General features: G+C 51.2%; 180 protein-coding genes, 8 tRNA genes, 1 other RNA gene, 42 pseudogenes and 1 other annotated feature (2 of these 232 only partly in view). Of the genes and pseudogenes, 111 read left to right on the top strand and 120 right to left on the bottom strand.

Annotation, left to right across the window (positions count from 1 at the left end; translation table 11 throughout):
• The 4 genes from O3W44_RS08675 to ppnP form a co-directional block, all read left to right on the top strand.
• Positions 1–921, top strand: partial view of an OPT/YSL family transporter gene (locus O3W44_RS08675; protein WP_269292751.1) — the 3' portion only. It extends 639 nt beyond the left edge of the window; the window shows 921 of its 1,560 coding nt (coding positions 640–1,560); its start codon lies beyond the left edge, outside the window; the stop codon is at positions 919–921.
• Positions 922–934: 13 nt separating this feature from the next.
• Positions 935–1,867 carry a DUF1177 domain-containing protein gene (locus O3W44_RS08670; protein WP_269292750.1) on the top strand — a complete coding sequence of 311 codons (933 nt, stop codon included), beginning with the start codon at positions 935–937 and terminating at the stop codon, positions 1,865–1,867.
• Position 1,868: 1 nt separating this feature from the next.
• Positions 1,869–2,546 (top strand): AroM family protein, encoded by a 678-nt coding sequence (locus O3W44_RS08665; RefSeq protein ID WP_269292749.1) that lies wholly within the window; start codon positions 1,869–1,871, stop codon positions 2,544–2,546.
• Positions 2,547–2,652: 106 nt separating this feature from the next.
• Complete coding sequence (ppnP, locus tag O3W44_RS08660; protein WP_269292748.1) at positions 2,653–2,943, top strand: pyrimidine/purine nucleoside phosphorylase; 291 nt, start codon at positions 2,653–2,655, stop codon at positions 2,941–2,943.
• Between the two features lie 32 nt (positions 2,944–2,975).
• Here the strand turns inward: ppnP and rdgC are convergent, their stop codons facing one another.
• The gene (rdgC, locus tag O3W44_RS08655) at positions 2,976–3,887 is read right to left on the bottom strand and encodes a recombination-associated protein RdgC (RefSeq protein WP_269292747.1); all 912 of its coding nucleotides are present in this window, start codon (positions 3,885–3,887) and stop codon (positions 2,976–2,978) included.
• Between the two features lie 146 nt (positions 3,888–4,033).
• Here rdgC and mak point away from each other — a divergent pair, with 146 nt between their 5' ends.
• Entirely contained in the window at positions 4,034–4,945 is a 912-nt protein-coding gene (mak, locus tag O3W44_RS08650; protein WP_269292746.1) for a fructokinase, read from the top strand.
• Positions 4,946–4,964: 19 nt separating this feature from the next.
• A complete protein-coding gene (locus O3W44_RS08645; protein ID WP_269292745.1) occupies positions 4,965–5,225 on the top strand; it encodes a hypothetical protein in 261 nt (86 codons plus the stop codon).
• A gap of 1 nt (position 5,226) precedes the next feature.
• Here the strand turns inward: O3W44_RS08645 and eat are convergent, their stop codons facing one another.
• Entirely contained in the window at positions 5,227–6,591 is a 1,365-nt protein-coding gene (eat, locus tag O3W44_RS08640) for an ethanolamine permease (RefSeq protein ID WP_269292744.1), read from the bottom strand.
• Positions 6,592–6,846: 255 nt separating this feature from the next.
• On the opposite strand from eat, the pseudogene O3W44_RS08635 reads away from it, so the two are divergent.
• Positions 6,847–7,850, top strand: a pseudogene (locus O3W44_RS08635) (phosphotransferase enzyme family protein).
• 144 nt (positions 7,851–7,994) lie between these two features.
• Complete coding sequence (gene qhpR / locus O3W44_RS08630) at positions 7,995–9,056, top strand: AraC-like transcriptional regulator QhpR (RefSeq protein WP_269292743.1); 1,062 nt, start codon at positions 7,995–7,997, stop codon at positions 9,054–9,056.
• Here qhpR and O3W44_RS08625 read toward each other — a convergent pair.
• From O3W44_RS08625 to sbcD, 3 genes and pseudogenes are all read right to left on the bottom strand, one after another.
• The gene (locus O3W44_RS08625) at positions 9,049–9,381 is read right to left on the bottom strand and encodes a cell envelope integrity TolA C-terminal domain-containing protein (RefSeq protein WP_269292741.1); all 333 of its coding nucleotides are present in this window, start codon (positions 9,379–9,381) and stop codon (positions 9,049–9,051) included. The genes qhpR and O3W44_RS08625 overlap by 8 nt on opposite strands.
• Positions 9,382–9,391: 10 nt before the next feature.
• A pseudogene (locus O3W44_RS08620) lies at positions 9,392–13,065 on the bottom strand (SbcC/MukB-like Walker B domain-containing protein).
• Positions 13,062–14,261 carry an exonuclease subunit SbcD gene (gene sbcD / locus O3W44_RS08615; RefSeq protein WP_269292740.1) on the bottom strand — a complete coding sequence of 400 codons (1,200 nt, stop codon included), beginning with the start codon at positions 14,259–14,261 and terminating at the stop codon, positions 13,062–13,064. Before sbcD ends, O3W44_RS08620 begins: the two are co-directional and overlap by 4 nt.
• Positions 14,262–14,516: 255 nt before the next feature.
• Between sbcD and phoB the strand changes: the two genes are divergently transcribed.
• From phoB to proY, 6 genes and pseudogenes are all read left to right on the top strand, one after another.
• Entirely contained in the window at positions 14,517–15,206 is a 690-nt protein-coding gene (phoB, locus tag O3W44_RS08610) for a phosphate response regulator transcription factor PhoB (protein ID WP_269292739.1), read from the top strand.
• A gap of 14 nt (positions 15,207–15,220) precedes the next feature.
• Positions 15,221–16,534: a phosphate regulon sensor histidine kinase PhoR gene (gene phoR / locus O3W44_RS08605; protein ID WP_269292738.1), complete on the top strand. Its 1,314-nt coding sequence runs from the start codon at positions 15,221–15,223 to the stop codon at positions 16,532–16,534.
• A gap of 18 nt (positions 16,535–16,552) precedes the next feature.
• Entirely contained in the window at positions 16,553–17,473 is a 921-nt protein-coding gene (locus O3W44_RS08600) for a PstS family phosphate ABC transporter substrate-binding protein (protein WP_269292737.1), read from the top strand.
• A gap of 179 nt (positions 17,474–17,652) precedes the next feature.
• Positions 17,653–18,756, top strand: a complete 1,104-nt coding sequence (locus tag O3W44_RS08595; RefSeq protein ID WP_269292736.1) for a cobalamin-independent methionine synthase II family protein — start codon at positions 17,653–17,655, stop codon at positions 18,754–18,756.
• A gap of 390 nt (positions 18,757–19,146) precedes the next feature.
• Positions 19,147–20,465: pseudogene (gene brnQ / locus O3W44_RS08590) on the top strand (branched-chain amino acid transporter carrier protein BrnQ).
• A gap of 67 nt (positions 20,466–20,532) precedes the next feature.
• Entirely contained in the window at positions 20,533–21,885 is a 1,353-nt protein-coding gene (gene proY, locus O3W44_RS08585; protein WP_269292735.1) for a proline-specific permease ProY, read from the top strand.
• A 407-nt stretch (positions 21,886–22,292) separates the two neighbouring features.
• Here the strand turns inward: proY and O3W44_RS08580 are convergent.
• The 4 genes and pseudogenes from O3W44_RS08580 to O3W44_RS08565 all read right to left on the bottom strand — a co-directional run bounded on the left by O3W44_RS08580 (position 22,293) and on the right by O3W44_RS08565 (position 26,440).
• Positions 22,293–23,557 (bottom strand): annotated as a pseudogene (locus O3W44_RS08580) (histidine-type phosphatase).
• Between the two features lie 12 nt (positions 23,558–23,569).
• Positions 23,570–24,382: an inositol monophosphatase family protein gene (locus O3W44_RS08575; protein WP_269292734.1), complete on the bottom strand. Its 813-nt coding sequence runs from the start codon at positions 24,380–24,382 to the stop codon at positions 23,570–23,572.
• A gap of 184 nt (positions 24,383–24,566) precedes the next feature.
• A complete protein-coding gene (locus tag O3W44_RS08570) occupies positions 24,567–25,817 on the bottom strand; it encodes a mechanosensitive ion channel family protein (protein ID WP_269292733.1) in 1,251 nt (416 codons plus the stop codon).
• 41 nt (positions 25,818–25,858) lie between these two features.
• Positions 25,859–26,440, bottom strand: coding sequence for an ACP phosphodiesterase (locus tag O3W44_RS08565; protein WP_269292732.1), 582 nt, complete (start codon positions 26,438–26,440; stop codon positions 25,859–25,861).
• 105 nt (positions 26,441–26,545) lie between these two features.
• Between O3W44_RS08565 and queA the strand changes: the two genes are divergently transcribed.
• The 5 genes from queA to secF are packed head-to-tail and all read left to right on the top strand — an operon-like array spanning position 26,546 to position 31,991.
• Positions 26,546–27,616 (top strand): tRNA preQ1(34) S-adenosylmethionine ribosyltransferase-isomerase QueA, encoded by a 1,071-nt coding sequence (queA, locus tag O3W44_RS08560; protein ID WP_269292731.1) that lies wholly within the window; start codon positions 26,546–26,548, stop codon positions 27,614–27,616.
• Positions 27,617–27,658: 42 nt separating this feature from the next.
• Entirely contained in the window at positions 27,659–28,807 is a 1,149-nt protein-coding gene (gene tgt / locus O3W44_RS08555) for a tRNA guanosine(34) transglycosylase Tgt (RefSeq protein WP_269292729.1), read from the top strand.
• Entirely contained in the window at positions 28,807–29,139 is a 333-nt protein-coding gene (gene yajC, locus O3W44_RS08550; RefSeq protein WP_269292728.1) for a preprotein translocase subunit YajC, read from the top strand. The genes tgt and yajC overlap by 1 nt, the downstream gene beginning before the upstream one ends.
• Before the next feature lie 25 nt (positions 29,140–29,164).
• The gene (gene secD / locus O3W44_RS08545; protein WP_269292727.1) at positions 29,165–31,012 is read left to right on the top strand and encodes a protein translocase subunit SecD; all 1,848 of its coding nucleotides are present in this window, start codon (positions 29,165–29,167) and stop codon (positions 31,010–31,012) included.
• A gap of 10 nt (positions 31,013–31,022) precedes the next feature.
• Positions 31,023–31,991: a protein translocase subunit SecF gene (gene secF, locus O3W44_RS08540; RefSeq protein ID WP_269292725.1), complete on the top strand. Its 969-nt coding sequence runs from the start codon at positions 31,023–31,025 to the stop codon at positions 31,989–31,991.
• Between the two features lie 52 nt (positions 31,992–32,043).
• On the opposite strand, the pseudogene O3W44_RS08535 reads toward secF, so the two are convergent.
• Together O3W44_RS08535 and lysM are read right to left on the bottom strand one after the other, a co-directional pair.
• Positions 32,044–32,612: pseudogene (locus tag O3W44_RS08535) on the bottom strand (DUF3251 domain-containing protein).
• Positions 32,613–32,628: 16 nt separating this feature from the next.
• Positions 32,629–33,069, bottom strand: coding sequence for a peptidoglycan-binding protein LysM (gene lysM / locus O3W44_RS08530; protein WP_269292724.1), 441 nt, complete (start codon positions 33,067–33,069; stop codon positions 32,629–32,631).
• Between the two features lie 187 nt (positions 33,070–33,256).
• Between lysM and nrdR the strand changes: the two genes are divergently transcribed.
• The 6 genes from nrdR (at position 33,257) to pgpA (ending at position 37,325) form a co-directional block, all read left to right on the top strand.
• A complete protein-coding gene (gene nrdR / locus O3W44_RS08525; RefSeq protein WP_021185864.1) occupies positions 33,257–33,706 on the top strand; it encodes a transcriptional regulator NrdR in 450 nt (149 codons plus the stop codon).
• Between the two features lie 3 nt (positions 33,707–33,709).
• Positions 33,710–34,810 carry a bifunctional diaminohydroxyphosphoribosylaminopyrimidine deaminase/5-amino-6-(5-phosphoribosylamino)uracil reductase RibD gene (gene ribD / locus O3W44_RS08520; protein ID WP_269292723.1) on the top strand — a complete coding sequence of 367 codons (1,101 nt, stop codon included), beginning with the start codon at positions 33,710–33,712 and terminating at the stop codon, positions 34,808–34,810.
• A gap of 90 nt (positions 34,811–34,900) precedes the next feature.
• Entirely contained in the window at positions 34,901–35,371 is a 471-nt protein-coding gene (gene ribH / locus O3W44_RS08515; RefSeq protein ID WP_269292722.1) for a 6,7-dimethyl-8-ribityllumazine synthase, read from the top strand.
• Positions 35,372–35,390: 19 nt separating this feature from the next.
• On the top strand, positions 35,391–35,810 hold the full coding sequence (gene nusB / locus O3W44_RS08510) for a transcription antitermination factor NusB (protein ID WP_269292721.1): 420 nt from the start codon (positions 35,391–35,393) through the stop codon (positions 35,808–35,810).
• Between the two features lie 56 nt (positions 35,811–35,866).
• Positions 35,867–36,844 carry a thiamine-phosphate kinase gene (gene thiL, locus O3W44_RS08505; protein ID WP_269292720.1) on the top strand — a complete coding sequence of 326 codons (978 nt, stop codon included), beginning with the start codon at positions 35,867–35,869 and terminating at the stop codon, positions 36,842–36,844.
• A complete protein-coding gene (gene pgpA, locus O3W44_RS08500) occupies positions 36,789–37,325 on the top strand; it encodes a phosphatidylglycerophosphatase A (protein ID WP_442954621.1) in 537 nt (178 codons plus the stop codon). Before thiL ends, pgpA begins: the two co-directional genes overlap by 56 nt.
• A 54-nt stretch (positions 37,326–37,379) precedes the next feature.
• On the opposite strand, the pseudogene O3W44_RS08495 reads toward pgpA, so the two are convergent.
• The 4 genes and pseudogenes from O3W44_RS08495 to xseB all read right to left on the bottom strand — a co-directional run bounded on the left by O3W44_RS08495 (position 37,380) and on the right by xseB (position 41,468).
• A pseudogene (locus tag O3W44_RS08495) lies at positions 37,380–38,293 on the bottom strand (aldo/keto reductase).
• A 152-nt stretch (positions 38,294–38,445) separates the two neighbouring features.
• A pseudogene (gene dxs / locus O3W44_RS08490) lies at positions 38,446–40,308 on the bottom strand (1-deoxy-D-xylulose-5-phosphate synthase).
• A 19-nt stretch (positions 40,309–40,327) separates the two neighbouring features.
• Positions 40,328–41,226: pseudogene (gene ispA, locus O3W44_RS08485) on the bottom strand ((2E,6E)-farnesyl diphosphate synthase).
• Positions 41,226–41,468 (bottom strand): exodeoxyribonuclease VII small subunit, encoded by a 243-nt coding sequence (gene xseB / locus O3W44_RS08480; RefSeq protein ID WP_269292718.1) that lies wholly within the window; start codon positions 41,466–41,468, stop codon positions 41,226–41,228. The pseudogene ispA and the gene xseB overlap by 1 nt, the downstream one beginning before the upstream one ends.
• A gap of 232 nt (positions 41,469–41,700) precedes the next feature.
• Between xseB and thiI the strand changes: the two genes are divergently transcribed.
• On the top strand, positions 41,701–43,149 hold the full coding sequence (gene thiI, locus O3W44_RS08475) for a tRNA uracil 4-sulfurtransferase ThiI (protein WP_269292717.1): 1,449 nt from the start codon (positions 41,701–41,703) through the stop codon (positions 43,147–43,149).
• Positions 43,150–43,181: 32 nt separating this feature from the next.
• On the opposite strand, the gene yajL is transcribed toward thiI, so the two are convergent.
• Positions 43,182–43,784 (bottom strand): protein deglycase YajL, encoded by a 603-nt coding sequence (gene yajL, locus O3W44_RS08470; protein ID WP_269292716.1) that lies wholly within the window; start codon positions 43,782–43,784, stop codon positions 43,182–43,184.
• Positions 43,738–44,658, bottom strand: coding sequence for a 2-dehydropantoate 2-reductase (panE, locus tag O3W44_RS08465; protein WP_269292715.1), 921 nt, complete (start codon positions 44,656–44,658; stop codon positions 43,738–43,740). Before panE ends, yajL begins: the two co-directional genes overlap by 47 nt.
• A gap of 137 nt (positions 44,659–44,795) precedes the next feature.
• Here panE and O3W44_RS08460 point away from each other — a divergent pair, with 137 nt between their 5' ends.
• Positions 44,796–45,287, top strand: a complete 492-nt coding sequence (locus O3W44_RS08460; protein ID WP_269292714.1) for a YajQ family cyclic di-GMP-binding protein — start codon at positions 44,796–44,798, stop codon at positions 45,285–45,287.
• Between the two features lie 63 nt (positions 45,288–45,350).
• On the opposite strand, the pseudogene O3W44_RS08455 reads toward O3W44_RS08460, so the two are convergent.
• The 8 genes and pseudogenes from O3W44_RS08455 to O3W44_RS08420 all read right to left on the bottom strand — a co-directional run bounded on the left by O3W44_RS08455 (position 45,351) and on the right by O3W44_RS08420 (position 54,201).
• Positions 45,351–46,746, bottom strand: a pseudogene (locus tag O3W44_RS08455) (MFS transporter).
• Positions 46,747–46,876: 130 nt separating this feature from the next.
• On the bottom strand, positions 46,877–47,764 hold the full coding sequence (gene cyoE, locus O3W44_RS08450) for a heme o synthase (protein ID WP_269292713.1): 888 nt from the start codon (positions 47,762–47,764) through the stop codon (positions 46,877–46,879).
• A 13-nt stretch (positions 47,765–47,777) separates the two neighbouring features.
• The gene (locus O3W44_RS08445) at positions 47,778–48,110 is read right to left on the bottom strand and encodes a cytochrome o ubiquinol oxidase subunit IV (protein ID WP_269292712.1); all 333 of its coding nucleotides are present in this window, start codon (positions 48,108–48,110) and stop codon (positions 47,778–47,780) included.
• The gene (locus O3W44_RS08440) at positions 48,110–48,727 is read right to left on the bottom strand and encodes a cytochrome o ubiquinol oxidase subunit III (RefSeq protein ID WP_269292711.1); all 618 of its coding nucleotides are present in this window, start codon (positions 48,725–48,727) and stop codon (positions 48,110–48,112) included. The genes O3W44_RS08445 and O3W44_RS08440 overlap by 1 nt, the downstream gene beginning before the upstream one ends.
• Positions 48,727–50,709, bottom strand: coding sequence for a cytochrome o ubiquinol oxidase subunit I (cyoB, locus tag O3W44_RS08435; RefSeq protein ID WP_269292710.1), 1,983 nt, complete (start codon positions 50,707–50,709; stop codon positions 48,727–48,729). Before cyoB ends, O3W44_RS08440 begins: the two co-directional genes overlap by 1 nt.
• 4 nt (positions 50,710–50,713) lie before the next feature.
• Positions 50,714–51,640: a cytochrome o ubiquinol oxidase subunit II gene (gene cyoA / locus O3W44_RS08430; protein WP_269292709.1), complete on the bottom strand. Its 927-nt coding sequence runs from the start codon at positions 51,638–51,640 to the stop codon at positions 50,714–50,716.
• Positions 51,641–52,081: 441 nt separating this feature from the next.
• Positions 52,082–53,572, bottom strand: coding sequence for a muropeptide MFS transporter AmpG (gene ampG / locus O3W44_RS08425; protein WP_269292708.1), 1,491 nt, complete (start codon positions 53,570–53,572; stop codon positions 52,082–52,084).
• A 50-nt stretch (positions 53,573–53,622) separates the two neighbouring features.
• Positions 53,623–54,201 carry a lipoprotein gene (locus O3W44_RS08420; protein WP_269292707.1) on the bottom strand — a complete coding sequence of 193 codons (579 nt, stop codon included), beginning with the start codon at positions 54,199–54,201 and terminating at the stop codon, positions 53,623–53,625.
• Between the two features lie 281 nt (positions 54,202–54,482).
• Between O3W44_RS08420 and bolA the strand changes: the two genes are divergently transcribed.
• The 9 genes and pseudogenes from bolA to O3W44_RS08375 all read left to right on the top strand — a co-directional run bounded on the left by bolA (position 54,483) and on the right by O3W44_RS08375 (position 64,864).
• Positions 54,483–54,797, top strand: coding sequence for a transcriptional regulator BolA (bolA, locus tag O3W44_RS08415; protein WP_269292706.1), 315 nt, complete (start codon positions 54,483–54,485; stop codon positions 54,795–54,797).
• Positions 54,798–55,091: 294 nt separating this feature from the next.
• Positions 55,092–56,396, top strand: coding sequence for a trigger factor (gene tig, locus O3W44_RS08410; protein ID WP_269292705.1), 1,305 nt, complete (start codon positions 55,092–55,094; stop codon positions 56,394–56,396).
• Between the two features lie 334 nt (positions 56,397–56,730).
• On the top strand, positions 56,731–57,354 hold the full coding sequence (clpP, locus tag O3W44_RS08405) for an ATP-dependent Clp endopeptidase proteolytic subunit ClpP (protein ID WP_269292704.1): 624 nt from the start codon (positions 56,731–56,733) through the stop codon (positions 57,352–57,354).
• 135 nt (positions 57,355–57,489) lie between these two features.
• A complete protein-coding gene (clpX, locus tag O3W44_RS08400) occupies positions 57,490–58,761 on the top strand; it encodes an ATP-dependent protease ATP-binding subunit ClpX (RefSeq protein ID WP_269292703.1) in 1,272 nt (423 codons plus the stop codon).
• Positions 58,762–58,948: 187 nt separating this feature from the next.
• Positions 58,949–61,302: pseudogene (gene lon / locus O3W44_RS08395) on the top strand (endopeptidase La).
• Positions 61,303–61,515: 213 nt separating this feature from the next.
• A complete protein-coding gene (hupB, locus tag O3W44_RS08390; RefSeq protein ID WP_014606441.1) occupies positions 61,516–61,788 on the top strand; it encodes a nucleoid-associated protein HU-beta in 273 nt (90 codons plus the stop codon).
• Positions 61,789–62,036: 248 nt separating this feature from the next.
• Positions 62,037–63,905: a peptidylprolyl isomerase gene (gene ppiD / locus O3W44_RS08385; protein WP_269292701.1), complete on the top strand. Its 1,869-nt coding sequence runs from the start codon at positions 62,037–62,039 to the stop codon at positions 63,903–63,905.
• A gap of 139 nt (positions 63,906–64,044) precedes the next feature.
• Positions 64,045–64,368: a helix-hairpin-helix domain-containing protein gene (locus O3W44_RS08380; protein ID WP_269292700.1), complete on the top strand. Its 324-nt coding sequence runs from the start codon at positions 64,045–64,047 to the stop codon at positions 64,366–64,368.
• A gap of 97 nt (positions 64,369–64,465) precedes the next feature.
• On the top strand, positions 64,466–64,864 hold the full coding sequence (locus O3W44_RS08375) for an acyl-CoA thioesterase (RefSeq protein WP_269292699.1): 399 nt from the start codon (positions 64,466–64,468) through the stop codon (positions 64,862–64,864).
• Between the two features lie 40 nt (positions 64,865–64,904).
• Here O3W44_RS08375 and queC read toward each other — a convergent pair whose 3' ends face one another.
• Together queC and O3W44_RS08365 are read right to left on the bottom strand one after the other, a co-directional pair.
• The gene (queC, locus tag O3W44_RS08370; RefSeq protein WP_269292698.1) at positions 64,905–65,600 is read right to left on the bottom strand and encodes a 7-cyano-7-deazaguanine synthase QueC; all 696 of its coding nucleotides are present in this window, start codon (positions 65,598–65,600) and stop codon (positions 64,905–64,907) included.
• A gap of 40 nt (positions 65,601–65,640) precedes the next feature.
• Positions 65,641–67,357: pseudogene (locus tag O3W44_RS08365) on the bottom strand (SgrR family transcriptional regulator).
• A 92-nt stretch (positions 67,358–67,449) separates the two neighbouring features.
• Here O3W44_RS08365 and cof point away from each other — a divergent pair.
• Entirely contained in the window at positions 67,450–68,271 is an 822-nt protein-coding gene (cof, locus tag O3W44_RS08360; protein ID WP_269292697.1) for an HMP-PP phosphatase, read from the top strand.
• Between the two features lie 34 nt (positions 68,272–68,305).
• Here cof and O3W44_RS08355 read toward each other — a convergent pair whose 3' ends face one another.
• Positions 68,306–69,340, bottom strand: coding sequence for a PLP-dependent cysteine synthase family protein (locus O3W44_RS08355; protein ID WP_269292696.1), 1,035 nt, complete (start codon positions 69,338–69,340; stop codon positions 68,306–68,308).
• 116 nt (positions 69,341–69,456) lie between these two features.
• Between O3W44_RS08355 and O3W44_RS08350 the strand changes: the two genes are divergently transcribed.
• The 5 genes and pseudogenes from O3W44_RS08350 (at position 69,457) to amtB (ending at position 75,394) form a co-directional block, all read left to right on the top strand.
• Positions 69,457–69,918, top strand: a complete 462-nt coding sequence (locus O3W44_RS08350; RefSeq protein ID WP_269292695.1) for an Lrp/AsnC family transcriptional regulator — start codon at positions 69,457–69,459, stop codon at positions 69,916–69,918.
• Between the two features lie 24 nt (positions 69,919–69,942).
• Complete coding sequence (locus tag O3W44_RS08345; protein WP_269292694.1) at positions 69,943–71,712, top strand: SmdA family multidrug ABC transporter permease/ATP-binding protein; 1,770 nt, start codon at positions 69,943–69,945, stop codon at positions 71,710–71,712.
• Entirely contained in the window at positions 71,705–73,480 is a 1,776-nt protein-coding gene (locus O3W44_RS08340) for a SmdB family multidrug efflux ABC transporter permease/ATP-binding protein (protein ID WP_269292693.1), read from the top strand. Before O3W44_RS08345 ends, O3W44_RS08340 begins: the two co-directional genes overlap by 8 nt.
• 257 nt (positions 73,481–73,737) lie before the next feature.
• Positions 73,738–74,075, top strand: a pseudogene (gene glnK / locus O3W44_RS08335) (P-II family nitrogen regulator).
• A gap of 32 nt (positions 74,076–74,107) precedes the next feature.
• On the top strand, positions 74,108–75,394 hold the full coding sequence (gene amtB / locus O3W44_RS08330) for an ammonium transporter AmtB (protein ID WP_269292692.1): 1,287 nt from the start codon (positions 74,108–74,110) through the stop codon (positions 75,392–75,394).
• Positions 75,395–75,459: 65 nt separating this feature from the next.
• Here amtB and tesB read toward each other — a convergent pair whose 3' ends face one another.
• Positions 75,460–76,323: an acyl-CoA thioesterase II gene (gene tesB / locus O3W44_RS08325; protein ID WP_269292690.1), complete on the bottom strand. Its 864-nt coding sequence runs from the start codon at positions 76,321–76,323 to the stop codon at positions 75,460–75,462.
• Between the two features lie 191 nt (positions 76,324–76,514).
• Here tesB and O3W44_RS08320 point away from each other — a divergent pair, with 191 nt between their 5' ends.
• Positions 76,515–77,072 (top strand): YbaY family lipoprotein, encoded by a 558-nt coding sequence (locus O3W44_RS08320; protein ID WP_269292689.1) that lies wholly within the window; start codon positions 76,515–76,517, stop codon positions 77,070–77,072.
• Between the two features lie 36 nt (positions 77,073–77,108).
• Here the strand turns inward: O3W44_RS08320 and O3W44_RS08315 are convergent, their stop codons facing one another.
• Positions 77,109–77,420, bottom strand: coding sequence for an MGMT family protein (locus O3W44_RS08315; protein WP_269292688.1), 312 nt, complete (start codon positions 77,418–77,420; stop codon positions 77,109–77,111).
• Positions 77,421–77,596: 176 nt separating this feature from the next.
• Here O3W44_RS08315 and ffs point away from each other — a divergent pair.
• Positions 77,597–77,693: signal recognition particle sRNA small type (gene ffs, locus O3W44_RS08310), an RNA gene on the top strand.
• 139 nt (positions 77,694–77,832) lie between these two features.
• On the opposite strand, the gene O3W44_RS08305 is transcribed toward ffs, so the two are convergent.
• The 3 genes from O3W44_RS08305 to O3W44_RS08295 form a co-directional block, all read right to left on the bottom strand.
• Positions 77,833–78,048: an HHA domain-containing protein gene (locus O3W44_RS08305; RefSeq protein ID WP_269292687.1), complete on the bottom strand. Its 216-nt coding sequence runs from the start codon at positions 78,046–78,048 to the stop codon at positions 77,833–77,835.
• A gap of 24 nt (positions 78,049–78,072) precedes the next feature.
• Positions 78,073–78,450, bottom strand: a complete 378-nt coding sequence (tomB, locus tag O3W44_RS08300; protein ID WP_269292686.1) for an Hha toxicity modulator TomB — start codon at positions 78,448–78,450, stop codon at positions 78,073–78,075.
• A 147-nt stretch (positions 78,451–78,597) separates the two neighbouring features.
• A complete protein-coding gene (locus O3W44_RS08295; protein WP_269294400.1) occupies positions 78,598–78,951 on the bottom strand; it encodes a hypothetical protein in 354 nt (117 codons plus the stop codon).
• Between the two features lie 350 nt (positions 78,952–79,301).
• Here O3W44_RS08295 and O3W44_RS08290 point away from each other — a divergent pair.
• The 3 genes and pseudogenes from O3W44_RS08290 to O3W44_RS08280 all read left to right on the top strand — a co-directional run bounded on the left by O3W44_RS08290 (position 79,302) and on the right by O3W44_RS08280 (position 81,696).
• Positions 79,302–79,969, top strand: a pseudogene (locus O3W44_RS08290) (metal ABC transporter ATP-binding protein).
• Positions 79,966–80,805, top strand: a complete 840-nt coding sequence (locus tag O3W44_RS08285; RefSeq protein WP_269292684.1) for a metal ABC transporter permease — start codon at positions 79,966–79,968, stop codon at positions 80,803–80,805. Before O3W44_RS08290 ends, O3W44_RS08285 begins: the two are co-directional and overlap by 4 nt.
• Positions 80,806–80,817: 12 nt before the next feature.
• Positions 80,818–81,696 (top strand): metal ABC transporter substrate-binding protein, encoded by an 879-nt coding sequence (locus O3W44_RS08280; RefSeq protein ID WP_269292683.1) that lies wholly within the window; start codon positions 80,818–80,820, stop codon positions 81,694–81,696.
• A 47-nt stretch (positions 81,697–81,743) separates the two neighbouring features.
• Here O3W44_RS08280 and ykgO read toward each other — a convergent pair whose 3' ends face one another.
• From ykgO to O3W44_RS08260, 4 genes and pseudogenes are all read right to left on the bottom strand, one after another.
• Positions 81,744–81,881 (bottom strand): type B 50S ribosomal protein L36, encoded by a 138-nt coding sequence (ykgO, locus tag O3W44_RS08275; protein ID WP_269292682.1) that lies wholly within the window; start codon positions 81,879–81,881, stop codon positions 81,744–81,746.
• A gap of 11 nt (positions 81,882–81,892) precedes the next feature.
• Positions 81,893–82,147: a type B 50S ribosomal protein L31 gene (locus tag O3W44_RS08270; protein WP_269292681.1), complete on the bottom strand. Its 255-nt coding sequence runs from the start codon at positions 82,145–82,147 to the stop codon at positions 81,893–81,895.
• A gap of 145 nt (positions 82,148–82,292) precedes the next feature.
• Positions 82,293–85,447 (bottom strand): annotated as a pseudogene (locus O3W44_RS08265) (efflux RND transporter permease subunit).
• Between the two features lie 16 nt (positions 85,448–85,463).
• Complete coding sequence (locus tag O3W44_RS08260) at positions 85,464–86,666, bottom strand: efflux RND transporter periplasmic adaptor subunit (protein ID WP_269292680.1); 1,203 nt, start codon at positions 86,664–86,666, stop codon at positions 85,464–85,466.
• A gap of 142 nt (positions 86,667–86,808) precedes the next feature.
• On the opposite strand from O3W44_RS08260, the gene acrR reads away from it, so the two are divergent.
• Positions 86,809–87,447 (top strand): multidrug efflux transporter transcriptional repressor AcrR, encoded by a 639-nt coding sequence (acrR, locus tag O3W44_RS08255; protein WP_269292679.1) that lies wholly within the window; start codon positions 86,809–86,811, stop codon positions 87,445–87,447.
• On the opposite strand, the gene rsmS is transcribed toward acrR, so the two are convergent.
• Both rsmS and priC read right to left on the bottom strand, forming a co-directional pair.
• Positions 87,444–87,599: a pleiotropic regulatory protein RsmS gene (gene rsmS, locus O3W44_RS08250; RefSeq protein WP_269292678.1), complete on the bottom strand. Its 156-nt coding sequence runs from the start codon at positions 87,597–87,599 to the stop codon at positions 87,444–87,446. The genes acrR and rsmS overlap by 4 nt on opposite strands.
• A 129-nt stretch (positions 87,600–87,728) precedes the next feature.
• Positions 87,729–88,250, bottom strand: a complete 522-nt coding sequence (priC, locus tag O3W44_RS08245; RefSeq protein ID WP_269294399.1) for a primosomal replication protein — start codon at positions 88,248–88,250, stop codon at positions 87,729–87,731.
• Between the two features lie 57 nt (positions 88,251–88,307).
• Here priC and O3W44_RS08240 point away from each other — a divergent pair, with 57 nt between their 5' ends.
• From O3W44_RS08240 to htpG, 6 genes and pseudogenes are all read left to right on the top strand, one after another.
• Positions 88,308–88,697, top strand: coding sequence for a DUF454 family protein (locus O3W44_RS08240; RefSeq protein ID WP_269292677.1), 390 nt, complete (start codon positions 88,308–88,310; stop codon positions 88,695–88,697).
• 144 nt (positions 88,698–88,841) lie between these two features.
• Positions 88,842–89,393, top strand: coding sequence for an adenine phosphoribosyltransferase (apt, locus tag O3W44_RS08235; protein ID WP_269292676.1), 552 nt, complete (start codon positions 88,842–88,844; stop codon positions 89,391–89,393).
• A 158-nt stretch (positions 89,394–89,551) separates the two neighbouring features.
• A pseudogene (gene dnaX / locus O3W44_RS08230) lies at positions 89,552–91,515 on the top strand (DNA polymerase III subunit gamma/tau).
• Positions 90,858–90,918 (top strand) — a sequence feature (DnaX frameshifting element). (Overlaps the previous pseudogene by 61 nt.)
• A gap of 55 nt (positions 91,516–91,570) precedes the next feature.
• Complete coding sequence (locus tag O3W44_RS08225) at positions 91,571–91,900, top strand: YbaB/EbfC family nucleoid-associated protein (RefSeq protein ID WP_269292675.1); 330 nt, start codon at positions 91,571–91,573, stop codon at positions 91,898–91,900.
• Complete coding sequence (recR, locus tag O3W44_RS08220; RefSeq protein ID WP_269292674.1) at positions 91,900–92,505, top strand: recombination mediator RecR; 606 nt, start codon at positions 91,900–91,902, stop codon at positions 92,503–92,505. Before O3W44_RS08225 ends, recR begins: the two co-directional genes overlap by 1 nt.
• A gap of 103 nt (positions 92,506–92,608) precedes the next feature.
• On the top strand, positions 92,609–94,477 hold the full coding sequence (gene htpG, locus O3W44_RS08215) for a molecular chaperone HtpG (RefSeq protein WP_269294398.1): 1,869 nt from the start codon (positions 92,609–92,611) through the stop codon (positions 94,475–94,477).
• Between the two features lie 32 nt (positions 94,478–94,509).
• Here the strand turns inward: htpG and O3W44_RS08210 are convergent, their stop codons facing one another.
• Entirely contained in the window at positions 94,510–95,379 is an 870-nt protein-coding gene (locus O3W44_RS08210) for a LysR substrate-binding domain-containing protein (protein WP_269292673.1), read from the bottom strand.
• Positions 95,380–95,577: 198 nt separating this feature from the next.
• Between O3W44_RS08210 and O3W44_RS08205 the strand changes: the two genes are divergently transcribed.
• The 4 genes and pseudogenes from O3W44_RS08205 (at position 95,578) to O3W44_RS08190 (ending at position 99,651) form a co-directional block, all read left to right on the top strand.
• Positions 95,578–96,450 (top strand): DUF6024 family protein, encoded by an 873-nt coding sequence (locus O3W44_RS08205; protein WP_269294397.1) that lies wholly within the window; start codon positions 95,578–95,580, stop codon positions 96,448–96,450.
• Positions 96,451–96,571: 121 nt separating this feature from the next.
• On the top strand, positions 96,572–97,216 hold the full coding sequence (gene adk / locus O3W44_RS08200) for an adenylate kinase (RefSeq protein WP_269292672.1): 645 nt from the start codon (positions 96,572–96,574) through the stop codon (positions 97,214–97,216).
• A gap of 115 nt (positions 97,217–97,331) precedes the next feature.
• Positions 97,332–98,291 carry a ferrochelatase gene (hemH, locus tag O3W44_RS08195; RefSeq protein ID WP_269292671.1) on the top strand — a complete coding sequence of 320 codons (960 nt, stop codon included), beginning with the start codon at positions 97,332–97,334 and terminating at the stop codon, positions 98,289–98,291.
• Positions 98,292–98,348: 57 nt separating this feature from the next.
• Positions 98,349–99,651 (top strand): annotated as a pseudogene (locus tag O3W44_RS08190) (inosine/guanosine kinase).
• A gap of 69 nt (positions 99,652–99,720) precedes the next feature.
• On the opposite strand, the gene ybaL reads toward O3W44_RS08190, so the two are convergent.
• Positions 99,721–101,412 carry a YbaL family putative K(+) efflux transporter gene (gene ybaL, locus O3W44_RS08185; RefSeq protein ID WP_269292670.1) on the bottom strand — a complete coding sequence of 564 codons (1,692 nt, stop codon included), beginning with the start codon at positions 101,410–101,412 and terminating at the stop codon, positions 99,721–99,723.
• A 207-nt stretch (positions 101,413–101,619) separates the two neighbouring features.
• Positions 101,620–102,827: pseudogene (locus O3W44_RS08180) on the bottom strand (MFS transporter).
• 150 nt (positions 102,828–102,977) lie between these two features.
• Between O3W44_RS08180 and ushA the strand changes: the two are divergent.
• A pseudogene (ushA, locus tag O3W44_RS08175) lies at positions 102,978–104,743 on the top strand (bifunctional UDP-sugar hydrolase/5'-nucleotidase UshA).
• A 31-nt stretch (positions 104,744–104,774) separates the two neighbouring features.
• Here the strand turns inward: ushA and O3W44_RS08170 are convergent.
• Positions 104,775–105,211 (bottom strand): annotated as a pseudogene (locus O3W44_RS08170) (multidrug/biocide efflux PACE transporter).
• 86 nt (positions 105,212–105,297) lie between these two features.
• Here O3W44_RS08170 and O3W44_RS08165 point away from each other — a divergent pair.
• Complete coding sequence (locus O3W44_RS08165; RefSeq protein WP_442954620.1) at positions 105,298–106,170, top strand: LysR family transcriptional regulator; 873 nt, start codon at positions 105,298–105,300, stop codon at positions 106,168–106,170.
• Here O3W44_RS08165 and ybaK read toward each other — a convergent pair.
• The 3 genes from ybaK to copA all read right to left on the bottom strand — a co-directional run bounded on the left by ybaK (position 106,167) and on the right by copA (position 110,219).
• Positions 106,167–106,646, bottom strand: coding sequence for a Cys-tRNA(Pro)/Cys-tRNA(Cys) deacylase YbaK (ybaK, locus tag O3W44_RS08160; protein WP_269292668.1), 480 nt, complete (start codon positions 106,644–106,646; stop codon positions 106,167–106,169). The two genes, O3W44_RS08165 and ybaK, sit on opposite strands and share 4 nt — an antisense overlap.
• A 184-nt stretch (positions 106,647–106,830) precedes the next feature.
• Complete coding sequence (locus O3W44_RS08155) at positions 106,831–107,634, bottom strand: TraB/GumN family protein (RefSeq protein ID WP_269292667.1); 804 nt, start codon at positions 107,632–107,634, stop codon at positions 106,831–106,833.
• A gap of 68 nt (positions 107,635–107,702) precedes the next feature.
• Entirely contained in the window at positions 107,703–110,219 is a 2,517-nt protein-coding gene (gene copA / locus O3W44_RS08150; protein ID WP_269292666.1) for a copper-exporting P-type ATPase CopA, read from the bottom strand.
• 96 nt (positions 110,220–110,315) lie between these two features.
• Between copA and cueR the strand changes: the two genes are divergently transcribed.
• Entirely contained in the window at positions 110,316–110,732 is a 417-nt protein-coding gene (gene cueR / locus O3W44_RS08145) for a Cu(I)-responsive transcriptional regulator (RefSeq protein ID WP_269292665.1), read from the top strand.
• Here the strand turns inward: cueR and O3W44_RS08140 are convergent.
• From O3W44_RS08140 to tesA, 5 genes and pseudogenes are all read right to left on the bottom strand, one after another.
• Entirely contained in the window at positions 110,717–111,166 is a 450-nt protein-coding gene (locus O3W44_RS08140; protein ID WP_269292664.1) for an NfeD family protein, read from the bottom strand. The genes cueR and O3W44_RS08140 overlap by 16 nt on opposite strands.
• Positions 111,166–112,081 (bottom strand): annotated as a pseudogene (locus O3W44_RS08135) (SPFH domain-containing protein). Before O3W44_RS08135 ends, O3W44_RS08140 begins: the two are co-directional and overlap by 1 nt.
• A 57-nt stretch (positions 112,082–112,138) precedes the next feature.
• A complete protein-coding gene (locus O3W44_RS08130; protein WP_269292663.1) occupies positions 112,139–112,996 on the bottom strand; it encodes a thioredoxin family protein in 858 nt (285 codons plus the stop codon).
• Positions 112,997–113,075: 79 nt separating this feature from the next.
• The gene (locus O3W44_RS08125; protein ID WP_269292662.1) at positions 113,076–113,849 is read right to left on the bottom strand and encodes an SDR family oxidoreductase; all 774 of its coding nucleotides are present in this window, start codon (positions 113,847–113,849) and stop codon (positions 113,076–113,078) included.
• A gap of 29 nt (positions 113,850–113,878) precedes the next feature.
• Positions 113,879–114,505 carry a multifunctional acyl-CoA thioesterase I/protease I/lysophospholipase L1 gene (gene tesA / locus O3W44_RS08120; protein ID WP_269292661.1) on the bottom strand — a complete coding sequence of 209 codons (627 nt, stop codon included), beginning with the start codon at positions 114,503–114,505 and terminating at the stop codon, positions 113,879–113,881.
• On the opposite strand from tesA, the gene ybbA reads away from it, so the two are divergent.
• Positions 114,473–115,159: a putative ABC transporter ATP-binding protein YbbA gene (gene ybbA, locus O3W44_RS08115; RefSeq protein WP_269292660.1), complete on the top strand. Its 687-nt coding sequence runs from the start codon at positions 114,473–114,475 to the stop codon at positions 115,157–115,159. The two genes, tesA and ybbA, sit on opposite strands and share 33 nt — an antisense overlap.
• A pseudogene (ybbP, locus tag O3W44_RS08110) lies at positions 115,156–117,572 on the top strand (putative ABC transporter permease subunit YbbP). The gene ybbA and the pseudogene ybbP overlap by 4 nt, the downstream one beginning before the upstream one ends.
• Before the next feature lie 51 nt (positions 117,573–117,623).
• Here ybbP and purK read toward each other — a convergent pair.
• The 4 genes from purK to ppiB all read right to left on the bottom strand — a co-directional run bounded on the left by purK (position 117,624) and on the right by ppiB (position 120,537).
• The gene (gene purK, locus O3W44_RS08105; protein WP_269292659.1) at positions 117,624–118,688 is read right to left on the bottom strand and encodes a 5-(carboxyamino)imidazole ribonucleotide synthase; all 1,065 of its coding nucleotides are present in this window, start codon (positions 118,686–118,688) and stop codon (positions 117,624–117,626) included.
• The gene (purE, locus tag O3W44_RS08100; RefSeq protein ID WP_269292658.1) at positions 118,685–119,194 is read right to left on the bottom strand and encodes a 5-(carboxyamino)imidazole ribonucleotide mutase; all 510 of its coding nucleotides are present in this window, start codon (positions 119,192–119,194) and stop codon (positions 118,685–118,687) included. Before purE ends, purK begins: the two co-directional genes overlap by 4 nt.
• 132 nt (positions 119,195–119,326) lie before the next feature.
• Positions 119,327–120,043, bottom strand: a complete 717-nt coding sequence (locus O3W44_RS08095; protein ID WP_269292657.1) for a UDP-2,3-diacylglucosamine diphosphatase — start codon at positions 120,041–120,043, stop codon at positions 119,327–119,329.
• Positions 120,043–120,537, bottom strand: coding sequence for a peptidylprolyl isomerase B (gene ppiB, locus O3W44_RS08090; RefSeq protein ID WP_269292656.1), 495 nt, complete (start codon positions 120,535–120,537; stop codon positions 120,043–120,045). The genes O3W44_RS08095 and ppiB overlap by 1 nt, the downstream gene beginning before the upstream one ends.
• A gap of 215 nt (positions 120,538–120,752) precedes the next feature.
• Here ppiB and cysS point away from each other — a divergent pair.
• Together cysS and O3W44_RS08080 are read left to right on the top strand one after the other, a co-directional pair.
• A pseudogene (gene cysS, locus O3W44_RS08085) lies at positions 120,753–122,137 on the top strand (cysteine--tRNA ligase).
• Between the two features lie 180 nt (positions 122,138–122,317).
• Positions 122,318–122,548 (top strand): annotated as a pseudogene (locus O3W44_RS08080) (integrase core domain-containing protein); the annotation flags it as partial.
• A gap of 62 nt (positions 122,549–122,610) precedes the next feature.
• On the opposite strand, the gene ybcJ reads toward O3W44_RS08080, so the two are convergent.
• The gene (gene ybcJ, locus O3W44_RS08075) at positions 122,611–122,823 is read right to left on the bottom strand and encodes a ribosome-associated protein YbcJ (RefSeq protein ID WP_269292655.1); all 213 of its coding nucleotides are present in this window, start codon (positions 122,821–122,823) and stop codon (positions 122,611–122,613) included.
• Positions 122,823–123,689, bottom strand: a complete 867-nt coding sequence (folD, locus tag O3W44_RS08070; RefSeq protein ID WP_269292654.1) for a bifunctional methylenetetrahydrofolate dehydrogenase/methenyltetrahydrofolate cyclohydrolase FolD — start codon at positions 123,687–123,689, stop codon at positions 122,823–122,825. The genes ybcJ and folD overlap by 1 nt, the downstream gene beginning before the upstream one ends.
• A 179-nt stretch (positions 123,690–123,868) precedes the next feature.
• Here folD and O3W44_RS08065 point away from each other — a divergent pair.
• Positions 123,869–123,945, top strand: a tRNA-Arg gene (locus O3W44_RS08065).
• A 15-nt stretch (positions 123,946–123,960) separates the two neighbouring features.
• Here the strand turns inward: O3W44_RS08065 and O3W44_RS08060 are convergent.
• Positions 123,961–124,103 (bottom strand): annotated as a pseudogene (locus tag O3W44_RS08060) (integrase); the annotation flags it as partial.
• Between O3W44_RS08060 and O3W44_RS08055 the strand changes: the two are divergent.
• The gene (locus O3W44_RS08055; protein ID WP_269292653.1) at positions 124,071–124,748 is read left to right on the top strand and encodes a response regulator; all 678 of its coding nucleotides are present in this window, start codon (positions 124,071–124,073) and stop codon (positions 124,746–124,748) included. The pseudogene O3W44_RS08060 and the gene O3W44_RS08055 sit on opposite strands and share 33 nt — an antisense overlap.
• A 134-nt stretch (positions 124,749–124,882) precedes the next feature.
• Here the strand turns inward: O3W44_RS08055 and O3W44_RS08050 are convergent, their stop codons facing one another.
• Positions 124,883–125,137 carry a hypothetical protein gene (locus O3W44_RS08050; protein WP_269292652.1) on the bottom strand — a complete coding sequence of 85 codons (255 nt, stop codon included), beginning with the start codon at positions 125,135–125,137 and terminating at the stop codon, positions 124,883–124,885.
• 134 nt (positions 125,138–125,271) lie between these two features.
• Positions 125,272–126,165 carry a lipid kinase gene (locus O3W44_RS08045; protein WP_269294396.1) on the bottom strand — a complete coding sequence of 298 codons (894 nt, stop codon included), beginning with the start codon at positions 126,163–126,165 and terminating at the stop codon, positions 125,272–125,274.
• Between the two features lie 180 nt (positions 126,166–126,345).
• On the opposite strand from O3W44_RS08045, the gene O3W44_RS08040 reads away from it, so the two are divergent.
• The 4 genes and pseudogenes from O3W44_RS08040 (at position 126,346) to O3W44_RS08025 (ending at position 127,933) form a co-directional block, all read left to right on the top strand.
• Positions 126,346–126,636 carry a cupin domain-containing protein gene (locus O3W44_RS08040; protein ID WP_269292651.1) on the top strand — a complete coding sequence of 97 codons (291 nt, stop codon included), beginning with the start codon at positions 126,346–126,348 and terminating at the stop codon, positions 126,634–126,636.
• A gap of 71 nt (positions 126,637–126,707) precedes the next feature.
• A complete protein-coding gene (locus O3W44_RS08035; RefSeq protein WP_269292650.1) occupies positions 126,708–126,905 on the top strand; it encodes a hypothetical protein in 198 nt (65 codons plus the stop codon).
• A gap of 142 nt (positions 126,906–127,047) precedes the next feature.
• Positions 127,048–127,404: pseudogene (locus O3W44_RS24670) on the top strand (DUF4186 domain-containing protein); the annotation flags it as partial.
• Between the two features lie 211 nt (positions 127,405–127,615).
• A complete protein-coding gene (locus O3W44_RS08025; protein WP_269292648.1) occupies positions 127,616–127,933 on the top strand; it encodes a hypothetical protein in 318 nt (105 codons plus the stop codon).
• A gap of 54 nt (positions 127,934–127,987) precedes the next feature.
• On the opposite strand, the pseudogene O3W44_RS08020 reads toward O3W44_RS08025, so the two are convergent.
• A pseudogene (locus tag O3W44_RS08020) lies at positions 127,988–129,125 on the bottom strand (AI-2E family transporter).
• Positions 129,126–129,416: 291 nt separating this feature from the next.
• On the opposite strand from O3W44_RS08020, the gene O3W44_RS08015 reads away from it, so the two are divergent.
• Positions 129,417–129,665, top strand: coding sequence for a hypothetical protein (locus tag O3W44_RS08015; RefSeq protein WP_269292647.1), 249 nt, complete (start codon positions 129,417–129,419; stop codon positions 129,663–129,665).
• Positions 129,666–129,683: 18 nt separating this feature from the next.
• On the opposite strand, the pseudogene O3W44_RS08010 reads toward O3W44_RS08015, so the two are convergent.
• Positions 129,684–133,458, bottom strand: a pseudogene (locus O3W44_RS08010) (FAD-dependent oxidoreductase).
• 569 nt (positions 133,459–134,027) lie between these two features.
• Here O3W44_RS08010 and O3W44_RS08005 point away from each other — a divergent pair.
• Complete coding sequence (locus O3W44_RS08005) at positions 134,028–134,720, top strand: DUF421 domain-containing protein (protein ID WP_269292646.1); 693 nt, start codon at positions 134,028–134,030, stop codon at positions 134,718–134,720.
• 59 nt (positions 134,721–134,779) lie between these two features.
• Here O3W44_RS08005 and O3W44_RS08000 read toward each other — a convergent pair.
• Together O3W44_RS08000 and O3W44_RS07995 are read right to left on the bottom strand one after the other, a co-directional pair.
• Positions 134,780–135,972: pseudogene (locus O3W44_RS08000) on the bottom strand (zinc-dependent alcohol dehydrogenase).
• Positions 135,973–136,189: 217 nt separating this feature from the next.
• Entirely contained in the window at positions 136,190–136,741 is a 552-nt protein-coding gene (locus tag O3W44_RS07995; RefSeq protein WP_269292645.1) for a hypothetical protein, read from the bottom strand.
• Between the two features lie 455 nt (positions 136,742–137,196).
• Between O3W44_RS07995 and O3W44_RS07990 the strand changes: the two genes are divergently transcribed.
• The 4 genes and pseudogenes from O3W44_RS07990 to O3W44_RS07975 all read left to right on the top strand — a co-directional run bounded on the left by O3W44_RS07990 (position 137,197) and on the right by O3W44_RS07975 (position 142,760).
• Positions 137,197–138,486, top strand: coding sequence for an HAAAP family serine/threonine permease (locus tag O3W44_RS07990; RefSeq protein ID WP_269292644.1), 1,290 nt, complete (start codon positions 137,197–137,199; stop codon positions 138,484–138,486).
• 875 nt (positions 138,487–139,361) lie between these two features.
• On the top strand, positions 139,362–139,772 hold the full coding sequence (locus tag O3W44_RS07985) for an RcnB family protein (protein ID WP_269292643.1): 411 nt from the start codon (positions 139,362–139,364) through the stop codon (positions 139,770–139,772).
• 107 nt (positions 139,773–139,879) lie between these two features.
• On the top strand, positions 139,880–140,713 hold the full coding sequence (locus tag O3W44_RS07980; RefSeq protein WP_269294395.1) for a Cof-type HAD-IIB family hydrolase: 834 nt from the start codon (positions 139,880–139,882) through the stop codon (positions 140,711–140,713).
• A 119-nt stretch (positions 140,714–140,832) separates the two neighbouring features.
• Positions 140,833–142,760, top strand: a pseudogene (locus O3W44_RS07975) (methyl-accepting chemotaxis protein).
• 36 nt (positions 142,761–142,796) lie between these two features.
• On the opposite strand, the gene O3W44_RS07970 reads toward O3W44_RS07975, so the two are convergent.
• Entirely contained in the window at positions 142,797–143,972 is a 1,176-nt protein-coding gene (locus O3W44_RS07970) for an iron-containing alcohol dehydrogenase (RefSeq protein ID WP_269294394.1), read from the bottom strand.
• A 259-nt stretch (positions 143,973–144,231) separates the two neighbouring features.
• Here O3W44_RS07970 and gntT point away from each other — a divergent pair, with 259 nt between their 5' ends.
• Positions 144,232–145,548, top strand: coding sequence for a gluconate transporter (gene gntT / locus O3W44_RS07965; RefSeq protein ID WP_269292642.1), 1,317 nt, complete (start codon positions 144,232–144,234; stop codon positions 145,546–145,548).
• Positions 145,549–145,587: 39 nt separating this feature from the next.
• Here the strand turns inward: gntT and O3W44_RS07960 are convergent, their stop codons facing one another.
• Entirely contained in the window at positions 145,588–146,670 is a 1,083-nt protein-coding gene (locus tag O3W44_RS07960) for a malate/lactate/ureidoglycolate dehydrogenase (RefSeq protein ID WP_269292641.1), read from the bottom strand.
• 100 nt (positions 146,671–146,770) lie between these two features.
• A complete protein-coding gene (locus O3W44_RS07955; RefSeq protein WP_269292640.1) occupies positions 146,771–147,016 on the bottom strand; it encodes a hypothetical protein in 246 nt (81 codons plus the stop codon).
• Positions 147,017–147,275: 259 nt separating this feature from the next.
• Here O3W44_RS07955 and O3W44_RS24955 point away from each other — a divergent pair, with 259 nt between their 5' ends.
• Entirely contained in the window at positions 147,276–147,359 is an 84-nt protein-coding gene (locus O3W44_RS24955; protein WP_019105993.1) for a membrane protein, read from the top strand.
• A 962-nt stretch (positions 147,360–148,321) separates the two neighbouring features.
• Complete coding sequence (gene cspE / locus O3W44_RS07950; RefSeq protein ID WP_006118399.1) at positions 148,322–148,531, top strand: transcription antiterminator/RNA stability regulator CspE; 210 nt, start codon at positions 148,322–148,324, stop codon at positions 148,529–148,531.
• 43 nt (positions 148,532–148,574) lie between these two features.
• Here the strand turns inward: cspE and O3W44_RS07945 are convergent, their stop codons facing one another.
• On the bottom strand, positions 148,575–148,736 hold the full coding sequence (locus tag O3W44_RS07945; RefSeq protein WP_269292639.1) for a hypothetical protein: 162 nt from the start codon (positions 148,734–148,736) through the stop codon (positions 148,575–148,577).
• Between the two features lie 199 nt (positions 148,737–148,935).
• Here O3W44_RS07945 and O3W44_RS07940 point away from each other — a divergent pair, with 199 nt between their 5' ends.
• Positions 148,936–149,367 (top strand): GNAT family N-acetyltransferase, encoded by a 432-nt coding sequence (locus O3W44_RS07940; RefSeq protein ID WP_269292638.1) that lies wholly within the window; start codon positions 148,936–148,938, stop codon positions 149,365–149,367.
• Here the strand turns inward: O3W44_RS07940 and O3W44_RS07935 are convergent.
• Positions 149,345–150,700 (bottom strand): aminotransferase-like domain-containing protein, encoded by a 1,356-nt coding sequence (locus tag O3W44_RS07935; protein WP_269292637.1) that lies wholly within the window; start codon positions 150,698–150,700, stop codon positions 149,345–149,347. The two genes, O3W44_RS07940 and O3W44_RS07935, sit on opposite strands and share 23 nt — an antisense overlap.
• Before the next feature lie 131 nt (positions 150,701–150,831).
• Here O3W44_RS07935 and O3W44_RS07930 point away from each other — a divergent pair, with 131 nt between their 5' ends.
• The 6 genes from O3W44_RS07930 to tatE all read left to right on the top strand — a co-directional run bounded on the left by O3W44_RS07930 (position 150,832) and on the right by tatE (position 155,529).
• Entirely contained in the window at positions 150,832–151,797 is a 966-nt protein-coding gene (locus O3W44_RS07930) for an ABC transporter substrate-binding protein (RefSeq protein WP_269292636.1), read from the top strand.
• A gap of 2 nt (positions 151,798–151,799) precedes the next feature.
• The gene (locus O3W44_RS07925) at positions 151,800–152,594 is read left to right on the top strand and encodes a deaminated glutathione amidase (RefSeq protein ID WP_269294393.1); all 795 of its coding nucleotides are present in this window, start codon (positions 151,800–151,802) and stop codon (positions 152,592–152,594) included.
• A 21-nt stretch (positions 152,595–152,615) separates the two neighbouring features.
• Entirely contained in the window at positions 152,616–153,503 is an 888-nt protein-coding gene (locus O3W44_RS07920) for an ABC transporter substrate-binding protein (RefSeq protein WP_269292635.1), read from the top strand.
• A complete protein-coding gene (locus O3W44_RS07915; RefSeq protein ID WP_269292634.1) occupies positions 153,500–154,456 on the top strand; it encodes an amino acid ABC transporter permease in 957 nt (318 codons plus the stop codon). The genes O3W44_RS07920 and O3W44_RS07915 overlap by 4 nt, the downstream gene beginning before the upstream one ends.
• A complete protein-coding gene (locus O3W44_RS07910) occupies positions 154,453–155,223 on the top strand; it encodes an amino acid ABC transporter ATP-binding protein (protein WP_269292633.1) in 771 nt (256 codons plus the stop codon). The genes O3W44_RS07915 and O3W44_RS07910 overlap by 4 nt, the downstream gene beginning before the upstream one ends.
• Positions 155,224–155,325: 102 nt before the next feature.
• On the top strand, positions 155,326–155,529 hold the full coding sequence (gene tatE / locus O3W44_RS07905) for a twin-arginine translocase subunit TatE (protein ID WP_269292632.1): 204 nt from the start codon (positions 155,326–155,328) through the stop codon (positions 155,527–155,529).
• A gap of 198 nt (positions 155,530–155,727) precedes the next feature.
• Here tatE and lipA read toward each other — a convergent pair whose 3' ends face one another.
• The 13 genes and pseudogenes from lipA to leuS all read right to left on the bottom strand — a co-directional run bounded on the left by lipA (position 155,728) and on the right by leuS (position 169,282).
• The gene (gene lipA, locus O3W44_RS07900; protein ID WP_269292631.1) at positions 155,728–156,693 is read right to left on the bottom strand and encodes a lipoyl synthase; all 966 of its coding nucleotides are present in this window, start codon (positions 156,691–156,693) and stop codon (positions 155,728–155,730) included.
• A 142-nt stretch (positions 156,694–156,835) separates the two neighbouring features.
• Positions 156,836–157,520, bottom strand: a pseudogene (gene lipB / locus O3W44_RS07895) (lipoyl(octanoyl) transferase LipB).
• 79 nt (positions 157,521–157,599) lie between these two features.
• Positions 157,600–157,863, bottom strand: coding sequence for a DUF493 family protein YbeD (gene ybeD, locus O3W44_RS07890; RefSeq protein ID WP_215847365.1), 264 nt, complete (start codon positions 157,861–157,863; stop codon positions 157,600–157,602).
• 158 nt (positions 157,864–158,021) lie between these two features.
• Positions 158,022–159,232: pseudogene (gene dacA / locus O3W44_RS07885) on the bottom strand (D-alanyl-D-alanine carboxypeptidase DacA).
• A 120-nt stretch (positions 159,233–159,352) separates the two neighbouring features.
• A complete protein-coding gene (rlpA, locus tag O3W44_RS07880; RefSeq protein ID WP_269292630.1) occupies positions 159,353–160,441 on the bottom strand; it encodes an endolytic peptidoglycan transglycosylase RlpA in 1,089 nt (362 codons plus the stop codon).
• 10 nt (positions 160,442–160,451) lie between these two features.
• Entirely contained in the window at positions 160,452–161,564 is a 1,113-nt protein-coding gene (gene mrdB / locus O3W44_RS07875; protein WP_269294392.1) for a peptidoglycan glycosyltransferase MrdB, read from the bottom strand.
• 8 nt (positions 161,565–161,572) lie between these two features.
• Positions 161,573–163,476: pseudogene (gene mrdA / locus O3W44_RS07870) on the bottom strand (peptidoglycan DD-transpeptidase MrdA).
• Positions 163,477–163,510: 34 nt separating this feature from the next.
• A complete protein-coding gene (gene rlmH, locus O3W44_RS07865) occupies positions 163,511–163,981 on the bottom strand; it encodes a 23S rRNA (pseudouridine(1915)-N(3))-methyltransferase RlmH (protein ID WP_269292629.1) in 471 nt (156 codons plus the stop codon).
• A 3-nt stretch (positions 163,982–163,984) separates the two neighbouring features.
• Positions 163,985–164,302 (bottom strand): ribosome silencing factor, encoded by a 318-nt coding sequence (rsfS, locus tag O3W44_RS07860; RefSeq protein ID WP_269292628.1) that lies wholly within the window; start codon positions 164,300–164,302, stop codon positions 163,985–163,987.
• Positions 164,303–164,419: 117 nt separating this feature from the next.
• Complete coding sequence (gene nadD, locus O3W44_RS07855; RefSeq protein ID WP_269292627.1) at positions 164,420–165,064, bottom strand: nicotinate-nucleotide adenylyltransferase; 645 nt, start codon at positions 165,062–165,064, stop codon at positions 164,420–164,422.
• Complete coding sequence (holA, locus tag O3W44_RS07850) at positions 165,057–166,088, bottom strand: DNA polymerase III subunit delta (protein WP_269292626.1); 1,032 nt, start codon at positions 166,086–166,088, stop codon at positions 165,057–165,059. The genes nadD and holA overlap by 8 nt, the downstream gene beginning before the upstream one ends.
• Entirely contained in the window at positions 166,085–166,684 is a 600-nt protein-coding gene (gene lptE / locus O3W44_RS07845; RefSeq protein ID WP_269292625.1) for an LPS assembly lipoprotein LptE, read from the bottom strand. The genes holA and lptE overlap by 4 nt, the downstream gene beginning before the upstream one ends.
• Positions 166,685–166,698: 14 nt before the next feature.
• Positions 166,699–169,282: pseudogene (gene leuS / locus O3W44_RS07840) on the bottom strand (leucine--tRNA ligase).
• A gap of 222 nt (positions 169,283–169,504) precedes the next feature.
• Here leuS and O3W44_RS07835 point away from each other — a divergent pair.
• Positions 169,505–169,987: a zinc ribbon-containing protein gene (locus O3W44_RS07835; protein WP_269292624.1), complete on the top strand. Its 483-nt coding sequence runs from the start codon at positions 169,505–169,507 to the stop codon at positions 169,985–169,987.
• Positions 169,988–170,022: 35 nt separating this feature from the next.
• Here the strand turns inward: O3W44_RS07835 and O3W44_RS07830 are convergent, their stop codons facing one another.
• The 9 genes and pseudogenes from O3W44_RS07830 to miaB form a co-directional block, all read right to left on the bottom strand.
• A complete protein-coding gene (locus tag O3W44_RS07830; RefSeq protein ID WP_269292623.1) occupies positions 170,023–170,748 on the bottom strand; it encodes an amino acid ABC transporter ATP-binding protein in 726 nt (241 codons plus the stop codon).
• Positions 170,745–171,425 carry a glutamate/aspartate ABC transporter permease GltK gene (gltK, locus tag O3W44_RS07825; RefSeq protein WP_269292622.1) on the bottom strand — a complete coding sequence of 227 codons (681 nt, stop codon included), beginning with the start codon at positions 171,423–171,425 and terminating at the stop codon, positions 170,745–170,747. Before gltK ends, O3W44_RS07830 begins: the two co-directional genes overlap by 4 nt.
• Positions 171,425–172,165, bottom strand: a complete 741-nt coding sequence (locus O3W44_RS07820) for an amino acid ABC transporter permease (protein WP_269292621.1) — start codon at positions 172,163–172,165, stop codon at positions 171,425–171,427. The genes gltK and O3W44_RS07820 overlap by 1 nt, the downstream gene beginning before the upstream one ends.
• Before the next feature lie 265 nt (positions 172,166–172,430).
• Positions 172,431–173,327: an amino acid ABC transporter substrate-binding protein gene (locus O3W44_RS07815; protein ID WP_269292620.1), complete on the bottom strand. Its 897-nt coding sequence runs from the start codon at positions 173,325–173,327 to the stop codon at positions 172,431–172,433.
• Positions 173,328–173,763: 436 nt separating this feature from the next.
• Positions 173,764–175,288: pseudogene (lnt, locus tag O3W44_RS07810) on the bottom strand (apolipoprotein N-acyltransferase).
• Between the two features lie 4 nt (positions 175,289–175,292).
• Entirely contained in the window at positions 175,293–176,174 is an 882-nt protein-coding gene (gene corC, locus O3W44_RS07805) for a CNNM family magnesium/cobalt transport protein CorC (RefSeq protein WP_269292619.1), read from the bottom strand.
• Between the two features lie 81 nt (positions 176,175–176,255).
• A pseudogene (gene ybeY / locus O3W44_RS07800) lies at positions 176,256–176,728 on the bottom strand (rRNA maturation RNase YbeY).
• Complete coding sequence (locus O3W44_RS07795) at positions 176,725–177,786, bottom strand: PhoH family protein (protein ID WP_269292618.1); 1,062 nt, start codon at positions 177,784–177,786, stop codon at positions 176,725–176,727. Before O3W44_RS07795 ends, ybeY begins: the two are co-directional and overlap by 4 nt.
• 209 nt (positions 177,787–177,995) lie before the next feature.
• On the bottom strand, positions 177,996–179,420 hold the full coding sequence (miaB, locus tag O3W44_RS07790) for a tRNA (N6-isopentenyl adenosine(37)-C2)-methylthiotransferase MiaB (RefSeq protein ID WP_269292617.1): 1,425 nt from the start codon (positions 179,418–179,420) through the stop codon (positions 177,996–177,998).
• A gap of 177 nt (positions 179,421–179,597) precedes the next feature.
• Between miaB and ubiF the strand changes: the two genes are divergently transcribed.
• A complete protein-coding gene (ubiF, locus tag O3W44_RS07785) occupies positions 179,598–180,770 on the top strand; it encodes a 3-demethoxyubiquinol 3-hydroxylase (protein ID WP_269292616.1) in 1,173 nt (390 codons plus the stop codon).
• Between the two features lie 204 nt (positions 180,771–180,974).
• On the opposite strand, the gene O3W44_RS07780 is transcribed toward ubiF, so the two are convergent.
• From O3W44_RS07780 to nagB, 12 genes and pseudogenes are all read right to left on the bottom strand, one after another.
• Positions 180,975–181,049 (bottom strand) — tRNA-Gln (locus O3W44_RS07780).
• 27 nt (positions 181,050–181,076) lie between these two features.
• A tRNA-Gln gene (locus O3W44_RS07775) sits at positions 181,077–181,151 on the bottom strand.
• Positions 181,152–181,157: 6 nt separating this feature from the next.
• Positions 181,158–181,234, bottom strand: a tRNA-Met gene (locus O3W44_RS07770).
• A 22-nt stretch (positions 181,235–181,256) separates the two neighbouring features.
• Positions 181,257–181,331: transfer RNA gene (locus tag O3W44_RS07765), tRNA-Gln, on the bottom strand.
• A 36-nt stretch (positions 181,332–181,367) separates the two neighbouring features.
• A tRNA-Gln gene (locus O3W44_RS07760) sits at positions 181,368–181,442 on the bottom strand.
• A gap of 22 nt (positions 181,443–181,464) precedes the next feature.
• Positions 181,465–181,549: transfer RNA gene (locus O3W44_RS07755), tRNA-Leu, on the bottom strand.
• Between the two features lie 7 nt (positions 181,550–181,556).
• Positions 181,557–181,633 (bottom strand) — tRNA-Met (locus O3W44_RS07750).
• A 216-nt stretch (positions 181,634–181,849) separates the two neighbouring features.
• The gene (asnB, locus tag O3W44_RS07745; RefSeq protein WP_269292615.1) at positions 181,850–183,517 is read right to left on the bottom strand and encodes an asparagine synthase B; all 1,668 of its coding nucleotides are present in this window, start codon (positions 183,515–183,517) and stop codon (positions 181,850–181,852) included.
• Positions 183,518–183,795: 278 nt separating this feature from the next.
• Complete coding sequence (locus tag O3W44_RS07740) at positions 183,796–184,563, bottom strand: HAD-IIA family hydrolase (protein WP_269292614.1); 768 nt, start codon at positions 184,561–184,563, stop codon at positions 183,796–183,798.
• 39 nt (positions 184,564–184,602) lie between these two features.
• Positions 184,603–185,824, bottom strand: a pseudogene (gene nagC, locus O3W44_RS07735) (DNA-binding transcriptional regulator NagC).
• Positions 185,825–185,831: 7 nt separating this feature from the next.
• Positions 185,832–186,979 (bottom strand): annotated as a pseudogene (gene nagA / locus O3W44_RS07730) (N-acetylglucosamine-6-phosphate deacetylase).
• Between the two features lie 62 nt (positions 186,980–187,041).
• A complete protein-coding gene (gene nagB, locus O3W44_RS07725; RefSeq protein ID WP_269292613.1) occupies positions 187,042–187,842 on the bottom strand; it encodes a glucosamine-6-phosphate deaminase in 801 nt (266 codons plus the stop codon).
• 328 nt (positions 187,843–188,170) lie between these two features.
• On the opposite strand from nagB, the pseudogene nagE reads away from it, so the two are divergent.
• The 3 genes and pseudogenes from nagE to O3W44_RS07710 all read left to right on the top strand — a co-directional run bounded on the left by nagE (position 188,171) and on the right by O3W44_RS07710 (position 192,646).
• Positions 188,171–190,200 (top strand): annotated as a pseudogene (gene nagE / locus O3W44_RS07720) (N-acetylglucosamine-specific PTS transporter subunit IIBC).
• A gap of 149 nt (positions 190,201–190,349) precedes the next feature.
• Positions 190,350–192,018 (top strand): annotated as a pseudogene (gene glnS, locus O3W44_RS07715) (glutamine--tRNA ligase).
• Between the two features lie 232 nt (positions 192,019–192,250).
• Positions 192,251–192,646, top strand: coding sequence for a hypothetical protein (locus O3W44_RS07710; protein WP_269292612.1), 396 nt, complete (start codon positions 192,251–192,253; stop codon positions 192,644–192,646).
• A 58-nt stretch (positions 192,647–192,704) separates the two neighbouring features.
• Here O3W44_RS07710 and fur read toward each other — a convergent pair whose 3' ends face one another.
• The 4 genes from fur to ybfF all read right to left on the bottom strand — a co-directional run bounded on the left by fur (position 192,705) and on the right by ybfF (position 195,367).
• The gene (fur, locus tag O3W44_RS07705; protein ID WP_269292611.1) at positions 192,705–193,148 is read right to left on the bottom strand and encodes a ferric iron uptake transcriptional regulator; all 444 of its coding nucleotides are present in this window, start codon (positions 193,146–193,148) and stop codon (positions 192,705–192,707) included.
• Between the two features lie 347 nt (positions 193,149–193,495).
• Positions 193,496–194,026 (bottom strand): flavodoxin FldA, encoded by a 531-nt coding sequence (gene fldA, locus O3W44_RS07700; RefSeq protein ID WP_269292610.1) that lies wholly within the window; start codon positions 194,024–194,026, stop codon positions 193,496–193,498.
• A gap of 134 nt (positions 194,027–194,160) precedes the next feature.
• Positions 194,161–194,436, bottom strand: a complete 276-nt coding sequence (ybfE, locus tag O3W44_RS07695; protein WP_069728027.1) for a LexA regulated protein — start codon at positions 194,434–194,436, stop codon at positions 194,161–194,163.
• A gap of 166 nt (positions 194,437–194,602) precedes the next feature.
• Entirely contained in the window at positions 194,603–195,367 is a 765-nt protein-coding gene (gene ybfF, locus O3W44_RS07690; RefSeq protein ID WP_269292609.1) for an esterase, read from the bottom strand.
• A 250-nt stretch (positions 195,368–195,617) separates the two neighbouring features.
• Here ybfF and seqA point away from each other — a divergent pair.
• From seqA to nei, 13 genes and pseudogenes are all read left to right on the top strand, one after another.
• Positions 195,618–196,171: pseudogene (seqA, locus tag O3W44_RS07685) on the top strand (replication initiation negative regulator SeqA).
• Positions 196,172–196,196: 25 nt separating this feature from the next.
• Positions 196,197–197,837: a phosphoglucomutase (alpha-D-glucose-1,6-bisphosphate-dependent) gene (gene pgm, locus O3W44_RS07680; RefSeq protein WP_269292608.1), complete on the top strand. Its 1,641-nt coding sequence runs from the start codon at positions 196,197–196,199 to the stop codon at positions 197,835–197,837.
• A 279-nt stretch (positions 197,838–198,116) separates the two neighbouring features.
• Positions 198,117–198,317, top strand: a complete 201-nt coding sequence (locus O3W44_RS07675) for a YbfA family protein (RefSeq protein ID WP_269292607.1) — start codon at positions 198,117–198,119, stop codon at positions 198,315–198,317.
• 155 nt (positions 198,318–198,472) lie between these two features.
• Positions 198,473–199,429 (top strand): YbgA family protein, encoded by a 957-nt coding sequence (locus tag O3W44_RS07670; RefSeq protein WP_269292605.1) that lies wholly within the window; start codon positions 198,473–198,475, stop codon positions 199,427–199,429.
• Positions 199,430–199,438: 9 nt separating this feature from the next.
• Positions 199,439–200,865 (top strand): annotated as a pseudogene (gene phrB / locus O3W44_RS07665) (deoxyribodipyrimidine photo-lyase).
• Positions 200,866–200,883: 18 nt separating this feature from the next.
• Complete coding sequence (locus tag O3W44_RS07660; protein WP_269292604.1) at positions 200,884–201,627, top strand: type 2 GTP cyclohydrolase I; 744 nt, start codon at positions 200,884–200,886, stop codon at positions 201,625–201,627.
• Positions 201,628–201,774: 147 nt separating this feature from the next.
• The gene (pxpB, locus tag O3W44_RS07655; protein ID WP_269292603.1) at positions 201,775–202,431 is read left to right on the top strand and encodes a 5-oxoprolinase subunit PxpB; all 657 of its coding nucleotides are present in this window, start codon (positions 201,775–201,777) and stop codon (positions 202,429–202,431) included.
• Positions 202,425–203,357, top strand: a complete 933-nt coding sequence (gene pxpC, locus O3W44_RS07650; protein WP_269292602.1) for a 5-oxoprolinase subunit PxpC — start codon at positions 202,425–202,427, stop codon at positions 203,355–203,357. Before pxpB ends, pxpC begins: the two co-directional genes overlap by 7 nt.
• Positions 203,347–204,084 carry a 5-oxoprolinase subunit PxpA gene (gene pxpA, locus O3W44_RS07645; RefSeq protein WP_269292601.1) on the top strand — a complete coding sequence of 246 codons (738 nt, stop codon included), beginning with the start codon at positions 203,347–203,349 and terminating at the stop codon, positions 204,082–204,084. The genes pxpC and pxpA overlap by 11 nt, the downstream gene beginning before the upstream one ends.
• A gap of 56 nt (positions 204,085–204,140) precedes the next feature.
• A complete protein-coding gene (locus tag O3W44_RS07640; protein ID WP_269292600.1) occupies positions 204,141–204,869 on the top strand; it encodes a DUF969 domain-containing protein in 729 nt (242 codons plus the stop codon).
• Positions 204,866–205,885 (top strand): DUF979 domain-containing protein, encoded by a 1,020-nt coding sequence (locus O3W44_RS07635; protein ID WP_269294391.1) that lies wholly within the window; start codon positions 204,866–204,868, stop codon positions 205,883–205,885. The genes O3W44_RS07640 and O3W44_RS07635 overlap by 4 nt, the downstream gene beginning before the upstream one ends.
• Positions 205,886–205,892: 7 nt before the next feature.
• Positions 205,893–206,540: a pyroglutamyl-peptidase I gene (pcp, locus tag O3W44_RS07630; protein WP_269292599.1), complete on the top strand. Its 648-nt coding sequence runs from the start codon at positions 205,893–205,895 to the stop codon at positions 206,538–206,540.
• Between the two features lie 11 nt (positions 206,541–206,551).
• The gene (nei, locus tag O3W44_RS07625; protein WP_269292597.1) at positions 206,552–207,340 is read left to right on the top strand and encodes an endonuclease VIII; all 789 of its coding nucleotides are present in this window, start codon (positions 206,552–206,554) and stop codon (positions 207,338–207,340) included.
• A gap of 163 nt (positions 207,341–207,503) precedes the next feature.
• Here nei and O3W44_RS07620 read toward each other — a convergent pair whose 3' ends face one another.
• The gene (locus O3W44_RS07620) at positions 207,504–208,580 is read right to left on the bottom strand and encodes a hypothetical protein (protein WP_269292596.1); all 1,077 of its coding nucleotides are present in this window, start codon (positions 208,578–208,580) and stop codon (positions 207,504–207,506) included.
• A gap of 504 nt (positions 208,581–209,084) precedes the next feature.
• On the opposite strand from O3W44_RS07620, the gene O3W44_RS24950 reads away from it, so the two are divergent.
• Positions 209,085–209,576, top strand: a complete 492-nt coding sequence (locus tag O3W44_RS24950) for a pentapeptide repeat-containing protein (RefSeq protein WP_442954662.1) — start codon at positions 209,085–209,087, stop codon at positions 209,574–209,576.
• Here O3W44_RS24950 and O3W44_RS07610 read toward each other — a convergent pair.
• From O3W44_RS07610 to O3W44_RS07555, 12 genes are all read right to left on the bottom strand, one after another.
• The gene (locus tag O3W44_RS07610; RefSeq protein ID WP_269292594.1) at positions 209,471–212,098 is read right to left on the bottom strand and encodes a hemagglutinin repeat-containing protein; all 2,628 of its coding nucleotides are present in this window, start codon (positions 212,096–212,098) and stop codon (positions 209,471–209,473) included. The two genes, O3W44_RS24950 and O3W44_RS07610, sit on opposite strands and share 106 nt — an antisense overlap.
• A complete protein-coding gene (locus tag O3W44_RS07605) occupies positions 212,073–214,694 on the bottom strand; it encodes a hypothetical protein (protein ID WP_269292593.1) in 2,622 nt (873 codons plus the stop codon). Before O3W44_RS07605 ends, O3W44_RS07610 begins: the two co-directional genes overlap by 26 nt.
• A gap of 161 nt (positions 214,695–214,855) precedes the next feature.
• A complete protein-coding gene (locus tag O3W44_RS07600; RefSeq protein ID WP_269292592.1) occupies positions 214,856–215,710 on the bottom strand; it encodes a hypothetical protein in 855 nt (284 codons plus the stop codon).
• A 77-nt stretch (positions 215,711–215,787) separates the two neighbouring features.
• On the bottom strand, positions 215,788–216,618 hold the full coding sequence (locus tag O3W44_RS07595) for a filamentous hemagglutinin N-terminal domain-containing protein (RefSeq protein ID WP_269292591.1): 831 nt from the start codon (positions 216,616–216,618) through the stop codon (positions 215,788–215,790).
• Positions 216,619–216,636: 18 nt separating this feature from the next.
• Positions 216,637–218,403: a ShlB/FhaC/HecB family hemolysin secretion/activation protein gene (locus O3W44_RS07590; protein ID WP_269292590.1), complete on the bottom strand. Its 1,767-nt coding sequence runs from the start codon at positions 218,401–218,403 to the stop codon at positions 216,637–216,639.
• A gap of 2 nt (positions 218,404–218,405) precedes the next feature.
• The gene (locus tag O3W44_RS07585) at positions 218,406–219,374 is read right to left on the bottom strand and encodes a fimbrial protein (RefSeq protein ID WP_269292589.1); all 969 of its coding nucleotides are present in this window, start codon (positions 219,372–219,374) and stop codon (positions 218,406–218,408) included.
• A gap of 10 nt (positions 219,375–219,384) precedes the next feature.
• On the bottom strand, positions 219,385–220,713 hold the full coding sequence (locus tag O3W44_RS07580; protein WP_269294390.1) for a fimbria/pilus outer membrane usher protein: 1,329 nt from the start codon (positions 220,711–220,713) through the stop codon (positions 219,385–219,387).
• A 44-nt stretch (positions 220,714–220,757) separates the two neighbouring features.
• Positions 220,758–221,909 (bottom strand): fimbria/pilus outer membrane usher protein, encoded by a 1,152-nt coding sequence (locus tag O3W44_RS07575; RefSeq protein ID WP_269292588.1) that lies wholly within the window; start codon positions 221,907–221,909, stop codon positions 220,758–220,760.
• A gap of 74 nt (positions 221,910–221,983) precedes the next feature.
• Positions 221,984–222,229 (bottom strand): hypothetical protein, encoded by a 246-nt coding sequence (locus O3W44_RS07570; RefSeq protein WP_269292587.1) that lies wholly within the window; start codon positions 222,227–222,229, stop codon positions 221,984–221,986.
• The gene (locus tag O3W44_RS07565) at positions 222,193–222,702 is read right to left on the bottom strand and encodes a fimbrial biogenesis chaperone (protein ID WP_269292586.1); all 510 of its coding nucleotides are present in this window, start codon (positions 222,700–222,702) and stop codon (positions 222,193–222,195) included. The genes O3W44_RS07570 and O3W44_RS07565 overlap by 37 nt, the downstream gene beginning before the upstream one ends.
• 53 nt (positions 222,703–222,755) lie before the next feature.
• The gene (locus O3W44_RS07560) at positions 222,756–223,340 is read right to left on the bottom strand and encodes a fimbrial protein (protein WP_269292585.1); all 585 of its coding nucleotides are present in this window, start codon (positions 223,338–223,340) and stop codon (positions 222,756–222,758) included.
• Positions 223,341–223,917: 577 nt separating this feature from the next.
• Positions 223,918–225,201, bottom strand: coding sequence for a citrate synthase (locus O3W44_RS07555; protein ID WP_269292584.1), 1,284 nt, complete (start codon positions 225,199–225,201; stop codon positions 223,918–223,920).
• Between the two features lie 634 nt (positions 225,202–225,835).
• Here O3W44_RS07555 and sdhC point away from each other — a divergent pair.
• The 5 genes and pseudogenes from sdhC to sucA form a co-directional block, all read left to right on the top strand.
• Positions 225,836–226,225: a succinate dehydrogenase cytochrome b556 subunit gene (gene sdhC / locus O3W44_RS07550; protein WP_269292583.1), complete on the top strand. Its 390-nt coding sequence runs from the start codon at positions 225,836–225,838 to the stop codon at positions 226,223–226,225.
• Positions 226,219–226,566 (top strand): succinate dehydrogenase membrane anchor subunit, encoded by a 348-nt coding sequence (gene sdhD, locus O3W44_RS07545; RefSeq protein ID WP_269292582.1) that lies wholly within the window; start codon positions 226,219–226,221, stop codon positions 226,564–226,566. Before sdhC ends, sdhD begins: the two co-directional genes overlap by 7 nt.
• Positions 226,567–228,333: a succinate dehydrogenase flavoprotein subunit gene (gene sdhA, locus O3W44_RS07540; RefSeq protein WP_269292581.1), complete on the top strand. Its 1,767-nt coding sequence runs from the start codon at positions 226,567–226,569 to the stop codon at positions 228,331–228,333.
• 17 nt (positions 228,334–228,350) lie between these two features.
• The gene (locus O3W44_RS07535) at positions 228,351–229,067 is read left to right on the top strand and encodes a succinate dehydrogenase iron-sulfur subunit (protein ID WP_269292580.1); all 717 of its coding nucleotides are present in this window, start codon (positions 228,351–228,353) and stop codon (positions 229,065–229,067) included.
• A 205-nt stretch (positions 229,068–229,272) separates the two neighbouring features.
• A pseudogene (gene sucA / locus O3W44_RS07530) lies at positions 229,273–230,686 on the top strand (2-oxoglutarate dehydrogenase E1 component) (it continues 1,392 nt past the right edge of the window).

Below are 230,686 nucleotides of genomic sequence, written 5' to 3'. Positions count from 1 at the left end.
TATCTGCCGCACGGCGTGATGGTCGGCGCCGGGTTAGTGGCCCTGATTCAGGTCGTGATGGTGATCCGTAGCCGCCAACAGGATCCACGGGGAGTCAGTCGCAATGGCAGTGAAGTGAAGCGTGCGCTTGGCCTTGGTGGCATTGGCTATGTATTAATTTCAGCGTTGTTGGCATTAGCGGGTGGCCTGTGGAGCGAAATGGGCATCGGCATGCTGCTGCTGTTTATTCTTTATGCCGCATTTGCTGCATTCGTCCATGAACTGATTGTTGGCATTGCCGCCATGCATTCTGGCTGGTTCCCGGCATTTGCCGTGGCATTGATTACGCTTATTGTGGGTATTTTGCTGGGTTTCCCACCACTGGCGCTCTGCCTGCTGTGCGGCTTTACCGCCGCCACTGGCCCAGCATTTGCCGACATGGGCTACGATCTTAAAGCCGGTTTTATTCTGCGCGGCAACGGCGCCGATATGCAACAGGAGCTGTGGGGCCGGCGCATCCAGTTGATTGCTGCGATGATCGCTTTTGTCGTGTCGATTCCGCTGGTGTGGTATGCGCATACGCTGTTCTTTGCCGATAATTTGCTGCCACCGGTGGCTCGCGTTTATGCCAAAACCATCCAGGCGGGTGCAGAGCCAGGCATTGCGGGTAATCTGCTAATGTGGGCGATTCCGGGGGCAATAATTCAGTTTATCGGTGGACCAAAGCGCCAGCTCGGCGTACTGCTCGCCACCGGTTTATTAATCAATAACGCTATGGCCGGTTGGGCGGTCATGGTGGGTATTGCCTTACGTATTGTCATCATTCGCGTCTGGGGCGAGCGAGGCCGCTCGCCAATGGAAGTGATGGCGGCAGGCTTTATCGCAGGCGATGCCTTGTACAGCTTTTTTCATTCATTGTTTGCCAGTAGCAGTAAAAAATAAGTAAGGATTGAAAATGAGTTTGCAGCAGACTTTGCAGGTGTTTGAGCTGTTCGATAGTGCGTTTGTTGATGGGCAACAGGTGGTGGATCTTTTTGCTGACTATCCTGGCGTAAGTGCATCTTTCAGGCGTGTAACGGGTCCGAAAGGCCGGACCGATTTTGTCCGCATTGATATTCCCGGCAGTGCAGGTAAAGCGCAGGGCGGTAATGCCCCGACGCTGGGTATTATTGGCCGTCTTGGCGGTATTGGTGCGCGCCCAACACGCATTGGCATGGTCTCTGATGCGGATGGTGCTGTTGCGGCCATTACCAGCGCACTGAAGCTGGCGCAGATGCAAACCAAAGGCGACGTGCTGGCAGGCGATGTGATCATCACCACGCACATTTGTCCGGATGCGCCGACGCGCCCGCACGAGCCTGTTGATTTCATGGACTCGCCGATTGATGACGTCACCATGAATGATAACGAGGTGGTTGAAGGCGTCGATGCCATTCTCTCTATCGACACCACCAAAGGTAACCGCATCATAAATCACAAAGGATTTGCGCTGTCACCGACGGTGAAAGAGGGCTATATCCTGCGCGTTTCTGACGATTTGTTGCGTATCATGGAAATGACCAGCGGCCGTCCGGCGGTGACTTTTCCGATTACTACGCAAGACATCACGCCTTATGGCAATGGCATCTATCATTTGAACAGTATTCTGCAACCTTCGACTGCCACAGATGTGCCGGTTGTCGGCGTTGCGATTACCGCTGAATCAGTCGTACCGGGCTGCGGCACGGGGGCGAGTCATGAAGTGGATATCGCAGCAGCGGCAAAGTTTGCGGTAGAAGTCGCCAAAGAATTTGGCCGCGAAACCTGCCATTTCTATGATGCACAAGAGTATGCGCGCCTGCTGGAACTTTATGGCAGCCTGAGCCATCTGCGTAACCGGAATCCTTAATATGAATAAATCCCTGGTCACGCTGACCATTGGTCAGTCACCGCGCAGCGACATTTTGCCGCTGTTGCTGGAGCATTTACCTGAAGATCACATCGATCATACGGGGTTGCTGGATGGATTGAGCGCCGCTGATATTGACGAGCAGTTCAAACCTGAACCGGGCGAGGGCATTTTAGTGTCGCGCTTGCAGAGCGGTGAACAGGTGCGCCTTAGCGCACCCAAGGTGGAGCAGGGACTGCAGCAAAAGATTTTTGCACTTGAAGAGGCCGGTTACGACACGATACTGCTGTTGTGTACCGGCCAGTTTGGCGCGCTGAAAACCCATAGCGCGTTGCTGCTGGAACCCGATCGCATCATCCCACCGCTGGTAAAAGCGATAGTCGATCAGCATCAGGTCGGCATTGTCGTGCCGGTTGAGGAGCAGATTCACGAGCAGGCCACTAAGTGGCGGCATCTTACTAAGCCAGCCTGTTTCGCTGTTGCCAGCCCCTATCTGGCAGACAATGAAACCTTGCTTAGTGCAGCGCAGGCGTTACAGGCCCAGGGCGCAGATGTTGTGGTGCTGGATTGTATCGGCTATCACCAGTATCACCGCGACGTTTTGCAAAAACAGCTTGACATCCCGGTGTTGTTATCAAACGTGCTGGTTGCGAAGCTGGCGGCAGAGCTGATCGTCTGAGCCTTGCTGGGATCACACTCTGCCACATCGATCGTTTTTTCGCGTGACAGATCAGCAAGTTCCCTTCTACACTGCCAGACACCTTAATGTGCTGTGAGGAAGTATTATGCTCAACGTAAGTGAGTATTTTGACGGAAAAGTTAAATCCATCGGTTTTGACAGTGCGAGCACCGGTCGTGCCAGCGTTGGCGTGATGATCGAAGGCGAATACACATTTGGCACGGGTCAGCCGGAAGAGATGACGGTAGTAAGCGGCTCACTGAAAGTATTACTGCCGGGCGAGACCGAGTGGAAATGGTTTGAAGCGGGTTCGGTGTTTAATGTGCCGGGCCACAGCGAGTTTCATTTGCAGGTGGGCGAGCCGAGTGCTTATCTCTGCCGCTATCTGAAAGACTAAAAAAATGGCCGCGCGATGCGGCCATTTTCCTGTTAGCGTTGGGCTTCTCCGCCTAACGCTTCCACCAGATTGCTGGTTAACGCAGCAAGCTCGCTGGTCATCAAGATAAAGTCAGCATCAAAACGCTGAGCAAAATCGTCCCGATCAATATCATCGTTCTGATCGCGCAGTGTGTCGCTGAATTTCAGGCGTTTCACCGAACCATCATCCGCCAGCACAAACTGAATACGCTCCTGCCAGTCAAGCGCCAGTTTCGTCACCAGCTTACCGGCTTCGATATGGTTAGCAATTTCATCACAAACCAGATCCTGCTTCTTACAGCGAATGACGCCGCCGTCTTCCAGAATTGCTTTCAGTTCCGCTTCATCCATCAGGGCAAATCCGGCAGGCAGATCGCCTGAACGCACCCATTCGGTCAACGTCAGCTCAATCGGATTTTCCAGCGTCAGTGGAACCACCGGCAGAGAACCGAGGCTTTTACGCAACAGTGCCAGGGTATCTTCCGCTTTTTTTGCGCTGGCGCAGTCAACCATGATCAGATTGTTCACGGTATCGATCCACATAAACGTCTGACTGAAACGGCTAAAGGCGCGCGGCAGCAGGCTGTGCAGCACTTCATCTTTTAGCGAATCTTTTTCCGTCTTCTTCAGCTTACGGCTCTGCTCTGCTTCCAGCTTGCTGATTTTGGCTTCCAGAGCCTGCTTTACCACCGGTGACGGCAGAATTTTTTCTTCTTTGCGGGCACAGATAACGATCTGACCGTTATTAACGTGAGTCAGCGCATCGCTACGGTTACCCATGGGCGGCACCCAGCCCGTTTTGCTCATATCCTGACTGCCACACGGCGTAAAAGTGAAGGCGTCGAGCTGTTTTTCCATCTCGTCTGCGGACAACGGAATGTCTCGATTCAGACGATAAACCATCATATTTTTAAACCACAACATCAGGATTCCTTACCGTGGCGCGATCGGGCGCACAAGTCTAACAGAGTCAGCGCGCATGATAGCGAAACAGAGGAGAGGTTTCATTGCCTTTCCGGCACCGCCCTTCTACTGTATCTCTGACCTGAACGAATAATGAGGAATAAACCGTGCGCATAGGCATCGATTTGGGCGGCACAAAAACGGAAGTCATCGCCTTGTCTGACGAAGGGCATGAACTGTTTCGCCATCGGGTAAATACACCCCGTAACGACTATCAAGCCACAGTCCAGACCATTGTGGATTTAGTGTTGCTGGCTGAAGCTAAAACCGGGCAAACCGGCAGTGTCGGCCTGGGTATTCCTGGCACGCTTTCGCCCTTTAGCCATCGGGTGAAAAATGCTAACTCAACCTGGTTAAATGGCCAACCGCTGGACAAAGATCTGGTACAGGCGCTGAATCGTGACGTGCGTATCGCTAACGATGCGAATTGTCTGGCGGTTTCTGAGGCGATTGATGGCGCAGGCGCAGGCAAATCGCTGGTGTTTGCGGTAATTATCGGTACTGGCTCGGGCGCAGGCGTGGCGATTAACGGTGTATCGCGCACTGGTGGTAACGGTAATGCCGGTGAATGGGGCCACAATCCGCTACCCTGGATGGATGCCGATGAGTTGCGCTACCGGGAAGAGGTGCCCTGTTATTGCGGCCAGCAGGGCTGTATTGAAACCTTTGTTTCCGGCACCGGTTTTGCCACCGATTATCATCGTCTGAGCGGCGTAGTGCTCAAAGGGGCCGACATCATTAAATTGCTGGAACAGCAGGATCCGGTTGCTGAGTTAGCCATGAGCCGTTATGAAATGCGGCTGGCGAAGTCGCTGGCGCAGGTGGTGAATTTGCTGGATCCCGACGTGATTGTGCTGGGCGGAGGCATGAGTAATAACGATCGTTTGTATCAAACCGTGCCGACGCTGATGAAAAAATGGGTATTTGGCGGCGAATGCGAAACGCCGGTATTTAAAGCGATGCATGGCGATTCGAGTGGCGTGCGCGGTGCGGCATGGTTATGGCCGGTAAAAGGCTAAACGGTGCGGCTCTGTCTTTATGTGGCTTTTACGTAAACAGCAACACTTAACGCCAAAGACCGCTTCGCCCGAAGAGCAAAGCGTCCCGTACCAGGACAAAAACGCCGGGAGCGTTTTTGAACCACATTTAGCGTTGGCCCGCCAGCGGGTGAACCTCACGGATGAGGCGAATAGCGGTACGGGACGCGCGTCATGGATGACGCATTGCGTCTTTGCGATCGGGCGAACCGGCTTTGACCATTTCTTTGCGGTCAGTGATTCACTAACCCAACGAAAATGACTTATTCGCCAACCAACATGCCGTCCTGCGGCGCACGATCGCGCTGCGCTTTCGTTGCCAGGAAATAGAGATACCCGACCACCATAAAGGCGACAAACAGGGCGCCAATCACCGGGTTAAACCACAGCATCGCCAGCAAACAGACCACAGACAGCGCCAGAGCAATACCTGGCACAATCGGGTAGCCTGGCGCACGGAAGCTGCGCGCCATATCAGGGGCAGTGCGACGCAGTCTGAACAGGCTAAGCATGCTCATCATATACATCACAATGGCACCGAAAACGGCCATGGTGATCATTGCGGCGGTCAGCGTCATGCCCTGAAGATTAATCACGCCATCGCTGTAAATCGCGGCGATGCCAATCAGGCCACCCGCGATGATCGCACGATGTGGGGTCTGAAAGCGCGACAGTTTTGCCAGCGAGGGCGGTAAATAACCAGCGCGTGCCAGCGCAAAGAACTGACGAGAGTAGCCCAGAATAATACCGTGGAAGCTGGCAATCAGACCAAACAGGCCGATCCACACCAGCATATGCATCCAGTTGGAGTTTTCACCAACGATCATCTTCATCGCCTGCGGCAGAGGATCGTTAATGTCGGAAAGTTTGCGCCAGTCACCTGCGCCGCCAGCCATCAACATCACGCCAATCGCCAGCACCACTAACGTCAAAATGCCAGTGATATAGGCTTTTGGAATGGTGCGTTGAGGGTCTTTCGCTTCTTCTGCTGCCATGGCTGCGCCCTCAATGGCAAGGAAAAACCAGATAGCAAACGGAATCGCCGCAAAAATACCAGACAGCGCAGGCATACTGAAGCTGTCGCTGCCTGCCCAGCCGTGAGCAGCAAAATTCGCCAGGCTGAAGCCGGGCGAAACCACGCCCATGAACACCAGCAGCTCAAACACAGCGAGCACGGTGACCACCAGCTCAAACATCGCTGCCAGCTTCACACCGAGAATATTCAGCGTCATGAACACAACGTAAGCACCAACTGCTGCGGTTTTAGGGTTCAGTTCGGGATACTGCACGTTGAGATAAGCACCAATCGCCATGGCAATTGCCGGAGGGGCAAACACGAACTCAATCAGTGTCGCCAGACCGGCAATTAAACCGCCCGTTTCACCAAAGGCGCGGCGGCTATAAGCAAACGGACCACCTGCATGCGGAATCGCGGTCGTCAGTTCGGTAAAACTAAAGATAAAACAGGTGTACATAGTGGCTATCAGCACGGTGGTGATTAAAAAGCCCAGCGTGCCTGCCACACCCCAACCGTAACTCCAGCCAAAATATTCGCCTGAAATGACCAGGCCAACTGCGATCCCCCAGAGATGCAGGGTGCCCAGGGTGGGCTTGAGTTTGCTTGTCATACTGTTATCCCCGTGGTTGTTGGTGCGAAGCGGCATAACACCGCGAAAACCTTTGCGCTACAGTGAAGGGATAATGCCGCTGCCTGTGTGATAAAGACTTGACGTGGGCGCAGTGAGTTTTGTCCTCCACTGTCAACTCAGACGCAAGAAAAGTGCCAGATGCACGCTGCGGTCAACTTCAGGTTGTCTGCGGTCAAGCAGTGACGCGACAGGCAACCCATGCTGATAACACGCAAGTTACCCGGAGCCGAACTGATGAGTGCAAAACAGTATGACAACTTAACGGATGCACAACTTACTGCGCTGGCGCAGCAGGCGCTGAGCCATTATCCCGCTGCGCTGCACGGTGAATTGAGCCTGTTGTGCCGCTCCGAAAATGCGACCTTTTGCTGCAAGCGGCGGGCAAACGCTACGCAATGCGCCTGCATCGTGGTGATTATCATCAAAAAGCGGATATCGTCAGCGAATTGCTGTGGCTGGATGCGCTGCGTGAAACCGGGATTGTCGTGCCGGAAGCGATCGCGGATAACGAAGGTGAGAAAGTGCTGAGCCTGCTATTAGCCGATGGCAGCGTGCGCCACGTGGTGCTGTTTCACTGGATTGACGGCGAAATGCCAACCACTGACGTCGATCCCAAAGCCTTCCGGCAGTTAGGCCATATCACCGCACGGCTGCATCAGCACAGTAAAAGCTGGCAAAAACCGGCTGGCTTCCAGCGTATCATCTGGGATCATCACACCATGACCAGCGCGCAAAGTCACTGGGGACACTGGCAGGATGCGCCTAATCTCAACCCCGCCGATCATGGCATCGTGGAAGCGGCGATTAGGCGGGTAGGGCAGCAGCTCGACGGCTTTGGTAAAGGATCGGATCGCTATGGGTTGATCCACGCCGATCTGCGCCTGACTAATTTACTGTTGCACAAAGGCGAAACGCGAGTGATCGATTTTGACGATTGTGGCCTTGGCTGGTATCTGCATGATTTAGCGGCTGCGATTAGCTTTGTTGAGCATCATCCGCGTGCAGCTGACTGGGTGGAAAACTGGATCCATGGATATGAGCAGGTGGCGCACATCAGTGATGAAGAGATGGCGATAATACCCACTTTGCTGATCCAGCGTCGTATACAGCTAACGGCATGGGTGGGATCGCATGCCGAAACAGACATGGCGCGGAGTTTAGGTGCCTCCTGGGCCGATCACTCGGTGCGTCTCTGTCGTCGCTATCTGGAAACCGAAACGCTGCCCATTGGGGCCTGATGCACCAGCGATGCGCACCGCTGCGCCGCCGCAGTGCCCCGTTTCACTTGCGACAGGCTAATTGTTTGAAAATCGGGTCGCCTTAAGCTGGTACGAAAATTGCTGACTATAAGTTATCTCTCTTTTCGACACGCTGAGGCGACGATGAATTCAATGACACAGCCTAATGCCTTTGCCGCGTTCTCTTCGGCTGCTGCGGGTAATCATGGGGTGCTGGCTGCGGCTGCCACTGGCCTGAGTGATTTCATCAACACCAGCGGAGGTGACGTAGACCGTATTTTTGGCATCAGTGGCATCGATCCTGAACGGCTGACCAGCCCAACGTTGAGCCTCGGGCTGGTAAATTATTGTCGCGTAATGGAAGAGGCCGCACGGCATTCTGGTTTTGATAACTTCGGTTTGCACTACGGCAGGCAGTTTAAACCGCAGTCATTAGGCCTGATTGGTTACATTGGATTGTGTTCCGCCACGCTGGAGCAGGCGCTGCACAATGTGGTGAATGCATTTCCCTGGCATCAGCACGACACCCTGACCCGGCTGGTCGATAAAGGCGAATGCTGGCGACTGGATTATCAGGTGCGCCACGGCGCGATTCTGTCGCGACGTCAGGATGCTGAACTGACGCTTGGCATGTTTTTGAATTTGATTCGCCACGTTGCCGGTAAAAACTGGGCACCGCGCGAAGTTCATTTCGAACATCCGCGCCCGGAACAATGGCACGATCACTGCAAAGTCTTTGATGCGCCGGTCTGGTTCGATCAGCCTTTTAACTCACTGGTGATTGTTAAACGCGATTTGATGCGCAGCATGCCGGAAAGCGACCCGATGTTGTTGATGGTGATGCAGGATGCTATTCGCCGTCTTAACAGCGCGGTATCTCAGCAGAGCATTGCCGAACAGGCGCGTTCGCAGGTGAACCTGTCACTGATGCAGGGCGAACCGGTCTTAGAGGATATTGCCGATAAAATGGGGCTGTCGAGCTGGTCGCTACAGCGTCGCCTGCGTGAGGAGGGGATAAGCTTCACCGCGCTGGTGGATAACGTACGTTGCGAAATGGCTACGCATTATCTGCAACAGAAGCAGCTACCCATCTCGGAGATGGCGCTGCTGCTGGGGTATTCAGAAGTGAGTGCGTTTTCCCGCGCATTCCGCCGCTGGTTTGGCATCAGCCCACGCCAGTGGCGGCAGGAGGGGCTGGTTAGCTAGCAGGCGGAAACACAAACACCAGCTGCTGCGGGGCATTTTTGGGCGGCAGTGGCATACCACGGGCGCTACTGACGCTTTGCCACGCTTTTAAGCACAGCGCCTCATTTCCCTCAGTACGTAAAACATTATAAAGCCCGTCCGCGCGGCGCTCTGCGGTGACGACACAGCGTTGACCGGCATAGCGCCCGGTATCGCCAAATTTTTGCGTTACCAGGCTTTGCACGTCATGCAGATAACGGTTTGTTTCCTGATCATAAGAAGGTGTATTGCTGCATCCCGCCAGTAGCAGCGCCACTGAGGCGCTGCTGATTATCCCTTTTAGCATTGTTATCCCCTTACAGGCCCGGTAAAACAAGTTTGCTGTAACCCAGCCCATTCATTTTTTGCACTCTGATTTGTACCGGAATGCGCTCTTTCATCGCCTCGACGTGGCTGATAACACCAATGGTTTTACCGCTGGCGTTAAGTGCATCCAGCGCATCCAGTGCAGTATCAAGCGTTTCCGCATCCAGCGTACCGAAGCCTTCGTCGAGAAACAAAGATTCGATGCGTGTTTTGTGACTGACCAGATCGGATAAGGCCAGCGCCAGCGACAGACTCACCAAAAAGCTCTCGCCACCGGAAAGTGTTCGCGTATCTCGTGCCGTATCGGCTTGCCAGGTATCAACCACATCCAGCTCCAGCGCGTCGATGGCCCGGCGCTGCAACAAATAACGCCCGTGTAAGCGATCCAGCTGACGATTCGCCAGCGCCACCAGGTGATCAAGCGTCAGGCCCTGGGCAAAGCGGCGAAATTTATCGCCGCTGGCGGAGCCGACCAGGTCATTGAGCAGGCTCCACTGCGCCAGCGCCGTCTCATCTTGCTCAATCTGTTCCATTAATGCCTGCTGCTGGGCGCGTAAGGCAGCATCGCTGTGCAATTGCTGCTGCGCCTGACCTTGCTGGCTGGCATTGTCGCGCAACGCCAGTCGCAGCGTTTCAAGCTGTTCGGCCAGAGCGTTGATCGAGGCGGGCATCGCAACCGGCTGCGCCTGCTGATGCGCGCTAAGGCGCTGCTGCGCTTCAGCAAGGCGGGTACGCTGCTGCTGGCGCTGCTGATCGAGCTGTTGCAGACGGTTGCGCAGCTGCTCTGCCTCCTGCTCATCAAGCAGGGCAGCACGCAGGCTGGCTTCATCGCTGAAACCGGCAGTCACCCAGGCGTGTTTAAAGGTCTCTTCAGCGTCTGCCAGCCGGCGTGCCAGCGAGGACCGCTGTGTCTCGACGATGGCTAATTGTCCGCTCAGGCTGCTGACCTGCGACTGCACCTGCTGCCAGCGACTTAACGTCTGCGCAAGCTCCGCTTCCGTCTGCTGTAGCCGGGTTTGCATCTGCTGTCGCGCGCTGTTCACGTCACGATCACCAAACACCGCCTGACGTTGCTGACGTATCTCGCACTGTTGCGCCTGCAACCGCGTCAGATGTTGCTGCTGCGTATGCAGGCGCTGCTGTTCAAGATCGCGCCGTTGCTGACAGGCATTGCGTTGAGTTTCCGCGCGCGTCAGTTGCGGTTGCAGGGTAGTAAGCAACTGCTCACTTTCCTGCCAGCACTGCCAACGCTGCTGCTGCGTAGCGAACCAGGCGTCGCGCTCCTCTGCGGCTGGCAGCGTTAATGCCACACTGGCCAGCTGCTGTTGCAGCGCATCGTTTAACTGCTGCCAGCTGGCCTGTTCCTGTTGCATACGCTGCTGTAAGGCTTCGGATGCCTGCTGCTGGTTGGTTAAGGTTTGCTGCGCTAACTGCTGCGCCTGCTGATACTGTTGCCAGGCCTGCTGCTGTTGCAGATAGTTATCTTTAGCCGCCTGGCGTGCCCGTTCAGCCTCATCCTGTGCCTGCATCTGCTGAAGCAGGTGGGTTTCCTGCTCCGTTTGCTCTTGCTGCCAGTTTGCCAGCGCCTGGCTATCATCGAGTTTAAAAGTAAGCGCCAGCTCACTGCTCAGGACCTGCCACTGCTGTTCTAAAGAGGCTACCTGGCGGAGAAGATCGGCGATCTCTTCGCGCAGATTTTGCTGTTGAATCAGTGAATGTTTGACCTGCTCTTTTTTCGCTGTGCCCGCTTCTTTCAGCGTTTCAACCTGCTGTTTCAGTGTTGCCAGCCGTTGCTGATTTTCACTGATTTCCAGTTTGGTGTACGCCTCAACGGCCGGATGGGAGCAGGAGCCACATAGCGGGCAGGGCTGATCGGCTTCAAGCCGGGCGCGATAATCAGCAAGATCGGCGATGTGGCGCTCCAGCGCGCAGATTTTTTCAACGTCTGCCAGCTGCTGGTTTTCACGTTTCCACTCATCGCGCAGGGCGTGCAGTTGTGCCTCAACCTGCTGATGGCTCTTCTCCAGGGCGGTCAGGCGTTGCTGGCGAACGCTGAACTGCTGCTGTAGCGATTGCCACTGAGAAGAGAGCAGCGTTAGCGACTGTCGCGCATCGCGGCTGTTTTGCCGCTGTTGTAGCGACTGGCGTAACGTTTCAGGCGGCCAGGCGTGCTGAAGCGAAGTTAGTGCTTGCTCCGCCTGCTGCATCGCCTGCAGAGCCTGCTGTTCCGCCTGTTGCAGCGGAGCAGCCTGCTGTGCGTGCTGCGCAAAGTCTTGCTGCTGTTGCGTTAACTGTTGCTGCTGCTGTTGATGTTGTTGCGCCAGGGCATTAAGAGCGGCTTCACGCTGCGAGAGCTGCGCGAAGCGTTCCTGCCATAGCGGCAACGATGCGCCCCAGCGAGCCACGTCAGCGAGTTGTTCGCGTCGCGTTTGCTGTGCGGCAATCTCAGTGCGCAATTTTTCATACTGGCTATTTTCCTGATCAAGCGTCTGCTGCGCCTGAAGGCAGAGTTGCTGCTGCTGTTCCCGCTCTTTTGCTGCGCCTGTTCCTGCTGTTGCAGCGTATTAAGCTGCTGATCGAGCGGTATAACCTGCTCTGTCAGGATGTTTTCCTGCTGTTGCTGCTGCTGCCGTGCCTGTTCACAAGCGGTTTGCGCCCCGGTCCAGGATTGCTGCTCGCGCGCCTGATGCTGCAGGGCATCCTGATAGTGTTGGGTAAGCTGGTGCTGGCTGTTGAGTACCTCACGCTGTTCCGCCTGTAGGCCGTCGCGCTGTTGCAGTGTGCTCCGCAGTTTTTCTGCCGGTTCACTGCGCGCCAGGCGTTGACGATCGGCATCAGCGGCCTGCCACGCCTGTTCCGCTGTGTGTAACGCATCGTTGATCTGTTGCACATCACGACTGAACTGTTGCGCCTGTTGCTGCCACTGCTGCTGTTTGTGTGCGTGATCATATTCCGCCGATAACGCTTTTTCTGCTTCAGTAAGCAGGGCGATTTGCTGTTGCAGCGCCGCACGCGTATCGGCATCGAGCAGCGCCATCGCGCCAGCCCGGCTGCGCAGCAGATCCAGCGCGTTTTTTGCCACCTTATGCCGCTCAAAAATCGCCATCGAAATCAGGCCATAAATTTCTGTGCCGGTCAGCTCCTCCAGCAGTTCGGCGCGCTCACCCGCTTTTGCATTCAGAAAGGCCGCAAATTGGCCTTGTGACAGCATCATTGAGCGCGTAAAGCGTTCAAAATCGAGACCGGAGAGTGTTTCAACCATTTTTAGCTTATCGCCAACCTTATCGGCGACAATCTGGTCGTCAGCGCAGCGCGCCAGCTCAACGCGGGGTGCCTGAAGTTTGCCATCGGCGGTGCCGCGTGCGCGGTTTTGGCTCCAGAATGCGCGCCAGGCTTCACCTTTAATTTCAAATTCGACTTCAGCCAGACATTCAGCGCAGTCGCGCGTCATCAACGGATTCTGGCTTTGCGAGATCGCACCAAGACGCGGCGTCTGGTGATAAAGCGCCAGACAAATGGCATCCAGCAACGTGGTTTTGCCCGCGCCGGTTGCGCCAGTGATGGCGAACAACCCGTTGCTGGCAAACGGCTCTTCGCGAAAGTCGATAAACCACTCGCCTTTCAAAGCATTGAGGTTTTTAAAACGCAGCGTGAGGATCTTCATTCGTTCTCTTCCATTTCAGCCAGCGTGCTGCGAAACAGAGTGGTGAGTTGCGCGATCTGGGCATCATCCATCTCGCTGTCTAACGCTAAACGGCGAGCAAAAACCTCTTCCACTTTCAGTTCGCTCAGGGTTTCGTTATCAAGGCGCGCCAGGCTGTTCTGACGAAGCGCCCGGCTGCGGTGCAGCAGCAGCACGTCGACCGGCAATTCAGCCGTTAAGGCTTCAATACGCCGCTGCAAATCGCTGAGATATTCCTGCGTTGTTACTTCGATATCGAGCCAGACCGGTTTTTCCGTTTCTGACGTATGAAAGGCCATCAACTGTTGCTCAATTTGCGCCAGCGAGCCTTTAAGGATCTGCATCGGTTGAAAACAGGGCACGGGCAGTGGCGTGACGCTTTGCAGGCCCTCAAGGGAAAAGTCCACCAGATAGACGCTCTTTTCACTGCTCAGTTCATCAAAACTGAGCGGAATGGGGGAGCCGCTGTAACGGATATGATCGCTGTTCGCAACGCGCTGTGCGCGATGGATGTGGCCCAGCGCAATGTAGTCGGCAGCAGGGAAAGCAGAAGCCGGAAACGCATCCAGCGTGCCGATATAAATATCACGCACCGACTCGCTTTTCGTGACGCCGACAGTGGTTAAGTGGCCGGTCGCAATAATCGGCAATTTCATCTCATGCGCCTGCGCGGCGCTAAAGCTACGTTGATAATGTGCCGTAATCGCCTCAAGCAGGCTGATCTGCTTTTCGCGTCCTGACTGACCGGCGCGGCTGCGCATAATATCGCGTGGGCGCAAATAAGGGATGGCGCACAGCAGCGCGCCCGGTGCGCCCTGGCGATCGTTCAATACCAGCACGTCGCCATCGCCTTGCGGCGTGGCAATGACGCGGGTGTTTAAGCAGGCGAGCAGTTCGCGTGACTCATTCAGGGTGGCAACCGAATCGTGATTACCCGCCAGCACCACCAGCTGGCAGCCGCTCGGCTGAAGCGCCACGACAAAGCGGTTGAACATTTCACGCGCATAGCTTGGCGGTGCGCCAGTATCAAACAGATCGCCTGCAACAATTAGCGCATCGACCTGATGCTGCCCGATTTGCGTCAGCAGCCAGTCAAGGAAAGCCTGATGTTCAGCCGCCCGGCTTTTGTTATAGAAGAACTGCCCCAAATGCCAGTCCGCAGTATGAATGATGCGCATAAAACTCCCTGCCGTTACAAATTGCCCGGCGATTATACCTGTCATGGTCAAAGTTGCAGGTATCCCCTGGCGCTAAGCGAAATTTATTTGCTAAATAGCGGTGCGGTAACGAAAACAGAAAAATGTCGTGCCGCTGTCATAAACCGCTGTTAAAGCCTGATCTTACGGGGTATGTTTTTCATAAAAGTGTCACAAATCTGACGCATAATGACGCCGCAAATCCCAGTGACAGCCGTCATATCAGCAGGAGTAATAATGGCTAAGCGCATTTTGGTTGTGGAAGATGAAGCCCCAATCCGTGAAATGTTGTGTTTTGTTCTGGAGCAGAACGATTATCAGCCAATCGAGGCAGAAGATTATGACAGCGCGGTCGGGAAACTGATTGAACCCTGGCCAGATCTGATATTACTGGACTGGATGTTACCCGGCGGTAGCGGCATTCAATTTATCAAGCATCTGAAGCGCGAAGCAATGACGCGCGAGATCCCAGTCATGATGCTAACGGCACGCGGTGAAGAGGAAGATCGCGTACGGGGTCTGGAAGTGGGCGCTGATGATTACATCACGAAGCCTTTCTCGCCCAAAGAGCTGATGGCGCGCATCAAAGCGGTGATGCGTCGTATTTCCCCCATGGCGGTAGAAGAGGTGATTGAGATGCAGGGCCTGAGCCTGGATCCCTCATCGCACCGTGTAATGTCAGAAACCACGCCGCTGGAAATGGGGCCTACCGAATATAAGCTGTTGCACTTTTTTATGACGCACCCGGAGCGCGTTTACAGCCGTGAACAGCTGCTGAACCACGTCTGGGGCACTAACGTGTATGTGGAAGATCGCACGGTTGATGTGCATATCCGCCGTTTACGTAAAGCACTGGAAGTCTCTGGCCATGATCGCATGGTACAAACCGTTCGCGGAACAGGGTATCGTTTCTCTGCCCGCTACTAAACGGAGCTTTAACCGTGCTGGAACGCCTCTCCTGGAAGAGATTACTGTCCGAACTGGTGCTGGCGTGTCTGCCTGCACTGATCCTTGGTCTGCTGTTTGGCTATTTGCCATGGCTACTACTGATCAGCGTTCTGGCGGTGTTGCTGTGGCATTTTCATAACCTGATGCGCTTATCGCACTGGCTGTGGCTCGATCGCACCATGACGCCGCCGACGGGCCAGGCAAGTTGGGAACCGCTGTTTTACGGCCTGTATCAGATGCAGTTGCGTAACCGGCGACGTCGCCGTGAATTAGGCCATCTGATCAAACGCTTCCGCAGTGGCGCAGAGTCACTGCCGGATGCGGTGATTCTGACTACCGAAGAGGGCACCATTTTTTGGTGTAACGGCCTGGCGCAACAGCATCTTGGCTTACGCTGGCCCGAAGATAATGGCCAGAATATCCTTAACCTGCTGCGCTACCCCGAATTTTCCCGCTATATTCGCCAGCGCGATTTCGATAAGCCACTGACGCTGGTGTTAAATAATCAACACCATATGGAATTCCGCGTCATGCCGTATAGCGAAGGGCAATGGCTGCTGGTGGCGCGTGATGTAACACAAATGCACCAGCTGGAAGGAGCGCGTCGTAACTTCTTTGCTAACGTCAGCCATGAGCTGCGCACGCCGCTGACGGTGCTGCAAGGCTATCTGGAGATGATGAACGATTCGGTAATAAACGAGCGTTCACGGGGCAAAGCATTACACACCATGTCAGAACAGACGCGCCGCATGGATAGCCTGGTGAAGCAGTTGCTCACGCTGTCGCGTATTGAGGCGGCGCCGGTCATTGATATGAAAGAAAAAGTTGATGTGCCGGTGATGCTCAAATTACTGCAACACGAAGCAGAAACCCTGAGCAACGGACGCCATGAAATTCATTTTCACACCGATCCGCATTTAAAAGTCTTTGGCAACGATGAACAGTTACGCAGCGCCATCTCTAACCTGGTCTACAACGCGGTAAACCATACGCCAGATGGTACACGCATTGATATCAGCTGGTTGCGCAGCAAGCAGGGCGCAGTATTTAAGGTGTGTGACAACGGACCGGGGATCCCGCCTGAGCATTTGCCACGCCTGACCGAGCGTTTTTATCGCGTTGATAAAGCCCGCTCACGCGCGACGGGCGGTAGCGGGTTAGGGCTGGCTATCGTTAAGCATGCCCTTAGTCATCACGGTTCACGACTGGAAATCACCAGCATTCCCGATCGGGAGACCTGCTTTACCTTTACGCTGGCATCAAGGTTGATTGTCAGCGCCGGGATGCAGGAGAATGCCGTCCATTAATCGTTAATGGATCTCCTCATGCGCGCGTTTCTTTGCTTTCTTCTTCTACTGTTGCCTGCGGCTTCGCAGGCTCAGCCAGACACGCTTTCTGGCAACCTGAGCAGCGTTGGCTCGGATACGCTGGGTTATCTGATGACGTTATGGGGTGAAGACTTTAGTCGTCAGGCGCCGGGCGTGAATGTGCAGGTACAGGCGTCGGGCTCCTCTACCGCGCCGACCGCCCTGGCAGCAGGTGCTGCGCAACTCGGGCCGATGAGCCGGCCCATGCAGGCTGAAGAGCGTCAGGCATTTGAAGCGCGATACGGTTATCCACCGCTGGCGGTTCCGGTTGCAATGGATGCGCTGGTGGTGGTGGTGAATCAGCGCAATCCACTGCAACACATTGATCCGCGCCAACTCGACGCCATCTTTTCGATTACGCGCTTATGCGGCTCTACTCAGATACCTGCGCACTGGGGCGATCTCGGCGTGAAACAGGCTGACTGGGCCAACCGCAGCTTGCAGCGTTACGGCAGAAATTCAGCGTCCGGAACATGGGGGTTTTTCAAACAGCAGGCGCTGTGTCGAGGCGATTTTCGCAGTGATGTTGCGGAATTCCCCGGATCAGCGGCGGTGGTGCAGGCAGTGGCGCGCAATCCCCGCAGTATCGGCTATGCCAGTTTTGGCTTTCATCTCAGCGGTGTGAAAATGTTATCCATAGTGAATGCCAGCGGAGAAGCGGTCGCACCGGATGTTGAAAGCATCCGCAATGGCCGCTATCCGTGGGCTCGTCCGCTCTATTTGTATGTTAACAAAGCGCCGGATAAACCGCTGCCGCCGCTGGTAGCCGCTTTTCTGCAACAGGTCTTGTCGGCACAAGGCCAGCGTCGCGTCAGTGAAGCGGGTTATTTACCGCTCTCAGACAGCCAAATGGCGCAGGCGCGCGCCGCACTGGAATAAATGTTAATGGCGTCCGGTTCAACTTGAATTTTTTTCATGTGCACTGAATTTTCTTCGGTTGCAGAGGAGAGATTCGCATGTCACTCTTGAGTTAGCCATATAGCCATCCAGATGGCTATAAATAACGAAGCGTAATTGTTTCCTGATGCAACTATGTGTCAGGCGAGCCAGGAGTGAACATGCAAAGACAAACCGCCCCCTTCCGCGCCGATACTGTCGGCAGTTTCTTACGTCCCGCCGCGATTAAACACGCGCGTGAACAGTTCGCCGCAGGCGAGATCGATGCAGCTGAACTGCGTCGTGTGGAAGATGACGCTATTCGTGATGTCGTTGCTAAACAGCGTGAAAACGGCCTGAAGGTGGTAACCGATGGCGAGTTTCGCCGCGCATGGTGGCACTTCGACTTTTTTGATGGTCTGGAAGGCTGTGAACGCTATGAGGCCGAGCAGGGCATTCAGTTTAACGGCGTACAGACCAAAGCGCGTGGCGTAAAAGTGGTCGGTAAACTGGGTTTTGGCGATCACCCGATGCTGGAAGATTTTCGCTTCCTGAAAAGCGTTGCGGGCGACGCCGTGCCAAAAATGACCATTCCAAGCCCAAGCGTACTGCATTTCCGTGGCGGTCGTAAAATGATCGACGCGACGGTTTACCCAGACCTGAGCGACTATTTCGATGACCTTGGGCAAACTTATCAGGATGCCATCAAAGCCTTCTATGATGCTGGCTGCCGCTATTTGCAGCTGGATGATACCGTATGGGCTTATCTCTGTTCAGAAGATCAAAAAGCGCAGATCCGGGAGCGCGGTGACGATCCGGAAGAACTGGCGCGCACCTATGCTCGCGTGCTGAATAAAGCTTTGGAAGGCAAGCCAGCTGATTTGACCGTGGGGCTGCACGTGTGTCGCGGCAACTTCCGCTCAACCTGGATCTCAGAAGGCGGTTATGAGCCGGTTGCTGAAATTTTATTTGGCACGGTGAACATCGACGCTTTCTTCCTTGAGTATGACAACGAGCGTTCAGGTGGTTTTGAACCGCTGCGCTTCATCAAGCCGGGCAATCAGCAAGTTGTGCTTGGCCTGGTCACGACGAAAAATGGCGAGCTGGAAGATCCCGCGCAGGTCAAAGCGCGCCTGCAGGAAGCGGCGAACTATGTCAGCCTGGATCAGATCTGCCTTAGCCCGCAGTGCGGCTTTGCTTCTACGGAAGAGGGCAACAGCCTGACCGAAGAGCAGCAGTGGCAGAAGATTCGACTGGTTACAGACATCGCCAGTCAGGTGTGGTGATGCTGTAAAGTTGTGCAGACAGGCGCGTAAAACGCGCCTTTTGTGCATCTGTAAGCCATTAATTGCTGAAACTTCCCACGCCCTGCGGAAAAAATAGGCACATCATCGTGGGTGCTTCTGCTAAAAATTGGAGCTATTAACTAACTTTCATTTAAAATGCACGATAACCTTCTGGTTTTTCGATCGCGTATTGCCTTTCTTCGCTATAAACGGTCTACTTAGCGCCGTTGTCGATTCATCCCTCTGTGAACAGAAAAAAGCAGCCTAAATCACCTGCGCTTCACCTCACGACGAGCATATTGCGCTAATCCTGGCTGGCAAGTCGTTGTTTTGACGTAGCGAGGAGACAACGCAAACTCAACTTCCACCGCAACATCAATGACAGGCCGTATGACACACCGTTTAACTTCGAAAGATATTCTCGCGCTGGGCTTCATGACGTTTGCCCTGTTTGTCGGCGCGGGCAACATTATTTTCCCACCCATGGTCGGTATTCAGTCTGGTGAACATGTCTGGACGGCCGCGATTGGTTTCCTTCTTACTGCTGTTGGCCTGCCGGTCATCACCGTGGTTGCGCTGGCGCGCGTCGGCGGGGGATTGACGCGCTGAGTTCGCCGATTGGTAAAGTAGCGGGTTTAATACTGGCCACCGTCTGTTATCTGGCGGTTGGACCGTTATTCGCTACACCACGTACCGCTACCGTCTCGTTTGAAGTGGGCATCGCGCCCTTGACTGGCGATGGTGCCATGCCGCTGTTTATCTACAGTCTGGTCTATTTTGCGCTGGTGATCGCCATTTCACTTTATCCCGGTAAGCTGCTGGATACGGTAGGGCATTTCCTTGCGCCGTTGAAAATCGTTGCGCTGACTGTGTTGGGCCTCGCAGCACTGCTGTGGCCAGCAGGCGGCAGCATTCCGGCAACCGCAGATTATCAGCGTGCCGCCTTCTCAAGTGGCTTCGTTAATGGTTATCTGACCATGGATACACTGGGTGCGCTGGTGTTTGGCATTGTTATCGTCAATGCTGCGCGCTCTCGCGGTGTCGAAAATGCCGCGTTGTTGACCCGTTATACTGTGCTGGCTGGCCTGATTGCCGGTGTCGGCTTGACGCTGGTTTACCTCAGCCTGTTTAAACTGGGTTCAGGCAGCGGCGCGCTGGTTGATCAGAACGCGAACGGCGCAGCTATTCTGCATGCTTATGTTCAGCAAACCTTTGGTGGCATGGGAAGCTTCTTCCTGGCTGCGCTGATCTTCGTTGCCTGTATGGTAACGGCGGTTGGCCTGACCTGTGCCTGTGCAGAATTTTTTGCGCAATACCTGCCTTTCTCGTATAAAACGCTGGTATTTATTCTCGGCCTGTTCTCTATGGTGGTGTCGAATCTGGGATTGAGTCATTTGATTCAGATTTCAATTCCGGTGCTGACCGCCATTTATCCGCCATGCATTGTGCTGGTGGTACTGAGCTTCACGCTGAACTGGTGGAACAAAAGCAGCCGTATTATTGCCCCAACTATGCTGGTCAGCCTGCTGTTCGGTATTGTTGATGCGATTAAAACCACGGGATTCAAAGATGCGCTGCCAGCCTTTAGCCAGCACTTACCACTGGCCGATCAGGGACTTTCCTGGCTGCCGCCGTCACTGGTGATGCTGTTAATTGTTGCGGTGGTGGATCGCGTGAAAGGTCGCGAACAGATCTCCGTTCACTCGTAATAGCGAACAGGTTAACTTTCAACCACGGGCTTGCCCGTGGTTTTTTCATTTTCAAGGTATTGTTGTTATGCAAGAAACCAACAAGCTCAAACGCGGACTGAGCACGCGCCATATCCGTTTTATGGCGCTGGGATCGGCGATTGGAACCGGGCTGTTTTACGGTTCCGCAGATGCCATCAAAATGGCGGGGCCAAGCGTCCTGCTCGCTTACATCATTGGCGGTGCGGTGGCTTACATCATCATGCGTGCGCTGGGTGAAATGAGTGTGAATAACCCGCAAGCCAGTTCCTTTTCGCGTTACGCGCAGGACTATCTTGGCCCGATGGCGGGTTACATTACGGGCTGGACCTACTGTTTCGAGATCCTGATCGTGGCTATTGCCGATGTGACCGCGTTCGGTATTTATATGGGCGTCTGGTTTCCTGATGTACCGCACTGGATCTGGGTACTCAGCGTGGTGCTGATCATCGGTGCCGTTAACCTGATGAGTGTCAGAGTATTTGGCGAAGTGGAGTTCTGGTTCTCCTTCTTCAAAGTCGCCACCATCATCGTGATGATTGTGGCTGGTTTTGCCATGATTATCTGGGGTATTGGCAACGGCGGTCAGCCAACCGGCATTCACAACTTATGGAGCAATGGTGGCTTCTTTGCCCATGGCGTGGTGGGCATGCTGCTGTCGTTACAAATGGTGATGTTTGCCTATGGTGGGATTGAAATCATTGGCATTACTGCGGGTGAAGCGAAAGATCCGGCTAAATCAATTCCTCGCGCCATTAATTCTGTGCCGCTGCGTATTCTGGTGTTTTATGTCGGCACGCTGTTCGTGATTATGTCGATCTACCCATGGAATCAGGTGGGCACCTCCGGCAGTCCGTTTGTGCTGACATTCCAGCATCTCGGTATTGCCGCAGCGGCCTCCATTCTGAACTTCGTGGTACTGACGGCGTCACTGTCGGCCATCAACAGTGATGTCTTTGGCGTTGGGCGCATGCTGCACGGCATGGCACAGCAGGGCCACGCACCGAAAGTTTTCATGAAGGTTTCTGCACGCGGCATCCCGTGGGTTACGGTCGTGGTGATGATGTTTGCTATGCTGATTGCGGTCTATCTCAACTATCTGATGCCAGAAAAAGTCTTTCTGGTGATCGCTTCGCTGGCTACTTTTGCTACCGTCTGGGTCTGGATCATGATCCTGCTGTCACAAATTGCGTTTCGCCGCAAAATTGGTAAAGAGGCCGCCGGTAAGTTGCAGTTTGCACTGCCAGGCGGCAGCTGGACCGCCGGGGTTGGCGTGGCGTTTCTGGTTTTCATCATTGGCCTGATTGGCTACTTCCCGGATACGCGTATCTCGCTGTATGTCGGCGTGGTGTGGATTGTGTTACTGCTGTTGGGCTATAAGCTGGTACGTAAACCGGGCTGATGCTTTGTCCTCGCCTCTCAGTATGAGGGGCGAGGCCTATCATTCGCTGTTATCTGATTCAGCAAGAGTGCTCTCATCACCTCTTAACTGACCATTCACATTCAGGCTCTGTCTGGCGAAGTGATGTCAGGCGCGAAGTCTCATCTCTACAGCTTAAAAATAAAGGAAATGATGAGTTGTGCCGCGTTAAAAAATAAAAGCGGCTAACTGTGCCGCCGAAAAAGTGAAAAAAGAAGGATAATATAAAGGGATGATTGACAGGGCTATGCTAATTTAAAAAACATGAGCTGGGAATATTATTAAATAAAATAAGAATGATGCGCATTGGCATGGCGTTAACAGATAACAGCACATTAACGATTAAAAGGTTATTCTTATATTTATCTTAAGGTTAGGCAGTCTGGAATTTATTGCAACGCAACGTCGGGTGGGGCAACTGCGCTAAAATCCAGGTTTTTTCTCATCTGGCTCATGGCGTATTCATAAGGGCAGAGTATACCGACCGCTGTTTTTTACAGCCAGGCTGATGCCACTCCTGACGTAATAAAGGATGCCGGATATTTATCGGCTCTGGTTGACGCAGCGCATCCAGACTTTGTCCCTGGAAATAAACACGCAAATAGCGTTCACCACTTTGCCGATCGCGCCAACGCTCAAAGACTAAACTGCTGCCCGGTGGAATATTTCCGCGCCCGTAGCCGGGTAACTGCCAGTGAAAACCCATCAGCGTTCGCACCATTGCTATATTAGTGTCATGAGCAACCAGTAGCAGCCAGCGCGTAACCGGCGGCTTTTTCTCTGGTTCAAGCGCCTGAAGCATGGCATAAAGCAGCACCGATCCACGACGTTGAGCCATATACAGCACATCATTGCTGAGATCGAAGTTCGCCGTGAGCAAAGGAAACAGTGCCGTAATTTGCGCAGCTGAAGTAATGTTTCCCCAGGCAAGCTTATTAAAAGGCAGGTTTTCGCTGTAGCCTAATCTGAGCGTTTCTACCGTGCTGGCCATCACGCTCAGGCCTTGTACATAGGTATGCCCACTTTTAGTCTGCCGAAACTGCCAGGGCCGATCAAAGAAACTGCACCCGTTGTGAGGGGCGCAGACCGCGTGCTTCAGCAGCGTAATGGTAGGGTGTAGCCTTTGCTGAAGCGCCGCCAAATCACCTGCTCTGGCACGCTTTGCCGCCAGTTCCTGAGCAGGATCGGTTTTGCTTAGCGCAAATTTTTCACTCTGAAAAAGCGGGTCGATACCGCCTGTTGCATAATGCACTGGCACAGAGCAACCGGGAAAGGCACCCTCTGTTAACGCTTCAGCTGTTGCGCGAGTGCGCTGGAGTGGGCTGGCACGGACATAAATCTCAGAGGGAGAAGGGCAGCCAGCAGAAAGCAGCCCCAGCTCACGATAATGTGCCCCCTGCCAGCGTCCTTTATTGACCACGGCGCGGTAGCCGTGAGCGGTAAGCTCGCCGTCAGGCGTTGTCCATCGAGGCCAGGCCCGCTGGGTTGCGGCTTCTGTTTCTCTGCGATTATCAGGCGTCGGTGAACGTACGCCGTGACGACTCAGTTCAACCACTTTTTCCAACTGATACTGCACTTCAGCATGCAGCGGGCAGGCCAGTAAAAAGAAGCCACATCCAGCAAAGGCAGACCAGCGAAAAAAGTGGACAGTCATCAAATACCTCGTTTAGTCGAGCTGCACACTCTCACCAACAAGGGCTTTAATCTGAGCATAAATCGCGGCATTAGCCAGCAACACCGGATTGCCATTTTTTAAGCCATCGTTGCGTAAATAATCATTGGTCATCCCGCCCGCTTCCCGCATTAATACAATGCCAGGTAAACTGTCCCAGGGGCTCATATGGGCTTCGTAATAACCAATTAAACGTCCGGCAGCAGCCCAGGCGCTGGTTAGCGCACCGGAGCCGATACGAATAAACATACCGCCTTGTTGCAGTAAGTCGCTAATCAGGGTCGCCATGCTTTCAGATGGGGTGCGGCTGGAATTACTCAACCCAAGCAGACCTTCATTAAGATGTTGCGCAGCATGTGCCTGTAGGCGGGTCTCATTTAACCAGGCACCTTGTCCGAGGCGGGCATGGAACAGCTCCTGATGATTCGGATCGCACACCACGCCGATCACCGCTTCACCTTCGCACAGCACGGCCAGCGAGACACACCAGTTGTGCAAACCATTAATAAAACAGGCAGTACCATCAATCGGATCGACCACCCAGGCGTAAGTGGCGCCCTGGGTATCGCCGCCGCTCTCTTCACCTAATACGGCATCGTCCGGAAAGCGTTCAGCAATTAACGTCTTAATCAGATCTTCAACATTGCGGTCAGCCTCGCTGACGACGTCCTGGAGATCCCTCTTATGTTCCACCACCAGTTTTTGACGCTGTTGATACCAGGAGTAAGCCCGGCTGGCCGCCGCACGGGCGATTTCGCAGGCATAACGGTAGCGCGCGTCTGTTTCAGAATGCGAAGCGGATGACATCTTTCCCTCTTATGATTTTAAGACAGTTCGAACAATTGAAACGCCTGTTCAGGCGCTCTGGCTGTGTGTCTTGCTTAACCAAAGTTAAGAAAGACTTCATTAAGCCGCAGATGTGCAGCGAAGGCAAGAAGGGGAGAAGAGCGTCCGCACGCTTTTCTTAGCGTACGGACGGATGCGGGAGAAATTATGGGTTCGCTTTACCTATCAAACGCATATCGTTGCCGGTTGGGGCCTGATGTACGCGCAGACCAAAGGCGGGCAACACCGCGAAAACATGGTCAAAAATGTCGGACTGAATGTTTTCATACTCTTTCCACACTGTGGTGTTAGTGAATGCATAGATTTCAATCGGCAAACCCTCCTGGCCTGATGCTAACTGACGCACCATCAGCGTCATGCCTTGATGGATCTGCGGATGATCTTTTAGCCAGTTTTCCAGCCAGACGCGGAACGTGCCGACGTTTGTCAGGCGGCGACCATTAAGCGGTGAAGTCAGATCGCAGCCCAACTGGCTATTCCAGGCTGACAGCTCTTGCGTTTTGCGTTCAAGATAAGGCGACAGCAAATGGGCGCTTTTGAGCGTTTGCATATCTTGCTCTTCAAGAAAACGGATGCTGGTGGTGTCGATATGAATGCTGCGCTTAATACGGCGTCCACCGGATTCAGACATACCGCGCCAGTTTTTGAATGAATCTGAAATCAGGGCATAGGTTGGAATGGTCACAATGGTGTTGTCCCAGTTCCGCACTTTCACCGTGGTCAGGCTGATATCAGTCACCGCACCGTCAGCGCCATATTTAGGCATTTCCAGCCAGTCATTCATTTTCAGCATGTTATTAGCAGATAACTGAATACCGGCGACCAGGCCCAGAATAGGATCTTTAAACACCAGCATCAGCACGGCGGTCATCGCACCTAAACCCGTGATAAGCACGCCCGGTGATTTACCTAGCAGAAGCGAAATCACCATGATGCTCATCAATATGGCTGCAATCAGCTTAAGGCTCTGAATAATACCGCGCACCGGCATCTGCTGTGCTAACACGCTCTCACTGCTTAACTGATGCAAAATATCCAGCAGAGAGAAGAACATCAGCAGCGCGAAAATCATCATCCACACCTGCGCCACGACGATCAGTACCGTGTAGATCTGCTCGGTGTTGTGCAAAAAAAGTTCGGTTTGCAACTTAAACAGCACGCCTTGCATCAGCCAGACAAACCGGCTAAACAAGCGATTATGAATCATCGCTTTTGGCCACCGGTGACGGCTTTGTTCAGCATGACGACGCAGCTGGGGCAGCAGTGCGTGGTGCAGAATGAGGTGAGTCAGTACGGAAATCAGAATGATGGCCGCCAGCACAATCAACAGGGCGGCGGTATCTGTGTAATGTTGCAGGCCAGCTTCTTTAAGCCAGCGGATTACTTGCTGCTGCATAACTATTCCCTAAGGTGAGGCATAAAAGTTAAAGCTTAAAATTAGAGTTGTTGGGATTGCGCCAGGTTGATCAGACGTGGGTAAAACTGAAAAAACAGCGTTTCAAGGGCAGAATAGTGTTCATTAAAATCATTATAAGAGTCGCGCAGCGCCGCAAGGCGAGGACGACGGCTCGCCATGCCGTGTAATACAGTTTTCAGGCGCGCCGGCTGCGCATAATGTTCAAACCAGCGTTCGCGCCACATAACGCTGTTTAATGATTGAAATTCCACCGGCGTTCCGCGCAGCTGCGGCACAATTTCCTGCTCCGCAGCTGCGGAGAATTGCGCCAGCGTCAGGGTCGGATGAAAAGATGACCAGTGACGCGCCAGAAAATGATCCCAAATAACATCAAGCGTTATCGGCGCAACGCGATAAGTTTCAGGGCGGAACAGCTGGCGCGCTTCGCGCACTTCTGGCAGCGAATCGGTCATGACGTCCAGACGGCGATGCATCAGAATACCGTCCGCAATGGGCATTGACCAATGCTGGCGCGGATCCCCGCGTACGAAATCGGCCATGAGATTGCCAAGCAAAGAGCTGCCGGCTAACTGGGCCAAATGAAGGTGGGCTAAAAAGTTCATGGCACATTATAGGCTGAACTGCCTTTGTGCAGCCAGTTGTTCAGAATTGTTCGATTTTCCGCTAAACTGTGCCGCCTGTTTTTTTGCCTGAGAAAGAAGTCTTGCATGCGTGTCGCCGATTTTGCTTTTGAGTTACCTGAATCCCTCATCGCCCACTATCCGCAGGCGCAGCGCAGCGGGTGTCGCTTACTGTCGCTGGATGGCCCGAGCGGTGCGCTGACGCACGGCGTATTCACTGATGTGCTGGATAAGCTTAATCCAGGCGATCTGTTGGTCTTCAATAACACGCGCGTTATTCCGGCGCGGGTGTTTGGGCGCAAAGCAAGTGGCGGCAAAATTGAAATGCTGGTTGAGCGCATGCTCGACGACAAGCGCGTGTTAGCGCACGTACGGGCTTCCAAGGCCCCGAAACCGGGTGCAGAACTGCTGTTAGGGGATGACGAAAGTGTCAAAGCAACCATGGTGGCACGTCACGATGCGCTGTTTGAAATCGCCTTCGAAGATGACCGTGCGGTGCTGGATATTCTGAACAGCGTCGGCCATATGCCGCTGCCGCCGTATATCGATCGTCCTGACGAAGAGACGGACCGCGAACTTTATCAAACGGTCTACAGTGCGCGTCCCGGAGCGGTTGCTGCCCCCACCGCTGGCCTGCATTTTGACGAGCCTTTATTACAGGCATTGAAAGAGAAGGGCGTTGAGATGGCCTTCGTTACGCTGCATGTCGGCGCGGGTACCTTCCAGCCGGTGCGCGTAGAAACCATCGAAGATCACCACATGCATGCTGAATATGCCGAAGTGCCGCAGGAGGTTGTTGATGCGGTACTGGCGTGTAAAGCACGCGGTAATAAAGTGGTGGCTGTTGGCACAACGTCGGTTCGCTCCCTGGAAAGCGCCGCGCAGGCCAGTAAAGATGCGCTGATTGCACCGTTTTTCGATGATACGCAAATTTTTATCTATCCGGGCTATTACTATCAGGTAATCGACGCGTTGATTACTAATTTTCACTTGCCTGAATCGACCCTGATTATGCTGGTTTCGGCCTTTGCCGGCTATCAGCACACCATGGCAGCCTATCACGCTGCTGTTGCTGAACAATATCGTTTCTTCAGTTATGGCGATGCGATGTTTATCAGCAAAAACCCACAGGCACCGCAGGAAAAGGTCGGTGCCTGATTTTTAACTCAATCATCAGACTGTTTCTCTGATGGAGGCCATGTGAAATTTGAACTTGATACCACAGACGGGCGCGCACGCCGTGGTCGTCTGATTTTTGATCGCGGTGTGGTAGAAACGCCAGCCTTTATGCCGGTTGGCACTTACGGCACCGTAAAAGGCATGACGCCGGAAGAAGTACAAGAGACCGGTGCGCAGATCATTCTGGGTAATACCTTCCATCTCTGGCTGCGTCCGGGTCAGGAGATCATGAAACTGCACGGCGATCTGCACGATTTTATGCAGTGGAAAGGGCCGATTCTGACTGATTCCGGCGGCTTCCAGGTTTTCAGCCTCGGCGATATCCGCAAAATCACCGAAGCGGGTGTGCATTTCCGTAACCCTATCAATGGCGACTCGATCTTTCTTGATCCAGAAAAATCGATGGAGATCCAATATGATCTCGGCTCCGACATCGTCATGATCTTCGACGAGTGTACGCCTTACCCTGCCGACTGGGATTACGCTAAACGTTCAATGGAGATGTCACTGCGCTGGGCGAAACGCAGCCGCGACCGTTTTGACAGCCTCGGTAATAAGAACGCGCTGTTCGGCATTATTCAGGGATCTGTTTACGAAGATTTACGTGATGTCTCGGTGAAAGGTCTGGTAGAGATTGGCTTTGATGGGTACGCTGTGGGCGGCCTGGCGGTGGGTGAACCAAAAGAGGACATGCACCGTATTCTTGAGCACGTTTGTCCGCAAATTCCGCATGATAAGCCGCGTTATTTGATGGGCGTCGGCAAGCCTGAAGATCTGGTGGAAGGCGTTCGTCGTGGTGTCGATATGTTCGATTGCGTCATGCCGACGCGCAACGCACGTAATGGCCATCTTTTTGTGACCGACGGCGTGGTAAAAATCCGTAACGCGAAGCATAAAGATGATACGTCGCCGCTGGATCCCGAGTGTGATTGCTACACCTGTCGCAATTACAGCCGTGCATACTTGCATCATCTGGATCGCTGTAACGAAATACTGGGCGCGCGTCTTAATACTATCCACAATCTGCGCTATTACCAGCGCCTGATGGCGGGTTTACGCCAGGCCATCGAAGAGGGTAAATTAGAGCGTTTTGTTAACGAGTTCTACCAAAGGACGGGCAAAGCAGTTCCGCCTTTAACGTCTGATAATTCATCAATGAGGGAAATTTAATGAGCTTTTTCATTTCTGACGCCGTGTGCGCAGCAGGCGCACCGTCTCAGGGAAGTCCGTATTCTCTGGTGATCATGCTGGTGGTGTTTGGTTTGATCTTCTATTTCATGATCCTGCGTCCGCAGCAGAAACGTGCAAAAGAGCACAAGAAGCTGATGGATTCCATCTCTAAGGGTGATGAAGTGCTGACGAACGGTGGCCTGGTGGGTCGCGTAACCAAAGTTTCCGATACCGGTTACGTTGCTATCGAACTGAACGAAAATAATGAAGTTGTGATTAAGCGTGATTTCGTGGCTGCCGTTCTGCCGAAAGGTACTATGAAGGCGCTGTAATTTTTACTTCCCTAAGGGAACTGCCGTGTTAAATCGTTATCCTTTGTGGAAGTACATCATGCTGGTCGTCGTAATTATTGTCGGCCTGCTGTATGCGCTTCCCAACCTGTATGGTGAGGATCCGGCTGTTCAAATCACTGGCGCGCGCGGTGGCGCCGCCAGTGAGCAAACGTTGGATCAGATTCAGACCGCATTAAAACAAGATAATATTCAGAGCAAATCCGTTGCGCTGGAAAATGGCGCAATCACTGCGCGTTTTGCCAACACCGATGTGCAGTTACGCGCCCGTGAAACCATTATGAAGGCGCTGGGCGAGAACTATGTTGTTGCCTTAAACCTGGCACCTGCAACGCCGCGTTGGTTGTCTTTACTGGCTGCGGAGCCAATGAAGCTTGGCCTTGATTTGCGCGGTGGCGTGCACTTCCTGATGGAAGTGGATATGGATACCGCATTAGGCAAACTGCAAGAGCAGAACGCCGATAGCCTGCGCAGTGACCTGCGCGAGAAAAGCATCCCTTATACCAACGTCAATAAAATCGCTAATTACGGCGTGGAAATTCGTTTCCGCGACGCCGCAAGCCGTGATGTTGCTGTGAGCTGGTTAAGCTCTCGTCATCAGGATCTGGTGATTTCCAGCAGCGGCAACGATGCGCTGCGTGCGACCATGACTGACGCACGCCTCAGCGAAGCGCGTGAATATGCCGTTCAGCAGAACATCACTATCCTGCGTAATCGTGTGAATCAACTCGGCGTTGCTGAGCCGCTGGTGCAGCGTCAGGGTTCTGACCGTATCGTGGTAGAGCTACCGGGTATTCAGGATACGGCGCGCGCGAAAGAGATTCTGGGGGCAACCGCCACGCTGGAATTCCGTCTGGTTAATACCAGCGTTGATCCAACCGCAGCGGCGAGTGGCCGTGTGCCGGGCGATTCTGAAGTGAAGGATATGCGTGATGGCCAGCCGGTGGTGCTCTACAAGCGCGTGATTCTGACCGGTGACCATATCACCGATTCGACATCAAGCATGGATGAGTACAACCAGCCACAGGTGAACATTTCACTGGATGGCGCGGGCGGCAACATCATGTCGAACTTCACCAAAGACAACATCGGCAAGCCGATGGCGACGCTGTTTGTCGAATATAAAGACAGCGGTCGTAAAGATGCCAATGGTCGTTCGATTCTGGTGAAACAGGAAGAAGTGATCAACGTCGCTAATATCCAGTCTCGCCTGGGCAACAGCTTCCGCATTACCGGTATTAACAACCCGAACGAAGCCCGTCAGCTTTCACTGCTGCTGCGTGCGGGTGCGTTGATTGCGCCGATTCAGATTGTAGAAGAGCGTACCATTGGCCCAACCATGGGACAGCAAAACATTACCCAGGGCCTGGAAGCCTGTCTGTGGGGCTTGCTGGCATCCATCCTGTTTATGGTGGTGTTCTACAAAAAGTTCGGTTTGATTGCGACCAGTGCGCTGTTAGTTAACCTGGTGCTGATTGTCGGTGTGATGTCACTGTTGCCAGGCGCAACGCTGACCATGCCAGGCATTGCCGGGATCGTGTTGACGCTGGCGGTCGCGGTTGATGCTAACGTACTGATAAACGAACGTATTAAAGAAGAACTGCGCAACGGACGTTCCGTTCAGCAGGCAATCCATGAAGGCTATAAAGGCGCTTTCTCCAGTATTGTCGATGCGAACGTTACTACCCTGATCAAAGTTATTATTCTTTACGCGGTCGGCACCGGGTCGATTAAGGGCTTTGCAATCACCACAGCAATCGGTATTGCGACGTCAATGTTCACTGCGATTATCGGTACCCGTGCCATTGTTAACCTGGTTTACGGTGGCAAACGCATCAACAAGCTGTCTATCTGAGGAGTGCGTTGTGGCACAGGACTATAATATTGAGCAGTTGAACCACGGGCGTAAAGTCGTCGACTTTATGCGCTGGGATAAACTGGCTTTTATCATTTCAGGTCTGCTGATTATCGCCGCGATTGCGATTGTTGGTGTGCGCGGTTTTAACTGGGGACTCGATTTCACTGGTGGTACGGTGATTGAGATCAACCTGGAAAAACCTGCCGATCTCGATACCTTGCGTGCTGATTTAGTGAAAGCGGGTTTTGATGAGCCGCTGGTGCAGAATTTCGGCAGCAGCCGTGACGTGATGGTTCGCATGGCACCCGTTTCCGGCCCGGCAGGTACCGAGTTAGGTAATAAAGTGGTGACGGTGATCAATCAGACCACCCAGCAAAACGCCACCGTGAAGCGTATCGAGTTTGTCGGTCCAAGCGTTGGTAGCGATTTGGCGCAGGCTGGTGCAATGGCGTTGCTATCAGCACTGATAGCGATTCTTATCTACATCGGTTTCCGCTTTGAGTGGCGTCTGGCGCTGGGTACCGTGCTGGCGCTGGCGCATGACGTCATCATCACCTGCGGCCTATTGGCATTGTTCCGCATCGAAATCGACCTGACGATTGTCGCGTCGCTGATGTCAGTGATTGGTTATTCACTCAACGATAAGATCGTAGTTTCTGACCGTATTCGTGAGAACTTCCGCAAGATTCGCCGCGGTTCCTCTTACGACATCACAAATGTGTCGTTGACCCAAACGCTGAGCCGTACCTTGATCACCTCGCTGACCACGCTTGCGATGATCCTGATCCTGTTTATCTTTGGTGGTGCGCTGCTGAAAGGCTTCTCACTGACCATGTTAATTGGTGTCACCATCGGTACGATTTCGTCAATTTATGTCTCTTCAGCCCTGGCGCTGAAGCTGGGCATGAAGCGTGAACATATGCTGGTGCAAAAGGTAGAGAAAGAGGGTGCCGATCAGCCTTCGATTCTGCCTTAAAAGCCTGCGGGCTATTTGAAAAAGGGCTGCCACTGGCAGCCCTTTTTTGCGCTTACTGCGCGACAGGAACGGTCAGGGTGGCGTTTTCGCCCGTGACATCATGTACACGTACATAACCGAGTTGCTCAGGCGATACGCCGCTGAGGCGCAGCGGAACGCTAACTGCGCTTTGTGGCAATAACGCGGACGGCACCGCGATAGTCTGGCTAAGGCTATCGGCATTTAAAGGCTTACCGCTGGCGGGGTCCAGTTCCCCCACACCACCGTGGCGCGTAGAGCAGGGACGGGTTTATCGCCGGTCGCACGAATATTGAGATTTGCCCGTGAACCGCTGGCTTCACTCTCAACACGTGATAATGACAAGCGCAGCGTACCCAGCTGGGTTTGCAGTTCCACCGGCGTGTTCGCTTGCGGAACTAACCATGCGCCCTGTTGGGAATGGCTATTGAGTTGTCCCTGAATTTCCAGTGCGCTGGCCTGCGTCGTCAAATGCTGCATCTGCTGATTAAGCTGGTTCACTTCCTGATGCAGTTGATTCACTTTTGGCGAGGAAGGCGTACTGCTACAGCCGCTGAGAAATGCCAGAGACATCACCATCGGCGCCCAAACCGTCCTGATCATAATTTATCCTTGTCGGTTATTTTGGAATACGTAAAACCTGGCCTGGATAAATCTTATCAGGATGCGACAGCATTGGCTTGTTCGCTTCGAAAATCTTATTGTATTCATTAGGATTTCCATAAACCTGCTTAGAGATCGCGCTTAAGGTATCGCCTTTTTTCACGGTATAAAGTTCAGCTTCCGGCGCGCTATCGGTTACTGTTACGTTATCTTCCACTTTGGTAATGCCTGCAACATTACCTGCCGCGACCATAATTTTTTCTTTCAGCTCCTGAGAGACACCATCGCCACTGACGGTAACGGTATCGCCATTGACCTGCACGTTAACTTTATCACTCTCCGGTAAGCCTAATTTATTGATGTGCTCCTGCAATTTCTTGCTCTGGTCGTCGCTGCCACCGCTGACTGCATCCCACAACTTTTCTCCCGCTTCTTTCACAAAATTAAACAAACCCATAGAACCTCCAAAGTGTTATTGGTTGTGTGCCGCTTTGCGACTCTATAAGCGTAGTGGTTTTTTATCCTCTCCACTTGGGGCTTTGTCTGGTTCTCGCTGGGTTAACGGAAAGGCACGCTAATACATTTTGTTGACTCGCAGTTCGCGCTACACTATGTGGCCAATTTATCTCGCGTCAGGAAACGTCATGCATTGCCCATTCTGCTCCGCTGTGGACACCAAAGTGATTGATTCTCGTCTGGTTAGTGAAGGATCGTCGGTGCGTCGTCGTCGTCAGTGTCTGGTATGCCATGAACGTTTTACCACTTTTGAGGTGGCTGAACTGGTGATGCCGCGTGTGGTAAAAAGCAACGACGTGCGTGAGCCTTTTAATGAAGACAAACTCAGCAGCGGCATGATGAAGGCCCTGGAAAAACGCCCGGTGAGTGCCGATGCGGTGGAGAGCGCCGTTAATCATATTAAAACGCAGCTGCGTGCCACCGGAGAGCGTGAAATTCCCAGCAAACTGATTGGTAATCTGGTGATGGACGAGCTTAAAAAACTCGATAAAGTCGCTTACATACGCTTTGCTTCGGTGTATCGCAGCTTCGAAGATATTCGTGACTTTGGCGAAGAGATTGCCCGCTTACAGGACTGACGTATGGACGAACGTTATATGGCGCGCGCGCTGGAACTGGCGCGGCGCGGTCGTTTTACCACTACCCCAAACCCAAACGTGGGGTGCGTGATCGTACGTGACGGCGACGTTGTCGGTGAAGGCTGGCATCAACGCGCCGGAGAGCCACACGCCGAAATCCATGCGCTGCGCATGGCCGGAGACAAAGCGCGCGGCGCAACGGCTTACGTCACTTTAGAACCCTGCAGTCATCACGGACGCACACCTCCCTGCTGTGATGCGTTAATCGCCGCAGGCATCACGCGCGTCGTCGCCGCCATGCAGGATCCAAATCCCCAGGTCGCTGGCCGCGGTTTGCATCGTCTGCATCAGGCGGGCATTGATGTCAGCCACGGCTTAATGATGGCAGAAGCCGAAGCCCTTAACCGCGGATTCCTGAAGCGCATGCGTACCGGTTTTCCCTGGGTACAACTTAAGCTGGGCGCTTCCCTTGATGGGCGCACCGCCATGGCCAGCAGGGAAAGCCAGTGGATCACCTCTGCTGATGCACGCCGCGATGTGCAAAGACTGCGTGCGCAAAGCTCGGCTATTCTCAGCAGCAGCGCCACGGTGTTAGCTGATGACCCTTCGCTTACGGTGCGCTGGTCAGAGCTTAACGCAGAGACGCAATCTTTACTGGATCAAGCCACGCTACGCCAGCCAGTGCGGGTCATTGTCGACAGTCAAAATCGCATCACGCCGCAGCATCGTCTTATTACACAACCGGGCGAAACCTGGCTGATGCGACAAACACCGGATCAACAGGCGTGGCCGGATAAGGTTACGCAAATTGCGGTGCCACTGCGTGAGCAGCAGCTTGATCTGGTCGCGATGATGATGCTGTTGGGTCAGCGCCAAATCAACAGCGTCTGGGTAGAGGCGGGCGCAGCCTTAGCAGGCGCACTGCTGCAAACCGGTCTGGTCGATGAATTAATAGTGTATGTTGCGCCAAAACTGTTAGGTGACAGCGGGCGCGGCTTGTGCCATCTGCCTGGTTTACAGCAACTGGCTGATGCGCCAGCGTTTTCATTTAGCGATGTCCGGCAGGTTGGACATGATTTGCGCCTGACCCTGACGCCGCAATAATCAAGGCGGAAAAGCGAGAGCACGCCGCCGAAGAGTATGATAGAATCCGCCCCCCTGCGCGGGGCCAATCAAACCCCTGAAAGGATAAGTATGAAAGTTATCGAAGCTGCTGTTGCTACGCCAGAGGCCAGTGTTGCCATCGTTATCGCGCGTTTTAACAACTTCATTAATGACAGCCTGCTGGATGGCGCGGTCGATGCCCTGAAGCGTATCGGCCAGGTTAAAGATGACAACATCACCGTTGTTTGGGTTCCGGGTGCTTATGAACTGCCACTGGCAGCGCGTGCACTGGCTCAAACCGCTAAATATGATGCTGTGATCGCGCTGGGCACCGTCATTCGCGGCGGTACTGCACATTTTGAATATGTTGCGGGTGAAGCCAGCTCCGGTATTGCCAGCGTAGCCATGAACAGCGACATTCCGGTTGCATTCGGCGTGCTGACCACCGAAAACATCGAGCAGGCCATTGAGCGTGCTGGTACCAAAGCCGGTAATAAAGGTGCCGAAGCGGCCCTGACCGCGCTCGAAATGATTAACGTATTGAAAGCCATCAAAGCCTGATTTTTGTAAGGGGAATTTTGTGAAACCTGCTGCTCGTCGTCGCGCCCGTGAGTGCGCTGTCCAGGCGCTTTACTCCTGGCAGTTGTCTAACAACGACATTGCCGATGTGGAATACCAGTTTCTGGCGGAACAAGACGTCAAAGACGTCGACATTACCTATTTCCGCGAACTACTGTCCGGTGTGGCGACCAACAGCGCGTATCTGGATGGTCTGATGAAACCTTACCTGTCGCGCCAGCTTGAAGAGCTGGGCCAGGTAGAAAAAGCTATCCTGCGTATATCGCTGTATGAACTGAGCAAGCGCGATGATGTGCCTTATAAAGTGGCCATCAACGAAGGGATTGAGCTGGCAAAAGTGTTCGGCGCTGAAGACAGCCATAAATTCGTCAACGGCGTGCTGGATAAAGCCGCTCCACAGATTCGACCCAATCGTAAATAATTAAAAAGGCCGGCTTGCCGGCCTTTTTTTCATGAATGGTTAAGCGGAACGCAACTATGTCTTGTGGTGAATTTGAACTCATCGCACGCTATTTCAATCGCAGAACGCGCAGCCGTCGTGATGTCGAAACCGGCATTGGTGATGATTGTGCGCTTATGAGCGTGCCAGAAAAACAGATGCTGGCAATCAGCACCGATACGCTGGTGGCGGGTGTCCACTTCCTGCGTGATATCCATCCTGCCGATTTAGGCTACAAAGCTCTGGCGGTTAATCTGAGCGATCTCGCTGCGATGGGCGCCGATCCAGCCTGGCTGACGCTGGCGATGACGTTGCCAGAGGTTGATGAGTCCTGGCTGGCGGCCTTCAGTGAAAGCCTGTTCGAGCTGCTGGAATATTATGATATGCAGCTTATTGGCGGCGATACCACACGCGGACCGCTTAGCCTGACCCTGGGTATTCACGGTTTAGTGCCGCAGGGGCGTGCGCTGAAACGGTCTGGCGCTAAACCCGGTGACTGGATTTATGTCACCGGCACGTTAGGTGACAGCGCGGCAGGGCTGGCGTTATTGCAGCACCACAAACGCATCAACGATCCCGCCGTCCATGAAGCACTGATCAAGCGCCATTTGCGACCAATGCCGCGAATTCTGCAGGGCCAGGCGTTACGGCCTTTGGCATCATCGGCAATTGATCTTTCTGATGGTTTAATCTCTGATCTCGGCCATATCCTGAAAGCCAGCGGATGTGGTGCACGCATTAATCTGGATGCCTTGCCGCTGTCGTCAGCACTGCGCGATCACTTCGAACCCGAGCAGGTGCTGCGCTGGGCGCTGAGTGGCGGTGAAGATTACGAACTGTGCTTTACTGTGCCGGAAGTACACCGTGGGGCGCTGGATGTGGCACTTGGGCATCTCGGCGTGACCTATACCTGTATCGGCCAGATGGTAGCGGAATCTGAAGGTTTGACATTACTGACGGATGGCAAGCCTGTGGTTTTTAGTCACAAAGGATTTGACCATTTTGACGCTCGATAAAGATTTGGCAAAAAGCCGCTTACGCATGAGCAATCCCTGGCATCTGCTGGCGACCGGCTTTGGCAGCGGATTGAGTCCCTATGTGCCGGGCACCATGGGTTCGCTGGCGGCGATTCCCTTCTGGTGGCTAATGACCTGGTTACCCCAGGACCTTTATTCACTGGTGGTGTTGCTGGGCATTAGCGTAGGCGTTTATCTCTGTCACCGTACGGCGAAAGATATGGGGGTCCACGATCACGGCAGTATTGTCTGGGATGAGTTCATTGGTATGTGGATCACGCTGATGGCGATTCCGGTGAATAGCTGGCAGTGGGTGCTTGCAGGTTTCGTGCTGTTTCGTATCCTTGATATGTGGAAGCCGTGGCCAATCCGCTGGTTTGATCGCAACGTGCACGGTGGCATGGGGATCATGGTAGATGACATTATTGCCGGGATCCTCGCCGCGGCGATGTTATATGGGGCAGGACATTACTGGGCTTAATTTTTTGTTTCCTCTCCCACAACCGGGAGAGGAGATAACGGCAAGCCTGTTCAGTTATTCAAATCCCACCACCGGATGCGGTTGATAGACACTTTCCAGCTCGGCAATATCGTTTGAATCCAGCTCAACCTCCACCGCCTTCAGTAAATCGTCCAGCTGCTGCGCACGTGAAGCGCCAATGATCGGTGCGGTTACTGCCGGTTTGTGCAGTAGCCACGCCAGCGCGATCTGTGCACGGCTCACGCCTTTATCGGCGGCGAGGGTTTCAACTCGCTGCGCAATCGCGGCATCATTTTCTTCGGTGGATGAATACAGCTTTTTTGTCACCTCATCAGAGACTGAACGCGCTGTCGTTTCCCCCATGGGCGGGTCAGTTTGCCTCGCGCCAGCGGACTCCAGGGTAAAACGGCAACGTTTTCAGCCAGACAGAGCGGGTGCATTTCGTTTTCTTCTTCGCGCTGAATCAAATTGTATTGATCCTGCATGCTGACGAAACGCGACCAGTTTTGGCGATCCTGCATCTCCAGCGCCTGGGCAAACTGGCTGGCGTGCATGGAGGATGCGCCGATATAACGCGCCTTACCCGATTTCACCACGTCATGCAGCGCCTCAAGCGTCTCTTCAAGCGGCGTGTCGTAATCCCAGCGGTGAATTTGCAGTAAATCTACATACTCCATGCCGAGTCGCTGCAGGCTGTCATCGATCGATTGCAGGATATTTTTACGCGACAGGCCCTGGGAAAGATTACTCATCGGAAAATAGACTTTGGTCGCGACCACAATCTCTTCGCGGCGGGCAAAATCTTTGAGTGCACGACCCACAATCTCTTCGCTGCTGCCATCGGAGTAGCTGTTTGCAGTATCAAAGAAGTTAATCCCGGCGTCCAGAGCCTGGCGAATTAACGGACGGCTGCTCTCTTCAGGTAATGTCCAGGCATGATTGCCCCGTTCTGGTTCGCCAAAGGTCATACAACCCAGGCAAAGACGCGAAATATGCAGATCGGTAGTACCGAGTTGGATCGTTTTCATGATGGCTCCTGCGCAAATTCAGGGGGAATTCGGGAAAGCATTAATCATAGCAGTCGTGTCGCTCCCCGACTGAAGAGCGACACGTAAGGAGATTATTGGGCGAGCCAGGCCGCAATGTGCTGCTGGATACCTTCTGCATCCAGTTGATAGTCGTGACGGATTTCTTCCTGCGTTCCCTGAGGAATAAATTCATCTGGCAGGCCGAGGTTCAGAACCGGCACGCGCAGACGCTTAGCCATAATAAATTCATTCACACCGCTGCCCGCGCCACCCTTGATCGCGCCTTCTTCCAGCGTGATTAACGCATCATGGCTACCCGCCAGCTCAGTGATCAGGTGTTCATCAAGCGGTTTCACGAAACGCATATCTACCAGTGTGGCGTTAAGCGTTTCAGCCGCAGCAGCAGCTTCAGGCAACAGCGTACCGAAGTTAAGGATCGCGAGCTTTTCACCCTCACGTTTCACTATGCCTTTACCAAGTGGCAAACTCTTCAGCGGTTCCAGCGCCGTGCCGATGCCCGTACCGCGCGGATAACGTACCGCGCTTGGGCCATCCTGATAGTGATAGCCGGTATAAAGCATCTGGCGACACTCATTTTCGTCGCTTGGCGTCATGATGACCATGTCAGGTACGCAGCGCAGATAAGCCAGATCGAAAGCGCCCTGATGCGTTTGACCATCCGCACCCACGATACCGCCGCGATCGATGGCAAACAGCACCGGCAGTTTCTGGATAGCGACGTCATGGATCACCTGATCGTAAGCGCGCTGCAGGAAAGTCGAATAAATCGCCACAATCGGTTTATAACCGCCAATTGCCATGCCCGCTGCAAACGTAACGGCGTGCTGCTCGGCTATCGCGACGTCAAAATACTGCTTCGGATAGTCGCGTGAGAAGCCGACCATACCCGAACCTTCGCGCATCGCAGGCGTGATCGCCATCAGTTTGGGATCATCAGCCGCCATTTCACACAGCCAGTTGCCGAATATTTTGGAGTAGCTCGGCAATCCTTCGGCACTCTTAGGCAGCGCACCGCTGGCGGGATCGAATTTAGGTACTGCGTGCCAGGTAATCGGATCTTCTTCGGCAGGGGCGTAACCTTTGCCTTTTTGGTCATGATGTGCAGAAACTGCGGCCCTTTCAGGCTGCGCATATTGGACAAGGTATTAACCAGCGTCAGCACATCGTGACCATCAACGGGGCCAATATAGTTAAAGCCCAGCTCTTCAAACAGTGTGCCCGGCACGACCATGCCTTTCAAATGCTCTTCGGTGCGTCTCACCAGCTCTTTGATGGGGGAAGGCCGGTCAGCACTCGCTTGCCGCCTTCACGCAGGCGTGAATAGGTTTTTCCCGACAAAATCTGCGCCAGGCGATTATTCAGTGCACCCACGTTCTCAGAGATCGACATCTCGTTATCGTTGAGGATCACCAGCATGTCTGGTTTGATATCCCCGGCATGGTTCATGGCTTCGAACGCCATCCCAGCGGTGATCGCGCCATCGCCGATGATGCAGGCGGTGCGGCGGCCCAGACCTTCGCGCTCTGCCGCCGCAGCCATACCGAGTCCGGCACTGATTGAAGTAGAAGAGTGGCCCACACTCAGTACGTCATATTCACTTTCGCCGCGCCAGGGAAAGGATGAACGCCATTTTTCTGGCGAATGGTGCCGATGCGATCGCGACGTCCGGTCAAAATTTTGTGCGGGTAGGCCTGGTGGCCCACGTCCCACACCAGATGATCAAACGGCGTGTTATAGACATAATGCAGCGCAACGGTCAGTTCAACGACGCCCAAACCCGAAGCGAAGTGACCGCTTGAGCGGCTCACGCTGTCTAACAGATACTGACGCAGCTCATCACACAGCGCCGGCAATTTCTCTTTCGGCAGAGAGCGCAGCTCCTGAACCGTGTTCGCCAGCGCCAGTGTCGGGTATTTAGCAATATCAAAACTCATCAGAGACTCATTATGGAAGTTATTTGTCGCGTTCAATTATGAAGCTCGCCAGTGCCTGTAATGCTGTGGTGTCATAAGATTGTGCGGCGAGAATTTCCAGCGCATCGAGCGCCTCTTGATACAAATCCTGTGCTTTTACGCGGGCATTATTTAGCCCCATCAGGGAAGGATAGGTGCTTTTTCCCAAATCCTGATCGGCACCTTGACGTTTACCGATAACAGCTGTGTCACCGATCACATCGAGAATGTCATCCTGCACCTGAAATGCCAAACCGATGGCGTTTGCATAGCGATCCAACACGGGCAGTAATGCTCGGCCTTTTTCTCCAGCAGCTAACGCGCCCATACGCACCGCAGCGCGAATTAACGCGCCGGTTTTATGACGATGGATTTGTTCCAGCTGGGCTAAATCAACCGATTTTCCTTCTGCCGCCAGGTCAAGCGCCTGACCACCGCACATGCCGGCTACGCCGCTGGCCTGAGCCAGTTCAGAAATCATCGCGAGGCGATATTCCGCATGGATACCGGTCATAGGCTGATCGGCCAGAATGGAAAACGCCAGCGTTTGTAACGCATCGCCTGCCAGAATAGCAGTATCTTCACCATATTTAATGTGGCAAGTCGGTTGTCCGCGACGTAACGCGTCGTCATCCATTGCAGGAAGATCGTCGTGAATCAGAGAATACGCGTGAATACATTCAACTGCCGCTGCGGGCACATCCAGACTGCCCGGTTCGGCATTCAGCATCTCGCCGGTGGCGTAGACCAAAAAGGGCGCAGGCGTTTACCGCCCAATAATGCCCCATATTGCATGGCATTCACCAGAGGAGAACTCTGAAAAGGAAGTGGATCTAAGAAGCGTGTCAGCGCAGCATTCACCCGTTGATGATAGGCGCTGAGCAGGTTAGCAAAATCCATTAGCTGTTTTCCGGCGTGAAAGAGGTAAGATCGGCGTCTTTATCGTCGCTCAGCAAAATGCGTACGCGCTGTTCTGCCTGCTGCAATGTTTGCTGTCCGGTACGTGCCAGTTGCACGCCGCGCTCAAACTCATTCAGCGCCTCTTCCAACGGCAGCTCGCCACTTTCCAGACGGCTGACGATTTGTTCCAGCTGCTGCAATGACGTCTCAAAGCTGGCTGGCTGTTCGGCTTTTTTCGGCATAATTTAGTGTCGACTCGCGGTTAAGAATCATCTCGCAATCGGTCATGGTAGCTGAGACGAAATGATTAGCAAAATAATCAATGTGACTGCGGTAGCAGAAGCAGTCATCGGACAAAGGTGATATACTCTCGCGCCTCGGATGCGGTTGCGCCTCGTAGCCTGCAATTTTGTGATTTTACCAGCTAAGTGCCGCCTCTTTTAGCACTTATTTGCCCAACGAAGCTGTGTCGCCATGAAGTTTATCATCAAGTTATTTCCTGAAATCACCATCAAGAGTCAGTCGGTGCGTTTGCGCTTTATTAAGATTCTTGCCAGCAATATTCGCAATGTTCTGAAAACGATCAGTGAAGACATTGCGGTAGTGCGCCACTGGGATCACATTGAAGTGCGCTCAAAAGATGAGTCGCTGCGGGCAATGATTGCCGATGAGTTAACACGCATCCCGGGTATTCATCACGTATTAGCGGTAGAAGAGCGTGAATATACGGATATTCATAACATTTTCGAACAGACGCTGGCGCAGTATCGCGCGAGTCTGGAAAACAAAACATTTTGCGTTCGCGTTAAGCGCCGTGGCAAACACAGCTTTAGCTCGCAAGATGTGGAACGCTATGTTGGCGGTGGCCTGAATCAGCATATTGAGAGCGCAAAAGTGCAACTCAATAAGCCAGAGGTGACGGTTAATCTGGAAGTGGAAGAGAACCGTTTAACTCTGGTGACCGCGCGCTACGAAGGTCTCGGCGGTTACCCGGTCGGTACGCAGGAAGATGTGCTGTCGCTGATTTCGGGCGGCTTCGATTCAGGTGTTTCCAGCTACATGTTGATGCGTCGCGGCAGTCGCGTGCATTATTGCTTCTTTAATCTTGGCGGTGCGGCGCATGAAATTGGCGTTCGCCAGGTCGCTTATTATCTGTGGAATCGCTTTGGACGCTCACACCGCGTGCGTTTCGTCGCCATCAACTTTGAACCTGTGGTTGGCGAAATTCTCGATAAAGTAGACGACGGCCAAATGGGTGTGGTGCTGAAGCGCATGATGGTGCGTGCTGCCTCGATGGTCGCTGAACGTTACGGCGTACAGGCGCTGGTGACGGGCGAGGCACTGGGACAAGTATCCAGCCAGACGCTGACGAATCTGCGTTTAATCGACAATGCTTCCGATACGCTGATTCTGCGCCCGCTGATTTCACATGATAAAGAGCACATCATCAAAATTGCTCGTGAAATCGGCACGGAAGATTTTGCCCGCACCATGCCAGAATACTGCGGTGTGATTTCTAAAAGCCCAACGGTCAAAGCGGTGAAGGGAAAAATCGAAGCGGAAGAGCTGAACGTTGATTTTGATATCCTGCGTCGGGTAGTAGAAGAAGCAACTAACGTTGATATTCGCGACATTGCCGAGCAGGCGGAAGAAGACGTTGTGGAAGTGGAAACCGTTGCGTTATTAGGTGCCAATGACATCGTGCTGGATATTCGCGCGCTCGACGAGCAAGAAGATAAGCCGTTGCAGCTTAGCGCAACGGAAGTGAAGTCGATGCCGTTTTATAAGCTCAGCACGCAATTCGGCGATCTTGATCAGAACAAAACCTGGCTGTTGTATTGCGATCGCGGCGTAATGAGCCGTTTGCAGGCGCTTTACCTGCATGAGCAAGGGTTCAAAAACGTGAAGGTTTATCGACCTTAAGTGAAAAAGGCGGCAACGATGCCGCCTTTTTATTACTCAAATTCCTGGTAATTATAAATACCCGCCGCCAGCACCAGCTGTGCAGCGACCTCACGCGCTTTCTCTTTTCCTGCCAGTAAATCAATTAGCTTCAGGGCGAAATCCATTGCTGTGCCTGGCCCCTGGCTGGTGAGTAAATTGACGCGCGGATCCCAGACTACACGACGCTCCATCCATTTTTCTTCCGGAATCGTGGATTTCAGACCGGGGAAACCGGTCATATTGCCGACCGGAAAGAGATCGTGTGGAATCAAAACAGTGCCTGCCGCTGCGCAAATAGCGGCAACAATGCGTTCAGAAAGGTGGAACTGGCGCACCGTTTCGACTAACAGTGGGCTGTCGCGAAAGGTTTCGGCACCTTTCAAACCGCCGGGCAGTACGATAGCAGCATAATCGTTATCCGCCACTTCGACCAAAGGCGCATCGGCCAGCAGGCGCACGCCGCGCGAGCAGACAATCTCGCAGGCACCGTCGCTCTCAACGCTGGCGGTGACAACCTTCAGCCCAGCGCGTACCAGCAGATCGATTGTGGTGACCGCCTCGGTCTCTTCACTGCCATGTGCCAGGCAAACCAGTACCGATGCGTTCGCGGTCATAATGTAACTCCTTGCGTTTAATTAAATCATACAGACGGGTATTTTCAGGCAGAACCCGGCCATGCGCACGCGCACGACGCAGCAGGAAGCCGGTAATGTAATCAATCTCTGTCAGTCGCTGGGCGCGTACATCCTGCAACATCGAAGAGGTATTAGCGGCTGTGCTTTCAATAACATCAAAAACAATCTCTTTCAGGCTGTCGTTGGCAATACTCTGGCCCTCACGCTCCATTACCCAACTTACTTCTTCACATAACGTGGCGATCTGCGCTGCATGGGCGCGTAATGCGCCGTTTTGGCAATCATATTCAACCGTGAGTGGATTGATGATGCAGTTCACAGCCAGTTTACGCCAGCAGGCCGCACGGATGTTATCGTGCCAGGCAACATCCGGCAGCGCCTGATGAAGAATATCGGCGATGTCACTGTAGGCAGCACTTTTGCGGTTTCCCGGTCCAATATGCGTAATACCGTTCGCGACATGTTTAATTACGGTGCCATCGCGCATTGCGGCATGGGTTGTGATACCGCGCAGCAAGGGTTGGGTTAAACCTTTTAACTCTTCAAGCGTGCCCATGCCGTTATGCAACAGTAAAACAGGGCAATCATCCGGTAACACGCTTTCGAGATTTTTTACGGCCGGTGAAACCTGCGTCGCTTTCAGGGTAACCAGCAGGAGCTGACTTTCTGCTAAAAACAGCGGGTCGTTAGCGATAAACGTTTTGTTTGTCACGTTACCTGATGGATCAATCACATTCGCGGAACAGTATGGCTGCGGCACGCGCAACCATCCCTGAACATCGTGCCCCTGGCGAGCAAGCGCAGTAAGCCAGACCTGGCCCAACGCACCGCAACCTAACACGGTAATTTTCATACAGCCTCCCGCTGGCGGGCTTATCGTTTTTAATCTTTACTGACTTGCAGTAAGTATAGCTTTCTGCGCCAGGTGATTTTATTTAGCGTCTTAAGACGCGTATTATGCATGTCACTTTAGCGTCAGGAGAAGAAGAGATGCCATCTTTCGATATCGTTTCTGAAGTCGATATGCAGGAAGTTCGTAACGCGGTAGAAAATGCCAACCGTGAATTATCTACCCGCTTCGATTTCCGCAACGTGAGCGCCAGTTTTGAGCTCAACGAAAAGAATGAAACCATCAAAGTGATCAGTGAATCTGATTTTCAGGTTAAACAACTGGTCGATATTTTGCGCGAGAAAATGCTCAAGCGCGGTATTGAAGGCGCTGCGTTAGATGTTCCCGAGGAGATTGAACACAGCGGTAAAAGCTGGAGTCTGGATGCCAAAATGAAAAAGGGCATTGAGACCGATGTAGCGAAGAAACTGGTAAAGCTGATTAAAGACAGCAAGCTGAAAGTGCAGACTCAGATTCAGGGAGAATCACTGCGCGTAACGGGCAAATCGCGTGATGACTTACAAAGCGCGATGGCGCTGGTACGCGGCGGCAATCTGGGTCAGCCGTTCCAGTTCAAAAACTTCCGCGACTGATATCAGCGGTATTGCCCGTTTGCCCGCAGACAAACGGGCAATATTGTCACCAAAATATCGCCATTAACAACAAACCCGGCAAAAGCCGGGTTTGTTGTTAATTGCGGCAAGTAAAGCTTCTAACTCAAGTCGGCTGGTTACCTTGCTGTCAATTTTAATATAAGCACTCTTTTCTTCTGGCACGATAAAGACGGCGGAAACCCCAGGCTGTGCTTTTAGACGATTTTCAAGATTCGGGGCAGCCAATACCGCGTCACTCAATACAATGCGCAGGCTGCTGACATAAGGGGCTCCTGCATTGTCATGCTGACAAACAGCCAGACTGCGGCGACCAGGGCTCCCACTAAAAAAACCGTTTGCGCATCAAAGTTGCCGAACACCCAACCGCCCATGCTGCCACCAATCGCAACGCCGAGAAACTGGCTGGTGGAGTACAATCCCATCGCGGTGCCTTTATAGCCAGCCGGTGATTCTTTACTCACCAGCGACGGTAAAATCGCCTCCATCAGGTTAAAGGCGAAAAAGAACAACTGCACGCCGATAACCAGCGTCCAGAAATTGCCTTCTGCCCCCACAGCACAATCTCAGCGATAACAATCATACCGACGCAGCCAACAAACACCCGTTTCATACGGCGCTTTACTTCTGCATAGATGATAAAAGGAATAACACCAGCAAAAGCGATCAACATGGTAGTGAGATAAACTTTCCAGTGCTCGGCGGCCGGGAAACCTGCTTGCTCAAACTGGCCGGGAAGCGCCACAAAACTCGACATCAATAAAACGTGCAGACAAAAAATACCGACGTTGAGTTTAAGTAAGCGGGAGTTTGCCAGGACTTTACTGAAGCTGCCTTTCACCATGCCCGATTCACGGTTGAGCACGTGATGCGAGGCGGAAGGAACAATCAGCAACGTAATCACGATACCCAGCGAAGCAAGGATCGCAATCATCCAGAACAGCGCATGCAACCCTAAAGCGTGTGTAACAATCGGCCCAAGCACCATAGCAATCGCAAAGGTGATACCGAAGCTGATGCCAATAAAGGCCATCGCTTTAGTGCGATTTTGTTCACGTGTCAGATCGGAAAGCAGAGCCATAACAGCCGCAGCGATTGCGCCAGAACCTTGTAAGGCACGACCCAGAATAATGCCCCAAATGGAATCGCTGTTTGCAGCAATAATACTGCCCAAAACAAACAGCAGCAGACCACCAACGATGAGTGGCTTTCGTCCGATACGATCGGAAAGCAAACCAAAGGGGATTTGGAAGAGAGCCTGGGCTAAGCCGTAAATACCAATAGCCAGACCGATTAAAGTTTCACTTGCACCCTGTAAAGCCATGCCGTACGTAGTCAGTACAGGCAGAACCATAAACATTCCCAACATGCGCAGGGAAAAAACTGTACCAAGGCCCCATGTGGCGCGCAGCTCCACTGAAGTCATTTTATTATCGTTCATTCCAACCTCTGTTAATGTGCTGCATTTATTCTAAGGAGCGGGGCAGGGCGGGTAAAACAATAGTTTTTAAGTAAGGGTAACAAAAGAAAGGGCGCGAAAATCGCGCCCTTGTCATGCATTGCCGTGCTGATTACCACACGTAAGTCAGCAGGTCTTTTGATGCCGGGGTCATAAAATCCACTGACATCATTACGCTCAGTGCCGTGATGGCGACGATTGAAAAGACGAACAGTTTACGCGCCCAAACGCGATCGTTTGAGGTTTTGTAACCTGATAACGCCATTCCGAGCCACCACACGCTCACTGCCGCAGCCACCACCAGATATTTGTAGCCAGCGTAGCCGCCCAGCGTCAGCATTAACGTAGCGATCATGAACGCCAGAATATAGAGCGTAATATGATTTTTCGCCACAGAAATGCCTTTAACAACCGGCAGAACCGGAATGTTTGCTGCCTGGTAATCTTTGAAGCGGAAGATCGCAATCGCGTACGAATGCGGCATCTGCCAAAGGCTAAAGATCGCCAGAAGAATCAGTGCGCCAGCATCAAATTCGTTGGTTACTGCGCAGTAGCCAATGACTGGCGGCGCTGCGCCAGAAAGGCTACCAATCAGCGTACCGTAGACCGAATTACGCTTCATGTAGAGGCTGTAAATGCCGACATATACCACGAAGCCCATGACCGCCAGCCACATGGCCAGCGGGTTAGCACCGAAATAGAGCAACGCAAAGCCAGCAATACCCAGTGCAGTGGCATAAATCAGGCTTACTTTCGCGGAAATGAGGCCTTTTACCAGCACTCGATTCCTGGTTCTCTCCATCTTGATGTCGATGTCGCGGTCAATCACGTTGTTAAAAACACAACCTGATGCAACCACTAATGACACGCCAACCAGTGAGGTGAGAAACAGGGCGTAATCAATGCTGCCTTTGGAAGCCAGCAGAAATCCGCCAATGACAGAAATTAAATTCCCGAAAATAATTCCTGGTTTTGTTACTTGCAGGTATTGCTTAATCATTACGAGCGACTCTTTAGTGGGCCATCATGTTGTAGTTGAGGTTCCACATAATCCACAGCGAGCCTACAACGACAATCAGGATAATGATCGCCGAGAACACAATGGCCACCATGTTCCAGCCACCCTCAGATTTGCTGTCTAAGTGCAGGAAGTAGACCAGGTGAACCAGCACCTGAACCACTGCACACACCAGAACAACACCGAGAATGGTACCGTGAGATGCACTGCCATCCATCACCATCCAGAACGGAATACCGGTCAGGATGATAGAAAGGATGAAACCGATCATGTAGGACTTCACGCTACCGTGTGATGCGCCATGTTCGTTAACAGCAGAATGACTCATTACATGGCCCCCATCAGGTAAACAACGGTAAATACGCAGATCCAAACCACATCCAGGAAGTGCCAAAACAGGCTCAGACACATAATACGCGTGCGGTTAGTGGCGCTCAGGCCACGTTTGGCGATCTGGAACATCAGTACCAGCATCCAAACCAGACCCGACGTTACGTGTAGACCGTGGGTACCGACCAGCGTAAAGAAGCCAGACAGGAAGCCGCTGCGATCGGGGCCAAAGCCTTCAGCAATCAGATGATGGAATTCATAGATTTCCATACCGATAAAGCCCAGACCAAACAGGAAGGTCAACGCCAGCCAACCGATAACGGCGCCTTTGTTTTCCTTGTTCATTGAGATAACAGCCATGCCGTACGTGATGGAGCTCAACAGCAGCAGGGCGGTTTCTACCAGAACAAACGGCAGTTCAAAGATATCTTTACCTGCCGGGCCACCGGCAGTGTTGTTGACCATAACTGCATAGGTCGCAAACAGGGTTGCGAAGATAATGCAGTCACTCATCAGGTAGATCCAGAAACCAAAGACTTTATTGGCTCCTGCATCGTGATGCCCATGCTCCGCATGGGCGTCGTGGTGATGTTTAATCAGAGTTTCAGTTGACATTATTTCAGACCTGCTTTGCTGATATCGTCAAAGTGCTGTTTCTCAATCTTCTCAACTTCGGCAACCTGAACGTAGTAATCCACGTCTTCGTCGAAGCTCTTCACGATCCAGGTAACGATCATGCCGAGGAAGGAGAGACCAACCAGCCACCAAATGTGCCAGATCAGCGCGAAACCAAATACGGTACCGAAGGCAGCGATGATCAGGGCTGCACCGCTGTTTTTCGGCATATGAATTTCTTCATATTTCGCCGGTTGCTTGTACGCTTCGCCTTTCTCTTTCATTTCCCAGAAAGCGTCACGCTCATGCACGTGCGGAATAACAGCAAAGTTATAGAACGGTGGCGGTGAAGAGGTTGCCCACTCCAGCGTACGACCGCCCCACGGATCACCCGTCAGATCGCGGTTCTGATTACGGTCACGTACAGAGACGTAGAACATGGTCAGCTGGCAGATAATACCCAGCGCAATCAGGCCTGCACCTACTGCTGCAACAACCAGCAGCGAATGGAACTGTGGATCGATGTCCTGGCTAAGGCGACGGGTCATACCCATGAAGCCCAGCGCGTACAGTGGCATAAAGGCAACGAAGAAGCCGATGATCCAGAACCAGAAAGCGCGTTTGCCCCAGGTTTCGTTCAGGGTGAAGCCGAAAGCTTTCGGGAACCAGTAGGTCACGCCAGCCATACAACCAAACACCACACCACCGATAATAACGTTATGGAAGTGCGCAATCAGGAACAGGCTGTTATGCAGAATAAAGTCAGCACCTGGAACGGCCAGCAGAACGCCGGTCATACCCCCGATAGAGAAGGTTACCAGGAAGCCAACGGTCCACAGCATGGCAGAGTGCATCTGGATGCGGCCCTGATACATGGTGAACAGCCAGTTAAAGATTTTAACCCCGGTAGGAATAGCGATGATCATCGTCATAATACCGAAGAAGGCGTTAACGTTGGCACCGGCACCCATGGTGAAGAAGTGGTGCAACCAAACGATAAACGACAGTACGGTAATGGCGATGGTCGCCCAAACCAGAGAGGTATAACCAAACAGACGTTTCTTTGAGAAAGTCGCGGTAACTTCTGCGAACACACCAAAGACGGGCAGAACCAGGATGTACACTTCCGGATGACCCCAAACCCAGATCAGGTTGACGTACATCATCATGTTACCGCCCATATCATTGGTAAAGAAATGGAAACCGAGGTAACGATCAAGTGTCAACAGCGCCAGCGTAACGGTCAGTACCGGGAACGCAGCAATGATCAGGACGTTGGTGCACAGCGCAGTCCAGGTAAATACCGGCATTTTGAACAGGCTCATGCCTGGTGCACGCATCTTCAGAATGGTCACGAAGAAGTTAATACCGGTTAACGTCGTACCGATACCAGAGAGCTGGAGACTCCAGATCCAGTAATCGACCCCGACCCCAGGGCTGTACTCCGCGCCTGAAAGCGGCGGATAGGCCAGCCAACCGGTCTGTGCGAACTCACCCACACCCAGCGACAGGTTAACCAGGATCACACCGATCGCAGTAAACCAGAAGCTCAGGTTATTCAGGAAAGGGAAGGCAACGTCACGTGCACCAATCTGCAACGGAACAGCGATGTTCATCAGGCCGACTACGAAAGGCATCGCCACGAAGAAGATCATAATCACGCCGTGCGCGGTAAAGATCTGGTCGTAGTGGTGCGGAGGGAGTATGCCTGCTTCACCGGCCGAAGCCATCATCTGTTGGGTACGCATCATGATTGCATCAGCAAAGCCACGCAGCAGCATGACGAATGCCATGATAACGTACATGATACCCAGTTTTTTGTGGTCGACAGACGTCAGCCATTCAGACCACAGATATTGCCATTTACCAAAGTAGGTGAGCGCAGCAACCAGCGCCAGACCACCTAAAATGATACCGGCGACCGTAACCATGATAATTGGCTCATGGTACGGTACTGCATCCAGTGTTAATTTTCCGAACATCGTATTATTCCTCGGCTCCCGCGGAAGCGGCATGACTCATGTCCATACCTGCGTGCTCAGGCATGTCCATTTTCCCGTGGCTCATCTTGAACTTGTCGATAACCTGCAAGAAAAGTTCAGGATTCGCTGAAGAGAAATATTCCACTGGATGATTTTCGCTTGGCACAGCCACTTTCTCGAAATCTTCCATTGTGGTCAGCGTGTTAGGGGCTGCTTTAACTTTTGCTACCCACTGCTGGAATTCCGCATCGTCTTTAGTTGCAATGGCTTTAAACTTCATGCCAGAGAAACCACGACCACTAAAGTTCGAAGAGATACCGTCGAAAGTCCCTGGCTCGTTAGCGATCAGATGCAATTTGGTCTGCATACCCGCCATTGCATAGATCTGGCTTCCGAGTGTTGGGATAAAGAACGAGTTCATGACGGAATTAGACGTGATTTTGAAGTTCACTGGCGTATTTGCCGGGAAAGCAATCTGGTTCACAGTCGCAATACCCTGTTCTGGGTAAATGAACAACCACTTCCAGTCCAGTGCAACCACATCGATCTCAACCGGTTTTACATCCGATGCCAGCGGTTTGCCTGGCTCCAGCGCATGGGTTGATTTCCAGGTCAGCACGCTAAGGAAGAGAATGATCAGGATCGGAATGGTCCAGACCACGGCTTCCACTTTATTCGAGTGTGACCAGTTAGGGCTGTACTTCGCATTAGTGTTAGACGCCCGATATTTCCAGGCAAACAACACTGCCATCAAGATTGCCGGGATAACGACGATCAACATCAGGCCGAAGGCAGTCAGTATCAGCGAACGTTGCTCCAGTGCAATCTGTCCCTTGGGATTTAACACGGCACTATCGCAGCCACTCATTAATAAAGTGCCTGCAATTAATGACAAAATCCCCAAACTTTTATTGTATTTACTGAGTCTCATTTAACGACCTCAATGACAAAGGGCTCTATTGTCGTTTAAGTGTGCGCGCATTTTACGGGAAGGATTATTCAGTGTAAACCAGCTTAAGGATGTGTCAGAGATGCGTTGCCACCTTTTGCTAAGAGTGTCACAGATGTTACGCAGGGTGATAAAACATGAATGCAGACAAGCAGTTGGCATTAATATAACAAAAAGCGATGGAAGTATCCTTAAAAAAAACAGGGAAAGGAATAACCCTTACTTTTAATGCTCAATTATTTAACAACTCCGCATCATTTTATAGACCAATTTTATACAAAATAATTGCTCACCGGTTTTTAGTATCCGGCAAAATTATTTATTTTTTCTTAATTTACTCTTAAAAATAACACGCTTTGATAAAACAATTACCAGGCTGTTTTAAACGAAAATTAAGCTATTATCGGCAGGAAATTAATTTCTTTAATGCCTGATAACCTGATGTTCCGACGATTTTTTTAACGCCAGATAATCCAGTATTACCCCAAGCATTACGCCCGTTAACGCGAGTGCCATGCCCCATTCGAACAAATGCGGCAGAAGTTGCGATAACAGCGACCATCCTGCCGCTTCAAGTGCCAGCAACACCAACCACATCGCTAGTATTAGACAGCCTGCGCTAAACAAGCGACGCGTCCAGCGATAGCCTGGTTTATATCGCGTGCGGGGAAGAAATTCGCCACTTTGCTGCATGACATCTAACGTGTGTCGGCAAAACAGCAGTAACAGTAAGCCGGGCAGGGCAGCAAACACGCTGAATGCATAAAACGTCGGCCAACCCCATAATTCAACTAACCAACCTGCAGCCGGACCGACATACACACGTCCGACAGCCGCGAGCGCAGACAAGAGCGCGAATTGCGTAGCGGAAAATGATTTATTGCACAGCGTCATTAGCAGGGCGACAAAAGCAGCCGTCCCCATGCCACCGCACAGATTTTCAATAAATACCGCGCTGGCCATACTCCATAAGTGCTTGTCACTAACGGCCAACAGCCAGTAGCCGAAGTTGGATACTGCCTGAAGAAGGCCAAAAATCAGCAACGCACGAAACAGGCTCAGGCGCTGCATCAATACGCCGCCATAAAGCGCACCGATGATCGTTGCTGCCAGGCCAAGCGTTTTATTTACCAGGCCGACATCGCCCGCGTCAAAACCGACACCGCGAATTAAAAATGTCGTGGTAAGCGAGGCGGCGAAAGCATCACCAAGCTTATAAAGGATGATTAAAGTGATCAGCAGCCAGGCATTGTTACGATTAAAGAAATCGTTGAGCGGATCGACGACGGCCTGACGCAATGAATGTGGCGTTGAAACGTGCGTATCAGGTTCCTTTGCCAGCAGCGTTGCAATGACGCCAGGTATCATCATGAGCGCCATCAGCCAGTAGGTCGCTTGCCAGCCGAGATAGCGATCGGCCAGCCACAGGGCCAGCCCGCCTGAAATCAGCATGGCGAGTCGATAGCCTAATACAGTAATGGCCGCACCGCTGCCGCGCTCTTCGGCAGGCAGAATATCGGTTTTCCAGGCATCAAAAACAACATCTTGTGAAGCGGAGCAAAAAGCCACCAGAACTGCCAGCGCAGCCATGAGGGTTAAATCACGGCTCGGCTGCATAAATCCCATCGCGACAATACCGGCGATCAGCGCAAGTTGCGTGACCAGCAGCCATCCTCTGCGTCTCCCCAGGAAAGCGGGTGTGTAGCGATCCATCATGGGTGACCAGAGGAACTTAAAGACGTAAGCCTGCCCAACTAATGAAAAAAAACCGATTGTTTTCAGGTCAACGTTCTCCACCGTCATCCACGCTTGCAGCGTACCCGCCGTTAAGGCCAGTGGCAGACCGGAGGCAAATCCGAGCAGCAAAAGTACGGCGGCGTTCTGTTGGGTAAAGAGGCGGAGATAGTGATTCATACTGACCTTGAGGAGAAGCCCGGCACTGGGCCGGGCAAAATAAAACGTTATTAACGCGCGTTTTGCTTAATGAAGTTATTCACGCTGGTGTCCTGCGCCATATCAGCAATAACATCACTCATTGTCGAGTTAACCGCATTGGTAATTTTCTGGTTCGTCGCGCTAAATGCGCCTTCTACGCTGTAAGTCTGGCGATAATTTTTAACCTGCTTGTTACCGTTTTTCGCCGTTGCGATGATAGAGATATCTGCTTTAGTGGTAATGCTGTAACGGACATTACCTTGCGTCACGTCGGCATACAGGTTGTTCACCACAATTTGCAGATCAACAGCCCCGTTCGGGCCAACCATATAACCGCGTGCAGTCATCTGTTTCTCCAGAACTTCCTGGAGCAGGAAACGCAGGTCACGCGAAGGCGTCAGGGTGACTAACTGGCCATCGCGATTCACTTTCGCCAGGGCTTGATCGCTACGCTGATCGGCACCGTTGATACTCACGGTTACGCCCATCAGGCTTGGATCTTGCTGTGGTAGCTCGATTTTAGGCTGAATCGTGAGTGTATTATTGCTGGAGGCACAGCCGGCCAAAATAAACGCAGCCAGCAGCGGGAATAACAGTTTTTTCAACATACTTTTTCTCGTTAGCATAGTGGGTTGGTTTGCAAAAACTTCCGCCATCATAGCACTGCACAGCAGTGAAAAAGCCCCAGTCAGGGGGAAATTGATTGTAAAGGCTTTTTTCGGCATGTTACTTATCATTAAGCCGTCGAAATATAACCGGGCCAGCTTAAGATGCCGCAGCCTTGTAACGGGCCGTGGTAATATTTCCGCGGTCCGCTATAAAAAGGGCCAAAAAACCTACTAATATTTAAACAGATGGGGCACAGCGCTCGCCATTGAGGAGTAAAACAATGATTCGCGAACAAATAGAAGAAAAGCTGCGCCTGGCCTTCGAGCCGGCTCATCTGGAAGTGCACGACGAAAGTTATCGACATAATGTTCCTGCCGGTTCCGAAAGCCATTTTAAAGTGGTGATCGTGAGTGATTGTTTTGCAGGGCAACGCTTTCTGGCGCGGCACCGGGCCATTTACGGTGAACTTGCTACTGAGCTGGCAGGCAGTGTCCATGCGTTAGCACTACATACTTACACAATAAAAGAGTGGGAAGGTTTACAGGACACGGTGCTCGCCTCACCGAACTGTCGTGGAGCCGGAACGCTCGCCTGAACCGTTTTACCCAAAACGGCCTGCGGGCCGTTTTTCTCATCCTTTTACGCTTAAACGCGATCTCCAGCGCAAAAAAGCAACAAACTCGCTAAAAAGTGGTGACTTAGCAGCCTCGACTCATTCCAGCGATGCCGCTATAATGCTGCGTCTATTTTTCCGGAATGTCTTCGGGACGCTTCTGGTAACAGGGATCAGGTTCTCTTCACGGAAGCCGTCCCGGTTGTTGGATACGGCGCATTTCACTATGTGTGGTGTCTGAAGTTGACCGAGCACGTGATTTTTTGAGGTAACAAGATGCAAGTTTCAGTAGAAACCACTCAGGGCCTGGGCCGTCGCATTACGATTACTGTCGCTGCTGACAGCATCGAGAGCGCCGTAAAAAAAGAACTGGTTGATGTGGCGAAGAAAGTCCGTATCGATGGTTTCCGTAAAGGCAAAGTGCCTATGAACATCGTGGCACAACGCTACGGTGCTTCTGTACGTCAGGACGTGCTGGGCGATATGATGACGCGTAATTTCGTTGACGCTATCATCAAAGAAAAAATCAATCCGGCTGGTGCGCCTAATTATGTGCCAGGCGAGTATAAAGAAGGTCAGGACTTCACCTACTCTGTAGAGTTTGAAGTGTATCCAGAAGTTGAACTGAAAGGTCTGGAAAACATTGAAGTCGAGAAACCCCTTGTTGAAGTGACTGACGCTGATGTAGATGCGATGCTGGAAACGCTGCGCAAACAGCAGGCCAACTGGATCGAAACTGATGCACCAGCAGAAGCTGAAGATCGCGCAACAATCGACTTCACCGGTTCTGTTGATGGCGAAGAGTTTGAAGGCGGCAAAGCCTCTGACTTCGTACTGGCAATGGGCCAGGGCCGCATGATTCCAGGTTTTGAAGAAGGCGTTGTGGGTCATAAAGCGGGCGAAACTTTCACTATTGAGGTGAAATTCCCGGAAGATTACCACGCAGAAAACCTGAAAGGTAAAGATGCGAAGTTCGACATCGTGCTGAAGAAAGTTGAAACGCGCGAACTGCCTGAACTGACTGAAGAGTTCATCAAACGTTTCGGCGTTGAAGATGGTTCTGTTGCCGGTCTGCGCACTGAAGTACGTAAAAACATGGATCGCGAACTGAAAGGCGCTATTCGTAACCGCGTTAAGAGCCAGGCTATTGATGGCTTAGTCGCTGCTAACGAAATTGATGTGCCTGCTGCGCTAATCGACAGCGAAATCGACGTATTACGTCGTCAGGCTGCACAGCGTTTCGGTGGCAACGAGCAGCAAGCTCTGGAACTGCCGCGTGAACTGTTCGAAGAGCAAGCGAAACGTCGCGTTGTTGTTGGCCTGCTGCTGGGTGAAGTTATCCGTACCCATGAGCTGAAAGCTGACGAAGCACGTGTTAACGCGCTGATCGAAGAGATGGCTTCTGCCTACGAAGATCCGAAAGAAGTGATCGAGTTCTACAGCAAAAACAATGAGCTGATGAACAACATGCGCAATGTCGCGTTGGAAGAGCAAGCGGTTGAAGCGGTACTGGCGAAAGCGAAAGTGACCGAAAAAGCCACTAACTTCCAGGAACTGATGAACCAGACCACCACGGCCTGATCTCAGTTTTAACCGGATGTGCTAAGCCCGCGACTAAAACGTTGCGGGCTTTTTTATTTTTAGCGTTTGAGCGCACAGAGCTTATCGCTATTTGGTTAATTATCCGGCAAATTATTCAGGCATCGCTTTTTCCGGGTTAGCGATCACAGAAAAGGTTGTTATGCTTGAAACAGCTGGGCAGCATCCCCAGATAGAGGGAGTATGCAAAAAACAGTTAGGCTGGCTGATTAACCGTCCTGAAGGTGTCGGAAAGAGACAGAGCATAGTTTTTCAGGCTCGTCTTACGTAGAATCGGTACAGAATGTTGCCAATGAAATTTAATCAGGAGACGGTAATGTCATACAGTGGCGATCGTGAATTTACTGCACCGCAAAATGCGCTGGTGCCAATGGTGGTCGAACAAACCTCGCGTGGTGAGCGTTCCTACGACATCTATTCCCGTCTGCTCAAAGAACGTGTGATCTTTTTGACCGGTCAGGTTGAAGACCACATGGCGAACCTGATTGTCGCACAGATGTTGTTTCTGGAAGCAGAGAACCCGGAAAAAGACATCTATCTGTACATCAACTCTCCGGGTGGCGTTATCACGGCGGGTATGTCGATTTATGACACCATGAAATTTATCAAACCGGATGTCAGCACGATTTGCATGGGGCAGGCATGCTCAATGGGCGCTTTCCTGCTGACAGCAGGAACCAAAGGTAAACGTTTCTGTCTGCCAAACTCGCGCGTTATGATCCACCAACCTTTGGGAGGGTATCAGGGTCAGGCAACTGATATTGAGATTCACGCGCGTGAGATTCTGAAAGTGAAACAGCGCATGAACGAGCTGATGGCAGAGCACACCGGTAAATCGCTGGAACAAATTGAGCGCGATACAGAGCGTGACCGTTTCCTCTCGGCGAGTGAAGCGGTAGAGTATGGATTAGTCGATTCTATCCTGACGCATCGCGAATAAGACCTAACTTGCCCTTATCCTTACGCTATAGTTATCAGGATAACGGTTTATAGTATAGGTTGATTGAATATCGGCCGTGTAAGCGCGGCCAGCGCCGTACGCCGGTATGGCCTGAGAACTAGAAGAGGTTAACTGATGACAGATAAGCGCAAAGACGGTTCAGGAAAGTTGCTGTACTGCTCTTTTTGCGGCAAAAGCCAGCATGAAGTGCGTAAGCTGATTGCCGGGCCGTCAGTGTATATCTGCGATGAGTGTGTTGATCTGTGTAACGACATCATTCGCGAAGAAATTAAAGAAGTTGCCCCGCATCGCGAACGTAGCGCACTGCCTACGCCGCATGAAATTCGCCATCACCTCGACGATTACGTTATCGGTCAGGAAAAGGCGAAAAAAGTGCTGGCAGTGGCGGTGTACAATCATTACAAACGCTTGCGCAACGGTGACACCAGCAATGGTATTGAACTGGGTAAAAGTAACATTTTGCTGATCGGCCCAACCGGTAGCGGTAAAACGCTGCTGGCGGAAACCCTGGCGCGCCTGCTTGATGTACCTTTCACCATGGCTGATGCAACGACGCTGACCGAAGCGGGTTATGTCGGTGAAGACGTCGAAAACATTATCCAGAAATTGCTTCAGAAATGTGACTACGACGTTCAGAAAGCCCAGCGCGGTATTGTCTATATTGATGAAATCGACAAGATTTCACGCAAGTCAGATAATCCGTCTATCACGCGTGACGTGTCGGGTGAGGGCGTTCAGCAGGCACTGCTGAAACTGATTGAAGGCACCGTGGCTGCGGTTCCGCCTCAGGGAGGACGTAAGCACCCACAACAGGAATTTTTGCAGGTTGATACCTCGAAAATCCTGTTTATCTGTGGCGGTGCATTTGCCGGTCTGGACAAAGTGATTTCTCAGCGTGTGGAAACCGGTTCTGGCATCGGTTTCGGTGCAACGGTGAAAGGCAAGTCGCAAAAAGCAACCGAAGGCGAACTGCTTTCTCAATGTGAACCAGAAGATCTGATCAAATTTGGTTTGATTCCGGAGTTCATTGGCCGCTTGCCTGTGGTTGCGACGTTAAGCGAACTCAGCGAAGAAGCGTTAATCCAAATTTTGCGTGAACCGAAAAACGCACTGACTAAACAGTACCAGGCGCTGTTTAACCTGGAAGGCGTAGAACTGGAGTTCCGTGACGAAGCTCTAACCGCTATCGCGAAAAAAGCGATGTCACGTAAAACCGGTGCTCGTGGTTTGCGTTCAATCGTTGAAGGCGCACTGTTAGAAACGATGTACGACCTGCCTTCAATGGAAGACGTGGAAAAAGTGGTGATTGATGAGTCAGTTATTGATGGTCAGTCTGACCCAATGCTGATTTACGGCAAGCATGAAGCCCAGGCTTCTGGCGAATAAATAAACAATTCGTCCACGTTGTTATCTTAAAAAAGGGGAAAAATCTTTCCCCTTTTGTTTTTCTCGCCTCAGTGACGTTGAATGTCGGACGATCATCCCCATATACTCAGATACCTGTGGGTAATTGCATACTCCTGCATGATGCGGTTCCCATCACCTGGCGGACATTAAACTAAGAGAGAGCTCTATGAATCCTGAGCGTTCTGAACGCATTGAAATCCCCGTGTTGCCGCTGCGCGACGTGGTGGTTTATCCGCACATGGTAATTCCGTTGTTTGTTGGTCGGGAAAAATCGATTCGGTGCCTCGAAGCCGCAATGGATCATGATAAAAAAATCATGCTGGTCGCACAAAAAGAGGCTTCAACGGATGAACCTGGCATTAACGATCTCTTCTCGGTAGGGACCGTTGCGTCTGTTTTACAGATGCTGAAACTGCCTGACGGCACGGTAAAAGTGCTGGTAGAAGGCTTACAGCGTGCACATATCACGACGCTGTCAGACAACGGCGATCATTTTGTTGCTCAGGCTGAATATCTGGTTTCGCCAGAAATTGAAGAGCGCGAGCAAGAAGTGCTAGTACGTACGGCAATCAATCAGTTTGAAGGCTACATCAAACTCAATAAAAGATTCCGCCTGAGGTACTCACCTCCCTGAACAACATTGACGATGCGGCGCGCCTTGCCGATACCGTCGCTGCGCATATGCCACTGAAATTAGCGGACAAACAGTCAGTGCTTGAGATGTCAGACGTAAATGAGCGTCTGGAATACCTTATGGCAATGATGGAATCCGAAATCGATCTGCTGCAGGTTGAGAAGCGTATTCGCAACCGCGTTAAAAAGCAGATGGAAAAAAGTCAGCGTGAGTACTATCTGAACGAGCAAATGAAAGCTATTCAGAAAGAGTTAGGCGAAATGGATGACGCGCCTGATGAGTACGAAGCGTTAAAACGCAAAATCGATGCGGCAAAAATGCCGGACGAAGCGCGTGAAAAAGCGGAAGCTGAACTGCAAAAACTGAAAATGATGTCACCCATGTCTGCTGAAGCGACAGTGGTGCGTGGATACATCGACTGGATGGTTCAGGTGCCATGGAATGCACGCAGCAAAGTGAAAAAAGACCTGCGTAAAGCTCAGGAAACCCTGGATACCGATCACTACGGCCTTGAGCGTGTGAAAGATCGCATCCTTGAATACCTTGCGGTGCAAAGTCGCGTCAGCAAAATCAAAGGGCCTATCCTGTGTCTGGTAGGACCACCGGGCGTAGGTAAAACCTCGCTGGGGCAGTCAATTGCTAAAGCAACCGGACGCAAATATGTCCGTATGGCATTGGGTGGTGTGCGTGATGAGGCTGAAATCCGTGGTCACCGTCGGACTTACATCGGTTCTATGCCGGGTAAACTGATCCAGAAAATGGCTAAGGTCGGGGTTAAAAACCCGCTGTTCCTGTTGGATGAGATCGATAAGATGTCTTCTGACATGCGCGGTGATCCGGCTTCTGCGCTGCTGGAAGTGTTGGATCCAGAACAGAATATTGCATTTAACGATCACTATCTGGAAGTCGATTACGATCTCTCTGATGTCATGTTCGTTGCGACCTCAAACTCAATGAACATACCGGCACCGCTGCTGGATCGTATGGAAGTGATTCGTCTGTCGGGCTACACCGAAGATGAAAAACTCAACATTGCGAAACAGCACCTGTTGCCGAAGCAAGTTGAACGTAACGCTTTGAAAGCTAACGAGATCACCGTTGAAGACAGCGCAATTATCGGTATCATTCGCTACTATACCCGCGAGGCCGGTGTGCGTAGTCTTGAGCGTGAGCTGTCTAAACTGTGCCGTAAAGCAGTGAAGTCACTGCTGATGGATAAGACGAAAAAGCACATCACTATTAACGGTGAAAACCTGAAGGATTTTCTTGGCGTTCAGCGTTTCGATTATGGTCGTGCCGACAGCGAAAACCGTGTGGGTCAGGTAACTGGCCTGGCGTGGACAGAAGTCGGTGGTGATCTGCTGACCATTGAAACCGCCTGCGTTCCGGGTAAAGGTAAGCTGACCTATACCGGTTCGCTGGGTGAAGTGATGCAGGAATCAATCCAGGCCGCCTTAACGGTGGTGCGCGCGCGTGCTGAAAAACTGGGTATCAATGGCGACTTCTACGAAAAACGTGATATTCACGTTCACGTACCAGAAGGCGCTACACCGAAAGATGGTCCGAGTGCGGGTATCGCGATGTGTACCGCGCTGGTGTCTTGTCTGACGGGAAATCCAGTGCGTTCGGACGTTGCGATGACGGGTGAAATCACGCTACGTGGACAAGTCTTGCCAATCGGTGGTTTGAAAGAAAAACTGTTGGCAGCACACCGTGGTGGCATCAAAACGGTGTTGATTCCTGACGACAACAAACGTGATTTGGAAGAAATTCCACAGAACGTTATTGCCGATCTGGAGATCCATCCGGTGAAGCGTATTGAAGAAGTGCTGAACCTGGCACTGGAAAATGCGCCATACGGTATGCAGGTCGCAACGGCTAAATAGTGATTAAAGACAAAAACCGTTAAAAAGCAGGGCTGGCAAGCTAATTGGCGCTTGCCAGCTTTTTTTTGTGCCGCTAATTTAGGTGGCTGTAGTTCCACAGACTCAGAGAAATACCGTTGTTTCGGCTCTACAGGCTTGATATAACTTGCTGCGCGTTCGTATCCGGCGGGAAGCGCGAATACGAAGTGAAATAATAAAGAGGGGATGAAAAGAGTGAACAAGTCACAGTTGATCGACAAAATTGCTGCAGATGCTGACATTTCTAAAGCAGCAGCGGGACGTGTTTTAGATGCATTTATGGGGTCTGTTTCTGACGCGCTGAAAGGCGGTGATGAAGTTGCTCTGGTTGGTTTCGGTACTTTTTCCGTGCGCGAGCGTGCTGCACGTACTGGCCGTAACCCACAAACTGGCAAAGAAATCACGATTCCAGCCGGTAAAGTGCCAGGTTTCCGTGCGGGTAAAGCATTGAAAGACGCTGTCAATTAATGACAACGAATACATTCATTGAAGCATTTTCTTCAGTGGATTAGGGGACGGTTAATGCGTTCTCATGTAACATACGGGCACATCGAAAAGATGTGCCTTTTTTATCCTGAAACGGCGACAAAAGGTCGTGAGATACCTCTCAGCAGGATTGATGCTGCCAGCTAAACTTGCAGCTGCGTAATGGGCCAGCAACACGGCGAATTACGCCCCAGCTTTACATTCACATTACAGCGGAGTGTTGTCATACCATGATGGACAATTTACGCGCGGCGTCAAACCATGTCGTGCTCAAGATTATTTTGGGGTTGATTATTCTCTCCTTTGTGCTGACCGGCGTTGGCAACTATCTGATTGGCGGCAACAATGATTATGCAGCCAAAGTCAACGGTCAGGAGATCAGTCGGGCGCAACTGGAACAGGCGTTCAACAACGAGCGCAGCCGTCAACAGCAAATGTTAGGCGATCAGTTCTCTCAGCTAGCCAGCAACGATGGCTATATGCAACAGATTCGCCAGCAAGCGTTGTCTCAGCTCGTTGATCAGGCATTGCTCGACGATTACATCAAAACACTTCACATTAGCATCAGTGACGATCAGGTTAAGCAAGCGATCTTCAATCAAAAAGCATTTCAAACCAACGGCAAGTTCGATAACGCCAAATACAACGGTTTGATCTCCAGCATGGGCTTTACCGCTGACCAGTATGCTGAAGCCTTACGTAAACAGCTTTCAAATCAGCAATTAATTAACGCCGTCGCAAATACCGATTTCATGCTGAAGGGTGAAACCAGCAAGCTGGTTGATCTGGTTGCCCAAAAGCGAGACATACGTCAGGCGACCATTAATGTTGATGCGCTTGCCGTTAAACAGACGGTAACGGATGATGAAATTAATCAGTATTATCAACAACATAAAAACAGCTTTTTAGCACCAGAGCAGTTCCGCGTCAGCTACATCAAGCTGGATGCAGCCAGCATGCAGCAAGCTGCCAGCGATGCTGATATTCAAAATTGGTACGACCAACATAAAGCTGATTATTCGCAACCACAGCGTAATCGCTACAGCGTTATTCAGACCAAAACAGAAGCTGATGCTGAAGCTTTGTTAGCGCAGTTGAAAGAGGGAGCGGACTTTGCTGAACTGGCAAAAAGCAAATCCATTGATCCCATTTCAGCGCGTAAAGGCGGCGATATGGGGTGGCTGGAACCTTCCACCACACCGGATGAGCTGAAAAACGCCGGTCTGACTCAAAAAGGCCAACTGTCAGGCGTAATTAAATCGTCTGTTGGTTTTCTGATTGTCCGTCTGGATGACATTCAGGCTGAGCAGGTCAAACCGCTGACTGAAGTGCGCGAGGCTGTCGCTGATAAAGTGAAGCAGGAAAAAGGTGTCGATGCGTTTTATCAGCTGCAGCAGAAAGTGAGCGAAGCCGCCAGCAATGACAATGAGTCGCTGGCGGGTGCTGAGCAAGCGTCTGGCATGAAAGCCACTGAAACTGGCTGGTTCAGCCGTGATAATCTGCCAAAAGAACTCGACTTCGAGGCGGTAAAACAGGCCATCTTTAATGGCGGCTTAGTGGGGCAAAACGGTGCGCCGGGTAATAACTCGGAGATCATTAGCGTAGAGGGCGATCGTGCATTTGTGTTGCGTATCAGTGAGCACAAGCCAGAAGCGATTAAACCGTTGGATCAGGTTAAAGCGCAAATCACCGACACGCTGAAACACGATAAAGCGCAGCAGCAAGCCAAAGCGCAGGCTGACAAGCTGCTGGCCGATCTCAAAGCCGGTAAGCAAGATGCGTTAAGTGCTGCTGGTCTGACGCTCAGTGCCAGCACTACGGTTGATCGTAACGTGCAGGATCCTGTAGCACAGGCTGCGTTCAATCTGCCACAGCCAGCGGATAACAAACCGTCGTGGGGCGTAAGTGAGGATATGCAGGGCAACGTCGTGTTGTTAGCGGTAGATAAAGTGAGCACAGGCTCGATGCCGCAAGCGCAAATCGATGAAATGGTTAAAGGCGTAACGCAGAATAACGCCCAGCTGGCGTTTGAAGCCCTGCTGCAAAACTTGCGTAAAGAGGCAAAAATTAAGTACGGTGCTGCGGCACAAATGCAGTAAGCCTCACAAAAAACAGGTAATACCTGAAACTTATCAAGGCCGCTTTCGCGGCCTTTTCCATTTTTGCATCTTGCCTTTTGAGCCTTTTTCCTCAACGTGACACCCTGAGCCTGCTGTTAAACACAAGGAGAAACACAGCATGGCAAAACCTACTTTATATGCCCTTTACCTTTCACTGGCACTCGGCGGTTCACTTTATCAAACCTCACTTTTTGCGGCGGAAGCGCAAAATAGCGCGCAGGCAGAACAGATTTCAGTTCCTCAGCAAGAGCTGGTCAGTATCAATGAATCAACCGCAGAGCAACTTTCATCAGCAATGAATGGCGTAGGGCTAAAAAAAGCACAGGCCATTGTCAGTTATCGCGAACAATATGGCGCTTTCACCGCAATTGAACAGTTAAAAGAAGTGCCGGGAATCGGTAATGCACTGGTGGAGAGAAATGCTTCTCGCCTGAAATTGTGAGATGAAGCGCATCTCTGCACGATAGCCTGCTGCAACGGTTAGACTCTGCTACATTGAACAGGTCCAACCAGTTACTTGTCAGCAGCAGGAGATTAAAATGCGAACCACTATCAAAGTGCGCGGCTATCATTTAGATGTCTATCAGCATGTTAACAATGCGCGTTATCTGGAATTTTTAGAGGAGGCGCGTTGGCAATGGCTGGAAGACGCTGATGCCTTTAACTGGCTTCAGGAACAGAAACTGGCGTTTGTGGTGGTTAATATCAACATTAACTATCGTCGCCCGGCGGTGCTGGGCGACGTATTGGAAATTGACAGCGAAGTGGTTCAGTTGAACGGTAAGAGCGGCATTATCGCGCAACGTGTGTTACTGGCTGGCGAAGAGGGAACAGTGGCTGATGCGGCGCTCACGTTTGTGTGTATCGATTTACGTAGCCAGAAAGCCGTGCCGTTAGAAGGGGAATTACGGCAACGATTACAAGCATTAATGGCATAAAAACAGGGCGGCGAAAAAGCGCCATTCGCCGCAAAAGAGTTTAATTCAGACCCGATTTACGCTTCATCGCGGCCATTACACCGGGCCGATCGTTTAAATAGTTATTGAGGCCGTTAGCGCGTAAATGACAAGCTGCACATTCGCCGCAGCCGTCACCCTTAATGCCGTTATAGCAGGTTAAGGTTTGTTCACGCACCAGCGGCAGTTGCTGCCAGTAATCAGCCAGCGCCCAGGTTTCAGCTTTGTTAAGCCACATCAGCGGCGTTTCAAAACGGATATCGCGTGCCATGCCAAGATTTACCGCGTGATTAAGTGCTTTGACAAACTCATCGCGACAATCAGGATAGCCAGAAAAATCGGTTTCACATACGCCGGTGATGACTGCTTCAGCTTCAACTTGCCAGGCATAAACCGATGCCAGCGTGAGGAACAGAATATTTCGACCCGGAACAAACGTGCTGGGTAATCCGCTGGCACTGGGATCGTAGGCTGGAACCGGAATGTTATCGCGCGTCAGGCTACTGACGGCAAGTTCATTCAGCATCGTCACATCCAGCACTTTATGTGCTCGTGCCCCCAGTTGAAGCGAAAGCTCCCGTGCAACGTCGATCTCTTCACGATGACGCTGACCATAATCGAAAGTGACACAATGCACTTCATCATATTGTTGAAGTGCCTGAATTAAACAGGTGGTGGAGTCTTGCCCACCACTGAAAACGACAACAGCGCGTTTCATGATCTTTTCCTGATAACAAATTTTGCCTTATGGTAATGCCTCACTCCGCTGCTGAACAGCTGTGTGACGTGCTAATCGGAGGAGGGATCCAGGCTCGATTAAAATCAAACCAGCCCAGCGCGTTTAGCTGAATGCCTTCTACGCCTGGTGGTGCTGAAATTTGATAGCGAAAGTTGAACAGCGGCAGTAATACGCCATCACTCATCAATGCATGATAAAGACGGTGTAAGGCGCTGGCGCGAGCAGCAGAACTGGCAATCTGTTGCAGACTGGTAAGCTGCTGCTGCACAGCTTCGCCCTGGGGGATCGCAGAAAATCATGCCACAACGGATCCAACTTCAACCAGTGGGAGAGCGTGAATACCGGCGCGTCACCAATCAGGCGATCGCCCATGACTAAATCAGCGCCAGCGAGTTGATGAATATCCTGCCATCGCTTAACGCGATGAAAAACAACGTTCAGTATGCAGCCATTTGCCCGTAACAGTTTCTTTAGCGCATGTGCCATGTCGTGCAGTTCAACCGGTAAGTGATAGTGCAGCGTCAGACTTTTGGGCAATCGCTGTTCATTTTCTTCCAGCGGTGGCACTGGCCAGCCAGGCAAAAGTTCTTTACTTGGCGTTAACAACCCTGCTTCAAGCGGTAGCTGCGCGATAAGGCCGCTCTGTTGAATCAGGTAAAAAAGTCGGCGCGCCTGACTGGATGTGAATCCTGCCCGAGGCCGACAGACCAGATAGCAGAACCCCACGCTGATACTGCGACTGACGGGGCGCAAACTGTCCAGTTCATGACTGTTGCCAATCGCAATTTGTACCGGATGACGACAGCTGGTGTCAGGTATGCGATCAAACAATTTAGGCGTTATCCAGTATTCGATCGCCTGCATCAGGGGAAGCTGTAGATGCCAGCGAGCATGACTTTCAATCCTGACCCATTCAGGCGTGAAATGCGCAAGTTTCCATGGGCCACTGCCGGTATGAGGTTCGCTGGGGTGCGGCAGCAGGCAAAGCGAATGAGCAAGATGCCAGGGCAACCAGTAATCACTTTTATTTAGCTGGAAACGCAACGCCAGCGGGTGAGGCGCATCAATGTGCGTCACGCTGTTGAGTAACTGGCGAACACGTGGATCCCGTATTATCTGCTCAAACTGCGCCACTAGCTGACTGGCCTGTATAGGTTCATCGTTGTGCCAGAAAATTTGCGGCCGTAACCAGAACAACCATACGCGCCCTTGCGCATCATGCTGCCAGTGATGCGCTAAATCGCCAACCGGCTCATCGTGATGAAACCGCGTCAGGCCGGAAAAAAGTTGGTGAACCAGATGTTGTTCGGCACGCCCGTTGATTTGTAACGGCTGGACGCTTTCCAGTGGCCGGTAGTAAGGCACACGCAGCACGGGCGAATTGTTTTGCCACTGACCCCCATCAGTGGCTGCAACAAATTGAGGAGCTTTTCCGGCGCCAGGTCCAGCATCTTTAATGCATCTGTAGTGTCACCGCACTGCAGGTGATGTTGCAGCAGCTGTTGGCGCAGCTGTTCCGGGGAGTAGAGAAATTCCAGCGAGCCTTGCTTACCGCGTCCCGATTCGCCTTGCCAGCGCAGCCAGCCAGTCTGCTGCCACTGAGACAGTAAGGTGCGCATATGCCGCTCGCTGCAAATACAGTGACGCGCCATCTCGGCGATACAAGTGCGTTGTGTCGCACCCAGGCTTTGCTGCCAGAGGCGCTGAAATTGATTAAGGCGGTTGAGTTGGCGCATCGTAAAACCGGAACAATTTTTTAAAAGTATTCACTATTACTTCCGTGATTAAAAGGTAATAGTAAGGGTCAGTTTTCAGCGAGAGTAACGTAATGGCACGCTTAGCGGCATTTGATATGGACGGCACCTTACTGTTGCCTAACCATCAACTGGGAAAAGAGACGTTGGCGAGTTTGCAGGCATTGCATGTGCGTAATGTACAGCTGGCCTTTGCCACCGGGCGTCATCAGCTAGAAATGCAGATCCTGCGTCAGCAAATCACGTTACCGGCGTGGCTGATCACAGGTAATGGTACACGTGTTCACGATCGGGACGGAAATCTGCTGTTTGCCTGTGATCTGTTGCCGTCAGTTGCGGAAGAGGTCATTCATACAGACTGGCAGACCACAGCCTCACTGCACGTGTTTAATGATGAAGGCTGGTTTACTGAACGTCCTTTGCCCTCTTTGCTCGCAGCACATCAGATGAGTGGCTTTCATTATCAACTGCGCGACTTAAAAGCCATGCCAGGGAATGAGGTCACGAAAATCTGTTTCGTTGATGAACATCATCGTTTGTGCCAGCTAAAAGACCAGCTTGATGCTGCTTTAGATCAGCGCGCCAGTATCTGTTTTTCAGCCTGGAATTGTCTGGAGGTACTGCCGCTCGGTTGCAATAAAGGCAGTGCCCTTGCCATGCTTTGCCAGCATCTCTCATTGACTTTGGCCGAATGCATGGCCTTTGGTGATGCGATGAACGATCGTGAAATGTTAGCCCAGGTCGGTAAAGGCTTTCTCATGGGCAACGCGATGAGTGAACTCAAAGCAGCATTACCGCATTTACCGGTTATTGGGCATTGCGAGACACAGGCAGTGTCTCACTATTTAAATCACTGGCTCTCCACACCCGACCTCGCTTATTCCCCCGAATGCTGAGGATTGCAGTGAACCGGACGGGATGTCCGGTTTTTTATTCCATTTCGCGTAGCCACGGTTGAATGTCACCGATCTGTTTTGCTACCCATTCTGGCTGATAATAACTGTCGAGGTAACGCTCGCCGCTATCGCATAACACTGTGACCAGTGCCCCTTTCTCACCCTGTGCCCGCATGCGTTTTGCTACCTGCATCATGCCCCAGAAATTGGTGCCGGTTGAGGCGCCAGGTTTACGTCCCAGCAGTTTTTCCAGTTTCAGCATGGCGGCAAGCGTCGCGGCATCCGGCACTTTCATTATTTCGTCAATGACGTCAGGCATGAAAGACGGTTCAACGCGCGGGCGACCAATCCCCTCAATCATACTGCCGCGCACGCTACGTAATTCCGTATCGCGGCTGTGCCAGTAATCAAAAAACACAGAATGCTGTGGATCAACCACCAATAATTGGGTGTCGTAACCTTGATAGCGAATATAACGACCCAACGTTGCAGATGTCCCACCGGTGCCGGCACCCATAATCAGGGTGTGCGGCGTTGCAAAGGGTTCATGCTTCATCTGGCGGAAAATGCTTTCTGCAATATTATTATTGCCGCGCCAGTCGGTGGCGCGTTCGGCATAGGTAAACTGATCCATAAAATGGCCGTTTAATTCGCGCGCCAGCCGCTCCGATTCTGCATAAAGCTGGCAGGGATCTTCAACGAAATGGCACCGGCCGCCGTAAAACGTAATTTGTTCGATTTTGCGTTTGGCAGTGCTGGCTGGCATCACCGCAATAAATGGCAGGCCAAGCAGACGGGCAAAATAGGCCTCAGAAATGGCCGTGCTGCCAGATGAGGCTTCGATAATCGGCGTGTTTTTTTTGATCCAGCCGTTCGCCAGACCATACAAAAATAGCGAACGTGCCAAACGATGCTTCAGGCTGCCGCTCGGATGGGTGCTTTCATCTTTCAGGTAAAACCAGATGCCAGGGAAATCAGCAAGATCGAAACGGATCAGGTGTGTTTCGGCGGATCGTTGAAAATCTGCATTGATCTCATTAATGGCGTGGCGGGTCCAGGCTGTGTGCATGACAGGTATCCGGCAAAATCAATGACACACATTTTAAGGCACTGACGGGAAAAAAAGATGGCTATATTGTCGCTAAAATGGTGTTGTCAGAGAAAAATTTTCTCCAGGAGCGCCAAATGTTAGATAAAACTGACCGCAAAATTCTTGCATTGATGCAGCAAGATTGCACCTTATCACTCCAGGCGCTGGCAGAGGCAGTTAATCTCACCACCACACCGTGCTGGAAACGCCTGAAAAAACTGGAAGATGATGGCATTATTCGCGCGCGCGTTGCGCTGCTGGATGGTGAAAAATTAGGGCTGTCACTCACAGCTTTTATGCTGGTCAAAACGCAACAGCACAGTCGCGACTGGTATCAGGCATTCGTCTCGGTAGTGCAGGCGATGCCCGAGGTGATGGCCTTTTATCGTATGGCGGGAGAATATGATTACCTGCTACGCGTCCAGGTTGCTGATATGAAAAGTTACGACGCGTTTTATAAACGATTAGTGAATGGTGTGCCGGGTTTGATCGATGTGACCTCCAGCTTCGCCATGGAAGAGATTAAATACACCACGGCTTTACCTGTCGCTCCCTGAGAGCTAAAGATTGAGAGCAGCGTTGTGCGATTATTCAGCCAGTTAAGTTGGTATTTTATACGCGAGTGGCGACGCTATTTAGGCGCCGTTACCTTATTAATCATCATTGCCGTTTTGCAACTGCTGCCACCGCATGTGGTCGGTATTATTGTGGATGGCGTCACCCATCACGACATGAGTATGGGGCGTGTCATGATGTGGATTGGCATCATGCTGCTCACGGCGCTCGTGGTCTATCTGTTGCGCTACGTCTGGCGCGTATTGCTGTTTGGTGCGTCTTATCAGCTGGCAGTGGAGCTACGCGAAGATTTTTATCGCCAGCTGAGTCGTCAGCACCCGGCATTTTATCTGCGTCATCGCACCGGTGATTTAATTGCACGCGCCACGAATGATGTTGACCGCGTGGTTTTTGCTGCCGGTGAAGGTGTGTTAACGCTGGTGGATTCACTGGTAATGGGCTGTGTGGTATTGCTGGTCATGAGTACGCAGATTAGCTGGCAGCTTACCCTGTTATCGCTGGTGCCGATGCCGATTATGGCATTGGTCATCCACCGCTACGGCAATCAGCTGCATCAGCGTTTTAAGCTGGCCCAGGCGGCGTTTTCCAGCCTCAACGATCAGACGCAAGAAAGCCTGACCAGCATTCGCATGATTAAATCTTTTGGTCTGGAGCAGCATCAGTCGCAGCAGTTTGCCGACATTGCGCGCGATACCGGTGAAAAGAATCTGCGCGTTGCCCGCGTTGACGCTCGCTTCGATCCCACCATCTATATCGCGATTGGCTTTTCCAATTTACTGGCAATTGGCGGCGGAAGCTGGCTGGTCTGGCACCAGCAAATGACGCTGGGACAGCTGACCAGCTTTGTGATGTATCTCGGCTTGATGATTTGGCCAATGCTGGCGCTGGCGTGGATGTTTAACATTGTTGAACGCGGCAGCGCAGCGTGGAGCCGGATCCGCGCCTTACTGGCGGAAGCGCCAGCGGTTGAGGATGGTCAAAAAGTTCTGCCGCCAACGCCCGGCATTCTGCAAGCTGCGATCCGTGATTTTCGCTACCCGGCCAGCGCAGGGCCGGTGCTGAGCCACGTTAATTTCCAACTCAAGCCTGGTGAAATGCTGGGCTTGTGTGGTCCCACCGGCAGCGGCAAAAGTACCTTACTGAGCCTGATTCAGCGCCACTTCGATATTCAACAGGGCGATATTCGTTTTCACAACACGCCGCTTCCGCAGTTGCGTATCGATAGCTGGCGTAGCCGCCTGGCGGTAGTAAGCCAGACGCCTTTCCTGTTTTCTGACAGTGTGGCAAACAATATTGCATTAGGTAAACCCAACGCCAGCCAGGAAGAGATTGAGCGTGTGGCGAAAATGGCCTGCGTTCATGAGGATATATTGCGATTGCCACAAGGCTATGAGACCGAAGTGGGGGAGCGCGGCGTCATGCTGTCGGGCGGACAAAAACAGCGTCTTTCCATTGCCAGGGCGTTACTGCTCAATGCTGAAATTCTCATCCTTGACGATGCGCTATCGGCGGTTGATGGACGCACTGAACATGAAATTTTGCATAACTTACGCCTCTGGGGGAAAGGCCACACCTTGATTATTAGTGCGCATCGCCTGTCTGCCTTGACCGAAGCCAGTGAAATTCTGGTGCTGCAACAGGGCGCTGTTGCACAGCGCGGCGAGCACGATGCGTTAGTGGCCAAACCCGGCTGGTATCGCGATATGTACCGCTATCAGCAACTGGAGGCGGCGCTGGACGAAGATGAAAGTGAACAAGGGGTGCCACATGGCTAAGTCACAACGCTTGTGGCCAACATTAAAGCGGTTACTGAGTTACGGTAAGCCCTGGCGCAAATCGCTGTCGCTGGCGGTTGGCATGCTGTGGATTGCCGCTGCCGCGGAAGTAACCGGACCGGTATTAGTGAGTTATTTCATTGATAATCTGGTGGCGAAGCATCAAATGCCCTGGGCGCTGGTGGCAGGCTTAGTTGTCAGCTTTATTCTGCTACAACTGCTGGCCGCCGCTTTGCATTACTGGCAGGCACTGCTGTTTAACCGCGCCGCAATCGGTGTGGTGCAGCGATTACGCAGCGATGTTATGAATGCTGCATTGCGCCAACCCTTGAGTGCTTTTGATACCCAACCCGTTGGACAGATAATCTCACGCGTTACCAACGATACTGAAGTGATCAAAGATCTCTACGTGACGGTAGTGGCAACCGTATTACGCAGCGCGGCACTGGTCGGCGCGATGATGGTGGCGATGTTTAGCCTCGACTGGCGTATGGCGCTGGTGGCGATGCTGATTTTTCCAATGGTGCTGGTAGTGATGTTAATTTACCAACGCTACAGTACCCCTATTGCTCGCCGGGTACGAAGCTATCTTGCTGAAATCAATAACGGCTTTAACGAAGTGATCAGCGGTATGAGCGTGATACAGCAGTTTCGCCAGCAGGCGCGTTTTGGTGAACGCATGTCCGAAGCCAGCCGTTCACACTATCTGGCACGCATGGAAACCCTGCGATTAGATGGTTTTCTGCTGCGTCCTTTATTAAGCCTGTTTTCCGCGCTGGTCTTGTGTGGCCTGTTGATGCTGTTCAGTTTCTCCGTACCGGGTGTGTTCGAAGTGGGTGTACTTTATGCCTTCATTACCTATTTAGGACGGTTGAATGAGCCGCTGATTGAGCTCACCACGCAGCAATCGATGCTGCAACAGGCGGTCGTCTCTGGCGAACGCATTTTTGAGCTAATGGATGCCGCGCAACAGCAATATGGCGGCGATACGCGGCCATTAACGTCGGGCCGTATTACGCTCAACAGCCTGAGCTTTGCCTATCGTGAAAATCGTGACGTCTTAACGGACATCAGTCTTGATGTACCTTCGCGTGGGTTTGTTGCGCTGGTCGGACATACCGGCAGCGGCAAAAGCACCCTGGCGAACCTGTTGATGGGTTATTACCCGGTAACGCGCGGCGAAATTCGTCTCGACAATCGACCAATCAGTGAGCTGACGCATGCGGTTTTGCGGCGGGGTATTGCGATGGTACAGCAGGATCCAGTGGTGCTGGCTGACACGCTGTTAGCTAATGTGCGTCTGGGCCGTGATATCAGCGAAAGTGCCGTCTGGCAGGTGCTGGAGCAGGTACAACTGGCTTCACTGGCCCGCAGTATGCCAGACGGCATTCACACCAGGCTGGGCGAGCAGGGCAATAATCTTTCTGTTGGTCAGAAGCAATTACTGGCGCTGGCGCGTGTTCTGGTGGAATTGCCCCAAATTTTGATTCTTGATGAGGCGACAGCCAATATTGACTCAGGCACCGAACAGGCTATCCAGCAGACGCTGAAAACTTTGCGTCAGCACAGCACACTGGTAGTTATTGCGCATCGTCTTTCAACGATTACTGAAGCGAATACGATTTTAGTTTTGCATCGCGGTCAGGTCGTCGAGCAGGGAAATCATCAGCAATTACTCGCTCAACAGGGCCGTTACTGGCAAATGTATCAGCTGCAACAAGCGGGTGATGAACTTGCTTCGGGCATCTCATTAACAGCAGAAGGGTAAGTTGCACTCTTTTTGCGCGCCATTATCAGAATGTTCTGTATAAATGCACTCCTTTGACGCCACAAGCACCAAAGGAGTGCATCTGTTCCACGTTATGACCCCGCATAATCTATCCTCTGTGTTATCCATCACAAAACGACCCTAGTTCTGCCGCGTCTGACTCACTGATTATTCGGTTTTTTTATTTCTGGCACAGGCTTTGCTTATATGACTGCGTGTCCGTGAGACTTACTCATTTAATACCTGGAGGGGATCCTATGAAGCTGGTTACCGTCGTGATTAAACCATTCAAGCTGGAGGATGTGCGTGAAGCTTTATCCTCTATCGGCATTCAGGGGCTGACCGTCTCCGAAGTGAAAGGTTTTGGGCGTCAGAAAGGGCATGCCGAACTCTATCGTGGCGCTGAATATAGCGTGAATTTTCTGCCAAAAGTAAAAATTGATATCGCCATTGCGGACGACCAGCTTGACGAAGTGGTGGATGTTATCAGTAAAGCCGCTTACACCGGAAAAATCGGTGACGGTAAAATTTTGTCGCTGAACTGCAGCGCGTCATTCGTATTCGTACCGGTGAAACCGACGAAGCCGCTCTGTAATCAAGATTCAGTAATGTGATGGGATGGAAAAAATGAATAAAATTCTCGCTAAGTTGGGCCTGACCAGCCTGGCACTGTTACCATCGCTCGCGATGGCTGCACCTGCCGTTGCGGACAAGGCTGATAACGCATTTATGATGATTTGCACCGCACTGGTGCTGTTTATGTCAATTCCAGGTATTGCTCTGTTTTACGGCGGCCTGATCCGCGGTAAAAACGTCCTGTCAATGCTGACTCAGGTTGCGGTTACCTTTTCACTGGTTTGCGTATTGTGGATGGTATACGGCTATTCACTGGCGTTTAGTGAAGGCAACGCTTTCTTTGGCGGCTTTGGCTGGGCAATGCTCAAAAACATTGAGCTGACAGCGGTTATGGGCAGCTTTTACCAGTATATCCACGTCGCATTCCAGGCCTCCTTCGCCTGTATTACGGTTGGCCTGATTGTCGGCGCTATCGCTGAACGTATCCGTTTCTCTGCGGTGCTGATTTTCGTGTTGGTATGGCTGACGCTGGCATACCTGCCAATCGCACATATGGTATGGGGCGGTGGTTATTTAGCTCAGGATGGCGCACTGGATTTCGCCGGCGGCACCGTGGTTCATATCAACGCCGCTGTTGCAGGCCTGGTGGGTGCTTATCTGGTTGGTAAGCGTGCTGGCTTCGGTAAAGAAGCATTTAAACCGCACAATCTGCCGATGGTATTTATGGGTACCGCTATCCTGTATGTGGGCTGGTTTGGCTTTAACGCCGGTTCCGCTTCTGCAGCAAACGAAATCGCTGCACTGGCTTTCCTGAACACCGTTGTGGCAACCGCAGGTGCAGTATTGTCCTGGACCTTTGGCGAATGGGCGGTACGCGGTAAACCTTCTCTGCTGGGCGCCTGCTCAGGTTTTATCGGCGGACTGGTGGCGATCACGCCTGCATGTGGTTATGTGGGTGTCGGCGGTGCGCTGATCATCGGCTTAGCGGGTGGCCTTGCCGGTCTGTGGGGCGTCACGACACTGAAGAAATGGCTGCGCGTTGATGACCCGTGCGATGTGTTTGGTGTGCATGGCGTGTGCGGTATCGTTGGTTGTATTCTGACCGGTGTATTCGCTTCTTCTTCTCTGGGTGGCGTTGGCTACGCAGAAGGCGTGACCATGGGACATCAGGTGTGGGTGCAACTGTTCAGCGTGGGCGTGACGCTTGTCTGGTCAGGTGTGGCAGCATTCATTGGTTTCAAACTGGCGGACATGATTGTAGGCCTGCGTGTACCAGAGGATCAGGAGCGCGAAGGTCTGGATGTCAACAGCCACGGCGAAAACGCTTACAACCAGTAACGGATAAGTTCAAAAGAGCAGTGCGCTAAAAATAAAAATACCGGGGCGAGAAATCGCCCCTTTTTTTATTCGCTGCGCTGTCGCATTACACCTTCCTGCACCGTTGACGCCACCAACACCCCTTGCTGATTATAAAACTCACCACGTACAAAACCACGAGCGCCGGACGCTGAGGTACTCACGACGCTGTATAACAGCCACTGGCTGAAATCGAACGGACGGTGGAACCACATTGAGTGATCAATGGTGGCAACCTGCATGTCTGCCTCTAAAAAACCCTTACCGTGCGGTTGAAGCGCAACGGGCAAGAAGTTCAGATCGGATGCGTAACCCAACATATACTGATGAAGCCGCAAATCGCCAGGCAGTGGGCCGTTAGCGCGGATCCACACCTGACGCACCGGTTCCGCTACGTGGCCTTTTACTGGATTGTGAATTTGTACCGGACGGATCTCTAACGGACGTTCAGCAATAAATTTTTCCCGTACTTTCTCTGGCAGCAAATGCGCCATTTTTTGCGCCATCATCTGCTCAGATGGCAGATTTTCTGGTCCTGGCACGTCGGGCATTTGGTTTTGATGCTCGAAACCGTTTTCGGGAGCCTGAAAGGAAGCGGTCATATAAAAAATAGGGTGGCCGTTTTGAATGGCACTCACGCGACGTGCGCTAAAACTTTTACCGTCACGTAAGGTTTCAACGTCATAAATAATGGCTTTTTTACTGTCGCCGGGGCGCAAAAAGTAGCTGTGGAATGAGTGGATAATACGTTCTTCTGGCACCGTTTGTTTCGCTGCGTAAAGCGCCTGACCAACAACCTGGCCTCCGAAAACCTGGCGCAAGCCAAGATCTTCGCTTTGGCCACGAAATAAACCCTCTTCGAGTTTTTCCAGATTCAATAAATTCAGCAAATTTTGCAGAGCCTGGCTCATAGCGCATTCCTCAGAAAAGTGACGTCCTTAGTGTGAAAGATCCGACCAGTTATCGTCAATCAGACTTTAGCCTTTCTGCCGCCCAGGCAGATCTCTGATTTATGTGCCAACATTAAGGACATACGGCGAGTGAGTCGCTGTACCGCAGATTCGCTGCTGATAATCATTTTGATCAAATGGAGACGACATCAATGAAATTCTGGCAAGTGTTCAGTGGATTAGCATTGGCGGTAGCTGTCGCAGGATGTGCCGATAAAGGTAAGCCTGTGGCAACGCCAACATTGGGTTCTGCGGTAGCAGGACAACAATCGACAATTGCTCAACCAAACGTGAGCGGTTCTGTCTATATTCGCCAGCGCATTGCATTACCGCCGGATGCGGTATTAACCGTGACGCTGTCGGATGCTTCTGTGTCTGATGCGCCGTCAAAAGTTCTGTCACAGCGTGCAGTGCGTACGGAAGGTAAGCAGGCACCGTTCCAGTTTGTATTGCCGTTCAATCCTGCAGATATTCAACCCAATGCACGTATTCTGTTGAGCGCCGCCATTACTATTGATGGCAAGATGGCGTTTATTACCGATAATGTGAAACCGGTTATTAACCAGGGCGGTACCAAAGCTGAGCTGTTGCTGGTGCCTGTGCCACATATGGCAATGCCAACGCAGCCGGGCGCGGTGTCAACTGTACCGTCAACGTCGCCGACCCAGGTGACACCATCGTCATCCGTGCCTGCACAGACCAGCATGTAACGGAAACAGGGGGCATGCGTGCGCCCCTGTTATTGTTCAGGGCTGCCAGCGATATTTATCCAGCGCAATGCGGCCATCATCGGTGACTTCAACGCCTTCTGCTTCCAGGGCATCGCGTTGGCGAAACAGATCATCACCCTGAAGTGAAATAGCGCCATAACGATTGACTACCCGATGCCAGGGAAGCGTGCTTCCGGCAGGCAGACGTTTCAGGACACCGCCCACCTGACGTGCTGCACGTGGTGAGCCTGCTAACTGCGCAATCTCACCGTAAGTGATCACTTTGCCTGCGGGTATCGCGGAAACAATTTGCCAGATACGTTGTTGAAAGCTGTCAGGTTGTGCCATCTGCTTATCCTGTTGACCTGAAATTCATTCAATTTTATCACGTCAGATTCAGGCAGGACGCGCGGAAGTGCTTGTTGTACAAGAAAGCAACGGTCATCCCGCCTGCGCTTGCAATTACCGGGGCCTTACCCGATAATGCCTGCGCTCTCGTAAAGAGGGCTTGTCAATGGAGGCCCTGTTGGTTCTCCCGCAATGCTAGCTTGTGAACTCGGTCAGGTCCGGAAGGAAGCAGCCGCAGCAGGTGACGCGTGTGCCGGGATGTAGCTGGCAGGGCCTCCACCATTTTATCCCCTCTAAAATTTTCGTAAATGGCAGACAGGCAAAACTCGCCTGGGGCCGATCCATTGCCGGCAGGCGAGATTATTCAGAGTGGATAAAAGCGTTGTTACCGTAAAACGAAAACGTCAGCAAATTAGCGAACAAATTTCCATACTGAACCAGGGACTTTATCGTAAAGCTTATTCATCGTAAGTTCAGCTAAGCGATGGTCAGCTGCTGAGTAAAATACGGCGAGTTCATTGTCCGGTAATTCATACTTGTTTTTTTCAATAACCCTTTCAAGGGTATCGATTGAGCGACAACGACGCAGTCGCATCAAATAATCCGTTTTAGTCAGGGCTTTGTTCATAAATAGATCTTTCTCACATAGGTACTATAACGAATGGCTGAGTTGCTGGAGATAAGCACACTCTTCAGTGAACAGATTAAATAAGCGTTTAGCTGAACGTTGCCATCGCTGAAGATCTTGCGCATTGATACCGTAATTACTAAACAACATAAAGGTATCGTCAAGATATTCATCAATTTGCGAAATCAGCGATTCATCTTCAACGTGCTTAATTTTATAATTCATTGTGAAAGAGGCGATATGCTCAATCAGCTCGTTAAGTTGTAAATTGCTCTCAGAAGTCGGGTCATTAACCCAGCCGTGATGGCTATCAGTTAATGTCGCCATACTCTCGTCAAACAGGCTCTCACACAGGTATTTAAGCTGGGCAATATCATGCCGTTTCGGTGAGTATTCGTCCATCTTTTTCCCCTCCGTAGCAAGCACAGTTACCGCGATGCGGCGAGATAAGGTAAAGCGGCCAGGAAGCGATTAATGAAACTGTTAATAAACGGAGTGTTTTTAATATAGATGAAAATCATTAGTTCTGCTCACCTCCATTACTAAATATTACAATTCATCGCCAGGTGAAGGACGTGTATTGTCAATGATCTCAAACTCAAGGGCACCGGGCACGATATGAAACATTATCTGTTCTTTTTGCGTCACGGTTTCATTTAGATCCAGGCAAGGACTAAATAAATTCCAGTCAAAATTGTAAAGCATTTTAAATCTATTGTTGTCTGTCTTTTCAACAGAAATAATCTTTAAGCTCTCTGGAACTAACAGCGCATTTTGAGAATACCACTGTAAATCGCCCACTAACGGTTCTGCTATTTTGAGAATATTCCGCTGAATAATTGCCATTAATTTCGCGCAGTCACTTTCATCTTGCGCAATATCACATGCTATACGTGGTTGCATATTGTGCTTACTTTTACAATTGATAAACCTATCATTGGTGTTCTGCAAGCAGTTTGCAAGCGGTGGCTTATCACCCATACCTATCACTGCATTTAACGCCTTATTAAATAATTGAAATCTATAAACTTAATAGTGCCGGTTCCTGTGTCTTAAAAGCGGGTGCGATACTTTTTGAAACATTTTGCCCTCTTCCTCTCCGCGTTAAAACACGTAACATAAGTGTTATGTTATAACATTATGTAACCTAATCATGAATCATAGTGGACTCCTGTTATCGTCAGGCCAGCGCGTACTGGTTGCTTTAGGGCTGATTATTTTGCTCGCCATCGCGATGTGGTGGGGATACAGCCATGATCGAATTCAGGCAATTACAGGCGGGATATCAGCGCCTGGCTGTTACGCCAGTAATTACGGGGCAATTAGCGCAAGGAAGTATGACGGCACTGGTTGGGGCTAACGGAAGCGGGAAATCAACGTTATTAAAAACGATCGCCGGTTTATTGCCGCCCGTAGCCGGGAAGTGCACTCTCAAATTACCCCGGCGGGAAGTCGGTTGGTTGCCACAGCGTAGCGAACTGGAAACACGTTTTCCGTTAACGGTGTTTGAACTGGTTTCAATAGGATGCTGGCCGCGCAGCGGTTGGTTTGGTGGCATTGATCGGGCGCTGCGTCAGGAAATTTGGCAGGCACTGGACGCTGTACACATGGCCGATTTTGCCGAAGCGCAGCCTTCGACGCTGTCCGGTGGACAACTACAGCGCGTGCTGTTTGCACGTTTGCTGCTACAGCGCAGCCGCTTGTGGTTGCTGGATGAACCTTTTAACGGTATCGACAGCCAAACGGTGACATTATTAATGTCGATACTGCAACAGCAGCAGCAAGCGGGTACTACATTACTGGTGGTGCTGCACGATCGGCCTCTGGTTGCGCGCTATTTCAATGATGTTCTCTCTCTGGATGATGCTTCGCATCACCCACACTCTTTGCTGCCCAACCCTTGCGGAGAGCCGCACCGTGACATTGATCCAACCTTTTATCGAGTTTGGCTTTATGCGCCGTGCGCTGGTGGCCTGTATCGCTTTAGCCGTTAGCGCGACACCGCTCGGCGTCTTTCTCTCGTTACGCCGCATGAGTCTGATTGGCGACGCGTTATCGCACGCTGTGCTGCCTGGCGCGGCAATTGGCTATTTGATTTCAGGCCTTTCGCTGGTGGCCATGGGAACAGGAGGACTGATTGCGGGCTTAGCCGTCGCGCTGCTTTCAGGCGCAGTCAGTCGCTATACTCCGCTTAAAGAAGATGCCAGCTTCGCTGGATTTTATCTTGGCTCGCTGGCGCTGGGCGTAACGCTGGTCTCGCTCCGGGGCTCAAGCGTCGATCTTCTGCACGTTTTGTTTGGCTCGCTGTTAGCCGTAGATAATCCGGCATTACTCCTGGTTGGCGCAATTGCTGCTTTTACGTTGTTAGTGCTGGCGCTGATCTATCGCCCTTTGGTTATTGATGCGTTTGACCCTGATTTTCTGCGTGCGCAGGGCAAATGGAGTGCGCCGCTGGTGCATGCGATTTTCCTGATGCTGGTGGTGTTGAATCTGGTGGCGGGATTTCAGGTGCTCGGCACGCTTATGTCTGTGGGGCTGATGATATTACCTGCGGCCAGCGCGCGTTTCTGGAGCCGCCATCTTGCCGTTATGTTGGGCATCGCCATGCTAGCGGCGGTGATGTCAGCTTTTACCGGACTGATCCTTTCCTGGCATTGCTCGCTTCCGGCCGGGCCGGCGGTAGTGCTGAGTGCTGCCATTCTTTTCTTTCTCTCAATTTTGACAGGGCCGTGCGGTGGCATTTTGCGCCGCCATTGATAAGGAGTAAATATGAAGTTGTTACCGATAAGTCTGGCAATCGGCACATTGCTGATCAGCCCATTTTCGCTGGCGAAAACGGTGAATGTCGTGGCCAGTTTTACAGTGTTAGCCGACATAGTTAAGCAAATTGGCGGTGAACAGGTGCAGGTCAAAAGCCTGGTCGGGCCAAACGGCGACCCGCATACTTTTGAGCCAACACCGCAAGACAGTCAGGCACTGGCTCAGGCTGATGTGGTTTTTATCAGTGGATTAGGATTAGAAGGGTGGATGGATCGCCTGGTCAGCGCGTCCGGTTACAAAGGCCAGCCGGTTATCGCTTCAGCCGGTATTACGACACGCAGCATGGAAGAGGGGGGTGAGCGCATCACCGATCCACACGCGTGGAACAGCATGCAAAATGGCGTAATTTATGCAACTAACGTCATGAATGCGTTGATTAAAGCCGATCCCGAAGAGCGCGCCGCTATTCGCCAGCGCGGTGAAAATTATATTCAGCAGTTGAAGACACTGGATAGCTGGGCAAAAACATCTTTCGAAGCGATTCCCGTCGCGAAGCGTAAAGTACTGACCAGCCACGATGCCTTCGGCTATTTTGGTCAGCGTTATGGCGTAACATTTCTCGCGCCGGTCGGTTTTTCCACTGAAGCGGAAGCCAGTGCCAGCGCCGTGGGTGGCTTGATTAACCAGTTGAAACAGCAGCATATCAGTAGCTATTTCATTGAGAATCAAACCGATCCGCGTTTAGTTAAACAGATTGCCAGCGCAACGGGGGCACAGCCGGGCGGAGAACTCTATCCGGAAGCTTTATCTGTCGCTTCAGGTCCGGCAGCAACTTATGAAGCCGCGTTCAAACACAACGTTAATGCAATGCTGAGCAGCATGCGTTAGGCAAAAAAAGGCCGGGAATTTCCCGGCCAGTCATCACGACACGCTGATTATTTTTTCTTTCTTCCCTGTACCGCTTTAAACCGCGGATTCGATTTACAGATCACGTAAACGCGACCGTGGCGACGCACGACTTTGCAGTCTCTGTGACGATTCTTAGCCGAACGCAGCGAACTCAGTACCTGCATAATTTCCTCCTTTAATTACGACCCAAAAAGCGACCAAAACGCTGATTAAAGCGTGCAGTACTGCCTTCTTTCGTAAAATCTTTCTGCTTACCGGTGTAATGCACGTGGGATGCGGAAGAGACATCAAGTGTGACGTACGGCAGCGTTTCCCCTTCAAACTCAACGGTACGATCAGTTTTAATGGTCGAACCGATTTTGAACCAGGCATCAGCTGACGTGTCATGAAACACAACCGGACGATAGTGTGGATGAATAGTGGTTTTCATAATCTCACCTTTATGTGATGTTATAATATAACAAAGATTATGCGCCGATCTTTTTGCGATTGCAACGTCAGGCTGAACAGCGAGGAAAGAGAGAAGGAAACGCGGGTAAAAAAAGGCCGCTTGCGCGGCCTTTTGACATCACACTTTAATGTGACTGGGAATGTTCAACCGGATGGCCTTTTTCCAGTTCAGTTTTATTCTTGCCAAAGCGACGACGCACCACGACAAAGAATACCGGAACAAAGAAAATCGCCAGTGCAGTCGCGGTGACCATGCCGCCCATTACGCCTGTACCTACGGCGTTCTGTGCACCTGAACCCGCGCCAGTACTGATCGCCAGTGGCATAACACCGAGGATGAATGCCAGCGAGGTCATCAGGATTGGACGCAGACGCATACGCGAGGCTTCCAGGGTCGCTTCCACCAGACCTTTACCTTCCTTCTCCATCAAATCTTTAGCAAATTCAACGATCAGGATGGCGTTCTTCGCCGAAAGACCTATGGTTGTCAACAGCCCCACAACAAAGTAAACGTCATTGCTGAGCCCACGCACGGTAGTAAATATCAGCGCCCCGATAACACCGAGCGGCACGACCAGCATGACCGAGAACGGAATCGACCAGCTTTCGTACAATGCGGCCAGACACAGGAACACCACAATCAGTGAAATGGCATACAGAGCCGGAGCCTGGTTGCCAGAGAGACGTTCCTGATAAGACATCCCTGTCCAGTCATAACCGATGCCGGTTGGCAGCTTCGAGGCGAGTTGCTCCATCAGCAGCATTGCGTCACCCGAGCTTTTGCCTGGCGCAGCCTGACCGAGGATCTCCATCGAAGGCAAACCGTTATAGCGTTCAAGACGCGGTGAACCGTACTGCCATTTCGCTGACGAGAAGGCAGAGAAGGGCACCATGTTGCCGCTGCTGTTACGCACATACCATTTGCTGATGTCGTCCGGCAGCATACGAGAATTCGCCTGACCCATCACATAGACTTTCTTCACACGCCCACGATCAATAAAGTCGTTAACGTATGATCCCCCCATGATGCGCCCAGCGTGGTGTTGATATCGCTCAAGGATACGCCTAACGCCTGCGCTTTCTCCTGATCGATGATCAGTTTGTACTGCGGCGTATCTTCAAGGCCGTTAGGACGCACGCCAACCAGGGTATCTGAATGCTGTGCCACCATACCAAACAGCTGATTACGCGCGGCTGTGAGTTTGTCATGGCCAAGGTTACCCTGATCAATCAGCTCGAAGTCGAAACCGGTAGCATTACCCAGTTCGATAATCGCTGGCAGGTTAAACGGAATAACCATCGCATCTTTGATTTCGCCCAGCGCCTTCATGGCACGGCCGGCAATCGCAGGCACTTTCAGCTCGCTGCCCGCACGTTCTTCCCACGGTTTAAGACTAACAAACGCAATACCGGTGTTCTGACCACGACCCGCAAAGCCGAAGCCGTTAACGGTAAATACCGAGTTAACGCTGTCTTTCTCTTTGGTCAGGAAGTAATCCGTCACCTGATCCAGCACTTTCTGCGTACGCTCTTGCGTAGCACCAGCAGGTAGCTGCGCCTGTGTCAGCAGCAAGCCCTGATCTTCTTCCGGCAGGAAGGAGGTGGGTAAACGCAGGAACAGATAAGCCATACCCACCACAATGACCAGGTAGATCACCAGATAACGCCCGGTGCTGCGAACAATGTGGCCTACGCTGTCAACATAATGGTTAGTGCTCTTATCGAACAGGCGGTTAAACCAGCCAAAGAAACCGGTGGTTTTACCGTGGCTGCCTTTTTCCACCGGCTTCAGCATGGTGGCACAAAGCGCAGGCGTCAGAATCAAGGCAACCAGCACTGACAGCGCCATCGCGGAAACGATGGTAATAGAGAACTGTCGATAAATAACGCCGGTTGACCCGCCAAAGAAAGCCATCGGCACAAATACCGCTGACAACACCAGTGCGATACCGACCAGCGCGCCCTGAATCTGCTCCATTGACTTGCGAGTGGCTTCTTTTGGCGGCAAACCCTCTTCCGCCATTACACGCTCAACGTTTTCGACCACCACGATGGCGTCATCCACCAGCAAGCCGATGGCAAGCACCATTCCGAACATTGTCAGGGTGTTTATTGAGTAGCCGAAGGCGCTAATGATGGCAAAGGTACCCAATAACACAACCGGAACCGCAATGGTTGGGATCAGCGTGGCGCGGAAGTTCTGCAGGAACAGATACATGACCAGGAACACCAGTACGATCGCCTCGAACAGCGTTTTCACCACTTCGAAGATTGAAATCTTCACGAACGGCGTGGTGTCGTACGGATAAACGATTTTCATTCCTGCCGGGAAGAAGGGTTCCAGCTGAGCCAGCTGCGCTTTTACGGCTGCCGCTGTATCCAGCGCGTTCGCTCCGGTAGCCAGCTTAATACCGATACCGGAAGCGGGTTTGCCGTTGTAGCGAGCAATGATCTCGTAGTTCTCACCACCGAGTTCAATTTTAGCCACATCACGCAGGCGCACTTGCGAACCGTCAGTATTAACTTTCAGCAGAATGTTGCCGAACTCTTCCGTAGAGGTCAGTCGCGTTTGCGCAATAATTGATGCGTTAAGCTGCTGACCTGGTGCAGGTGGCGTCCCGCCTAACTGACCGGCAGCCACCTGGGCGTTCTGGGTTTGCAGTGCGCTAATCACATCAACCGGCGTGAGCTGGTAGTTATTCAGCTTATGCGGATCCATCCAGATGCGCATTGCATACTGCGCACCAAACACCTGCGTATCACCTACACCTGTTGTACGGCTGATTGGGTCTTTAATGTTTGAAGCAACATAATCAGAAATATCATTCTGCGTCATGCTGTCATCTTCACTAATAAAACCCGCAACCATCAGGAAGCTACTGGAGGATTTTTGAACCTGAATCCCCTGTTGTTGCACTTCCTGCGGCAGCAGCGGCATCGCCAACTGTAGCTTATTCTGCACCTGTACCTGAGCGATGTCAGGATCGGTGCCTGACTGGAAAGAGATCGTGAGCTGCAGCGTACCGGAAGAGTCACTGCTCGAGGACATATACATCAGTCCATCGATACCGTTCATGTTTTGCTCAATAACCTGGGTTACTGAGTCTTGCAGCGTTTTCGCATCCGCACCTGGGTAGGTTGCTCGAATCTGTACTGCCGGCGGCGCAACGTTCGGATATTGCTCGATAGGCAGATTAAGAATCGATAGCGCACCAGCCAACATGATGATGATGGCGATGACCCACGCAAAGATGGGACGATCGATAAAGAACTTAGCCATGTATCAACGGCTCCTGTTATGACGATGATTTTTCAGACTGCGCCTGCGATTGTGATTCTGGCGCGGCTTTAGCATCGTCTGAGACTTCTTGTGGCGTAACCTGAGCGCCCGGTTTTGCACGTTGCAGACCGGTGCTGATGACACGCTCACCCGGTTTCACCCCATCCGTAACCAGCCATTTATCGCCGATAGCCTGAGCCGCCGTAATGGAACGCGATTCTACTTTGTTATCTGCGCCAACAACCATGACGGTTGCCTGACCTGTTGGGGTACGTGCGACCGCCTGTTGTGGCACCAGCAGGGCGTTCGGGTTAGTGCCTTCATCCAGACGCGCACGAACAAACATGCCCGGCAGCAGTCGGTGATCGGGGTTCGGGAAAATAGCGCGCAGGGTAATCGAACCGGTTGTCTCGTCAACGGTCACGTCGGAAAATTCTAACGTACCCGGCTGCGAGTAGCTGCTGCCGTCCTGCATTAACAGGGTGACATTCGCTTTACCGTCGTTTTGCTTCAGCTTGCCAGATTCCAGTTCTGCGCGCAGGCGCATAAAATCATCGCTGGATTGCGTTACATCAACGTACATTGGGTCAAGTTGTTGCACTGTAGCCAGCGCGGTTGTCTGGGCGCTTTGCACTAACGCACCTTCAGTAACGGACGATTTACCAATACGACCGCTAATAGGCGAGGTCACTTTGGTATAGGCCAGGTTAATGCGGGCCGTTTCGACATTCGCTTTAGCAGCCTGAACCGCAGCATCATTCTGTGCAGCAGTCGCAACAGCGGTATCGTAATCCTGCTGACTGATGTACTTCGTGCCGAGCAACGGCTTATAACGCTTAACGGTAAGCTGAGCGATACGTGCATTTGCTTCCGCCTGTGCCAGATCGCCTTTGGCACTGTTATAGGAGGCCTGATACGTCGCCGGATCGATCTGATAAAGCGACTGACCCGCTTTAACGTCACTGCCTTCAACAAAATTACGCTTTAAAATGATACCGGAAACTTGAGGACGTACTTCAGCCACGCGAAACGCGGAAGTCCTGCCTGGCAATTCGGTAGAAATTTTTAAAGGTTCGTTTTTTAACGTAACGACACCTACTTCAGGCGGTTGTTGTTGGGCGGCTTGCTCGGATTTACTATCATCACATCCTGTTAACAAAAAGCTGCCTGAGAGCATCAGGGCGGCCGCCAGAGGCGATAATCCTCTGATTTTATTCATAAATAAACCTCTAGTGTCCGATATCAAATGATCAATGGATCACAAACCGAAGAACCCATTGCTGCGTCAAATCGCGGGTCGTGCTATGGTACATACATTCATAAATGTATGTAAACTTGCTGGTTTGTAAAAAAAGTTCTCTATGGCACGAAAAACCAAAGCGCAAGCACTTGAAACGCGACATCAAATTTTAAATGCCGCTGTCATTCTGTTTTCTCAACAGGGTGTTTCTGCCACCTCACTCGCAGATATTGCTGCCGCTGCAAATGTCACGCGGGGCGCCATCTATTGGCATTTCAAAAACAAAGCCGATGTTTTGCATGAAATCTGGTTACGCTGCGACGCCGGGCTTGATGACGTGGAACTTGAGTATCAAACAAAATATCCCGGTGATCCACTTTCTGTATTGCGGGCAATGTTAGTCTATATCTTTGAAGCCACAGCAAAGGATCCACAACGTCGCGCGTTGATGGAGATCATTTTTCACAAGTGCGAATTTGTCGGTGAAATGGCTGCACTTAAAAATATCCAGCAAAGTTTGCTGCTTGAATGTTACGACAAAATTGAAGACGTGCTGCGTCAATGTATCGAGGCTGAACAATTACCGCCACATCTTAATACACGCCAGGCGGCGCTTATTATGCGGGGTTACGTTAATGGTATGATGGAAAGCTGGCTGTTTACGCCAGAAAGCTTTGATTTAGCGCAGGATGCCCCGCAGTTGGTTGAAGCCTTTATTGATATGCTGCGCTTAAGCCCAACCTTAACCACGCCGCCCTAAGCCGGGGAGGCTGCGTCGCGCTTCTTCTCATAATCACGTTGCACGATAGCCAGTGCGGACAACACGGTTTCAACCGGAAGTTGGTGTTCTTCTAATAGCTGGATCAAATCCACCGCCAGTTTGACATCGTCAGGGGCATTTTCCAGAGACATTTTCTCTCCTAAACAACATTTTTCGTCGCCTGCAGCAACATTACCTGTGGCGTAATGCACACTTATCCCTCGCGTCATTATCCAGTATAGAAGGGATTAGTTTTAGAGAGCGGAGAGATTTGCCGCGCGCTAGTCGCGACCTTGTAATGATAATGCCCACTCAACAGAACGAATTGCTTGTCGGCAGCGTGCCATCCGACCTTCCAGAATCTCAAGGTCCTTTTTCAGTTGTTGCTGTACCGCCAGCGTCTCAGCTTCTGCCAGTCGCTGTTCACGTTGATCGATCATCACCTGCAAGCGTCGCTCATATTCACGATACTCCTGATATTTCGTTTCACGCGGGTGACGTTGCGGTTGCTCACGAAGAAGGCGTAATTGTTGCGTACTGGCTTCACGTTGCAGAGCAGCGATTTGATCCACGAGGCGTTCAGCGAGCCACGCGCTGCGTATAACATCATCTTTATCCACGCAGAGGCGCTGGAAATTCTGCTCTATTTCCTGCAAATAATCAGCCAGTCGCGTGCCTTTGCACTGAAATAAGTGGCTGTCAAAACGCGGCAGGCGGCATTGACCATCGGAATGTTGGGCTATCTCCTGACGCAAAGTCTGGATGCAAAGACTGAGTCGCTGCTGAACGGAGGTGAGACTCATCATGTGCCACTTAACTGTGATAACGTGTGCGGATTAAAGAAATGTTGGGCGGTATTCATGCAACGCATTGTATTATTGACCCTCGGCTGGCTGGCGATAGTGCTGGGCACGTTGGGTATTGTATTACCTTTATTACCCACTACGCCATTTGTGCTGCTGGCTGCCTGGTGTTTTGCCCGATCATCGCCGCGTTTTCATCACTGGCTGCTGTGGCACTCGCCGTTTGGCCGTTATATTCGGCACTGGCAGCAACATCGCGCTATGCCACCAGGCGCAAAATCTCGGGCTATCTTTCTGATAATAATCACCTTTGCTATTTCGATCGCCTTAGTGCATATCCTTTGGGTGCGCATAATGCTGTTGGTGATGTTAGGCCTGTTGGTGGTATTTATGTGGCGCATTCCTGTGGTGGCAGAAACAACAGACGAGCACCCGCCGCCGCGATAAAGTTGCATTTATCCGACCATTTGCTTAGATTTGGGCGTCTTCGTGCGTGGCTTCCCCTTGTGAAAACTCTCCCGCTGAACCTTTTATCAGGTATTGGCGCTATAGAAGTTGCGCGAAACAGAATTTTTTACCAGGCGTAACATTATGACTGACACTGCGCAGCAGCTTGAATACATTAAAAACAGCATCCAGAGTATCCCTGATTATCCGAAGCCGGGAATTATGTTCCGCGACGTCACCAGTTTGCTGGAAGATCCAGAAGCCTATGCCGCGACCATCGCCTTACTGGTTGATCGCTATCGTGACAAAGGCATCACCAAAGTAGTGGGAACGGAAGCGCGTGGTTTTCTGTTCGGAGCGCCTGTTGCTTTAGCACTGGGCGTCGGGTTTGTGCCAGTGCGTAAACCAGGCAAATTGCCGCGTGAAACGTTTAGCGAAACCTACGATCTGGAGTACGGTAGCGATCAACTAGAGCTGCATAAAGATGCTATTAAGCCAGGCGATGTCGTGCTGGTGGTTGACGATTTACTGGCAACCGGCGGCACTATCGAAGCGACCGTTAAACTGATTCGCCGTGCAGGCGGTGAAGTCAAAGATGCGGCGTTTGTTATCAATCTGTTTGATTTAACAGGCGAAACACGCCTGAAAGCACTGGGTCTCGAGTGCTACAGCCTGGTCAATTTCCCCGGCCACTAAACGGTTCTGCGGGCCTCGCGATATCCTGAGGCCCGCAAGTCTGCTCTCGCGATAACCAGTGATAGGCAGATGCCTGTCTCGCTGTTAGACTACTGCAATGATATACAGGGGTTGCAGAAGGCTGCACTCACCTTTCCATCCAAATCCGTCGAATCCACATGAGCTATCAGGTACTTGCGCGAAAATGGCGTCCCCAGGCTTTTGCTGACGTAGTCGGTCAGGAACATGTTCTGACGGCGCTGGCGAATGGATTGTCTTTAGGGCGCATCCATCATGCTTATCTCTTCTCCGGCACGCGCGGGGTAGGGAAAACCACTATTGCGCGTCTGTTGGCCAAAGGTCTCAATTGCGAAACCGGCATCACCGCGACGCCGTGCGGTCAATGCAACAACTGCCGTGAAATTGAACAAGGGCGTTTTGTTGATTTAATCGAGATTGATGCGGCATCGCGCACCAAAGTTGAAGACACACGCGATCTGCTCGACAACGTGCAGTACGCGCCAGCGCGCGGCCGCTTCAAAGTTTATTTGATCGACGAAGTGCACATGCTGTCGCGTCACAGCTTCAATGCCTTGTTAAAAACGCTGGAAGAGCCGCCCTCACACGTAAAATTTCTGCTGGCCACTACCGATCCGCAGAAACTACCGGTCACGATTCTTTCTCGCTGTCTGCAATTTCATCTCAAAGCACTGGATATCGATCAAATTCGCCAGCAGCTTGAATATGTTTTGCAGCAGGAACAGATTCAGAGCGAACCACGCGCACTGCAACTGCTGGCGCGCGCCGCTGACGGCAGCATGCGCGATGCGCTGAGTCTGACCGATCAGGCGATTGCCATGGGGCAGGGCGAAGTCAATACGGCGTCAGTCAGCGCAATGCTTGGCACGCTGGATGATGAGCAACCGCTGGGATTGATTGAAGCCCTGGTTGACGGCAATGGCGAGCAGGCGATGGCGCTGCTGAGTCAGGCGGCCTCGCGTGGCGTTGAGTGGGAAGCGTTATTGGTCGAAATGCTGCGTTTACTGCATCGCATTGCCATGGTGCAACTGCTGCCGACATCAATGAATGACGATGAAGAGAGCAATGCATTACGTCTGCGCGAACTGGCTCGCGTTGTGCCGCCTGCTGATTTACAGCTTTATTACCAAACGCTGCTGATGGGGCGCAAAGATCTGCCGCTTGCGCCCGATCGTCGCATGGGCGTTGAGATGACGCTGCTGCGTGCACTGGCATTTCATCCGCAGGCAGCCATTGCCGAGCCTGTGGCGCGTCCGACGTTAACGCCACAGCCCAGCAGCGCACAGCCACACACTGCGCCGCCGCAGCCGACAGCGGCACAGCCGCATATGGCACCGCCTGAATCTGCGCCTGCGCCAGCTTTGCAGCAATCCACCAGAGCCGCAGCGGATCCTGCTCTGGCAAGTTCCACCAGTCAGCTCCTGCAGGCGCGCACCCAGTTGTTGCGTCAGGGAGCGAACAAGCCAAAAAGAGTGAGCCGGCGGCGCCTGGAGCGCGGCCGGCCAACTCCGCACTGGAGCGGCTGGCCTCAGTTAGCGAGCGCAACCAGCAGCGCCTTCGTGATAACGCGCCTGCCGCGTCGGTAAAAAAAGAGGCCTATCGCTGGAAAGCACAGATGCAGCCGGTAGAGGTCGTTGAACCGGTCGCCACGCCAAAAGCCTTGCGTTCTGCACTTGAGCATGAGAAAACGCCTGAACTGGCAGCCCGACTGGCAGAAGAAGCGCAGCAGCGCGATGCCTGGGCAGCAGAAATTGCCACCCTGCAACTGCCGAAACTGGTACAGCAGCTGGCGCTTAATGCATGGAAAGAGACCACCGAACGCGGCGTTTGCCTGCATCTGCGCTCCAGTCAGCGACATCTGAATTCGGGGGCCGCGCAGCAGGCGTTAAGCGCCGCATTAAGCAATGCGGCCGGTCAGACAGTTGAACTGTCTGTTATTGAAGACGATAATTCTACGGTGTTGACGCCACTGGAATGGCGTCAGGCCATTTACGAAGAAAAACTGGCGCAGGCGCGTCAGTCGATTACCAGCGATACCCATATTCAGACGCTGCGTCGCTTTTTCGATGCCGATCTGGATGAAGAGAGTATTCGACCCGTTTGATCACGCCACTACGCTCTTTTGAGTCGCGTTGTGGCCACAGCTGAGAGAGAAAACTATGTTTGGTAAAGGCGGATTGGGTAACCTGATGAAACAGGCCCAGCAGATGCAAGACAAAATGGCCAAGGTTCAGGAAGAGATCGCCGCACTGGAAGTCACCGGTGAATCAGGCGCTGGTCTGGTAAAAGTTACCATCAACGGCGCTCATAACTGCCGCCGCGTAGAAGTCGATCCCAGCCTGCTGGAAGATGACAAAGATATGCTGGAAGATCTGATCGCAGCGGCGTTTAACGATGCGGCTCGCCGTATTGATGAAACGCAGAAAGAAAAAATGGCAGCCGTCTCTTCCGGTATGCAACTGCCACCTGGCTTTAAGATGCCATTCTGATGCAAACCAGTCCACTGCTTGAATCTTTGATGGAGTCGCTGCGCTGTTTGCCCGGCGTTGGGCCGAAGTCGGCACAGCGCATGGCGTTTCAGCTATTGCAGCGCGATCGCAGCGGTGGCATGCGGCTGGCGCAGGCGCTCACGCGGGCAATGTCTGAAATTGGTCACTGCGCCGATTGCCGTACTTTCACTGAACAGGAAATTTGCACCATCTGCGCCAATCCCCGGCGTCAGCAAAATGGGCAAATTTGCGTGGTGGAAAGCCCGGCAGATATTCATGCCATTGAGCAAACTGGTCAATTTGGCGGCCGTTATTTTGTGCTGATGGGCCACCTCTCACCGCTCGATGGTATTGGGCCTGCGGATATCGGTCTCGATCGCCTTGAACAGCGGTTAGAAACCGAAACCATCCAGGAAGTGATCCTCGCGACCAACCCAACGGTAGAAGGCGAAGCCACAGCCAACTACATCGCTGAGCTGTGCGGACAGTATGGCGTTGATGCCAGCCGTATCGCACATGGCGTACCAGTCGGCGGTGAACTGGAAATGGTTGATGGCACCACGCTTTCCCATTCGCTGGCGGGTCGCCACAAGATTAAATTTTAAACACTTGCCGGTGTTGTGAAAAACACCGGCTTGAAAAGTACATTCCCATCCCCACATCTTCCTCAACGTTTGTTCAACCTGTTTTGTTGAGGTAGCAATGACCATGAAAGGACAAGAGACTCGTGGCTTTCAGTCGGAAGTAAAACAACTTCTGCACCTGATGATCCATTCTCTCTATTCAAACAAAGAGATTTTTCTGCGTGAGCTGATTTCTAACGCCTCGGATGCAGCAGACAAACTGCGTTTCCGCGCGTTGTCGGATGCCAGCCTGTATGAAGGCGACGGTGATTTGCGTGTGCGTCTCTCTGTTGATAAGGACAACCGCACCATTACGCTGAGCGATAATGGTATCGGGATGCGTCGTGAAGAGGTTATTGAGAACCTCGGGACTATCGCAAAATCGGGCACCAAAGCTTTCCTTGAGTCGCTCGGTTCAGACCAGGCCAAAGATAGCCAGCTGATTGGCCAGTTCGGTGTGGGCTTTTACTCTGCATTTATTGTGGCAGATAAAGTCACCGTGCGTACGCGCGCTGCGGGCGCTGCGGCTGACGAAGGGGTATTCTGGGAATCGGCGGGTGAGGGTGAATACACTCTTGCTGATATCACCAAAGAAGATCGCGGCACCGAAATCACCCTGCATCTGCGTGAAGGCGAAGATGAGTTCCTGGATGCCTGGCGCGTGCGCAGCATTATCGGTAAATACTCTGACCATATCGCGCTGCCAGTCGAAATTGAAAGCAAAGACGAAGAAAACGACACCACCAGCTGGGAAAAGATCAACAAAGCCCAGGCGCTGTGGACGCGCAACAAGTCCGACATCAGTGATGAAGAGTACACCGAATTCTACAAACACATTGCCCATGACTTCAGCGAGCCGGCCATCTGGAGCCACAACCGCGTTGAGGGCAAGCAAGAGTACACCAGTCTGCTCTATGTCCCGTCACGTGCGCCGTTTGACATGTGGAATCGTGACCACAAACATGGCCTGAAACTCTATGTTCAGCGCGTGTTCATCATGGATGATGCTGAACAGTTTATGCCGAACTACCTGCGCTTTGTGCGTGGCCTGATCGACTCAAACGATCTGCCGCTTAACGTATCACGTGAGATTTTGCAGGACAGCCGCGTAACGCAAAGCCTGCGCGGTGCGCTCACTAAGCGTGCGCTGCAAATGCTGGAAAAACTGGCGAAAGACGACAGCGATAAATATCAGACATTCTGGAAAGAGTTTGGTCTGGTATTGAAGGAAGGCCCGGCTGAAGATCAGGCTAACCAGCAAACTATCGCGAAACTGTTGCGTTTTGCGACGACCCAGAGCGAAGGTTCAGCGCAGACCATTTCTCTGGAAGATTACGTCAGCCGCATGGTTGAAGGTCAGGAGAAGATTTACTACATCACTGCCGACAGCTATGCCGCCGCGAAGAGCAGCCCGCATCTGGAACTGTTCCGTAAAAAAGGCATTGAGGTGCTGTTGCTCTCCGATCGTATTGACGAATGGATGATGAGCTACCTGACCGAATTCGACGGTAAAGCCTTCCAGTCAGTCAGCAAAGCCGATGAGTCGCTGAGCAAACTGGCCGATGAAGAGACCGAAGAGCAGAAAGAAGCCGGGAAGGCGCTGGAACCTTTTGTTGAGCGTGTGAAAACCTTGCTGGGCGAGCGAGTGAAAGAGGTGCGTCTGACGCATCGCCTGACCGATACGCCTGCCATCGTCACCACGGACGCCAATGAAATGACCACGCAGATGGCAAAATTGTTTGCGGCGGCAGGTCAGGATGTGCCGGAAGTGAAATACATCTTTGAAATCAACCCGGATCATCAGCTGGTGAAACGTGTTGCGGATACCCACGATGAAACACGCTTCGCTGAATGGGTGGAGCTGTTACTGGATCAGGCGCTGCTGGCTGAGCGCGGTACGCTGGACGATCCAAACCAGTTTATCCGTCGCATGAATCAGCTGCTGACGGCCTAAAACAGAAAAGCCGGTGAATATCACCGGCTTTTTTATGCCTGTGCTGCTTCACGCAGCCAGTTTCGAAACAGACTGATCTCCGCGTCGTGACGCCGCCCCTCTTTCGTCATCATCCATGTAGCCCGATCCACACGTACAAAGCCGATTGGCGCTATCAGTGTGCCATCCTCCAGTTCCTGACGAACCAGCAATCGTGGCGCAATGATCACCCCCAGACCATTACGCGCAGCCTGAATAGCCAGCGTCAGGTTTTCAAAATGCTTTCCTGCCCGAAAATTGCCACGCGCCCCGGCGCGATTCGCCCATTCTGACCAGGCTTGCAGGTGTGTATCCGCGTGCAGGAGCGGTAATTCAGCTAAATCACGATCGCTGCGAAAACGCTGGGCGAACAGCGGTGCGCAGAGCGGACCTGTGTAATCTTCGCTGACCAGCGTGGCATCAATATCGCCGTCTGGCGGCTGTTCCTGGCTGAGCACCAGAATGTCGGTATGCTCACTGCGCAACTGATTGATGTTTGCCAGTGCCTGGAACTGAATTTCAATGTCGGGATGGCGCTGGTAAAAGGTGGCAATACGTGGGATCAGCCACTGTGACAAAAAACTGGGCGAACATGAAACCTTGAGATGGTAACGCATCCCGGTACGGATACTTTCGCAGGTGCTGTGCAATTCGCTGAATGCTTTTTGGCAACTCAGCAGTAAACGCTCACCATGTGAGGTTAATTTGACGCGTCCTTGAGTTCTGACAAATAACGGTTTGCCCATCCAGCTTTCAAGTTGCCGTATTTGGTGGCTGATTGCGCTGTGAGTGACGTGCAGGTGTTCGGCCGCCAGACTAAAGCTGCTGTTTAAAGCTGCCTGATGAAAATAGTGCAGCGCCCTCAGCGGTGGTAGTCCGGTCATACTCATCCCCTGTGTAAAAACCTAACAGGGATTGTCAGTTTATATCATTTTAAAGTCCAGCCGCATTGGCCTACCCTTTTGGGCAAATTCTGGCGGGTTGACTCACAGGGTTGTCTGTGCTTTTGTCCGGCTATTTCCGCCTTGCTCAGGATGAGCCGCTCACCAATACTCAGCGAAAACAACGAGAAAAACAGCATTATGGTTCCCTTATCCCTCCCATCTGAACGCGCATCGGAAGCGCGAGACAGGTTACGCATCACATTGTCACGGTTGTATAAACTGGAGCAGTTTGATCTCTTCTTTGCGCCGTCTTTACATGTGGCGCGCGTTTTGCTGTCTCAACTCTTTCTTCGCCAGGAGCAGGCGCGTAATCAAACGCGCTACGCTTCTCACTATCCCGTCACTGAACTGAATGTGCTGCCTGCCATTCCGCTGATGGCGGGTAACATCACATTAATACCGCATGTTGATATACCACACGGCGTAGTACGCACCTTAAGTGATTGTCAGCAGCAGGGGGTGACTGAAGCCAGCGAAAGCTTCGCCAGTATGCTGCATGAGAAGCTTATCAACGAGGCGCAGCTGTTTGTCTCGCGTCTTGACCGTCATGCTGAACTCGGCAGCGATATCGTACTGGTGGCACTGCGCACACACGATTTCAGCACCCTGGTGCGGAGTGAGTTGCGCCTGTTTGAACAGGGTCTGGCTTTAGATTCAGCGATTCAACAGACGCTTAACCGCATTGATGACGAACACTGGCGGCCTTATAACGCTGCGGTTGTCGACAGGATTTCGCTCTCTACGCCTCTGTCGCTTAATTCAAGCCATCAACCCGGCCTGCCGTTCGCCACCTTTACGCTACCGACACCGCTGCTGGCTTCGCTGAAAAGCACGGAAGAACTGGTGCTGTGGCCGCAACAGGCGCGCATGCAGATCAATGCCAATGTGCGTGGCGGCGGGAAAAAAAGTGTCAATATGACGCATTATCTGAGCAAGCGGCTGCAAAACCTGCTCGCGCAGGGTTACAAATCCGAAAATGGCGCGCGTGCCGATCGGCGTACTGGTTTCTGAGGCTAAAGCCAGTAAAGTAGCCACTATGGGATCCGCCTGCTTCCTTGTGATGCGCGGGTCATAATGGTATGTTCTTCGCCTTCTCAGATTGATCAATGCGATTCGCAAGGGGATTTACGCAATGCGTATTATTCTGCTCGGAGCTCCGGGCGCAGGTAAGGGGACACAGGCCCAATTCATCATGGAGAAATATGGCATTCCGCAGATCTCCACTGGCGATATGTTGCGTGCAGCAGTAAAAGCAGGCACCGAACTCGGCAACCAGGCGAAAGCCATCATGGATGCGGGTAAGCTGGTTACCGATGAGTTAGTGATTGCGCTGGTAAAAGAGCGTATTGCACAGGAAGACTGCAAAAACGGTTTCCTGCTGGACGGTTTCCCACGCACCATTCCTCAGGCTGACGCGATGAAAGATGCCGGCATCAACGTTGATTACGTGCTGGAATTCGCTGTACCGGACGAACTGATCGTTGAGCGCATCGTGGGCCGTCGCGTCCATGCGCCATCGGGCCGTGTTTATCACGTCACCTTTAACCCACCAAAGGTTGAAGGCAAAGATGACGTAACCGGTGAAGAACTGACTACGCGTAAAGACGATCAGGAAGAGACAGTACGTAAGCGTTTGGTCGAATATCATCAGATGACGGCACCGCTGATTGCTTACTACAGCAAAGAAGCGGAGGCGGGCCACACCGCTTATCACAAAATTGATGGCACCCGTAAAGTGTCTGAAGTAAGCGCAGAGCTGGCGAATATCCTCGGCTAATCGCGCTGGGGCTGGTTTAACCAGCCCCTTTTGCAGCAATCGCTGTTACCTCCCCTTAATTCCGCTACAATTCCTCCAGTTTTTTCAGGCTCCCCGTCGTCATCAAGGAAAAATAATGAGGCAAGACAAGCCCGGCGTTTTACTGGTGAATTTAGGTACACCAGACGCCCCAACCACACCCGCAGTTAAACGCTATCTGAAACAGTTTTTGAGCGATCCGCGCGTCGTCGATACTCCGCGCTGGCTTTGGTGGCCGATCCTCAATGGCATCGTTTTACCGTTCCGATCGCCACGCGTCTCAAAACTGTATGCTTCGGTCTGGATGGAAGGCGGCTCGCCACTGATGGTTTACAGCCAGCGTCAACGCGATGCGCTGGCCGCCAGGCTGGATATACCGGTAGCTTTGGGTATGAGCTACGGTAATCCGAGTATGAAAAGCGCCGTCGACAGTTTAATGGCGCAGGGCGTGACGCGTTTGATCGTGTTACCCCTCTATCCGCAATTTTCCTGTTCAACCGTTGCAGCGGTATGGGATGGACTAACGGCGGTCTTCAAAGATTACCGTTCGCTGCCTGACGTCGATTTCATTCGTGATTACGCCGATCATCCTGCCTATATCGCAGCGTTAAAAGCGTCTGTTGAACGTTCTTTCGCGCAGCACGGTCAGCCAGATCTGCTGGTGATGTCTTATCACGGTATTCCACAGCGTTTTGCGGATGAGGGTGATGACTATCCTCAGCGTTGCGCTGATACCACGGCGGCGCTGACCAAAGCACTGGGTTTGCGTGACGATCAGGTCAAACTGACCTTCCAGTCACGTTTTGGCCGTGAGCCTTGGTTGACACCTTACACCGACGAAACCATGCAAGGCCTACCGGGTACGGGCGTAAAACATGTACAGGTAATGAGTCCTGGCTTCTCGGCGGACTGTCTGGAAACGCTGGAAGAGATCAGCGAGCAGAACTGCGAATTCTTCATGCACGCAGGCGGTGAAAAATTTGAGTATATTCCGGCCCTCAACGACGACGCCGCGCACATCGACATGATGGTGCAGTTGATCAATGCTCGTCGTTAAAGCCCTGGCAGAGAGTGTGATATCATTCTCTGCCTGTTTTTCCTTACGGCAGTCTTCATGAAATTTCCCGGCAAACGCAAATCCAAACACTATTTTCCCGTAAGCGCACGCGATCCCTTATTACAGCCCACGCCGCATGATGTTGAAGAGGGCAGTTGGGTGGTGGGTATTGATCAGACGCTGGTTGATATCGAAGCCAAAGTGGATGACGCTTTTCTTGTACGCTATGGCCTGAGCGCCGGTCATTCGCTGGTGATTGACGATGCCATTGCAGAGGCGCTGTACGGCGAACTGATGCGTGATGAGCTGATTAGCCACCAGTTTGCTGGCGGCACCATTGGCAACACCCTGCATAACTTCTCGGTACTGGCCGATGACCGTTCTGTGCTGTTAGGCGTAATGTGCAATAACATTCAGATCGGTGGCTATGCCTATCGCTATTTGTGCAACACCTCCAGCCGGATGGATCTCAATTATTTACAGGGCGTTGATGGTGCCATTGGGCGTTGTTTTACGCTGATCGGCGAGCATGGCGAACGCACGTTTGCTATCAGCCCCGGCCAGATGAATCAGTTGCAACCTGCCAGTATTCCTGAAGAGGTGATTGCGGGTGCCTCAGCTCTGGTACTGACCTCCTATCTGGTACGCTGCAATGAGGGCGAACCGATGCCAGCAGCCACACTACAGGCGATTGAATATGCTAAAAAGCATAACGTTCCGGTGGTATTAACGCTCGGCACTAAGCATGTCATCAGCGACAACCCGCAGTTCTGGCGCGATTTTTTGCGCGATCACGTTTCGATCGTGGCAATGAACGAGGAAGAAGCACTGGCGTTGACCGGGGAAGCAGACCCGCTATTAGCTTCAGATATGACGCTGGAATGGGTCGATCTGGTGCTGTGTACGGCTGGCCCGACCGGGCTTTACATGGCGGGTTACACCGAAGAAGCGTTTAAACGTAAAACCAATCATCCGCTGTTACCTGGCGCGATTGCAGAATTTAATCAGTACGAATTCAGCCGGGTAATGCGTAAACAGGATTGCGAACAGCCGCTGCGTATTTTTTTCTCACATTGCGCCTTACATGGGCGGACCAGAGAAGATTATGAATACCAACGGGGCAGGTGACGGTGCGCTGGCGGCAGTGCTTCATGATATTACGGCGAATAATTATCATCGCCTGAAAGTGCCAAACTCCAGCAAACATGCACGACCTTATCTGAGCTACTCTTCACTGGCGCAGGTCTGTAAATATGCGAACCGCGTCAGTTATCAGGTGCTGAACCAGCACTCTCCACGTCTGACGCGCGGCCTGCCAGAGCGCGAAGACAGTCTGGAAGAGTCCTACTGGGATCGTTAACCTGGCGCGGCAGCAACCTTCTCCTGCTTGCGGGAGAAGGTCAGCGCGCACCGCTACAAGCTCAGGTGATTAACCTTTTTCACAGGCCAGGGTGTTTCCATCCTGCGCCATTTTCTCTTCCAGCATATGCAACATGCTGCTCGCAATTTCGCGTTCGCCCATGACGACACGGTTAGCGCCGCGCTCTAAAATATAATCAACTTCGTCGTCATAGTGCGCACGCGCAATGATTTCAATAGTCTGATATTTCTCTCGTGCCGCCGTCACCACTTCACCCGCTTCATAACCGTTGGGGATGGTCAACAATAGCCAGCGGGCACAATCCAGACGCGCCAGCTCCATCGTGTCGGAACGCGCCGCGTTACCCAGTACCGCCTTTATACCTTGCTCGCGCAGAGCTTCCACACGCGGGCGGGAATTCTCTACTACCACAAACGGAACGCCTGCTTCACGCAGTTTTTGGCCGATTAAACTGCCGACCCGTCCATAACCGACAATCACGGCATGGCTGCACATTTCTACCGGGATCTGTTTCTCATCCTCAATCGCCTCTTCCAGCGTCTGCTCTTCCATGGTTTCGGTCTTCGCCAGATAACGCTCCAGCAGACTAAACAAAATGGGATTAATCATAATGGAAAGTATGGCTGCGGCGAGGACAAGATTACGACCCTCGTCGTTCAACAGGCCCAGTGAAATGCCGAGTCCGGCAAGGATAAAAGCGAATTCACCAATCTGTGCCAGACTGGCTGAAATAGTGAGGGCAGTACGACGAGAATGCCCCAACAGAGAAACCAGCAGCCAGGCTGCCAGCGATTTGCCTACCACAATGATCACCAGCGCGCCGAGTACAGCCAGCGGTTGCGTGACCAAAATCATCGGATCAAACAGCATACCGACCGAGACAAAAAACAGCACAGCAAAAGCATCACGCAACGGCAAGGTATCGTGGGCGGCGCGATGGCTCAGTTCAGATTCGTTTAGTACCATGCCGGCAAAGAAGGCACCCAGCGCAAAAGAGACATCAAAAAACTCCACTGCGCCAAACGCAATGCCGAGCGCCAGGGCCAGTACCGCTAAGGTAAACAGCTCTCGTGAACCGGTAGCGGCGCTTTTGGCGAGGATCCATGGCACCGCACGTCGTCCGACGACCATCATCAGCACCATAAACGCCACCACTTTGCCGATGGTGAATAACAGATCCCATACCAGTAATCCGGCGCTGGCGTTGCCCTGTTCCAGCATTCCGGCAATGGCAGGCAACAGCACCAGCGTCAGTACCATGACTAAATCTTCAACAATCAACCAGCCGATAGCGATTTGACCGCGCTGGCTGTCAATCAGCTGTCGCTCTTCTAACGCACGCAGCAACACTACGGTACTGGCGGTTGAGAGACACAGGCCAAAGACCAAACCGGTCATCCACGACCAGCCCATCGTCCAGGAAAGCCCCATTCCCAGCAGTGTCGCGACGGCAATCTGCGCAATCGCGCCGGGAATGGCGACCGACTTTACCGACAACAAATCCTTGAGCGAAAAGTGCAAACCGACACCAAACATCAGCAAAATTACGCCTAACTCAGCCAGTTCAGGCGCCAGATCGGTATCAGCAACAAAGCCAGGCGTAAAAGGACCAGCCATAACGCCCGCCATCAAATAACCGACCAGCGGCGAAATGCGTAAACGATTCGCCAGCATGCCAAGGAGAAAAGCCAGAACCAGTGCTCCGACAATGGTGGTGATCAACGGTGTAGTGTGATGCATGCCTGTCTCCTTGTATGCAAATGTATCCGCTTGTAACAAATGAGTTTAATGCAATTATCAATGCCTCGCTGTTAAATTTGCAGGATGATAAGAAAAAATTCATCTGCCGAGCTAAAAACGCAATCTAACCGCTATTTTTACATATTATCTTTAATCTCAGCTGAAATAACGGTTCAGAGAGAGGCATAACGAAAAAGTTTACGCCTGTTAAATGTCCTGTGCGTGACGATTATCAGGCAGGAAAGCGGTTAACAGGCCGATTAACGGCAGCCAGGCGCAGATTTGGTAAACCCATTCGATACTGGTATGGTCAGCCACCACGCCCAGCACCGCCGCTCCCAGCCCGCCCATACCAAAGGCAAAACCGAAAAAGAGTCCAGAAACCATGCCAATACGCCCCGGCATCAGCTCCTGTGCATACACCAAAATAGCCGAAAACGCCGACGCCAGAATCAGGCCAATCACTACGCTTAGCACGCTGGTCCACATCAATGTTGCGTGCGGCAACAGCAGAGTAAAAGGCGCAACGCCAAGAATTGATCCCCAGATAACATATTTACGGCCAATTTTATCGCCAATCGGGCCGCCAACAATGGTGCCTGCCGCCACCGCGCCTAAAAAAGCAAACAGGTGAAATTGTGCGTTTTGCACTGACAGGCCAAATTTATGCATTAAATAAAAGGTGTAATAGCTGCTCAGGCTGGTGAGGTAGAAGTATTTAGAGAAAATCAGCAGCAGCAGGATACTAATGGCCAGGGCAATTTTCTTCGCAGGAAGAGGATTAAGCGGCGCAGCACTGGTTTTAGCGCCATTAGCGCGATGTTGATGCTGATACCAGCGGCTCACCTGCAACAAAACGATAATGCCCAGCAGCGCCGCCAGAACAAACCAGCCGAGGTGATCCTTACCATATGGCGCAATAATCAGTGCCGCCAGCAGCGGTCCCATTGCACTGCCAAAATTTCCCCCAACCTGAAACAGCGATTGCGCCAGGCCGTGGCGTCCGCCGGAAGCCATGCGCGCTACGCGTGATGATTCAGGATGAAATACTGATGAGCCGCAGCCCACCAACGCGGCGGCCACTAAAACCTGCGGATAATTGCTGGCAAAGGTCAGTAGCACTAAGCCGCAAAGCGTAAAGCCCATGCCGATCGGCAGTGACCAGGGTTTGGGGTATTTATCGGTGTAGTAACCAATTAAAGGCTGCAACATAGAGGCGGTAACCTGATAGGTCAGCGTAATCAGGCCGATCTGCACAAAGCTGAGGCTGAAATCTTTTGCAGCAACGGATAAAGCGCCAGCAGCAGGGATTGCAGCATATCATTGAGCAGGTGGGCAAAACTGATAGCACCGAGAATGCCAAAAGCGGTGCGGCCCGCCGGGTGAGAAGAGAGAGTTTGCTCGCTTGCCATAATATTCCTGAAATTGAGTTGTTGTTTTAATGTTAACGACAATGACTCTATGCGCGTTTGGTCTTGAGTTAAAGGGCGTTATATGCGACACAATGCTTTTCAGCGAGCGAGCCCGTAAATAAACGGATTAAAAGCGTGATAAGGAGTTTGGCTGTGTTGTTACCTCAATGGATTAGACAAGGCGTGGCGCTGCTACTGGCACTGGCACCCCTGTTTTCACAGGCCGCAACGCCTGATCGCACCTACCGTTTTAGCCTCTTGCACACGAATGATGAACATGGCCATTTCTGGTTCAACGCGCAAGGCGAATATGGTTTAGCGGCACAAAAAACATTAATGGACCATTTGCGCTATGACGTGCAGGCGAAAGGAGGCGGGGCGCTCATTCTTTCAGCTGGCGACGTCAATACTGGCGTACCGGAGTCAGATGAACTTGATGCCGAACCGGATATCCGCGGCATGAATTTGATTGGCTACGATGCTATGGCGCTGGGGAATCACGAATTCGACAAGCCGCTGGAAATCTTACGCAAGCAGGAAAAGTGGGCAAAATTTCCTTTCCTGGCGGCGAATGTTTATCAAAAGGCAGCGATCAGCGATTGTTTAAACCCTGGGCGGTCTTTAATCGCATGGGGTTGAAGATTGCCGTGCTCGGATTAATTACGCCCGATACGGCGAGACTGGCGAACCCTGCTGGCCTGAAAGAGATTGAGTTTCACGATCCCGTGGAAGAAACCAAAAAAGCCGTAGCTGAACTGCGCGCCACTGAAAAACCAGACGTCATTGTTGCGTTAACCCATCTTGGTTACTACGAAGATGGCAAATATGGCAGCAACGCGCCCGGCGATGTGACACTGGCACGTAGCCTGCCAAAAGGTACTCTCGACTTGATTGTCGGCGGTCATTCTCATGATGCGGTCTGCATGGAAAAAGAGAACGTTATCATTAAAAATTATCAGCCAGGCCAGCCGTGTCAGCCAGATAAACAAAACGGCATTTGGATTATGCAGGCTGATAAATGGGGCCAGTATGTCGGGCGCGGCGATTTCACCTACCGCAACGGTGAAGTCACGCTGGAGTCGTATCAACTGGTGCCGGTTAACCTTAAACACAAAATCAAAAACATGGATGGCAGCGAAACCTGGCTAACCTGGCAAGAAGAGATCCCGAAAAACACCGCAATGATGAAACTGCTGATGCCATTTCAGAAGCGTGCCGGGGCCAAACTAACGGCAAATGTCGGCCGTTCTGAGGGCGTTTTCGTGGGCGAAAAAGAGACGGTGCGTTTTGAGCAAAGTAATCTGGGCCAGCTGATTTTACGGGCGCAAATGGCTCACACCCAGGGCGATTTTGCTGTAATGAGCGGTGGTGGCATTCGTGCCTCTCTGCCCACAGGCACACTGACCTGGCGTGATCTGTTACAGGTACAGCCGTTTGGCAATCAGGTGGTATCAGTGACGCTAACCGGCGCTGAAATCAAAAAGTATCTGGCGGTGGTGGCGAACATCAAACCTAACTCTGGTGGCTTCGCGCAATTTGCTAACGTAAGCCTGGTGGCAGATGGCAGCACGGTCAGTGAGGTGCGCATTAACGGGAAACCGCTACAGGATAAAGAGAAGTATCGCATGACAACCAACAGTTTCAATGCGGCTGGTGGTGATGGTTATCCTCGTCTGGATAACCATGCTGACTATATCAACAGCGGAGATATCGATGCGCAAGTGTTACGCAACTGGGTAAGCACGCACTCACCAATTAAAGCCAGCGATTACACGCCAGCGAATACTGTTATACATTTGTCGGAGGCGCAGATAAAAGCGCGTGAAGAAGCGGAAGAGAAGTCACGTAAGCGCAATTACCCCAAAATGATTCTGGCCTGGATTTGGCCCTGGGGAAGCGAGACCGCGAAAGCCCATTAAACTGACAAGGAGGCGCATGCGCCTCCTTTGCTTAGCGCGCCTCACGTGATTCACGCGCCGTAAACCAACGCTGGCGCAGTCTGTCCCATATCCAGTTGTAAAGCATTGTGTAGGGCAGAAAAAACAGAAAAAACCCGACTTCAACCAAAAAAGCCTGCCAAAGCGTGACATCCAGCATCCACGCTGCTATCGGCAAACCTATCAAAATAAAGCCACCCTCAAACCCCAGCGCATGCAGCGTACGCACTGTGAAGCTGCGCTTCTGGCCAGGGGATAAAAACGGTCGAACCCGCTGTTATAAATCATGTTCCATAACATCGCCACCGTCGACAGCATTATGGCCAGGCTGCCCATCTGAAACAGTGGTTTCTGCATGATCCATGCCGCCAGCGGCGACACGATCAGGATCGCTATGGTTTCAAAGCCAGCGGCATGGAAAAAACGTTCTTTCAATGAGCGGGTGCGCATTATCAATCCCCTTATTAATTACGCCGCGCAGTTTCTCACGATAAAATGCTAAGATAAAATGATTAAGTATCGATAAAAGCGATGGATTGAATGCGCTATTCCCCGAATCTCTTGAGGCATTTGTACAAACTGTGGCGAGTGGATCATTCTCTGCCGCCGCCCGAATGTTAGGAAAGAGCCAATCTACTGTCAGTACGGCGGTGGCTAACCTGGAAGACGATCTCGGATTCATGTTATTTGATCGCAGCGGGAGACAGCCTCAGCTCACTGAACGCGGACAACGTGCACTGTCGCAAGTTCAGCAAATCCTGGCCGCCAGTGAACGGCTGGATACGCTGGCCGTTCGGCTGGCGCAGGGCATTGAACCGCGTCTGAGCATCGCCATTTCGGACTTCTGGCAAGCCGATTACCATGAAACGCTGTTAAAGCAATTTGATGCACGTTATCCCGAGATCGAGCTGGAATGTATGCTGGCAGAGGATGAAGATGTACTGGATTTACTGCAGGCGGGCCGGGTGCATTTGGGGATCGTCCGTGCCCAGCCGCGTTTGCCAGAGAATATTGCGATGGCACGCTTGCAGGTTGAAGCACAAATGGCCATTTACCTGCATTGCGAGCATCCGCTGACGCAACAGGATGCCATCAGTGAAAGCCAGCTGGAAGCCGTGCGGCAACTGCGGCTTAACACGTGGGTGGATCAACGTGAAAATTTACCGCCTGGCCGCATCTGGTCAGCGCCGAACTATCTGTTACTACTGGAAATGGCTGAACAGGGCTTTGGCTGGAGCATATTACCGCGCTGGCTGGTTAAGCAGTTTGGTCACGGCGTATTGCAGGAGCTAACGCTACCCGGTTGGCCACAGCACATTGCGGTTGAGGTGATTTGGTCACGCCGCAATCCGCCAGGGCCTGCCGGGCGCTGGATGGTTGATCAACTCTGTGCTCAGCCGCGCGTTTAGTCGCGGCGGGCAATATCAGCGAGCGGTGCATCCAGCAGACGCGAAAGATCCTGTGGCGTCAGTTCAATATCCAGCCCGCGTTTACCGCCAGAGATAAACATCGTGGCAAATTGCGCCGCGGAGTGGTCAATAACCGTGGGCAGACGCTTTTTTTGTCCTAAAGGGCTGATGCCACCGATCAGATAACCGGTAACACGTTGTGCCATCTGCGGATCGGCCATATCTGCTTTTTTCACTTTTAAGGCTTTGGCGACTTTTTTCAAATCAAGCTGGCTGGCCACTGGCGTCACGGCTACTGCCAACTGTTTCCCGTCGCCATTTAGCGCCACCAGTAACGTTTTATAAACCTGTCGCGCATCCAGATTGAGCTTACGTACCGCCTCATCACCAAAGTTAGTTTCTTGGCTATCGTGTTCATAAGCATGCAGCGTAAAGCTGACTTTTTGTTTTTCAAGCAGTTTTACCGCGGGCGTCATACCGGTTCCTTTTTAACCTGTTCGCTGCGAAAAATCTTATTACGAAAAACGCATAATAAAGGTGGCGAAAATTTGTTCTTTAGGTGAGAATTGTTCCCGCGCCAGCAGTTCACTTGCTGAGCGATAACCAAAATCATAAACAAATTCCTTTTTGACGGGCCGATAATACTATCGGCTCTCTTTTTTATGGCGCTTTTAATAGTCCCGGTAAATTGCCTTCTCCATAAAGGTGCAGTGCGCCGACGGCGACAATATAGTTTCCAGCCGGTAACGCCAGTAACGCATCGCGCCATTGTGCATTGCGATCGCCAATTAATGTATCGTTGAGTGTCTGACTGAAGGTGGTCGGCAAGGCAATTTGCGATTGACGCGGTGGGGTATCCAGCCACCAGCTCACCATCATTTGCAGCAACCGTGCATTGGTGTGCCAGTGCATTAACGTATCCTGCAACAGTGCCATGCCATCGTCCGGTAACGCTTTCAATAATGCAATTTGCGTCTCCGCGCCTTCCAGTTCTATAACCGGCTTCTGCCAGTTTTTTGCTGCCTGTAGCAGCTGATAATCGATACCATAATCTGGGCGAAGACCTAACCGCTGAGCCTGCTGAGCCTGCAACATGAGTGCGATTTGCCAGGCGGGAAGTGTATCAAACAGGCTGATCGAGAGGCTGAGTTCGTTACACAGCGTCTTCAGTTTCAACAGTGCATCGGGTGGCATACGTGAAGCTAGCGAGGCACGATTGCCGCTGTTTTCGAAAGGCGAGCCGCCTTGCGTAATATCCGCTTCGACAATCAGCGCATCAGCTTTTTGCAACTGGCGTAGCAGGCGGCCGGGCAAAGGTTGCATGTCACGTGTACCCATATGAATGCTCCCGACCAGATGTAGCTTACATTCGCCGAGCCGAACATCCATTGCAGGCCAGCGATAGCTGGCGGGAAACAATCGGCCCATTAACGCCTGCAAAGATCGCCAAACGCTACCTGTCATTCCCTATCCTTAATTGGCTAAAACGCCATGCTAGCGATTTCAGGCCATTAAAAACAGCATGGCAACCGCTATTGCCGACGCGGTGGATGGTAACGCAGCAGTCGGTTAGCATTGCTCACCACGGTAATTGATGAAAGCGCCATGGCTGCACCCGCGACAATCGGACTGAGTAACGTACCCGTTAAGGGGTAAAGCACACCGGCCGCGACAGGAATACCAACGCTGTTATAGATAAACGCCCCAAACAGATTCTGTCGAATATTCTTCATCGTTGCGGATGACATCGCCAGCGCATCCGCGATGCTGTTTAAATCGGCGCGCATTAACGTGATCGCGGCTGTCTCAACGGCCACATCGCTGCCCCCGCCCATAGCGATGCCCACATCAGCCTGCGCCAGGGCAGGTGCATCATTAATGCCATCACCGACCATTGCCACTTTCCGTCCTTGCTGCTGAAGACGTGCAATCGCGTCCGCTTTTCCCTCTGGCAGTACGCCGGCGATCACGTCATCAATACCCGCTTCAGCTGCGATGGCGCGCGCCGTGTTTTCGTGGTCACCGGTTAGCATAATCAGGCGGAAACCATCCTGATGCAGGCGCTGGAGTGCATTACGGCTTTCGGTGCGTAGCGTGTCACGTAAGGCAATCAAACCGATCAACTGGCCTTCTTCTGCCAGCAACACAGGCGTCGCACCCTGCTGCGTCAAGCGATCAATATCGTTAAGGGCCGGCTGGCAATCAATGCACTGATCGTTCATCAGTGCTACATTGCCCAGCACGACGTCTCTGCTGTTGAGTGTACCGCTGACGCCTTTACCACGTATTGTACGAAATTGCTCAACGTCAGGCTGTTTAGCGTTTCCCGACTCGGCCACAATCGCTTTTGCCAGCGGATGGTTAGACGATTGTTCCAGTGCGGCGGCGATGTGCAAAATGCTACGACGATCGCGGTTATGCCAGGCAACCACCTCGCTTACCTGCGGCGATCCTGTGGTTAACGTGCCGGTTTTATCAAATACGATGGTGTCAATTTTACTGGCACGCTGTAACGCATCCGCGTCACGCACCAGCACGCCCAGTTCAGCAGCGCGGCCCACACCGGCAATGATCGACATTGGCGTGGCTAAACCCAGTGCGCAGGGGCAGGCAATGATTAGCACCGTAGTCGCAATAACCAGCGTATAAGCAATTTGCGGTTGCGGTCCAAACAGATACCAGATTAACCCGCTTAGTAGCGCAATAGCGACCACCACCGGCACGAATATTGATGAGATCCGATCGGCCAGGCGGCCCACATCCGGTTTGCTGCTTTGCGCCTGGCGCACCAGCTGAATAATCCGTGACAGCGTAGTGTGATTGCCCGTGGCGCTGGCGACAAAACGCACTGCGCCATCCTGTAACAGCGTGCCAGCATAAAGCATATCGCCTGCGGTTTTGCTTTGTGGCACGGCTTCGCCTGTTAACATCGCTTCATCTAACCAGGCTTCACCTTCCTGAATTTTGCCATCAACCGGAACGCGATCGCCCGTTGCCAGCCGCACTGTCATGCCGGGTTGTACTGCGCTAACGGGGATGAGTGATTCGCCGTCATCGGTTATTACCCGAGCCTGTGCGGGAGTCAGATCCAGCAGACGCTCCAGGGCTTTTGACGAGCGTTGACGGGCGCGTTGCTCCAGCGCGTGCCCAAGATTAATCAGGCCAATAATCATCACGCTGGCTTCAAAATAGAGATGTCGTGCCTGCATAGGGAAAAAATCTGGCCACAACACCACGCTAAAAGAGTAAATCCAGGCGGCGGCTGTACCCAGCGCGACTAACGTATCCATAGTGGCGCTGCCGTTTAGCAGGCTGCGCCAGGCACTGCGGTAGAAATGATTGCCGGTAACCATCATTATCAGCAAAGTGATGATGCCAAGCACCAGCCAGAGCGTATGGTTAGCAGAAGACAGCATCATGTTATCGCCCAGCATGCCCCAAATCATCAGAGGCAAGCCGAATATTAACGCAACAGCAGCCTGCCACGTAAAGCGCCGCATCGCTTTCCGGGCGCTGTTTTGCTGTTTCTCGCGGCGCTCCTGCTCATCTTCAACAACTTGTGCACCATAACCCGCCGCATCAACGGCGGCGACGAGCTGCTGTGGTGCGACATCACCTAATACCAGCGCGCTGCGCTCACCGAGATTGACACGCGCCTGGCTAACGCCGCTAACCTGCTGCAAAGCGTTCTCGACCCGGCTGACGCAACTGGCGCAGCTCATGCCATCAATCAACAAGAAATGCGCCGGAAGCGAACGGTCTGCCGGTTGGGAAGAGAACTCCGTTGTCAGCGCCTCCGGCGGCGGCTCTGCTGCTGTCAACGGCTCAGACTTTGGGTAACTGCTATCCGTTTTCAGCGTCGCGTGATAGCCCGCTTGTTCCACCGTCGCGATCAGCGCGGCGACATCAGCACTGCCGGTAACCTGCGCTTGCTGCTGCGAGACCTCTGCTTGTTCGACATCGGCGCGCTGTTCCAGCGCCTCTTTCACACGTTTAACGCAATGGCCGCAAGACAATCCATCCAGCGCCAGAGAAATAGTCTGTGACATGGTTAACTCCTTCTTTTTTGCCATTTGACCCCGTGGTCATTTTCGATTCATGATAAAGGTTAAACCTTCCATCAAGGGGAAGGTCAAGGAGACAAAATGAATATCAGTGATGTGGCGAAAAAGACCGGCCTCACCAGTAAAGCGATTCGTTTTTACGAAGAGAAGGGCGTTGTGACGCCGCCGCTGCGCAGTGAAAATGGCTACCGCAGTTACAATCCGCATCATATTGAAGAACTCAATCTGCTGCGCCAGGCGCGGCAGGTAGGATTCACGCTTGATGAGTGCCGCGAACTGGTTACGTTATTCAACGATCCTGCCCGTCATAGTGCAGATGTTAAAGCACGCACCCTACAAAAAGCGGATGAAATTGCAGCGCACATAGAAGAACTACACGCCATGCGTGCGCGCTTACTGACGCTGGCTGCTGCTTGCCCAGGCGATGATAACGCCGAGTGTCCCATCATCAACAATCTGGCAGGCTGCTGCGATTCGGCGAATCACAAACGCGGCTGAATGCGTAAAGTAATGCCTTCAACGCCAATGACTTCGACCTGCGTTCCTGCCGGTAAATCCTGCTCCGCCTGTACGCGCCAGCTACTGTCGCCAATACGAACATGGCCAATACCGTCATGCAGCGCGGTATCGAGTGTTAAGTGCAGACCAATCATCTGGCTGCCACGCTGATTCAGTGAGTTCGGTTGCTGTTGGCTTTCGCGATAACGCATCCAGCGATACCAAAAGAACACGCACACCAGCGTCAGCACAGCAAACATTGAACCCTGCGCAGTCCAGCTGAAGGCGACGAACCACTCGATGATCCCAACCATGATTGCAGCCAGACCGCTCCACAATAAATACCCGCTGGTCCCCAACATTTCGGCTGCCAGCAGCAGGCCGCCCAGCGTCAGCCAGAACCAGTGCGGATGCGCAATAATATCGAGCAGCATTATCGTTTCGACTCTGGACGTGAATCTTTCAGCAACTCGCTGATTCCGGCAACGGAACCTAGCAGGCTGCTGGCATCAAGCGGCATCATGACCACTTTACTGTTATTCGCCTCGCCAATTTTCTGCAGTGCGTCGGTATATTTCTGTGCAACAAAATAGTTCACGGCCTGGATATCACCGGCAGCAATGGCTTCAGAAACCATTTTTGTGGCCTGCGCTTCAGCTTCAGCCTGGCGTTCACGCGCTTCAGCATGGAGAAAAGCAGCGGTACGTTCACCTTCCGCTTTGAGAATCTGGGACTGTTTTTCCCCTTCGGCGCGGAGAATGGCCGCCTGACGTATGCCTTCCGCCGTCAGAATATCGGCGCGTTTAGTCCGTTCCGCTTTCATCTGCGCATTCATTGCGCCAATCAACTCCTGAGGCGGTCGCACATCGCGAATTTCGATGCGAGTGATTTTTACCCCCCCACGGATTCGTTGCCTCATCGACGATATGCAATAAACGCGTGTTGATGCTGTCACGTTGCGACAACATCTCATCCAGCTCCATGCTGCCTAATACGGTGCGCATGTTGGTCATGGTTAAATTGATGATCGCCAGTTCAAGGTTACTGACTTCGTAAGCCGCGCGCGCGGGATCGACAGCCTGAATGAAACAGACTGCATCAATGGTCACATTAGCGTTGTCTTTAGAGATAATTTCTTGCGAGGGGATGTCCAGCACTCGTTCCATCATATTGATTTTACGACCAACACGATCCATGAACGGCACGACCAGACTCAAACCAGGTTGCAGTGTTCGGGTATAACGACCGAAACGCTCCACTGTCCACTGGTAGCCTTGCGGCACAATTTTGACACCCGCCCACACGGTAACGAGCGCCAGCACGATAAGAGCGGGAATAACAGTCAACATATAACCTCCAGGTTGTCAGATTGACGGGCCGAGTCGCTTCGGCCCGTTGTCGCCTACTCAGTAAAGCAGCGAGTAAAGCTGGCGACGATAGCGTGCAGCGAGCGCATCGCCGGTACCTAACGCAGCCAAAATCTCTTGCAGCATTTTCCGCGCCTGACCGTCAGCAGCGTTCAAATCGGTTTTGAGGAAGCTAAACAAGAGTTCCAGTGCTTCTTCGTTGCGGCCAACCTGATGCAGCTGTAACGACAGTTTAGCAGCCAGTTCAGCGTTCGCGGGGTCGCTTTCAAGCTGAGATTGTAACTGCTGGATCTCCGGCGTATCAGCGGCCTGTTTTAGCAGATCGATCTGCGCCATCAGGCTTTGATAGCGGGTATCCTGATCCTGCAATGGCACCACATTCAGCACGGTTTCCGCTTCATCGCTGCGATTCAGAGTAATCAAAATCTCGGCCAGCAGAAAACCAATTTCACTCGACTGATTACTGAGTTGCCACGCCTCTTTGAGCAGCGGTAGCGCGTCGAGCGGTTTGCCTTCTTCAATCAGTGCGATAGCTTGCTGCGCTTTTAATTCTTCTTCACGCGGCAGCACTTTTTCCAGCAAGGCGCGAATCGCCTCTTCTGGCTGCGGTCCCTGGAAGCCATCAACGGGTTGTCCGTTCTGGAACAGGTAAACGGTTGGAATTGAACGCAGTCCAAACTGCGACGCCACCATTTGCTCTTTATCGCAATCCAGTTTGGCAAGGATGAACTGACCTGCATACTCCTGCGCCAGACGCTCCAGCAGCGGCGTCAGTTGCTGACAATGCTGGCTGCGCTCAGACCAGAAGTAGAACAGCACCGGCAGCTGCATCGACTGCTCAAGAGTCTGATGCAGATTGGATTCGTTGATGTCGATAATCGAAGCTTGTGGTGACATGAATAAGTCTCTTTGCAGAAAGTGTTTTAACAATATGGGGCCGACGGACCGCGCTTCAAGTTGATTTTGGGCTGAGTGATTAATGACTGCGCAAAATGCGATCCATCATCCAGCCCGGCAGCACGCGTTTCATCAGGCTCATAACCTGTGCGACAAGCGTCACCGGATAGCGTAAACGCGGATGTTTACTCTCCAAAGCGTGACGTAATTTAGGCAGAATGGCCTCCGGCGGCAGAGTAAAGCGAGCGGCAATACCCGGATTGCGCACCGGTTTATCCTGCTCCCCTTGCGTAACGTTGTCAGTGAATCGCGTTTTAATCGGGCCGGGCTCAATCAGACTCACCCGTACGCCGGAGGGATAAACCTCTAAGCGTAGCGCATCGCTCCACGCTTCCAGCGCATATTTACTGGCAGCATACGCACCGCGCCCCGGCGTAGAGACCAGGCCCAACACCGAACTGGTATTGATGATACGGCCCTGGCCGCTGGCTTGCAGTGCTGGAAGCAAGCGCATAGTGAGCTGATGTACACCAAAAAAATTAGTGGAAAATTGCTGTTCTAACTGCTGACGTGAAAGCGTATGTAAAGGACCATACAGGCCAAATCCGCCATTATTGAACAAGCCAAACAGCGTATTTCCTGTGATTTCGATGACCTTGTCAGCGGCACGATCGATGCTGACAGGATCGTCAAGATCCAGTTGCAGGCCAATAAAGCCAGAGGCGTTCATACGCGCAACGTCTTCTGTTTTACGGCAGGCTGCAATGACTTTGTAACCCCGAGCGAGTAAATCGTTCGCTGCGACCAAACCGATGCCGCTGGAGCAGCCGGTGATTAAAACGGTTTTTTGCATTTATTTGCCTGTATTCGCGCTTATTACCGCTACTGCTGCTTAACTAATGGAGCAAGCTCTTTCGCCATTAAGCTGGCGATAAAAGGTTGAGCATCAGGATTGGGGTGAATGCCATCCTGCTGCATCCACTCAGGTTTCAGGTAAATTTGCTCCATGAAAAAGGGTACCAGAGGAATGTCGTACTGTTGTGCCAGATCGGGATAGATGCCGCTAAACGCTTCGGTGTAACGACGTCCATAATTGGGCGGTAAACGAATTTGCATCAACAGGGGTTTAGCGTTGGCAGCTTTCACATCGTCAATGACTTTGCGCAGGTTTCGCGCAATATCATCTGGCGGAAAGCCGCGCAGACCATCGTTACCGCCCAATTCGATTAACACCCATTGTGGTTGATGCTGTTTTAATAGCGCGGGTAAACGTGCCAGTCCTTGTGCGGCAGTATCGCCGCTAATACTGGCATTGATAACTTTGGGTTGCTGTTGCCACTGTTTATTTAGCAGGCTGGGCCAGGCAGCGGAAGCTGACATACGGTAACCGGCACTGAGACTGTCGCCTAGCACCATTAGGGTGTCAGCCGCCGCAAGCCGAGACACCAGCAGAAGACACAAAAACAGGAAGGGATAATGCCAGCGGAAAACGTTGTTGAAGTTCATCATCTTACTAAGTCCGTCGGTCAGGGAGAGCATCAGTTAACCATCCTTACCGGAGTTGAGTTAGTTGTCAAACCGGCTGAAACCATCGCGCTAATTGGTGAGTCGGGTTCAGGTAAATCGACGTTGTTAGGCATTCTGGCTGGTCTTGATGATGGCAGTAGTGGTGAGGTGCATCTGCTGGGGCAGCCATTACATCAGATGAATGAGGAGCAGCGTGCTGCGCTGCGTGCGCAGCAGGTCGGCTTTGTTTTTCAATCGTTTATGCTGGTGCCAACGCTCAATGCCCAGGAAAACGTACAACTTCCTGCGCTGCTGCGCGGTGACAGCGACCGCCAGAGTCGTGCTCAGGCGCGCGACTTACTCAGTCAACTCGGCCTGGGCGAGCGTCTGCATCATCTTCCGGCGCAGCTTTCAGGTGGTGAGCAACAGCGCGTGGCACTGGCTCGCGCGTTTAATGGCCGGCCCGGTTTGCTGTTTGCAGACGAACCGACCGGAAATTTAGACCGTAAAACCGGCGATCGTATTGCCGATCTGCTGTTCTCACTTAATCGCGATTACGCCACGACGTTGATTCTGGTAACGCATGATGAGCAACTGGCGGCACGTTGCGATCGACGTTTGCGTTTACGTGACGGCAAACTGTGGGAGGATCAATGATCTGGCGCTGGTTTTGGCGCGAGTGGCGTTCGCCCTCGCTACTGATTGTCTGGCTGGCACTCACGCTGGCAGTGGCCTGCGTGCTGGCGCTTGGCTCAATCAGCGATCGGATGGAAAAAGGGCTTAGCCAGCAGAGCCGGGACTTTATGGCAGGCGATCGCACCTTACGCAGCAGCAGTGCCGTGCCAGAGAGCTGGCTGGCAAAAGCGCGTCAGGAGGGATTATCGGTTAGCAGCCAACTCAATTTTATGACCATGACCTTTGCTGAAGAGTCGCCGCAGCTGGCCTCGGTCAAAGCAGTAGATAACAGCTATCCGATGTTTGGCGATCTGCAAACCAATCCGCCGGGCCTGAAACCTGTAGAAGGATCGGCGCTGGCAGCACCACGATTAATGGCGTTGCTGAAGCTCAGGGTAGGCGATCGGCTTGATGTGGGTGACACGACATTACGCATTGCCGGTGAAGTGATTCAGGAACCGGACGGTGGATTTAACCCGTTCCAGATGGCGCCGCGATTGTTGATTAACCTCGCGGATGCAGATAAAACCGGGGCGATTCAGCCGGGCAGTCGGCTAACCTGGCGTTACAAGTTTTCCGGTAATCCCGACCAGCTGGCGCGTTACGACAGCTGGATTCAGCCACAGCTAAAAGCCGATCAACGCTGGATTAGCATTGAAAATGCCGAAGATGCACTGGGACGTTCTATGCAGCGTGCTCAGCAGTTCCTGCTGCTGTCGGCGCTCCTGACGTTGATGCTGGCGATTGCCGCCGTAGCGGTCGCCATGAGTCACTATTGCCGCAGCCGATATGATCTGGTTGCCGTGCTTAAAACATTAGGCGCGACGCGCGCTGCGTTGCAAAAGCTGATCATTGGTCAGTGGCTGGCGGTGTTATTGCTGGCTGCGATCTGCGGCAGCATCGTCGGACAGGGTGTGGAAGCACTCCTCATGACAATGCTAAAACCGGTGCTTCCAGCCACCTTACCCGCAGCCAGTTTGTGGCCATGGCTTTGGGCAATAGGCTCTTTATTTGTGATTTCATTGCTGGTGGGATTGCGTCCTTACCGCGTGTTGCTGGCAACGCAGCCGCTTCGCGTTCTTCGGCGCGACGCGGTAGCTAATGTATGGCCGTTGAAAATGTATCTTCCGGTGATGGGCATGCTGGTGGTGGTCATGCTGGCACTGTTAGTGGGCGGCAGTAAAATGCTGTGGGCGTTACTGGCAGGCGTCGTGGTACTGGCGGCGCTGCTGGCACTGCTTGGCTGGGGAACACTGCTGCTGCTCAGGCGATTAGTCGTGCGTAACCTGGCGCTACGACTGGCAATCAATCGTTTGCTGCGTCAGCCTGGCATGACGCTCAGCCAACTCTCAGCTTTTTCACTGTCCTTTATGTTACTGGCGCTGCTGCTGGTGATGCGGGGTGATTTACTGGATCGCTGGCAACAGCAGCTACCTGCCGACAGTCCAAACTTTTTCCTTTTGAACATGACGGAAGATCAGGTGCCGCAGGTGCGTGATTTTCTTCAGGCTCATCAGGTAAAAGCGGAAACGTTTTATCCCATTGCTCGCGTGCGGTTAAGCGAACTTAACGGCAAAGAGGCCGATCCCCGACTGGATAATGCGTTGAATCGCGAACTTAATCTTACTTCACTGGCAGAGCGACCTGAGCACAATCCGCTGGTTGCCGGAAGCTGGCCACCAAAAGCGGGAGAGGTGTCGATGGAGGTAGAGCTGGCGGATCGCTTAGGCGTTAAGCTCGGCGATACGCTGACATTTGATGGCGATACGCAGAAATTTAGCGCCAGAATAACCAGCCTGCGTAAAGTGGACTGGGAAAGCCTGCGGCCCAATTTCTTTTTTATTTTCCACCGGGCGCGCTGGATGCTCAGCCGCAAACCTGGCTGACCAGCTTCCGTATGGATAATAATCCGGCGCTGCTGGCACAGCTTAATCGCCAGTTTCCAACGCTAAGCCTGTTAGACATTGGCAGCATCATGCGCCAGATAGGTCAGGTGCTGGCGCAAGTCAGCCAGGCGCTGGAGATTATGGTGGTGCTGGTCACCGCATGTGGATTGCTGCTGCTGATGGCGCAAATTCAGGTGGGTATGCGACAACGCCGACAGGAGCTGGTGGTATATCGCACGCTGGGAGCCGGCAAACGCCTGGTGCGTACTACATTGTGGTGTGAATTCGTCTTACTGGGCGTGGTTTCTGGTATCGCGGCGGCACTGGGTGCGGAAGCGGCGCTATGGGCACTCCAGCGCAAGATTTTTGACTTTCCGTGGCAGCCTGACTGGACGCTATGGCTGGCCTTGCCGCTGGGTGGTGCGCTGCTGTTGTCCTTGTGTGGCGGCTGGCTGGGAGTGCGCTTACTCAAGGGTAACGCATTGTTCAGGCAGTTCGACGCGGCGTAAGGCTGTGCGGTCTGGTGCTCCCCACTGGCGGGGAGCACCGAAGGTACAATCTTACAGCTTCTCAACGGCCCATGTGATACCACTGGCGTAATCAGCCGGAAGCTGAGGCACTAAAGCGGCAAGCGCGGCTTTCAACCGTTCCTGATTGCTGTCGGTTAAGTTCAGATGACCAACTTTACGTCCGGGACGTACCTCTTTATCGTACCAGTGCAAATGCACCAGTGGCTGCGCCAGCCAGCTGTAATTTACGTCAGTACCGATCAGGTTGATCATCACTGACGGTGCATTGATTACCGGTTGTGGCAGCGCCAGACCGAGGATGGCACGCAAGTGGAGTTCAAACTGGCTGACCGATGCGCCGTTTTGCGTCCAGTGCCCGCTGTTATGAACGCGGGGCGCGAGCTCATTAATCAGTAAACCATCTGGGGTGATAAAACACTCCATTGCCATCACGCCAACGTAATTTAACTCATGCATGATGGCGTTAAGCATCGCTTCAGCCTGCTGCTGCTGCGCTGCATCAGCCTGCGGAAAAGCAACGCTGGTGCGCAGAATGCCATCCTGATGCAGATTGTGCGTCAGCGGATAAAAGACCGTGCTGCCATCCTGACCACGGGCACCAACCAACGACACTTCGCCTGAAAAGTTAATGCCTTGCTCAACAATGCATTCACCATAGCAATCTTCCGGCAGCGTATCGATATCACTGGCGCGCAAACGCCACTGACCCCGACCATCATAGCCGCCGGTGCGGCGCTTGACGATTGCCAGCTCGCCCAGGGTATTAAAGAGGGTTGGCCATTCATTTTTATCTGACAGCAACTGCCACGGCGCGGTGGCAAGGTTGAGCTGATCAAGCAACTGCTTTTGCGTCAGGCGATCGGCCAGGCGCGGGAAAATATCGCGGTTTACAAATGCCGGATGACGCGCCAGCTCGCGGGTTAATGCTGTTTCAGGCCAGCGTTCAATCTCCGCAGTAATCACGCTTCCGGCAATGGGAAGCGCATCGGGATTAGCTTCCAGGCCGACCGGATAAACAGCGATACCCAGCGGCTCGCCTGCCTGACGCAGCATACGGCCCAGTTGACCATTACCTAATACGCAAACCGGCTTCATGCTTCCTCCCGCGGATCCGGGTTATTCAGCACCTCGTCAGTTTGTGTCTGACGCCAGTTAGCCAGGCGTGAAGCCAGTGCGCTGTCATGAATGGCAAGGATCTGCGCAGCCAGCAAGCCCGCATTTGCAGCACCCGCTTTACCAATCGCCAGCGTGCCAACCGGAATACCACGCGGCATTTGTACAATTGAGTAGAGGCTGTCAACACCGCTCAGAGCGGCACTCTGCACGGGCACACCTAACACCGGAACCAGGGTTTTTGCAGCCAGCATGCCTGGCAGATGTGCCGCGCCACCCGCTCCAGCGATAATGACCTGAAAACCGCTGTCGGCTGCTGTTTCGGCAAAGCTGAACAGTTTATCGGGCGTGCGGTGCGCTGAGACCACTTCGACATGGAAGGGCACGTCCAGGCTGGTAAGGATTTCCGCAGCGAACTGCATGGTGGACCAGTCACTTTTGGAACCCATAACAATAGCAATGCGGGCCGGGGCGGCGTTGGATGACATGCGGTCAACTCCTGTGAATGAACAAACACTCCTGACCGGACGGACAGGTTTTGAAGGGCACAGAGAATAGCATGAGAAGAGCGCAAGGAAAACGGTTGCGTCGCGTGAAAATGGGCCTGTTCAATCCATTTTTTAAAAGTCGAAATCGATCAGCTGGATCCCACTGACGTCCAGTTGAAGCATCGAACCACGGCTGTGCCAGGCACCTAATACTGCCCGTTGGGCAGGCTGATTGTTTAGCGTCAGGCAATGAATTGCCGGACGGTGCGTATGCCCATGAATGAGCAGATTTACCTGCTGGCGCAGCATAGCTTCTTCAACGGCCTGTTGATTCACATCCATAATGGTGAGTGACTTATGCTGATTCGCCTGTTTACTGTCGGCGCGCATACGTGCCGCAATACGTTTGCGAATAAACAGGGGCAGAGCCAGAAATAGCCGCTGGATCCAGGGTTGATGCACTTTAGTCCGAAAGCGTTGATAACCCTGATCGTCAGTACATAACGTATCGCCATGCATAATCAGCAGTCGGTGGCCATAATGTTCCAGCACCTGCTCTTCTGGCAGTAATGTCATGCCGCTGGCATGCGCAAACCGGCGACCAAGCAGGAAATCACGGTTGCCGTGGATAAAATAGACCGGCACTGGCAGGGCGCGCAGGGCAGCAGCGATTTGTTGATGCAGCGGGTTGGGATCGTCATCGCCAATCCAGGCTTCAAACAGGTCGCCGAGAATATAGAGCGCGTCACAGTGTGGCGCTTCGCGCTGTAAAAAGTGCAGAAAACCGGCGGTAATCGCCGGTTCTTCCTGACACAGATGGAGATCTGCGATAAACAGCGTGCGCGACATTACTCGCTGACGGTCACTTTCTGAATGATAACGTCATCTTTTGGCACATCCTGATGCATGCCGCTGCGGCCCGTTGAAACCGCTTTGATTTTTTCAACGACATCCATGCCTTCAACCACTTCGGCAAACACACAGTAACCCCAGCCTTGCAGGCTTTCGTCACGGAAGTTCAGGAAGTCGTTGTCTGCTACGTTAATGAAAAACTGCGCAGTGGCTGAGTGTGGAGCAGAAGTACGCGCCATTGCCAGCGTGCCACGGGTATTTTTCAGACCGTTGTTGGCTTCGTTACGAATCTCTTCCCGGGTGGCTTTTTGTTTCATGCCAGGCTCAAAGCCGCCGCCCTGAATCATAAAGCCATTAATAACGCGGTGGAAAATGGTATTGTCGTAGAAACCTTCACGGCAATAATCCAGAAAGTTCTGTACGGTTGCCGGCGCTTTGTCATCGAAGGTTTTGATCACGATATCGCCATGGTTCGTCTGGAAAGTTACCATTTTTGTTGTCCTGTAAAGGTGGTCATCAGTCGCTAAGGCTACGTCATTTGATCACGCGGCCATTTTTCTCGACGCTTCTTATAACATAATTTCCGCTGACGCGTCAGCAAGGCGGCGCAGTTGGCTTGCTTTGCGTCGCGCGAGCGTTAAAAATACGGCACAATATCGGGCTAACCAAAAAGTGCCAGTCGCACACGTCAATACGGAAACGTTCAATGCTTAAGATTTATAACACCCTGAGTCGACAGAAAGAGGAATTCAAACCCATTCATGCCGGTAAAATCGGTATGTATGTTTGCGGCATCACGGTGTATGACCTCTGTCACATTGGTCATGGGCGAACGTTTGTCGCATTTGATGTCGTTTCACGTTACTTACGCTATGTCGGGTATGAACTTAATTATGTGCGCAATATTACCGACATTGATGACAAAATTATCAAGCGCGCCAATGAAAATGGTGAAAGCATTGAAACGCTGACTAATCGCATGATTACCGAAATGCATAAAGATTTTGCCGCACTCGGCATTTTACCGCCGGATGCAGAGCCACGTGCGACGCGCCATATTGCGGAGATTATTGCGCTGGTCGAAAAGCTGATTGCGCGTGGTCATGCTTATGTCGCAGAGAATGGCGACGTGATGTTTGATGTCATGAGCGATACGGATTATGGCATGTTGTCACGTCAGGATCTTGAGCAGCTACAGGCGGGCGCCCGCGTTGAAGTGGCAGAAGTGAAGCGCAATCCAATGGATTTCGTGCTGTGGAAAATGTCTAAAGCGGATGAACCCGCCTGGCCTTCGCCGTGGGGCAAGGGGCGCCCGGGCTGGCACATTGAGTGTTCTGCAATGAACTGCAAGCAGCTCGGTGAGCATTTTGATATTCATGGCGGCGGCTCGGACCTGATGTTTCCGCACCATGAAAACGAAATTGCCCAGTCAGGCTGTGCGCACGACGGCCCCTACGTGAATTACTGGATGCACTCCGGCATGGTGATGGTCGATCGCGAGAAAATGTCTAAATCACTCGGCAATTTCTTTACCGTGCGGGACGTATTGCAGCATTACGACGCTGAAACCGTGCGTTACTTCCTGATGTCAGGCCACTATCGCAGCCAGCTTAACTATGGCGAAGATAACCTGAACCAGGCGCGAGCAGCATTAGAACGCCTTTATACTGCATTGCGCCATACTGACAGCCGCGTAGCCCCGGGTGGCGGTGAGGCATTCGATGCGCGTTTCCGCGCGGCAATGGATGATGACTTCAATACACCAGAAGCCTATTCCGTCCTGTTCGACATGGCGCGTGAAGTGAACCGACTGAAAAGCGAAGACAGCGCATCGGCGAACGCGCTGGCCGCCAGCCTGCGTGAGATCGCCAACGTGCTGGGCATTCTGCAACAGGACCCTGAGCAGTTCCTGCAAAGCGGTGCGCAGGTCAACGATGATGAAGTCGCAGAGATCGAACACTGGGTTAAAACGCGTGCCGAAGCGCGTGCAGCAAAAGAATGGGCGCAAGCTGATATCGCCCGCGATAAGCTGAATGAGCTTGGCGTTATCGTTGAAGACGGCCCCAGGGATCAACCTGGCGACGCAAATAAAATAAAAAGGGCGAGTCATCGCCCTTTTTAATGGCTGTGACCTGCGTTGACACATTTTCCAGAGGCTTTAAGGAGAATGTGATGAAACAGTATGTTAAACGCACCCAGCGTGATTATCCTTTGTCCTTTAAGCTGTCTGTTGTGGAGCAGGTCGAAAAAGGGGAAATGTTCCAGTCGGTGCACGAAAAGCACGGTCTTATCTGCTCAATGACGGACGGCTACCCCTGTTATCAGAATTCACTTGCGGAAAGAGTAAACGGGATACTTAAAAAATGAGTTCCTGCTGACGCGTCCGGCAGACCCTGAGCAGTCGCGAAAGTGGTGGATGAACCAGTGAAGATCTATAACAGTCAGCGGCCACATCTGTCGCTAAAGGACAAAACGCCTGATGCAGTGCATCAGGCGTTTTAAAGGCATAAAAGTGTCAACCTGTGCCAGAACTGGTCACTGTATTAAAGATTAGTTTGCAAAAATCAAGCAATGACAGTGACGCGTTGACCTGCAAACTCAACGGTTTGCCCTGGAAAGATTTTGCAGCGTTTACGGGTTTCGACTTCACCATCAACGCGCACTTCGCCATCAGCAATGACGACTTTAGCCTGTGCTCCGCTTTCTACCCAGCCTTCCAGTTTAAGCAAATCACACAGATCGACGTGCGGGAATTTCCCCAGGGAGAAGTTTGCCATTATGCCTTTCCTCCGTCGTGATATTCTTCACAAGCCTGCAGCGTGTTCTGAATCAGGGTAGCAACGGTCATTGGGCCTACACCGCCAGGCACCGGCGTGATAAAGGAAGCACGTTCTGAGGCCGCTTCGAAATCAACATCGCCGACCACTTTGCCACTCTCTAAACGGTTGATGCCCACATCAATCACGATGGCGCCCGGTTTGATCCAGTCGCCTGGAATAAAGCCAGGCTTACCAACAGCAACCACCAGCAGATCGGCGTGCTCGACGTGATGGCGCAAATCTTTGGTGAAGCGATGCGTAACGGTGGTGGTGCAACCCGCCAGCAGCAGTTCCATGCTCATTGGACGACCTACAATATTAGATGCGCCCACCACAACGGCATTCAGGCCGTAAGTATCAATGTTATAGCGTTCCAGCAGCGTAACGATACCGCGTGGCGTACAGGGACGCAGTTTTGGTGCACGCTGACACAGGCGACCCACGTTGTAAGGATGAAAACCATCAACATCTTTGGTGGGGGTAATACGTTCCAGCACTTTGACGTTGTCGATACCTGCTGGCAGCGGCAGTTGTACCAGGATGCCATCAATTTCGTGGTCGTCATTCAGTTCATCAATCAGCTGTAGCAACTCGGCTTCGCTGGTGGTAGCGGGGAGATCGTAAGAGCGGGAAGTAAAACCTACTTCTTCGCAGGCGCGGCGTTTGCTGCCGACATAGATTTGCGATGCAGGGTTTTCGCCGACCAGAACGACTGCCAGACCGGGTGCACGTTTACCGACTGCCAGACGCTGCCTTACTTTTTCCGCAACCTCAAGACGCACCTGCTGCGCAATCGTTTTACCGTCAATAATTTTTGCTGCCATCAGAGAGGAAATCCACTGTATTGTGTTGAATCGGGGAAGGGTGCTATTTTGTCAGAAGCGCGCCGTGCTGTCAGGTTTTGAATTGCTGACATTGTCTTAAACTTCAGCAACCATTCTTGTGTGAAGGCCAAAAACGTTGACTCAGGCGGGTCGGCCCGTATAATCCACGCCATCTCCACGCGCCCTTAGCTCAGCTGGATAGAGCACCGGCCTTCTAAGCCGTAGGTCACAGGTTCGAATCCTGTAGGGCGTGCCATTATCTTTCAATGATTTACGCAAGTTTCAATCCCACCTGATTTCCCCCTTGTGTCGTATTTGTGTCGCTTTCCCCAAAAGTGAGTCAATTTTGCGCGCATGCTCCGTTAAAGGATTCGGTGCCAGGTGCGCATAACGACGCACCATTTCGATCGTCTGCTGCTGGCGCGCCAGCTACAGTGGCTTGGGCAGCAGGCGGAGCTGGCTGCTGATGGCTATGAAGCCCTCAACTTATGGCAGAAACAGGCATTCGATATCATTATCACCGACTGCAACATGCCTAATCTGAACGGTTATCAGCTCACGCGGATTTTGCGTGAATCGGAAGAAGAGCAAGGCCGCAAACGGGCCTGGATCATAGGTTTTACCGCCAGTGCTATGCATGAAGTGATGCAACTCTGCTTAGAGGCGGGCATGAATAGCTGCCTGTTTAAGCCTTTTTCTATTAATGGGCTGACGCGGGCGCTGCATCAATCCAGCAACGGGTTTATCTCGGCAACTCAGGAGGCTGACGAGCAGGCGCAGCCGGAAGTCTCTGACCTGATGGATGTCTACATGCTTGAACTGATGGTCACCACGTTGAAAGAGGATCTGGCCATGATTACTCAACTCACCCTGCGAGAGCATCGCGTGGAAGTGGCTGAGCTGGCGCACGTATTGCAGGAAGCGTACGATGCGCCCGGCAGAATGCCCTGGCGGATGCCTGCCTCTGCCTTGAAACGCAGTGCCGTGACGAGGCGGTATGCGTGGATACGCTTGAGCCGTTTTTTGAGGCATTACTTTTGCGCCTCGAAAACTATCTGATCCGTCTGCAGGAAGTCAAAAAGCTGGCAGAGGTGGCAGAAAAACGGGATTAACACGTTGAAAGTCGCTAAAAACTACCCTTGCAGGATCAACATCCATGAAACTGAATACAGCCACCTTACGTGGCTGTTAATTTATTGTCCGCCCAGCAGGCGTATCACTTTTTGCTTAATGGTTTCCAGATACGCCAGACTGGCATCGTCCGGGTTTTCACTTTGCATGGCTGAAAACCCTTTGTCGAAAACATCAGCAACGGAATAGCCTTCGCCCGCCAGCGGATTAAGCACATTCGCGATAACGCCTAAAGCTACTTCAAGTGAGAGGATCCTCTCGTGGTTTTCCAGATTTTCCTGCTCCAGTTCAGCAATTCTTGCTTCTAAATCGCTCATGCTACTTGCCCTCTTTATTCATCAATTATTCACTCTCTATGGTAGTTCAATCGTCCGCGACGCTGAAGAGCCCTGGGGTAAGCAGAATCGGCAGAACGGTGAATGCCGGGCGGGAATACCCTGAAAAACACGCTTTAACGGACGGCGAACACGCTGATGGCTTTGTTCATCAGGCGAAAATGTGCTGGTGTCTGACCAATAATTTCGCCATCGGCATTGATATAGTGCGGGCGGCGCGTATGCAGTGTGAGCGATGTGGTGCTGAATGTCCTGACGTTACGCCAGCGCCCCTGTAAGCCGCGGCGCAAAAAAGGAAACAGTGCGAGCATCTGCCACCAGTGTGCAATCTCCAGGCTGTAAACGTCGAGCAAACCATCATCGGGCGCGGCGCTTCGCTCAACTGTCATACCGCCGCCGTAAAAGCGACCGTTGCCCACAGAAACCTGCACCGTTTTAATCGGGATCGCGTGGCCTTCATGGATCAATGTGGCGCTAAAGGGGCGACTCTGGCGCAAAAGGCGAAAGGCTGCCAGGGCGTAGCCGCCAACTCCCCAGCGTTTCTTTGATTCAGCCGTCAGGTTATGCGCCAGCTCAGCCGAAAAGCCAATGCTGGATACATTCAAAAAAAGATGCCCATTCACCTCCCCTAAATCTACATCACGTTGCTGTCCGGCGGTGATGATATTTACTGCCTGTTCCAGATCTGGCGGAATGCCCAGCGTGCGGGCAAAATCATTCGCTGTTCCTAGCGGCAGAATGCCCAGCGGCAACCCTGTCTTAAGTAAGCCGGGAGCCGCTGCGTTGAGTGTGCCGTCGCCACCGCCCACAATGACAAAACTGACGCGTGCGGAAAAGGCGACAATCAGCTCAGCGTATGTTCGGTTGTCATCTTCGTCTGGCTCAATGACCGCAATATTTGATTTCATCAGCAAAGCACGGGCGCGCTGTTTTTCATGACGGCCTTTACGTGAATGATGATTAATCAGTAAAAGTGCTGTTTTGCCTGGCGATACCTTCTGTTCCGGCATGGTTATCCATTTTTTGTTCTGTTTTAAACGATACGGTGGCAGAAAGTACAGCATTCACACGCCCCAGGTACAACCTTGCTTGCGCTAATTTACGTAGCAGGTTTAACACGTGAGCAGTGTGGATTTAGTGCCGGGCCATCCTTGACTATGCTTAAAGCAGGCCATAATTCAGGAGGCGATATGACCGAGCAAGAATTCCGAAAAGCATTAGCGGAGAATGGATTTGACGAGCCGGTACTCGTCGAGCGTAAACCTGGCACCCGGCTCGATAATCATATGCATCCTTTTGAGATGATGGCGTTCATTATGAGCGGCGACATCACTCTATTTACTGAACACAGCGAAAACACTTATCAGGCCGGGCAGATTTTTCACCTTCAGGCTAATGAGCTACACCGTGAGGCGTTCGGCCCGCAGGGCGTTCGTTACCTCTCTGGGCGCAAAAATAGCGGCCAGACACTGCATTCGTGAGATACCGCACGTCAGATTCACTGAAGGTAGCTATAGTTAACAGACCAACAACAGCGTCGATGGAGGTCATTATGTCTGAACGTCCCGATTATGAAGAGCCAGTACCTGATGATGCCGAATATCCGGCATACGAAGATGATGAAGAAGAGCTACCAGAGGGCGCGGATGAAGATATCGATCCGCTTGAGGATGATGAAGATGGTGACGTAATTGATCCGCTTGAAGATGAAGATGGTAACGACTTTCCCGAGCCCGCTAAAGACATTTAATATCACAAACCGCCTGCGGGCGGTTTTTACATTGCAGTGAACGTCAGATTTCAACACAGGCACTCCTTCTCCGCTATCACGATACCTGCCCGCCGTTTTCTGCTTTTGCCCGTTGCATTTTTGTCAAAACAATTGAGGTGCCATGACGCAACTTGATGATCTTTTTCAACGCCTTTCACGCTCGCCTTTTCGCCAGCGATTTGCATTAGGCAGCGCAGAATATGCGTACTGCCTGAACAAAGGTGAAGCCGGAGTGCGTGAGCACGCCGCTGATTTTATTAAACAAAGGCTGGCGGAAGCCGAGCCTGTAAATGATGGCAAACAAACGCCGATGCGTGGTCATCCGGTGTTCATTGCTCAGCACGCCACAGCAACATGTTGCCGGGGATGTCTGAGTAAGTGGCATAACATTCCTCAACATCAGGCGTTAACGGCTAAACAGCAAGCCTGGGCGGTAGACGTCATTTTGCACTGGCTTCAACTGCAAATGCAGAAACCCGCTCCGGTGGCAAAAAAGCCTAAAGCAAAAAAATCAGCCCCAGGATCAGCAACAGCTCAATTTGCTGTGACGGACAGATATCTTGTCAGATGGCGAATTTTTCGCCACTTAAACCCCATTTTTGATTCCCGGTTTATTCTTAAATCTTTCCAGTACCGCCTGTGCCAGGATAAAAAACTGACACGGCACTTTCGATTTAAAAGAGGGAATTATGAAGAAAACAATTATTGCACTGTCTGCACTTTTACTGGCATCACCTGTTTTCGCGGCAACCACAACCGACAACACGGTAGCGGAAGCGCATAAAGGCGCGGACACCGCCAAAGAGAAACTGCATCAGTCTCAGCACAAAGGTGAAGAGCTCAATCTTAAAGCAAAACATGCGGCGGAAGGCAAAAGCAATGCCACCAGCAGCAAGATTGAGGAAGGTACGCAAAAGACCTGGAATAGCACCAAAGAAGGCGCTGAGAAAGGCTGGGATAAAACCAGGCAGGGCGCTGAAGAGCTGAAGAACAAAGCGACTAACTGATCAACGCAGTTCTGAAGGGCTGAAAACCCACCGTCCGGTGGGTTTTTTTATATGTCAGGCCGGGTTAACGCATTTATCCTTCTGCTGTGGTATCCAAATCTTTTTACCTTCTTCAATAAATTCTTCATTAATCGCTTCGCTGTTGTCCCGGTTATCACGTCCGGAAAGCAGATTCCAGCAGGCGATAAACAGGGCAGCAATTACCGGACCGATGACGAAGCCGTTGATACCGTAAATTTCGAGGCCACCCAGGGTGGTGATCAGCACAAGATAATCGGGCATTTTGGTATCTTTGCCTACCAGCAGCGGTCGCAGAATATTATCAACCAGTCCCACTATCACCACAAAGAAGCCCACCAGGAACAGACCTTTCCACAACGCGCTTGTGGCAAAAAGAAGATAGCGGCCGGTACCCAAATAATGGCGGAGCCTACTGCGGGGATCAGAGATAAAAAAAGCCATCAACGATCCCCATAACAGACTGCCATCAATATCGACAAACCAGAACGCCAGCCCCCCAGAATGCCCTGAACGAGGCCAACAACCACTGTACCTTTGACCGTCGCCCGTGATACGGCAGCAAACTTCATTAACAGGTGATGTTTGATATAGGTCGACAGTGGCAACGCTTCCAGAATCAAGTTCACCAGATGGGAGCCATCTTTCAGCAAAAAGAACAGCAGATAGAGCATGACGCCGAAGCCCACAGTAAAACTGAATGTGCCTCTGCCAATGATAAACATGCTGCCTGCGGCGTACTGTCCCCCTTGAGCGCCAGTCCCGATAACTTTTGCTGGATCGCTGTTGCGCTATCCAGATTATGCTCGGCGAGATAGTGCGTTGCCCAGTCGGGCAGATGCTGCATCAACTGAGCAAAAACGATCGGAAACTGCGTCGAGTTGGTTTGCAGTTTGGTGTATACCGTGTTGATTTCCACCGCCAGCGAAGAGGTGATGATTGCCAGCGGTGTAAAAACAATTAAACAGATACACAGCAAGGTCAGCAGCGATGCCAGTCCGTTGCGATCGCTCAGTCTGGTGCGCAGGAACGTTTTGAGCGGGTGGAAAATAACGGTCAGCACCGCTGCCCATAAAATCGGGGAAAAATAGGGAGCTAATACCTCGAAGAAAGCAACCGTAACGATGGCCAAAATCAGCAGGAAAAACCCCATGCTCAGTCCTTTAAAGCGCATTGAAAAACCTCATGTAAAATCTCTCCTGGTGTGCCTGAATTCCGCCGGGTTACAGCGTTAACGCAGTAATGAAAAGCATGCGTAACCGGGCATGAGAAAGCGTTTTTAACGTCAACCTGGATTAGCGTAGCGTTTTCGCCGCAAAAGGTGAGCAACAATCTTAAGAGATTATGCCGGGTGCCGATAAAAGCATCAGTAACATAACGCGAGTAGAGCAGATGAAAAGATTTATCTCAACGCTGAAAACCGGACTGCTGGCGGGCGCACTATCCGCAGGCACCCGCCGTCACAATGGAAGAAACCACGGCATTTGATTGGAAAGTTATTGAGCAGCAGATCGCCAAAACGCACAGCATCCAGAATGAAATTGTCCAAACTGATCGTTACGATGCCCTGGTATTGGGTTTAGTGGGCGACTTTAGCCCAGGCAAGAGGCTGGCAAAGCATTCAGCGACGCAAAAAGCGGATGCGCGGCTGAATCTGCTGGATAGGTTAAAAACGGCCAAATGCCACTGGCATAAGAAGCAGGGCCAGCCCTGACGGACTGGCCCCGTTTTTTCAGACGCGAGTGCTTTGGGAGGGCAACTGCATTTTCACGTTTTCTGCTGCCCGTTTACCGGCGAGAAAAGCGTGGTCAGAATTGTAATATTCCCACTCGCTGTAGCGGCCAGACAGGTGAATATCCTGAGCTAACAACCACTGGCGAATCAGTGTCACATTTGCCGTACGGGCGTGATCGTATACCACGTACGCATAGGGCATATCGACCTGAGTAGCCGAGATAATCGTGTCTTCAGGGCGGATCATACCCACCTTGATACAATCTTCGCGACAGCGTTCAATTAACGCATCGCCTTGCAGCGGCAGCGGCTTATCTTTGCTGTAGGTCATTTCACAGGTCAGGCCAAATCCGCCGGGCGCATTACAATGCGGGCTGGCGTTGCCCTGCACAAAGATACGGTGGAACAGCGTATCGCCTGGATAGTAAATCCAGTGCTTCTCGGTCAGGTTGGTACGATCAATACCCAGGTTCACACAGCGCACAGAGACGTAACGCAACTTTTTGGCGGCCAGCTGTATGTTTTCTGGCACTTCATCGCCCATCAGTTTGATCAGCTCCGGCAGCGGCATCGTGCTAATCAACTGTTCATAGCGATAGTGGCGACCATCTGCCAGCGTGGCGATATGCGCCTGAGGCAGAATTTTTACCAGTTTAGCGTTGGTCTCAAGCGTACATTTTAAATGAGGCAAAAAGCCTGACATCAGTGCCTGGAAACCACCGCGCAGAGGGTAACCAAAGCGGGCATTGGGACCGACCGGTTTAGCCAGCGGTTGCAGTGCGCCATCAATGATTTGCGCCAGATCGGGCAAAGGTACCCGGCCTCCAAGCCAGGAGGTTTCCATCTCAGACAGCGGCACTTTCCACAGCTTTTTGTTGTAGGGCAGGGCGAAATGCCGGGCAATGCCTTTTCCCCAGGTACGCATAATAAACTGCTCGAAATCCTCTGTTTTTTCTTCGCTGTCAAGTGCGTTGATATCGCCATCGGGTATCGCGCCATCGGCACAGCAATCCCGGCGCTGGCGTGCTACACCAAGCGGCAGGGTACGCGCTTCGGTTTCGCCGTAGCGCGCATCAATCGCACCAAGAATGCACTCTTTTACCACCTCGGCGGGTAAACCATACAGGGAAGACTGGAAAGGATAGCGCGTGTAAACGCCGTCGTTATAGACCCAGGCTTCACGCTCCTGCCAGTGCAGGTTATCGCCCAGCAGCATGTCATAAAGTTGCAGGACGTAAGGGTCCTGCGAAAACATGATGTGCCCGGCGTAATCGAAGGTAAAACCGTTATCTTCGATGGAGCGACACCAGCCGCCAGGCGTGGCATTTTTTCTAATACCACAGCCCCCTCGCCATAGTGATAACCCGCACTCAGTCCGGTCGGACCGGCACCGATAATCAAACACGGCACGGTTTCAGCTTCTTCGGTCGCAGAGGTTAACCAGGTCACCGCCGGGGTGATTTCAGCTGGTTCACCGTTGCGCTGGGCGGCGTCGTTTTCAGATATCAGCGCCTGTTGCATGAGCGTATGGATGCGCTCAACGGTGCTGTTCCATGAGGTTGCGGCTACTTTCTTCTGCATTTTTTCAGCCAGAGCGGCCCGTTCAGTGGGGCTTAAGCGTAAAGCCTCTTCACAGGCCTGAATAAACGCTTCCGGCGAGCGCGCCACCGCCACCAGATCGGCATAATGACGTTCAACATCAATAATCGCAGTACTGACAATCGGCAGCTGCGCCGCCATATATTCCAGCACCTTCGTCGGCGAAATGTAGCGCGTGGAGGCATTGAGCGCGAAAGGCATCAGGCAGACATCCCAGCCGGCAAGAAACTGCGGCAGAGCCTGGTAAGGTTGCTGGCCTAACCAGTGAATATTCTGGCGCTGCGGTAAGCTGGCAGGATCAATTTTTACTACCGGGCCAACCATAATAATTTGCCATTCAGGATGGCTGTCGGCCAGGGCGGCAATCAACGGCAGGTCGATACGTTCATCCAGCACACCGTAATAGCCCAGGCGCAGCGGCGGAAGAGTATCCTGCAAGGGATGATGATTATTACGATCCAGCGCCTGTTCAAAATGAATAGCATCCACGCTGCTGGGGAAGCAGTGCACCTGCGGATGTTTACTCTTTTTCGCTTCGTACAGGCTGGTCCCACCGGTAAAGACCAGGTCGGCCCGCGTCAGCAGAGCGGATTCACGCTGCTGTAACTGGCGCGGCGCCTGATGGAACGCAGACAGCTCATCCATACAGTCATAGATCACCAGGCCTGGCTTAAAGGGTGTTAACAGAGGCAGTGCCATCGGGGTATAAAACCACACCAGCGGGCGTTCATCTTCTTCGACCAGTGCGGCGAGCAGAAGCTGAAGTGATGCAATCTGGCTGTCATGAAATCCCGGGGCGTCGATATCAGTATGCGGCTGAATTACCGTGATGTTTGCCGCAGGCGAACTTTCGATCAATCCTGGTGGCCCCGCCTGAAACAGCGGCTCTTCAATAAATAAAATTCGGTAATGCTGGGCCAGACGCGTCAGTAAATGTTGTGGGCGTTGGAAAACAAATCCCCAGCGTAAATGGCTAAATACGATTAATGTAGGTTGCTTCATGTTGTTCTCCTGATCGGGCCGCCTGGATAAGATGAGAGTCTGGAAATGCTGTAATGACTGCTGCGTTTGGCGTAGCGCGCGGGCATAAGGCTGTTGCAACTGACGGGCAAAGGGATCCGGTCCCAGCCGATCCAGATCCCAAAGCCCACTGCGAGCCCAAAAGAGGGATCCTCCCACAGTGGGCGGTCGATAATGGGGTAAAGACAGATGCCGAGTATCTCGACACCGGCTAACTGTGCCTGAGCAACCTCTGCACCCACTTCTGTTATCCAGGCGCCGCGACCGCTGCCAACATGGCTGGTCTCTGCCACCAGCAGTGGTCGTTGGTAGCGTTGATAAACGGTCTCCAGCATCTCGTGCATGGGGATCCGTTGCGCATCGGCCAGGTGCCAGAACAGACGACGGTTAGTGGTCATTTCCCACTGATTATCGTGGTAGTAGTTCACGCCAAGCAGATCGAGATAATGCGGCGCACCGCCTAATTCAGGCGCGACCCGACCTGCCAGCATATCCCAGGCCTGATACTGGGCCTCGCATAACATTGCCGTCTCCTGTCGGCAGCTATCGCTATCCTGATCGGGCACGATGTGAATCAGCGGATCGCAATGCATAATGCGTGCGCGGGGATCGGCCTGCCAGATGGCGTCACAGGCGGCCAGTGTGGCACGCACCAGCTGTCGTTTAGCGGCATCCGCGAGTACTTCTTCCGGCATATCGGGGCGGGAAAACAATCCCACTGATATGCCCCAGCTGAGAAAAGAGATCTCGTTCATGGGGGAATAGACTGGGGCTTCGTCATACCAGGGCGCCAGAAAACGCGCCAGTTCGCCGCAAAAGGTGGCGAAACGGGAAACAAATTCATCAGAAAACAGATCGATGTCGGTGGGCCAGCCGTAATGACAAAGGGTCCAGCTTAACTGAATGCCGTGCTGTTTCGCTGCCTGCATGCGCAGCGCAACGGAAGAGAAATCATAGCTGTCATCGCGTTCACATAAGCGCCAGCCAACGCTTTCACGCGCGGTATGAATAGCAAACTGTTTGAGCGCAGCGTAATCTTCATTGCATCGGGTCAGATGCGCATTAATCTCGTACATCGACAGGGGTTCACCCTGAGTATTAATATGATCGGCCCCTTCATAACCGGCCTGCCAAAAGCTGAAAAATGGCGTCATCTCTTCCCCTCTGCTGAAAAAAGCAAAAGCAACCGTTGAGTCGGCTATGTGCGTCAGATGAAAAGCAATGCAAAGCTGAGGCCTGGCCTTTTGAGGTGATCAGGCGATCCGTGCTAAAAGCGATGATCGCTCAGCCGAAGGATGAGGATGCTCGCAGGCGTGAGGGATAGCGCGGTGAGGTATTAACGCTATCGGGGTGTTGAATTTTAATGACTTCTCTGGCTCGCCGTTGGCGACTGGAAGCCTTACTGGAAAGTATAGGTAAAGGGGGATAGTACAAGGTATTGAAGTAAAAAGAAAAAGCAAAGCGGCAATTTAATTCCAGTCAATTTCAGGAAAAGCCTTTGTAAACAATAAAATTAGGGCAGTAAGCGAATCGCGGCTTTTGCAGGCAGGGGCAGAGGTCTTTCATCTTTTCGGCGGGGCTTTTATACCCTGCATGGGATAACGGAACCGTCAGACTTTTGCAACTTGCGACAGGCTTTATTATTGTAGGATTCGATAATTAGCAATCAAAAGAAGCGACGGATGAACCGCTCAGGCTTCTGGCTTCAAGGACGTTTACCAACATGTTCTCATTCGACTGGCATCGATTTTTACTCAATGACCAACCGGCAACCTTTCTGTTTGAAGTTATCGTCCGGGTACTGCTTGCTTACATTGTGGTATTCACTTTTTTAAAAATATCGGGCAGACGCGGGATCCGTCAGCTTTCCCTGTTTGAGTTGGTCGTTATTCTGACGCTGGGCTCAGCGTCCGGTGATGTGACTTTCTATGATGATGTGCCGGTGCTGCCGGTGATTATGGTGTTTATCGTGCTGCTGAGTTTGTATCGCTTTACCACCTACCTGACGGCGCGCAGTGCCCGCGTATCAAAGTGGATCCAGGGCAACGTGATTACGCTTATTCAGGACGGGCTGTATGAGCTTCAGAGCCTGGACAATCTAAACATTTCTGAAGATGAGTTTTTCATGGAGCTGCGACAAGAGGGCGTTGAACATCTCGGTCAGGTGCGGCTGGCACTGATTGAAGTTGATGGTCAGTTGAGCCTCTATTTCTTTAATGATGACGAGATGCGGGCGGGACTCAGCGTGTTACCACCGGCGCATCGGCAGGATTTTACTCAGGTGCCGAAAACCGGCCTCTATGCCTGTACCCACTGCGGTCAGACAGAGGAGATCGCGGCGCAGCAGCGTAAGGTTTGCCCACGCTGCACCGCACAATTATGGTCTGCTGCGCTGAATACGCGTCGGCTGCATTAACGCTTCACGGGATAATCTGAATGGAAAGGGCGACAGTGGCAGGCTGTCGCCCTACCGCTTTACAGCGTGGCTTGTGTGGCTCCCATGCCCGGTACCAAAATAACTTTGCGGCAATCCTCTTTGCGTTTCTCAAAAATCTCATAACCCCGTGCAGCATCTTCCAGCGGCATGTGATGCGTCACGATCTCTTCCGGTGTCAGTAAGCCTTGCTCAATCAGTTTCAGCAGCTCAGGCAGGTAAGCGTGAACATGGGTCTGCCCCATTTTAAATGTGAGCCCTTTATCGAAGGCATCACCAAACAAAAAGCCGTGAATAAAGCCAGCATACACGCCCGGCACGCTGACAATACCGCCACGTCGGACCGCGGCGATACACTGGCGCAGTGCTTTGCCGCTGCTGCCTTCCAGTTTCAGATTACTGAGTACGGTTTCAGTGAGGCTGCCTTTGGCCTCAAAGCCAATCGCATCGATTACCGCATCCACACCGCGACGCCCTTCGCTGTGATCAATAATCCAGCCAGCGGGATCGTCAATCTTGTCGAAATTAATCGGGATCGCGCCGTAACGATCGCGCGCAAACGCCAGACGATAATCGTTGTGATCGATCATGTAAATTTGCTCAGCGCCCAGAAAACGGGCGCAGGCGGCGCTCAGTAAACCGACCGGCCCGGCGCCAAATATGGCCACGCTTGAACCTTGTTTTATTTCGGCGTTTTTCACCGCCTGCCACGCTGTTGGTAAAATATCGGTAAGAAACAGCACTTTTTCATCAGGCAGGGTCAGCGGGACTTTGAACGGGCCGACATTGGCTTTTGGCACACGCACATATTCCGCTTGTCCGCCCGGCACGCCGCCATAAAGTTTGCTGTAGCCAAACAGCGCGGCAGGCGGGGTAATATTTTTGCGGTTTAATATCGCGCCTCTTCCGCTGTTGGTATTTTCGCAGGCTGCATACTGGCTCAGATGACAAAAAAGCAGTCGCCACAGGCGATCACAAAGGGAATGACCACACGATCGCCTTTGGCGACAGCCGTAACGGCGCTGCCGGTTTCGACCACTTCACCCATGAACTCATGACCAAAAATATCGCCATGGCCGGTTCCCGGTATTTTTCCGCGATACAGGTGTAAATCGGATCCGCAAATTGCCGTCGCGGTGACGCGCAGAATGATGTCATCATCTGCTTCAATGCTGGGATCGGGCACGTTATCAACGCTGACTTTATGTGGGCCGTGATAAGTTAACGCTTTCATCTGTTCGACTCCTTTGATCAGTGAATTGCCGTGTTGTAAAGGCATTTAAAGGTCGGCGGCAATTTCGGGGCAAGTAGAGGCATAAAAATGTGGGAAAAGGATTTCCGGTTTTTGCGACCTGCAGTGAAGTGTAGCCAGTTGAGGTTAAGTAAGCAGAGCGGCTGCGTTGAAGCCGCTTAAATGGACGGCAAGGCACTGGCTGAGGAAAACGGAAGATTCAGGTGGATAAGATGTCTGCCTGATGCCAGCCGAGCGCATTCACAATGGCGCGGCGATAGGCGGTATCGATCTGTGGAGGCACCTGTTCAATGTAGCGTCGGGCGTGCTCACGTTTGTCGCCATTGAGCTGCTGAAGGTAGTTGATGACCTCTTCGACGCCGGGAACGCGTCCTTCAGTTGACGCTATGCGCGCGGGCAGCGCCGTCCAAATCAGCGCATCAATCGCTTTGTGCCTTGCCCACGCTTGCAGTGGCCCGGTCGTAGTATGATCCACTAACATGATGCCGACCCCATCCACGCGTTCTGCCGGTATGCCTTCACGTTCGCGTAATGCTTTGCAGGCAACGTCCAGTGAAGCGGTAGCCAGCAATGCCCAAAATACGTTTACCGGCTCAGCATTGAGACAGAGTGCGGTGGCGACTTCACCACCATCGCTAATGCGGACAAATTCAACCGGCACCGTTGGCCCATCCGCATACCAGCTTCCTGCGACGGGCAACAGGCCGGGTTTCCAGATCAGCGATCCCCAACCAAGGCAGGCAATTTTCATCCTTCTGTCTCCTGAATATGGTGAATGAATAACAAACAGTATGATTAAAGCGTAGCTGGCAATGCGAAGCGGTGAAAAAAATCACATCTTTTCATCAGTAAGCCTTGCTGCCGTCAGGTGTTGCATTATTTATCTGTTAATGGTCATTGTTCGCTTATTTTTTGTTCGTGATGCACAGAATGCGCATAAACACCCAGCTTTACTTGAATTGAAAGTGTCAGTTAGTGTAAAAAGAGCAGGGCGCAATCGTTTACGTCTGAGCGACGTAAACGATTTTTTTATTTAAGCCGCGTGAAACGCAGAAGCGTTGAAATTTACGTTAAGATGCGCCCGCGCTGTCGCTAATCAGGTCGTATTTGTCCTCGTCCCGGTAAAGAAGGGGAGGCGGCAAATGGAAGTCAATTTTGCAGCCTGCGTATGCGAGAGCAGTGACTGCATGTTTTTTGGATTACCAGATGAAAACCACTCAAACCGGCACGCTGGGTGCCATTGAGACGCCAGAACAACAAGGCTGGCGTAAAACCGATACCCTGTGGATGCTGGGATTATATGGCACTGCCATTGGCGCTGGCGTGTTATTCCTGCCGATCAACGCGGGCGTTGGTGGCTTGCTGCCGTTAATCGTCATGGCAGTTCTCGCCTTTCCCCTGACGTTCTTCGCGCATCGTGCCCTGACGCGCTTCGTACTCTCCGGTAAAAATCCCACGGGTGATATCACTGAGGTAGTAGAAGAGCATTTTGGCGCAGGGGCCGGTAACGTCATTACGCTGCTCTACTTTTTTGCTGTCTATCCTATTTTGCTGATGTACAGCGTGGCCATAACGAATACGGTAGAGAGCTTAATCGTTAATCAACTGGGTTTAGTGGCACCGCCGCGAGTGCTGCTGTCGCTGATATTAATCACTGGCATGATGATGATTGTGCGTTTCGGTGAGCGCGTGATTGTTAAGGCGATGAGCGTACTGGTTTATCCCTTCGTGGCGGTGTTAATGCTGATGGCATGTTATTTAATTCCCCACTGGCACGGTGCCGCGCTGCAAACACTTAATCTTCCTGCTTCCGGCGGTAAAGGCTTGTGGATGACGCTGTGGCTGGCGATTCCGGTGATGGTGTTTTCGTTTAATCACTCGCCGATTATCTCCTCTTTTGCCGTTGCCAAACGTGAAGAGTATGGAGAGGAGGCCGATAAAAAGTGTTCGCGCATTTTGGCATATTCACACCTGCTAATGGTGGCAACGGTGATGTTCTTTGTCTTTAGCTGTGTGCTCAGCCTGTCGCCTGACGATCTGCATGCAGCAAAAGCACAAAATATTACGATCCTTTCTTACCTTGCGAATCATTTCAGGGTGCCGGTCATCGCCTGGCTGGGACCGGTTATCGCTATCGTCGCGATCACCAAATCCTTTCTTGGACACTATTTAGGTGCTCGCGAAGGGTTTAACGGACTGGTTAATAAGGCGCTGCGCAGTCAGGGCAAAAGCGTTGCGCCGGATAAACTCAACCGTTTAACGTCGCTGTTTATGCTGCTGACAACCTGGCTGGTAGCAACGCTTGATCCCAATATTCTCAGTATGATTGAGACGCTTGGTGGGCCAGTGATTGCGGTTATTCTGTTCTTAATGCCGATGTATGCCATTCACAAAGTTCCGGCAATGCGTCAATACAGTGGCAAACTCAGTAACCTGTTTGTGGTACTGACTGGCCTGGTGGCTATCTCTGCGATTTTCTTTTCACTGATGCGTTAATTCCTACGGTCAGGACGGGCACATCTGTCAGCCCTGACCGTAAGCCTGCCAGATTTTCATTTCCCCGCCTCACTTTCCTGATTCTTTTGTTAAGCATAAGAATAAATTTTCCTTAACTCACTTTTCAGGTAAGAAAATAAACGGCTCAGGCAGGCACAAAAAAACAGACAGGCTAAAACGGTAAAGAAAAGTCCACCGCGAAGCGGTAGCAACCTGAGTTGATATATATCTGGCTGCAGGGGCGTTATTTTTTTACGGATCTGGTCAGAGCACAGACCTATTTTGGCTTTTTCAGTGAGTTTTATTTTGTCCTTATTCCTGATTTTTTCTGCTGCACAAAAAGGTTATTTTAACAACGCGCAAGATATGAAAACTTTTTACTTAATGTGATATTTTTTCATCCAACAGGGGCGACAGAAGTGTTATTCTTTATGCGCAACGCTAGTGATGTGGTGTTGTGTGCTTCAGTTTTCCCTTGATTTCATTAAGGGTTTTACCCCGTCAGGTTGGTATGGATAGTTAATCCCCGATCGTTATCGATCGGGTTTTTATTTTCCGTCTTTTTCTACATTATTCAATTTCCTTTTATTCTGTCATTACGGTTATAAATAGCTGGGTTATCTTTTTTATCGGTATTTAATCAGAAAAATCCCAATCACTGCGCTCTATTTTCCCTGCATGTCTTTGCCAGCGGTAATAAATGCTTTGAACCATGCTATGTCAGAGATTATGAAAATTGTTAAGAAAGCGATAAGCATGCGTAATAGTGTGTAAGTTACCGTTCTTTAAGACTTTTGGAGATGCTGAATACCCCCTATATGGATAATAGTGTTTTCAACGGCGCTTCATCAGCCGTTACCATTGGAGGTCGTACCATGAAAAAAACAACATTAACGCTTATTGCGTCACTTTTAACATGCAGCACACTTTTTTCAGCCGCGAGCCGGGCTGATGGTCCAGGCGATCATCAGGGTCAGCAGTGGGAGCGTCATGGCGGCGGTGATCGTCATGATGACCATGGCCGTGGGCCTGATCACGGCGGTTCGCGCGGCGATCACCGCAACGATCATGACCATTTTGCCTGGAACGGCCATGATTTTCGTCGTGGTCACGCGGTGCCACATGAATATCGTGGCGACCGCTATCGCGTAGATGACTGGCATGACCGGGGCTTACGTGAACCACCTCGCGGTGAACACTGGGCTTATATCGACGGTAATTACGTATTAATTGCAGCAGCGACCGGCGTTATCACATCATTGATCCTGGGCAACGCTTTGCATTAATTTCCCACCGGATGGTGTCAGCCATCCGGGTTTCTCTCTGCTTTCTCTTCTCACCAGGCTATTCTCACAGTCGAATCTCTGTATCCCTTTGCATTTAAGGAGTCATGATGACGACGGTTAAAATGGTTGCGGTAGATATGGACGGCACTTTTCTGGACGATAACAAGCAGTACAACCGATCCCGTTTTCTCGCCTGCTATCAACAGCTAAAAGCCCGCGACATTAAATTTGTTGTCGCCAGCGGCAATCAGTATTACCAGCTTAAATCCTTCTTTCCTGAAATTGCCCGTGAGATCGCTTTTGTGGCGGAAAATGGTGCGTGGATTATCGATCGCGATGAAGAACTTTTTTGTGGTGCATTTTCACGCCGCGACATCATTGCCGTTATCGACACGCTGAAAAACGGAGACTATCCACAATTACGCTATCTGCTGTGTGGGCGTAACAGCGCCTATTATTTCGATGATACCGATGAAAAATGGCTGGCTAAGATGCGTCATTATTGCCACCGCCTGAGACATATCAGCAGCATCGATGAGGTTGCAGATGACAAGCTGTTTAAATTTGCGCTTAATCTGTCTGATGATTATGTCGAGCCGCTCATGGCAGATATTGCGCGCCTGCATCACGGCGCGGCTGCGGCCACCTCCAGCGGTCACGGCTCGGTCGATTTAATCGTGCCGGGCCATCACAAAGCGCATGGCCTGAACCTGCTGGCACAACGCTGGGGGATTTCGCATGATGCGGTATTGGCTTTTGGTGACGGCGGCAACGATCTCGAAATGCTCAGGCAATCTGGCTTTAGTTTCGCCATGGCAAATGCACCGCAGCGAATCAAAGAGGCCACGCGCTATCTTGCGCCGGGCAACAACGACCAGGGCGTGTTACAGGTTATCGAACAGATGTTGGCGGGCGAGCCACCTTTTGCCATGCATTCGTAATCCGGGCTGAATTTATCCCTGACTTTGCCGATATTCGATAACGAAGGAACGCATTTATACAAGCCGCAGAGCTTTCTTATCTCCGTCATCGTCGTTGTCTCGGTAAGTAAGGATAAATTATGGTTCCAACTCGTTTGGCCGCCCGGATAACCCTGGGTGGTCTGCTGCTGTTGTGCATTACAACAGCGATTGTTTTTTTACGCTGATGCTGCGTGGGCAACCGCGTGTTATCGAAGCCAGTCACACACTTATTCAACAGGCGGGCGGCAATCTGGTCAGCCAGTTGAATCAGCAACTGGTGGGTATTGAAGGCGAAGCTGCCAGCATGGCGCGTCTGGCTGAAGTGCTGCCGCACGACGTTTCGTTGTGGCAAACCACTTTCCCACACATCATCGACAGCCTGGGCAACCACACGATTGCTGGCGGCGGCATCTGGCCTGAACCTGATGCTTATACTGCAGGCGTAGCGCGCCGCAGTTTTTTCTGGGCCAGAGAGGCGAACGGGGTTTTAAATTACTCTGAGGGCTATAACGAGGCCGGCAGCAGCGGCTATCACAACGAAAGTTGGTACAGTGCGGCACGCAATGCACCGCGCGATCGCTGTAGCTGGTCTGAGGTTTATCAGGATGCAGTCTCAGGCGTAAAAATGGTGACCTGTAGCGTGCCGTATCGCGCAGGTGACACATTTGCGGGGGTCGCCACGCTGGATGTGCAGTTAGATAATCTCGGTGGCTTTATGGAAAGCAAGGGCAGCGTGACGGGCGGCTATGCCTTTGCGCTTGATGCCGCAGGTAACCTGCTCTATTTCCCAGGGCAGGATGCTACATCGCTCACCACGCTAACGGCGCTGGCGCAGAAGAAGAGCTGGCTGGCCCCGTTAGTCAGCAGTGTGAACAGCCTGAAAGCCGGCAGCAATATAGTGTCACGGGATAACTTTGACGATCAGCATTTGCAGCAAACCGCAGACGTAACGCTGTTTCGTATGGCAGGCACCGGCTGGATAATCGGCCTGGTCACGCCTGATAAAGAGGTGAGCGGGCTGGCGCGCAGCATGATGCGTGACATTTTTACTTTCCTGATCCCGGCGATGATTATCCTGCTGCTATTAACCTGGTGGTTTACCAAACGCATCGGCCAGCGGTTGCGTACCACGCACTATGCGCTGGATGAAATTGCAAATGGTGATGGTGATTTAACGCGACGTTTGGCGAAAAGCGGACGTGATGAGCTGGCAGATATTGCCGGTGCATTTAACAGCTTCGTTGATAAAATTGCCGGTGTGATTACGCGGGTACAGGGCAGTGGAGAGACCGTGGCGGCGAATGCTTCAGGACTGGCGCAGAGCAATCAGGCACTGTCAGAAAAAATTGCCGAGCAGGCTGCTGCGTTAGAGCAAAGTGCGGCGGCAATGGAGCAGCTTAATGCCACGGTACAGCAAAATGCTGAAAACACCCGACTGGCCGATGCGGTGGCAGAACAGACGGCACAAATTGCCCGCAACAGCAGCGAGATGATGAGCGAAGTGGTGAATACCATGGGCGCGATTCGGTGCTCTTCGCGGCGCGTAGCGGAAATTCTCGGCGTTATCGACAGCATCGCGTTTCAGACCAATATTCTGGCGCTGAACGCGGCTGTCGAAGCTGCGCGTGCAGGCGAGCAGGGACGGGGCTTTGCCGTTGTCGCTTCAGAGGTCCGGGCGCTGGCGCAGCGTAGCGCAACAGCGGCACAGGAGATCAAGGCGTTGATCGCTGATTCTGACAGCAATGTGCTGGCGGGAAGCAAACTGGTCGAAGGCGCAGGTGGGCAACTCAGCCAGCTGGTAAACGATGTTTACAAAGTGAAGCAGGTGGTGAGTGAAATGCGCGTGGCAGGCGATGAGCAAAGCAAAGGCATTGCCGAGGTTACGCTGGCCGTATCTCAGATGGAGCGCAGCATTCAGCAAAACCTGATGCTGGTAACGCAAACCGCTGAAAATACTCAGGCGCTGCGTGATGAAGCCGCGCAGCTGGCGCAAGAGATTTCCGTTTTCAAAGTGGTTAACCGCTAAAAAGTATCCGGGCAGCATCATGCTGCCCGGTTTATATCAATTCCCTGGCCATGCCTGGACGATCATTTCACGCATCTCATCACGACTGTAATTCAGCAACGCGTTTTTACTGTTGGCGCGAGCCAAAACCCACTCTGTTTCCTCTGATGAGAGGGCAGGCCCTGCAAGCCAAAACGGCGTAATTGCCTGTTGCTGTAGCCACTCTTTCAGGTAACGTGCCGGGCAACCGGTGGCATGAGGGAACAACTGCTGGTGCAGTTCGCACATTAACTGCTGTTGCCCGGCGTGCTGGCTTTCGGCCAGCCGGTCAAGAAAAGAAAATAACAGCCGCCCACATACTTCGCCGTGGTGGAAGGGCTTGATAGCGCCGATTTCGCCCGCAATACCGTGAATAACCCCCAATCCTGCACTGTTCAGGCAAACCCCTCCCAGCCAGGAGGCCATCATCATCGCCTCACGGGCTTTGTCACCTTCTTCATCTTCCCGGTTCAGGGTCGGCCAGGCCTGTACAAACTGACGTAAGCCGGTTAGCGCCAGTTGACGAGTGAACAGCGTGCCCTTGTTTGACAGATAGGCTTCAAAAAGATGGGTAAACGCATCAATACCACAGGTCACCAGCACCTTATCAGGTGATCCTTTCAGCAAGTCAGGATCGAGTATCGCTGTCCGCGGCACAAAAACCGGATGGCGTAGCGAAGCCTTGACCTGAATGTCATGCTGATCGGTAACAACGGCATTTTGCGTCGCTTCACTGCCGGTTCCGGCGGTGGTTGGCACGGCGATTAGCGGCAACGTAATGGGTTGAACCGGGGTGTCACCGACTTTTTCCAGATAGCGTGCGGTAGGCAAGGGGTGCTGTATCATGGCGCTGAAGGCTTTTGCCGCGTCCAGCACGCTCCCGCCACCAATGGCAACCACACGATCGACATGTCCGCGCCAGCGGGATACCCAGCCATCAATGTCGGCGGGCGACGCTTCATGACGCACAATTTCATAGCCGATAATATGATCGTTTAAGGCTGACTTTAGCCGCTCGTAAGCCGGGCCTTGCAAGAAAGAGCGACCGCAAAACAGCAGCGTCGGTTGTGGCTCCGCTGCCAGCAGCGGTATCAGTTTATCGAGGCTTCCACGACCAAACAGGGTTCGTTGATTACTGTACAGCTCGCTCAGATTGTCACTCACCAGCGCATCCTTCCAGGTTTTCGCTAAAATTTGAGTGTAACGAAAAGCGCGCCGCTGGCCTTAGCAAACTTTCTGATAACGCTCAGGCAAAAAGTTGATCACCTTCGCAAAACGGAAATTCACCGTTCTGAGAGTGATGCTTAGGCGCAATGTTACCCTTAACATGTTATCGGTAACAGCGATTGTCAATTTGTTAACACAACTTACAACGCTCATTCTGTCTCCTTAAGGGACAACGATAACAAACCGGCACTGCTGCTTTTTCACAGTGCGAAAGGTGGAGAAAATTATGCCCTTACTCTACGTGGCGATCGGCGTTGCTTTACTGCTGCTGCTCATGATTCGCTTTAAACTCAATGGTTTCATCGCACTGATTTTAGTGGCGCTGGCGGTCGGTGTGATGCAGGGCATGCCGGTCAACAAAGTCATTACCTCAATCAAAACCGGTGTAGGCAGCACGCTCGGCAGTCTGGCGCTGATCATGGGCTTCGGCGCCATGCTGGGAAAAATGCTCGCCGACTGCGGTGGCGCGCAGCGTATTGCAACAACGCTTATCGAAAAGTTCGGTATTAAGCATATTCAGTGGGCGCTGGTTTTGACGGGCTTCACTGTAGGGTTTGCGCTGTTCTATGAAGTCGGCTTCGTATTAATGCTGCCGCTGGTGTTCAGCGTTGCTGCCTCTGCGCGTGTGCCGCTGCTGTATGTTGGTGTACCAATGGCGGCAGCACTTTCCGTTACACACGGCTTTTTGCCGCCACACCCTGGCCCGACGGCTATCGCAACGCTGTTTAATGCTGACATGGGTAAAACACTGCTGTTTGGCACCTTGCTGGCTATTCCCACAGTGATTCTGGCTGGCCCGGTTTATGCGCGTTTTTTGAAAGGCATTGATAAGCCAATTCCGCAGGGGCTTTACAACCCGAAAATCTTCACCGAAGCAGAAATGCCTGGATTTGGTGTCAGTGTCTGGACGTCGCTGGTTCCGGTCATTTTAATGGCATTACGTGCGGTGGCGGAAATGCTGTTGCCGAAAGGTCATGTATTACTGCCTTATGCCGAGTTTTTCGGCGATCCGATCATGGCAACCTTGATTGCCGTGCTGATTGCGATCTTTACCTTCGGTTTGAACCGGGGGCGCAGCATGGAGCAGGTGATGGATACGCTAACCGATTCGATCAAAATCATCGCGATGATGTTGTTGATCATTGGCGGCGGCGGCGCGTTCAAGCAGGTGCTGGTAGACAGTGGTGTAGACAAATATATCGCAAATATGATGCATCAAACCACGCTTTCACCCATCTTCATGGCGTGGTCGATTGCTGCGGTACTGCGTATTGCGCTGGGCTCCGCCACCGTTGCGGCGATTACCGCAGGTGGCATTGTCGCACCGCTCATCGCAACCAGCGGTGCCAGCCCAGAGCTGATGGTCATCGCCGTAGGTTCTGGCAGTGTAATCTTTTCACACGTCAACGATCCCGGTTTCTGGCTGTTTAAAGAGTATTTTAACCTGACGATTGGCGAGACAATTCGCTCATGGTCTGCGCTGGAAACCATTATCTCAGTATGCGGTTTGATTGGTTGTCTGTTGCTCTCTTACGCGCTGTAAGGATTAACCGCTGGGGCGTTTCTGTCCCAGCGGAATCCGTTAGCCTGCCATCGCGCGGAAGGTGTTTAATGCGTCCTCTGGCATGCCTGCCTGCTTTGCCGCCTGACAAATTTGCTGCCAGCTGGTGGCATCCAGTGGAATACCCGATCGCTCGCGCGCTTCCCGATTTGCCTCTTCCCATTCGCCTGGCACCTGAATCGGCGCTTCGCCACTTTGCGGTGAACGCTTCACCCAGGCGATAAAGGCTTCCGCCTCATCCTGCATTGCCGGTGCATCAAACGCATCGGGATTGAGGATGATGGTTGTCATACAGTTAAATATCGCACTGCTCTCTTTCTGCACTGTCGCATCGTGTGTGGTTCGACCGCCTGATAACGCGCCGCCCAGGATCTCGCACATAGTCGCCAGCGCGTAGCCTTTGTGCAGGCCAAAAGGCAGCAATGCGCCAAACGGCGGCTGATGCATCACTCCAGGCTGGGTGGTGCCCTGACCTTGATGATCGATAAGATAACCTGGCGCAACCTCGACACCTTTATTCCAGGCAACGCGCGTTTTGCCGTAGGCTATACCGCTGGTGGCAAAGTCGAGCAGCAGCGGTTTGGCATTACGACGCGGGAAAACAGCACAGAATGGATTGGTGCCGAAGCGGCGGTCACTGCCACCGAAAGGGGCCACCATCGGATCGCCCATGACATTGACAAAATGAAACGAAACCAGCCCGGCAGCGGCACACTGCTCAGCCCAGTGGCCAATACGCCCAATGTGGTGGGAATGATGCAAACCTACCGCGGCGATACCCAATTTCTCAGCGCGCTCAATGCCGAGGCGCATCGCTTCCCAGGCTGCAACCTGACCAAAACCGTTGCGCGCATTGAGCGTGAGCACGGCTCCGGCATCTTTTTCCACTACAGGCCGTTGATTGAGTTGCAAATGTCCTTGTGCCAGCGACGCCATGTAGCTGGGGATCATGCCGACACCGTGTGAATCATGCCCGGCTAAATTCGCGGCTACCAGATGATCAGCTACCAGGCGCGCTTCTTCCGCTGCGCTACCCGCACAGAGCCAAATCGCCTGGACAAACTGATGTAAATCAGAAGAATTGATACGATATACCGTGCTCACATTGTTCTCCTTTATTTGCTGACTTACCGCATCCTGCGGCGAATAGCTCACAACGGCAAGCAAAAGAAGGGCCGCAAGACGCGGCCCAAACAGGCAGGTTTTAGTGAGGCTGTTCGAAACCGGCTTTAATCATCTGCTCACGCAGTGCGCGCGTAATTTCGCGATTGCCGCCAGTGACAGGGTAAATCACATTATTCACCACATCATCCAGGTAGTGTTCCTCAAACTCTTGTCGCGTAAGTTGAGTGCCGCCTTCATCGTTGATGGCGAACGTACCTTTGATGTGCTCACCGCTGTTTTTAGCTTTCAGGCTATAGCGGCCCATGCTGGTATTAATCGTGCTCATAAGATCTCCTTATTACTGATTTCAAATCATCACAATTGAGGCCTGCATTTGCCGCATAAATTTTAGTTGGCATAAGCATGAAGAGCGAAGCGGCAGTAAGAATGAAAAAGCTCTTATTGCGACCTGTCTCGCAGAAATAAATCAGGCTTTACGCGAGGAAATTTCATGAAACAGGCGGCATACGCTTTTACGGCAAAGCGCAAATGTTCGCCTATACTCTTTACAGGAAAGGTTTTTTTAATGGCTAAGGGAGAAGGAAATGAAAATAATTCTGTGGATCATCGCTATCATCTTTATTGTTGGTCTGTTAACCCTGACAGGGGTGTTTAAACTGATTTTCTGACACGGCGGGCACCCTCAGGTGCCCGAATTAGTGTTATCACGCTTAAGTAAACAGTGCGAAATGGGATCGACTTTCGTCACTGGCAACAAGTCATGAACCTCAAAACGTTTTTTACAGTATGCGCAGCAGGCGCCGTGAAAAGATTTGTGGGTTGATGTGTCATCAGTAAAAACAAATTTTGCGCTGCCACAACGCGTGCAACGAATCTTCATTACCATGGCGTATTTATCTCCCTCCTGGAATTAAATCCAATCAATTTTAACAAAATGTGCAAGAGAAAGTTAAATATTCCTAATTATTAACTTACGGCGACTAATTTTTATATTTTGTTGAATCTGCGCTAATTTTTTAGCATTACTGCGTTCCAGAGCAGGATTCGCTCGAATAAAAAACAGCTTTCTTTAACATAGGTCATGCTTATGACGCGAGTGTAGATTATTTGCGCATTTATTTATCGCTGGCCCTGGGCTGTCAAGGGGTTTCTGAAAGGGCATCTGTTTCTTTCACAGCCTGAATCCTTCAGGTAATCAATAGTATAAAGTTCACCTTGATGTCTGATTTCTGCGACGCTTGTTAACAACAGCTCGCGCACGGTTGCAGGTTCTGACATGAGGCGTATGGAAATTAACGTCTTAAGGAGCCGGTTTACCGCAGGCATTAGGCACGTAACAGTTGGGATTATTTTCCCGTTCTGGTGCTGTTAGCTGTCACATCAATGAGTTATGGTGCACTTGATGTTCAAATAGCTTACATTCCATGGAGTTACAGCTGGGAGAATCTCTTTTTTGCCCGACTGCGCTGGTCATTTTAAGCAAGCAAAAAAGTGATAAAGTGTGATGAGGATAAAGAATGTCGATATTTATCACTTTTCCATCAATCCCTACTGGACAAATCACTCCACAATTGCTGTACTAGACGCCGACACAGTTTAGTGTCCATTTTTCATGTAAAGGTAATATTAGATGTCTAAGATCAAAGGTAACGTTAAGTGGTTTAATGAATCCAAAGGATTCGGTTTCATTACTCCTGAAGATGGCAGCAAAGATGTATTCGTACACTTCTCTGCTATCCAGAGCAACGGCTTCAAAACTCTGGCTGAAGGTCAGCGCGTTGAGTTTGAAATCACCGACGGCGCAAAAGGCCCATCTGCTGCTAACGTTATCAGCCTGTAAGTTAACAGTCAGAATTCTAAAAACCCGCTCCTGGCGGGTTTTTTTATCCCTGCCACCAACAGATCAACCAGCCTACAACCGATCCCAGCGCCAGCAAAAACGCCATCAGTTCATTCCAGCTACGCGGCATTATCATCACCATCCTTTTCCATTCAGCCGACAAGAAGCGTGGCAGATTTGCGTTAAATACGCCTGACAGTGGCATGACAGCCTGATGACGTGACCTGAAGCGTTTGCTGAACGCTTTTTAAACAAGCGCGCAAGAAGGCAAACCCGACTCGCCTTCTGCAAGGTAAATAATGACGGGACTATGATCTTAGTAACATATTTATAACAATCGATACTTGCTGAATCTGTTCTGCCAAGGCTATATAACACAACCACTACGCTATTAAGGAGGCAGGATGAACATACGTCGGGCACAGGCTAAAGACAGCTTTGCGTTAAGCGCATTACTGGCAGAATTAGGGTATGGCGGCACGGAAAGTTTTATCGATCAGCGCCTTGCTCAGCTGATTACTCACCCAAACGAGATGCTGTTAGTGGCTGAACATGGTCATCAGGTGCTGGGTTTTTTATCGATGCATTTTATTCCGCAACTGGCGCTCGCCGGGGATTTTGCGCGCATCAGCTATTTCTGCATTGCTGAAGGAGAACGCAGTAAAGGCGTAGGGCAGCAGCTTATTCAACATGCTGAAGCCATAGCAGTACAACGTGGCTGCGATCGGGTAGAGGTACATTGCAATATCTCACGCCTGAAAGCTAACCAGTTCTATCTGCGTGAAGGCTATATTGACTCCCCGACTTATCGCACTAAAGATTTGCGCTCAAACTGATTTCGCGCCCAGAAGCGATAACCAGCGCACTGGCAATCATCTCCAGCTGTTGTTCATGCAGGCTGGCAATGCTGACGCGGATAAACTGCACTGGTCCAAGTCGGCAACGCTCGCCTGGCAACACTGCGATGCCGCGAGCGGCCAGCGTGATCATGGCAAACTGTTCTGAAAGCACCGGAATATAAATACTCAGGCCATCACGTGCTTCAAGCAACATTCCTCGCGCGGCCAGCGCCTGCAATAAACGCTCGCGCCGTACACGATAGCTTTCTTTTGCGTAGGCAATTTGCTGCTGAGTGGCGGCATCTTCCAGCAGCCAGGCTACCGCATCTTGCAGAATACGGCTGGTCCAGCTCACGCCAAAATTACGCCACGCCTGGATACGCTTAACCATCTCTGCTGTGGCCGAGAGCACTGCCAGGCGCAAATCAGGCCCGTATGCTTTAGAAAACGAGCGCACATGGATTGTGCGTTCAGGAAACGCCGCGCCTAAACTCCAGGCTGGCGCAACAGAGAGATCACCAATACCGTCATCTTCGACAATGAGGGTTGCACTGCTGGCAAGCACCTGAGTCAGTTCGTGGCGACGCTGAGGGCTAATGGTGTGGCCAGTAGCCGAATGGGTACGCGGCTGGTAAATCACCATTACCGGCGATTTCACCAGCAGTGTAGACAACACCTCTGGCAACGGGCCTTCGCTGTCGCAGGCCAGAGGTAAGATTTCCGCGCCGACATTATCCAGCATATCCAGTAAACGTGTTGCAGTGGGATCTTCGATGATGACGCGATCGCCTGGAGAAACCAGCGTTTGTACCACCAGATTCATAGCATCGAACCCGCCATCGGTGGCTAAAAACGCTTCGGCTGGATAAGGCCAGCGAGGCTGCACAGCACGCAGTAGCTGTGGTGAGATGGCTTCACGGTGATAGCTGTTTAGCTGCGGAGACTGAATCGCCGCCTGTAATGCCAGCTGCAAATTTGGCAACAAGGCTGGGTCTGGTGAAGCCATTGCTAAATCGGCCTGGATGTTATCACCGTAATTGCCAATTTTCTCGAAACGGATGGGTCGTGGCATTACTGTATTACCACTTACCCAGACGCCGCTGCGGCCTTTACCTGCCAGCACTTTCTGCTTCTTTAGCTGCGCCCAGGCAGCCGAAACGGTTGCCGGGCTCACGCCCAGGACTTCTGCTAACTCGCGTACAGCGGGCATTTGCATACCCACGGCGATTTGACCTTCGCGGATCAAGGTAGAAGCTGCCAGCGCAATACCTTTTACCGAAGCCTCGTTTATCTGGCTGCTGAGCCAGTGGAGATCGACTGTGTGCGTCATAAGAAAATAGTTTGTTCAGTAACAAAGAAATGATTGTTCAGATAAGTATTCCGGATCTAGTATCAATTTCAAGCACTATTTGACGAATAAATAATCGCAGCCTGACTGCACTGGCAAGAGACGGGGAAAAAATGGAAAGGCTTACCATCAGACTGGCGGTTCGGGACTGGGACTATTTCACGCCGCTGGCGCTCGGCGATATCGCGCCAGAAAAATTTGATTTAACGATCGATCGTGTGGGTACGCTGGTGAATGATCTTGCCACCCATCAACGCTATGACGCAGGTGAAGTCTCTTTTAGCCGGTATGCACAAGGCCGGGCAAAAGGTGACACATCGCTGCTTGGCTTGCCTCACTTTCTGATGCGCGGCTTTCGTCAACGCTGCATTATCACGACCACTGACAGCCCCGTCACCACGCCCGCGCAGTTGAAAGGTAAACGAATTGGCGTGACTGGCTGGCAGGATTCTGGCAACACCTGGACGCGCACCGTGCTGCGTGAAGCGGGTGTAGAGATTGATGATGTCTGGTGGTTTGCTGGTCGCCTGACGGCTGAGCATCCGATTGTTGATCGCCTGGCGGGATTTGGTCGTCCGGGCCGTATTGAACCGGCACCGGGTGAGCGTCCGCTGATTGAGTTACTGAAAGCGGGCGAACTGGATGCCGTATTTACTCCTTTCATGCCAGACGGCTTTTTCCTGCCCTCTTCTGGCCTGCGTCAACTGCAACCCGATTTCTACCAGGCCGAACGGGATTACTTCAACCGCGTCGGTTATGTGCCGGGGATCCATATTCTGGCAATGAAACCCGCCCTGGCAGAGCAACATCCATGGCTGCCTCAGGCGTTAAGTGAAATCATTGATCGCTCTTATCGCCTCTGGATGCAAAAACGTGAAAAGTATGCGGATACCACACCGTGGTTACTGGACGACTTGCGACGCACCGCGCAGGAATTACCGGCCAACTGGAATGAAAATGGTTTTGCCGTTAATAAGAAGATGATTGCAGATTTCGCTAACGAACTTTTTCAACAAGGCCTGACAAAAACATTGCTGACGCCAGAAGCCATTTTTCCGGCGGCAGGTAAGGGGGAATGATGATGAAAGTCGCGATGGGGCAATTTGCCGTAAGCCGTGAATGGCAGGAAAACGCTGATATTTGTCTTGATTTAATGAGGCGTGCGCAACAGGGCGGGGCACATCTGTTGGTGTTGCCTGAAGGAGTGTTAGCGCGAGATATCGCGGATCCCGATTTGGTCCTGAAAGCAGCCCAGCCCCTGGATGGTCCTTTTCTGACGCAACTACTGGCAGCCAGCAAAGGCAACGATTTGACCACAATGATGAGTGTGCATGTTCCGACAGAGGCGCAAAAAGCCCTTAACGTGCTGATCGCCATTCGCAACGGTGAAATCATTGCCGCCTATGAAAAATTGCATCTTTATGACGCGTTTGCCATGCAGGAGTCTCAGCGCGTTAATCCCGGTCATGTGATCCCGCCACTGGTAGAGGTTGCAGGAATGAAAGTCGGCCTGATGACCTGTTACGACGTGCGCTTTCCTGAACTGGCGCGACGGCTGGTGCTGGACGGGGCCGATGTTCTGGTGCTGCCAGCAGCCTGGGTTAAAGGGCCGCTAAAAGAGATGCATTGGGAGCTGTTAACCACCGCACGGGCACTGGAAAACACCTGCTATATGGTGGCGGTCGGTGAGTGTGGTCCCCGCAACATTGGCAACAGTCTGGTCATTGATCCACTGGGCGTGGCGATTGCTAAAGCCCCGGAGTCGAGTGCATTGGTGTTTGCGGATCTTGATCCACAGCGTATCGCTTACGCGCGCAGCGTTTTGCCGGTACTGGAAAATCGTCGCTTTGCCCGACCTGAATTAAAAACACACTGACCGCATTGGGGAAAACAGATAATGAAAAAGATAGCGACTGCAATAACGCTGGCTTTGAGCCTGACTGCAACGTGGCTGCATGCTGCTGACGTTATTCCGCCGCAAAAGCTTGATCAGGCTTTGCACGATCGTTTACCTGAAGAGATCAAAAAAGCGGGCAAAATGATTTCAGTTAATAACGGCTCGTTTCCGCCGTATGAAATCGTGACTGGCCCGCACTCCATGGATGGTGCCTCTGCGGATTTAACCACGGCGCTAAGCCAACTGCTCGGCGTGAAAATTGAGCATGCAACGGTAAGTGGGTTGTCAGGCGTATTAGCGGGTATTAATTCGGGTCGCTATCAGTTAGCCATTGGTCCCGTCGGTGACTATCCCGATCGCCAACAGAAAGTCGACTTTGTTGATTTTGTGCAGGAATTTGTCGTGTTTGGCGTGCAAAAAGGTAATCCGGCAAAAATTAACACGCTGGAAGATACCTGCGGCAAGCGTATTGCCGTTATGGCGGCCGGTTCTGCTGAACAGGTGATCCGCAAACAGTCTGCTGCCTGTACTGCTGCCGGTAAGCCTGCCGTGATAGTGCAATCTTTTACCGATCAGCCTTCCTCTATCCTGGCGGTGCGTTCAAAACGGTCTGATGCTTTTTTCTCTTCTCAGGCACCCCTGACCTATTTTATTGAGCAGGCAAATGGTCAACTGGAACTGTCGGGCAAAGGCCAGAAGAACGGTTTCGGCGATATCTTTCAGGGCACAGTGGTGCCAAAGGGATCTGAACTCGGCAAAGTTGTGCTGGAGGGTTATAAAACGCTTTATGAAAACGGCACTTATGCAGCCATCATGAAAAAGTGGCAGCTGGACGGCAATATGATTAGCGAACCGGGATTTAATTTAGCGAAGGGGGCGGCTAAATGAGTTTACACACCAACGATTCGCGAGCCAGGGATAAGGCCGACGTGCAACAGCGCGACGTGGCTTTTGCCCGCAGCGCACCCACATATGGACGCTGGGTCTCATGGATTGTGGTGCTGGTCATCGCCACCAACCTGCTGTGGTTGGTGGCAACCAACCCCAATTTTGAATGGCACGTGGTGTTGCAGTGGTTTACTGAAGGCTCAGTGCTAAAAGGATTACAGGTTACGCTCGGTTTAACTGTGATCTCCATGATTTTAGGGACGCTGCTGGGCTTATTACTGGCAGTTTGGCGTTTATCAGAAAACAAACTGCTGAGCGGCATTTCTGGCTTATACATCTGGTTTTTTCGCGGCACACCGCTGCTGGTGCAACTGATTTTTTGGTACAACCTGTCGACGCTGTTTCCAGCGTTATCGCTCACTGTACCCTGGACAGAAATCACTTTTGCCAGCTGGAACACGAACGATCTTATTACACCGTTAACGGCAGCCATTGCCGGGCTGGCGTTGAATGAAGCAGCCTATATGGCAGAAATAATCCGCGCAGGTTTGCTCTCTGTTGATAATGGGCAGGTAGAAACCACACAGGCTTTTGGTATGAGCCGAACGCGCGCGCTGCGTCGCATCATTATTCCACAGGCGATGCGCTCAATTATTCCACCGACCGGTAATCAGCTCATCAGCATGATTAAAGCCACGTCGCTGGTAAGTGTTATCGCGATGGGCGATCTGCTCTATTCGGTGCAGGCGGTATACAACCGCACCTTTGAAATCATCCCGATGTTAATGGTCGCGGTGATTTGGTATTTGCTGATTACATCTGTTCTGAATATCGGTCAGTCAGCGATAGAACGTTATTATGCGCGCGGTAGCCGACGTGTGGTGGTGGCGACAAAACGCCCTGCAGCATCGCCGATTCCGGCTGCATCGCTGGTGCAAAAGGAGGATGTATGAGTGCTGTTGAACCTTTAGTCTGTGCGCGTAATGTGCAAAAAAGCTATGGCGATAACGCGGTGTTAAAAGGTATCGATCTGGATGTTTATCCCGGTGAGGTGGTTGTCATTCTGGGACCGTCAGGCTCGGGTAAATCAACCTTTCTGCGCTGCATTAACCATCTGGAAGATATGAATGCGGGATCGATTAAGGTAGGGGATCAGCAAATTGGTTATGAGCTGAAGCGTAATCTGCTGCATCGCTTGTCGCCACGCAAAATTGCACGTCAGCGACAAAAAATTGGCATGGTGTTTCAACAGTTCAATCTTTATCCCCACATGACCGTGCTGCAAAACATCATTGAAGCGCCGATTGGTGTACATAAATTTCCGCGAGAGGCTGCGCTAAAGCATGCTAAAGAGCTTTTGGCGACGGTTGGACTGAGCGATAAGGCTGATGCCTGGCCGCGGCATCTTTCCGGCGGTCAGCAGCAGCGTGTTGCGATTGCACGCGCACTGGCGATCAAACCCACCCTGATGTTATTTGACGAGCCAACCTCTGCGCTCGATCCAGAACTGGTCGGTGAAGTTTTGGCGACAATGCGGACCCTGGCCGATCAGGGATTGACCATGATAGTGGTGACGCATGAAATTGGTTTTGCACGTGAAGCGGCGGATCGCGTTGTTTTTATGGATGGCGGTGTTGTGGTAGAGCAGGGTACTCCAGAAGAAGTCATTGTAAATCCGCAACATCCTCGTACTCAGGCATTTCTCCGCCGTTTTATTTAATAAAATGGGTGATCTTACTCTGTTACAGATTGCAGTTGAGCTGTTTTTAAAACTGCGCGTAAATAACAGTCACCGTTTTTCGCTGAGGTTGAAAGGTTAATTATGGAAGGTATCAGTATTGCCAAACTGCTGATCATCGGTGCGCTCATCGTACTGCTCTTTGGCACCAATAAGTTACGTTCACTGGGTGGCGATCTGGGCTCCGCAATCAAAGGCTTCAAAAAAGCCATGAAAGATGATGAATCCAGCGCAAACAAAAATATGGCTGAAGAGGTTCCGGCAGAACGCGTAACGCATAAAGAGTAACTTATTGTCTTCTGACAATAAATGTTACCTTTTATTTCTGATGGAAGTAAAAACCAGACCTTCTACAGTCTGGTTTTTTTGTCGGCAAGAGAGGGCTTTGCCATGTTGATATACCGGCAGAACAACCCATGCGGCTGACGGTAACCGAATGTAAACCTGTTGCATGAGGCCGTCTCAGGCGAAACGGCCAGCAAAAGATTATTTAACTTCCAGACCTTTGGCCTGCATATCGGCATGATAAGAAGAGCGGACAAACGGACCGCAGGCCGCGTGGGTGAATCCCATGGCCAGGGCTTCTTCTTTCATCTCATCAAATTCAGCCGGGCTGACGTAACGTTGTACCGGCAGGTGATGGCGACTCGGCTGCAAATACTGGCCCAGCGTCAACATCGTCACGCCGTGACGACGTAAATCACGCATCACTTCAACGATCTCAGCGTTAGTTTCGCCCAGGCCGACCATCAAACCTGATTTGGTTGGCACATCAGGGTGCGCTTCTTTAAAACGCTCCAGCAGCTTCAGTGACCACTCATAGTTCGCACCAGGTCGTACCTGACGGTAAACGCGCGGCACGTTTTCCAGATTATGGTTAAACACATCTGGTGGCGTCGCGGTAAGGATTTCCAGTGCACGATCCATACGACCACGGAAATCCGGCACCAGGGTTTCGATTTTAATCGCGGGGTTTTTCGCGCGGATGGCGCTAATGCAGTCAGCGAAGTGCTGAGCACCGCCATCACGCAAATCGTCACGGTCAACCGAGGTAATCACAACGTAGCGCAGGGCCATATCCGCGATGGTTTGAGCCAGTTTACCGGGTTCGTTGGCATCCGGTGCGTTTGGACGTCCGTGAGCAACGTCGCAGAACGGACAGCGGCGAGTACAAATTGCGCCGAGAATCATAAAGGTGGCAGTGCCGTGGTTAAAGCATTCGGCGAGATTAGGGCAGGACGCCTCTTCGCAGACCGAGTGCAAACCATTTTTACGCATTGCCGCTTTGATGCCCTGGATACGACTGGAATCCGCAGGCAACTTGATTTTCATCCATTCCGGCTTACGCAACATCTCTTGCCGTTCGGTGGTCACGGTTTTCACCGGGATCAACGCCATTTTGTCTGCGTCACGATATTTGACGCCGCGTTCCATCTGAATTGGTTTACTCATAAAATCTGCAGGTTCCGGTCGGATTGCGATTTGAAAGCCTTCTCAGATAACTGAAGAGCGGTGCTTTCAACTTTATTTGAAAAAAGTGCAAAAATTATATCATTTCATCGTCGGAGAAGCAGCCATCCTGACGCGGGAAACGTTACATATTTGTAAATTCGCATTCGCCGTTAAGGAATGGCGGGTTTTCATCAGTCTGCCACTCAAGCTGTTCATAACCAAGTAAGCGAGCAAAAGCTGTGACGAGCAGTGGCTGAACATCAGGCACGCGCACCTCAGGCTGAAAATGTTGCAACTGGGTCATGCTCATGCCGGCATATCCACAGGGATTGATGCGCAGAAAAGGTGATAAATCCATCGCGACGTTAAGAGCAAGTCCATGGAATGAACAGCCTTTACGGATGCGTAGCCCCAGTGAACATATTTTTTCCTCACCCACATAGACGCCAGGTGCATCTGCGCGCGCGCGCCTCCACACCAAAATGGGCCAGCGTAGCAATCACCGTCTCTTCAAGCGCAGTCACTAGCTGGCGCACGCCAATTTTGCGTCGCTTCACATCAATTAGCACGTACATAATCTGCTGACCGGGGCCGTGATAAGTGACCTGACCGCCGCGATCGCTTTGTATCACGGGAATATCACCGGGCATCAACACATGTTCAGCTTTGCCTGCCTGGCCTTGGGTAAAAACGGGATGATGCTCTACCAACCAGATCTCATCACGGCTGTTGCCGTCCCGGTGATCGGTATAGTGATGCATAGCGTCTGATACGGGCTGCCAGTCACGTAAACCTAACTGGCGAACAAGGAGCGTTTCAACTGACAAAACAGAGGTCCGTTAAAGGGGGAAGCTGAGTATAACGTCGGCAAAGAGTAAGACCAATACCCTTCGCCGACGTGGGCTGTTACAGCACCATACGAACGATTTCGATTTTACCCAACTCCTCGTACAGTTTTTCAACCTGCTCGATGTGGGTAGCAGTAATCGTAATATTAACGGAGTGATAATTGCCTTTGCTGCTCGGCTTCACTTCTGGACTGTAGTCGCCGGGCGCATGGCGTTGCACCACTTCAACCACTTGATCAACCAGCTCCGGTTGTGCCAGACCCATTACTTTATAAGTAAACGGGGTAGGAAATTCGAGCAGTTCATTCAGTTTGGTTTTCATATTGACTCCGGTGCATAAAAACAGGCTCCCGCCTGAGCGGGAGCAATATAATAACGTGTTATGGGGTTGCTGTGGCGACTTTTCAATCCGCCTTCCCGTCATATTTCAGGCTGCAAATACAGTGGCGTTTTGCCCTGCAGCCTGCATGATGTCAGGGTTTAGCCAAACCAGTGGTGGAACATCAGCTTGATATAATCAACGATTCGGCTGAAGAAACCGCCTTCAGAAACCTCATTCAAGACCACTAACGGACGTTGATCGATGGTTTTACCATCCAGCTGGAAGTTAATGCTGCCAACGACCTGATTTTTCTTTAATGGCGCATGCAGCTCAGTATTCGTTAACACGTAGCTGGCTTTGAGATCTTTCATGCGGCCACGCGGGATGGTGAGATAAGCATCTTTATCCACGCCGAGTTGTACGCGATCGCTATTACCAAACCAAACCGGCTCCGAGGCGAATTCTTTACCTGCTTTCAGCGGAGCGACTGTTTCGAAGAAGCGGAAGCCCCAGGTCAGCAGCTTTTTGCTTTCCGTTTCGCGGCCTTTGTAAGTATGTCCACCCATCACGGCAGAGATCAAACGCATCTGACCTTCTGTGGCCGAGGCGACAAGGTTATAACCTGCCGCACTGGTATGGCCGGTTTTGATGCCATCGACGTTCAGGTTAGTGTCCCACAGTAAACCGTTACGGTTCATCTGGCGGATGTTGTTAAAGGTAAATTCTTTCTCTTTATAGACGGCATACTCATCTGGCACGTCACGGATCAAGGCCTGACCAATTAACGCCATATCGCGTGCCGAGCTGTACTGGCCGTCTGCGTCCAGGCCGTGTACCGTCTGGAAATGCGTATTTTGCAAACCGATCGCTTTAACGTAGTTGTTCATCAGGTTTACGAACGCATCCTGACTGCCTGCCACGTAATCTGCCATTGCCACGCAGGCATCATTACCTGACTGCAGCACGATACCGCGGGTTAACTGTGAAACCGGCACGCGATCGCCAGGTTTCAGGAACATCAAAGAAGAGCCTTTAAACACCGGGTTACCGGTTGCCCAGGCGTCCTGGCCCACGGTCACGATGTCATCCTGATGGATTTTACCGGCCTTAACGGCCTGGCCAATCACATAGCTGGTCATCATTTTGGTCAGGCTGGCGGGATCGCGACGGGCATCCGCATTCTTCTCAGCCAGCACCTTACCTGAATGGTAGTCGATGAGCACATAGGCTTCGGCATCAATGTCCGGGACGCCCGGAATCATGGTTTTGAGATTAACATCATCAGCAATAGCGGCATGGCTGAGAGAAAAGCGATCAGTGATCCCACTGTCAGGCGTTTCAGCAAACGAGATGATTTCAGCGTGTTCATGTATAGGACTACAACATCCGTGGGTTGAGGTTAAAAAAGTCACTCATCATAACAAATGCCTGTTTTACAGGCATCTGACGTAATAAATGGGTGGTTAGCAGAGGTTACGGTTAAGGCGTATCACATTCCTTGTCGGGCCGTGGTAATAAACGATGCGATTTGAGCTTCGCTGCTCAAACGCTGTTGCAGCGCAGCAGCTTCAGCACGCGTTTTATAACCGCCTAACTGCACACGATAAACATTACCCGCTGTTTCAACGGTGCCCGGTACGCCAAAACGCTGGCTTAAGCTTCTCTGCAGTTGCTGCGCACGAGCGGCGTCATTCAATGCGCCGACCTGCACAACATAGCCCGCAACCTGCTGTGCAGGGGTGTGGCCCGGTGCGCTGCTAACGGCTGGCGCGGCAGCGGGAGCCGCAATGACCGGTGCAGGTTGTGGTTCGCTGCCTTCAAGAACACCATTCGGTAAAGGCTGAGGGGCACCGAGGAAACCGCTGCTTTGCACCGGCGCGCCCATGTTATCGCTGCTTTGCAACGTGCTGTTGCTGATGGCCTCAACATTCTGCGGCTCAGGCATGGATTGCATTGCGTTACCGCCGCTCATTACCGAACCGCCACTCAGATCCGGGCGCGGGGGCAGGGAATAGCTTTGTTTGGCAACCACCGTGCCAATGGTGCCTGGACCGGAAAGTGTGCCATCCGGGGCAACATTAATGAAATCCACGCGCACGCGAGTGTTATTTGAAATATTAAGGCGGTCGCCTGCGGCACGTGACAGGTCAATGATGCGGCCTGGCGTATAAGGGCCACGGTCATTTACGCGCACCACAATCTGGCGACCATTGGCGATGTTCGTGACGCGCACATAGCTCGGCAACGGCAGCGTAGGATGCGCCGCGGTCAGTGCATCCGGATCGTAGCTTTCACCAGTGGCGGTTCGCTGACCAGCGGCCTCGTCGCCATACCAGGTAGCCAGACCCACCTCGCTGAAGTTCGAGGGATCTTTAACGATGCGATAAGATTTGCCATTGACGCTGTAATCCTGGTGAGTAGCCGGATTAATCGGCTCATAGCGCGGTTCAACGCCTGGGATCTCAACCACCGGGCCGTTATATGCCGGCTGTGGTGGCGCAGTATTTTGCGGTTCCGGGGTGGAACAGGCAGCTAAAACCAGTGATGCCAGTGCAACGCCAAGCCATTCCTTACGCATGTGCAGCCTCTTAAACACTTTTAGATAACATTTTTCGGTGAGTATGGATCGACATGACGATGCCGAATCCTGCCATAAGCACGATAAGCGCAGAGCCGCCATAACTGACCAGCGGCAACGGTACGCCAACCACCGGTAAGATACCACTAACCATGCCAATGTTAACGAAAACATAAACGAATAAAATCAGCATTAAACCACCGGCCATCACGCGTCCAAATGTGGTTTGCGCACGCGCCGCCACGATTAAACCGCGCATGATCAGCAGCAGATAAAGCACTAATAAAATCAGCACGCCGACCAGTCCCAGCTCTTCCGCCAGTACGGCGAAAATAAAATCGGTGTGGCGCTCGGGCAGAAACTCCAGCTGTGACTGGGTGCCTTGTAACCAGCCTTTACCGCGCAGACCGCCAGAGCCAATAGCGATTTTAGACTGAATGATGTGGTAACCGGCACCAAGCGGGTCGCTTTCGGGATCGAGCAGCATCATTACCCGATCACGCTGATAATCGTGCATCAGGAAGAACCAGAGAATCGGGATAAACGCTGCAACCAGGACGACCGCCACGCCGATCAATTTCCAGCTCATGCCAGAAAGGAACAGCACAAACAGGCCAGATGCCGCCACCAAAATTGAGGTGCCCAGGTCAGGCTGCGCCGCCACTAACAGCGTAGGTACAAAGATCAGAATCAACGCAATGCCGGTATTTTTCAGCGTTGGCGGACAGACGTCACGGTTGATAAAGCGTGCCACCATCAGCGGCACGGCAATTTTGGCAATTTCCGACGGCTGAAAGCGCACCACGCCTAAATCGAGCCAACGCTGCGCGCCTTTACTGATTTGACCAAAGGCATCGACTGCAATCAGCAAAATGACGCAAATAATGTAGAGATAGGGTGCCCAGCCTTCGTAAACGCGGGGCGGGACTTGCGCCATGACAATCATGATCACCAGACCCATTACAATCTGGCCGATTTTACGCTCCATCATGCCAGGATCCTGGCCGCTGGCGCTCCAGATAACGATGGCGCTGTAGGTCAGCAAACCTAAAATGACCAGCATAAACAGCGGATCGATATGGATGCGCATCCAGATCGATCTTTTCTGCGGGCTATCGTTCATGGACATGTTTATTCACCTTCGTAGCCGGGCGGTGTTGGCGCAGCGTCCGGCAGGACAGTATTGTTATCGCCTAACATAATGTGATCCAAAATCTGACGCATCACGGTGCCGACTGCTGGCCCCGCGCCACCGTTTTCTAAAATTATCGTGACGGCAACACGTGGTTTATCGTAAGGCGCAAAAGCCGTCATCAGCTTGTGGTCGCGTAAGCGTTCGGCAATTTTGTGAGCGTTATAGGTTTCGTTTTCTTTCAGGCCAAACACCTGCGCGGTGCCTGATTTGGCCGCTATTTTGTAAGGGGCATCGGCAAAGCTTTTGTGTGCCGTACCATTGGCGCGATTCGCTACGCCATACATGCCGTCTTTAGCGATTTCCCAGTAACCAGAATGAATATCACCAATCGGTTCGCCTGGCGGCTGGCGCCATGGGATGATACTGCGTCCTTCACGAGTAGCGCGCAGCATGTGCGGCACTTTGACCACACCGTCGTTAATCAGGATCATCAACGCTTTGTTCATCTGCAACGGCGTGGCTGTCCAGTAACCCTGACCAATACCGACCGGAATGGTGTCACCCTGATACCAGGGCTTTTTGAATCGCTTCATTTTCCACTCGCGTGTTGGCATATTGCCCGCACTCTCCTGCGGCAGGTCAATCCCGGTGCGGTGTCCGTAACCAAATTTATTCATCCACTCAGACAGGCGATCAATGCCCATGTCATAAGCGACCTGATAAAAGAAGGTATCCGCAGACTCTTCCAGCGATTTGGTGACGTTGAGACGACCATGGCCCCATTTTTTCCAGTCACGGTAACGTTTTTCCGAGCCGGGTAACTGCCACCAGCCGGGATCGAACAGGCTGGTATTACGGTTGATCACACCCGCGCTCAGGGCAGAAACCGCCACATAAGGTTTTACAGTGGAGGCGGGCGGATAAGAGGCCTGGATGGCGCGGTTGTAGAGCGGGCGATTTTCGTCGTTTAACAGCCCACGGTAATCTTTACTGGAGATACCATCGACAAATAAATTCGGGTCATAGCTGGGCGTTGACACCATTGCCAGAATTTCGCCAGTACGGGGATCGCTGACCACGACCGCAGCACGGCTGCCCGCCAGCAGCGTTTCGATATATTGCTGTAGCTTGAGATCGATGGTGAGGTAAATATCACGTCCCGCCTGCGGCGACTGCTCGTGCAACTGGCGGATCACGCGGCCCCGGTTATTAACCTCAACCTCTTCATAACCGGTTTTGCCATGCAGAACATCTTCGTAATAGTTCTCTATGCCTAACTTACCAATATCATGCGTAGCGGCGTAGTTCGGCCATTTTCCCTCTTTATCGAGGCGTGCGACGTCACGATCGTTGATTTTGAAACATAACCAACCACATGCGTCAGCGTCTGACCATAGGGATAATAACGACGCTGATAGCCTTTTACCTCAACACCGGGGAAGCGATATTGATTAACGGCAAAGCGCGCAACCTGCACATCGTTCAGGCCGGTTTTAACCGGAATAGAGGTAAAGCGGCGCGAGCGTTTACGCTCTTTTTCAAAGGCATCAAGATCTTCGTCAGTGAGATCGAGCACCGGGCGGAGATTTTGTAATGTCTGCTTCAGATCATCGACCTTTTCCGGCACTAACTCCGCCTGATAAATGGTGCGGTTAAGCGCCAGCGGCGTGCCGCTGCGGTCATAGATAATGCCGCGGCTGGGGGCGACCGGCACCAGTTTGATGCGGTTTTCGTTGGATCGGGTACTGTAATCGTCGAAACGTAAAATCTGCAGGTGGTAAAGATTGACCACCAGCACGGAGGAGAGTAATAAAATGCCGACGAAAGCGATCAACGCCCGGCGGACAAAAAGTTTCTGTTCGGCGCTATAATCGCGAAAGGCGTTGCTTTGTAATTTCATCCGCTACTTGTCATGTCTGATTAGGGCTTATCGGTCATTCACGATGATAAGGATGATTTGCCGTAATGCTCCATGCACGATAAAGGCTCTCCGCAACCAGCACGCGCACCAGCGGATGGGGCAGCGTCAGTGCTGACAGCGACCAACTTTGCTCTGCCGCAGCTTTACAGGCGGGAGCCAGGCCTTCAGGACCGCCAATCAGCAAGCTGACATCACGGCCATCCTGCTTCCAACGCTCTAACTGCTGCGCCAGTTGTGGCGTTTCCCACGGCTGACCCGGAATATCCAGCGTGACAATGCGATTGCCTTTACCGACAGCCGCTAACATCGCTTCACCCTCTTTTTCAAGAATGCGTTTAATGTCAGCGTTTTTTCCGCGCTTGCCCGCCTGAACCTCTGTCAGCTCAAACGGCATATCTTTAGGGAAGCGGCGCAGGTATTCCATAAATCCGGTCTGCACCCAGTCAGGCATTTTGGTGCCAACGGCAACAAGTTGCAGTTTCACCCGTTAGCTCCAGAGCTTTTCCAGTTCATACAACTGGCGGCTCTCTTCCTGCATCACATGCACAATGACTTCGCCGAGGTCAACAATGACCCAGTCTGCGGTGTTTTTGCCTTCAATGCCCAGCGGCATCAGTCCTGCGGCGCGGGATTCCTGCGCGACATGATCGGCAATTGACGACACATGGCGGGTTGACGTACCGGTGCAGATAATCATGCAATCAGTGATGCTGGACTTGCCCTGCACGTCGAGTGCAACGATATCCTTGCCTTTAAGATCATCGATCTTATCAATAACGAACTCTTGGAGTGCTTTACCTTGCAAAAGGTTCCCCTTTAAAACTGGTGATGGCGGGCCGGCTGAAAGCCCGGATAATGCACAGACAGACAGTGCTGAGATAGTGCAGCCAAAAATCAAGCGGCGCAGTATAGCATGACGAAATTAGTCGCGATATAAGCCAACGCGGTTGATGTAGGCGATAACGGCAGCGGGCAGAAGCGCGTCGCAGGACAGGTTCTGGTGGAGGCGCTGGCGGATTTCCGTTGCCGATATAGTGTACAGTGGCGTATCTGCCAGCCAGATGCAACCGGCGGGTTGTTGATGCAGCTGCCGGAGATCATGCGTAATGTGCTGATCCAGCCACTGCTGCATGGCGGGTGTTTCCATCTCCGTCGGGTAGCCTGGACGTTGACAAACCAGCAAATGACATAGCGAAAGGAGATCCTGCCAGCGATGCCATTTGGCTAACGTTAGCAGAGAATCCTGACCAATGATGAATCCCAGTGGCTGCTGTTCACCGCATTCGGCACGCAGTGCTTCGAGCGTCGCCACGGTCCAGGATGGCGTGTCGCGCTGCAATTCGCGTGTATCGATTTCAAACAGCGGTTGTTGTTCAATTGCACAACGCAGCATATCAACACGCTGTGTGGCGCTGGCCTCTGGCTGTGGGCGATGTGGCGGCACATTGTTGGGCAGCAGCGTCACGCGCGTTAATCCTGTCTGCTGTGCCAGGGCCATTACAGGCCTTAAGTGACCAAAATGGATGGGATCGAAAGTGCCGCCGAGCAGCGCATGAAGATCAGACATGAGCAAAACTCGTTGGAAAAGCGCGGTTACATAGTAATAACGTCAAGGTTTCCAGCTGAGGCCAGATGGACTGACCATAATCCTGCTTCAGGGTAAGCTCAATCTGGGCCAGCAAATGTATGGCGCGCTGCAAGCGGGCAGCATCCAGTCGTTGCAACGCTTCCGTAAACAAGGCGCGGCGATTTTGCCAGATGCGCTGTTGATCCATTAATGTTCGCAGTGGTTGCTGCGCCTGATGGCGTTGCAAATGCAGCAACGTCAGCAAATCGCGCTGTAGAGTGCGCACAACAATAACGACTTCGCTATCCTCTTTTTCCAGCTGATGCAGGATATGCAGGGCGCGGCGGCTTTTGCCCGCCAGCAGAGCGTCTACCCAGTGAAATGGAGTAAAGTGCGCAGCATCGCTCACCGCTTCTTCAACACGTGGCAGGGTGAGTTTGTTGTCTGGCCATTGCAGCGCCAGACGCTCCAGTGCCTGTGCCAGCGCCAGCAGATTACCTTCATAGCAGTAGCACAGCAGTTGCACTGCGGCATCGTCAATGGTGAGCTGCATCGCCTTGGCACGATTCACTACCCAGCGCGGTAGTTGCGCCTGCTCTGGTGTCTGACACGGCACTAACACACCCTGAGCAGAAAAGGCTTTGAACCAGGCACTGTTTTCCTGGGCTTTGGTCAGCTTCGCCAGGCGGCAGATCACTAAAATATCGGCATGCAGCACGCTGGCTAACCTGAGCAACTGTTCTGTCATCGCCGCATTCGGGCCATTTTCAGGAAACTGCAACGTCAGCGTCTGACGTTGAGCAAACAGGCTAAGCGACTGACAGCTGGCAAACAAACTTTCCCAGTCGGTTTGGGCATCCAGGGTAAACGCGAAATGTTCTTCAAAGCCTTGTTTTGCTGCCGTAGCGCGGATCGCATCGGCGCTTTCCTGCAACAGCAATGGCTCGTTACCGGCTAATAAATAACAGGCGCGCAGCCCCTCACGAAGCTGCGCGCTGAGTTGTTCAGGATAAATCCTGATCATTGCAGACTGGTAGCAGAAGAAGAGGGCACTTCCCTGGAATCTTCACCCGGCACAGGAATGGAGGATTCAGGCAGTGTCTCTTTATTATTCAACTGCGCAGCATGCACGGTGAGCAATTTACGCACCAGTTGCTCAGCGGCACGTTGACGCATCTCCTGGACGATCATGTCTTGCTCGGCATCTTTGGCCAACGCCGCATTCGGGTTATCAAAGAAAGAACGATAAACCGTGGTGCTGATTGGATAGATCCCTTTGCCCGGCAGCAGAACCTGCGCGGTTACCGTCATCACCAGCTGATATTCTGCTGTGGTGCCGCTGATAAAGACCGACGCCGTGTCGCGACCTTGTTGTTCACCTCCCAGACGCAGCGTTGGGATATCGGTGCGGTTTTGCTTCGTGTCTTCAACCAGATTGACGTTGTTGAGACGCAATTGCTGACGCACCGTGCGAGCCAGCGGACCATAAGGATCGCCGGTAGTCACAATCAGCGTTTTCAGTTCAGCCGGCACCTGCGTGGTGCCGCGTGGGTGAAAACCACAGCCAGCGGTGATCAACACCGCCAGCGTGACAAACAGCCTGATAATCGGATGTCGCACAGTTCCTCCTGAACTTAACCTACGACCAGGTTAAGCAGTTTGCCCGGTACATAAATCACTTTACGAATGGTAACGCCATCAAGGTATTTTGCTACCAAATGCTCTTGCGCAGCGCGTGCCTGTACCTGTTCCTGCGTGGCATCAGCTGCAACGGTAATCTTACCGCGCACTTTACCGTTAACCTGAACAACCACCAGCAAAGAGTCTTCAACCATAGCGGCTTCATCCGCTACCGGCCAGACGGCATTATCAATAGTGCCTTCACCGCCCAGCGTCTGCCATAAAACGTAGCAGGCGTGTGGCGTAAACGGATAGAGCAAACGTGTTACTGCCAGCAGAGCTTCCTGCATCAGCGCACGGTCTTGCTCGCTCTCTTGTGGCGCTCGCGTCAGTTTGTTCATCAACTCCATAATGGCAGCGATGGCGGTGTTAAAAGTCTGACGCCGCCCAATATCATCCGCCACTTTGGCGATGGTTTTGTGCAGATCGCGGCGTAACGCTTTCTGGTCGTCGTTCAATGCAGCAACATCCAGTGCTGCGGTGGCGCCTTTTTGCGTATGGTCAAATACCAGTTTCCATACGCGTTTCAGGAAGCGGTTTGCACCTTCAACGCCCGACTCCTGCCATTCCAGCGTCATGTCGGCCGGGGAAGCAAACATCATAAACAGGCGTACGGTATCAGCACCGTAACGCTCAACCATGAGCTGTGGATCGATGCCGTTGTTTTTTGACTTCGACATTTTGCTCATGCCAGCGTAAATCACCTCGCGGCCCTGATTATCGACAGCCTTGATGATGCGGCCTTTTTCATCGCGCTCAACGGTAACGTCAACCGGTGATACCCAGTTACGTTCGCCATTCTCGCCCACAAAGTAAAACGCATCCGCTAATACCATGCCCTGGCAAAGCAGGCGTTTAGCTGGCTCATTAGAGTTAACCAGACCTGCATCACGCAACAGCTTGTGGAAGAAGCGGAAATACATCAGGTGCATAATGGCGTGTTCAATACCGCCAATGTACTGATCGACCGGCAGCCAGTAGTTCGCTGCAGCCGGATCCAGCATGCCTTCGTTGTAGTTAGCGCAGGTATAGCGCGCGTAGTACCACGACGATTCCATAAAGGTGTCGAAAGTATCAGTTTCGCGCAGCGCCGGTTGGCCGTTTACCGTGGTTTTCGCCCACTCAGGATCAGCTTTGATCGGGCTGGTGATGCCATCCATAACGACATCTTCCGGCAGGATAACCGGCAGTTGATCTTCTGGCGTTGGCATCACAGTGCCATCTTCCAGCGTAACCATGGGAATCGGCGCGCCCCAGTAACGCTGACGCGACACGCCCCAGTCACGCAAGCGATAATTGACTTTACGCACGCCCACGCCTTTCGCGGCCAGCGCATCGGCAATCGCATTGAAGCCTGCGACATGATCGAGACCGGTAAAGTCGCCTGAATTAAACAGCATACCTTTGTCAGTCATCGCGGCGGCGCTTACGTCTGGCTCGCTACCGTCAAGGTTCAGGACAACAGGTTTGATGGACAGATCATATTTAGTCGCAAATTCCCAGTCACGCTGATCGTGCGCCGGAACCGCCATTACTGCACCCGTGCCGTACTCCATCAGGACGAAGTTTGCTACCCATACCGGAACAGGTTCGCCGGTTAAAGGATGGATAGCAAACAGGCCAGTGGCCATGCCTTTCTTCTCCATTGTCGCCATATCGGCTTCGGCAACTTTGGTATTGCGGCACTCAGCGATAAAGTCTGCCAGCGCAGGGTTATTCACTGACGCCTGGGTCGCCAGCGGATGGCCCGCTGCTACAGCCACATAGGTGGCACCCATAAAGGTGTCTGGACGAGTGGTATACACCGTCAGTTTTTTCTTCGCTGTGGGCAACATCAAAAGTGATTTCTACCCCTTCAGAACGGCCGATCCAGTTACGCTGCATGGTTTTGACCTGCTCAGGCCACTCTTCCAGCGTATCTAAATCATTTAACAGTTCTTCAGCGTAGTCGGTAATTTTAACGAACCACTGCGGGATCTCTTTGCGCTCAACTTTGGTATCACAGCGCCAGCAGCAGCCATCAATAACCTGTTCGTTTGCCAGCACGGTTTGATCGTTCGGACACCAGTTAACGGCTGAGGTTTTTTTATAAACCAGGCCTTTCTCGTACAGTTTGGTGAAGAACCACTGCTCCCAGCGATAATATTCTGGCTGACAGGTCGCCAGTTCGCGGCTCCAGTCATAACCAAAGCCCAGCAGCTTCAGCTGGTTCTTCATGTAGGCGATGTTGTCGTAAGTCCATGGCGCAGGTGCGGTATTATTTTTTACCGCAGCACCTTCAGCAGGCAGACCAAACGCATCCCAGCCAATCGGCTGCAGGACATTTTTGCCGAGCATACGCTGATAACGCGCGATTACGTCGCCGATGGTGTAGTTACGAACGTGGCCCATATGAAGGCGACCAGAAGGATAGGGCAACATGGAGAGGCAATAATATTTTTCTTTACCTTCCTGCTCAGTCACTTTAAACGTTTCGTTTTCATCCCAGTGTTGCTGCACGCGGGATTCAATCTCTTCCGGGCGGTATTGCTCTTGCATGGCTGCCTGTGGTCCTTAATGAATGACACTTTGCTTACTTTAAGATCCGCATAGCATACCCATAAGGCCGCGTATCAACAACACTTCCCACTTTAGCGGGTGTGATTTCTGTTTCAAACACCTGAGCCTTCACCCTTTTGTAATTCACTGTACAGACGACACGGCAAATATGACAAAACAGCTAAACTTAGTGCAGGCATTGCGTGAAGAAAGGAGAATAAAATGAACAAAGTGGCTCAGGAATATCGCGAGTCGTTAGCGGTTTTAACCGAGCGCCTTCGTCATGGCGATCGGGATATTGATACATTAGTTGCACAGCGACGCAGCCAGCTGCTGGCGAACAGCACTCTCACGCCGGGTGAAATCGAGCAGGCGTTAACCTCTGTACGTCGCGATCTGGGAGAGTTTGCCCGCAGCTATGCAGAGGTTGAGCAACCGTTGGGTGATTCGGTGTTTATGCGCATCATTCGCGAAAGCGTCTGGAAAGAGCTGGCAGACATTACCGATAAAAGCCAGCTGGAGTGGCGTGAAGTCTTTCAGGATCTCCACCATCACGGTGTGTATCAAAGTGGGGAAGTGGTGGGGCTGGGCAATCTGGTGTGTGAGAAGTGTCAGTTTACCCGTGCCATTTATACCCCTGAAACCCTGTCGCGCTGTCCCGAATGTGGTCACGACCAGTTCCAGCGTCAGCCGTTTGAACCTTAAATAAACGGGCGGGCATGATTGCCCGCCATCTTTGATTAATGCAGGATTTTAGCGAGAAAATCTTTTGCGCGATCGGATTGCGGATTATCAAAGAAGTCATCTTTTTTGCGATCTTCAATAATCTTGCCTTCATCCATAAAGATCACGCGGTTCGCCACTTTACGGGCAAAGCCCATTTCGTGCGTTACCACCATCATCGTCATACCTTCTTGTGCCAGTTCAACCATCACATCCAGCACTTCATTAATCATTTCCGGGTCCAGCGCCGAAGTAGGTTCATCAAACAGCATGGCGATGGGATCCATACAGAGCGCGCGCGCTATGGCGACGCGCTGCTGCTGACCGCCAGAAAGCTGGCCAGGAAATTTCTGCGCATGGGCAGAAAGCCCTACGCGATTCAGCAGTTTTAGTCCTTTATCATGCGCTGCCGCTTTGTCACGTTTCAGGACCTTCACTTGCGCCAGCACCAGATTATCGATAATGCTGAGGTGGGGAAAAAGTTCGAAGTGCTGAAACACCATGCCCACTTTGCTGCGCAACTGCGCCAGATTGGTTTTTTTGTTATTCACTTCGGTGCCGTTGACCGTAATGCTGCCCTGTTGAACAGGTTCCAGACCATTGACGGTTTTAATCAGCGTTGATTTACCCGAGCCAGAAGGTCCGCATACGACAACAACCTCACCGGTTTTGACTTCGGTTGAGCAGTCGGTCAGCACCTGAAAGTGACCATACCACTTAGAAACGTTTTTCAGGTTAATCATTTAAACTGTCCTTTTTCTTTTAGATAGCTGACTAACAGCGATGCGCTCAGGCTGATGATGAAATAAACCAGGCCGGCAAACAAAATCATTTCAACCTGCGTACCGTCACGCTCACCAATCGTCGATGCCGTGCGGAAGAAATCAGCCAGGCTCAAGACATACACCAGCGAGGTATCCTGAAACAGCACGATACCTTGCGTCAGCAACAGCGGCACCATGGCGCGAAATGCCTGCGGCAGGATAACCAGTTTCATCGACTGCCACTGTGTCATCCCTAATGCCAACGCGGCATTTGCCTGCCCGCGAGAAATACTGATGATCCCGGCGCGAATGATTTCTGAATAGTAAGCTGCTTCAAACAGCGAGAACGCCACCATTGCCGAAATCAGGCGAATATCGGTTTTCGGGGAAATGCCAAGCACTTGCTGCAAGAAGCTCGGCACTACCAGATAGAACCACAGCAGCACCATGACCAGCGGCACAGAGCGAAACAGATTGACGTACAGTCTGGCAAACCAGCTAATTGCTTTGAAACTTGAAAGACGCATTACTGCCAGTAGCGTGCCCCAGATAATGCCGAAGACAACTGCCGTGACGGTGATTTTCAGGGTGATCACCAGACCGTTCAACAGATAGGGCAAGCTGGGAGGAATTGAACTCCAGTCAAACTCGTACATTATTTTCCTCCCACATTGCCCGGCAGGCGTACTTTGCGTTCAACCAGGCTCATGATCAGCATGATCACCAGGTTTATGGCGATATAGGCCAGGGTAATGGCGGTAAATGATTCATAGGCGTGGGCTGAGTAGTCGAGCAGTTTGCCCGCCTGCGCAGCCATATCGACCAGGCCGATAGTGGAGGCAATGGCTGAGTTTTTTACCAGGTTAAGCATTTCTGATGTCATTGGCGGGACAATCACGCGATACGCATTCGGCAACAACACATAGCGGTAGGTTTGCGGCAGGGTTAAACCCATCGCCAGACCTGCATTTTTTTGTCCGGTTGGCAGAGACTGAATAGCTGCGCGCACTTGTTCACACACGCGGGCAGCGGTGAACAGGCCAAGGCAAATCACAGAGGCAGTAAAAAACTGAATGTCAGGATCCAGTTCCGCTTTGAACCACATCCCCAAATCTTCGCCCACCAGTTCTGGCGCAACCAGATACCAAAAGAAGAACTGGACGATAAGCGGAATGTTACGAAACAGCTCCACGTAGCAGGTGCCAATAGTCGCCAGCAGGCGGTTAGGCACGGTACGCAGAATGCCAAAAAGTGAACCTACACAGAAGGCGATAATCCAGGCACAACAGGAGACAGCAATCGTCACCTGAAAACCGGACCACAGCCAGCCAAGATAGGTCGTGTTACCGAACGGGGCCTGTTCAAGAAAAATGCCCCAGTTCCAATCGATACCCATAACGAGCTCCGGTAAAAAAGGGTAGCTTTCCCCTTCATAGTTCAAGCCGCAGATGCGTTGGCTGCGTTGACTCACCTCAGCTATTTACTGAAGATCTGCGCCTTTGCCGCCTTACTGCCACCTAAATTATGTTGGGTAATCGCTACCTGAAGATTGATGAACGGCATTTTGCTGCCCGTCTCAGGGGAACGACCTGAGCGGGCTGTCTGTCCGCGCCGCGGTTTCAACAATCGAGAAGGCAGCCTGGCTGCCCTTGTTATCGTTGTTAATTCAGTGCCTTGTCGTTCGGCGTTTTGAACAGAGCCTTCATGTCGTCAGACAGGGCGAAGTTCATGTTCAGGTTCTTTGGTGGAATCGGTTGTTTGAACCAGGTATCGAACCATTTCTCCGCCTGACCCGAGGTCTGCGCTTTAGCAATGGTGTCATCCACTAACGTTTTAAACTGCGCATCGTCTTTACGCAGCATACAGCCGTAAGCTTCTTTCGACTGTGGCGTACCTAAGATTTCCCAGTTGTCTGGTTTCTTCGCTTTGGCGCGCTCACCCGCTAACAGAGCATCATCCATCATGAAAGCCACTGCGCGACCGGTTTCCAGGGTACGGAAAGAGTCGCCGTGATCTTTAGCACTAATGATGCGCATTTCCATTTTTTGTTCATCGTTCAGTTTGTGCAGCAGCACTTCTGACGTAGTTCCCGAGGTAACCACCACCGTTTTGCCTTTCAGATCGGTGAAATCTTTAATCGGGCCGCCTTTTTTCACCAGCAAACGTGTACCGATAACAAAGATGGTGTCTGAAAAGGCCGCCTGTTTCTGACGCTCAACGTTGTTGGTGGTAGAGCCACACTCAAAATCGTAAGTGCCGTTCTGTAACAGCGGAATACGATTTTGTGAGGTGATCGGAATCATTTTGACTTGCAGGTCAGGTTTGTTCAGCTTCGCTTTGATGGCGTCCACAATGGCGTTGGAATAGGCCTGGGAATAGCCGACGACTTTTTGCTGGTTGTCATAGTAAGAAAAGGGAACTGATGATTCACGGTGCCCGACGACGATGACGCCATTGTCATTGATCTTCTTCAGGGTGCCGCTGAGATCTTCCGCCTGGGCCGCTCCTGCTGCTGCGCTTAACAGCAGAAGAGATAATGCCACTTTGCGTATCTGCATGTTCCAACTCCTTCGTATGGAATTTGCTCAGGATATAACCTGCGCTGATTATGATGTTGTGTGTATTTCCTGCTGCTTTTCTGCTTATCCCACAGCGCAACTGCGCTCAGAATAACCACTAACATAGCGGATTGTTAACGCAATGAAATAAAAAGTTTCTTTTTTGCGAGGTGTTCCGCACCAAAAAAAGGCAAAAATTTATCCATGCGCTATAAAGGTGCGCTTCGAATAGCTTTTTTGGTGCAACTCGTCGCCTGTTGCGTCAGCAAACCCTCTGTCTGTGAAAAACACTGGAATAAATAGCAATCATCGTGCCAGAAACAGGATTTTTCTGAGAAAGCAGCAGAGTCTGCGTCTGAAAAAGGGCAAAGGAGAGGGATGTGAAGACAAAAAAACGGCGAAGGTTAGCTTCGCCGTTTCAGGAAGGCGTTACAGATTACTGTCGCCGGCGCAGGAAGGCGATGAACGTTGCCAGTACCGTTAACAGCCAGACCGGCCAGACGCCGACGCGTGCATAAGGCGTTTCTCCGCTGGTCGGCGTTACCTTATCGGTCAGCACATCGCGGGTAAACTGCGGCAACATCTTTCTCAACGTCACCGTTAGCGTTGACGACGGCTGTTACACCATTGTTGGTGCTGCGCAGCAGCGGTCGGCCTAACTCCAGTGCACGCATACGCGCCATTTGGAAGTGCTGCCACGGACCGATTGAGTGACCAAACCAGGCATCATTAGAGACGGTTAGCAGAAAATTTGTGTTCGAACGGAAATTTGCCCGCACCTGTTCGCCCAGCACGATTTCATAGCAGATGGCGCTGGTGAGGTTATAGCCTGCAACCTGTAGCTGCGGCTGAATGTAAGCCCCACGACTAAAAGAGGACATTGGCAGGTCAAAAAACGGTGCCAGAGGACGCAGCAGATCGGCAAGCGGAACGAATTCGCCAAACGGAACCAGATGGTTTTTTTGATAGCGATTGCTGCTCAAATAGCTGTAAGGCTGTTCGCCACCCAGCGCGATCACCGTGTTGTAATCGTGATAGCGATTCTGCTCCAGGCGTGAATCAACGATCCCGGTAATCAGGGCACTGCCGCGCTGGCGCAACTCCTCATCCAGTGAACGCAGGAAAGGTTGCTGATTGCTTTCCAGGTCAGTAATCGCTGATTCAGGCCAGATAATGATCGGCGTTTTGCCCATCAACGGCTGGCTTAAACCGCTGTAAATACGCAGCGTGTTGAGCAGTTGCTGGGGATCCCACTTCATAGATTGTGGGATGTTGCCTTGTACCAGTGCGACATCAACGCTGCGCTGCGGCAGCGGTTGATACCACTGTAAATAGCGCAGCGGCCAAGGCAGAGCCAGCAAGACAATCGCGACAATCAGGCTTTTACCGTTGCGATGTTGCATGGCATGAACCAGGAAACCGGCAACAATCATCAACAGGAAGGTCACTGTTTCTACGCCAGCCAGCGGGGCCAGTCCTTTCAGCGGGCCATCTATTTGGCTATAGCCAAACTGCAGCCAGGGAAAGCCGGTCAGTATCCAGCCGCGCAGAAACTCAGTGATCTGCCACAAAGCGGGGGCAGCCAGCGCCAGGCGCCACAGTGTCGCACGTGGCCAGAGACGGTTGAGCACCCCCGCAAACAGTGCCGGGTAGAGTGCTAAATAGGCTGCCAGCAGAATCACCAGCATGACATTTACCGGACCGGGCATGCCGCCAAAGGTTGCAATACTGACGTAAACCCAGTTGATGCCGCTACCAAACAGGCCAAAACCCCAGACAAAACCCAGCCCTGTAGCCTGCAGGCTGGTGCGATTAAGCGTCAGGATTTGCAAACCACACAGTGAAATCAGTGCAGCAGGCCAGAAATCATAGGGAGAAAAGGCCAGGGTGCCGCATGCACCCGTTATTAAAGCCAGCAGTAAGCGTACCCGCTGGCGCGAGTAAAGAGAGGCCAAAGGCATAAAATTATTCGTCTTCCAGTTGAGGTCGCGGCGAATTTTCCGGAATAGTGACATGAACCTGGATGATACGACGGCTGTCGGCCATTGCGACTTTGAATTGGTAACCATCGATTTCAATGTTTTCGCCACGGGCAGGAAGATGACCAAAGCCCTGCATGACCAGGCCGCCAATGGTATCAACCTCTTCATCGCTGAACTGTGTGCCAAACACCTCATTGAAGTCTTCAATGGGCGTTAACGCACGCACCGTGTAGGTATGACGGTTTAGCTGACGGATATCACGATCTTCTTCATCATCATATTCGTCTTCAATTTCACCTACGATCAGCTCCAGGATGTCTTCAATGGTCACCAGGCCGGAAACGCCACCAAACTCATCGATGACAATCGCCATGTGATAGCGTTGGGAGCGAAACTCTTTCAGCATGCGATCAACACGCTTACTTTCAGGTACAACAACCGCGGGGCGCAGTACTTTTTCGATGCTGAACGGCTCTGATTCGCTGCTCATAAACGGCAACAAATCTTTGGCCATTAAAATGCCTTCGACATGATCTTTGTCTTCGCTGATTACCGGAAAGCGCGAATGCGCGGATTCGATAATCACGTCAAGACACTCTTCGAGGTTTTGGTTACGTTTGAGGGTAATCATTTGCGAGCGTGGGATCATGATGTCACGCACGCGCTGCTCCGCGATGTCCAAAACACCTTCCAGCATGTCGCGGGTGTCCTGATCAATCAGTTCTTTATTATTAGAATCGCGGATCAATTCCAGCAGTTCGTCACGGCTTTTGGGCTCACCGTGAAACAGTTGGTTGATCAACAGGGAAAAGAATCCCTTTTTACTACTGGGTGCATCGCTGTTTTGAGAATGGTCGTCGCTCATGGCGGTTTTTAAAGATCTCTCGGGTGAGGTAATTGAGCTGTCAGCGTTCTCGCTGACAGCAGGATGGCCTGATCCAGCGGATCAGGCGTCTTCTTTCTCCGAAATGTACGGATCAGGATAACCAAGAGCAAGCATTATCTCGGTCTCCAGGCTTTCCATTTCTTCGGCTTCGTCATCTTCAATGTGGTCATAGCCCAATAAATGCAGCGTGCCATGTACCACCATGTGTGCCCAGTGCGCCTCGACAGTTTTACCTTGTTCAGCAGCCTCTTGCTCAACAACCTGACGACAAATAATCAGGTCGCCCAGCAGAGGAAGCTCAATGCCAGGGGCGCTTCGAACGGGAATGACAACACGTTAGTTGGCTTATCTTTACCGCGATAAGTCAGATTAAGCTCATGACTTTCGGCTTCATCAACCAAACGAATGGTGACTTCACTTTCAGGCTGGAAAGGCGTTACCGCTGCTTCAAGCCAGCGTTGAAACTGGGCTTCTTCTGGCAAGCCGTCGTTGTGCTCGCAGGCGAGCTGAAGATCAAGAATGACCGAACTCATTTGCTCTCCTGCGAAACGGCCTGAGCGGCCAGTGCTTCGCGTTTACGTTCTTCTGCCTGATGATCGCGGCGTTTTTGATCCGCTTCTTCCCAGGCCTCGTAGGCATTAACGATGCGGGCCACCACCGGATGACGGACAACGTCTTCACTGTGGAAGAAGTTAAAGCTGATCTCTTCCACTTCAGAGAGCACTTCAATGGCATGACGCAGGCCAGATTTAGTGTGGCGCGGCAAGTCAATCTGCGTCACATCCCCGGTGATGACCGCTTTGGAGTTAAACCCGATACGCGTCAGAAACATTTTCATCTGTTCAATGGTGGTGTTCTGACTTTCATCCAAAATGATAAACGCATCATTGAGGGTGCGGCCGCGCATATAGGCAAGCGGGGCAACTTCAATGACGTTGCGCTCCATGAGTTTTTCAACTCGCTCAAAGCCCAGCATTTCAAACAGCGCATCGTACAGCGGACGCAGATAAGGGTCGACTTTCTGGCTCAGGTCACCCGGCAGAAAGCCCAGTTTTTCACCCGCTTCTACCGCGGGACGCGTTAACAGAATACGCCGGATTTCCTGACGCTCCAGCGCATCAACGGCGGCTGCAACGGCCAGATAGGTTTTACCCGTGCCCGCAGGGCCGACACCAAAGGTGATGTCATGGTCAAGGATGTTAGCGATGTACTGCGCCTGATTAGGCGTCCGTGGCTTAATAACACCGCGCTTGGTTTTAATGTTTACCGCTTTGCCATATTCTGGCACGCTTTCGGCGGTTTGCTCTAGCACGCGGCTTTCTTTGATCGCCAGATGAATTTGTTCTGGTTCGATATCGGGTATGTCACCGCGTACCGGGGCGGTATCCACGTACAGCGTACGCAAGATGTCTGCAGCGGCGTTTACGCAAAGTGTGCGTCCAACCAGTTTGAAAACATTGTCACGACGATTGATTTCAATACCCAGACGACGTTCCAGCTGTTTTACATTGTCATCAAATGGACCACACAGGCTCATCAGACGGCTGTTATCGGCCGGTTCAAGGGCGATTTCACGAGTTTCGATATTCAAACGAATCCTTTGGGTCACTCAGGGCCAGTTGAGATGTGTGTTTGGTGCAGCGTTTGGCTTAACCAAATGCACCATAACGAAATTATTTATGTGGTAAAGCCTGGGCGCAAGCTTTAGAAAGGATATTTGGGCGGCAGTTTCAGAAACCAAGTGCAATAAACTGAAATTAGCGGCAGCGTTATGCGCGCTGCCGCAGAGTAAAGCAGATATCAAGGCTGGAACGTGCCAACACCGATCTCATTCTCTTTGCGCGTACGCGCAATCACAGAGGCCGGGCTTTCAACGACGCGAAGACCCATTTCATCTTCGGTGCGCACCAGCTTACCGCGCAGCGAGTTGGCGTAGACATCGACGATTTCGACATCAACGAACTTGCCGATCATGTCCGGTGAACCTTCAAAATTCACCACGCGGTTATTTTCGGTGCGGCCTGAAACTTCCATCACATTTTTACGCGAGATACCTTCTACCAGAATACGTTGCACGCTGCCAAGCATGCGACGGCTCCAGGCTTGTGCCTGCTGGTTGATGCGGTCCTGCAAAATGTAGAGACGCTGTTTTTTCTCTTCTTCGCTGACGTCATCCGGTAAATCAGCAGCCGGTGTGCCCGGACGTGCAGAGTAGATAAAGCTGAAACTCATGTCGAAATTCACATCGGCAATCAGTTTCATGGTCTGTTCGAAATCCTGCTGGGTTTCACCCGGGAAGCCGATAATGAAGTCAGAGCTGATCTGGATTTCCGGACGAGCAGCGCGCAGCTTACGGATAATCGCTTTGTATTCCAGCGCCGTATGGGCACGCTTCATCAGCGTCAGAATACGGTCTGCGCCACTCTGTACCGGCAAATGCAGGAAGCTCACCAGTTCAGGGGTATCGCGGTAGACTTCAATGATGTCATCAGTAAATTCAATCGGATGGCTGGTGGTAAAGCGAATGCGATCGATACCGTCAATAGCCGCAACCAAACGCAGGAGTTCAGCGAAGGTGCAGATTTCACCATCAAAAGTGGCGCCACGATAGGCGTTAACGTTCTGACCGAGCAGGTTAACTTCGCGCACGCCTTGCGCTGCCAGCTGAGCAATTTCCAACAGAATGTCATCGCTCGGACGGCTGACTTCCTCACCACGGGTGTAAGGCACCACGCAGAAAGTACAATATTTATTACAACCTTCCATAATGGAGACAAAGGCCGTTGGGCCTTCAGCACGCGGTTCTGGCAGGCGGTCAAACTTTTCGATTTCCGGGAAGCTGATATCGACAACTGGACTCTTGCTGCCACGTACGCTGTTGATCATTTCAGGCAGACGGTGCAGCGTTTGTGGTCCAAACACGATATCGACGTAATGTGCGCGCTGGCGGATATGATCCCCTTCCTGCGACGCCACGCAGCCGCCGACGCCGATGATCAAATCAGGGTTGCGCTCTTTTAAGGTTTTCCAGCGGCCCAACTGATGGAAAACTTTTTCCTGCGCTTTCTCGCGAATAGAGCAGGTGTTGAGCAGCAGAACATCCGCATCTTCCGCTTCCTCGGTCAGAGTGTAGCCATGCGTGCTGTTCAGCAAGTCAGCCATCTTAGATGAATCGTATTCATTCATCTGACAGCCCCAGGTTTTGATATGCAGTTTTTTCGTCATCGAACTAGCCATTGATTCAGTGCAGTGAAGTGCAGGGCGCGTATTGTAATGCTTTGCTGCTGTTGTGACCAGCCTAAGGGCTTTTCTGATCGTGCCAGATTTTTTTTCCGGTACACTTTGCCCTAATCATCCCACTCGCTGCACAGGCTGGCGGGGAAATGCAGAAGGATATGAGCAATGCAGAATAACCATTTTGATGTCGTGGTCGTCGGCGGCGGCATGGTCGGCGCGGCGCTGGCATGCGGATTAGCACTTCATCAGTTTCGTGTGGCGGTCGTTGAAAAAGCAGAACCCGCGCCTTATGTGCCAGACAGCGAGCCTGACTTACGTATTTCGGCGATTGGTTCTTCTTCGGTCGCGTTACTGAAACAACTGGATGTCTGGTCTCGCGTTGAGGCGATGCGCTGCGCGCCGTATCGCAAGCTGGAAACCTGGGAGTGGCAAACTGCTCAGGTCAATTTTGATGCAGCATCGCTTGGCTTACCTGAGCTTGGCTTTATGGTTGAGAACGCCGTGTTGCAGCGCGCACTGTGGGAGCGGATGCAGCAACTTGATGTAACGGTGATCTCTCCTGCCACGCTGGAACTGCTTCAGTCCGAAAATGGCGGCTGGCGGGTAAGTTTGAATGATGAACAGGTTTTGCATACACGTTTGGTCGTGGGGGCAGATGGTGCAAACTCGCAGGTGAGGCAGATGTCGGGCATTGGAATCCACGGCTGGAGTTATGCGCAGTCATGTTTGCTGATTAGCGTGACCTGTGAACATCCCGCAGGCGATACAACCTGGCAACATTTTACCCCGCAGGGGCCACGCGCGTTTCTGCCGCTGTATGGTAATCGTGCCTCGCTGGTGTGGTATGACTCGCCTGCACGTATTCGACAGTTGCAGACACTGGCGCTGCCGCAGCTGGAAAAAGAGATCGCCGCACACTTTCCGGCACGTTTAGGCCGTTTCAAGGCACATGGCGCAGCCGGTTTTCCGCTGGTACGCCGTCACGCCTCGCGTTATGTCTTACCCGGCCTGGCGCTGGTTGGAGATGCTGCTCACACTATCAATCCACTGGCGGGGCAGGGTGTAAATTTAGGCTATCGGGATATTGATGCGTTAATCGACGTGTTGACAGAAGCAAAGAGCAAAGCTGAAGACTGGGCTGCTGAACGCATATTGCAGCGTTATCAACGTCAGCGCCGTAGAGATAATCTGTTGATGCAGAGCGGCATGGATCTCTTCTATTTTGCGTTTAGTAATCACTTGCCGCCGCTGAAGCTGGTGCGGAATTTAGGGCTGATAGCCGCAGAGCATTCCGGCGTGTTAAAGCGTCAGGCGTTGCGTTATGCGTTAGGACTTTGAGTGTGCGATAAATCTTCAGGCCAGGGAGGGTTTGCTGATCGCCAGAAAGGCCCGCACGCGCTGCTCTTCAGGTAAGCCAGGCCGGGCCTGTTGGCTAAGGAGTGGCTATTGAAAAGCAAGCACAGCGATGGTGTTAACTCAGGAAATTCATGCCCAGACGGCAGAAACAACAAAGCCCGCAAAAGCGGGCTTTGTTATGCAATTTGGCTGGGGTGCAGGGATTCGAACCCCGGAATGCTGGTATCAGAAACCAGTGCCTTACCGCTTGGCGACACCCCAATGGTGTCAAATCAAATTGTCTTTAAATGGCTGGGGTGCAGGGATTCGAACCCCGGAATGCTGGTATCAGAAACCAGTGCCTTACCGCTTGGCGACACCCCAAGAAAATGGTGGCTACGACGGGAATCGAACCTGTGACCCCAGCATTATGAGTGCTGTGCTCTAACCAGCTGAGCTACGTAGCCAAATTGTAACGCTTTTCGATGATGGCTGGGATACCTGGATTCGAACCAGGGAATGCCGGTATCAAAAACCGGTGCCTTACCGCTTGGCGATATCCCATTCGTCGACTCGCATGCGCGAGAAAACATCGAAAATTGGCTGGGGTACCTGGATTCGAACCAGGGAATGCCGGTATCAAAAACCGGTGCCTTACCGCTTGGCGATACCCCATCCACGCTGCCGAATCATGAAATGGTGCGGGAGGCGAGACTTGAACTCGCACACCTTGCGGCGCCAGAACCTAAATCTGGTGCGTCTACCAATTTCGCCACTCCCGCAAAAAGATGGTGGCTACGACGGGAATCGAACCTGTGACCCCAGCATTATGAGTGCTGTGCTCTAACCAGCTGAGCTACGTAGCCATCTTTTTTCGCGTTACCTTCATCGGCGTTGCGGGGCGCATTATGCGGAGTTGACCACACAGCGTCAACAAGTTTTTTGTCGTTTTTCGCCTTAAATTGCCTGTTTGACTGGCTTGTAACCAGCATGGTGGTTTATTCGTCAATTATTCAGCGATTACAAGGCTAACGGCAAAAAAATGGACCCGCCAGGGCCCATTTTATGTTGCTGTATTGCGCTTATTTATAAGCGGATTGATGCACGCCTACCGCACGGCCCGATGGATCATCCATCGATTTGAACGCTTCATCCCATTCAATCGCTTTTGCAGACGAGCAGGCGACTGATGGACCGCCAGGAACACATTCAGCAGCACTCGGCAGCGGGAACAATTCTTCAAAGATTTCACGATAGAGATACGCTTCTTTCGAGGTCGGCGTGTTGAACGGGAAACGGAAGTGCGCCGTTGCCAGTTGCTGATCGCTGATTTGCTTCGCCGCGACTTCTTTTAAGCTGTCAATCCAGCTATAACCTACGCCATCAGAGAACTGCTCTTTCTGACGCCACGCTACGCTTTCTGGCAGATAAGAGGAGAAACATTCGCGCAGGATGTGCTTCTCCATCTTGCCGTTGCTGCCACACATTTTGTCTTCAGGGTTGATGCGCATGGCAACATCCAGGAATTTTTTATCCAGGAAAGGAACACGTGCTTCCACGCCCCATGCTGACATCGCTTTGTTGGCACGTGCGCAGTCAAACATGTGCAGGGCCATCAGCTTACGCACGTTCTCTTCATGAAATTCTTTCGCGTTTGGGGCCTTATGGAAATAGAGATAGCCACCAAATACTTCGTCAGCGCCTTCGCCTGACAACACCATTTTGATGCCCATCGCTTTAATTTTACGCGACATCAAATACATCGGTGTTGACGCGCGGATAGTGGTGACATCATAAGTCTCAATGTGATAAATCACATCGCGAATCGCATCCAGGCCTTCCTGCACGGTGAAATGAATTTCATGGTGAACCGTACCCAGATGCTCGGCGACAGATTTTGCCGCTTTTAGATCCGGAGAACCTTCCAGTCCAACGGCAAAAGAGTGCAGTTGAGGCCACCACGCATCGCTCTTATCCTGATCTTCTACACGCTTCGCGGCAAAACGTTTGGTCACCGCAGAGATGATTGAAGAGTCGAGGCCGCCAGAAAGCAGCACGCCGTAAGGCACGTCTGACATCAGATGGCTTTTTACTGACTCTTCCAGCGCATGTTTCAGGCCAGCAGCGTCAGTGACGTTGTGCTCAACGTTTTTGTATTCCATCCAGTCACGCTGCCAGTAGCGACGAATTTCGCCGTCAGTGCTGGAGAGATAGCTTCCTGGCGGGAATTCTTTGATTGAACGGCACACCGGAACCAAAGCTTTCATTTCTGATGCCACATACAGGTTGCCGTGCTCATCGTTACCCATATAAAGCGGGATAATACCGATGTGATCGCGGCCAATCAGGTAGGTGTTTTTCACACTGTCATAGAGGATGAAAGCAAACATACCTTCCAGATCGTCCAGGAAGTCGATGCCTTTTTCCTGATAGAGCGCGAGGATAACTTCGCAGTCAGAACCTGTCTGGAACTGATAGCGATCGCTCAGTTCAGCGCGCAGGGCCTGATGGTTATAAATTTCACCGTTTACAGCCAGTACGTGAGTGTGATCGGCGTTGTACAGCGGCTGTGCGCCGTTGTTAACGTCCACAATTGAGAGACGTTCATGAGCAAGAATTGCATGGTCACCCGCGTAAACACCTGACCAGTCTGGTCCGCGATGACGCATCAAACGTGAACATTCCAACGCTTTCTTGCGCAACTCAACAGGATCGGTTTTCAGATCCAACACACCAAAAATAGAACACATAACTGACTCCTGAACATACCTAAAGACGATCTGTATTTGCTAGCGTTTCGCTGCGTGATGTATAAGAAAATGCGCTATTTCATGGCGTCAATGCAAGAGAAATCGTGATTTTCTGATAAAAAGGTTGTTGCTGACCCGATAAAATTGAATAAACATCAATAATAATGCTTTTATTTTGATGTTTCGTTAATGAAATGGCGAAAGTGGGCGTTTTTTAATCAGGTCAGGTGTGGGTTTAGCGCGGTAAAGGGGACGCATCCGCCAAAATCCAGGATGCGTCATAAGCAGAAGGCATTAAAAAGATCAATATCGGCGACGGAAGGATAAATCCAGTCTGGACGGAAAGGCATGGCATCAATGTCGCTCAGGGTTGAAACGCCAGACAGAACTAACACCGTTTCGAGCCCTGCCTGAAAGCCAGCCAGGATATCGGTACGCAGGTTATCACCGACAATAATCGTTTCTTCAGAATGCGCCTGCATCTTATTTAGCGCAGCACGCATGATATAGGGGCTGGGCTTACCTACATAAAATGGCCGACGGCCCGAAATCTTTTCTATACCGGCACAGAGCGCACCACAGGCTGGTACAAAGCCGCGCGCATGGGTATCAGGATTGGTTGCGATAAAGCGTGCGCCATTAGCGACGAAGAATGCCGCTTTATGCATCATGTCCCAGTTAAATGAGCGCGTCTCGCCGACAATGACAAAATCTGGATTGATATCAGTAAGGGTGAAACCCGCTTTGTATAGCTCATGGGTCAGCGCGCCCTCGCCAATAACATAAGCTTTTTTACCTTCCTGGCGACGCAGAAAATCTGCGGTTGCCATCGCCGAGGTGTAAAAAACGGAATCTGGTATATCAATGCCTGCCGAAGCAAAGCGGTTCGCCAGATCCTGAGCCGTTTGCGATGGGTAATTAGTAAGCAGCACCAGCGGCATTTCTTTAAGCAGGATGCGATGCAAAAACTCTTTTGCGCCAGGCACAGCAATATTGTCATGCATCAGCACGCCATCAATATCGCAAATTACGCTTTTAAGGGTCATAGTTTTGGTCCGGTGTTGCCTGCCTTGAAGCAGGATCGCTTAATCTTCCAGCAGATGTTGCAGCAAGATACCGTTCAGCATGGCGCGCTTAGCCAGAGCAAAAGCGCCGATGGCAGAACGATGATCAAGTTCTGAACGCACTACCGGTAAATTTTTACGGAAGGCGTTGAGTGTCTGGGTATTAATACAGCCTTCGATAGCCGGTAACAGCACCTTTTCAGCCTCGGTGATCTCGCCTGCTAATACCACTTTTTGTGGATTGAACAGGTTAATCGCAATAGCTATCGCTTTACCTAAATAGCGTCCTACATATTCGATAACTTCACATGCCAGCGCATCGCCTTGGTTGGCTGCTTTGCAAATCTGCGGCATTGAGCAGGTTTCCTGCGTCAACACGCTGGGGTAACCCTGTTTCAACAAATTGCGCACACGATTTTCAATCGCACCGTTAGCGGCAATGGTTTCAAGGCAACCAAAATTACCACAGTGACAGCGTTCGCCCAGCGGATCGACCTGAATATGGCCAATCTCGCCAACGTTACCGTTACTGCCGAGAAAAAATATGACCGTTAGTTATAATGCCTGCGCCAGTGCCGCGATGTAAGCGCACCAGAATAGAGTCTGCACAGTCGCGACTTGCACCAAAATAGTGCTCAGCCAGGGCCAGGCTGCGAATATCGTGACCAACAAAACTGGTGACGTTAAACCGTTGCGTTAAGTTAGCGACTAAAGGCCAGTGACTGACAGTGATATGCGGCATATAACGAATCACGCCGTTGATAGGGTCAACCAGACCAGGAAGAATGACTGATATGGCGATTAGCTCGCGAATTTTGCGCTGGTGCAGCTCAGTAAACGCGGCGATGGCGTCAAACAGCGCATATTCCAGCGTCTCCTGCGTGCGCTCTGGCAGAGGGTAATCTTCTTGTGCCAGCGATTTACCGCTCAGATCAAACAGCGTCAGCGTGGCATCGTAACGGCCTAAACGCACCCCAATGGTATGAAAATTACGGGTTTCGGTGATGATGGAAATTGCGCGGCGTCCGCCGGTGGACGCTTGTTGGTCCACCTCTTTTATCAGGCCGCGCTCAATCAGTTGACGGGTAATTTTAGTGACGCTGGCGGGCGCAAGCTGGCTTAATTCAGCAATCTGTATGCGTGAAATTGGCCCTTGTTGATCGATTAGCCGGTAAACGGCCGCACTGTTAAGTTGTTTGACAAGATCGACATTTCCAATTTGTGTCTGGCCGCCAGTGGTCATTCAATACTTACTCGCTCAGGACGTCGTCTCCGTTGACTAACGTCTTAGTGATTTTAAAATCGCGTGTGAAAACAGTAAGGTTAGCCACTTTACCGGCTTCAATTGATCCTAACTGCTTATCTAAGCCCATGGCGCGAGCCGGGTAGAGGCTGGCCATTCTTAAGCTTTCATCTAACGCGATACCAGCCTGTTCGACGCAGTTTTTTACTGCTTCAATCATCGTAACAGCAGAGCCGCTGATAATGCCTTCAGCATCAACAACCAGCCCGTTGCGGTAGTATATTGTTTTACCCGCAAAAAGAATTGTTCAATTGTCGAGCCAGCAGGGGCAACAGCATCGGTAACAATGACCAGCTTATCGCCCTTAAGGCGTTTAGCATTGCGAATATTGGCGTAATGGACATGAACGCCGTCAGGAATAATACCGCAGTAGACATCAGGAGCGTCTAACAGCGCGCCAATCAGGCCAGGTTCACGCCCGACAATTTGTGGCATGGCGTTGAAAAGATGCGTGGCAAAGCCAATGCCGGCATTTATTCCTTCTCTGGCCTCATCAAACGTGGCGTTTGAGTGACCCGCTGAGACGACAATACCGGCAGCACGCAACTGACGAATGGTGTCGCTGCCTGCCATTTCAGGTGCCAAAGTCACTTTTGTAATGACATCTGCGTTGTCGCACAGATACTGCACTAAAGCGGGATCGGGAAGACGGATCAAGGCGGGATTGTGAGTACCTTTCTTGATGACATTCAACCACGGGCCTTCAAGATGCAGACCCAGCGCCTGATTTTGATGCTTTTTCAGATAAGCCCGCATGGTGTCAATCGCACGCTTCATCAGTTCATCGCTGCTGGTGATCAACGTAGGCAGGAAGCTGGTACAGCCCGCTTTTTCATTGGTGCGCTGCATGATTTCTAGCGTTTCAATGCTTAGCGCATCAATGTCGTCATTGAACTGCACACCGCCGCAACCATTGAGTTGCAGATCGATAAAACCGGGAGCAATGACGGCACCAGCAACATCGCGCTGCTCCACGTTTGCGGGCAGAGCCTCGCGTGGACAGACGCGCTCAATTTTGCCTTCAGCAATAACCACCGCGTGATTGTCCAGAATCTCATAGCCGCTGAAAATACGACCGTTAACTAATGCATACATAGGGGTTCTCCCGGTCAGACCTGCTTTTGCACGGGGCAACGGCAGACATTTATAACGTGGTCTTAAACACCTTTCATATTTTCCGCTTCCATTTCGCGGAAATATTTAACCGTTTTCATTTTCAACTCCATGGTGGCTGGTTCATCACACACCACCACAGCTTTTGGATGTAGCTGCAGGCAGCTAATGGTCCACATATGATTGACATGGCCTTCAACCGCAGCCTGTAAGGCCTGGGCTTTAATATGGCCAGTCACCAAAATCATGACTTCTTCTGCATCCAGCAGTGTACCGACGCCAACGGTCAGTGCGTATTTTGGGACCTGATCCACATCGCCATTAAAGAAACGCGAGTTTGCGACGCGGGTATCATGCGTCAACGTCTTGATACGTGTGCGGGAGGCCAGAGAAGAGGCAGGTTCATTAAACGCGATGTGTCCATCGTTACCTACGCCGCCCATGAACAAGTGAATTTTGCCCAATGCGCGAATTTTTTCTTCATACTGTCGGCATTCTGCGTCAATGTCAGGCGCATTGCCATTCAGAAGATTGATGTTTTCGGGTTGAATATCAACATGATCGAAAAAATTACGATACATAAAGCTGTGGTAGCTTTCCGGGTGATCTTTAGGCAAGCCAACATACTCATCCATGTTGAAAGTAATGACGTGTTTGAAGCTAACCTGGCCCGCTTTGTGCATCTCAATCAGGTGCTTGTAAGCTTCCAGCGGCGTGCCGCCGGTGGGCAAACCCAGTACAAAAGGACGGTCGGCGCTGGGGTTAAAGGCATTAATGCGGTTAACGATATGGCGTGCGGCCCACTTACCAACCTGTGTAGGCGTGGCTAAAGGAATCAGTCTCATATTTCACCTCAGTTAACGAATTAGAAAAATTTGACGCTTTACCGTTGTACTCAGTATCAGCCTAAACTGCTTGCGCGTTATCGCCACGGCAGTTCTGCGTCTTGATATTTTGGATCATAAAATAAGTTAAACGCGATAGCCAGATGGAGCAGCATGAACAGACCTTTTTGGTGATTAAAATCACGTTTGGCGCGGTTTTAATTTGCGAGGCGAATTAAACTATCATTACACTTCGCGGGATGAAGAAAGTTATTACAGGGCTTTGCTGCTGACAAAATAATATTAAGCGGCAGCAGAGTGATAAGCGGGTTTCATAGGGGAAGGGCAAATGTTAGGTTATTTACAGAAGGTTGGCCGCGCACTCATGGTGCCGGTAGCAACCCTGCCAGCAGCAGCGATTTTAATGGGGGTAGGGTACTGGATTGATCCGGATAGTTGGGGCGCAAGTAATGCGTTTGCCGCGTTACTGATTAAATCCGGTGCCGCCATCATTGAGAATATGTCCGTGTTGTTTGCCATTGGTGTGGCTTATGGCATGTCTAAAGACAAAGATGGGGCAGCCGCGTTGACCGGTTTTGTTGGCTTCCTTGTTGTCACCACTCTCTGTTCACCGGCCGCTGTCGCCATGATTCAAAAAATGCCGCTGGAACAGGTTCCTGCTGCGTTTGGTAAAATTAATAATCAGTTTGTTGGCATTCTGGTGGGAATTTTGTCAGCTGAGGTCTACAACCGCTTCAGCCACGTTGAATTGCCTAAGGCCCTCTCTTTCTTTAGTGGTCGGCGGCTGGTGCCAATACTGGTTTCCTTCCTGATGATTCTGGTGGCGTTCATTCTGATGTACCTCTGGCCCATTATCTTTAATGGTCTGGTTGGTTTTGGTGAGCACATTCAAAGACTGGGTTCAGTGGGAGCGGGTATTTACGCCTTCTTCAACCGTATTCTGATTCCGGTTGGCCTGCATCATGCGCTGAACTCGGTGTTCTGGTTTGATGTGGCTGGCATTAATGACATTCCTAAATTCCTTGGCGGTGCCCAGTCACTGGCCGACGGTTCAGCGACAATGGGGATTACAGGGCGTTATCAGGCTGGTTTCTTCCCGATTATGATGTTTGGCCTGCCGGGGGCGGCATTAGCGATCTATCAGTGCGCACGCCCTGAAAATCGCGCCAAAGTTGGCGGGATCATGCTGGCTGCCGCGTTTGCCGCATTCTTCACGGGTATCACTGAGCCGCTGGAATTCTCCTTCATGTTTGTGGCACCGGTGCTTTACGTGATTCACGCTGTGTTGACCGGTATTTCAGTCTTTATCGCGGCCAGCATGCACTGGATTGCCGGTTTCGGTTTCAGTGCCGGTTTAGTGGATATGGTGCTTTCTACACGTAACCCATTAGCGACGCACTGGTACATGCTGATCCCACAGGGGTTGGTGTTCTTTGCGATTTACTATGTCGTGTTCCGCTTTACCATTCAAAAATTCAATCTGATGACGCCGGGCCGCGAGCTGGCGGTTGCGGGTGATGAAACGGATGGTTATGACGTCAACGTTGATAAAAATGCTGAAGGTGAAAACGCGACCGAATCGCTGGCTCGCCGCTATCTTGGCGCGGTAGGCGGTTCCGATAATTTGACGGCTATTGATGCCTGCATTACGCGCCTGCGTCTCAATGTCAAAGATGCTGCACAGGTGAATGAAGCGGTAGCGAAGCGTCTTGGCGCGTCAGGCATCATTCGCCTGAATAAACAAAGCGTGCAGATTATTGTCGGAACCCAGGCAGAAAGCATCGCATCGGCAATGAAAAAGTGCTGGCCAAAGGTCCGGTGGCCGCAGCAACAAGCGGCGGCAGTGCGCCAGCCGTTGCTGAAGTAAAACCGCAGGCTGTGATGAAGAGTGAAGTCGCTGTGATTGCTACCCTGTTAGCACCAGTAAGCGGTGAAGTCGTTGCGCTGGATGAGGTGCCAGATGAAGCCTTTGCCAGCAAAGCTGTCGGTGAGGGCCTGGCCATTAACCCGAGCGATAAAACCGTTGTCGCGCCCATTGCCGGAACCGTAGTAAAAATCTTTAATACCAATCACGCGTTCTGCCTCGAAACCGAAAATGGTGTTGAAATTGTGGTGCATATGGGGCTGGATACCGTGGCGCTTAACGGTAAAGGGTTCACGCGCTTAGTTGAAGAGGGTGCAACCGTGACGGCTGGCCAGCCGGTTCTGGAAATGGATCTTGCCTTCCTCAATGCCAATGCACGCTCAATGATCAGTCCGGTTGTCGTGAGCAACAGCGAAGACTTTGCCGGTTTGACGCTGCTTGCCAGCGGTCACGTGGTGGCGGGTGAAACGCGGTTGTATGAAGTAAAAGGCTAATTACCACGCAATCTCATCCCAAAGGCAGGTGTTCCCTGCCTTTTTGTTTTTATCGCTTAACAAACGGTTGTTTCCCTTCGGCGCTTTGTGGATCATACTCCGTTACTTCGTGGTACAAATCACCCGCTATTCGTATTGAGGATTTTGTGATGAGTGAGGCTGAAGCCCGCCCAACTAACTTTATTCGTCAAATCATTGACGAAGATTTGGCGAGCGGTAAGCACAGCAGCGTGCATACCCGTTTTCCGCCAGAGCCAAATGGTTACCTGCATATTGGTCATGCGAAATCGATCTGCCTGAATTTTGGCATCGCTCAGGATTATCAAGGGCAATGTAATCTGCGTTTTGACGATACCAATCCGGTTAAAGAGGACGTGGAATTCGTTGAGTCGATTAAGCGTGATGTGCAATGGCTGGGTTTTGAGTGGAGTGGCAACGTCTGTTATTCCTCAGACTATTTCGATCAGCTTTACAACTACGCGGTTGAACTCATCAACAAAGGTTTGGCCTACGTTGATGAACTCACGCCTGAACAGATTCGCGAATATCGTGGCACCCTGACGGCACCGGGCAAAAACAGTCCCTATCGCGATCGCAGCGTTGAAGAGAATCTCGCGCTGTTTGAAAAAAATGCGCAAGGGCGAGTTCGAAGAGGGTAAAGCCTGCCTGCGCGCCAAAATCGATATGGCATCTAACTTTATCGTGATGCGCGATCCGGTGTTATACCGTATCAAATTTGCTGAACACCATCAGACGGGTAACAAGTGGTGCATCTATCCGATGTATGACTTTACCCACTGCATCTCTGATGCGCTGGAAGGCATTACGCATTCGCTCTGTACGCTGGAGTTTCAGGACAACCGTCGCCTGTATGACTGGGTGTTAGATAACATCACCATTCCGGTTCATCCTCGTCAGTACGAATTTTCTCGCCTGAATCTTGAATATGCAGTGATGTCGAAACGTAAGCTGACGCAGCTGGTGAGTGAAAAGCATGTTGAAAGCTGGGACGATCCGCGCATGCTGACCGTTTCTGGCTTACGTCGTCGTGGTTATACCGCATCGTCGATTCGTGAGTTCTGCCGCCGTATCGGTGTCACCAAACAAGACAACATTGTTGAGATGGCTTCACTGGAATCCTGCATTCGTGATGACCTCAACGAAAACGCACCGCGTGCAATGGCTGTGCTGGATCCGTTAAAAATCGTTATCGAGAACTTACCCGCAGGCCACACTGAAATCATCAGTATGCCTAACCATCCGAACAAACCGGAAATGGGCACGCGTGAGGTTCCGTTTAGCCGTGAAATCTGGATCGACCGCGCTGACTTCCGGGAAGAAGCCAACAAGCAGTACAAACGCCTGGTGCTGGGTAAAGAAGTGCGACTGCGTAACGCTTATGTGATCCGTGCTGAGCGCGTAGCAAAAGATAACGACGGCAATATTACCTGCATCTACTGCGTATGCGACGTTGATACGTTAAGCAAAGATCCGGCAGATGGTCGCAAAGTCAAAGGCGTCATTCACTGGGTTTCAGCTGAACATGCACTGCCAGCAGAGTTCCGTCTTTACGATCGCCTGTTTAGCGTGCCGAATCCGGGCGCAGCGGAAGATTTCCTCTCGGCGATTAATCCAAACTCCCTGGAAATTAAGCAGGGATTTGTTGAGCCGGGGCTGGGTCATGCTGAAGCCTCTTCACCTTATCAGTTTGAGCGTGAAGGCTATTTCTGCGCAGACAGCGTTTATTCAACACCGTCACAGTTGGTGTTCAACCGCACGGTAGGATTACGTGATACCTGGGCTAAAATCGGCGATTAAAGATTTTTATCCCAGGCATGATAAAAAGACAAAAGGGCGAGCAATCGCCCTTTTTATGGCTGCGATTTATTCCAATACAAATGTTTGTGCTGATATGTTCAAAAAGCGTTCACGGAAAAAAATGGGATGAATCTGAGTTTAATAAAATTAATCAATTACAAGATGTTAATTGTCTTTTTTCAGGTAGGCTATGCGCACTTAAGCGTTGCTAAACGGGGTTATAAGGAAAAAAATGACCGTTCTCGCCCAGGAAGCTAAACACAGTGTCGTCGTGTTACATCAGCTAATTGAACGTATTTTTAACCAGTCTGGCGCGGCAGATGATAGCTTTCATCTCCTGCTCTCGCACTTTCATCCTGACTTCAGTATGGTGACGCCGCAAGGGAAACAGCTCAACCTGAATGACGTCGAAGAGCTGTTCCGTCAGTTGCAGGGGCAACGTGAAGGGATGCGTATCGCCACCAGTGAACATATTATCCTTTCACAACGTCCGGATGAAATCACGATACAATATCGGGGGTTGCAGATAATGAACGGTCATAATCAAAGCCGCATTTCACTGGCTATTCTTGATTGCAGCACTTCCATTCCTCGCTGGCGCTACTTACAGGAAACGCTGGTAGCCTGATTTCAGGCAGAAAAAAAGCCGGTATCTCACCGGCTTTTTCATCTCTGTGCAAAGCGAATTATTTGTCGTGCAGCGATTCGTCTTCGCGGCAGTCACCCAGCGAGCAGTGTCCATACAGATACAGGCTGTGGTTAGAGAGTTTAATGCCATGACGTGTTGCGATTTCATGTTGGCGTGTTTCGATTGATTCGTCACTGAATTCAATCACTTTACCGCAATCCAGGCAGATCAGGTGATCGTGATGATGCTGTTGCGTTAACTCAAAGACAGATTTACCGCCTTCAAAGTTGTGACGGGTCACAATTCCTGCATCATCAAACTGGTTAAGCACGCGATATACGGTTGCCAAACCAATCTCTTCGCCCATATCGATCAGGCGTTTATATAAGTCTTCCGCGCTGACGTGATGGCATTCAGGTTCCTGAAGCACTTCCAGAATTTTCAGTCTGGGCAGCGTGACTTTCAGGCCAGCCTTCTTTAATGCGGTATTGTTGTCAGTCATGCGGATTTTGTCCTGTTACTTTAATCACTTTTGTGGCGCTTGGCCTTGAATGTCGATCTACACTCATTCTCATTTGCGTCTCATTATAGAACTGAAGCACCGAAATGAAAACCGAGGGACGCGCCGAAAATCGCCACAGTCTGTAAGGTATTTACAGCGGAAGGGGATTTCTGCAGGAATCAGTTAACATTTCGCTCTACCTCATCTCTGGTCCAGAGAAATAAGCGGATGACCGATGGGGGTATTCTACAGATTAAACAAAGAAAGTTAAAAAAATGTGGCTATTATTTCTATAGGAAATTCCATTGACTCAATGTGAGCCAGCGCCCACATTGAGTCTGAAAAGGTTATGCTTCGATAATCTCTTTGAGCTGCAGCTCATCAAAAATCTGCTTAACCCATGTCTCGACACGTTCATTTGTCAGTTCAGGCTGACGATCTTCGTCAATGGCCAGACCGAGAAAATGTTTATCGTCTGCCAGGCCTTTAGAAGCTTCGAAATGATAGCCTTCAGTTGGCCAGTGACCGACAATCACTGCGCCGTTTGGCTCGATGATATCGCGGATGGTGCCCATCGCATCACAGAAGTACTCTGCATAATCTTCCTGATCGCCACAGCCGAACAGGGCGACCAGTTTGCCGTTGAAGTCGATCTCTTCCAGCGTCGGGAAAAAATCATCCCAGTCGCACTGCGCTTCGCCATAATACCAGGTTGGGATGCCCAGCAGCAGGATGTCAAACGCTTCCAGATCTTCTTTGGTACTTTTCGCGATGTCATGGACTTCCGCAACGTCTTTACCCAGTTGTTTCTGGATCATTTTTGCAATGTTTTCGGTGTTGCCGGTATCGCTGCCAAAGAAGATGCCTACGATTGCCATGGGTAAAATAACCTCTTAAATCCTGATGATGAGATGTGTGCCAAAAAGCACATTTCTGCGAATAATAGCAGACGTGACAAAAGCGCGGAACTTGTAAAGCCGCGACATTTGTTTTTGCGTGCGTTTTGCGCGCGTCAGTCCAGTTTGAGTTGTGCCAGCAGCATTTGTTCAATTAATTCGCTGCGGCTGAGATTGCGCTGTTCCGCCAGGGTATTAAGGGCTTCGACGGCTTCGCTGTTCATTTTAAGTTCGACACGGCGTAACCCGCGCCCTTTGTCACGTTTCAGTTGGTTGCGCTTGTTGATACGCAGTTGTTCATCACGCGAAAGCGGACTGGTTTTAGGGCGACCAGGGCGACGCTCGTCGGCAAACAGATCAAGCGTAGTGCGGTCAGTGTGTTCTTTTGCCATGGCTTTGTGAAACTGAATAGGCGCGAGCGAAATTTACGCTGCGCAGATTATTAATTATTGGCCCTTGCCGCAGTAAAAATAACCGACGGCAAAATTTTAGCGCGCCATCATACTCCACGCTAACCGCGGACGCCAATCCTAAACCTTTGCTGCCAGGTATTTGCTTTTAAAGCGCAAAAAAACGCCGCACGCTACGTAACACGGCTTCAGGTTTTTCAGCATGCACCCAGTGTCCTGCACCGCTGATAACGTGAGCATGGGCGGCCGGAAACTGTTTCAACAAGGCGTCCCGATAACGATTATCCAGATAAGCTGAGTCACCGCCACGAATAAACAGAGCAGGGTGCGGCCACGCAGGCACCTCTTGCCAGCCCGAAATGGCCGCGTAATTATCCCATAACACCGGCACATTAAACCGCCATTCCCCTTCATGGAAGGATTTAAGGATGAACTGAATCACCCCTTCTTCAGCAATCACGCTGCGCATGACCTGTGCCGCATCACTACGACGCTGCACACCAGATTCGCTGACGGCATTGATCGCAGCAAAAATGTCGTCATGGCGGCGGGTTTGATAATCGACCGGCGCTATGTCAATCATCACCAGCTGTTCAAGGCGTTCTGGCGCCAGGGCGCTCATGGTCATGGCTATTTTGCCGCCCATTGAGTGCCCAATCACTGAAACCCGCTCAATTCCGTGCGCATCCAGGGTATCAAACATATCCTGTGCCATCACAGCGTAGCTCATCTCGTCGGCACGCGGCGATAATCCATGATTACGGACATCAACCTGGATCAAAGGGCGAGCATCTTTCAATTCCCGCGCCAGCACGCCAAGGTTATCGAGGCTGCCAAAAAGGCCGTGAATGAGCAGGATGGGTAAAGAATCAGCGGGTGATTGTTCAGTTTGCAGACGGGCGTTCAAAATCATGGCAAAGTTCTTAAGTTTGAGACCTAAGCTTAGGTTATCATGGATTCACCTTTTCAGGCGCGCCGGTTCCAGCGGCATTAGGACATATTCTGACTTTTGCCCATAAACCGTTTGAATACTAACAGCCCGCCCGAATTTAACTTTATAATCCTCGTGTTAGAACCCGCTCACATTCTTAAAAGCTAAAATTTGCTATGGGCTTTTGAGGAATGAAATGGTTCTGTCATGAGAAAAAACCGTACGGAATAAGATGAAAACGATCGAAGTTGACGAAGAGCTCTACCGTTATATTGCCAGCCATACGCAGCATATTGGCGAAAGCGCATCGGATATTCTGCGTCGCATGCTGAAATTTACCGCCGGTCAATCTCAACCTGCGCCCACCGTTGCTCAAAACGCCGCCAGTGCTGATACCAAAGAGGCACAACCGGTGCTGCGTGCCGAGTCGCGTCCTCAGGATCGCGTGCGTGCGGTACGCGAGCTCCTGCTTTCCGATGAATACGCGGAGCAGAAGCGGGCGGTCAATCGTTTTATGCTCATTTTGTCAACGCTCTATCGTCTTGATACTACAGCGTTTGCGGAAGCAACTGCCTCGTTACAAGGGCGCACCCGCGTTTATTTTGCAGGTGATGAGCATACGCTGTTGCAAAATGGCACCCATACTAAGCCGAAGCATGTGCCCGGCACACCGTACTGGGTGATTACTAATACCAATACCGGTCGCAAATGCAGCATGGTTGAACACATCATGTTGTCGATGCAGTTCCCCAGGAACTGACAGAGAAAGTTTGCGGCACCATTTAAACTGAAGCGTCAGGGAGAAGCGCCAATGGCCAATCACCCCCGTGCCGGGCAACCTGCCCAGCAGAGCGATTTGATTAACGTTGCACAATTAACCTCACAGTATTATGTCCTGCAGCCCGATGTGGCGAACCCGGAACATGCGGTGAAATTTGGCACATCAGGCCATCGTGGTAGCGCAGGACGTCAAAGCTTCAACGAAATGCATATTCTGGCGATTGCGCAAGCGATAGCTGAAGAGCGTAAAAAGAACGGTATTACTGGCCCATGTTATGTGGGTAAAGACACACACGCCCTGTCTGAACCGGCTATTCTGTCGGTGCTGGAAGTGCTGGCCGCGAATGGCGTTGACGTCATCGTGCAGCAGGAGAATGGCTATACGCCCACGCCTGCTATTTCTAACGCCATCCTTGAGTACAACAAGCAGGGCGGCGCGCTGGCGGATGGCATCGTCATTACGCCATCGCACAACCCGCCGGAAGATGGCGGCATCAAATACAATCCGCCAAATGGTGGACCGGCTGATACCAATGTCACTAAAGTGGTAGAGGATCGCGCTAACCAGTTGATCAAAGAGGGCTTAAAAGACGTTAAGCGTCTGAGCCTGAATGAAGCCTGGGCAAGCGGTCACATTGTCGAGCAAGATCTGATCCAACCTTATGTTGAAGGTCTGGCGCAGGTCATCGACTTTGAGGCGATTCAAAAAGCAGGCCTGAAAATCGGTGTCGATCCGCTTGGCGGTTCGGGCATGGCGTACTGGCAACGTATTGCCAAGCACTATAAGCTCGATCTCACCATCGTTAATGATGCTATCGATCAAACCTTCCGCTTTATGCATCTCGATAAAGACGGTGTGGTGCGCATGGACTGCTCATCTGAGTGCGCAATGGCGGGCCTGCTGGCTTACCGCGACAAATTCGATTTGGCCTTTGGTAACGATCCAGATTATGACCGTCACGGTATCGTCACGCCCTCAGGTTTGATGAACCCGAATCACTACCTGGCGGTAGCCATCAACTATTTGTTCCAGAACCGTCCTCAATGGGGCAAAGACGTTGCGGTAGGTAAAACGCTGGTTTCCAGTGCGATGATCGACCGCGTTGTTAACGACATTGGGCGCAAACTGATTGAAGTGCCCGTGGGCTTCAAGTGGTTCGTTGATGGCCTGCATGATGGCAGCTTTGGCTTTGGTGGTGAAGAGAGCGCAGGTGCATCGTTCCTGCGTTTCGATGGCACACCATGGTCAACGGACAAAGATGGTATCATCCTGTGCTTGCTGGCGGCTGAAATTACTGCCGTAACCGGGAAAAACCCGCAGCAGCATTATGATGAACTGGCTGAGCGTTTTGGTGCGCCAAGCTATAACCGTTTACAGGCGTCAGCAACTTCCGCACAGAAAGCGGCGTTGTCGAAGCTTTCTCCAGAAATGGTCAGTGCGGATACGCTGGCGGGCGATCCGATTACTGCGCGCCTGACAACTGCGCCAGGTAACGGTGCTTCCATCGGTGGCTTGAAAGTCATGACGGAAAACGGCTGGTTTGCAGCACGACCGTCTGGCACAGAAGACGCTTACAAAATCTATTGTGAAAGCTTCCTCGGCGCAGAGCATCGCGCGCAGATTGAAAAAGAAGCGGTAGAAATTGTCAGCGAAGTGCTGAAAAACGCCTGATAAAGGCATAAGGAAAAAGGCGCCGCTGGCGCCTTTTTTATGGTATTAAACGCCAGCCAGCCCCACCGATTCCGCGTTTTACTGACGTTATTTGCCTGTTTTCGCAACCCACTTTAAACCCTTCTGTAACGCTGTTTTAATCTCTTACCTGCCTGAACGTATAAATAAGTAACTGGGTAAAAATAAGTGGTCTGATGAGGTGTAAAAATGCACAACCAGGCGTAATATTAGACACAGATCACATTCATCCCTTGTTGGCGTAGCGGAAGGAGGTTAAGGATGTACACAAATTATCCACTTCATAGAATTATTTTGCGTCGTACCCTGGTTATTGTACTGGGCGTGCTGGCGTTACCCGTCATGCTGTTTCGTCAGGATCGTGCGCGGTTTTACAGTTATCTGCATCGTATGTGGTGTAAAACCAGCGCCAAACCGGTGTGGCTGGCACAGGCAGAAGCGGCAGGCAGTGATTTCTGGTAATAGGTTGGTTGAGTAAAAAAGCCTGATCGCGTTATCAGGCTTTTTTATAGCCGTTAGGTTATTCAGAATTCCTTTAACTTTACGTTATGGCGCTTTCATTGGCGCTATTTTCAGCTACACTTAAACCTCTACAAGTTTTCAGAGGTTGTACAAGTATGAGCGAGAAAATTCCAGTCGGAATCAGTGCGTGTTTGCTTGGCGAAAGCGTCAGATTTGACGGCGGCCACAAGCGGTTAACCTTCGCCACTGAACAACTCACGCCCTTTGTGCGCTTTGAACCTGTATGCCCCGAGATGGCTATTGGTCTGCCGACGCCGCGTCCTGCCTTACGTTTGGTTAAGCAGGATGATGACGATCTGCATCTCTGTTTCAGTAAAGATGGCGGAGAAGAGGTTACGCAGGAGATGCGTGACTGGTCAGCAGCGCGGGTAAAATCACTGCATCACCTGTGTGGCTACATTTTATGCGCTAAATCTCCCAGTTGCGGTATGGAACGGGTGCGTGTTTATGAGCCAGACACCAATAACAACCGCAAAGCCGGAACCGGTATTTTTACGGCGTTTCTCCGCAAAGAGATGCCGTGGCTGCCGCTTGAAGAAGATGGTCGCCTGCACGATCCGGTGCTGCGTGAAAATTTTGTCGGGCGCATCTGTGCGCTGCATGAGTTTAACCAAATGTGGAAACAGGGGCTGACTTCCGCCCGGCTGATTGCGTTTCACACCCGCTACAAACTGCTGTTACTGGCGCATTCTCAGGAAAAATATCGTGAACTCGGGCCGTTTGTTGCATCAATGAATCAATGGGATTCTCTCGATGCCTTTGCTTTTGAATATCGCAACAGACTGATGGCGCTGATGTCGCATCCGGCTTCGCGTCGTAATCACACCAATGTATTGATGCATGCTCAGGGCTACTTCCGGCGTCAACTGAGTTCGCCGCAGCGGCAAGAACTGTCAGCGTTGATTGATCGCTACCGTCAGGGTACGCAGCCGCTACTGGCACCCATCACAATTATCAAACACTACATGGCGGAATATCCGCACCCGTGGCTGGCGCAGCAACGCTATTTTGATCCTTACCCTGAAGCATTGCGCCTGCGCTATGGACAGTAGACCGACGTTATGACGACCCATTTAATCTGGCTGCGTAATGATTTACGTATTAACGATAATCTGGCGCTACACGCTGCCTGCCGCGACAGTCAGGCCCAGGTTATCGCTCTTTATATCGCCACGCCGAAACAGTGGCAGCGACATGATATGGCACCCAAACAAGCCGCTTTTATCTACCAAAGCGTGCTGCTGCTGCAAGCGGCGCTGGCCGAGCGTGGTATAACGCTGCATTATCATCAGTGTGACGATTTTGCTGCCTCCGTTGATTATCTGGTCGACTTTTGCCAGCGTCATGCCGTTGATAACCTCTTTTATAACTATCAGTATGAATTGAACGAGCGCGAGCGTGATGCTAAAGCTGAAAAACGTCTCGATCATGCTGGAGTGATTTGCCAGGGCTTTGATGATAGCGTACTGCTGGCTCCTGGCAGCGTTCAAACCGGCGATCGCAAAATGTACAAAGTTTTTACGCCATTCAGTAAAGCCTTTGTCCGTCGGTTGCATCAGGGATTGCCGGAGTGTGTCACCGCACCAAAAGCGCGTGAAGGCGCACCCTTAAACATCCGTCATGAAATCCCGCCGTTTGATTACCCCAGCGATGCGTTTGATAGCGAACTTTTTCCTGTCGGTGAAGCCGCTGCGCTCAAACAGTTACGCCATTTTGCCCGGCAATCCCTGCTAGATTACCCCACACAGCGTGATGCGCCTGCGCTGGATGGCACCAGCCGTTTATCGGTTTATCTGGCAACCGGTGTGTTATCGCCACGCCAGTGTCTGCATCGCGTTCTGGCTGAACATCCGAACGCACTGAACGATAATCGAGCCCTGACATGGCTTAATGAACTGATTTGGCGCGAGTTTTATCGTCACCTTATGGTGGCTTATCCAGAGCTGTGTAAACACCAGCCCTTCATTCAGTGGACGCATCGGGTTGCCTGGCAGAAAAACGAGGAGCATTTTTCGGCCTGGAAAGAGGGCAGAACCGGTTACCCCATCGTTGATGCCGCGATGCGCCAGATGAATACGCTGGGCTGGATGCACAACCGCCTGCGCATGATCACCGCGAGTTTTTTGGTGAAAGATCTGTTGATCGACTGGCATGAAGGCGAACGCTATTTTATGCAAAAACTGATCGATGGCGACCTGGCCGCCAATAACGGAGGCTGGCAATGGGCGGCTTCTACCGGCACCGATGCGGCGCCTTATTTTCGCATTTTCAATCCCACTACTCAGGGCGAACGTTTTGATAAGCAGGGGGCATTTATCCGTCACTATTTGCCGGAGCTCAAGGATGTGCCCGACAGCGATATTCACAAACCGCATGAGTGGGCAAAGAAACACCACAAGACACTCGATTATCCGACGCCAATCGTAGAACATAAGGAAGCACGTAAAAGACATTAAACGCCTTCGAGCGGGCAAAAAATGCAGCCTGAGGCGGTCAAGGAGCCGAAATGAATCACTACGAATTAGAGCAGATTGTTAACCAACAGTTGGATACCCACAGCTTTAGCGATTACGCACCAAACGGGTTGCAGGTTGAAGGCCGCGCCGAGGTCAAAACGCTTATCACGGGCGTCACGGCCAGCCAGGCGCTGTTGGATGAAGCGGTAGCGCGTAATGCTGATGCGGTGCTGGTTCATCATGGTTATTTCTGGAAGAACGAAGCACCCGTCATTAAAGGCATGAAGCGTAATCGCCTGCGTAGTTTGCTCGCTAATGACATAAATTTATACGGCTGGCATTTGCCGCTGGATGCGCATCCGCAACTTGGTAATAACGCGCAGTTAGCGAAATTACTTGATATAGACGTGCGCGGCGAAGTGATGCCGCTGGTATGTTGGGGCGAGTTAACGACGCCTGTTTCTGGCGAGGCGTTTGCGCAACGCATCGCGCAAAAACTTGGGCGTGAGCCTTTGCACTGCGGTGATAATGCGCCAGCGTTGATCCGTCGTGTTGCCTGGTGCAGCGGCGGCGGGCAAGGCTTTATCGACAACGCTGCGGCGTTTGGCGTAGACGCTTACATAACGGGCGAAGTTTCCGAACAAACGATTCATAGCGCACGCGAGCAAGGCCTGCATTTCTTTGCGGCGGGGCATCACGCCACCGAACGCGGCGGCATCAAAGCATTAGGCGAATGGCTGGCAGACCACTACGGCCTTGACGTCACCTTCATTGATATTCCCAACCCCGCTTAATCCCTTTCCAGGTCCTGTAAATTGCAACAGGACCTAAATCTGTTGACACATCTCTGTCACTTTCGCATAACTGTTGGCTTTATTCAGCTCAGCAAACGTCTGGGCTGAGCGTTTTTAACGCAGGCTATTTATGACTGGAGGTGGCTGTTGCAACGAGCTCGTTGTTATTTGCTGGGTGAGCGCGCCGTGGTGCTGGAGCTAGAGCCGCCAGTATCATTAGTGAGTCAGCAACGCATTTGGGGATTGAATCAGCGACTGCAAGCGCATGATGACGTGCTTGAGGTCATTCCGGGGATGAACAACATCACCATCTTACTGCGCGATCCACAACATAAGGCGTTGGATGCTATTGAACGATTACAGCGTTGGTGGGAAGAGAGCGAAGCACAGTTACCTGAATCGCGTCAGATAGAAATTCCGGTGATTTACGGCGGTGAGGCCGGGCCGGATCTCAGCGTGGTAGCGGAACATGCCGCCATGACGCCACAGCAGGTGGTCGAACTGCACAGCAGCAGCGACTACGTGGTCTATTTTATCGGTTTCCAGCCTGGTTTCCCCTATCTGGGTGGTTTAGATCCGCGCCTGCATACGCCACGCCGGGCTGAACCGCGCGTGCTGGTTCCGGCAGGCTCGGTAGGCATTGGCGGCAGCCAGACCGGCGTTTATCCGCTCGCCACGCCTGGCGGCTGGCAATTGCTTGGTCAAACACATGTTGCGCTATTCGATCCTCAGCAACAACCGCCCACGTTATTACGTCCCGGAGATATCGTCCGTTTTGTGCCACAAAAGGAGGGCGTATGTTAAGAATTCTTCGCGCCGGGCTGGCTTCTAGCATTCAGGACAGCGGTCGTCACGGCTGGCGTCAGTATGGAATTAGCGTTAGCGGCGTGCTGGATCAACCCGCCATGACCACGGCTAATCTGCTGGTTGGCAATGCGCCAGACAGCGCGGTGGTGGAAATTGTTCTCGGTCAGTTTAAAGCAGAATTTATGCGCGATGGCTGGTTCGCACTGACAGGTGCCGGATGTAACGCCGAGCTGGACGGTAAAGCCGTCTGGACCGGTTGGCGCACGCCAGTGAAAAAAGGCCAGGTATTGTCTTTATCGATGCCGTTGCGCGGTATGCGCAGTTATCTGGCGGTCAACGGCGGCTTTGATCTGCCGGAAGTGCTCAATTCAACCAGTACCGATCTCAAAGCGGCCTTTGGCGGCTGGCAGGGCCGCAAACTGCAGGATGGCGATCGCGTGCCGCTGGGCAAACCAACACGGCAGTTCGATAAAAAAGTGGGTGTGCGCCAGTTATTGTGGGGCAACCGCATCCGTGCTTTACCTGGCCCGGAATATCACGAGTTCAGCCGCGAAGCGCAGCAGGCATTCTGGCGCACAGCATGGAAACTTAGCCCGCAAAGCAACCGCATGGGTTACCGGCTGGAAGGCCGTCAGTTGAAGCGTGACACATCACGCGAACTGCTGTCGCACGGCTTGGTGCCCGGCGTGGTTCAGGTTCCGCCGAATGGTCAGCCGATCGTATTAATGGCTGACGCCCAAACCACCGGCGGTTACCCGCGTATTGCCTGCATTATCGAAGCCGACCTCTATCACCTGGCGCAAATTCGGTTAGGCGAACCGATTCACTTTATTCACTGCACGTTGCCGGAGGCGATGCAGGCGCGTCAGCATCAGCAGCGTGCGCTGAACCAGATGGTGTGGGGACTCTCTCATGAAAATTGATTTGAATGCCGATTTGGGTGAAGGCAGCAACAGCGATCGCGCACTGCTGCAGTTAGTCAGCTCAGCCAATATCGCCTGCGGATTTCACGCGGGCGATGCGCAAACCATGTTGCAGTCGGTGCGCTGGGCCAAAGAATTTGGTGTGGCGATTGGCGCGCATCCCAGCTTTCCCGACCGGGAGAATTTTGGCCGCACCGCCATGCAACTTCCACCAGAAACGCTCTATGCGCAGATGATCTATCAAATTGGTGCGTTAAAAAGCCTTGCAGAAAGTGAAGGCGAGCGGCTGGTACACGTTAAACCGCACGGAATGCTGTACAACCAGGCCGCTGCGGATGCCGGACTGGCGGATACCCTTGCTCAGGCGATCAAGGCGGTTGATGCCAACCTGATTCTGGTGGGCCTGGCCAATAGCGAATCGATTCGTGCCGCTGTGCATCACGGTTTACGTATCCGGGAAGAGGTGTTTGCCGATCGTGGCTACCTCAAGAGCGGCGCACTGGTTCCGCGTGGACAACCCGGCGCGCTGATTGAGGAAGAGGCGTTAGCGATTGAACAGACGTTGACGATGGTGCAGCAGGGCAAAGTAAAAAGTATCAGTGGCGACTGGGTCGCAGTCAATGCGCAGACTGTCTGCCTGCACGGCGATGGCGCACACGCGTTGCAGTTTGCGCAGCGTCTTCGTGACGCTTTCGCACAACATCAGGTTGCCGTGAGCAGCGTATAAGTTTTTGTTCAATAGCCCGGCAATGCACCGGGCTTGTTAGCTCATAAGGGTAAAATATGGACAGCGTGGTAAATCTCTGGCCGCTGCTCGGCATTGCTGCCATCGTGGTGGGTTTTGTCTTGCGCTTCAACCCGGTATTAGTGGTAATTGTGGCGGGTTTCGTAACAGGTTTAGCGGCGATGATGCCCGTTAGCGATATTCTGGAAAAACTGGGGGCGGGATTTTTAAATACCCGTAATCTGCCGCTCATTCTGTTGCTCCCCCTGGCGGTTATCGGCCTGCTGGAGCGTCACGGTTTGAAAGAGCGCGCTCAGGCCTGGATTGCACAGATCAAAACTGCGACTGCGGGTCGCTTGCTGGTCGTCTATTTGCTGGTGCGTGAGCTCACTGCGGCGCTGGGTTTAACCAGTCTTGGCGGTCATCCACAAATGGTGCGACCGTTACTGGCCCCGATGGCGGAAGGTGCAACGGAAAACCGTTATGGTGACGTGTCAACTGAAGTCCGCCATCGTCTGCGCGCCATGTCGGCAGCGACAGATAATGTCGGTTTATTCTTTGGTGAAGATATTTTCGTTGCCTTCGGGGCGATTATTTTTATGCACAATTTTATGCAGGAGTCGGCCAATATTCATACCGAGCCGCTGCATATTGCATTGTGGGGCATCCCGACCGCAGTGGCGGCCTTTCTGATCCACTCGGCGCGTCTGGTGCGTCTGGATCGCAAGCTGGCGCGTGAGTTACAGGAATTGAATGGTCAGGCGTTAAAAGCCAAAGGAGGGCAATAATGTTTCAGCAACACTATCTGATGTGGCTGGCAGGCATTATTTTGTTGATGGTTGCACTGCTTTCCTGGCGTGACAAAGCGAACCCGCGTCGCGTAACGACGGGGCTGTTTTGGGCGCTGTACGGTTTGGTTTTTCTGGTGGGTGACTGGACGACAAATTTAGTGATGCAGTTCACCGACTCGCCTGAAGGCGCCAGCCGCACACTGCATATTATTGTGGGCGTTGTGGTGGTGATAATGGCGCTGATTGCAGGCTCAGGCGGCGTTAAATTAGGACGCTATCACCAGCGCAGCAGTGAAGAGAAACAAGCGAGTGCAGTACGGCTGCGTAATAAGCTGTTTCTGCCCGCATTAGCTATTCCGGTTATCACCGTTGTCGGCGTGCTGGCGTTCAACCACATTCCGGGTTTGCAGGAAAGCGTATTTGGTCCGGGCAATCATTCCACGCTGGTAACGCTGTTTTCGATGATGGTTGGCTGTCTGGTCGGCTGGCTGGTGGCATTGAAAATGACACATGAAAAACCGATACAGTCAATGCAGGAGACGCGTCGCCTGCTGGATGCTATTGGCTGGGCGTTTATTCTGCCACAGATCCTGGCCACGCTCGGTTTACTGTTCACGTCGGCTGGCGTGGGTACGGCGATTTCCCACTTAACTGAAACCTATCTGGCCGTCGATAATCGCTTTATTGCCGTGGCTGTCTATGCCATTGGCATGGCCGTACTCACTATGATCATGGGCAACGCCTTCGCTGCGTTTCCGATTGTTACCGCCGGGGTAGGCATTCCCGTTTTAATCCTGCAACACGGCGGCAATCCGGCTGTGATGGCCGCAATCGGTATGTTCTCCGGCTATTGCGGCACCCTGATGACGCCGATGGCAGCGAATTTTAATATCGTGCCTGCCGCGCTGCTTGAACTGCCCGATCGTAACGCGGTCATCAAAGCTCAGGTACCTACCGGTGTGCTACTGTTAATCGTTAACATTTTTTTGCTCTATTTTTTAATGTTCCTGTGAGGAAAACATGAAAACTGTATTGATGACCGCTTTTGAGCCTTTTGGCGGCGAAGATATCAATCCGTCATGGGAAGCGGTGCGGGCGTTGGAAGGTAAACAGATTGCGGGCGCCACTATCGTAACGCGCCAGTTGCCGGTAGTGTTTAGCACGGTATCGGAGGTGCTGTATCGTGCGCTGGATGAAGTCAAACCTGACGCGATTATCTCGGTCGGACAGGCGGGCGGGCGCAGCGATATTACCGTCGAGCGTATTGGTATTAATGTTGATGATGCGCGCATTCCGGATAACGCCGGCAAACAGCCAATAGACGAGGCGATTGTGGCTGACGGGCCAGCCGCTTACTTCTCTCGGCTGCCGATCAAAGCGATTGTTGCAGCGGTTCGCGAGGCTGGCATTCCTGCCTCGGTCTCGCAAACTGCCGGAACCTTTACCTGTAACCGCGTGATGTATAGCCTGTTGCATTGGTTACATACGCAAGGCAATCCGGCGCGTGGCGGCTTCATTCACATCCCTTATCTGCCGGAACAAGCGGCACATCATCCTGGTGCACCCAGCATGTCATTAGCGAGCGTGATTCAGGCGCTGGAAATTGCTGTGCGCGTGACGCTGGAAACAAAAGAAGATGTGAAAGCAGTGGGCGGCGCGACACACTAAGAGGCGGAGAGATGCCAGAAGGACCGGAGATCCGCCGCGTGGCGGATCAGCTTGAAGCAGCAATTGTGGGCCAACCGTTAACGGATGCCTGGTTTGCTTTTCCTGAACTGAAAACCTATGAGTCGTCCTTGATCGGTCAGCAAGTTGATGCGATTGAAACGCGGGGAAAGGCGTTGCTGACACACTTCAGCAATGGCCTGACGCTCTACAGTCATAATCAACTCTACGGTATCTGGCGCATTGTGCCGTCAGGTACTCAGCCTGAATCGAAGCGTCAGCTCCGGGTCAGGCTGACGACGGCGGAGCAGGCTATTTTGCTTTACAGTGCTTCCGATATTGAGTTGTTAAATGCTGAGACGTTAGCCACGCATCCCTTTCTTAATCGCATCGGGCCGGATGTACTGAATGCTGCGCTCACGGTCGAAGAGGTCAAGCAGCGGCTGCTTTCACCGCGCTTCTGTCGCCGTCAGTTCAGTGGATTATTGTTAGATCAGGCGTTTCTGGCGGGGCTGGGAAATTATTTGCGGGTTGAAATCCTGTGGCTGGCGAAACTGTTGCCGCAGCACCGGGCACAATCGTTAACTGAAGAGCAGCTGACAGCATTCAGTGAGGCGTTGTTATCGGTGCCTCGCCACGCTTACCGTATGCGCGGAACCATGAAGAAATACCACGCTGAGGCCGCATTTCGCTTTGAGGTGTTTCACCGACAGGGGAAGGAATGTCGGCGTTGTGGAACGCTGATAGAGAAGGGCGTTTTATCATCGCGACCTTTTTACTGGTGCCCTGGCTGCCAAATTTAATTAGCTGCCCGGGAAATAACCGCTGACGAATCAAATAAATGAAGTCAGTTAGTCTGCTTCCGTGTGGTATCAACGCAACATAAAAAAACGCCTGATGCAGTATCAGGCGTTTTGACGGCATAACATGTCAATTTATGGCCGGTCTGTTTACAAAGCGAATAAATTAACTCATTTTTTTATCTGATTTGAAGATAATGGTTTCTGGCAACAAAGAGCGCCATTCATTGTGACTGTAGGGCGCACTGAGGTTTGCCGTTTTGTCTGGCGCACCGGGACGCGCTATATCGCCATTAAAATCGGGACGATCGTGCGGCTTACCGGTCTGTCCACCAGGGATGCGACTCGGTGAGCCGGTTCCGCCAATAAAGTCAGTGTTGGTTTTGACCTCCGGCGATTGAGTGCCTCCGCTATTTTTATCCCCGGCGTTCTGGTTTGCACCGTTGACGCCATCGTTACCTTTTGCACCGTCCGGTCGGGCGCTATTGCCGTTGAAATCGGGACGATCGTGAGGCTTACCGGTCTGTCCACCAGGGATACGGCTTGGTGATCCGGTTCCGCCAATAAAGTCAGTGTTAGTTTTGACCTCCGGCGATTGAGTGCCTCCGCTATTTTTATCTCCGGCGTTCTGGTTTGCACTGTTGACGCCATCGTTAGCATTCGCACCGTCCGGTCGGGCGCTATTGCCGTTGAAATCGGGACGATCGTGCGGTTTACCGGTCTGTCCACCAGGGATACGGCTTGGTGATCCGGTTCCGCCAATAAAGTCAGTGTTAGTTTTGACCTCCGGCGATTGAGTGCCTCCGCTATTTTTATCTCCGGCATTCTGGTTTGCACTGTTGACGCCATCGTTACCTTTCGCACCGTCCGGTCGGGCGCTATTGCCGTTGAAATCGGGACGATCGTGCGGCTTACCGGTCTGTCCACCAGGGATACGGCTTGGTGATCCGGTTCCGCCAATAAAGTCAGTGTTAGTTTTGACCTCCGGCGATTGAGTGCCTCCGCTATTTTTATCTCCGACATTCTGGTTTGCACTGTTGACGCCATCGTTACCTTTCGCACCGTCCGGTCGGGCGCTATTGCCGTTGAAATCGGGACGATCGTGCGGCTTACCGGTCTGTCCACCAGGGAGGCGCTGAGATGAGCCAGTACCACCAATAAAGTCAGTATTGGTTTTGACCTCTGGCCATTTAGTGGCTCCATTGTTATTTCCTGGCTTGGTGCTTCCGCCGTTACCGTTCACAACACCTGGACGGGCAATATTGCCATTGAAATCTGGTCGAACGTGCGGTTTGCCTGTCTGGCCACCGGGAAGACCTTGCGCTGAGCCAGAGCTGCCAATAAAGCCGGTGCTGGGTTGCACTGTAGGCCATTTTGTTTTTGGTTTGCCGGAATCAGGCGTGTCAGTGCCTGGCTTGCTCGCATCCGGTTTGCCTGAGTCTGGTTTACCAGCGTCCGGTTTGCCCGAGTCCGGTGTGCCTGAGTCCGGTTTGCCCGAGTCCGGTGTGCCTGAGTCTGGTTTACCAGCGTCCGGTTTGTCTGAGTCTGGTTTGCCAGAGTCTGGTTTACCAGCGTCCGGTGTGCCTGATTCTGGTTTACCCGAGTCTGGTTTACCAGCGTCCGGTTTGCCCGAGTCCGGTGTGCCTGAGTCTGATTTGCCAGCGTCCGGTTTGTCTGAGTCTGGTTTGCCAGAGTCTGGTTTGTCAGAGTCTGGTTTACCAGCGTCCGGTGTGCCTGAGTCTGTTTTATCGGTGTCCGGTTTGCTGATATCCGGTTTGCTGAGGTCAGGTTTACCGGTATCAGGTTTATCGGTGTCAGGTTTGCCGGTGTCAGGTTTGCCGGTATCAGGTTTGCCGGTGTCAGGTTTACCAGTGTCAGGTTTGCCGGTGTCAGGTTTGCCGGTATCAGGTTTACCGGTATCAGGTTTACCAGTGTCAGGTTTGCCGGTATCAGGTTTACCGGTATCAGGTTTACCGGTATCAGGTTTGCCGGTGTCAGGTTTGCCGATACCCGGTTTGCTGGTGTCCGGTTTTGGATGATAAGTTCCAGCTGGACCGCCATCAATTTGATCGCCTTTACCACCCTTACCGCCTTTGCCAACTGCACCGAGAGTAAAGGAAATATTGTTTTCGGCTACAGTCTCATCCTGAATAATGGTAGAAAGATTATTACCATCCTGATTGAGATCCCTTTGATATTACCGGTAATACTACCGCCAACATCAATCGTTGCATGTTGATCTTCTTTAAAGTGCTTTTCTTCAACTTTATCGACATAGCCATTAACAGTGGGTAGACCTTTTTTACCAAAGCCACCGCCACCACCGCCATATAAACCAGCCTGTTCAACGCTGTCAGTTAAGGTTATAGCGTTAATATCTCCACCAATATTTACACTGCCTTTTTTCTCATCCGACTTGATATGACCGCCGGTTAGATTGAGATCACCGCCGGTTTTGACATTAAGATCACCGGAGGTAGATATTCCGCTTTGTTCGCCAGTGACACGCTCTGTGCGATATTCACTGCCACCACCGCCATGACCTTCAATAACAGGTTTAACACCAGTGCTTGAGATACTTGCACCTAATGAGCCTCCCCAGTTTTGTTTATCGGCATGATTTTCAAGTGTGTCTTGAACGGAAGTAATTGACAGGTCACCGGCAACATCAACATCAGCATTATTTGCATTGAGGTTGGCACCGGTAAGAGCGGCATCACCGCCTGTTTTTAATGTCAAATTATTACTGTCAATAGAGGCGTTATCATACTTCGTACTGCTGGTGGTGCTGCCTCCTTGATTACCACTGTAATCGAGTGACGCACCGACCCCGGCTCCAGTTGCACCAATACCGCCACCTACTGAAATACCGGCATTATGCGATGAGTTGGACGTCATTTCAGTGCTGGTCGTTTTCGCCGCGTTAATTTCAAAGTCGCCACCGATGTCAAGATTGGTATTTTCTTGAACATTAATTTTGACACCGTTTAAAGTCGTATCACCCTCGGTCTTGATATTCAGGTTATTAACATTGATGTTGTTAATATTCTCTTTTGCTGAATATTTTTCTGAATGATTAGTTGACCGCTCGTGACCAGCAGATACTGAGCCACCAATAACCGTATCACCGAAGATCAGATTCGACATGTCACCGGCGACTTGAGCTGCGGTAGCTCCAGCATTGAGTGACTGTCCATTGCCACTGTCAATAGCGAGATTGGCGGCTTTGTTTGCTGCATCCAGCAGGCCGCTGTGTACCTCACCTTTTACGCCGGTAAAGGAGTCTTTAACAGTATGAGTTTCTTTAACCGTATCTTCATATTTAGTACTGGTTACCTCTTTGGCAATAATATCGAGGGTGTCAGCATTTGCGTTCATTCCACCAATATCCGTGATACCGCCTGATTTAATTGTTAAATCTCCACCCATATCAAACTGAGCGTTGGTATTTGTAGTCGTTTCTAATGTGTTATGCTCATTATGCTTTTTGAGGCCAACTTCAAACGAGCCTGCACTGCCGCTTGAAGCAGCACCTGGTTTTTTACCACCGGTATGAATCGTTGAATCTGAGCCTGTGCTCGTATATTCACCAGAAGATGTTGAACTACTATTACCATTTAAACCGCTATGTTCAAATTCGCCTGAATGACCGAAGGCATTTCCTTGCGCACCGAAAACAAACTCTTTTTGATCAACGGTAGACTCACTCGCATGGTGATCCTGTGAGGTTTTGATAGTGATATCATTACCGGCAACAAGAGAAGAACCTTCTTTCGCAGAAAATTTACCACCTTCAATAACAATATCTTTCTCAGCCTGAATATTCATGCCTCCAGAGCCTGCATCAATATTCGTTGTCACAGAATTAGCATCAACAGAACTGGTCACTTCCTGCCTGTAATTCAGGAAGTTTTTGCTGTCCATCGTATTATTATAATCAGATTTAACTTCATGAACCTCGTTGAGGTTGACTGAGCCTTCAGTTGCCACCAAATCGACACCGTTAGATGCTTTAATGTCGACGCCATGTGAAGTGATGTTTTCACCAAAAATAGTGATTTTTTGCTCAGAAGAGATGCCATCTTTATATTTTCCAATATCTTGATTACCATTATTGTCAAAACCTGAACTGGCAACCAAATTCACATCCCCCTCTTTAGCATAAAGTGTAACATCACCTTGGCCATCAATAGCTGCACCAGAATTAAGGATATTTCCTTTTTCCGAAACAACGGTGACTTTACCACCAGAATTTATACCTGCATTGGTGCCAGCACCGATATTTTTAAAATCCCCTTCAGCCGTAATATGGACATCACCGCCGGAGGAAATATTACCGTTAATATTATTAACTTCGGTAGCATCACTCACAAAATGTTTACCAGCATGAAGAGTACTGGTGCCATTAACCTGGCCTGATTTGACTTCTTTTAATGATTCAGGAGCAAGATAAACGCGTGGCACCATAACCTTGATGCCATCTACGTCTTCTTCGACAAACCAGACAATATCCTGTTTCAAAGAAGCTTGCTGTTCCGCTGTTAAAGCCTGGCCTGGCGCAGGAGCATCTTCCATTTGGCTGATTTCTTCGCCTGCATTATCCATTAACATGGTGACAAGGTCTGGTCCTTCGACACCATGTTTAATCAAATAGAAGGATCCTAAATTTTCAGTGATGCTTTTTTGTATAAGCTCATTGATAAAGTAGTTGTCGCCAATAACATAGTGTGGCCGTTCAGGCTCGTAGCCGATTTTTTTCAAAGAAATAATCGGAGCCGTGGAAATCCTCTTGATTGATCATTTCAATACGGGTTTCATACAAAGGAATTATCGCATCCTGGCGATTATCTTTAGTAATTTTCACCTCAGAAATATCAGGGAGACCTTTTTTCTCAAAAAGAAGCGTGTTTTCAGTTAAATCATCAACAGAAGGCAATGAACCAATACCATTTTGAGCAATTTCAGCATAATCTTTTTCATTTACTTTTACGTTAAAACTACTGTCAATGGTATCAACTTCGATACCATTGATTTCAACCTTAGTCGTGTTATTCCCTTCGTTAATTTTCATTGCATCTTCATATTCACTGCCGACTAAGCCGTTATTTAATGAACCATTGGTGTGAATAAAGTTTCCGCCAGCAACAATTTCGCCTTTATCGTGAGGCACAAAAAAGTAACGCTTATCTTTTAAGGCCTGGCCATTATTAGCATTAAGATCAGTCCATTTCTGACGCATAACACTATATGAAGTATTTTTCCATGCCGAACCGAAAAGAGAATTCATAAGCTGGTTCATGACTGGCGATGTATCAGCTGAATTTCTTAAACTGTCATAAAAGCTTGATTTTTTTGAAGTCGCTTCGCTACTGTTCCACCATCCCGGCTCGGAATGAGTTTTATCGGGTGTTCCATTACCGAAGATGTAATTTAAGTAAGAATCAATAGTATAAAAATTGGCGTTGCGTGCTCCTTCTTCAATGACCTTCCAGAAATAGGTTATTTTAAAAGAATCTTCATTATAAAGCCTGATGTAATCATAATATGAAAGCGTTTCATAATAAGGTGAATTATAAACATCACCATCCATATAAATATTTTTTGCAGCTGAGATAAGCCCGCCCTGGTTATGAAGGGCACGGGGTTTGTTATCACTTTCTTCTTTACGTTGGTTGATGTATAGATTACCTGATGTGGATATTTCAGCCAGGCGAGTGCGCATAATATCTGAGGTCAGCTCAGGGAGTTTATAATAGGTGCTAAATTTATTATAAAGGACATTTGCAAAACCGTTATAGTATTCTACATGACCAACGCCAACATTGAGTGGCCCAATATCCCAACCACCTTTAAAGGCACTAATGTTTTTCAAAACGGGCGTATCAAGATAAATATCACTCTTCGCACGTATGTTGCCGGTATTGTTTATGGAATTACCAGCATCCATTGCTATTGTATTATGGCTGAGAACTTGTCCGTCGTTAGCAATGGTACGTTCGGCAGTTGCGAAAAGATCGCCCATAGAAATTAAAATGGATTTGAATCCAATGATAATGTCTTGTGCTTGCAAATAGATATTTTTTGTAGAAAGTATGCCAGCGGCATTGTTAACAAAAAGGGCTTTATCTGATGATAATGTAATCGATCCGGCATTTTCGATATTTTTTGATACTCTAATATCACCATCAGTGTTAAGTTTGAGGTGATCAGCAGAAAGTCCTCCCTGCGTGCCATCCAGCGTAATATTACCTTTGGTATTGATATTTAAATCATAGTCAGCAGAAATAATGCCTGTGCGATTTTTTAAGCTAGCAGTGTCTAAAGTGAGGTTACCATTACTGAGTATTTTTCCCCAGTTGTTATCAAGATTAGCAGCGTTGATTGAATTGCCATCTGTTTGACCTGTTGCAATTGTAGATTCATTTTTTAATGCGTCTGTTTTGATGTTAAGGTTTTCACCATAAATAACAGCATTAGACATGTTGCTCAGATCATCGCTGGTTAATGTCAGTTTACCACCAGACGCGATTTGGGCTTTATCTTTATTGATAATGGATTTTGCAATGATGTCGGCGCTGCCGCTATTGTTTTGAATGCTTGCAGAATCACTATTTGTTAACTGCTGAGTGTTAACAATAAGGCCATTGGCACCCATGATCAGAGCTGACATTAAATTAGTTAACGATTGAATGTTTGTAATAACTAATTTATCTAACGCAGCCAGGCTAGCGTTATCTTGGTTAACTAAATTGTTTACTTTATCAATAACAACATTCATTTGACTGTAAATATTAGCTAAAGGACCTTCATTAATTAAATCTTTAGCGCCTGAAATGATTAATGATTGATTCGAAGCAATCTGACCTTTGTTGTGAATGTGTTCATTATTAACTAAGCTGACTTCACGCGTTGTCGTGATTTTACCGGTAGATTCATTTAATATTTTTTCAAGGTTTTCTAAACGAACTTTAATGTCCGAATGAATATTGCCCTTGTTGATAACAGATTTTGCGTTAGAAATAGAGAGGTTTTCAGCACCTAAAATTGTACCGCTATTATCTAAATTAGCATTGGCAAGGTTGACATCCAGAGCCTGAATTAGTCCATCAAAATAATTGAGTAATTGAGCGACTGAATTAATCGTCAGTGATTGAGTAGCATAAAGGGATCCATTATTTTTAATGGAGTCGATATTTTCTAACGAAAGGTTCTCGCTAGATGAAATAACTGCGCCCTCAATATTTTCTAAAGATTTAACATGAGAAACAGAGACGGAGCCATCTTTGGCATAAATTATGGAGTCTTTCCCTTTGTTGCTGACCTTATCAATGTTTTTTAAGTTAATAGTTTTAGCCACTATGCTTCCATTTTCATTACTCAAATTTTTCATTTGAGACAAATCAAGATCACCCTCCGTAAAAATTTGGCCTTTTTCTTTGTTATTTAAGGACGCAGTTTCAAGTTTAAGTTCATCTATGCCATGTATTAAACCCTGATTGCTGATGGTTTTATTGCTCGTTATTTTGGTTTTTTTGCCTGGACTGTACCAGTATTGCTCAGGTCGGAGGTGTTAATTTCCGCACTGTTTTCAGCAAGTAATAATCCACCATTGTCTATATTTCCCGCTTTAACCGTCATCGCATCATTTGCATTTATGATGCCTTTATTATCCAGTAAGCCACGATTATTTTTACCGGAAAACGTACGGGAATCAAGATAGCCAAGATCGATACGTATGTCTTTACCAGCCGTCAGACGTCCCTGATTAGACAACGCTGATCCTGAAATCGCTAAATCTGCGTTAGCAATAATTAATCCTTTGTTATTGATAGTATCCTTGATATCAATAACTAACGTTCCGTCAGTCAAGACAAAGCCTTCATTATTGAAATTGTCGGCTTTCAGATTGACGTTTTTACGTGAGTCAATAGTTCCTTTTTTGTTATTTAAATTTTTGGCTTTAATATCTGTTTCATTATTATTACTGTAGATTTGTGTGTCAGAGAGAACGGAGGCATCTGCCAGTGTTAAGCCATTTTTTTTGACGACAAAGCCCCCATTTTCAAAAACAATCTCTGCATTATCAATCGTGCTACCATTGTGATCAACTGCATAAAAATTTCCCGCTAATGTATACTCGCCACGCACATTGATTTGAATGGCAGGCACTGCGGTTGTACCTTCAGTTAAAGAAAGTATTCTTGCTGCACTCTGTAGCATGGTTCCCGCGTCAATAACAACGCGCCCGTTACGTGAAAAAACGTCAGCATTGATGTCAAGGTGTGAAAGGGCATTGATAACTAAATCATGCGCAGCATCGATACCACCAGATCCATGTTGATTGCGGCTTACCTTAATATTATTGCCTCGCAACGCAATGTTTTGCTGGCTGCCTAACGCAGCAAGTGTAAGATCGCCATCTGCAGAAATTTCAATACCTCTGCTGGCAATTATACTGCCGCTATGTTTAACCCCACACCGGATTCAGTGCTGATGAGCTGAATACGACCACCATACATTGAACCAAATTCGCTGGCATTGATCGCCAGATGGGGTTTATCCGCTGCACTATTGCTGCGAACCTGGTGAGTGCGATCTTTTAATGCGTAATCATTTTGGCCTGTTACAATTTTTATATCGGCATCACCACGTATTTGTCCATCAAGTGTTGCGGTTCGACTAATGAGATCAAAGTAACCCAGGTTATCGGTAGAAATACCGTCTCCATGAATACGAATGTCACCCTTATCTACAGCCAGGCGGAAGTTACCGTCAGGATCAGCAAGTAATTTACCTGTAGATAACGTAAGATTATTTGCATTGATCGTGGTTGCACCATTAACAGAAATGCCATTTTCGTTTGCAACAATAATGTCAGCCCGACGACCAAATACTTCCATAGCGCCGTTTAAATTTGTACCGTTTGTACCTGTCACTTCGCTAATAATAGCTTTAGCTTCGTTTTGTAATTGATGGTTTTTTAAGACAGAACCACCAATTTGAGTGACACCATCGACCATGCTGTTGTTAAAAACAACACCATTTTTGTCGACATTAAACTCATGGAATTTATTATGTGAGATTTCATTGCTGTTAGGATTAGCGATATTTATTTGCGGTGTACCATTGATCGTCGTATTGATTGTTGGCCCGCCTGTTTGATTAGGATCGGCAATCAAAGCAGCTTCGACGGGCAAAGATAGCGCACTGGCAATGCTCAGAAAAACGCGGTTAAACATAAATCTTCTGCTTTGGTATTTAATTGTTTTTTTACTTTTCATTTGAAAACTCCCGTATTGTTAAAAATTAATTCCAGCTCTAAAATAAAGGTTGTAGTGATCGATGTTGTTATTTTTTAATGATTTTGGCTTAGTGACTGGCCATCCCGCTGTTAACGATGCAGTAACGAATTGGCTATAAAAATTAACCCCTATGGCGCTGCCTGACATATAGTCACGTTTGCATTGGTTACTGTTTACAGCACAGTTCCTTTTGGCAAAACCCATATCGAATCCAACAAAAGGAGAAATTGAGCGCAGTGAATATTTATAAATATTGACAGGGAAGCTCAGTGTTTGAGAAATATAAGAGGCATTTTCTGCCATGACATTGTCATCTTTATATCCTCTTATGGTATATTCATCACCTAAGCTATATCGCGCATCACTTACCAAAATGTCGGGAGAGAATTGAAATCCACTGCTTATGGCATAATTAATAGCAAATCGGCCATTTTTCGTGGTGTATATATCTTTAAACCAGTTAAGTGTTCCGTTATATTTTTTGTAGTTGAGATCGAAGCCAGCGAGATCGGGATCGTCCTTCCATGCTGCGCTAAACCACGGAATGCCGAAAGTAACATTGCCATCGATATATAACCAGCCATCGTATATCTGTCCAGTGTAGTTGAGACCGCTATTGAACTGAGCGTATTTTTTACTGCTAACATTAATTACCGTATTTTCAATTTTGTTTAAATTTTCTCTTCTTTCTGTTTTTACGTAGCCGGAAAATTTACCTGTAGCATTGCGATAAATAAGGCGACTAATCTTAAGGCTCGTTCTTTTTGAATTCCCATCAGAGGAATAACTACCGAAATTACCTTTGATTTTGCGTTTGTAATATGATTCATAATGGTTTATATCAAATAGCCAATAACCCAATGGCATAGAATAGCTTAAGTTTTTCGATTTTTGTCTGTCACGCGAAGCGTCTAAATCATTCCATGCCTGGAAAAAGCTTATCGTATCATTAAAACCAAACAGATTTTTACCCATAATATTTAACGTATACTGATCCCATCCTGAATCGTGCGTTCCCGAATTGTTTAATCCTAAAGATAATGAAAGCGGAAAAAAACCTTGCGTGATAAGGTCAATATTTGAATATCCATCTTTAACGGTCGGGGTGATTTTTAATCCATCTTTTGGCGAAACACGTAACAAGTTATCGAGAGCCTGATCAACATCCTGAATATTAATTGGTTTTTCTGTCGAAAATGGCATAGCTGAAAATAAGCGTTGTTTATTTCTCCAGCTCGGCGTATCACCATTAACACTAAATGCGTTTAATTTTCCCCATAATACTGAAAAATGAAGTGTTCCATTTTTTAGATTGCCAGGAATTATCGTCACTTGGGTTGTGGTGTAACCTTTCGCGATGTAAAAATTATTTAGCTCTACTAATAATTTTAATATTTCATTTTTGCCCATATTTGTATTGATGTACTTATTAATAATGGTCGTTCTCTTGGGTGAGAATTCATATTTTTTATCATTATCAACAATTATTTTAGTAATATGGAATTTCAGCTCGCTGTTTTTACCGAGCTCTTCTAAAAAAATAGCACTTCCCGTTTCCTGTTGTTTTTCTTGAAACTCTTTTTCTCTTTTTAATTCACGAGAAATATTATTTTTTTCACGCTCTCGCTCTAATAACTCAACTTCACGCTGTGACTGGCTTTGATAGTTATCAAATGCACCCGCTATATCCGCTGCATTTACAGAAGTTGTAATTGATAGCAAACTGAATGAAATAAAATGATAAATAATTTTGTTTTTATTCATAATTAATTCAACTCAAAAGAATAAACCAACGTTGCGTTTATGTTGCCTGGTGTTGCTCCCGCGAGCGGTAAAAGCCTGGCTTCTAATCGCATCAACGAAGAGTCAGTAACTATATTAGTTCCAACATTGTAAGCATTGTTATAAGGAATAAACTGGTTCAGCTTTAATGGCATGTTATTATTTGTCAGCTTAACAGCCATATTTCTCGCATCATATAAATCGCTGCGTGTGGAAATTATTCCATCTGCATCGGTATAACCGGGTGGGAGAGTTCCTTCAAATTTAACTTTTACTGCTGTTTCCGTAGGGCAGTTGAGATTGACCGAAAAGTTTTTACTAATTCCCTCAAATCCAGGTCGGCTAATTTGGACAAAATTATATTGCCCTAAATCTATCGTTTTATCTTTTTGCTCAACATAGCAAGAATTAGATGTTACATTGACCGCTGTAAGTAAACGTATCCGTAGAAGTTCAAAGTTATCGTTTGCATTAACATTTGATTCGACAATGATACGCGCCATTTCGCCTGAATCAATTACCCCTGAACGTATATCTCCTGTTTTAACTAATTCAACTAAAATGCTATCAGCGCCCTGATAACAATTACCTGAGCAGGGAAAAGTGGCTGGGATCCAGGCGACGTCGTTGCGAGACATGGGCCATTTAATGCGTACACCTATACCAGAAATACTGGTTGTATAGACGTTAGGAAGCGTTGTTTCTGTAGCGTTTGGTATTGTCAGCATACTTTTCAAGCTTGACGCTACGTTAACGCCACATGAAAAATTCAATTCACCTGTATTAGCGGTAGCTGTAGTAAGTGTATCTCCAATTTTTTCTTTACCTGATATTGTAATATTGGGGATATTAATCAAAACAAGCCTCGCTAAACTGCCTGTACACGCAGAATATGCAGGTTTGAACATTAGAAAAAGCACTAAACTCAAAAAAGAAAGGAGAATTTTTTTCATATAAATCCTTTTATGCTTTACACAGCATGGTTTTGACAGAACTTACAGAATCGGCAGCGTTAATATTTTCTGCAGGTGCAATGCTACATCTATTTCCCTTTGTCGTTTCGATATTGATAATGGTTTTAGTATTAACGCTGTCCAGTGTTATCATTCCACCCTGACCAACAATACCAATGTTATTGCCATGAGTGTCATAGGCGATTGAGCCGTAAGGTATGACGTTTTTATTTACATCCATTAGCTGATACATCACGGTATTTATTTTTTTAGCTGTAATGTCAATTTTCAATGCTGCATGTTTCGTAGGTACTACTTTATACTCTTGAATATTTACAACTTCTTCGTTACTTGACATCTCATCGAAGTTGAAAGTGACATTGTTATAGATATAGGGGGTAAGAGAAGGCAAAATACCGTAACCGTTACTATTGATTTTCTGGCCGGGATAATTTTCGAGTTTCTCACCAACTAAATCAGGAGCGTGTATGATGGCGAAGGTATCACCTAATTGTGCTGATGCATTTAATCCACCTGAGTGCAGGACAAAACCGCCGCTGCTATATAGGGCTGCACTGTATCCGTTCAAATTTTGCGTATACGACCCACCCATGGATATTTTGGGTGCGGTGTAACCCATATTCATACCAAATTCTGTATTGTTTTTACTTGATTCACTAAAATAGCCACCGTATGAAAGAATGTTTTCTTTGCCGGTAGAACCATTAAGGCCAACCCTTATATTTGAAGACTGGCTATTAAAGCTGGCGGTGGTGTTTAAATAGGGCTTGTCACCATTTCTTGTGCCGAAAGGTACAGAGAAGGAGAGGTAAACAGTATTATCGATGTTACCGTTGATATTGAAGGTTCGCGACAGGGCGAGGCTGTAGTTGAGACTTCTATAACCATTGTTGTATCCAAGTTGATAAGTGGATTGATTAGACGTAGCATTATTCGTTCCGCTCCAGACTTGTCCCCAGATACCGTTAACATAAAAACTTCCCCAATTATCTGAAAGCTGCTGGGTGATGCTGGCTTCAATACGATTTTTAAACCGATTTCTTATCGTGCCACTTTTCCCTTGTTTCTCTAAATCAAACTGACGTGCGGCATCGCCCACTGTATAAAAATCTGAACTGGCGTAGCGATAGCCAATAACACCAAAGTTGGTTTTAGTCTCTTCAAGATACTTAGAGTAGGTAATTCTAAACGCCATTTTGCAAAGGGAATCACAAGCCTGCATACCTTTGGCATTGTAAAACGATCGTTGAATATCAAAACCAAACGCACCTATAGGGGTATTCAATGCTGTTCCTGCAAGTAACGAGTGATATTTGATCTCTGGTGAAGCCTGCAGGCCGCTATATAAAGTGAATAAGCTATTTAAACCCTGTTGCCGGTAAATTCACTGATGAAAGGTTTGATATGCAGGCTGGAATCTCGAAGCAGTCCTGCATTAACAGCAAATTTCTTATAACCTGGTCGCAATAAACCGGGTACTGAGCTGTTGGGTACGCTGTAAGTTTGGGTCGCCCCATTCGCTTCCTTTATGGTGACATTCAAATCACCACCAAAACCGGTGGAATAAAGATCCTCAATAATAAACTCGCCTGCGGGAACGGTACGCTCATAGAGCACATTCCCGCCTTGTTTGACGGTAACAAGGGCATTGCTGTTAGCATAACCTCGGACGACAGGAGCAAAGCCACGCATAGATCCGGGTAACATCTGCTCATCCGTTGCTAACTTGATACCGCGCAGATTCGTTGTATTGAACAACTCCCCTGAAGTATTCAAATCACCGATGAGCAAATTCGCTTGCAAGGGCGCAATAGCGCGTTCGGCATAAGCTTGCAGATGCGAAAAGTCATTACCATTATTGTCATCGAAATTCCAGCTATCGAACGTGTTAAAGCGCCACGCGCCTAACCGCATCGTTGTTTGAATGTTCGCATACGCATATTGCGCAGAGGTATTATTCCTGAATGCTGTCTGGCTACCGCTAAGATTATATTTAACCGATAACGCATCGGTACCTTCATCCCACATTTTTGGGCTGACGTAATCTTTAGGTAGGTTATTCTGTAAAGCGTCAGCAATACTAATTTCTAACGATTCATCGTCATAATTATATTTTTCTGACAGGCCGGTTAAGGTGTCATTTATGAAATAGCATTCATTTTTTTTCCATTCGACGGGAATGATTTCGTCTTTAAGGTTGCTCCCAAGTAAAATATTACCAGGAATACATGCTTCAAGTTTGTTTTTACCGGTGTCTTCTAATCTAATATCAAAAATGCCAACTTTTTTATCGTTTATCAGTACGTCTAATTTATATGTCCCTGGTGTAACTTGATTGTTGGCAATAATGTTAAAGTCGATGTGTGAATCATCAAAATAGAGAAAGCGGTTGCTGAATTTGGCATTGTCATTTGTGCTTTCTTCTTTCTCAGATGCAGTAGATGCGTTCCCGTTTATGCTGTTAATGAAAAATATACAGCAAGCAACGCCAATGCTTTTTTTTATAGTTTTCATAATTAATTCTACTTAATTCCATTGATTGAAATGGACATTGATGCTGGTGATATAACTGTTCCGTAATTAAAGAATTACAATTGGTATTGCTGGTGAACAATTGCACCAATATCTGTAATAAATTTGTAATTAAGGTTGTTTAAGTCGGTAGGCGGTGCAGTTATTTTGAATGATTCTTCTGAAAAAGGTTTAACCATTCCGCCAGTTAATGCCGATTTCGTCTCTTCTTTACCTAGCCAGATTTTTGTAAAAGAAACATGAAAGGGTGACGCATTTTTTGCGGTTAAAGTATATCCTGATGAGTTTTTTTCAGTTCCCATTTCAGGTTTTGCCCTGCTTCCAGGGGCGTACCCTTTAAACCAGCCGGTCTGTAAAACAATTTAAGTCGCATACGAAAGGCCAGTTTCAGCTTTGTCGCTGCATCGTCTGACTGGGCTTTATTTTCACCAGGTATTTCGAGTGCGTTAAACCAAATCAATGATTCTCTGTCAGTAGCATAGCGTTGTTTCGATTCGGGTAAGGGAATAATGCGAAATGATTTAGTTTTATTCCCTGAAATTTTTGCTATTGGGGGCTGAATAACAAAAGGTAAATTTTCTTTTATCGTAAGTGACTCATTTTTTTCATCAATCCAAAGTTGCACCATTGCCGCCTGGGGATCCAGGTTTGATATTTTTAAGGTTTTTGGCGTGTCTGGATGAACGATGATTCGGGTTCCCTGAATCTGTATTCCTGCAAATGCGTGAAATGATAAAATCGTGCTTATAAAAAGGACAGCTGATGCAATTTTCATTTTCAACCCTGTGAATTTTATAATAGAGAAAGGGAGGGGCTCCTCCCTTAAAATTAGTTATATTCTATGTCGTAACCCAGGGTTGATAAGACTTTACCTGGGGTGGCTGCGGCGGTGGCAAAATATTGCGCAGAATAATCAAATTGTGCTGCGTTATTGGCGATGGTGACTTCTTGGTGTTTTTCTGTTGCGGCGTTGTTAAGGTTAATAGGAGATTTATCTTTATTTAGTAGACGGATTTGTGCGTTATTAGCCTTTTCGACGACTTCAATATTGGTAAGGTTACCGTTAACGGAATCAATCGGAGTCGCTGCAAGGGCTTTAAAGCGTACATTGGCGACAATGTCATTCGCACAATTGGCGCCGGAAAGCTTAATAAAAAAATCTGTTGTGCCTGCAGTCTTACCCGCAGAGTCAAGTTGTGTCGGCGAAACCATTGGTAAACGTACAGTAAAATCTGCTGATGTTCCTGATGGATTATTAATATCGCCACCCGTGATAATACAAGTTGCATCGCTCACGATACCTGTAAAGGTAATTGTCCCCCTTCCTGAACAGTCGTTGCGGCACTTACACCTGCCGTTTGAATGAATGCCGCTGTACAAAAAAATAAGTGCTAATTTTTTTCTTTTACACATATACAACTCCTTTTGGTTAGAAATGCCAATAATGTTTCAGCAGATAAATTACGACCTGAGATTATTATGTGAAGGAAAGACAGGTGTGCCAAGAGATTATGTGTTGATATAAGATCTTTGAAATGAGATACGGGAATTTAAACTTCTTATTCAATATATAAGAATTAATTTATTATATATCAATAAGTTAGATGGCTTGTAAATTTGGATTTTAACCGGCCTGCTTGTTATCAGATAATTAATAATCTTACTAAATAAGAGATTTGTAATATATAACTGCTCATTTGAGTTATAGCGTTTAACACATTCGCTTTACATTTTCCCTTCATGATTAGGTTGGCATTGGTGCGATTACCTGATTTGTGAGTGATATATTTCCGGCTGTTATCAGGTGAGAGCGTTGACACGTTTGTTATGAAGAATACAATTTTTTACAGCCTGACGATGTGAAAAAATAAGGGATTTAAAGTAATCAAAATGAAAATTTTAATGAGATGCATTTTACAGGGGCAATAAAAAAGGCATTAAGCGTTTTCATCGTCGCTTAATGCCTTAGTAATTGTGCCTGTTTATGCGATTAATTATTTAAATGAGATGTAAAAGGACGTTCTTCATAACCGGTATAGAGCTGACGTGGGCGGGCAATCTTCATGCCTTCGTCGTGCATCTCTTTCCAGTGAGCGATCCAGCCAACGGTACGCGCCATTGCGAAGATAACGGTAAACATTGACGACGGAATGCCCATCGCTTTCAAAATGATACCCGAATAGAAGTCTACGTTTGGATAGAGTTTGCGCTCGATGAAATACGGGTCATTCAGCGCGATATGCTCTAACTCCATCGCAACTTCCAGCAGGTCATCCTTCATGCCCAGCTCTTTCAGTACTTCATGACAGGTTTCACGCATTACAGTGGCGCGTGGATCATAGTTTTTGTAAACTCGATGACCAAAGCCCATCAAGCGGAAAGAGTCGTTTTTGTCTTTCGCACGACGCACAAACTCAGGAATGTGCTCAACCGTACTAATCTCTTCCAGCATACGCAGGCAGGCTTCATTAGCACCGCCGTGTGCCGGTCCCCACAGCGAGGCAATGCCTGCCGCAATACAGGCAAATGGATTCGCACCGGAAGAACCCGCGGTACGCACAGTAGAGGTTGAGGCATTTTGCTCGTGGTCAGCGTGCAGAATCAGAATGCGATCCATGGCGCGCTCCAGCACCGGATTCACCTTGTACTCTTCACAAGGTGTAGCAAACATCATGTGCAGGAAGTTACCGGCATAGGACAAGTCGTTGCGCGGATAAACAAAAGGTTGACCGATCGAGTATTTGTAACACATTGCCGCCATTGTTGGCATTTTCGACAGCAAGCGGAACGCGGCGATTTCACGATGGCGTTCAATATTGACATCCAGCGAATCGTGATAAAACGCAGCCAGTGCGCCAGTTACGCCGCACATAACCGCCATAGGATGCGAATCGCGACGGAAACCGTGGAACAGGCGGGTAATCTGCTCATGAATCATAGTATGACGCGTTACCGTTACCCGAAACGCTTCAAACTGTTCTTTGGTTGGTGCTTCGCCGTTCAACAGGATGTAACACACTTCCAGATAGTTAGAGTGGGTTGCCAGTTGATCGATAGGAAAACCGCGGTGCAGCAGAATACCTTCATCGCCATCAATAAAGGTGATTTTAGATTCGCAGGACGCTGTAGAAGTAAAGCCGGGATCGAAGGTAAACAGGCCTTTAGAGCCAAGGGCGCGGACATCAACTACATCCTGGCCCAGCGTGCCTTTTAGCACATCCAGTTCAACAGGCGTATCGTCTTGTAGGGTTAGCGTCACTTTTTTATCTGTCATTTTCGTCTCCATAGCGCCTTATGTAGGTAAGGATCTTTAGACACCTAAAACACGTTCATGTTGCGGTTTGGCAAAACTTCACAAATTCACTCTGCGTTAACAATCGGGGCAGGGTACAGAGTGAGAGGCGCATATTAAAACAGGCACCGTAAAGCCATGACATGCTGTATATCGCGGTTGTTAAAGATCCGGTCTGGACATAACTTCTTGGTAACCAATAACCTGATGCTTGTTGGGGCTCACGCTCGCAATGTTACATAACTTGAGCTTAGGGGAAAGTGTATCCCCATAACTTTTGTGCATCATAGGGGTTTGTAGCGATAGTTTGTAACTGAATTGTTTAACTATTGTCAAATCAGATAATTAAATTTGTATCATTTGTGAAAATCGTGAGTAAGATCACTGTTCGGCCGAAATGTTCCCAAAGAGTTTGTAGGGGAATTGTAATCAGAATGTGATCCTCCTATACTTCGCCAAGGTCTCCGGAATTCCCTGACACCAGGAGCCACCCAGCGTTTCTACCGCGTCAATTAACACTGGATGTTGCTGTTTTGGTGACGGTTAAAGTCTGAACACGAAGAGTGATTCGACTCCGCCTCAGGACCGGAGGAAGCAAAATATAAAAAAGAGCTGTGTGGGCAAAACCGTGAAAAAACAAAGACCTGTCAACTTGGATCTCTCGACGATCCGGTTTCCCGTTACTGCAATATCGTCCATTCTTCACCGCGTTACCGGCGTGATCACACTCGTTGCCCTCGCTATCCTGTTGTGGTTACTGGGTCTCTCTCTCTCTTCCCCGGAAGGTTTTCAATACGCTGCAACCATCATGGATGGCTTCTTCGCGAAGTTCATTATGTGGGGCATTTTGACGGCGTTGGCTTTCCATACGGTAGGCGGGATTCGTCATATGTTGATGGATTTTGGTTATCTGGCTGAGACCCTGCAAGTCGGTAAACGTTCTGCGCATGTGACGTTTGTTATTACTGTCGTGCTTTCAATTTTGGCTGGAGTTCTCGTATGGTAAGCAATGCATCCTCGTTGGGCCGCAACGGTATTCAGGACTGGCTGCTGCTGCGCGCTACTGCAATTCTCATTACGCTTTACATTGTCTACCTGCTGGGTTTTGTGTTGATGACTGACACGCTGACGTATGACATCTGGCGTGGTTTTTTCGCATCAAACTTCACCAAAGTATTTACCTTGCTGACGCTTTTTTCCACGCTAATCCACGGTTGGATTGGTATGTGGCAGGTGTTAACTGACTACGTCAAATCTCTGGCGATGCGTCTGGTTTTGCAAATGGTAATCGTGGTAGCACTGTTGTCCTATGCGATTTATGGATTTGTTGTGGTGTGGGGTGTGTAAATGAGTTTGCCAATCAGAGAATTTGATGCCGTGGTGATCGGCGCAGGTGGCGCAGGAATGCGAGCCGCACTGCAAATTTCCCAATCGGGCCAGAGTTGTGCCCTGTTATCTAAAGTTTTCCCGACCCGTTCCCATACTGTATCTGCGCAAGGCGGTATTACCGTTGCGCTGGGTAATACCCATGAAGATAACTGGGAATGGCATATGTACGACACCGTTAAAGGTTCCGACTATATCGGTGACCAGGACGCGATTGAATATATGTGTAAAACCGGCCCGGAAGCGATTCTGGAACTGGAACACATGGGATTACCGTTCTCGCGTCTCGACGATGGTCGTGTCTATCAGCGTCCGTTTGGTGGTCAGTCGAAAAACTTCGGCGGCGAGCAGGCGGCACGTACTGCGGCAGCAGCGGACCGTACTGGCCACGCTTTGCTGCACACGCTCTACCAACAGAATCTGAAAAACAAAACCACTATCTTTTCTGAATGGTATGCGTTGGATCTGGTGAAAAACACCGATGGCGCGATTGTGGGTTGCACCGCGATCAGCATCGAAACCGGTGAAACGGTCTATTTCAAAGCAAAAGCCACTATCCTGGCAACAGGCGGCGCGGGTCGTATCTATCAATCGACCACCAATGCGCATATCAATACTGGCGACGGCGTTGGCATGGCTCTGCGTGCGGGCGTACCAGTGCAGGATATGGAAATGTGGCAGTTCCACCCAACCGGCATTGCTGGCGCTGGCGTGCTGGTTACTGAAGGCTGTCGTGGTGAAGGCGGCTATCTGCTGAACAAGCACGGCGAACGCTTCATGGAGCGTTATGCGCCGAACGCGAAAGACCTCGCCGGACGTGACGTCGTGGCGCGCTCAATGATGATTGAAATTCGTGAAGGTCGCGGCTGTGACGGTCCGTGGGGTCCACACATCAAGCTGAAGCTGGATCATCTGGGTAAAGACGTTCTTGAGTCACGTCTGCCTGGCATTCTGGAACTGTCGCGCACTTTTGCGCACGCTGATCCCATTAAAGAACCGATTCCGGTTATTCCAACCTGCCATTACATGATGGGCGGCATTCCGACCAAAGTAACCGGTCAGGCGCTGCGCTTGAATGAGCAGGGCGAAGATGAAGTCATTCCCGGCCTGTTTGCCGTGGGTGAAATCGCTTGCGTATCGGTACACGGCGCTAACCGCCTGGGCGGAAATTCGCTGCTTGACCTGGTTGTGTTTGGTCGTGCGGCGGGCCTACATCTGCTGGAATGTATTCAGGAGCAGGGCGAACTGCGCGACGCAACCCAGGATGAAATTGATGCTGCGATGGCTCGCTTCAATCGCTGGGAAAACAACACCACGGGTGAAGATCCGGTTGAAATTCGCAAGGCGCTGCAACGCTGCATGCAAAACAACTTCTCGGTGTTCCGTGAAGGCGATGCCATGGCCCAGGGGCTGGAAGAGCTTAAGGTGATTCGCGAGCGTCTGAAATCGGCTCGTCTGGATGACCGTTCACCTGACTTCAACACGCAGCGTATTGAGTGTCTGGAGCTGGATAACCTGATGGAAACCGCTTACGCCACGGCTGTAGCGGCGAACTACCGCACCGAAAGTCGTGGTGCACACAGTCGTTTCGACTACCCGGATCGTGATGATGAAAACTGGCTGTGTCACAGCCTGTATGTCCCGCAAACCGAGAGCATGACGCGCCGTGAGGTGAACATGCAGCCGAAACTGCGCGCGGCCTTCCCGCCAAAAGTGCGTACTTATTAATTTGCGGAGAGACGATCATGAGACTCGAATTTTCAATTTATCGCTACAATCCAGAAGTCGATGACAAGCCGCGTATGCAGGATTACAGCCTCGAATCAGAAGATGGCCGTGACATGATGCTGCTGGACGCGCTTATCCGACTGAAAGAAAAAGATCCGACGCTGGCTTTCCGCCGCTCGTGCCGTGAAGGGGTCTGCGGCTCCGACGGGCTGAACATGAACGGTCAGAATGGCCTGGCCTGCATTACGCCCGTCTCGGCACTTGGCAATGGCAATAAGAAAATTGTCATTCGTCCACTGCCAGGTTTACCGGTCATCCGCGACCTGGTTGTAGACATGGGCCAGTTTTATGCGCAGTATGAGAAAATCAAACCTTTCTTATTGAATAACGGGGAAAATCCGCCAGCGCGTGAGCATCTGCAATCACCGGCTGAGCGTGAGCATCTGGATGGTTTATACGAATGTATTCTCTGCGCCTGCTGCTCAACGTCTTGCCCGTCATTCTGGTGGAACCCGGACAAGTTCATTGGGCCTGCGGGTCTGCTGGCAGCGTATCGCTTCCTGATTGACAGCCGCGACACCGAAACCGAGGCGCGACTGGATAACATGAGTGATGCTTTCAGTGTTTTCCGCTGTCACAGCATTATGAACTGTGTGAGCGTATGTCCGAAAGGGCTCAACCCGACGCGCGCTATCGGCCATATCAAGTCGATGCTGCTGCAACGCGGGGCATAAGTAACAGACTGCCGGGAACCTGAACGTTCCCGGCGTTTTACGGAAGCCTCTGTAAACGCGGTCCGGTACCACGTTTACAAAGGTTCCCTTACGGGCCGGGCGCGCGCTGCGCACAGTGCTCGTATCGCTGAACTCACTACGGCAAACCGCGAAAGCGGCAACAAATGAAACCTCAAAAAAGCACATCAATGCTTAAGGGATCACAATGCAGAACAGCGCGATGAAGCCCTGGCTGGACTCTTCCTGGCTGGCCGGCGCGAATCAGTCTTACATAGAGCAACTCTATGAGGATTTCCTGACCGATCCTGACTCTGTCGATGCAGTGTGGCGCTCGATGTTCCAACAGCTACCAGGCACCGGCGTGAAACCAGAACAGTTTCACTCCACCACACGTGAATATTTCCGTCGCCTGGCGAAAGACGCATCTCGTTACACCTCTTCAGTTTCCGATCCAGCAACTAACTCCAAACAAGTGAAAGTGCTACAGCTGATAAACGCGTTTCGTTTTCGCGGACATCAGCATGCGAATCTTGATCCGCTCGGACTGTGGAAACAGGACCGTGTCGCCGATCTCGATCCTGCCTTTCACGATCTGACCGATGCCGATTTTCAGGAAAGCTTTAACGTAGGTTCTTTTGCCGGTGGCAAAGAAACCATGAAGCTGGCCGATCTGTTCGAGGCGCTGCAGCAAACCTATTGTGGCTCAATTGGTGCAGAGTACATGCACATCAACAACACCGAAGAGAAACGCTGGATTCAGCAGCGCCTCGAGTCGGTGATGGGCCAGGCCTCTTTCAGTGGCGATGAGAAAAAGGTTTCCTGAAAGAGCTGACTGCGGCAGAAGGACTGGAAAAATATCTTGGCGCAAAATTCCCAGGCGCAAAACGCTTCTCGCTGGAAGGCGGCGATGCGCTGGTGCCTATGCTGCGCGAAATGATTCGCCATGCCGGTAAGAGCGGCACGCGCGAAGTCGTGCTGGGTATGGCGCACCGTGGCCGTCTCAACGTGTTGATTAACGTGTTGGGTAAAAAGCCGCAAGATCTGTTTGACGAATTCTCAGGCAAGCATAAAGAGCATCTCGGTACGGGCGATGTGAAGTATCACATGGGCTTCTCATCGGACGTTGAAACCAGTGGTGGCTTAGTGCATCTGGCGCTGGCGTTTAACCCGTCTCACCTTGAAATCGTGAGTCCGGTAGTCATGGGATCGGTACGTGCGCGTCTCGATCGTCTGGCCGAGCCTGCCAGCAATAAAGTGTTGCCGATTACCATCCACGGTGATGCAGCCGTTATTGGTCAGGGTGTCGTGCAGGAAACTTTGAACATGTCGCAGGCGCGCGGTTACGAAGTCGGCGGTACGGTGCGCATTGTGATCAACAATCAGGTAGGTTTCACCACCTCTAACCCGAAAGATGCGCGCTCAACGCCCTATTGCACCGATATCGGCAAAATGGTGCTGGCTCCGATTTTCCACGTTAACGCGGATGATCCTGAAGCGGTGGCCTTTATTACTCGTCTGGCGCTGGATTATCGCAACACCTTTAAACGTGATGTGTTTATCGATCTGGTGTGCTATCGCCGTCATGGTCACAACGAAGCGGATGAGCCAAGTGCAACGCA

Source organism: Pantoea sp. LMR881, from assembly GCF_027157825.1.
In the GTDB taxonomy this organism is placed as follows: domain Bacteria; phylum Pseudomonadota; class Gammaproteobacteria; order Enterobacterales; family Enterobacteriaceae; genus Pantoea; species Pantoea haifensis.
This window is presented reverse-complemented; position numbering and strand designations above follow the sequence as displayed.

Coding starts and splice junctions, on each gene's coding strand:
- O3W44_RS08670 (WP_269292750.1), top strand. CDS start 935: ATGAGTTTGCAGCAGACTTTGCAGGTGTTTGAGCTGTTCGATAGTGCG.
- O3W44_RS08665 (WP_269292749.1), top strand. CDS start 1,869: ATGAATAAATCCCTGGTCACGCTGACCATTGGTCAGTCACCGCGCAGC.
- ppnP (WP_269292748.1), top strand. CDS start 2,653: ATGCTCAACGTAAGTGAGTATTTTGACGGAAAAGTTAAATCCATCGGT.
- rdgC (WP_269292747.1), bottom strand. CDS start 3,887: ATGTTGTGGTTTAAAAATATGATGGTTTATCGTCTGAATCGAGACATT.
- O3W44_RS08645 (WP_269292745.1), top strand. CDS start 4,965: ATGTGGCTTTTACGTAAACAGCAACACTTAACGCCAAAGACCGCTTCG.
- eat (WP_269292744.1), bottom strand. CDS start 6,591: ATGACAAGCAAACTCAAGCCCACCCTGGGCACCCTGCATCTCTGGGGG.
- qhpR (WP_269292743.1), top strand. CDS start 7,995: ATGAATTCAATGACACAGCCTAATGCCTTTGCCGCGTTCTCTTCGGCT.
- O3W44_RS08625 (WP_269292741.1), bottom strand. CDS start 9,381: ATGCTAAAAGGGATAATCAGCAGCGCCTCAGTGGCGCTGCTACTGGCG.
- sbcD (WP_269292740.1), bottom strand. CDS start 14,261: ATGCGCATCATTCATACTGCGGACTGGCATTTGGGGCAGTTCTTCTAT.
- phoB (WP_269292739.1), top strand. CDS start 14,517: ATGGCTAAGCGCATTTTGGTTGTGGAAGATGAAGCCCCAATCCGTGAA.
- O3W44_RS08600 (WP_269292737.1), top strand. CDS start 16,553: ATGCGCGCGTTTCTTTGCTTTCTTCTTCTACTGTTGCCTGCGGCTTCG.
- O3W44_RS08595 (WP_269292736.1), top strand. CDS start 17,653: ATGCAAAGACAAACCGCCCCCTTCCGCGCCGATACTGTCGGCAGTTTC.
- proY (WP_269292735.1), top strand. CDS start 20,533: ATGCAAGAAACCAACAAGCTCAAACGCGGACTGAGCACGCGCCATATC.
- O3W44_RS08575 (WP_269292734.1), bottom strand. CDS start 24,382: ATGTCATCCGCTTCGCATTCTGAAACAGACGCGCGCTACCGTTATGCC.
- O3W44_RS08570 (WP_269292733.1), bottom strand. CDS start 25,817: ATGCAGCAGCAAGTAATCCGCTGGCTTAAAGAAGCTGGCCTGCAACAT.
- O3W44_RS08565 (WP_269292732.1), bottom strand. CDS start 26,440: ATGAACTTTTTAGCCCACCTTCATTTGGCCCAGTTAGCCGGCAGCTCT.
- queA (WP_269292731.1), top strand. CDS start 26,546: ATGCGTGTCGCCGATTTTGCTTTTGAGTTACCTGAATCCCTCATCGCC.
- yajC (WP_269292728.1), top strand. CDS start 28,807: ATGAGCTTTTTCATTTCTGACGCCGTGTGCGCAGCAGGCGCACCGTCT.
- lysM (WP_269292724.1), bottom strand. CDS start 33,069: ATGGGTTTGTTTAATTTTGTGAAAGAAGCGGGAGAAAAGTTGTGGGAT.
- nrdR (WP_021185864.1), top strand. CDS start 33,257: ATGCATTGCCCATTCTGCTCCGCTGTGGACACCAAAGTGATTGATTCT.
- ribD (WP_269292723.1), top strand. CDS start 33,710: ATGGACGAACGTTATATGGCGCGCGCGCTGGAACTGGCGCGGCGCGGT.
- ribH (WP_269292722.1), top strand. CDS start 34,901: ATGAAAGTTATCGAAGCTGCTGTTGCTACGCCAGAGGCCAGTGTTGCC.
- thiL (WP_269292720.1), top strand. CDS start 35,867: ATGTCTTGTGGTGAATTTGAACTCATCGCACGCTATTTCAATCGCAGA.
- pgpA (WP_442954621.1), top strand. CDS start 36,789: ATGGCAAGCCTGTGGTTTTTAGTCACAAAGGATTTGACCATTTTGACG.
- xseB (WP_269292718.1), bottom strand. CDS start 41,468: ATGCCGAAAAAAGCCGAACAGCCAGCCAGCTTTGAGACGTCATTGCAG.
- thiI (WP_269292717.1), top strand. CDS start 41,701: ATGAAGTTTATCATCAAGTTATTTCCTGAAATCACCATCAAGAGTCAG.
- yajL (WP_269292716.1), bottom strand. CDS start 43,784: ATGACCGCGAACGCATCGGTACTGGTTTGCCTGGCACATGGCAGTGAA.
- panE (WP_269292715.1), bottom strand. CDS start 44,658: ATGAAAATTACCGTGTTAGGTTGCGGTGCGTTGGGCCAGGTCTGGCTT.
- O3W44_RS08460 (WP_269292714.1), top strand. CDS start 44,796: ATGCCATCTTTCGATATCGTTTCTGAAGTCGATATGCAGGAAGTTCGT.
- cyoE (WP_269292713.1), bottom strand. CDS start 47,764: ATGATTAAGCAATACCTGCAAGTAACAAAACCAGGAATTATTTTCGGG.
- O3W44_RS08445 (WP_269292712.1), bottom strand. CDS start 48,110: ATGAGTCATTCTGCTGTTAACGAACATGGCGCATCACACGGTAGCGTG.
- O3W44_RS08440 (WP_269292711.1), bottom strand. CDS start 48,727: ATGTCAACTGAAACTCTGATTAAACATCACCACGACGCCCATGCGGAG.
- cyoB (WP_269292710.1), bottom strand. CDS start 50,709: ATGTTCGGAAAATTAACACTGGATGCAGTACCGTACCATGAGCCAATT.
- cyoA (WP_269292709.1), bottom strand. CDS start 51,640: ATGAGACTCAGTAAATACAATAAAAGTTTGGGGATTTTGTCATTAATT.
- ampG (WP_269292708.1), bottom strand. CDS start 53,572: ATGAATCACTATCTCCGCCTCTTTACCCAACAGAACGCCGCCGTACTT.
- O3W44_RS08420 (WP_269292707.1), bottom strand. CDS start 54,201: ATGTTGAAAAAACTGTTATTCCCGCTGCTGGCTGCGTTTATTTTGGCC.
- bolA (WP_269292706.1), top strand. CDS start 54,483: ATGATTCGCGAACAAATAGAAGAAAAGCTGCGCCTGGCCTTCGAGCCG.
- tig (WP_269292705.1), top strand. CDS start 55,092: ATGCAAGTTTCAGTAGAAACCACTCAGGGCCTGGGCCGTCGCATTACG.
- clpP (WP_269292704.1), top strand. CDS start 56,731: ATGTCATACAGTGGCGATCGTGAATTTACTGCACCGCAAAATGCGCTG.
- clpX (WP_269292703.1), top strand. CDS start 57,490: ATGACAGATAAGCGCAAAGACGGTTCAGGAAAGTTGCTGTACTGCTCT.
- ppiD (WP_269292701.1), top strand. CDS start 62,037: ATGATGGACAATTTACGCGCGGCGTCAAACCATGTCGTGCTCAAGATT.
- O3W44_RS08380 (WP_269292700.1), top strand. CDS start 64,045: ATGGCAAAACCTACTTTATATGCCCTTTACCTTTCACTGGCACTCGGC.
- O3W44_RS08375 (WP_269292699.1), top strand. CDS start 64,466: ATGCGAACCACTATCAAAGTGCGCGGCTATCATTTAGATGTCTATCAG.
- queC (WP_269292698.1), bottom strand. CDS start 65,600: ATGAAACGCGCTGTTGTCGTTTTCAGTGGTGGGCAAGACTCCACCACC.
- cof (WP_269292697.1), top strand. CDS start 67,450: ATGGCACGCTTAGCGGCATTTGATATGGACGGCACCTTACTGTTGCCT.
- O3W44_RS08355 (WP_269292696.1), bottom strand. CDS start 69,340: ATGCACACAGCCTGGACCCGCCACGCCATTAATGAGATCAATGCAGAT.
- O3W44_RS08350 (WP_269292695.1), top strand. CDS start 69,457: ATGTTAGATAAAACTGACCGCAAAATTCTTGCATTGATGCAGCAAGAT.
- O3W44_RS08340 (WP_269292693.1), top strand. CDS start 71,705: ATGGCTAAGTCACAACGCTTGTGGCCAACATTAAAGCGGTTACTGAGT.
- amtB (WP_269292692.1), top strand. CDS start 74,108: ATGAATAAAATTCTCGCTAAGTTGGGCCTGACCAGCCTGGCACTGTTA.
- tesB (WP_269292690.1), bottom strand. CDS start 76,323: ATGAGCCAGGCTCTGCAAAATTTGCTGAATTTATTGAATCTGGAAAAA.
- O3W44_RS08320 (WP_269292689.1), top strand. CDS start 76,515: ATGAAATTCTGGCAAGTGTTCAGTGGATTAGCATTGGCGGTAGCTGTC.
- O3W44_RS08315 (WP_269292688.1), bottom strand. CDS start 77,420: ATGGCACAACCTGACAGCTTTCAACAACGTATCTGGCAAATTGTTTCC.
- O3W44_RS08305 (WP_269292687.1), bottom strand. CDS start 78,048: ATGAACAAAGCCCTGACTAAAACGGATTATTTGATGCGACTGCGTCGT.
- tomB (WP_269292686.1), bottom strand. CDS start 78,450: ATGGACGAATACTCACCGAAACGGCATGATATTGCCCAGCTTAAATAC.
- O3W44_RS08295 (WP_269294400.1), bottom strand. CDS start 78,951: ATGCAACCACGTATAGCATGTGATATTGCGCAAGATGAAAGTGACTGC.
- O3W44_RS08280 (WP_269292683.1), top strand. CDS start 80,818: ATGAAGTTGTTACCGATAAGTCTGGCAATCGGCACATTGCTGATCAGC.
- ykgO (WP_269292682.1), bottom strand. CDS start 81,881: ATGCAGGTACTGAGTTCGCTGCGTTCGGCTAAGAATCGTCACAGAGAC.
- O3W44_RS08270 (WP_269292681.1), bottom strand. CDS start 82,147: ATGAAAACCACTATTCATCCACACTATCGTCCGGTTGTGTTTCATGAC.
- O3W44_RS08260 (WP_269292680.1), bottom strand. CDS start 86,666: ATGAATAAAATCAGAGGATTATCGCCTCTGGCGGCCGCCCTGATGCTC.
- acrR (WP_269292679.1), top strand. CDS start 86,809: ATGGCACGAAAAACCAAAGCGCAAGCACTTGAAACGCGACATCAAATT.
- rsmS (WP_269292678.1), bottom strand. CDS start 87,599: ATGTCTCTGGAAAATGCCCCTGACGATGTCAAACTGGCGGTGGATTTG.
- priC (WP_269294399.1), bottom strand. CDS start 88,250: ATGAGTCTCACCTCCGTTCAGCAGCGACTCAGTCTTTGCATCCAGACT.
- O3W44_RS08240 (WP_269292677.1), top strand. CDS start 88,308: ATGCAACGCATTGTATTATTGACCCTCGGCTGGCTGGCGATAGTGCTG.
- apt (WP_269292676.1), top strand. CDS start 88,842: ATGACTGACACTGCGCAGCAGCTTGAATACATTAAAAACAGCATCCAG.
- O3W44_RS08225 (WP_269292675.1), top strand. CDS start 91,571: ATGTTTGGTAAAGGCGGATTGGGTAACCTGATGAAACAGGCCCAGCAG.
- recR (WP_269292674.1), top strand. CDS start 91,900: ATGCAAACCAGTCCACTGCTTGAATCTTTGATGGAGTCGCTGCGCTGT.
- htpG (WP_269294398.1), top strand. CDS start 92,609: ATGAAAGGACAAGAGACTCGTGGCTTTCAGTCGGAAGTAAAACAACTT.
- O3W44_RS08210 (WP_269292673.1), bottom strand. CDS start 95,379: ATGACCGGACTACCACCGCTGAGGGCGCTGCACTATTTTCATCAGGCA.
- O3W44_RS08205 (WP_269294397.1), top strand. CDS start 95,578: ATGGTTCCCTTATCCCTCCCATCTGAACGCGCATCGGAAGCGCGAGAC.
- adk (WP_269292672.1), top strand. CDS start 96,572: ATGCGTATTATTCTGCTCGGAGCTCCGGGCGCAGGTAAGGGGACACAG.
- hemH (WP_269292671.1), top strand. CDS start 97,332: ATGAGGCAAGACAAGCCCGGCGTTTTACTGGTGAATTTAGGTACACCA.
- ybaL (WP_269292670.1), bottom strand. CDS start 101,412: ATGCATCACACTACACCGTTGATCACCACCATTGTCGGAGCACTGGTT.
- ybaK (WP_269292668.1), bottom strand. CDS start 106,646: ATGACGCCCGCGGTAAAACTGCTTGAAAAACAAAAAGTCAGCTTTACG.
- O3W44_RS08155 (WP_269292667.1), bottom strand. CDS start 107,634: ATGACAGGTAGCGTTTGGCGATCTTTGCAGGCGTTAATGGGCCGATTG.
- copA (WP_269292666.1), bottom strand. CDS start 110,219: ATGTCACAGACTATTTCTCTGGCGCTGGATGGATTGTCTTGCGGCCAT.
- cueR (WP_269292665.1), top strand. CDS start 110,316: ATGAATATCAGTGATGTGGCGAAAAAGACCGGCCTCACCAGTAAAGCG.
- O3W44_RS08140 (WP_269292664.1), bottom strand. CDS start 111,166: ATGCTGCTCGATATTATTGCGCATCCGCACTGGTTCTGGCTGACGCTG.
- O3W44_RS08130 (WP_269292663.1), bottom strand. CDS start 112,996: ATGTCACCACAAGCTTCGATTATCGACATCAACGAATCCAATCTGCAT.
- O3W44_RS08125 (WP_269292662.1), bottom strand. CDS start 113,849: ATGCAAAAAACCGTTTTAATCACCGGCTGCTCCAGCGGCATCGGTTTG.
- ybbA (WP_269292660.1), top strand. CDS start 114,473: ATGCCAGCGGAAAACGTTGTTGAAGTTCATCATCTTACTAAGTCCGTC.
- tesA (WP_269292661.1), bottom strand. CDS start 114,505: ATGATGAACTTCAACAACGTTTTCCGCTGGCATTATCCCTTCCTGTTT.
- purK (WP_269292659.1), bottom strand. CDS start 118,688: ATGAAGCCGGTTTGCGTATTAGGTAATGGTCAACTGGGCCGTATGCTG.
- purE (WP_269292658.1), bottom strand. CDS start 119,194: ATGTCATCCAACGCCGCCCCGGCCCGCATTGCTATTGTTATGGGTTCC.
- O3W44_RS08095 (WP_269292657.1), bottom strand. CDS start 120,043: ATGTCGCGCACGCTGTTTATCGCAGATCTCCATCTGTGTCAGGAAGAA.
- ppiB (WP_269292656.1), bottom strand. CDS start 120,537: ATGGTAACTTTCCAGACGAACCATGGCGATATCGTGATCAAAACCTTC.
- ybcJ (WP_269292655.1), bottom strand. CDS start 122,823: ATGGCAAACTTCTCCCTGGGGAAATTCCCGCACGTCGATCTGTGTGAT.
- folD (WP_269292654.1), bottom strand. CDS start 123,689: ATGGCAGCAAAAATTATTGACGGTAAAACGATTGCGCAGCAGGTGCGT.
- O3W44_RS08050 (WP_269292652.1), bottom strand. CDS start 125,137: ATGAGCGATTTAGAAGCAAGAATTGCTGAACTGGAGCAGGAAAATCTG.
- O3W44_RS08045 (WP_269294396.1), bottom strand. CDS start 126,165: ATGCCGGAACAGAAGGTATCGCCAGGCAAAACAGCACTTTTACTGATT.
- O3W44_RS08040 (WP_269292651.1), top strand. CDS start 126,346: ATGACCGAGCAAGAATTCCGAAAAGCATTAGCGGAGAATGGATTTGAC.
- O3W44_RS08035 (WP_269292650.1), top strand. CDS start 126,708: ATGTCTGAACGTCCCGATTATGAAGAGCCAGTACCTGATGATGCCGAA.
- O3W44_RS08025 (WP_269292648.1), top strand. CDS start 127,616: ATGAAGAAAACAATTATTGCACTGTCTGCACTTTTACTGGCATCACCT.
- O3W44_RS08015 (WP_269292647.1), top strand. CDS start 129,417: ATGGAAGAAACCACGGCATTTGATTGGAAAGTTATTGAGCAGCAGATC.
- O3W44_RS08005 (WP_269292646.1), top strand. CDS start 134,028: ATGTTCTCATTCGACTGGCATCGATTTTTACTCAATGACCAACCGGCA.
- O3W44_RS07995 (WP_269292645.1), bottom strand. CDS start 136,741: ATGAAAATTGCCTGCCTTGGTTGGGGATCGCTGATCTGGAAACCCGGC.
- O3W44_RS07990 (WP_269292644.1), top strand. CDS start 137,197: ATGAAAACCACTCAAACCGGCACGCTGGGTGCCATTGAGACGCCAGAA.
- O3W44_RS07985 (WP_269292643.1), top strand. CDS start 139,362: ATGAAAAAAACAACATTAACGCTTATTGCGTCACTTTTAACATGCAGC.
- O3W44_RS07980 (WP_269294395.1), top strand. CDS start 139,880: ATGACGACGGTTAAAATGGTTGCGGTAGATATGGACGGCACTTTTCTG.
- gntT (WP_269292642.1), top strand. CDS start 144,232: ATGCCCTTACTCTACGTGGCGATCGGCGTTGCTTTACTGCTGCTGCTC.
- O3W44_RS07955 (WP_269292640.1), bottom strand. CDS start 147,016: ATGAGCACGATTAATACCAGCATGGGCCGCTATAGCCTGAAAGCTAAA.
- O3W44_RS24955 (WP_019105993.1), top strand. CDS start 147,276: ATGAAAATAATTCTGTGGATCATCGCTATCATCTTTATTGTTGGTCTG.
- cspE (WP_006118399.1), top strand. CDS start 148,322: ATGTCTAAGATCAAAGGTAACGTTAAGTGGTTTAATGAATCCAAAGGA.
- O3W44_RS07945 (WP_269292639.1), bottom strand. CDS start 148,736: ATGCCACTGTCAGGCGTATTTAACGCAAATCTGCCACGCTTCTTGTCG.
- O3W44_RS07940 (WP_269292638.1), top strand. CDS start 148,936: ATGAACATACGTCGGGCACAGGCTAAAGACAGCTTTGCGTTAAGCGCA.
- O3W44_RS07935 (WP_269292637.1), bottom strand. CDS start 150,700: ATGACGCACACAGTCGATCTCCACTGGCTCAGCAGCCAGATAAACGAG.
- O3W44_RS07930 (WP_269292636.1), top strand. CDS start 150,832: ATGGAAAGGCTTACCATCAGACTGGCGGTTCGGGACTGGGACTATTTC.
- O3W44_RS07925 (WP_269294393.1), top strand. CDS start 151,800: ATGAAAGTCGCGATGGGGCAATTTGCCGTAAGCCGTGAATGGCAGGAA.
- O3W44_RS07920 (WP_269292635.1), top strand. CDS start 152,616: ATGAAAAAGATAGCGACTGCAATAACGCTGGCTTTGAGCCTGACTGCA.
- O3W44_RS07915 (WP_269292634.1), top strand. CDS start 153,500: ATGAGTTTACACACCAACGATTCGCGAGCCAGGGATAAGGCCGACGTG.
- O3W44_RS07910 (WP_269292633.1), top strand. CDS start 154,453: ATGAGTGCTGTTGAACCTTTAGTCTGTGCGCGTAATGTGCAAAAAAGC.
- tatE (WP_269292632.1), top strand. CDS start 155,326: ATGGAAGGTATCAGTATTGCCAAACTGCTGATCATCGGTGCGCTCATC.
- lipA (WP_269292631.1), bottom strand. CDS start 156,693: ATGAGTAAACCAATTCAGATGGAACGCGGCGTCAAATATCGTGACGCA.
- ybeD (WP_215847365.1), bottom strand. CDS start 157,863: ATGAAAACCAAACTGAATGAACTGCTCGAATTTCCTACCCCGTTTACT.
- rlpA (WP_269292630.1), bottom strand. CDS start 160,441: ATGCGTAAGGAATGGCTTGGCGTTGCACTGGCATCACTGGTTTTAGCT.
- mrdB (WP_269294392.1), bottom strand. CDS start 161,564: ATGAACGATAGCCCGCAGAAAAGATCGATCTGGATGCGCATCCATATC.
- nadD (WP_269292627.1), bottom strand. CDS start 165,064: ATGTCTGATCTTCATGCGCTGCTCGGCGGCACTTTCGATCCCATCCAT.
- holA (WP_269292626.1), bottom strand. CDS start 166,088: ATGATCAGGATTTATCCTGAACAACTCAGCGCGCAGCTTCGTGAGGGG.
- O3W44_RS07835 (WP_269292624.1), top strand. CDS start 169,505: ATGAACAAAGTGGCTCAGGAATATCGCGAGTCGTTAGCGGTTTTAACC.
- O3W44_RS07830 (WP_269292623.1), bottom strand. CDS start 170,748: ATGATTAACCTGAAAAACGTTTCTAAGTGGTATGGTCACTTTCAGGTG.
- gltK (WP_269292622.1), bottom strand. CDS start 171,425: ATGTACGAGTTTGACTGGAGTTCAATTCCTCCCAGCTTGCCCTATCTG.
- O3W44_RS07820 (WP_269292621.1), bottom strand. CDS start 172,165: ATGGGTATCGATTGGAACTGGGGCATTTTTCTTGAACAGGCCCCGTTC.
- O3W44_RS07815 (WP_269292620.1), bottom strand. CDS start 173,327: ATGCAGATACGCAAAGTGGCATTATCTCTTCTGCTGTTAAGCGCAGCA.
- corC (WP_269292619.1), bottom strand. CDS start 176,174: ATGAGCGACGACCATTCTCAAAACAGCGATGCACCCAGTAGTAAAAAG.
- miaB (WP_269292617.1), bottom strand. CDS start 179,420: ATGACGAAAAAACTGCATATCAAAACCTGGGGCTGTCAGATGAATGAA.
- ubiF (WP_269292616.1), top strand. CDS start 179,598: ATGCAGAATAACCATTTTGATGTCGTGGTCGTCGGCGGCGGCATGGTC.
- asnB (WP_269292615.1), bottom strand. CDS start 183,517: ATGTGTTCTATTTTTGGTGTGTTGGATCTGAAAACCGATCCTGTTGAG.
- O3W44_RS07740 (WP_269292614.1), bottom strand. CDS start 184,563: ATGACCCTTAAAAGCGTAATTTGCGATATTGATGGCGTGCTGATGCAT.
- nagB (WP_269292613.1), bottom strand. CDS start 187,842: ATGAGACTGATTCCTTTAGCCACGCCTACACAGGTTGGTAAGTGGGCC.
- O3W44_RS07710 (WP_269292612.1), top strand. CDS start 192,251: ATGACCGTTCTCGCCCAGGAAGCTAAACACAGTGTCGTCGTGTTACAT.
- fur (WP_269292611.1), bottom strand. CDS start 193,148: ATGACTGACAACAATACCGCATTAAAGAAGGCTGGCCTGAAAGTCACG.
- fldA (WP_269292610.1), bottom strand. CDS start 194,026: ATGGCAATCGTAGGCATCTTCTTTGGCAGCGATACCGGCAACACCGAA.
- ybfE (WP_069728027.1), bottom strand. CDS start 194,436: ATGGCAAAAGAACACACTGACCGCACTACGCTTGATCTGTTTGCCGAC.
- ybfF (WP_269292609.1), bottom strand. CDS start 195,367: ATGATTTTGAACGCCCGTCTGCAAACTGAACAATCACCCGCTGATTCT.
- pgm (WP_269292608.1), top strand. CDS start 196,197: ATGGCCAATCACCCCCGTGCCGGGCAACCTGCCCAGCAGAGCGATTTG.
- O3W44_RS07675 (WP_269292607.1), top strand. CDS start 198,117: ATGTACACAAATTATCCACTTCATAGAATTATTTTGCGTCGTACCCTG.
- O3W44_RS07670 (WP_269292605.1), top strand. CDS start 198,473: ATGAGCGAGAAAATTCCAGTCGGAATCAGTGCGTGTTTGCTTGGCGAA.
- O3W44_RS07660 (WP_269292604.1), top strand. CDS start 200,884: ATGAATCACTACGAATTAGAGCAGATTGTTAACCAACAGTTGGATACC.
- pxpC (WP_269292602.1), top strand. CDS start 202,425: ATGTTAAGAATTCTTCGCGCCGGGCTGGCTTCTAGCATTCAGGACAGC.
- pxpA (WP_269292601.1), top strand. CDS start 203,347: ATGAAAATTGATTTGAATGCCGATTTGGGTGAAGGCAGCAACAGCGAT.
- O3W44_RS07640 (WP_269292600.1), top strand. CDS start 204,141: ATGGACAGCGTGGTAAATCTCTGGCCGCTGCTCGGCATTGCTGCCATC.
- pcp (WP_269292599.1), top strand. CDS start 205,893: ATGAAAACTGTATTGATGACCGCTTTTGAGCCTTTTGGCGGCGAAGAT.
- nei (WP_269292597.1), top strand. CDS start 206,552: ATGCCAGAAGGACCGGAGATCCGCCGCGTGGCGGATCAGCTTGAAGCA.
- O3W44_RS07595 (WP_269292591.1), bottom strand. CDS start 216,618: ATGAAAAGTAAAAAAACAATTAAATACCAAAGCAGAAGATTTATGTTT.
- O3W44_RS07590 (WP_269292590.1), bottom strand. CDS start 218,403: ATGAATAAAAACAAAATTATTTATCATTTTATTTCATTCAGTTTGCTA.
- O3W44_RS07585 (WP_269292589.1), bottom strand. CDS start 219,374: ATGAAAAAAATTCTCCTTTCTTTTTTGAGTTTAGTGCTTTTTCTAATG.
- O3W44_RS07575 (WP_269292588.1), bottom strand. CDS start 221,909: ATGAAAACTATAAAAAAAAGCATTGGCGTTGCTTGCTGTATATTTTTC.
- O3W44_RS07570 (WP_269292587.1), bottom strand. CDS start 222,229: ATGGGAACTGAAAAAAACTCATCAGGATATACTTTAACCGCAAAAAAT.
- O3W44_RS07565 (WP_269292586.1), bottom strand. CDS start 222,702: ATGAAAATTGCATCAGCTGTCCTTTTTATAAGCACGATTTTATCATTT.
- O3W44_RS07560 (WP_269292585.1), bottom strand. CDS start 223,340: ATGTGTAAAAGAAAAAAATTAGCACTTATTTTTTTGTACAGCGGCATT.
- O3W44_RS07555 (WP_269292584.1), bottom strand. CDS start 225,201: ATGACAGATAAAAAAGTGACGCTAACCCTACAAGACGATACGCCTGTT.
- sdhD (WP_269292582.1), top strand. CDS start 226,219: ATGGTAAGCAATGCATCCTCGTTGGGCCGCAACGGTATTCAGGACTGG.
- sdhA (WP_269292581.1), top strand. CDS start 226,567: ATGAGTTTGCCAATCAGAGAATTTGATGCCGTGGTGATCGGCGCAGGT.
- O3W44_RS07535 (WP_269292580.1), top strand. CDS start 228,351: ATGAGACTCGAATTTTCAATTTATCGCTACAATCCAGAAGTCGATGAC.